This is a genomic window from Actinoallomurus oryzae (genome assembly GCF_039541955.1).
Lineage (GTDB): Bacteria > Actinomycetota > Actinomycetes > Streptosporangiales > Streptosporangiaceae > Actinoallomurus > Actinoallomurus oryzae.
The window spans coordinates 1-211,314 of sequence record NZ_BAABHF010000049.1 but is presented as its reverse complement, the minus strand read 5'-3'; the positions used below and the strand labels follow the sequence as shown (position 1 = coordinate 211,314).

General features: G+C 71.4%; 192 protein-coding genes and 1 pseudogene. 116 read left to right on the top strand and 77 right to left on the bottom strand.

The window, feature by feature from the left end; translation table 11 throughout:
- Positions 1-1,016, bottom strand: a 1,016-nt coding sequence (gene sepH / locus ABEA10_RS41800; RefSeq protein ID WP_345473736.1) for a septation protein SepH, incomplete at its 3' end; no start/stop codon positions are given.
- Between the two features lie 272 nt (positions 1,017-1,288).
- Entirely contained in the window at positions 1,289-2,596 is a 1,308-nt protein-coding gene (locus ABEA10_RS41795) for a D-arabinono-1,4-lactone oxidase (protein WP_345473734.1), read from the bottom strand.
- Between the two features lie 128 nt (positions 2,597-2,724).
- On the opposite strand from ABEA10_RS41795, the gene ABEA10_RS41790 reads away from it, so the two are divergent.
- The 3 genes from ABEA10_RS41790 to ABEA10_RS41780 are packed head-to-tail and all read left to right on the top strand — an operon-like array spanning position 2,725 to position 5,753.
- Positions 2,725-3,873 (top strand): lytic transglycosylase domain-containing protein, encoded by a 1,149-nt coding sequence (locus ABEA10_RS41790; RefSeq protein WP_345473732.1) that lies wholly within the window; start codon positions 2,725-2,727, stop codon positions 3,871-3,873.
- Positions 3,874-3,915: 42 nt separating this feature from the next.
- Positions 3,916-4,911: a ferrochelatase gene (locus ABEA10_RS41785; protein WP_345473730.1), complete on the top strand. Its 996-nt coding sequence runs from the start codon at positions 3,916-3,918 to the stop codon at positions 4,909-4,911.
- Positions 4,908-5,753 (top strand): inositol monophosphatase family protein, encoded by an 846-nt coding sequence (locus ABEA10_RS41780; RefSeq protein WP_345473728.1) that lies wholly within the window; start codon positions 4,908-4,910, stop codon positions 5,751-5,753. The genes ABEA10_RS41785 and ABEA10_RS41780 overlap by 4 nt, the downstream gene beginning before the upstream one ends.
- Positions 5,754-5,933: 180 nt before the next feature.
- Here the strand turns inward: ABEA10_RS41780 and ABEA10_RS41775 are convergent, their stop codons facing one another.
- Entirely contained in the window at positions 5,934-6,104 is a 171-nt protein-coding gene (locus ABEA10_RS41775; protein ID WP_329240030.1) for a hypothetical protein, read from the bottom strand.
- A 160-nt stretch (positions 6,105-6,264) separates the two neighbouring features.
- Here ABEA10_RS41775 and ABEA10_RS41770 point away from each other — a divergent pair, with 160 nt between their 5' ends.
- Together ABEA10_RS41770 and ABEA10_RS41765 are read left to right on the top strand one after the other, a co-directional pair.
- Positions 6,265-6,918 carry a response regulator transcription factor gene (locus ABEA10_RS41770; RefSeq protein ID WP_345473725.1) on the top strand — a complete coding sequence of 218 codons (654 nt, stop codon included), beginning with the start codon at positions 6,265-6,267 and terminating at the stop codon, positions 6,916-6,918.
- 29 nt (positions 6,919-6,947) lie between these two features.
- Positions 6,948-8,045, top strand: a complete 1,098-nt coding sequence (locus ABEA10_RS41765) for a sensor histidine kinase (protein ID WP_329240026.1) — start codon at positions 6,948-6,950, stop codon at positions 8,043-8,045.
- 65 nt (positions 8,046-8,110) lie between these two features.
- Here ABEA10_RS41765 and ABEA10_RS41760 read toward each other — a convergent pair whose 3' ends face one another.
- The 3 genes from ABEA10_RS41760 to ABEA10_RS41750 form a co-directional block, all read right to left on the bottom strand.
- The gene (locus tag ABEA10_RS41760; RefSeq protein ID WP_345473723.1) at positions 8,111-9,178 is read right to left on the bottom strand and encodes a chitinase; all 1,068 of its coding nucleotides are present in this window, start codon (positions 9,176-9,178) and stop codon (positions 8,111-8,113) included.
- Positions 9,179-9,294: 116 nt separating this feature from the next.
- On the bottom strand, positions 9,295-12,150 hold the full coding sequence (locus ABEA10_RS41755; protein ID WP_345473721.1) for an ABC transporter substrate-binding protein: 2,856 nt from the start codon (positions 12,148-12,150) through the stop codon (positions 9,295-9,297).
- A gap of 18 nt (positions 12,151-12,168) precedes the next feature.
- Entirely contained in the window at positions 12,169-13,731 is a 1,563-nt protein-coding gene (locus ABEA10_RS41750; RefSeq protein WP_345473719.1) for a serine/threonine-protein kinase, read from the bottom strand.
- A gap of 334 nt (positions 13,732-14,065) precedes the next feature.
- Here ABEA10_RS41750 and ABEA10_RS41745 point away from each other — a divergent pair, with 334 nt between their 5' ends.
- Positions 14,066-14,362 carry a DUF4193 domain-containing protein gene (locus tag ABEA10_RS41745; protein ID WP_329240019.1) on the top strand — a complete coding sequence of 99 codons (297 nt, stop codon included), beginning with the start codon at positions 14,066-14,068 and terminating at the stop codon, positions 14,360-14,362.
- A 14-nt stretch (positions 14,363-14,376) separates the two neighbouring features.
- Complete coding sequence (locus ABEA10_RS41740; protein ID WP_345473717.1) at positions 14,377-15,186, top strand: hypothetical protein; 810 nt, start codon at positions 14,377-14,379, stop codon at positions 15,184-15,186.
- A 64-nt stretch (positions 15,187-15,250) separates the two neighbouring features.
- Here the strand turns inward: ABEA10_RS41740 and ABEA10_RS41735 are convergent, their stop codons facing one another.
- Positions 15,251-15,556 (bottom strand): DUF4235 domain-containing protein, encoded by a 306-nt coding sequence (locus ABEA10_RS41735; RefSeq protein ID WP_329240017.1) that lies wholly within the window; start codon positions 15,554-15,556, stop codon positions 15,251-15,253.
- Between the two features lie 107 nt (positions 15,557-15,663).
- Here ABEA10_RS41735 and valS point away from each other — a divergent pair, with 107 nt between their 5' ends.
- Both valS and ABEA10_RS41725 read left to right on the top strand, forming a co-directional pair.
- A complete protein-coding gene (valS, locus tag ABEA10_RS41730) occupies positions 15,664-18,189 on the top strand; it encodes a valine--tRNA ligase (protein ID WP_345473715.1) in 2,526 nt (841 codons plus the stop codon).
- An 83-nt stretch (positions 18,190-18,272) separates the two neighbouring features.
- Positions 18,273-19,481, top strand: a complete 1,209-nt coding sequence (locus ABEA10_RS41725) for a serine hydrolase domain-containing protein (protein ID WP_345473713.1) — start codon at positions 18,273-18,275, stop codon at positions 19,479-19,481.
- 20 nt (positions 19,482-19,501) lie between these two features.
- On the opposite strand, the gene ABEA10_RS41720 is transcribed toward ABEA10_RS41725, so the two are convergent.
- Genes ABEA10_RS41720 through ABEA10_RS41695 form a run of 6 tightly spaced genes read right to left on the bottom strand, consistent with a single transcriptional unit; the run spans position 19,502 to position 22,636 of the window.
- Positions 19,502-20,065: a hypothetical protein gene (locus ABEA10_RS41720; RefSeq protein ID WP_345473711.1), complete on the bottom strand. Its 564-nt coding sequence runs from the start codon at positions 20,063-20,065 to the stop codon at positions 19,502-19,504.
- 18 nt (positions 20,066-20,083) lie between these two features.
- On the bottom strand, positions 20,084-20,260 hold the full coding sequence (locus tag ABEA10_RS41715) for a hypothetical protein (protein ID WP_329240009.1): 177 nt from the start codon (positions 20,258-20,260) through the stop codon (positions 20,084-20,086).
- Positions 20,247-20,834, bottom strand: a complete 588-nt coding sequence (locus ABEA10_RS41710) for a hypothetical protein (RefSeq protein ID WP_345473708.1) — start codon at positions 20,832-20,834, stop codon at positions 20,247-20,249. Before ABEA10_RS41710 ends, ABEA10_RS41715 begins: the two co-directional genes overlap by 14 nt.
- Positions 20,835-20,877: 43 nt before the next feature.
- Positions 20,878-21,396, bottom strand: a complete 519-nt coding sequence (locus ABEA10_RS41705; RefSeq protein WP_345473706.1) for a thioredoxin domain-containing protein — start codon at positions 21,394-21,396, stop codon at positions 20,878-20,880.
- Entirely contained in the window at positions 21,393-21,929 is a 537-nt protein-coding gene (locus tag ABEA10_RS41700; RefSeq protein ID WP_345473704.1) for a MauE/DoxX family redox-associated membrane protein, read from the bottom strand. Before ABEA10_RS41700 ends, ABEA10_RS41705 begins: the two co-directional genes overlap by 4 nt.
- A complete protein-coding gene (locus ABEA10_RS41695; RefSeq protein ID WP_345473702.1) occupies positions 21,929-22,636 on the bottom strand; it encodes a hypothetical protein in 708 nt (235 codons plus the stop codon). Before ABEA10_RS41695 ends, ABEA10_RS41700 begins: the two co-directional genes overlap by 1 nt.
- Before the next feature lie 240 nt (positions 22,637-22,876).
- On the opposite strand from ABEA10_RS41695, the gene ABEA10_RS41690 reads away from it, so the two are divergent.
- The 4 genes from ABEA10_RS41690 (at position 22,877) to ABEA10_RS41675 (ending at position 26,333) form a co-directional block, all read left to right on the top strand.
- The gene (locus tag ABEA10_RS41690) at positions 22,877-24,112 is read left to right on the top strand and encodes an AI-2E family transporter (protein WP_345473700.1); all 1,236 of its coding nucleotides are present in this window, start codon (positions 22,877-22,879) and stop codon (positions 24,110-24,112) included.
- Between the two features lie 192 nt (positions 24,113-24,304).
- Positions 24,305-24,805 carry a dUTP diphosphatase gene (gene dut / locus ABEA10_RS41685; protein ID WP_425551028.1) on the top strand — a complete coding sequence of 167 codons (501 nt, stop codon included), beginning with the start codon at positions 24,305-24,307 and terminating at the stop codon, positions 24,803-24,805.
- Between the two features lie 3 nt (positions 24,806-24,808).
- Positions 24,809-25,606 (top strand): DUF3710 domain-containing protein, encoded by a 798-nt coding sequence (locus ABEA10_RS41680; RefSeq protein WP_345473698.1) that lies wholly within the window; start codon positions 24,809-24,811, stop codon positions 25,604-25,606.
- 139 nt (positions 25,607-25,745) lie between these two features.
- On the top strand, positions 25,746-26,333 hold the full coding sequence (locus ABEA10_RS41675) for a Uma2 family endonuclease (RefSeq protein ID WP_345473696.1): 588 nt from the start codon (positions 25,746-25,748) through the stop codon (positions 26,331-26,333).
- Here ABEA10_RS41675 and ABEA10_RS41670 read toward each other — a convergent pair.
- Positions 26,322-27,395, bottom strand: coding sequence for a YeiH family protein (locus tag ABEA10_RS41670; RefSeq protein WP_345473693.1), 1,074 nt, complete (start codon positions 27,393-27,395; stop codon positions 26,322-26,324). The two genes, ABEA10_RS41675 and ABEA10_RS41670, sit on opposite strands and share 12 nt — an antisense overlap.
- A gap of 71 nt (positions 27,396-27,466) precedes the next feature.
- Here ABEA10_RS41670 and ABEA10_RS41665 point away from each other — a divergent pair, with 71 nt between their 5' ends.
- Positions 27,467-28,357: a LysR substrate-binding domain-containing protein gene (locus ABEA10_RS41665; protein ID WP_345473691.1), complete on the top strand. Its 891-nt coding sequence runs from the start codon at positions 27,467-27,469 to the stop codon at positions 28,355-28,357.
- Positions 28,358-28,375: 18 nt separating this feature from the next.
- Here ABEA10_RS41665 and ABEA10_RS41660 read toward each other — a convergent pair whose 3' ends face one another.
- The gene (locus ABEA10_RS41660; protein ID WP_345473689.1) at positions 28,376-29,470 is read right to left on the bottom strand and encodes a GTP-binding protein; all 1,095 of its coding nucleotides are present in this window, start codon (positions 29,468-29,470) and stop codon (positions 28,376-28,378) included.
- Between the two features lie 96 nt (positions 29,471-29,566).
- Between ABEA10_RS41660 and ABEA10_RS41655 the strand changes: the two genes are divergently transcribed.
- The 4 genes from ABEA10_RS41655 to ABEA10_RS41640 all read left to right on the top strand — a co-directional run bounded on the left by ABEA10_RS41655 (position 29,567) and on the right by ABEA10_RS41640 (position 36,477).
- Positions 29,567-32,785 carry a GH116 family glycosyl hydrolase gene (locus ABEA10_RS41655; protein WP_345473687.1) on the top strand — a complete coding sequence of 1,073 codons (3,219 nt, stop codon included), beginning with the start codon at positions 29,567-29,569 and terminating at the stop codon, positions 32,783-32,785.
- A gap of 162 nt (positions 32,786-32,947) precedes the next feature.
- On the top strand, positions 32,948-33,928 hold the full coding sequence (locus ABEA10_RS41650) for an NAD(P)/FAD-dependent oxidoreductase (RefSeq protein WP_345473685.1): 981 nt from the start codon (positions 32,948-32,950) through the stop codon (positions 33,926-33,928).
- A 105-nt stretch (positions 33,929-34,033) separates the two neighbouring features.
- Positions 34,034-35,536, top strand: coding sequence for an MFS transporter (locus ABEA10_RS41645; protein ID WP_345473683.1), 1,503 nt, complete (start codon positions 34,034-34,036; stop codon positions 35,534-35,536).
- Positions 35,537-35,673: 137 nt separating this feature from the next.
- The gene (locus ABEA10_RS41640) at positions 35,674-36,477 is read left to right on the top strand and encodes a DUF1684 domain-containing protein (RefSeq protein WP_345473681.1); all 804 of its coding nucleotides are present in this window, start codon (positions 35,674-35,676) and stop codon (positions 36,475-36,477) included.
- Positions 36,478-36,821: 344 nt separating this feature from the next.
- Here the strand turns inward: ABEA10_RS41640 and ABEA10_RS41635 are convergent, their stop codons facing one another.
- The gene (locus ABEA10_RS41635; RefSeq protein ID WP_345473679.1) at positions 36,822-37,235 is read right to left on the bottom strand and encodes a DUF7144 family membrane protein; all 414 of its coding nucleotides are present in this window, start codon (positions 37,233-37,235) and stop codon (positions 36,822-36,824) included.
- A gap of 1,558 nt (positions 37,236-38,793) precedes the next feature.
- Here ABEA10_RS41635 and ABEA10_RS41630 point away from each other — a divergent pair.
- From ABEA10_RS41630 to ABEA10_RS41560, 15 genes are all read left to right on the top strand, one after another.
- Positions 38,794-39,237, top strand: a complete 444-nt coding sequence (locus tag ABEA10_RS41630; RefSeq protein WP_345473677.1) for a hypothetical protein — start codon at positions 38,794-38,796, stop codon at positions 39,235-39,237.
- Between the two features lie 129 nt (positions 39,238-39,366).
- Positions 39,367-39,456, top strand: coding sequence for a K(+)-transporting ATPase subunit F (kdpF, locus tag ABEA10_RS41625; protein ID WP_329239982.1), 90 nt, complete (start codon positions 39,367-39,369; stop codon positions 39,454-39,456).
- Positions 39,457-41,118, top strand: coding sequence for a potassium-transporting ATPase subunit KdpA (kdpA, locus tag ABEA10_RS41620; RefSeq protein WP_345473673.1), 1,662 nt, complete (start codon positions 39,457-39,459; stop codon positions 41,116-41,118).
- A complete protein-coding gene (kdpB, locus tag ABEA10_RS41615) occupies positions 41,118-43,292 on the top strand; it encodes a potassium-transporting ATPase subunit KdpB (RefSeq protein ID WP_345473671.1) in 2,175 nt (724 codons plus the stop codon). Before kdpA ends, kdpB begins: the two co-directional genes overlap by 1 nt.
- A gap of 2 nt (positions 43,293-43,294) precedes the next feature.
- Positions 43,295-44,215 carry a potassium-transporting ATPase subunit C gene (locus ABEA10_RS41610; protein ID WP_345473669.1) on the top strand — a complete coding sequence of 307 codons (921 nt, stop codon included), beginning with the start codon at positions 43,295-43,297 and terminating at the stop codon, positions 44,213-44,215.
- A 56-nt stretch (positions 44,216-44,271) separates the two neighbouring features.
- Entirely contained in the window at positions 44,272-46,866 is a 2,595-nt protein-coding gene (locus ABEA10_RS41605) for a sensor histidine kinase (protein WP_345473668.1), read from the top strand.
- On the top strand, positions 46,863-47,972 hold the full coding sequence (locus ABEA10_RS41600) for a hypothetical protein (RefSeq protein ID WP_345473667.1): 1,110 nt from the start codon (positions 46,863-46,865) through the stop codon (positions 47,970-47,972). Before ABEA10_RS41605 ends, ABEA10_RS41600 begins: the two co-directional genes overlap by 4 nt.
- Positions 47,973-47,987: 15 nt before the next feature.
- Positions 47,988-50,471 carry a DUF4118 domain-containing protein gene (locus ABEA10_RS41595; protein ID WP_345473666.1) on the top strand — a complete coding sequence of 828 codons (2,484 nt, stop codon included), beginning with the start codon at positions 47,988-47,990 and terminating at the stop codon, positions 50,469-50,471.
- 55 nt (positions 50,472-50,526) lie between these two features.
- Positions 50,527-51,201 carry a response regulator gene (locus ABEA10_RS41590; protein ID WP_329239972.1) on the top strand — a complete coding sequence of 225 codons (675 nt, stop codon included), beginning with the start codon at positions 50,527-50,529 and terminating at the stop codon, positions 51,199-51,201.
- A gap of 124 nt (positions 51,202-51,325) precedes the next feature.
- Positions 51,326-53,314, top strand: a complete 1,989-nt coding sequence (locus tag ABEA10_RS41585) for an APC family permease (protein WP_345473663.1) — start codon at positions 51,326-51,328, stop codon at positions 53,312-53,314.
- Between the two features lie 54 nt (positions 53,315-53,368).
- On the top strand, positions 53,369-53,770 hold the full coding sequence (locus tag ABEA10_RS41580) for an OB-fold nucleic acid binding domain-containing protein (protein WP_345473661.1): 402 nt from the start codon (positions 53,369-53,371) through the stop codon (positions 53,768-53,770).
- A 32-nt stretch (positions 53,771-53,802) separates the two neighbouring features.
- Complete coding sequence (locus ABEA10_RS41575; protein ID WP_425551027.1) at positions 53,803-54,558, top strand: DUF3159 domain-containing protein; 756 nt, start codon at positions 53,803-53,805, stop codon at positions 54,556-54,558.
- 83 nt (positions 54,559-54,641) lie between these two features.
- Positions 54,642-55,238, top strand: coding sequence for a superoxide dismutase family protein (locus tag ABEA10_RS41570; RefSeq protein WP_345473659.1), 597 nt, complete (start codon positions 54,642-54,644; stop codon positions 55,236-55,238).
- A 245-nt stretch (positions 55,239-55,483) separates the two neighbouring features.
- Positions 55,484-56,410 (top strand): aldo/keto reductase, encoded by a 927-nt coding sequence (locus ABEA10_RS41565; protein WP_345473657.1) that lies wholly within the window; start codon positions 55,484-55,486, stop codon positions 56,408-56,410.
- 39 nt (positions 56,411-56,449) lie between these two features.
- Positions 56,450-57,595: a glycoside hydrolase family 5 protein gene (locus ABEA10_RS41560; protein ID WP_345473655.1), complete on the top strand. Its 1,146-nt coding sequence runs from the start codon at positions 56,450-56,452 to the stop codon at positions 57,593-57,595.
- 43 nt (positions 57,596-57,638) lie between these two features.
- On the opposite strand, the gene ABEA10_RS41555 is transcribed toward ABEA10_RS41560, so the two are convergent.
- Positions 57,639-58,610, bottom strand: coding sequence for an N-acyl homoserine lactonase family protein (locus ABEA10_RS41555; RefSeq protein WP_345473654.1), 972 nt, complete (start codon positions 58,608-58,610; stop codon positions 57,639-57,641).
- A 103-nt stretch (positions 58,611-58,713) separates the two neighbouring features.
- Between ABEA10_RS41555 and ABEA10_RS41550 the strand changes: the two genes are divergently transcribed.
- On the top strand, positions 58,714-59,310 hold the full coding sequence (locus ABEA10_RS41550; protein ID WP_345473653.1) for a TetR/AcrR family transcriptional regulator: 597 nt from the start codon (positions 58,714-58,716) through the stop codon (positions 59,308-59,310).
- A 132-nt stretch (positions 59,311-59,442) separates the two neighbouring features.
- Here ABEA10_RS41550 and ABEA10_RS41545 read toward each other — a convergent pair whose 3' ends face one another.
- The 5 genes from ABEA10_RS41545 to ABEA10_RS41525 all read right to left on the bottom strand — a co-directional run bounded on the left by ABEA10_RS41545 (position 59,443) and on the right by ABEA10_RS41525 (position 63,724).
- Positions 59,443-59,628: a hypothetical protein gene (locus ABEA10_RS41545; protein WP_345473651.1), complete on the bottom strand. Its 186-nt coding sequence runs from the start codon at positions 59,626-59,628 to the stop codon at positions 59,443-59,445.
- On the bottom strand, positions 59,595-59,954 hold the full coding sequence (locus ABEA10_RS41540; RefSeq protein ID WP_345473649.1) for a hypothetical protein: 360 nt from the start codon (positions 59,952-59,954) through the stop codon (positions 59,595-59,597). Before ABEA10_RS41540 ends, ABEA10_RS41545 begins: the two co-directional genes overlap by 34 nt.
- A gap of 48 nt (positions 59,955-60,002) precedes the next feature.
- A complete protein-coding gene (locus ABEA10_RS41535; RefSeq protein ID WP_345473647.1) occupies positions 60,003-60,254 on the bottom strand; it encodes a hypothetical protein in 252 nt (83 codons plus the stop codon).
- Between the two features lie 193 nt (positions 60,255-60,447).
- Complete coding sequence (locus ABEA10_RS41530) at positions 60,448-61,701, bottom strand: class I SAM-dependent RNA methyltransferase (protein ID WP_345473645.1); 1,254 nt, start codon at positions 61,699-61,701, stop codon at positions 60,448-60,450.
- Positions 61,688-63,724 carry an APC family permease gene (locus ABEA10_RS41525; RefSeq protein ID WP_345473643.1) on the bottom strand — a complete coding sequence of 679 codons (2,037 nt, stop codon included), beginning with the start codon at positions 63,722-63,724 and terminating at the stop codon, positions 61,688-61,690. The genes ABEA10_RS41530 and ABEA10_RS41525 overlap by 14 nt, the downstream gene beginning before the upstream one ends.
- A 170-nt stretch (positions 63,725-63,894) precedes the next feature.
- Here ABEA10_RS41525 and ABEA10_RS41520 point away from each other — a divergent pair, with 170 nt between their 5' ends.
- The 3 genes from ABEA10_RS41520 (at position 63,895) to ABEA10_RS41510 (ending at position 65,902) form a co-directional block, all read left to right on the top strand.
- On the top strand, positions 63,895-64,563 hold the full coding sequence (locus ABEA10_RS41520; protein WP_345473641.1) for a potassium channel family protein: 669 nt from the start codon (positions 63,895-63,897) through the stop codon (positions 64,561-64,563).
- Complete coding sequence (locus ABEA10_RS41515) at positions 64,563-65,222, top strand: potassium channel family protein (RefSeq protein ID WP_285581731.1); 660 nt, start codon at positions 64,563-64,565, stop codon at positions 65,220-65,222. Before ABEA10_RS41520 ends, ABEA10_RS41515 begins: the two co-directional genes overlap by 1 nt.
- 419 nt (positions 65,223-65,641) lie before the next feature.
- Complete coding sequence (locus ABEA10_RS41510; protein ID WP_345473636.1) at positions 65,642-65,902, top strand: hypothetical protein; 261 nt, start codon at positions 65,642-65,644, stop codon at positions 65,900-65,902.
- Between the two features lie 6 nt (positions 65,903-65,908).
- Here the strand turns inward: ABEA10_RS41510 and ABEA10_RS41505 are convergent, their stop codons facing one another.
- Entirely contained in the window at positions 65,909-66,118 is a 210-nt protein-coding gene (locus ABEA10_RS41505; protein ID WP_345473634.1) for a hypothetical protein, read from the bottom strand.
- A gap of 281 nt (positions 66,119-66,399) precedes the next feature.
- Here ABEA10_RS41505 and ABEA10_RS41500 point away from each other — a divergent pair, with 281 nt between their 5' ends.
- From ABEA10_RS41500 to ABEA10_RS41455, 10 genes are all read left to right on the top strand, one after another.
- A complete protein-coding gene (locus tag ABEA10_RS41500) occupies positions 66,400-68,643 on the top strand; it encodes an LPXTG cell wall anchor domain-containing protein (RefSeq protein WP_345473632.1) in 2,244 nt (747 codons plus the stop codon).
- Between the two features lie 173 nt (positions 68,644-68,816).
- Complete coding sequence (locus tag ABEA10_RS41495) at positions 68,817-69,746, top strand: LLM class F420-dependent oxidoreductase (protein ID WP_345473630.1); 930 nt, start codon at positions 68,817-68,819, stop codon at positions 69,744-69,746.
- 103 nt (positions 69,747-69,849) lie between these two features.
- Positions 69,850-70,593, top strand: a complete 744-nt coding sequence (locus ABEA10_RS41490; protein WP_345473628.1) for a TetR/AcrR family transcriptional regulator — start codon at positions 69,850-69,852, stop codon at positions 70,591-70,593.
- 62 nt (positions 70,594-70,655) lie between these two features.
- On the top strand, positions 70,656-72,095 hold the full coding sequence (locus tag ABEA10_RS41485) for a 3' terminal RNA ribose 2'-O-methyltransferase Hen1 (protein WP_345473626.1): 1,440 nt from the start codon (positions 70,656-70,658) through the stop codon (positions 72,093-72,095).
- Between the two features lie 65 nt (positions 72,096-72,160).
- Positions 72,161-74,689 carry a polynucleotide kinase-phosphatase gene (locus ABEA10_RS41480; RefSeq protein WP_345473624.1) on the top strand — a complete coding sequence of 843 codons (2,529 nt, stop codon included), beginning with the start codon at positions 72,161-72,163 and terminating at the stop codon, positions 74,687-74,689.
- 146 nt (positions 74,690-74,835) lie between these two features.
- Positions 74,836-75,603, top strand: a complete 768-nt coding sequence (locus ABEA10_RS41475; protein ID WP_345473622.1) for a class I SAM-dependent methyltransferase — start codon at positions 74,836-74,838, stop codon at positions 75,601-75,603.
- 8 nt (positions 75,604-75,611) lie between these two features.
- The gene (locus tag ABEA10_RS41470) at positions 75,612-77,177 is read left to right on the top strand and encodes a hypothetical protein (protein ID WP_345473620.1); all 1,566 of its coding nucleotides are present in this window, start codon (positions 75,612-75,614) and stop codon (positions 77,175-77,177) included.
- Positions 77,167-77,889 carry a histidine phosphatase family protein gene (locus tag ABEA10_RS41465; protein WP_345473618.1) on the top strand — a complete coding sequence of 241 codons (723 nt, stop codon included), beginning with the start codon at positions 77,167-77,169 and terminating at the stop codon, positions 77,887-77,889. Before ABEA10_RS41470 ends, ABEA10_RS41465 begins: the two co-directional genes overlap by 11 nt.
- 3 nt (positions 77,890-77,892) lie before the next feature.
- Positions 77,893-79,548 carry a carbamoyltransferase family protein gene (locus ABEA10_RS41460; protein ID WP_345473616.1) on the top strand — a complete coding sequence of 552 codons (1,656 nt, stop codon included), beginning with the start codon at positions 77,893-77,895 and terminating at the stop codon, positions 79,546-79,548.
- A gap of 2 nt (positions 79,549-79,550) precedes the next feature.
- On the top strand, positions 79,551-80,276 hold the full coding sequence (locus tag ABEA10_RS41455) for a hypothetical protein (protein WP_345473615.1): 726 nt from the start codon (positions 79,551-79,553) through the stop codon (positions 80,274-80,276).
- Here the strand turns inward: ABEA10_RS41455 and ABEA10_RS41450 are convergent.
- Positions 80,260-80,877 (bottom strand): hypothetical protein, encoded by a 618-nt coding sequence (locus tag ABEA10_RS41450; RefSeq protein ID WP_345473613.1) that lies wholly within the window; start codon positions 80,875-80,877, stop codon positions 80,260-80,262. The two genes, ABEA10_RS41455 and ABEA10_RS41450, sit on opposite strands and share 17 nt — an antisense overlap.
- A 122-nt stretch (positions 80,878-80,999) precedes the next feature.
- Here ABEA10_RS41450 and ABEA10_RS41445 point away from each other — a divergent pair, with 122 nt between their 5' ends.
- Positions 81,000-81,827 (top strand): hypothetical protein, encoded by an 828-nt coding sequence (locus tag ABEA10_RS41445; RefSeq protein WP_345473611.1) that lies wholly within the window; start codon positions 81,000-81,002, stop codon positions 81,825-81,827.
- A gap of 76 nt (positions 81,828-81,903) precedes the next feature.
- Here the strand turns inward: ABEA10_RS41445 and ABEA10_RS41440 are convergent.
- A pseudogene (locus ABEA10_RS41440) lies at positions 81,904-82,053 on the bottom strand (hypothetical protein); the annotation flags it as partial.
- Between ABEA10_RS41440 and ABEA10_RS41435 the strand changes: the two are divergent.
- Positions 82,017-82,253: a hypothetical protein gene (locus tag ABEA10_RS41435; RefSeq protein WP_345473747.1), complete on the top strand. Its 237-nt coding sequence runs from the start codon at positions 82,017-82,019 to the stop codon at positions 82,251-82,253. The pseudogene ABEA10_RS41440 and the gene ABEA10_RS41435 sit on opposite strands and share 37 nt — an antisense overlap.
- Here ABEA10_RS41435 and ABEA10_RS41430 read toward each other — a convergent pair.
- The 3 genes from ABEA10_RS41430 to ABEA10_RS41420 are packed head-to-tail and all read right to left on the bottom strand — an operon-like array spanning position 82,245 to position 85,003.
- Positions 82,245-83,003, bottom strand: coding sequence for a dienelactone hydrolase family protein (locus tag ABEA10_RS41430; protein ID WP_345473609.1), 759 nt, complete (start codon positions 83,001-83,003; stop codon positions 82,245-82,247). The genes ABEA10_RS41435 and ABEA10_RS41430 overlap by 9 nt on opposite strands.
- Positions 83,004-83,678 (bottom strand): NAD(P)H:quinone oxidoreductase, encoded by a 675-nt coding sequence (wrbA, locus tag ABEA10_RS41425; RefSeq protein ID WP_345473608.1) that lies wholly within the window; start codon positions 83,676-83,678, stop codon positions 83,004-83,006.
- 53 nt (positions 83,679-83,731) lie between these two features.
- Positions 83,732-85,003 (bottom strand): MFS transporter, encoded by a 1,272-nt coding sequence (locus tag ABEA10_RS41420; protein WP_345473607.1) that lies wholly within the window; start codon positions 85,001-85,003, stop codon positions 83,732-83,734.
- Between the two features lie 121 nt (positions 85,004-85,124).
- Between ABEA10_RS41420 and ABEA10_RS41415 the strand changes: the two genes are divergently transcribed.
- Entirely contained in the window at positions 85,125-85,625 is a 501-nt protein-coding gene (locus tag ABEA10_RS41415) for a MarR family winged helix-turn-helix transcriptional regulator (protein ID WP_345473606.1), read from the top strand.
- A 170-nt stretch (positions 85,626-85,795) separates the two neighbouring features.
- Here the strand turns inward: ABEA10_RS41415 and gndA are convergent, their stop codons facing one another.
- Positions 85,796-87,220 (bottom strand): NADP-dependent phosphogluconate dehydrogenase, encoded by a 1,425-nt coding sequence (gene gndA / locus ABEA10_RS41410; RefSeq protein WP_345473605.1) that lies wholly within the window; start codon positions 87,218-87,220, stop codon positions 85,796-85,798.
- Positions 87,221-87,367: 147 nt separating this feature from the next.
- On the opposite strand from gndA, the gene ABEA10_RS41405 reads away from it, so the two are divergent.
- The 9 genes from ABEA10_RS41405 (at position 87,368) to ABEA10_RS41365 (ending at position 97,629) form a co-directional block, all read left to right on the top strand.
- Complete coding sequence (locus ABEA10_RS41405) at positions 87,368-88,048, top strand: nucleotidyltransferase domain-containing protein (protein ID WP_345473603.1); 681 nt, start codon at positions 87,368-87,370, stop codon at positions 88,046-88,048.
- Entirely contained in the window at positions 88,045-88,800 is a 756-nt protein-coding gene (locus ABEA10_RS41400) for a nucleotidyltransferase domain-containing protein (protein WP_345473601.1), read from the top strand. The genes ABEA10_RS41405 and ABEA10_RS41400 overlap by 4 nt, the downstream gene beginning before the upstream one ends.
- Before the next feature lie 21 nt (positions 88,801-88,821).
- Positions 88,822-90,552, top strand: coding sequence for a serine/threonine-protein kinase (locus ABEA10_RS41395; RefSeq protein ID WP_345473599.1), 1,731 nt, complete (start codon positions 88,822-88,824; stop codon positions 90,550-90,552).
- A gap of 179 nt (positions 90,553-90,731) precedes the next feature.
- The gene (locus ABEA10_RS41390) at positions 90,732-92,144 is read left to right on the top strand and encodes a lipase family protein (protein ID WP_345473597.1); all 1,413 of its coding nucleotides are present in this window, start codon (positions 90,732-90,734) and stop codon (positions 92,142-92,144) included.
- Positions 92,145-92,557: 413 nt separating this feature from the next.
- Positions 92,558-93,655 carry a sugar ABC transporter substrate-binding protein gene (locus ABEA10_RS41385; protein WP_345473595.1) on the top strand — a complete coding sequence of 366 codons (1,098 nt, stop codon included), beginning with the start codon at positions 92,558-92,560 and terminating at the stop codon, positions 93,653-93,655.
- A 51-nt stretch (positions 93,656-93,706) separates the two neighbouring features.
- On the top strand, positions 93,707-94,501 hold the full coding sequence (locus ABEA10_RS41380) for an ATP-binding cassette domain-containing protein (protein ID WP_345473593.1): 795 nt from the start codon (positions 93,707-93,709) through the stop codon (positions 94,499-94,501).
- 101 nt (positions 94,502-94,602) lie between these two features.
- Positions 94,603-95,802, top strand: coding sequence for a sugar ABC transporter permease (locus tag ABEA10_RS41375; protein WP_345473591.1), 1,200 nt, complete (start codon positions 94,603-94,605; stop codon positions 95,800-95,802).
- A 17-nt stretch (positions 95,803-95,819) separates the two neighbouring features.
- Entirely contained in the window at positions 95,820-97,025 is a 1,206-nt protein-coding gene (locus ABEA10_RS41370; RefSeq protein ID WP_345473590.1) for an ROK family transcriptional regulator, read from the top strand.
- Complete coding sequence (locus ABEA10_RS41365; RefSeq protein ID WP_345473588.1) at positions 97,015-97,629, top strand: NUDIX domain-containing protein; 615 nt, start codon at positions 97,015-97,017, stop codon at positions 97,627-97,629. Before ABEA10_RS41370 ends, ABEA10_RS41365 begins: the two co-directional genes overlap by 11 nt.
- Positions 97,630-97,671: 42 nt before the next feature.
- Here ABEA10_RS41365 and ABEA10_RS41360 read toward each other — a convergent pair whose 3' ends face one another.
- Positions 97,672-98,310 carry a DUF1707 SHOCT-like domain-containing protein gene (locus ABEA10_RS41360; RefSeq protein ID WP_345473586.1) on the bottom strand — a complete coding sequence of 213 codons (639 nt, stop codon included), beginning with the start codon at positions 98,308-98,310 and terminating at the stop codon, positions 97,672-97,674.
- Positions 98,311-98,323: 13 nt separating this feature from the next.
- A complete protein-coding gene (locus tag ABEA10_RS41355) occupies positions 98,324-98,911 on the bottom strand; it encodes a PadR family transcriptional regulator (protein WP_345473584.1) in 588 nt (195 codons plus the stop codon).
- A 271-nt stretch (positions 98,912-99,182) separates the two neighbouring features.
- Here ABEA10_RS41355 and ABEA10_RS41350 point away from each other — a divergent pair, with 271 nt between their 5' ends.
- Both ABEA10_RS41350 and mug read left to right on the top strand, forming a co-directional pair.
- Positions 99,183-101,954 (top strand): aconitate hydratase, encoded by a 2,772-nt coding sequence (locus ABEA10_RS41350; RefSeq protein ID WP_345473582.1) that lies wholly within the window; start codon positions 99,183-99,185, stop codon positions 101,952-101,954.
- Positions 101,955-102,140: 186 nt separating this feature from the next.
- Positions 102,141-102,704, top strand: a complete 564-nt coding sequence (gene mug / locus ABEA10_RS41345) for a G/U mismatch-specific DNA glycosylase (protein ID WP_345473580.1) — start codon at positions 102,141-102,143, stop codon at positions 102,702-102,704.
- On the opposite strand, the gene idi is transcribed toward mug, so the two are convergent.
- Entirely contained in the window at positions 102,694-103,284 is a 591-nt protein-coding gene (gene idi, locus ABEA10_RS41340; RefSeq protein ID WP_345473578.1) for an isopentenyl-diphosphate Delta-isomerase, read from the bottom strand. The genes mug and idi overlap by 11 nt on opposite strands.
- A gap of 122 nt (positions 103,285-103,406) precedes the next feature.
- Here idi and dxs point away from each other — a divergent pair, with 122 nt between their 5' ends.
- The 7 genes from dxs (at position 103,407) to ABEA10_RS41305 (ending at position 111,861) form a co-directional block, all read left to right on the top strand.
- Positions 103,407-105,299, top strand: a complete 1,893-nt coding sequence (dxs, locus tag ABEA10_RS41335) for a 1-deoxy-D-xylulose-5-phosphate synthase (RefSeq protein WP_345473575.1) — start codon at positions 103,407-103,409, stop codon at positions 105,297-105,299.
- A gap of 201 nt (positions 105,300-105,500) precedes the next feature.
- Positions 105,501-106,982 (top strand): amino acid permease, encoded by a 1,482-nt coding sequence (locus ABEA10_RS41330; RefSeq protein WP_345473573.1) that lies wholly within the window; start codon positions 105,501-105,503, stop codon positions 106,980-106,982.
- A gap of 71 nt (positions 106,983-107,053) precedes the next feature.
- Entirely contained in the window at positions 107,054-108,376 is a 1,323-nt protein-coding gene (locus tag ABEA10_RS41325) for an FAD-dependent oxidoreductase (RefSeq protein ID WP_345473571.1), read from the top strand.
- Positions 108,377-108,670: 294 nt separating this feature from the next.
- The gene (locus ABEA10_RS41320) at positions 108,671-109,306 is read left to right on the top strand and encodes a hypothetical protein (RefSeq protein ID WP_345473569.1); all 636 of its coding nucleotides are present in this window, start codon (positions 108,671-108,673) and stop codon (positions 109,304-109,306) included.
- Positions 109,307-109,930 (top strand): class F sortase, encoded by a 624-nt coding sequence (locus ABEA10_RS41315; RefSeq protein WP_345473568.1) that lies wholly within the window; start codon positions 109,307-109,309, stop codon positions 109,928-109,930. It begins immediately after the preceding gene.
- Positions 109,931-109,992: 62 nt separating this feature from the next.
- A complete protein-coding gene (locus tag ABEA10_RS41310) occupies positions 109,993-110,748 on the top strand; it encodes a class F sortase (RefSeq protein WP_345473566.1) in 756 nt (251 codons plus the stop codon).
- A gap of 60 nt (positions 110,749-110,808) precedes the next feature.
- Positions 110,809-111,861, top strand: a complete 1,053-nt coding sequence (locus ABEA10_RS41305) for a hypothetical protein (protein WP_345473564.1) — start codon at positions 110,809-110,811, stop codon at positions 111,859-111,861.
- A gap of 102 nt (positions 111,862-111,963) precedes the next feature.
- On the opposite strand, the gene ABEA10_RS41300 is transcribed toward ABEA10_RS41305, so the two are convergent.
- Entirely contained in the window at positions 111,964-114,060 is a 2,097-nt protein-coding gene (locus tag ABEA10_RS41300; RefSeq protein ID WP_345473562.1) for a 3-hydroxyacyl-CoA dehydrogenase NAD-binding domain-containing protein, read from the bottom strand.
- The gene (locus tag ABEA10_RS41295; RefSeq protein WP_345473560.1) at positions 114,060-115,244 is read right to left on the bottom strand and encodes a thiolase family protein; all 1,185 of its coding nucleotides are present in this window, start codon (positions 115,242-115,244) and stop codon (positions 114,060-114,062) included. Before ABEA10_RS41295 ends, ABEA10_RS41300 begins: the two co-directional genes overlap by 1 nt.
- A 149-nt stretch (positions 115,245-115,393) precedes the next feature.
- Here ABEA10_RS41295 and ABEA10_RS41290 point away from each other — a divergent pair, with 149 nt between their 5' ends.
- Entirely contained in the window at positions 115,394-117,046 is a 1,653-nt protein-coding gene (locus tag ABEA10_RS41290; protein WP_345473559.1) for an AMP-binding protein, read from the top strand.
- A gap of 40 nt (positions 117,047-117,086) precedes the next feature.
- Here the strand turns inward: ABEA10_RS41290 and efeU are convergent, their stop codons facing one another.
- Complete coding sequence (gene efeU, locus ABEA10_RS41285) at positions 117,087-117,944, bottom strand: iron uptake transporter permease EfeU (protein ID WP_345473558.1); 858 nt, start codon at positions 117,942-117,944, stop codon at positions 117,087-117,089.
- 462 nt (positions 117,945-118,406) lie between these two features.
- On the opposite strand from efeU, the gene ABEA10_RS41280 reads away from it, so the two are divergent.
- Together ABEA10_RS41280 and ABEA10_RS41275 are read left to right on the top strand one after the other, a co-directional pair.
- On the top strand, positions 118,407-119,018 hold the full coding sequence (locus ABEA10_RS41280) for a polysaccharide deacetylase family protein (protein WP_345473557.1): 612 nt from the start codon (positions 118,407-118,409) through the stop codon (positions 119,016-119,018).
- 49 nt (positions 119,019-119,067) lie between these two features.
- Complete coding sequence (locus tag ABEA10_RS41275; protein WP_345473555.1) at positions 119,068-119,319, top strand: hypothetical protein; 252 nt, start codon at positions 119,068-119,070, stop codon at positions 119,317-119,319.
- 39 nt (positions 119,320-119,358) lie between these two features.
- On the opposite strand, the gene ABEA10_RS41270 is transcribed toward ABEA10_RS41275, so the two are convergent.
- The 4 genes from ABEA10_RS41270 to ABEA10_RS41255 form a co-directional block, all read right to left on the bottom strand.
- Positions 119,359-119,868, bottom strand: coding sequence for a GNAT family N-acetyltransferase (locus tag ABEA10_RS41270; RefSeq protein ID WP_345473553.1), 510 nt, complete (start codon positions 119,866-119,868; stop codon positions 119,359-119,361).
- 4 nt (positions 119,869-119,872) lie between these two features.
- On the bottom strand, positions 119,873-121,096 hold the full coding sequence (locus tag ABEA10_RS41265; RefSeq protein WP_345473744.1) for a ribonuclease D: 1,224 nt from the start codon (positions 121,094-121,096) through the stop codon (positions 119,873-119,875).
- 23 nt (positions 121,097-121,119) lie between these two features.
- A complete protein-coding gene (locus ABEA10_RS41260; RefSeq protein ID WP_329239857.1) occupies positions 121,120-121,698 on the bottom strand; it encodes a DUF3000 domain-containing protein in 579 nt (192 codons plus the stop codon).
- Between the two features lie 70 nt (positions 121,699-121,768).
- Entirely contained in the window at positions 121,769-121,945 is a 177-nt protein-coding gene (locus ABEA10_RS41255; RefSeq protein WP_329239855.1) for a hypothetical protein, read from the bottom strand.
- A gap of 273 nt (positions 121,946-122,218) precedes the next feature.
- Between ABEA10_RS41255 and hemE the strand changes: the two genes are divergently transcribed.
- Positions 122,219-123,271 (top strand): uroporphyrinogen decarboxylase, encoded by a 1,053-nt coding sequence (gene hemE / locus ABEA10_RS41250; RefSeq protein WP_345473742.1) that lies wholly within the window; start codon positions 122,219-122,221, stop codon positions 123,269-123,271.
- A gap of 23 nt (positions 123,272-123,294) precedes the next feature.
- On the opposite strand, the gene ABEA10_RS41245 is transcribed toward hemE, so the two are convergent.
- Positions 123,295-124,143 carry a DUF4349 domain-containing protein gene (locus ABEA10_RS41245; protein WP_345473550.1) on the bottom strand — a complete coding sequence of 283 codons (849 nt, stop codon included), beginning with the start codon at positions 124,141-124,143 and terminating at the stop codon, positions 123,295-123,297.
- 195 nt (positions 124,144-124,338) lie between these two features.
- Here ABEA10_RS41245 and hemG point away from each other — a divergent pair, with 195 nt between their 5' ends.
- The 3 genes from hemG (at position 124,339) to ABEA10_RS41230 (ending at position 127,257) form a co-directional block, all read left to right on the top strand.
- Complete coding sequence (gene hemG, locus ABEA10_RS41240; protein ID WP_345473549.1) at positions 124,339-125,805, top strand: protoporphyrinogen oxidase; 1,467 nt, start codon at positions 124,339-124,341, stop codon at positions 125,803-125,805.
- 56 nt (positions 125,806-125,861) lie between these two features.
- Positions 125,862-126,503, top strand: a complete 642-nt coding sequence (hemQ, locus tag ABEA10_RS41235; protein WP_345473740.1) for a hydrogen peroxide-dependent heme synthase — start codon at positions 125,862-125,864, stop codon at positions 126,501-126,503.
- A gap of 172 nt (positions 126,504-126,675) precedes the next feature.
- Positions 126,676-127,257 carry a hypothetical protein gene (locus ABEA10_RS41230; RefSeq protein ID WP_345473547.1) on the top strand — a complete coding sequence of 194 codons (582 nt, stop codon included), beginning with the start codon at positions 126,676-126,678 and terminating at the stop codon, positions 127,255-127,257.
- Positions 127,258-127,357: 100 nt separating this feature from the next.
- Here the strand turns inward: ABEA10_RS41230 and msrB are convergent, their stop codons facing one another.
- On the bottom strand, positions 127,358-127,759 hold the full coding sequence (gene msrB / locus ABEA10_RS41225) for a peptide-methionine (R)-S-oxide reductase MsrB (RefSeq protein WP_345473545.1): 402 nt from the start codon (positions 127,757-127,759) through the stop codon (positions 127,358-127,360).
- A gap of 82 nt (positions 127,760-127,841) precedes the next feature.
- On the opposite strand from msrB, the gene ABEA10_RS41220 reads away from it, so the two are divergent.
- The gene (locus ABEA10_RS41220) at positions 127,842-128,891 is read left to right on the top strand and encodes a DNA polymerase domain-containing protein (protein ID WP_345473543.1); all 1,050 of its coding nucleotides are present in this window, start codon (positions 127,842-127,844) and stop codon (positions 128,889-128,891) included.
- Between the two features lie 447 nt (positions 128,892-129,338).
- A complete protein-coding gene (locus ABEA10_RS41215; RefSeq protein WP_345473541.1) occupies positions 129,339-129,920 on the top strand; it encodes a nucleosidase in 582 nt (193 codons plus the stop codon).
- Between the two features lie 415 nt (positions 129,921-130,335).
- On the opposite strand, the gene ABEA10_RS41210 is transcribed toward ABEA10_RS41215, so the two are convergent.
- From ABEA10_RS41210 to ABEA10_RS41200, 3 genes are all read right to left on the bottom strand, one after another.
- Positions 130,336-131,925 carry a phosphodiester glycosidase family protein gene (locus tag ABEA10_RS41210; protein WP_345473539.1) on the bottom strand — a complete coding sequence of 530 codons (1,590 nt, stop codon included), beginning with the start codon at positions 131,923-131,925 and terminating at the stop codon, positions 130,336-130,338.
- A gap of 497 nt (positions 131,926-132,422) precedes the next feature.
- Positions 132,423-133,484: an ATP-dependent DNA ligase gene (locus ABEA10_RS41205; protein ID WP_345473538.1), complete on the bottom strand. Its 1,062-nt coding sequence runs from the start codon at positions 133,482-133,484 to the stop codon at positions 132,423-132,425.
- A 290-nt stretch (positions 133,485-133,774) separates the two neighbouring features.
- On the bottom strand, positions 133,775-134,416 hold the full coding sequence (locus ABEA10_RS41200) for a class I SAM-dependent methyltransferase (protein WP_345473537.1): 642 nt from the start codon (positions 134,414-134,416) through the stop codon (positions 133,775-133,777).
- A 95-nt stretch (positions 134,417-134,511) separates the two neighbouring features.
- Here ABEA10_RS41200 and ABEA10_RS41195 point away from each other — a divergent pair, with 95 nt between their 5' ends.
- Positions 134,512-134,949: a MerR family transcriptional regulator gene (locus ABEA10_RS41195; RefSeq protein ID WP_345473535.1), complete on the top strand. Its 438-nt coding sequence runs from the start codon at positions 134,512-134,514 to the stop codon at positions 134,947-134,949.
- A 159-nt stretch (positions 134,950-135,108) separates the two neighbouring features.
- Positions 135,109-135,519, top strand: coding sequence for a hypothetical protein (locus ABEA10_RS41190; RefSeq protein ID WP_345473533.1), 411 nt, complete (start codon positions 135,109-135,111; stop codon positions 135,517-135,519).
- On the opposite strand, the gene glgX is transcribed toward ABEA10_RS41190, so the two are convergent.
- From glgX to ABEA10_RS41150, 8 genes are all read right to left on the bottom strand, one after another.
- A complete protein-coding gene (gene glgX, locus ABEA10_RS41185; RefSeq protein WP_345473531.1) occupies positions 135,500-137,614 on the bottom strand; it encodes a glycogen debranching protein GlgX in 2,115 nt (704 codons plus the stop codon). The two genes, ABEA10_RS41190 and glgX, sit on opposite strands and share 20 nt — an antisense overlap.
- 179 nt (positions 137,615-137,793) lie before the next feature.
- Positions 137,794-138,306, bottom strand: a complete 513-nt coding sequence (locus tag ABEA10_RS41180; RefSeq protein ID WP_345473529.1) for a TetR/AcrR family transcriptional regulator — start codon at positions 138,304-138,306, stop codon at positions 137,794-137,796.
- A 99-nt stretch (positions 138,307-138,405) separates the two neighbouring features.
- Entirely contained in the window at positions 138,406-139,884 is a 1,479-nt protein-coding gene (locus tag ABEA10_RS41175; protein WP_345473527.1) for a class I adenylate-forming enzyme family protein, read from the bottom strand.
- A gap of 15 nt (positions 139,885-139,899) precedes the next feature.
- Positions 139,900-140,634 (bottom strand): CoA-transferase subunit beta, encoded by a 735-nt coding sequence (locus ABEA10_RS41170; RefSeq protein ID WP_345473525.1) that lies wholly within the window; start codon positions 140,632-140,634, stop codon positions 139,900-139,902.
- Positions 140,627-141,460, bottom strand: coding sequence for a CoA transferase subunit A (locus ABEA10_RS41165; RefSeq protein WP_345473523.1), 834 nt, complete (start codon positions 141,458-141,460; stop codon positions 140,627-140,629). Before ABEA10_RS41165 ends, ABEA10_RS41170 begins: the two co-directional genes overlap by 8 nt.
- Entirely contained in the window at positions 141,457-142,182 is a 726-nt protein-coding gene (locus ABEA10_RS41160) for an enoyl-CoA hydratase/isomerase family protein (RefSeq protein WP_345473521.1), read from the bottom strand. Before ABEA10_RS41160 ends, ABEA10_RS41165 begins: the two co-directional genes overlap by 4 nt.
- On the bottom strand, positions 142,175-143,338 hold the full coding sequence (locus ABEA10_RS41155) for a CaiB/BaiF CoA transferase family protein (RefSeq protein ID WP_345473519.1): 1,164 nt from the start codon (positions 143,336-143,338) through the stop codon (positions 142,175-142,177). Before ABEA10_RS41155 ends, ABEA10_RS41160 begins: the two co-directional genes overlap by 8 nt.
- A 4-nt stretch (positions 143,339-143,342) precedes the next feature.
- Positions 143,343-144,146: an IclR family transcriptional regulator gene (locus tag ABEA10_RS41150; RefSeq protein ID WP_345473517.1), complete on the bottom strand. Its 804-nt coding sequence runs from the start codon at positions 144,144-144,146 to the stop codon at positions 143,343-143,345.
- A gap of 154 nt (positions 144,147-144,300) precedes the next feature.
- Here ABEA10_RS41150 and tcuC point away from each other — a divergent pair, with 154 nt between their 5' ends.
- Complete coding sequence (tcuC, locus tag ABEA10_RS41145; protein ID WP_345473515.1) at positions 144,301-145,650, top strand: MFS transporter; 1,350 nt, start codon at positions 144,301-144,303, stop codon at positions 145,648-145,650.
- A 36-nt stretch (positions 145,651-145,686) separates the two neighbouring features.
- On the opposite strand, the gene ABEA10_RS41140 is transcribed toward tcuC, so the two are convergent.
- The gene (locus ABEA10_RS41140; protein WP_345473514.1) at positions 145,687-146,718 is read right to left on the bottom strand and encodes an aldo/keto reductase family protein; all 1,032 of its coding nucleotides are present in this window, start codon (positions 146,716-146,718) and stop codon (positions 145,687-145,689) included.
- Positions 146,719-146,752: 34 nt separating this feature from the next.
- Here ABEA10_RS41140 and ABEA10_RS41135 point away from each other — a divergent pair, with 34 nt between their 5' ends.
- On the top strand, positions 146,753-147,436 hold the full coding sequence (locus ABEA10_RS41135; protein WP_329239827.1) for a FadR/GntR family transcriptional regulator: 684 nt from the start codon (positions 146,753-146,755) through the stop codon (positions 147,434-147,436).
- Between the two features lie 11 nt (positions 147,437-147,447).
- Here the strand turns inward: ABEA10_RS41135 and ABEA10_RS41130 are convergent, their stop codons facing one another.
- From ABEA10_RS41130 to ABEA10_RS41105, 6 genes are all read right to left on the bottom strand, one after another.
- Positions 147,448-148,719, bottom strand: a complete 1,272-nt coding sequence (locus ABEA10_RS41130) for an MFS transporter (RefSeq protein ID WP_345473510.1) — start codon at positions 148,717-148,719, stop codon at positions 147,448-147,450.
- A gap of 90 nt (positions 148,720-148,809) precedes the next feature.
- Complete coding sequence (locus ABEA10_RS41125; protein ID WP_345473509.1) at positions 148,810-150,219, bottom strand: phosphodiester glycosidase family protein; 1,410 nt, start codon at positions 150,217-150,219, stop codon at positions 148,810-148,812.
- Between the two features lie 220 nt (positions 150,220-150,439).
- A complete protein-coding gene (locus ABEA10_RS41120) occupies positions 150,440-151,708 on the bottom strand; it encodes an MFS transporter (protein WP_329239821.1) in 1,269 nt (422 codons plus the stop codon).
- Positions 151,705-152,226, bottom strand: a complete 522-nt coding sequence (locus tag ABEA10_RS41115; protein WP_345473507.1) for a MarR family winged helix-turn-helix transcriptional regulator — start codon at positions 152,224-152,226, stop codon at positions 151,705-151,707. The genes ABEA10_RS41120 and ABEA10_RS41115 overlap by 4 nt, the downstream gene beginning before the upstream one ends.
- Before the next feature lie 260 nt (positions 152,227-152,486).
- The gene (locus tag ABEA10_RS41110) at positions 152,487-152,675 is read right to left on the bottom strand and encodes a DUF2795 domain-containing protein (protein WP_329239817.1); all 189 of its coding nucleotides are present in this window, start codon (positions 152,673-152,675) and stop codon (positions 152,487-152,489) included.
- A gap of 105 nt (positions 152,676-152,780) precedes the next feature.
- Positions 152,781-153,323 (bottom strand): MOSC domain-containing protein, encoded by a 543-nt coding sequence (locus ABEA10_RS41105; protein ID WP_345473504.1) that lies wholly within the window; start codon positions 153,321-153,323, stop codon positions 152,781-152,783.
- 233 nt (positions 153,324-153,556) lie between these two features.
- On the opposite strand from ABEA10_RS41105, the gene ABEA10_RS41100 reads away from it, so the two are divergent.
- The 5 genes from ABEA10_RS41100 to ABEA10_RS41080 all read left to right on the top strand — a co-directional run bounded on the left by ABEA10_RS41100 (position 153,557) and on the right by ABEA10_RS41080 (position 158,237).
- On the top strand, positions 153,557-154,450 hold the full coding sequence (locus ABEA10_RS41100; protein ID WP_345473502.1) for an SIS domain-containing protein: 894 nt from the start codon (positions 153,557-153,559) through the stop codon (positions 154,448-154,450).
- 9 nt (positions 154,451-154,459) lie between these two features.
- Entirely contained in the window at positions 154,460-155,320 is an 861-nt protein-coding gene (locus tag ABEA10_RS41095; RefSeq protein ID WP_345473500.1) for a class II fructose-bisphosphate aldolase, read from the top strand.
- 65 nt (positions 155,321-155,385) lie between these two features.
- Complete coding sequence (gene melA / locus ABEA10_RS41090; RefSeq protein WP_345473498.1) at positions 155,386-156,708, top strand: alpha-glucosidase/alpha-galactosidase; 1,323 nt, start codon at positions 155,386-155,388, stop codon at positions 156,706-156,708.
- Positions 156,705-157,634: a carbohydrate kinase family protein gene (locus ABEA10_RS41085; protein ID WP_345473496.1), complete on the top strand. Its 930-nt coding sequence runs from the start codon at positions 156,705-156,707 to the stop codon at positions 157,632-157,634. The genes melA and ABEA10_RS41085 overlap by 4 nt, the downstream gene beginning before the upstream one ends.
- Positions 157,635-157,694: 60 nt before the next feature.
- Positions 157,695-158,237, top strand: a complete 543-nt coding sequence (locus ABEA10_RS41080) for a lipase family protein (protein ID WP_345473494.1) — start codon at positions 157,695-157,697, stop codon at positions 158,235-158,237.
- Positions 158,238-158,384: 147 nt separating this feature from the next.
- Here ABEA10_RS41080 and ABEA10_RS41075 read toward each other — a convergent pair whose 3' ends face one another.
- The 4 genes from ABEA10_RS41075 to ABEA10_RS41060 form a co-directional block, all read right to left on the bottom strand.
- A complete protein-coding gene (locus ABEA10_RS41075; protein ID WP_345473492.1) occupies positions 158,385-159,155 on the bottom strand; it encodes a DeoR/GlpR family DNA-binding transcription regulator in 771 nt (256 codons plus the stop codon).
- Between the two features lie 160 nt (positions 159,156-159,315).
- Entirely contained in the window at positions 159,316-160,182 is an 867-nt protein-coding gene (locus tag ABEA10_RS41070) for a carbohydrate ABC transporter permease (protein ID WP_345473490.1), read from the bottom strand.
- Between the two features lie 2 nt (positions 160,183-160,184).
- Positions 160,185-161,135: a carbohydrate ABC transporter permease gene (locus ABEA10_RS41065; RefSeq protein WP_345473488.1), complete on the bottom strand. Its 951-nt coding sequence runs from the start codon at positions 161,133-161,135 to the stop codon at positions 160,185-160,187.
- On the bottom strand, positions 161,132-162,439 hold the full coding sequence (locus ABEA10_RS41060; protein WP_345473486.1) for an ABC transporter substrate-binding protein: 1,308 nt from the start codon (positions 162,437-162,439) through the stop codon (positions 161,132-161,134). The genes ABEA10_RS41065 and ABEA10_RS41060 overlap by 4 nt, the downstream gene beginning before the upstream one ends.
- Before the next feature lie 932 nt (positions 162,440-163,371).
- Here ABEA10_RS41060 and ABEA10_RS41055 point away from each other — a divergent pair.
- Entirely contained in the window at positions 163,372-166,254 is a 2,883-nt protein-coding gene (locus ABEA10_RS41055) for a M36 family metallopeptidase (protein WP_345473484.1), read from the top strand.
- 52 nt (positions 166,255-166,306) lie between these two features.
- On the opposite strand, the gene ABEA10_RS41050 is transcribed toward ABEA10_RS41055, so the two are convergent.
- Complete coding sequence (locus tag ABEA10_RS41050) at positions 166,307-167,170, bottom strand: helix-turn-helix transcriptional regulator (RefSeq protein WP_345473482.1); 864 nt, start codon at positions 167,168-167,170, stop codon at positions 166,307-166,309.
- A 177-nt stretch (positions 167,171-167,347) separates the two neighbouring features.
- Here ABEA10_RS41050 and ABEA10_RS41045 point away from each other — a divergent pair, with 177 nt between their 5' ends.
- Complete coding sequence (locus tag ABEA10_RS41045; RefSeq protein ID WP_345473480.1) at positions 167,348-168,268, top strand: alpha/beta hydrolase; 921 nt, start codon at positions 167,348-167,350, stop codon at positions 168,266-168,268.
- Positions 168,269-168,279: 11 nt separating this feature from the next.
- On the opposite strand, the gene ABEA10_RS41040 is transcribed toward ABEA10_RS41045, so the two are convergent.
- On the bottom strand, positions 168,280-169,026 hold the full coding sequence (locus tag ABEA10_RS41040) for an SDR family NAD(P)-dependent oxidoreductase (protein WP_345473478.1): 747 nt from the start codon (positions 169,024-169,026) through the stop codon (positions 168,280-168,282).
- A 250-nt stretch (positions 169,027-169,276) separates the two neighbouring features.
- Between ABEA10_RS41040 and ABEA10_RS41035 the strand changes: the two genes are divergently transcribed.
- The 5 genes from ABEA10_RS41035 (at position 169,277) to ABEA10_RS41015 (ending at position 173,740) form a co-directional block, all read left to right on the top strand.
- Positions 169,277-170,095, top strand: a complete 819-nt coding sequence (locus tag ABEA10_RS41035; RefSeq protein ID WP_345473476.1) for an SAM-dependent methyltransferase — start codon at positions 169,277-169,279, stop codon at positions 170,093-170,095.
- 137 nt (positions 170,096-170,232) lie between these two features.
- Positions 170,233-171,333: an ABC transporter permease gene (locus tag ABEA10_RS41030; RefSeq protein WP_345473474.1), complete on the top strand. Its 1,101-nt coding sequence runs from the start codon at positions 170,233-170,235 to the stop codon at positions 171,331-171,333.
- A complete protein-coding gene (locus tag ABEA10_RS41025) occupies positions 171,330-172,172 on the top strand; it encodes an ABC transporter ATP-binding protein (protein WP_345473472.1) in 843 nt (280 codons plus the stop codon). The genes ABEA10_RS41030 and ABEA10_RS41025 overlap by 4 nt, the downstream gene beginning before the upstream one ends.
- 3 nt (positions 172,173-172,175) lie before the next feature.
- A complete protein-coding gene (locus tag ABEA10_RS41020) occupies positions 172,176-173,057 on the top strand; it encodes an ABC transporter ATP-binding protein (protein WP_345473470.1) in 882 nt (293 codons plus the stop codon).
- Positions 173,058-173,164: 107 nt separating this feature from the next.
- On the top strand, positions 173,165-173,740 hold the full coding sequence (locus ABEA10_RS41015; protein WP_329239787.1) for a TetR/AcrR family transcriptional regulator: 576 nt from the start codon (positions 173,165-173,167) through the stop codon (positions 173,738-173,740).
- 48 nt (positions 173,741-173,788) lie between these two features.
- Here the strand turns inward: ABEA10_RS41015 and ABEA10_RS41010 are convergent, their stop codons facing one another.
- Positions 173,789-174,835 carry an alpha/beta hydrolase gene (locus ABEA10_RS41010; RefSeq protein ID WP_345473468.1) on the bottom strand — a complete coding sequence of 349 codons (1,047 nt, stop codon included), beginning with the start codon at positions 174,833-174,835 and terminating at the stop codon, positions 173,789-173,791.
- Positions 174,836-175,177: 342 nt separating this feature from the next.
- Between ABEA10_RS41010 and ABEA10_RS41005 the strand changes: the two genes are divergently transcribed.
- On the top strand, positions 175,178-176,086 hold the full coding sequence (locus ABEA10_RS41005) for an undecaprenyl-diphosphate phosphatase (protein WP_345473466.1): 909 nt from the start codon (positions 175,178-175,180) through the stop codon (positions 176,084-176,086).
- Between the two features lie 67 nt (positions 176,087-176,153).
- On the top strand, positions 176,154-177,380 hold the full coding sequence (locus tag ABEA10_RS41000) for a metal-dependent hydrolase family protein (protein WP_345473464.1): 1,227 nt from the start codon (positions 176,154-176,156) through the stop codon (positions 177,378-177,380).
- On the opposite strand, the gene ABEA10_RS40995 is transcribed toward ABEA10_RS41000, so the two are convergent.
- Entirely contained in the window at positions 177,370-178,017 is a 648-nt protein-coding gene (locus tag ABEA10_RS40995; RefSeq protein WP_345473462.1) for a Gfo/Idh/MocA family protein, read from the bottom strand. The two genes, ABEA10_RS41000 and ABEA10_RS40995, sit on opposite strands and share 11 nt — an antisense overlap.
- 25 nt (positions 178,018-178,042) lie before the next feature.
- Here ABEA10_RS40995 and ABEA10_RS40990 point away from each other — a divergent pair, with 25 nt between their 5' ends.
- Positions 178,043-178,495, top strand: a complete 453-nt coding sequence (locus tag ABEA10_RS40990; RefSeq protein ID WP_345473460.1) for an IclR family transcriptional regulator domain-containing protein — start codon at positions 178,043-178,045, stop codon at positions 178,493-178,495.
- 19 nt (positions 178,496-178,514) lie between these two features.
- Here the strand turns inward: ABEA10_RS40990 and ABEA10_RS40985 are convergent, their stop codons facing one another.
- Genes ABEA10_RS40985 through ABEA10_RS40975 form a run of 3 tightly spaced genes read right to left on the bottom strand, consistent with a single transcriptional unit; the run spans position 178,515 to position 180,884 of the window.
- A complete protein-coding gene (locus ABEA10_RS40985; protein WP_345473458.1) occupies positions 178,515-179,207 on the bottom strand; it encodes a GntR family transcriptional regulator in 693 nt (230 codons plus the stop codon).
- Between the two features lie 49 nt (positions 179,208-179,256).
- Positions 179,257-179,970, bottom strand: coding sequence for an N-acetylmannosamine-6-phosphate 2-epimerase (locus ABEA10_RS40980; protein ID WP_345473456.1), 714 nt, complete (start codon positions 179,968-179,970; stop codon positions 179,257-179,259).
- The gene (locus ABEA10_RS40975; RefSeq protein ID WP_345473454.1) at positions 179,967-180,884 is read right to left on the bottom strand and encodes an N-acetylglucosamine kinase; all 918 of its coding nucleotides are present in this window, start codon (positions 180,882-180,884) and stop codon (positions 179,967-179,969) included. The genes ABEA10_RS40980 and ABEA10_RS40975 overlap by 4 nt, the downstream gene beginning before the upstream one ends.
- A 535-nt stretch (positions 180,885-181,419) precedes the next feature.
- On the opposite strand from ABEA10_RS40975, the gene ABEA10_RS40970 reads away from it, so the two are divergent.
- The 3 genes from ABEA10_RS40970 (at position 181,420) to ABEA10_RS40960 (ending at position 184,206) form a co-directional block, all read left to right on the top strand.
- Entirely contained in the window at positions 181,420-182,145 is a 726-nt protein-coding gene (locus ABEA10_RS40970) for a GIDE domain-containing protein (protein WP_345473452.1), read from the top strand.
- Between the two features lie 407 nt (positions 182,146-182,552).
- Positions 182,553-183,068 carry an EF-hand domain-containing protein gene (locus ABEA10_RS40965; RefSeq protein ID WP_345473450.1) on the top strand — a complete coding sequence of 172 codons (516 nt, stop codon included), beginning with the start codon at positions 182,553-182,555 and terminating at the stop codon, positions 183,066-183,068.
- Between the two features lie 250 nt (positions 183,069-183,318).
- On the top strand, positions 183,319-184,206 hold the full coding sequence (locus ABEA10_RS40960) for a class I SAM-dependent methyltransferase (protein ID WP_345473448.1): 888 nt from the start codon (positions 183,319-183,321) through the stop codon (positions 184,204-184,206).
- 110 nt (positions 184,207-184,316) lie between these two features.
- On the opposite strand, the gene ABEA10_RS40955 is transcribed toward ABEA10_RS40960, so the two are convergent.
- Together ABEA10_RS40955 and ABEA10_RS40950 are read right to left on the bottom strand one after the other, a co-directional pair.
- Positions 184,317-185,444 carry a M20 family metallopeptidase gene (locus ABEA10_RS40955; protein WP_345473446.1) on the bottom strand — a complete coding sequence of 376 codons (1,128 nt, stop codon included), beginning with the start codon at positions 185,442-185,444 and terminating at the stop codon, positions 184,317-184,319.
- Positions 185,445-185,509: 65 nt separating this feature from the next.
- Positions 185,510-186,541, bottom strand: a complete 1,032-nt coding sequence (locus ABEA10_RS40950; protein WP_329239724.1) for a LacI family DNA-binding transcriptional regulator — start codon at positions 186,539-186,541, stop codon at positions 185,510-185,512.
- 141 nt (positions 186,542-186,682) lie between these two features.
- Here ABEA10_RS40950 and ABEA10_RS40945 point away from each other — a divergent pair, with 141 nt between their 5' ends.
- The 15 genes from ABEA10_RS40945 to ABEA10_RS40875 all read left to right on the top strand — a co-directional run bounded on the left by ABEA10_RS40945 (position 186,683) and on the right by ABEA10_RS40875 (position 204,259).
- A complete protein-coding gene (locus tag ABEA10_RS40945; protein WP_345473443.1) occupies positions 186,683-187,570 on the top strand; it encodes a BtpA/SgcQ family protein in 888 nt (295 codons plus the stop codon).
- A complete protein-coding gene (locus ABEA10_RS40940; protein WP_345473441.1) occupies positions 187,567-188,505 on the top strand; it encodes a carbohydrate kinase family protein in 939 nt (312 codons plus the stop codon). The genes ABEA10_RS40945 and ABEA10_RS40940 overlap by 4 nt, the downstream gene beginning before the upstream one ends.
- The gene (locus ABEA10_RS40935) at positions 188,505-189,515 is read left to right on the top strand and encodes a substrate-binding domain-containing protein (protein WP_345473439.1); all 1,011 of its coding nucleotides are present in this window, start codon (positions 188,505-188,507) and stop codon (positions 189,513-189,515) included. The genes ABEA10_RS40940 and ABEA10_RS40935 overlap by 1 nt, the downstream gene beginning before the upstream one ends.
- Positions 189,515-190,261: an ATP-binding cassette domain-containing protein gene (locus ABEA10_RS40930; protein ID WP_345473438.1), complete on the top strand. Its 747-nt coding sequence runs from the start codon at positions 189,515-189,517 to the stop codon at positions 190,259-190,261. Before ABEA10_RS40935 ends, ABEA10_RS40930 begins: the two co-directional genes overlap by 1 nt.
- 69 nt (positions 190,262-190,330) lie before the next feature.
- A complete protein-coding gene (locus ABEA10_RS40925; protein ID WP_345473436.1) occupies positions 190,331-191,341 on the top strand; it encodes an ABC transporter permease in 1,011 nt (336 codons plus the stop codon).
- Entirely contained in the window at positions 191,338-192,381 is a 1,044-nt protein-coding gene (locus ABEA10_RS40920; RefSeq protein ID WP_345473434.1) for a phosphotriesterase family protein, read from the top strand. The genes ABEA10_RS40925 and ABEA10_RS40920 overlap by 4 nt, the downstream gene beginning before the upstream one ends.
- 108 nt (positions 192,382-192,489) lie before the next feature.
- The gene (locus tag ABEA10_RS40915; protein WP_345473433.1) at positions 192,490-193,236 is read left to right on the top strand and encodes a glutamine amidotransferase; all 747 of its coding nucleotides are present in this window, start codon (positions 192,490-192,492) and stop codon (positions 193,234-193,236) included.
- Positions 193,237-193,291: 55 nt separating this feature from the next.
- Positions 193,292-193,945 (top strand): TenA family protein, encoded by a 654-nt coding sequence (locus ABEA10_RS40910; RefSeq protein WP_345473431.1) that lies wholly within the window; start codon positions 193,292-193,294, stop codon positions 193,943-193,945.
- 324 nt (positions 193,946-194,269) lie between these two features.
- On the top strand, positions 194,270-195,274 hold the full coding sequence (locus tag ABEA10_RS40905; protein ID WP_345473429.1) for a LacI family DNA-binding transcriptional regulator: 1,005 nt from the start codon (positions 194,270-194,272) through the stop codon (positions 195,272-195,274).
- 42 nt (positions 195,275-195,316) lie between these two features.
- Complete coding sequence (locus ABEA10_RS40900; protein ID WP_345473427.1) at positions 195,317-198,238, top strand: glycoside hydrolase family 48 protein; 2,922 nt, start codon at positions 195,317-195,319, stop codon at positions 198,236-198,238.
- 70 nt (positions 198,239-198,308) lie between these two features.
- Positions 198,309-199,406 carry a GH12 family glycosyl hydrolase domain-containing protein gene (locus ABEA10_RS40895; protein WP_345473425.1) on the top strand — a complete coding sequence of 366 codons (1,098 nt, stop codon included), beginning with the start codon at positions 198,309-198,311 and terminating at the stop codon, positions 199,404-199,406.
- 65 nt (positions 199,407-199,471) lie between these two features.
- Positions 199,472-201,175, top strand: a complete 1,704-nt coding sequence (locus ABEA10_RS40890) for a glycoside hydrolase family 6 protein (protein WP_345473424.1) — start codon at positions 199,472-199,474, stop codon at positions 201,173-201,175.
- A 124-nt stretch (positions 201,176-201,299) separates the two neighbouring features.
- The gene (locus ABEA10_RS40885) at positions 201,300-201,932 is read left to right on the top strand and encodes a PadR family transcriptional regulator (protein ID WP_345473422.1); all 633 of its coding nucleotides are present in this window, start codon (positions 201,300-201,302) and stop codon (positions 201,930-201,932) included.
- Positions 201,929-203,416 carry an FAD-dependent monooxygenase gene (locus tag ABEA10_RS40880; RefSeq protein ID WP_345473420.1) on the top strand — a complete coding sequence of 496 codons (1,488 nt, stop codon included), beginning with the start codon at positions 201,929-201,931 and terminating at the stop codon, positions 203,414-203,416. The genes ABEA10_RS40885 and ABEA10_RS40880 overlap by 4 nt, the downstream gene beginning before the upstream one ends.
- Positions 203,417-203,539: 123 nt before the next feature.
- Complete coding sequence (locus ABEA10_RS40875) at positions 203,540-204,259, top strand: hypothetical protein (RefSeq protein ID WP_345473418.1); 720 nt, start codon at positions 203,540-203,542, stop codon at positions 204,257-204,259.
- Between the two features lie 72 nt (positions 204,260-204,331).
- On the opposite strand, the gene ABEA10_RS40870 is transcribed toward ABEA10_RS40875, so the two are convergent.
- From ABEA10_RS40870 to ABEA10_RS40860, 3 genes are all read right to left on the bottom strand, one after another.
- Positions 204,332-205,759 carry a rhamnulokinase gene (locus ABEA10_RS40870; protein WP_345473416.1) on the bottom strand — a complete coding sequence of 476 codons (1,428 nt, stop codon included), beginning with the start codon at positions 205,757-205,759 and terminating at the stop codon, positions 204,332-204,334.
- A 61-nt stretch (positions 205,760-205,820) separates the two neighbouring features.
- Complete coding sequence (locus ABEA10_RS40865; RefSeq protein WP_345473414.1) at positions 205,821-206,411, bottom strand: LutC/YkgG family protein; 591 nt, start codon at positions 206,409-206,411, stop codon at positions 205,821-205,823.
- The gene (locus ABEA10_RS40860) at positions 206,408-207,781 is read right to left on the bottom strand and encodes a lactate utilization protein B (protein WP_345473412.1); all 1,374 of its coding nucleotides are present in this window, start codon (positions 207,779-207,781) and stop codon (positions 206,408-206,410) included. The genes ABEA10_RS40865 and ABEA10_RS40860 overlap by 4 nt, the downstream gene beginning before the upstream one ends.
- 145 nt (positions 207,782-207,926) lie before the next feature.
- On the opposite strand from ABEA10_RS40860, the gene ABEA10_RS40855 reads away from it, so the two are divergent.
- Complete coding sequence (locus ABEA10_RS40855) at positions 207,927-209,117, top strand: RNA-guided endonuclease InsQ/TnpB family protein (protein ID WP_345473410.1); 1,191 nt, start codon at positions 207,927-207,929, stop codon at positions 209,115-209,117.
- A gap of 41 nt (positions 209,118-209,158) precedes the next feature.
- Here the strand turns inward: ABEA10_RS40855 and ABEA10_RS40850 are convergent, their stop codons facing one another.
- Both ABEA10_RS40850 and ABEA10_RS40845 read right to left on the bottom strand, forming a co-directional pair.
- Positions 209,159-209,887 (bottom strand): (Fe-S)-binding protein, encoded by a 729-nt coding sequence (locus ABEA10_RS40850; protein WP_329239671.1) that lies wholly within the window; start codon positions 209,885-209,887, stop codon positions 209,159-209,161.
- A 1-nt stretch (position 209,888) separates the two neighbouring features.
- Entirely contained in the window at positions 209,889-210,887 is a 999-nt protein-coding gene (locus tag ABEA10_RS40845) for a LacI family DNA-binding transcriptional regulator (RefSeq protein ID WP_329239667.1), read from the bottom strand.
- Between the two features lie 275 nt (positions 210,888-211,162).
- On the opposite strand from ABEA10_RS40845, the gene ABEA10_RS40840 reads away from it, so the two are divergent.
- Positions 211,163-211,314: ATP-binding cassette domain-containing protein (locus ABEA10_RS40840; protein WP_345473738.1), on the top strand; the 152-nt coding region annotated here is incomplete at its 3' end.

Genomic DNA, 211,314 nt, shown 5'->3' with positions numbered 1-211,314 from the left:
CGCGGCTCGGCGGGGTCCGTCTCGCGCGGACGTGCCGGAGTCGTCTCCCGCGGCTCGGCGGGCGAGGAAGGCGGAGCCGCCTCGCGAGCGGTCTCGCGCTGCGTCTCCTGCGGCGACGGCGGCACCGCCTCACGCGGCGTCACCTCACGCGGAGCCACTTCACGCGGAGCCGTCTCTTCGCGCGCCGGGGCGGTCTCGCGCTGCGACGGCGTGCGGGACAGGCCGGTCTCGCGCGGCTCCTCCGGCTCTGGCCGTGGCACCTCCTGCCGCGGCACCTCGCGTACGAACGCGGGCTCCTCCGCCACCGGTGGTTCTTCCCGCGGCGCGGGGGCCGGTGCGGGCATGGGCGCGGGCGGCGCCTCCTCGCGTACGGGCTCGGTGACGACCTTCATCGCGCGCCGGGGGACGAACGGGGTGACGATGTCGTCCACCGGGTCGTCCAGCTCGAGCGAGGACAGCTGCGCGGCCTCCTCGTTGACGGCGGAGATGTGCCGGCGGCGCGGGTCGTAGGCCCACTCCGCGGCGTACGGGCGGCCGTCGTAGGAGAACGAGAGCCGGACGCGCCAGGTGGAGTCCTCGCACTTGCGGGAGTCCCACTCGACCTCTTCCAGGTCGATGCCGCGCTTGCCGAGGCGCTCCTCGACGATCTCACCGAGCGCGGGCGCCGGCGCGGACTCGCCCTGACGGCGGATCGTCACGCGCTGGGCCTGCTGCGCCATGTACTCGCGTTCTTGCAGGACCGGTCCCTCGAACCAGCGGACGCGCTCCACCGGGATACCGGCCGTCTCGGCGATCTCCTCCGCGGTCTCTCCAGCGCGGATGCGAGCCTGGATCTCCTTGGGACGCAAGGGACTCTCCACTTCGATCTCGTACTGGCCGAGGCGGGAGAAGTGCCCACGGACCGCGGCGCGAAGCCGGTCGTCGACGGGCAGCGTGAACCGGGTGCCTCGGCCCGCGGTGGCCAGGACGAGGTACGAACCGTCCTCGCTGACCGCGACGAGGCGCAGCTCCTGCATGCGTGTCCTTTCGTGCCCTGTCCAACGTGGCTCGGGGCGCATGCGTGCCCTTCCCCCGGTCCCTTGAGTCTCTCGTCAGGACGCACCTGCCCGCCAGCACCGTACCCGGCATGTCCGAACATCGCCGTCCTCGCAACGTGATCCTGTCAAGTTCCCGCAGCGTCGTCCCAGCTTGCCTGTTCACCCGGGTGCGAGGTGGAGGGGTTGACGATTCTTGTGCATCCTTTTCCAGGCGATGTCGTTCGATGCCGTCGCGGGGGTGCCCCTGCCGCTCACTTACCGAAGATACGAGTCGTATATGCGTTGGCAAACCGCCTTTCGGGGTCGAGTCGGTCGCGGAGCGCCAGAAAGTCCCCGAAACGGGGATATACGCCCTCAAGATACGCCGCGTCGCGAGTGTGCAGCTTGCCCCAGTGTGGGCGGCCGCCCAGAGCGGTGAGCACCTCCTCCACGTCGCGGAAGTACTCTTCGTGAGCGGACGAGTGGAACACGTGGAAGGCCAGGAACGCGCTGTCGCGCCCGTACGCCATCGACAGCCAGGGGTTCTCCGGCGGCAGCAGGCGCACCTCGATGGGGAAGCCGATGCGTCGGCCGCTCCGCTCGATCACCGACCGTACCTCGCGCAACGCGTCGGCGAGCTCCTCGCGCGGGATCGCGTACTCCTGCTCCTTGAAGCGCACCCGCCGCGGGCTCGTGAAGACGCGGTCGGAGCGGTCGCGGTACGTACGGGCGCCCAGGGCGCGAGCCGAGATCCCGTTGATCGCCGGGATCGCGCCCGGGAACCGCGACCCGATCCGGTTGGCGAGCCCGAACACGGAGTTCGACAGGAATTCATCGTCCAGCCAGCGCCGGAACGCCGGCAGGGGCTCGGCCGGGCCGGCCACCCGATTGTTGCGCTTGGTGAGGCAGCCGTCGGTGTGCGGGAACCAGTAGAACTCGAAGTGCTCGTTGGCGGCGGCCAGGTCGTCGAGGCCTTCGAGCACCGCCTCCCAGCGCATCGGCTCCTCGCGCGCCTCCAGCACGAACGCGGGGACGGTGTGCCACGTGATCGCCGTCACGACGCCGAGCGACCCGAGCCCGGCGCGGGCGGCGTCGAACAGCTCCGCCCGCTCGTCGCGCGAGCAGGTCACCGTCGTGCCGTCGGCCAGCACCAGCTCGAGCCCGGCGATCTGCGAGACCAGCCCGGCGGCCTCCCGGCCGGTGCCGTGCGTCGCGGTCTGCGTCGCCCCCGCGAGGGTCTGTTCCTGGATGTCGCCCATGTTCGCCAGCGCGAGCCCGTGCGCCGCGAGATGCTCGTTGAACGCGCGGAGCGTCATGCCCGCCTCCGCGGTCACCAGCCCGGCGTCGACGTCGACCGAGCGCAGGGCGGTCAGGCCCTCCGGGCGCAACAGCACGCCTTCGGTGACGGCGGCGCCGGTGAAGGAGTGGCCGGTACCGACCATGCGGACGGTCAGTCCGTCGTCGGCCGCCGCCGTGACCGCGGCACCGACCTCCTCGGCGGAACGCGGGGTGACGACGCGGCGGGGGGCGGCGCGCTGGTTACCGGCCCAGTTCCGCCACACAGGGCTGGGTGAGGACATAATCCGAGATTTACTCACGTTAACTGTGCGGTCGGCAAGCCGTCGGGTTGGGGATGAGGCGCGGGGTCTGGCCGGGACCGGCCGGATTGTGGGTAACTAGCGTCCGGGCACATTCGTTGGGATGGTCGATGAGACGTTTCGCACGCAGACACTTGGCGCTCCGGGGAGTCCCGGCCGTGGTCGTGGCCATCGCGGTGGCGGCGACCGGCACCGTCGCGAGCGGTGCGGCGTACGTCATGACCTCCGAGCCCAAGGCCGAGCGGGCCACGCCGGGACGCGCCCCGGCCGCGGCGGCGCGCCCCACCACCGTCGTGCCCGCCTCCGAGCAGCCGTCCGCGCTCAAGCACGTCGTGCCGCCGGACTTCCTCGTCATCTCCGGGCAGCCCGTGAGCAAGCGGCAACTCGCCAAGGTGTCCAAGCTCGCCCATGTCCGTGAAGTCATCACCGTCGACGCCGGCGCCGTCCGCCTGCAGGGCGGGCAGGCCAACATGTTCGCCGTCGACCCGGTCCGCTTCCGCGCCTGGACACCGCTCGGCACCGCCACCGACGACGCGCTGTGGACCGCGCTCGGCCGCGACCAGTTCGTCGTCTCCGACGACGTGCAGCGGCAGCTCGGCCTCCGCTCCGGCATGCAGTACGCGATCCAGGGGCGCACGCAGCTCATGACGACGATGGGCGGGGCCGGGTCGCTCGGCCTGCCCGGCATCAACGTGCTCGTCGGGCGCACGACCGGGCGCCGGATCGGCCTGGTCCCCGACATCGGGCTCCTCGTCAACGCCCCCGGCGCCGACCTCGACACCCTGCAGGGCGGGCTGCGCCGTGCCGTCGGCGCGCAGAGCCAGATCATCAACCTGCACGAGAAGCAGTACCAGCCGCAGGCGAACAAGAAGGCGCCCCGCGGCCGGCCGACCAGCTACCTGCAGCTGTACCAGCAGGCCGCGGGCACCTGCCCGGGCCTGTCGTGGACCGTGCTGGCGGCCATCGGCCAGATCGAGAGCGACCACGGGCGCAACGTCGGGCCCTCCAGCGCCGGAGCGCTCGGACCCATGCAGTTCATGCCGGCCACCTGGCGCTCGTACGGCGTGGACGGCGACGGTGACGGCAAGGCCGACATCATGGACCCCTTCGACGCCGTGCCCGCCGCCGCCAAGTACCTGTGCGCGAACGGCGCCGGACGCGGCTCGCTGTCCAGGGCGATCTGGGCCTACAACCACTCGCAGGCGTACGTGAACGCGGTCCTGAACCTCGCCCACTCCTACGCGCGCCGTTTCTCGTGAGCCCCGGAGCGGGCACGCGCGCGCGGCTGGTTTGATGGAGGCATGGCCTACGATGCGTTGCTCCTGCTGTCCTTCGGCGGTCCCGAGGGGCCGGACGAGGTGATGCCGTTCCTGGAGAACGTCACGCGTGGCCGTGGCGTGCCGCGCGCGCGGCTGGAGGCCGTGGCCGAGCACTACCACCACTTCGGCGGCGTCAGCCCGATCAACCAGCAGTGCCGCGACCTGAAGGCCGCGATCGAGGCCGACCTCACCGGCCACGGGCTCGACGTGCCGGTCTACTGGGGCAACCGCAACTGGCGGCCGTTCCTCGCCGACACGCTGCGCGAGATGAAGGCCGACGGCGTACGCCGGGCGGCGGCCTTCGTCACCTCCGCCTACAGCGGCTACTCCTGCTGCCGCCAGTACATCGAGGACATCGAGCGTGCCCGCGCCGAGGTCGACGGCGCGCCCGAGATCGACAAGCTGCGCACCTACTTCAACCATCCGGGCTTCGTCGAGCCGGTGATCGAGAACACCCGCGCCGCGTACGCGCGCCTCCCCGAGAACCTGCGCGACGAGGCGTCCCTGGTCTTCACCGCGCACAGCGTGCCGATGGCCCAGCCCGGCCGGGAGGCCTACGTCGAGGAGCTGAACGACGTGTCGGCCCTCGTCGCGGCGTCGGTCGCGCCCGAGCGGCCCTGGGCGCTGGTGTACCAGAGCCGCAGCGGGCCGCCCACGGTGCCCTGGCTCGAACCCGACGTCGGCGACCACCTGGAGAAGCTCCGCGCCGGCGGCACGCGCGCCGCGGTGATCGTGCCCATCGGCTTCGTCTCCGACCACATGGAGGTCAAGTTCGACCTCGACGTCGAGGCGGCCGAGCTGGCGACGCGCATCGGGCTGCGGATCGAGCGGGCCGCCACCGCCGGCACCCACCCGCGGTTCGTCGCGATGGTCCGCGAGCTCCTCCTCGAACGCGACGGCGCCGAACGCCCGGCGCTGGGCACGCTGGGACCCCGTCCGGACACGTGCGCCGAGACCTGCTGCCGCAGGCCGGCGTGAGCACGCGGACGGGCACGTACGACGGGCCATCAGGGGGAGACGTGCACGACCTGCTCGAACTCGCGATCACCACGGCCGGCGCCGCGGGCACCATGCTCATCGACAAGCGCCCGGCCGACCTTCAGGTCGCGCACACCAAGTCGAGTCCGACCGACGTGGTCACCGAGATGGACCAGGCGGCCGAGCGGCTCATCATCGACCGGATCCGCGCCTCGCGTCCCGCCGACGCGTTCCTCGGCGAGGAGGGCGGTGCCGCGGCGGGCGCCAGCGGCGTGCGCTGGATCATCGATCCGATCGACGGCACCGTCAACTACCTCTACGGCCTGCCCGACTGGGCGGTGAGCATCGCGGCCGAGGTCGACGGCGAGGTCGTGGCCGGGGTCGTCGCCGTGCCGACACGCGGCGAGCTCTACACCGCGGCCCGCGGCGAGGGCGCCTACCTCGTCCGCCGCGACGGCTCCACCGAGAAGCTCCAGTGCAACGCGGGTGTGCCGCTGGAGCGCGCCCTCATCGCGACCGGCTTCGGCTACTCCGCGCAGCGCCGAGCCCACCAGGCCGAGGTGCTGCTCGGCGTGCTGCCCCGCGTACGCGACATCCGGCGGGCCGGCTCGGCCGCCGTCGACCTGTGCTCGGTGGCCACGGGACGCGTCGACGGCTACTTCGAACGCGGACCGCACGAATGGGACATCGCCGCCGGCGGGCTGATCGTACGGGAGGCCGGCGGCGCCATCGGCGGCCTGAACGGTCGGCCGGCGAGCGTCGAGATGACCATCTCGGCCGGGCCGGGCCTGTACGAGGAGCTGCACGACCTGCTCGTTCCGCTGGGGCCCGAGCGCGACTGACGCCCGATCGGCGGCCTGGCCAGGCCGGACACGTAAGACGGCTCCGGGCGCGGCCCCATGTGCACGTGCACGTGGGGCCGCGCCCGTTCGATCAATGCGCCGGCGGTGGTCCCTCCGCTCTGGGGCCGCCGGCCGATGACCGTTCGCCGGGACCGTCTCGGTCTCGTCCTTCGGGGCGCCTCAGGCGCAGCGCGGGACGTCGATGCCGTGGCTCGCGGCGGTACGGCGAAGATCGTCGATCTCGGCCCGCTGGGCCTCGGCCAAGAGATCGTCGCCGGTGTCGTGGGCCGCTCGTAGCGACTCGTACGCGTCGTTCAGACGCTGGTGGATCGTCGTCGACAACTCGCCCACACGGTCTCCCTTCAAAAAAGAGGTGAAGAGCGGTCTACCCATGTCACGGTCGCCGCTAAACCTGCGAATACCCTGGACTTGCTTATCGGACACTTACGCCGCGTGTGACATAACAGATACCGCCGGTCCAGCGCGCGGCTGTCCAAGGGGGTGGATACAGGTGAGGGTCCTGGTCGTCGAGGACGAACGCGTGCTCGCGGACACCATCGCCACCGGGCTGAGGCGTGAGGCGATGGCCGTGGACGTCGCGTACGACGGCGCCGCCGCGCTGGAGCGGACCAGTGTCAACGACTACGACGTCGTCGTGCTCGACCGCGACCTGCCGCGGGTGCACGGCGACGAGGTGTGCCGCCGCATCGTGGCCGACGGCACCAGCACGCGGGTGCTCATGCTCACCGCGGCCGGGGAGCTCGACGACAAGGTCGAGGGGCTCACCATCGGCGCCGACGACTACCTGGCCAAACCGTTCGCGTTCGCCGAGCTGATCGCCCGCATCCGCGCCCTCGGCCGCCGCTCCGCGCCGCCGCTGCCGCCCGTGCTCGAACGCGCGGACGTGCGCCTCGACCCGGCGCGTCGCGTGGTCACGCGCGGCGGGCGGCCGATCGAGCTGACCCCCAAGGAGTTCGCCGTCCTGGAGGTGCTGATGCGCGGGCAGGGCACCGTGATCAGCGCCGAGCACCTGCTGGAGAAGGCCTGGGACGAGAACATCGACCCGTTCACCAATGTCGTACGCGTGACGATGATGACGCTTCGCAAGAAGCTCGGTGACCCGCAGGTCATCGAGACCGTGCCGGGCGCGGGGTACCGCCTTTGAGCCCCTCGCCGAACGCCGTGACCCGCCGGATGACGGTGCGCCTCCGCCTGACGCTGCTGTACGGCGGCCTCTTCTTCGCCGCCGGGTTCCTGCTGCTGACGGTCGCGTACGTGCTGGTGACCAACATCCTGGAGGGGCTGCCGATCGAGGTCCGCACCACCGACCCGTTCGGCATCTCCCAGCAGGAGCAGCAGGCGATCCGGCAGAGCTTCATCGACAACGCCCAGCACCGGCTCATCACGCAGTCCGCGTTCGCGCTGATCGGCGTGGGGCTCATCGCGCTGGCCCTCGGCTGGTTCGTGGCGGACCGGGCGCTCGCCCCGCTGCAGAAGGTCACCGCGACCGCGCGCAAGCTGTCAGAGAGCACCCTGCACGAGCGCATCGCCCTGCAGGGCCCCGAAGACGAGATCAAGGAGCTGGCCGACACCTTCGACGCGATGCTGGAGCGCCTCAACGAGGCGTTCGACGCGCAACGCCGCTTCGTCGGCAACGCCTCGCACGAGCTGCGCACCCCGCTGGCGATCAATCGCACCCTGCTCGAGGTGGCGCTCACCGATCCGGAGGCGTCGGAGGACCTGCGCAGCGTGGGCCGTACGCTGCTCGCCAACAACGCGCGGCACGAACGGTTGATCGAGGGGCTGCTCCTGCTGGCCCGCAGCGAGCGCGAGCTGACCACGCGCACCGCCGTCGACCTGAGCGACGTCGCCACGATGGTGCTGAAGACCTCCGTGCGCGAGGACCGGCCGGACGTCGAGATCGTCACCGAGCTCACCTCCGGGCCCACCATGGGCGACCCGGTCCTGCTCGAACATCTCGTCTCGAACCTGATCGACAACGCGGTCCGCTACAACGCCGACGACGGCATGGTCGTCGTCCGCACCGGGGTTCTCGACGGCTGGGCCACCTGCCAGGTGGAGAACACCGGTCCGGTGGTGCCCGCGTACGAGGTGCAGAGCCTCTTCGAACCCTTCCGCCGCCTCAACACCGACCGGATCGAGTCCTCCAAGGGCGCCGGCCTGGGCCTGTCGATCGTGCGCTCGGTCGCCGCCGCGCACGGCGGCACCGTCGTGGCCACGCCGCGCGAGGGCGGCGGCCTGATCGTGACCGTACGCCTGCCGAAGGCCTGAGGTTTCCAGGCCCGTGACCGCGTGACGCCCCCCGAGTGGCACCACGCGGTCACGGGAGTGCGGGGTCAACCGGTGTAGGCGGCGAAGATCTTCGAGAACTCGTACGGCTGCTGCGTGATGTTCGTGCACTGGTAGAGCGCGCCGTTGCAGGCGTTACGGTCCCGGGTCTCCTCCCAGAACCCCAGCGTGCCGACGTGGTGCTGCTTGGCGAAGGACACGAGCTGCCGTGCGTCGTTCTGGTCGAAGACGCTGCCGTCGTCGTTCTTGCCGAGCATCGGCGTGACGCCGACCATCGCCCAGATCTGCGCGTCGGACTTCCCGGTGAAGATCGTCTTGAGCTGGTCGTGCGTGGACTGGGCGGCCTGCGTCGCCGCGTCGCCGTCGTCGGTCCCGCTGCGGTAGTAGTCCATCGCCATGACGTTCACGGCGTCGGGACCGGCTCCGGCGTTCTTGGCCGAGGTCACGACGTTGAGGCCGTCGGCGGTCAGCCCCTCGGGCAGCACCGGCAGGGTGAGGGAGATCTTCAGGTTCGGATGGGTCTGCTTGAGCCGCGCCAGGGCCTGCGAGCGCCGGGAGATCGACGCGGAGTCGGCCGTGGCGGCGCCCTCGATGTCGAAGTCGGCGTAGTTCGCGCCGTACGCGTCCACGACCGCGGCGTACTCGGTGTAGAGCGCGTCGACGCTGGAGCAGGCCTGGGCGAGCTCGATCCCGGACGCGCCGCCGAAGGAGATCCGTACGTCGCCGCCGGCCGAGCGGAGCGCGGCGATCTCGTCCTTCTGCCAGGCCGTACGCGGATCGTAGGCGTTGAACCAGCTGGCCTTGCAGCCCGCGCCGGTCACGAAGCCGAGGGTGAACCCCTTGATCCCGGACGCCTGGGACATCTGGGTGAGCGAGGGCGTGGGCCAGGCGCCCATGTCGACGTAGGGGGAGACGGACGGCCAGTTGCCCGTGGCGGCGGAGGCGGAGGACGGCCCGACGGCGAGAACGGCCGGAGCGAGGGCGAGGCCGGCCAGCAGTCCGGCGGGCACCACCCTCGCGGCGAAGGGCTTGGCCGGGACCGCCGGGGAAGAACCGGCCCTGCGGGAGACGAACTTGGTCGAGGTGGCGGCGAGCTTGGTGAACAGGCGGATCACGTCGCACTCCTGGCGGGGAGAGGGATGGACGGACGGCCCCCGAAAAAGCTATTAGTAAGCTTTCCTATTGATTCCTATCGCGCCTTGACCGCGCGAGTCAAGCCGGGGAAGAGTGGTTACTTGCGGGCCGTCGTCGACAGGTCCGGGTAGCCGATGGAGTCCAAGCCCATGCCCACGAAGGCCTTGGTGTTGGCCACCCGGTACTGCACATGGGAGTACAGCGGGATCAGCGCCATGTCGTCGAGCGCGATCTTCTCCGCGGCCTGGAGCTGCCTGGTCCGCTGCGCGGCGTCGGCCGTCGAGCGGGCGGCCTTCATCGCGTTGTCGAAGGCCGTGCTGCTGTAGCGCGCGTAGTTGCTGCCGCCCACCGACCCGTCGTCGCGGCGCTGGATCGAGTCGCTCGACAGGAGCGAGTCCAGGAAGTTCTCCGCCGACGGATAGTCGGCGACCCACGAGAACGGGTACAGGTCCTCGGCCTTGGCGCTCGCCTCGTCCTGGTAGAACTTCGTGATCGACAGTTTCCGCAGCTTGACGTTCCAGCCCAGCTCCGACTTCAGCTGCTGCTGCACCACCGAGGCGAGCTGCGTGTAGGAGCTGCTGTCGCCGAGCGTCAGCGTCACCGACGCGCCGGGGCCGAGACCCGCCTGCTTGGCCAGTGACTTGGCCTTCGCCGTGTCGTGGACGCACGCCGTGCACCCGTTGGTCAGCGCGCCCGGGATCGCGGGAGGCACCATGGAGTTCGCGACCGGATACATCCCCTGGTAGGCGCCGGCGACGATGGCCTGGCGGTCCAGGGCGTACGACACCGCCTGGCGCGCCTCCTTGGTCTTCATCGCGCCCTTGTCGCCGATCGGCAGCAGGAACGTCATACCGCCGATCGGGCCCTTGACCAGCTCGCCGTCGGAGGAGTGGCGGGCGACGGCGGCCGGGATGGAGGCCGACTGCAGCTCCGCCCAGTCGTACCGGCCGGAGTCGAAGCCGCTCAGCGCCACGCTGAGGTCGGAGACGAAGGTCGCGTCGACCTGGTCGAGCTTGGGCCTGGTGAACGCGTACGAGCCGTTCCGTACGAGCGTGAGCCGCGCGTTCGGGGTGTAGGCACCGATCTTGAACGGCCCGTTCCCGATCGGCATCCGGTTGTAGCCGTCGTTGGACGCGTCGCCGGCCGCCGACGGCATCGGGACGAAGACCGGGGCCGCGACCCGCTTCTCGAAGTCGCAGTCCGGCCGGGTCAACTTGACCTGGAGCACGTTCCCGCTCGCCGTGACGCCCGACATCGTCTGCGCCTTGCCCGCGATCACGTCGGCGTAGCCCTGGATGTCGTTCATCAGGTAGCCCTCGCCGCCGGTCTTGTTGCCGGCGGTGCGGTTCCAGCTCCGCGCGAACGCGGCGGCGTCGACGGGCTCGCCGTTGCTGAACGTCGTGCCCGAGCGGATGACGAACTTCCACTGCTCGCACGCCGGATCCGAGGTGACCTGGCCGGCGAGCGCACGGACGACCGAGCCGTCCGGCCTGATCCGGCCCAGCCCGGTGTAGAGGTTCTCCACGACGAAGAAGTCGGCCGTGGTGATGGCGTTCGACGGGTCGATGTACTCCGGCGGCGACAGCGCCATTCGGAACGTTCCGCCGACCTTCCCGGCGGCCGTCGGGGTGGGGTTCGGGGAGTGACCGCCGCCGGTGAGCTTGACGGCCGCGACCGTGCCGGCCGCGGCGAGCAGCACCAGCGCGGCGCCCGCGGCGGCCAGCACGCCCGGCCGGGTCCGGCGGCGCGGCGTGCGGCCGGGGTCGGTGTAACCGTTCGTGCCAGGCCCGGGCGGACGGTCGGCGGGCTGCGTGTCGGCGTTCCGCCCGTACGGCGGCGGAGTGTCCTGCCCAGACCCGTACGGCGGCGGCGTGTCGTGGCCCGGCCCGTACGGCGGCGGGTTGGCGCCCAGTCCGTAGGGCGGCGGGGTGCTGGAACCCGGGCCGTACGGTGGCGGGGTATTGGCGCCCGGCCCGTACGGCGGTGGCGTGTCGCGGCCGGGTGGGTACCCGCCCGGCGGGTACGCGGCGTACGGGGCGCCCGGCGGCGTCCACGGCGGCGGGTCGGTGTTCTGGGCCGCGACCTGGGCGCCCTGGTTGAGGACCTCGGTGGCGGGAGCCGGGTGGGCGCCCGGGAGCGAGACCCCGTCGTTGCTGAGCAGCCGGAGCAGCATCTGCTGGGCGGTCGGCCGCCGCCGGGGGTCCTTGGCCAGGCACGACGCCACGACGTCCCGCAGCGGGCCCATGAGCATGCCGAGGGCCGGCTCCTGGTGGACGATGCGGTTCATCACGGCCGGGATGGAGTCCTGGCCGAACGGGGGGCTCCCCGTCGCAGCGTACACGATCGTGCCGGCCCAGGCGAAGACGTCGGTGGGCGGCCCGGCGACCTCACCGGAGATCTGCTCGGGTGACATGTACGACGGCGTGCCCACGGTCGTGCTGGTCAGCGTGCCGCCGGCGTCCAGAGCGCGCGCGATGCCGAAGTCGATCACCCGCGGCCCGTCCGCCGCGAGCAGGACGTTCGTCGGCTTGAAGTCGCGATGGACCACGCCGGCCTCGTGGATGGCCGCGAGCGCGGTCGCCGTGCCGATCGCCAGCCGCTGCAGCACGCCGCCCGAACGCGGGCCGTGCTCGTCCACGACCTCGCGCAGCGACGGGCCCTCGATGTACTCGCTCACCAGGTACGGGGCGTCGCCCTCGACGTCGGAGTCGATGATGCGCGCCGTGCAGAACGGCGCGACCCGCTTGGCGTTGGCCAGTTCCGCGGCGAACCTGGCTCGCGCCTTCACGTCACCGCTGAACTGCGCGTGCAGGAGCTTGACGGCCACCTGCTCGCCGTCCGGGTCCTCGCCGAGGTAGACGGTCCCCTGACCGCCCTCGCCGATACGCCCGGTCAGGCGGTAGGAGCCGAGCCGCTCGGGGTCGTTCGCCCGGAGAGGAGCGATCTCCGGCATGGGCGTCCCTCCCCAGGGTCACTGCTTGGTGAGCGTCCCGTTCGCGAACGAGCTTCCGAGTTCGGTCTTGCTGATCTCCCAGTTCATGGAGGAGCCGTTCAGCGTCATCGTCACGTACGAGGACGTCGGGCAGGTGCCGCCGGACTGGTTGAACAGGGTCTGGCTGAAGACGACCTTGGTGTCGGTCGAGCTGTCGGCCTCCTCGAACATCGAGCCGGAGCAGTTGCCGTAGTCCGCCTTGCCGATCCGCGAGTCGGAGTTCAGCGTGATCGTGATGTTGAACGGCCGCTTGTCCGCACCGGAGTCGGTGTTGGTGCCGGTGCCCTTCCACGTGCCGACGTAGGAGTCCGGCACACCGTAGTGCGACGGGCTGTAGGTCGGCAGGGTGGACAGGTCGTGCTTGGTCTTGGACAGGAAACCGGCGGCGAGCGCGATCGGCAGGCCCACGACGAGCAGCAGGAACACCACGCAGCCGATGCCGATGAAGATCGGGACGTTCTTGTTCTTACGCCGGGGCGGCGGCGGTGTGAACTGCGGGGCCGGCGCCTGCCGCTGCTGCTGCCACGGCGGCGGCGTCTGCGGCCCCGGCATCATCATCGGCGGGTTCGGCGTCGCGGGGCCCGGCATCATCGGGGGCGGGGTGTTCACCAGCGGCGGCGGCGGTGGCGTGTGGACGATCGGCGGCGGAGGCGGCAGCTCGGCCGCGACCTGCGTGCCCTTGTCCAGCAGGTCCGCGCGGTCGCTCGAGGGGCCGGGCGTCGCGCCGACCTGGCCGAGCAGGCGCAGCAGCAGCTGGTGCGCGGCCGGCCTGCGCCGGGGGTTCTTGTCCAGCGCCGCGCCGACCAGCTCGCGCATCGTGCCGGTGAGGCGGGACAGGTCCGGCTCCTCGTTGAGGATCCGGTTGATGATCACCGGGAGGGTCTCGGCCTCGAACGGCGAGTGGCCCGTCGCGGCGAACATCATCGTGGCGCCCCAGGCGAAGATGTCCACGGCGGGTGTCAGGGGCTCGCCCGTGAGCTGCTCGGGCGCGAGGTATCCGGGGGTCCCGACCACCATGCCGGTGGCGGTGACGGAGCTCTGCTGGGAGTTGACCGAACGCGCGATGCCGAAGTCGACGACCCGCGGGCCGTCGGAGGCGAGGAGCACGTTGTTGGGCTTGAAGTCGCGGTGGACGATGCCGGCCTCGTGGATCGCGGCGAGCGCGGTCGCGGTGCCGATCGCGAGGCGCTCCAGGGCGGCGCCGCGGAAGGCGCCCTCCTGCAGGACCACGTCGTACAGCGGAGGACCGTCGATGAACTCGCTGATGATGTAGGGCGGCCGGCCGTGCAGGTCATAGTCCAGGACCTGGGCGGTACAGAAAGGTGAGACCTTCTGCGCCGATTCGACCTCGCGGGCGAACCTCGTACGGGCAGACGAGTCGGCGTTCATCTGCTCGTGCAGAAGTTTGATCGCGACAGGGTCGCCGGAGCGCGACCGGCCGAGATAGACGGCCCCCTGGCCACCTTCCCCGAGCCTTCCGACTACTTGGTACTGCCCCAGCGAGGTCGGATCGCCCGGCTCCAGGGGAGCGGCATCCGGCATGTGTGACCCCCTCCAACAACCCTTATTCTTTGCACCCGCCAGGTCTATCCCGGCGGGAACGATATCGCGTTACCTGTGACGCACGTCGTGCTTATCCGGTTCATGGTTGTGAGAGGGGGAGCTGACGCCCGCCTGCTGCTGTGATGTCCGACACATCGGACATCCCCGGGCGCGGGCGAGGGAAGAGGCCGTGTGACGCGACGTGGCTTGCGTGTTGCAGGGCAAATCCCGTGACAGAATTTCCCGCCCGGATCGGGCACAAGATGGGCTTCCCAAGCGTTAGACCCGCGCGACGGGGCGCATAACTATGGACCGAGGGGGATGGAGATAGAAGATGGCCACCGACTACGACAGTCCACGTAAGACCGACGACGACCTCAACGAGGACAGCCTGCAGGAGCTGCAGGCGCGCCGGGCTGACAAGAGCACGGGTGTCATCGACGAGGATCTGGACGCCGGTGAGGTCACTGAACTGCCAGGTGCCGACCTTTCGAACGAGGAGCTCAGCCTTCGCGTCCTGCCTCGGCAGGCGGATGAGTTCACCTGCGCCCGCTGCTTCCTCGTGCACCACCGCAGCCAGCTGGCCGAGGAGAAGAACGGCCAGTTGATCTGCCGTGAGTGCGCGGCCTGAGGCCGGGAGCGGTGGTGTCGGAGGGACCGGAGAGGGAGGTCGCCCGCTGGGGGGACGGAGACGACCGGCTCGGCCATGAGATGGCGGAGCTGGTCGGCCGGTTGTCCGCCGAGGATGACATGGACCGCGAGACCCGCGGCCGCCTGCTCGGACGCATCGCGCGCCTGATGGCCGCGAGCGCGCGCCGGGCAGGGGCCGCGGGCGTCGGACGGGGACGGTGGCTCACCGACACCTTCATGGAGATCGCTCCGCACGTTCCCGTGCGCGATCTCGAGACGCTGAGCCGCCACCACGACGGCCTGCGGGGCGAGGCCCTGGCCGACTCACTCGTACGCGCCGCGCAGCGGGCCACGACCGGCGTGGGCGCCGCGGGCGGAGCGCTCGCCGCGATCCAGTTCGCCGCGCCTCCGCTCCTGCTGAGCGCGCCGGCGCAGATCGTGGCCGAAACCGTGGTCGTCGCGACGATCGAGGTCAAGCTCATCGCGGAGCTGCACGAGGTCTACGGCGTCCAGGTCCCCGGCACCGGCACCGCCCGCGGCATGGTCTTCCTGCAGCTGTGGGCGCAGCAGCGGGGCTTCGACCCGATGCAGCCGGGCAGCGTGACGGCCGCGCTCGGCGTGGCGGCAAAGGCCGGCCTGCGCAAACGCCTGCTCCGCGTGTTCGGCCGTCACTTCACGACTCTCGGTCCGTTCCTGACCGGCGCCGTCGCGGGCGGGGCGCTCAACAACGCGGCGACCAAGCGGCTGGCCGAGAAGATCCGCGACGACCTGCGCGGCCGCCACGTCGAACAGGTGCACCGCCCGTCCATCGAAGGCGGACGCTAGCCCCGGTCCGAACCCGGGCCGACTCCCTGCTCCGCTTTGCGACGCGACGCCCGGACCCTGGCCGTCAGGCCTTCTTGACCTTGTCGGCGGCGCTTCGCAGGGCGGCGGGCAGCTCGCCGGTGCTGCTGTGCCAGCGCTTGGCCGCGGCGCGCGTCGCCAGCAGCCGCGCGACCTCCATGCCGACGCCGGTGACGACGGCCCAGCCGATCGCCTCCGCCAGCGCGACCTCCGGCGACTCGGGGTTGGTCGGCGGCTCCTTACCGGTGATCTGCTTCCAGCCGATCGTGATCGTCTTCCGGGCCACGAAGCCCGCGCCGAAAGCCGCCGCGCCGGCCAGCAGCCGCCAGCCCAGATCGCCCTTGTCCGCCATACCCGTCCCTCTCAGTGTTCCACCGGCCGGTGTCAGCTCCGAGCCTCTCACAGACGATCAACATAATGACGTCGGACCTGCCGTGGTCGGCCAATACCATTGGCGGCATGACAGAAAAGCCGCGTCCACCGGAGAAACCCACCCTCGACGGACTCGAGGCCAAGTGGGTAGACCTCTGGGACGAGAGCGGCGTCTACCGCTTCGACCGCTCGAAGCGGCGTGCGGAGATCTACTCGATCGACACCCCGCCGCCGACCGTCAGCGGCTCACTGCACGTCGGTCACGTCTTCTCCTACACCCACACCGACGCGATCGCCCGCTTCCAGCGCATGCGCGGCCGTGAGGTCTTCTACCCGATCGGCTGGGACGACAACGGACTGCCCACCGAGCGCCGCGTGCAGAACTACTTCGGCGTGCGCTGTGATCCCTCGCTGCCGTACGACCCGTCGTTCGAGCCCCCGGACAAGCCCGGAAAGCAGATCCCGGTCTCGCGGCGCAACTTCGTCGAGCTGTGCAACCGGCTCACCGAGATCGACGAGAAGGCCTTCGAGGACGTCTGGCGCCGCGTCGGGCTCTCGGTGGACTGGTCGCTGCTCTACACCACGATCGGCGACGAGTCCCGCGCGACGGCCCAGCGGGCCTTCCTGCGCAACCTCGCGCGCGGCGAGGCGTACGTCGCCGAGGCGCCGACCCTGTGGGACGTCACGTTCCGTACGGCGGTGGCCCAGGCCGAGCTGGAGGACCGCGAGCAGCCGGGCGCCTTCCACCGCATCCGCTTCCACGCCGGCGGCCGGCCGGTTTACATCGAGACCACCCGGCCCGAGCTCCTGCCCGCCTGCGTCGCGCTGGTGGCCCATCCCGACGACGAGCGCTACCGCGAGCTGGTCGGCACCACCGTGCGCACCCCGCTGTTCGGCGTCGAGGTGCCCGTCGTCGCCCACCACCTCGCCGAGCCGGACAAGGGCTCGGGCATCGCGATGATCTGCACGTTCGGCGACCTCACCGACGTGACCTGGTGGCGCGAGCTGAACCTCCCGACCCGGGCCGTCCTCGACTGGAACGGCCGCCTCCAGCCCGAGCCGCCCGAGGGCGTCGCCCCCGGCCCGTACACCGAGCTGGCGGGCAAGACGGTCCACTCGGCCCGCGAGCGGGTGGTCGAGCTGCTGCGCGAGTCCGGCGACCTGGACGGCGAGCCCCGGCCGATCAGCCGGCCGGTCAAGTTCTACGAGAAGGGCACCAAACCGCTCGAGATCGTCACCACCCGCCAGTGGTACATCCGCAACGGCGGGCGCGACGCGTCGCTGCGCGAGCGGCTCCTGGCGCGCGGCGCCGAGCTGACCTGGTACCCGCAGTACATGAAGGCCCGCTACGACAACTGGGTCGAGGGCCTCGCGGGCGACTGGCTGATCTCGCGGCAGCGGTTCTTCGGCGTGCCGATCCCGGTCTGGTACCCGCTCGACGCCGACGGCGAGCCGGTCCACTCCGCGCCGATCATCCCGGCGGAGGACACCCTGCCGGTCGACCCCTCCTCCGACGTGCCGCCCGGCTACACCGAGGACCAGCGCGGCAAGCCCGAGGGCTTCATCGGCGACCCGGACGTCATGGACACCTGGGCGACCTCCTCGCTGACCCCGCAGATCGCCGGCGGCTGGGAGCGCGACCCCGACCTGTTCGCGGCCGTCTTCCCGTACGACCTGCGGCCCCAGGCGCACGACATCATCCGCACCTGGCTGTTCTCCACGGTGGTGCGGGCGCACCTCGAGCACGACTCGCTGCCGTGGGCCGGCACCGCGCTGTCCGGCTGGATCCTCGACCCGGACCGCAAGAAGATGTCCAAGTCCAAGGGCAACGTCGTCACGCCGATGGACCTGCTGACCCAGCACGGCTCCGACGCGGTGCGCTACTGGGCGGCCAGCGGGCGGCTCGGCACCGACACCGCCTTCGACACCGGCCAGATCAAGGTCGGCCGGCGGCTGGCCATCAAGATCCTCAACGCCTCCAAGTTCGTGCTGGGGCTGGGCGAGGTTCCGGCGGGCACGCCGGTCACCGAGCCGCTCGACCTGTCGATGCTCGCCACCCTCGCCGAGGTCGTCCGCGAGGCCACGGCCGCGTTCGAGGCCAACGACTACACCCGCGCGCTGGAGCGCACCGAGCGGTTCTTCTGGAACCTCTGCGACGACTACCTGGAGCTGGTCAAGGCCCGCGCGTACGGCGAGGCGGACGACGACCCGGCCGCGGCGGCGTCGGCCCGCGCGGCGCTGCGCACGGCGCTGTCGGTCGTGCTCCGGCTGTTCGCGCCGGTCCTGCCGTTCGTCACCGAGGAGGTCTGGTCGTGGTGGCGGGAGGGTTCGGTGCACCGCGCCGCGTGGCCGGCCGAGGACGAGCTGCCCGGGGGCGGTGACCCCGCGGTGCTGGCCGCCACCTCCGACGTCCTCCGCCAGGTCCGGCGGGCCAAGTCCGCGGCGAAGGTCTCCATGCGGGCCGAGGTCGAGCGCGCCGAGGTCCGCGGCACCGACGTGGGCAAGCTGGCCCAGGCCGACCTGCGCGCCGCCGGCCGCATCGCGGATCTGCATCTGGAGGCGGCGCCGGAGGAGGGCTTCTCCGTCGACGTCACCCTGGCTCCCGCCGGCTGATCCTTCGTTTCCGGCCGCGCGCCGATGAGTTCCGGTGCGCCGGGAGGTCTGAAGGGGCGAAGGCCGGACCGAGGAGGACCGAGATGGGTGTTTCGCCAGGGCTGTCCCGTACGGGGCTGGACCGGATGCGGGAGGTGCTCGGGCGCGCGGTCGAGCGCGCCGAGGTGCCCGGGCTGGTCGCGCTGGTGCACCGGCGCGGGGAGACGCACGTGATCGCGCTCGGCACGACCGAGCTCGGTGGCGACACGCCGATGGGGCGCGACACGATCTTCCGCATCGCGTCACTGACCAAGCCGGTCGTCGCCGTGGCCGGCCTCATCCTCATCGAGGAGTGCCGGCTGCGCCTGGACGATCCGGTGGACGACCTGCTGCCGGAGCTGGCCGACCGCCGTGTCCTGCGGCGGGTCGACGGTCCGCTGGATGACACCGTGCCCGCCGAACGGCCGATCACCGTACGCGACCTGATGACGTTCCGGCTCGGGCTCGGTGCGATCTTCGCCCCGCCGGGGACGTACCCGATCCAGCGCGCCCTCGCCGAGACCGGGGTGGACAGCGGCCCGGAGGGGCCGTCCGTGGACCCCGACGAATGGATCAAGCGGCTCGGCACGCTGCCGCTCGCACACCAGCCGGGCACGACGTGGATGTACCACACGTCGGCCGACGTGCTCGGGGTGCTGATCGCGCGTGCCGCCGGCCGGCCGCTGGGGGAGTTCCTGCGCGAGCGCGTCTTCGCGCCGCTCGGCATGGACGACACCGGCTACCACCTGCCCGCCGGAAAACTCGGCCGGCTGGCGGCGAGCTACACGACCGATCCGCGGACCGGCGCGCTGGTCCGCCGCTCCGACCCGCGCGACGACGCGTGGGACCGCCCGCCGGCCTTCCCCTCCGGCGGCGGCGGACCGGGCCTGCTCTCGACCGTGGACGACTACCTGGCGTTCTGCCGGATGCTGCTGAACAAGGGCCGGCACGACGGTGGCACCCGCATCCTGTCCCGGCCGGCGGTGGAGCTGATGACCACCGACCACCTCACGCCGGAGCAGAAGGCGGGCAGCGAGGTGTTCTTGGGCTCGGGGGGCTGGGGGTTCGGCATCGCGGTGGACGGGGGCCGCGACGACCTGGCGACGCGGCCGGGCCGCTTCGGCTGGACCGGAGGGCTGGGCACGACGGCCTGCGCCGATCCGTCCGAGGATCTCGTGGGCGTCCTGTTCACCCAGGCCGCGATGACGTCGCCGCGACCGCCACGGGTGTTCCAGGACTTCTGGACCTCCGCGTACGCGGCCATCGACGACTGAGCAGGAGCGCGCGGCCCGGTTCACGTGCCGCGTACGGACAGCAGGACCAGGGCGATGAGCACGGTCACGCCGATCGCGTTCGTCAGGAACGGCATGCGGGTCACGCGGCGGTCGTCCCACTCGTCGTGGCGGCTGGCATAACGTGCCGCCGCGGTCGCCGCGCGGCCGACTCCGAAGCCCGTGCCGGTCAGGATCGTCGGCACCGGTCCCTGGTGGGCGAGCAGCAACCCGAGCGCGACGACGTACGGGGCGCTCGCGGACACGAAGGTGCGTACGCCGGTGCCGAGCTCGAAGCCGAACTGCAGCGCGCCCCGCCGAATCCGGGCGCGCAGCACCTCCTGCGGGATCTGCCGGGCGTTCTGCGGCATCGGGATCCGTACCCACCCGGCCTCGCGTGCGACGCCGAGGGCCGCCACGGCGATGAGGAGTCCGGTGCGCACCGCGCCCGGAAGGGGCGCTGCGAGGCCGGACAGCAGCCACAGCACGGTCGCGGTGAGCGTGCCGCCGAGCAGCAGCCCGACGGAGAAGACGGCGAGGACCTGGCCCTGCCGTACGGGAGCCCGCCAACCTGGCGAGAACAGCACGAAGTCGCTGTTACGCGTTCAAACCGAGCCGGACAGCGAATAGCCCGCGAGCGCCCCGACCGAGGCCCAGCACAGCACCGCGTGGCCGGCGGCGGCCGCCGCGACGGCCAGCAGGGCCAGCGCGGCGAACGGCAGCAACGGCTCGGTCAGGCCACGGCGCAGGCGTCCCGCGGGCAACGCCTCAGCTGCAGGCATACGCCCACCGGCAGATCGACTTGTACCAGGTGCCGGTGGCGCTCTTGGTCCAGCCGTCGTGGCAGCGCCAGGTCACGGACGTGGGGCAGTCTCCGCAGGGGTTCGCGTAGTGCCAGATCCAGCCGTCGTACTTGGAGCCGTAGCACTCGTTCGGCCGCAGCTTGTACTGGCCCGGGTCCGAGACGCCCGACTTGTGATAGCCGCGGTACTTGCCGCTCGTCCGGCACGCGTTCGGGTCGACGGTGCTGGGCCCGCAGCCGGGGGAGCAGTTGTGCGACGACGCGTACGACGGGCATTTGCTGTAGATGTCGTAGTAGCCCGGGGTCAGGCCGTGCGTGTAGGTGCCCGGGGTCCAGCCCGTCGTGCCGGGTCCCGAGGCCGCCAGGGCCTTGCGCGCCGGGGAGAAGACCCCCACGGCGACCAGCCCGGCCGTGGTGCCGGCGGCGATCACTCCGCCGAGCATGGACCGGCGGCCGACGCCTTCGGCGGTCGCCGCGGGCGCGCGGCGGCGTACGCGCTCGGCGCCCTCCGGGCGGGGGCCGCGCAGTGGGGGGACGCTGTCGAGATCGAGCATGGCCACTCCTCGTTCCGGCGGCCGGTCGTGGCCGCCTCAGACTTCAGCGCGTGCTGGGGTCCAGCTCCGCGTCGTCGTGCAGTCGTCCACCGGCGTCGGTGACCAGGGTGTGCAGGCCGCGGATCGACCCGACCGGCTCGGCCGTGCGCACCCGCCCGTCCGCGCCGATGATCACCGCGTACGGCGTGGCCGGCACCTGGTACGCCGTGAAGAGCTCGGCCTGGTGCGGCAGGATCGTCAGGTTCGCCGGCGGGTCCGCGCCGATCGGCTCCTCGGCGAAGATCGCCCTGGTCGCCGGGCCGCCGCGGAGGCCGAGCGCCTCCTGGAAGACGTCGTGGCAGACCGGGCAGTCCTCATTCAGGAACAGCAGGAGGGTCGCCTCACCGGGCTCGGCCCGTACGACGTCCAGGGCGGGCGCGGGCGTGCCGGCCCGCAGGCCGATGTCGCGGCTGCGCGGCCCCCGCGTGAGATGGTGCACCTGACGCACCAGGCCGGAGACGACCAGCGCGAGCAGCACGAGCGCCACCCACGTCAGGAGCAGTGCGGTGGTCTCGAAACTCATGAGACGGCCTGCCTTTCGGGATCGAACATGGCCTGGGGCAGCAGCGAGAGCAGCACCGCGAACACGACGGAGGCCAGCACCGCGATCGCGATGTGGCTGCCGTGCTCCGGCGTCGTTCCGGTGACCGCCACGAGGGACGCGAGCGCGAGCGCGGCGGCGCGTCCGGCCACCCAGCCGCTCATCGGCGTGTCCCCGCCCGGACCGGTCGCACAGCCGCACGGCACGCTCGGCCGGGTGCGCAGGACGTACAGGCCATAGCCCGCGTAGCCGGCGAACAGGACCACGGCGCAGCCCGCCGCGAGCGTGAGCGTGTGCGGGCGCCCGGCCGCCACGGCGTAGCCCACGGCGGCCCCGAGCACGCCTTCGAGCGCGATGACGACGACCGCGACCGGCCACCGCAGCGGGCCGGGCACGACCCGGTGGGCGGCCAGCGCGGCCGGCAGCGTACGCGGGGCGCGCAGGTGCCCCGCGAACGCCAGCAGCAGGACGAGTGCGACGGTGCCGGCGCAGACGCCCGTGAGCATCTCGGTCATCAGGCGACGGTCTCGACCTTGAGCGCGGACAGCCGTGCCGGAACCTTGCTGGACACGTCCTCGTGCGGCAGCACGGTGACCATCGCGGAGGGCGTGGCGAGCACGAAGTAGGTGCTGTCGTCGTCGAGCGTGTCGCGGAACAGCTCGCCGTGCGGCAGCTTCGCGCCACGCCAGGTGGGGAGCCGTCGCGCGGTCGTCTTGTTGAGCGCCGTCATCTGCAGCAGGCCGAGGTCGGGCACCTCCTTGACCATCTCGGCGGGTTCGGCGATGCCCGCGCGCTTGGGGTTGCGCGAGGCGACGGTGAGGCCGTCGGTGTGCTCGGTCACCCCGAGGAGCTGGAAGAGATGGACGGCCTCGGCGGGTTTGGCGTTGTACATCGGTACGAACAGCGAGAACCGCTTGCCCTCCCAGACCACGGCGAGCAGCTGGTCCTCCAGACCGGAGCGCTTGTCGTAGTCGGTGACCCGTACGGTGCGCAGCCGCCCGTTCGGCAGGGAGAACTCATCGTCGAACCGGCTGACACCGAGGTCGCGGGTCCATCCCGTCGCCACGGAATGCCCCCCGGAGGTCAGCTCATAGAGCCGGCCGTCGACGGCGTACCGGCCGACCGAGGTGAACGGCTCCCTGAGGTCGAGCCCCCCGGAGATCTGAAAGCGGTACCCGTCGAGGGACCGGTGTACGACGCTCGCGGGCCTCGCGTCGGCCATGACGAACCTCCCCGGAGGATGATGAACGAGACGTGCGAAGAACGGGATGTAAATCCGTGTACGTCTGGATCCCCGGCCGCGTCACCGCCGAACCGCGGCTGCCCGTATGTGGCCAAGGTCCGCCGTCGAGTGAACACCCAGGGCCACCAAGGCGTCGTCCCTGACGCGCCGGACATGACACGATGGGCCCGCCCGAGTTGACACGGGGAGTTCGGGTAGGGCCAGCGTCGGAGGAGAGACGTGACGGAACGGGATCCGCGGGTGCCACCGGCCCTGGCCGCCGCCGCGGCGTGGTGCTGGCGGCTCATCGTGATCGGCATCGTGGTCTACGCGGTCGTCAACATCATCGACCGGCTGCGGCTCGTGGTCCTGCCCTGCGCGGTCGCCCTGCTCCTGTGCGCCCTGCTGCAACCGGTGACCGACCGGCTGCGCCGCTGGATGCCGTCCCTGGCCGCCACCTGGCTGACCATGCTGCTGGCGTTCGCCGTGCTCGGCGGCGTCGGCACGTTCGTCGGCATCCAGGCCAACGACCAGTTCCCCCACCTCGTCGACCGCATCCAGCACACCGTCAAACAGGGGCAGCACTGGCTCGTCACCGGGCCGCTCCACCTGAAGAACTCCCAGCTGCAGTCGGCCATCGACGAGCTGCTCAAACAGCTCCAGCAGCAGCGCGGCAAGGTCGTGAACACCGTCTTCACCGGCGCCACCGTCGCCGGTGAGGTGATCGCGTCCATCGTGTTCCTGTTCTTCGTCACGTTCTTCCTGCTCAAGGACGGACGCGGCATCTGGAACTGGCTCATCCGCGGCTTCGGCCAGTACCGCGAGCGCTTCGACCGGGCCGGCCGCGCGGCGTGGGAGACGCTGTCGCAGTACGTCCACGGCACGGTGATCGTGGCGCTCATCCACTCGGTGGTCATCGCGATCGTGCTGATCATCATGGGAGTGCCGCTGGTCGCGCCGCTCGCGGTCATCGTCTTCTTCGGCAGCTTCATCCCGATCGTCGGCATCCTGGTCGCCGGTGCGCTGGCGGTCCTCGTCGTCTTCAGCGTCAAGGGCGGCATCGCCGCGCTCGTCTTCCTCGGCATCCTGGTCCTCGAACAGCAGCTGGAGGGGCACGTCCTGCAGCCGCTCGTGGTCGGCCGGTGGGTGCGCTTCCACCCGCTCGCGATCATCCTCGCGATCACGATCGGCGGGGTGGTCGGCGGCATCCCGGGCGCCGCGGTCGCCGTGCCCACGGCCGCCGTCCTCTACCGCGCGGTGCCGGCGCTGCGCGACTCCTCCGAGCCGACGCCCGCCGATTCCCCGGCCAAGCCGCCGTCCCTCGCCGGTGGACGCCTGCGTGCGCCGGGCACGCGTCGGGGCGCGCCGGCGCCCGAGGATCCGTCCGCCTCACCTGAGGAGACGCGGTCCGAGGAGGCGCCGCCCGACGAATCGCGAGAGGAGGAGCCGCGCCCGGACGGGCCGCGGCCCACCTGAAAGGGGGCGGCGGTGCGCGCTCTCGGGCCCGGCGCCGTACGCCGCGCACCGGCATCCGGTGCGCAGCGCCGGATGCCGGTCAGTCCTCGCTTCTGGCCGTCGTTCCGGGCGTGGTCACCGGAAACAGTCCGTGCAGGCGGTAATGTCACGCCCTGTGACGTGCCGAAGGGCCCATGACGACGAGGTGAGACGTTGACCGTGGACGTACTGATCCAGCGACTGGACCCGGGCCTGCCCGCGCCCGCGTACGCGCATCCCGGTGACGCCGGGGCCGACCTGTGCGCCGCGCAGGACGTCGAGCTCGCGCCCGGTGAGCGCCAGATGGTGCCGACGGGGATCGCGATCGCCCTGCCCGACGGCTACGCGGCCTTCGTGCATCCGCGGTCCGGACTGGGGGCTAGATTGGGAGTGACGATCGTCAATGCCCCGGGCACCGTCGACGCGGGTTACCGGGGAGAGATCAAGGTCACCCTGCTGAACACCGATATCCGGAACACCGTCCGCCTGAAGCGCGGCGACCGCATCGCGCAGCTGGTCATCCAGCGTGTGGAGCGGGCGGTCTTCCATGAGGTCGAGACCCTGCCGGGGTCGGCCCGCGGAGACGGTGGATTCGGGTCCACCGGCGGGTACGCGGGGACAGTCCAAGGTCGCGTCGCGGGCGCGTCCGTCCAGCACAGCAGTGAAGGAGCGTGAGTCGTGTTTCGACGCCGTCGTCGGGACGATGAGCCCGAGAACGTCGAGCCGACCGAGGAGGAGACCGTCGCGGACGAGCAGGCCGAGCCCGACGATGAGCCCGCGGTCGTGTCGCACGGTGGCCCGTGGGACTCCGAGGCCGAAGGGGTTCCGGAGATGGAGCGCGTCGATTTCGGCGCGATCCAGGTGCCCATCGGGGAGGGCATCGAGATCCAGGTGAACGTCGAGGCCGTCGAGCAGGACGCCCAGGGCAACCCCGTGGGCGGCCGCATCGTCGCGATCACGATCGTGCACGGGGAGAGCGGGCTGCAGGTGCAGCCCTTCGCCGCGCCGAAGAAGAACGGGATCTGGGACGAGGTCCGCAAGGAGACCGCCGACGAGATCAAGCAGGCCGAGGGGGAGACCCAGGAGGCCGAGGGCCCGTTCGGCAAGGAGCTGCACGGCATGGTCCCGGTGGCCATCCCGGAGGAGATGCGCGACCAGGTCCCGGCCGAGATCGCCGAGCAGGGCTTCGGCTGGCAGCCGGTCCGCTTCATCGGCGTCGACGGCCCTCGCTGGTTCCTGCGCGGCGTGCTGAGCGGTGCCGCCCTGGAGGACCCGGAGCAGGCGGCGATCATGGAGCAGGTGTTCCAGCAGATCGTCGTGGTCCGGGGCGACGCCCCGATGCCGCCGCGTGAGCTGCTCGAGCTCTCGCTGCCGGCCGAGGCCCAGCAGGCGATGAACCCCGAGCAAGAGGGCGAGGGCGACCGTCCGCCGCTCAACCCCTTCGAGCGCGGCCCGGAGATCACCGAGGTCCGCTGAGCCCGACAAGAAGACCCGCCACCGACGAAACCACCGGTGGCGGGTTTTCTCGAACTCATGTTCCCGTAATCATTCGATCGCATAGGGTAGTCACCGCTCGGCATGTGACACTGGCAACGTGTACGGAGGTGACCCACCGATGACCGAGGTGCTCGCCATGCCGCAGGACGTTCACTCAGAGCCTTGGACGATCGACGATGTGCTCGCGGCGCCGCCGAAGAACGGCATGCGGTATGAGCTCATCGAGGGAAGACTGGTGGTATCCCCCGTGCCTCCTCCGCCTCACCAGGCCGCGGGTAAGCGGCTGATCCGAATCCTCGACTCTGCGGCGCCACGCGAGCTGGAGGCCAGCCCAGAGACGAACCTCCGCGTCGGCGCCGACATGTTCATTCCGGACGTGATGGTGGCGAAATCAGAGGCCCTCTTCGCAAGCGGCAGCATGTACGTCGCACCCGAGGACGTCCTCATGGTCGTGGAGATCATCAGTCCGGGAAACTCCACCTTCGAGCGTGCGTGGAAGCCGCAGCAGTACGCCAAGGGCGGGATCCCCTTCTACATGGAGATCGAGCTCCCGGCGGGGCCTCGGGTCCTGGCCTCTGAGCTTCGCGACGGAAAGTACGAGCGCGTCGCCGAGGCGAGGGCGGGAGAGACGCTCAAGCTCGCCGAGCCCTTCCCGGTGAGCTTCGATCCGGGGGATCTCGTCGGGCCGCGGCGGTCAGCGGGTTAGCAGGACGCCGGCGTAGGAGACGCCGGCGATCAGCACCCAGGACGTCAGACCCAGCAGCAGGGCGCGGTGGCCGGTCCGCACCAGGAGGCGCACGCGTACGGCGGTGCCCAGGCCGAACAGGGCGGCGGCGAACAGCAGGTCCTTCACGACGCTCACGTCGTTCAGGAGGTCCGCGGGCACCTTGCCGGTCGAGCGGATCAGGACCATCGCCACGAATGCGATCAGGAAGACCGGCAGCACCGCGGGGCGACGGGTCCCGGACGCGGCGCCACGGCGGGCACGCAGGCCGATCACGGTCGTCACCGGGGCGAGCATGGCCACCCGGACCAGCTTGACCGTGATCGCCGGGACGACGGCCGCCGGGCCCAGGGCCGTGGCCGTCGCGACGACCTGGCCCACGTCGTGCACGCTGGCGCCGGCCCAGCGGCCCTCGTCGTAGGCGGACAGGCCGAGCAGATGACCCAGCACCGGCATCACCGCGATCGCCAGGGTGCCGCACAGCATGACCACCGCGACCGCCGTCGCCGCATCGCCCTCCCTTTCACCGTCGTCGGTGCGGTCCCCGGTCTTGCGGTCGTCGCGGGCGCCGAGCACGCCGTCCACGGCCGCGACGGCCGACGCTCCGCAGATCGCACAACCGGCGGCGACCAGCAGCGACAGCCGGTGAGACAGGCCCATCAGCCGCCCCAGCCACGGCGTGCCGAGCAGGGTCGCGAGCAGCACGGCCACCGTCATGGCGATCGTCTGCCAGCCCAGCCCCGCGATGTCGCTCAGCGACACCTGGAGCCCGAGCAGCACCACGCCCGCCCGCATCAGCGTTCGCGCCGCGAACCGCGTCCCCGCCCGTGTCGCGTCGGGAAGGACCCCGGTGTTGACCGCGACGATGCCCAGCAGCAGGGCCGCCGTCAGCATCGGCACCGGGCCCGCCAGCCGATGCACGCACCAGGCCACCACGACCGCGACCGCGGACACCGCGAGGCCCGGCGCGACGTTCCGTACGCGACGCGACCCGGTCGCCGGCGAGGTGCGGTGGGCATGGGGGCGCGTCGTCGAAGTGGTCATGATCTTCAGCATCGGGCCCGTACGGAGGACGCACTAGCAGGTGTTGCGCTGGCAGGCCATAGGGTTTCTCTATGAGTCAACGTCTGCCGGACCTGGAGGCGCTCGAACTGCTCGTCGCCGTCGCCGAGACGGGCAGCCTCGGGCAGGCGGCCGCGCGGCAGCGGATCAGCCAGCCGTCCGCCAGCGCCCGCATGCGCACGCTCGAACGCCGGCTGGGCGTCCGCCTGCTCGTACGCTCGCCCAGCGGTTCCCGGCTCACCTCGGCCGGGCTCGTGGTGACCGACTGGGCGAGGACCGTGCTCGAATCGGCGTACGCGCTGGTCGAGGGCGTCTCCGCGCTCCGCGCCCGCCAGCACGGCCGGCTACGCGTGGCCGCGAGCCTGACCATCGCCGAGAACCTGATGCCGGGCTGGCTCGTCACACTGCGGGACGTCGATCCGGACGTGCACGTCGAGCTGAACGTCGCCAACAGCGCCCACGTGATCGAGCGTCTGCGCGGCGGCGAGGCAGACCTGGGGTTCATCGAGGGCCGGGGCGCGCCGCGCGACCTGCACAGCCGCGCCGTGGCGCGCGACCGGCTCGTCGTCGTGGCCTCCCCGGCCCACCCGTGGTCGCGTAAACGCCGCCCGCTGCGCCCCGTCGAACTCGCCACGACGCCGCTGCTGCTGCGCGAGGCGGGCTCGGGCACCCGCGAGACCCTGGAGGCGGCCCTGGCGCCGTACGGGGGAGTGACCGAGCCCGCGCTGGAGCTGGGCGGCACCGCGCCCCTGCGCATCGCGGCGGTCTCCGGCACGGCCCCGGCCGTACTGAGCGCCCTGGCCGTCGCGGACGAGATCGCGGCGGGCCGCCTGGTCGAGGTCCCCACCGAACTGAACCTGAACCGCGTCCTGCGCGCCGTCTGGCCCCGAGGCCGCGAACTGCCCGACACCGCCGTCCGCCTCCTCCGCGTCACCCGCGGCTGACCGCTCGGCGGCCGTCGTTCAGTGGCCGGCCGGGATGCGGTGGGTGGGGCGTGGGTAGGCGGGGCGGAAGGCGGGGGTGTCCGGCTCGGGCGCCGCGTGTGTCCCGCAGGCCAGGTCCGCGGCGCGTACGGCGTCGGTGGTCGCCCGGTCCAGGGCCTCCGGTGTCCACGCGATCCGCAGGTTGAACACCGCCCGGCCTCCGGACGCGCGTCCCGGGCCGGTGGTGTCCAGCCGGGGTGTCCCGCCGGCCTCCGTCAGGCTCGCCTTCGTCAGGCCGCCGGGCGTGTCCAGGCTGAGCTTGGCGTGGCCGATCAGCGCGCCGGCGGACGCGCAGGCCGACGACAGTGTCACCAGCGCCGTCGTCGCCCATCGTCCCGGGTGGAAGCCGGACCCCGGCGCGGTCAGCGTCACCGCGTGGTTGAGCCAGGCCAGCGCCGCCTCCGCCGCGGCGTACCGGTCATAGTCCAGCTTCGGGTCCTCGTCGGTGTCGGCGACCGGGTCCGCCAGGGCCGCCAGCAGCTCGCCGACCTCGCCGGACGCGGCCGAGTACGGCACCACGCGTGCGGCCGGGTGGCGTCGGCGGACGTCGGCCAGGAGGGCGGGCAGCCGGTCCTCCGGCACGGTGTCGGTCTTGTTCACGGCGATGACGTCCGCCTCGGCGAGCTGGTGGGCGTACAGGTACGCCAGGTCGGACTCCGCGCCGACGTCCCAGGCGCGGGCGAACAGCCGGTAGCGGTCCGGGTCGACGACCGCGGTCAGCGGCGCGACGCGGAGCCGGTCGCCGTGGTCGCGGCGGAGCGGGCGGACCACGGTGGCCCGCAGGTCGGTGCAGCTGCCGACGGCCTCGGCCAGTACGACGTCCACTCCGTCGTCCAGCAGAGAGGTCACGACCGTCGCCAGGTCCTCGAACCGGCAGCAGAAGCACCCGTCGGTCACCTCGGACACGCGCGACACCTCGGCGCGGGCGAGCCGGGTGTCGACGAGGTCGCGTCCCTGGTCGTTGGTGACCACCGCGACACGGCGGCCCTCGCCGGAGAACCGCCGGGCCGCCGCGAGCAGTGTGGTCGTCTTGCCAGCACCGAGGAAACCGCCGAAGGGGACGAACGTCGCCATGTCACGCTCCAAGAGTCGTTGACAGCGAGCCGAGGCTAACTTATTTTGCCCGAGAAATCGATTTCAGAAATCGATTTCTCGGAGAGGGTGGGGAGCATGAACGATCACCACACGGACTGTTGCGGCGGCCGGTGCGGCGGCCACGGTGGCGGCGACGGCGGGCGCGTAAGCCGCCGTGGCTTCCTCAGCCTGTCGGCCGCCGCGGCGAGCGCCGCCGTACTCGCCGCGCACACCCGGGACGCGCTCGCGGCGGGCACGCTGCCGAACCGCTCGCTCGTGCCCGCCGCCAAGCCCGTCCCCGCCGGCCTGCGCGAACGCGGCGTGCCGACCCGCTACACCGGCTCCGACCTGCGCTACATCGGCATGCCGGTGGGCGGCGGCTGCTGCGGTCAGGTCTACCTCGGCGGCGACGGCCGGCTCTGGTACTGGGACATCGACAACGGCCCGGCCGCGCCCGGCGCCGAGGCCGGCGGCAGCACCTACACCGCGCCGCGCGACCCGTTCTCCCCGTTCGGCCAGGGCGTCGTGATCAAGACCACCGGCGACCGGGCGCGCCGCATCGACGGCGACGGGTTCGACGACGTCGCCTTCACCGGCCAGTACCCGATCGGCCGCGTCGACTACCGCGCCCAGAACTCTCCGGTCCGGGTCCACCTCGACGCCTACTCGCCGTTCGTGCCCGGGGAGGCCGACGACTCGACGCTGCCGGTCACCGTCCTCGCCTACACCGTCACCAACACGTCCTCGCGTCCCGTGCGCGCCGAGCTCACCGCCTGGGCCGAGAACCCCGTCTGCCTGCGCGCCCGCTCACAGCAGCCGATCACGCTGTCCGGCGAGCGGGTCGGCGGCGAGGGCTTCGCGGGCGTGGAGTTCACCGCAGCCGCGGGCGAGGCCGCCCAGCCCCGGCCGGACATCGTGTTCGAGGACTGGGAGCGCACCACGTACGAGGGCTGGACCGTCGAGGGCGACGCGTTCGGCGCCGGACCGGTGCTCGCCGACCAGGTGCCGGACTACATGAAGCGCTTCGGCGACCTGCGCGTCTCCGGGCAGCGGTTCGTCACCTCGCACAACTTCCAGGCCGCGAACGGTGACGCGGGCCGGGCCGACGCGTACACCGGCAAGCTGACCAGCCAGGACTTCACCATCGAGCGCCGCTACGTCACCGTACGGGTGGGCGGCGGCGCCGACGCCGCGCACACCTGCGCCCGCGTCGTCGTGGACGGCGCCGTGGTCGCCTCCGTCACCGGCGACAACACCGAGCCGCTCACCGTACGCGGCATGGACCTGATCCGCCATCAGGGCCGCACGGCCCGCATCGAGATCGTCGACGAGGCCACCGGCGGCTGGGGCCACGTGAACGTCGACCGGATCGTCTTCACCGACGTGCCGCCCTCCCACCAGCCGATCGACACGCTCACCGACGGCGGCACGGTGACGCTCGCCGCGCTCGAGGCGGACGCCCGCGTACGCCCGTCGCTCGCGAAGTGGAGCACGCCGGAGGAGATCGCCGAGGCGGGCGCCGGGCCCGGCGAGATCGACGGCGGCCTGGGCACGATCGCCGGCGCGGTGACCGTGCCCGTACGGCTCCGCCCCGGGCAGAGCCGCACCGTACGGTTCGCCTACGCCTGGTACTTCCCGGTGCCGGACCGCGTCGCCCTGGCGTTCCTGTCCGGGAGTGCGACGCTGCGCCGCCACTACGCCGAGCGGTTCGACTCCGCGTCCGAGGTCATGCGCCATCTCGCCCGGGAGATCGGGCGGCTGGAGAAGGCCACCCGGAGCTGGGTGGACACCTGGTACACCGACGCGACACTGCCGCACTGGCTCCTCGAACGCACGCTCGCCACGGCGTCGACCCTGGCCACCTCCACCTGCCTGAAGTTCGCCGGCGGACGGTTCTACGCGTGGGAGGGCGTCGGCTGCTGCGCGGGCACCTGCGAGCACGTGTGGAACTACGCGCAGGCGATCGGCCGCCTGTTCCCCTCGCTGGAGCGCGACACGCGCGAACGCGTCGACCTGGGCGTCGGCTTCCACGCCGGCACGGGGGAGATCGGAAACCGGGCCGAGGCCGACATGGGCTGGGCCACCGACGGCCAGTGCGGCACGATCCTGCGGATCTACCGCGAACACCAGATGACGCGCGACACGGCGTTCCTGCGGCGCGTCTGGCCACGGACCAAGCAGGCACTGGGCTGGGTGATGAGCCGCGACGACCGGCAGGACGGCACGCTCGAAGGCCCGCAGCCCAACACGCTCGACGCCGTCTGGTACGGCGAGATCGCCTGGATGACCGGCATGTACGCCGCGGCGCTGTACGCCGGGGCGGAGATGGCCGATGAGATGGGCGACACGGCGTTCGCCAAGCGGTGCCGCTCGCTCGCCGACTCCGGCTGCCGCTCGCTCGCCACCGACCTGTGGACGGGGGAGTACTTCATCCAGATCGTCGACCAGCACCATCCCGAGGCGGTCAACACCAACATCGGCTGCCACATCGACCAGATGTTCGGCCAGAGCCTGGCGCTCCAGCTCGGCCTGCCCCGGGTGTTCCCCGAGGACAAGGCGAAGACCGCCCTGGCCGGCATCTACCGGTACAACTACGTGCCCGACCCGGCGGCGTACCGTACGGACCATCCGCAGATCCCGGGCGGCCGGTGGTTCGCGGCGGCGCACGAGCCCGCCGTGGTGATGACGACCTTCCCGCACGGCGGCGCCGACCAGGCGAACGGCGACCCGCCGAGCTGGTCGGCGAGTTACTTCAACGAGTCGTGGACCGGCCAGGAGTACCAGCTCGCCACGCAGATGGTCTACGAGGGGCTCGTCGACGAGGGCCTGACGGTCACGCGCGCCGTCCACGACCGGTACGCCGCGGGCAAGCGGAACCCGTACAACGAGATCGAGTGCAGCGAGCACTACGCGCGGGCGATGGCGGGATACGGCGTGTACCTGGCCGCGTGCGGCTACTCCCACCACGGCCCGGCGGGCCGCCTCGGCTTCGCGCCGAAGGTGAGGCCCGAGGACTTCGCCGCGGCCTTCACCGCCGCCGGAGGCTGGGGCCTGTACCGGCAGCGCCGCGACGGACACCGGCAGACGTGCGAGGTCGAGGTACGGCACGGCGAGGTGACCGTCCGCACCTTCACACTGGAACTGGCCACCCCGCCGGACCCCGCGCGCCTGACGGTCACCGCCCACGGCCCGCGGGGCGACGTACACGTCGCGTCGGTCCGCGTCGAGGGCACGACCGCGGAGGTCACCTTCACCGCCCCTCTCACGATCGGCGCGGGACACCACCTCCGCGTCGAGGTCGCCGCCGACCGGTAGCCGCCGGGCTTCCACCAGCGCTTCACCGGAACGCTGCACGGCGACACGATCGACGCCGCTGGGACGCCTGCCCCTCGCGTCGAGCTGGTCGGCCACGCCCGCTGATTTGCCAGGCTGGCAAGCTCCCTTGCCGCCTATGGGAAGGCGTCCCACTCTTTGAGCATGACGAACATTCAGGAAGCCTCACCCAGGCGCGCCGCGCTCGGCGGGCAAGAGGAGTACGACGTTCTGGTGGTCGGCGGCGGCCTGTCGGGCTTGGGCGCCGCCCTCACGCTGGTTCGGGCGCGCCGTTCGGTCCTCGTCGTGGACGCCGGTCATCCGCGCAACGCCCCGGCGGCGCACGCCCACGGGTATCTCACCCGCGACGGCGTGCCCCCGCTCGACCTGTTGAAGATCGGCCGAAGCGAAGTGCGTGGCTACGGCGGCACGATCATCGAGGGCGAGGTCACCTCGCTGGAGCGGCCGGCAGACGGCGGGTTCCAGGTCGCCCTGTCCGACGGCACCGGCTACCGGGCGCGCCGGGTGCTGGTGACCACCGGCCTGGCCGACGAATTGCCCGACATCCCGGGGCTGCGCGATCGGTGGGGGCGCGATGTGGTGCACTGCCCGTACTGCTTCGGCTGGGAGGTGCGCGACCGGCCGCTCGCCGTGCTTGCCACCGGTCCGGTGGCCGCGATGCAGGCACTGATGTGGCGGCAGTGGAGCGACGATGTGATCCTCTTGCAGCACACCGCACCCGAACCGACCAGTGAGCAGCGGGAACAGCTGACCGCCCGCGGCATCAGTGTGGTGGAGGGCGAGGTGGTCGGCATCGAGGTCAAGGACGACGGCATCACCGGGGTGCGCTTGGGCTCGGGGGAGATCATCCCGCGTGGTGTCGTGGTGGTCGGTCCGTGGTTCGCCGCCCGGCACGGGCTGCTCGACGGGTTGGGCGTCACCGTTGTGGAACACCCGGCCGGCATCGGCGAACAGGTGAAGGCCGAGCCGACCGGGCTTGCGGCACCAGGGGTGTATGTCGCGGGCAACGTCACCGACGTCACCGCCGGCGTGATGCAGTCCGCCGCGTCCGGTGTGACCGCGGCGGCGGCGATCAACGCCGACCTGACCACCGAGGACACCGCCCGCGCGGTCGCCCACTCCTGATGCCATAACGCCACACGCCTGCCTTCTCGCCGGGCGGACTGATGACCGCCTAGCCGTCCGGCACGTTGATCTCAGACCCTCTTCAACACCTTTGCGAGTATCGCCATGCCCGAAAACAGCAGTCCAGTCCCGGACGCTCTGTCCGCGGGACCGGCCGCCCGGCCGCAAGCACCGGCGGCCGACCCGCGCCGGTGGTTGGCTCTGGCCCTTATCGCCGTCTCGACCCTGATGGTCGTGCTCGACTCCTCAATCGTCACCATCGCCATGCCGCACGCGCAGGCTGATCTGCACATCTCTGCCAACAGCCGGCAGTGGGTGGTCACCGCCTACACGCTCGCGTTCGGCGGACTACTGCTGATCGGCGGGCGGATCGCCGACTTCGCCGGACGCAAGCGCGCCTTCCTGATCGGCCTGCTCGGGTTCGCCGCGGCTTCGGCGATCGGCGGCGCCGCGGTCAACGAGGCGATGCTGTTCGGCGCGCGAGCTCTGCAGGGAGCATTCGCCGCTTTGCTCGCTCCCGCTGCCCTGTCCCTGGTCGCGGTCACCTTCACCGAGCCGGCCGAGCGGGCCAGGGCCTTCGGCGTGTACGGCGCGGTGCAGGGCGCCGGAGGCGCCGTCGGATTGATCCTCGGCGGGGTTCTGACCGAGTACGCGGACTGGCGCTGGTGCCTGTTCGTCAATGTTCCGCTCGCGATCGCCGTGGCGGTGTTCGCGCCGTCGACCATTCGCGAGAGCCGTGCCGAGGGCGATCGCCGCTACGACGTGCCCGGCGCGATCCTTGCCACCGGCGGGCTCACCGCGCTGGTGTACGGGCTCACCGAGGCCGCGAGCAGCGGCGTGGGCCGGCTCGCTCCCGTGACCGTGATCCTGCTCGCGTCCGCCGTGGTGTTGCTGGCCGCCTTCGTCGTACGCGAGGCGCGCACCAGCCACCCTCTGCTGCCGCTGCGGGTGGTGCTGGACCGGAACCGGGGCGGCATGCTGCTGGCCTCGCTGCTCATCTTCGCGGGAATGTTCGGGATCTTCCTGTTCCTGACGTACTTCTTCCAGGTCAATCTCGGCTACAACCCGCTCGTGGCGGCCCTGGCGTTCCTGCCGTTCAGTAGCGGCATCATCTTGACCGCGACCCTCGTCTCCAGGCTGCTGAATCGCTTCGGGCCCAAACCGCTGCTGGTGACGGGAACGGCGCTCGGCACGGCAGGCCTGCTGCTGCTGACCACTCTGGACGAGGGTTCGGGCTGGGTCGGCGGGGTGCTGCCGTCAGAAATCGTGATGAGCATCGGCCTGGGCATGGTCTTCGTTCCCATCTCCACCGTCGCGATGCACGGCATCGCGCCGCATGACGCGGGCGTCGCCAGCGCGGTGATCAACGCCACTCAGCAGGTGGGCGGTGCGCTGGGAACGGCGCTGCTCAACACCCTGTACGTCGCGGCGTTCAGCGGTTACCTGGCCTCCCATGCCCCCGCCAACGCCCAGAAGGTGCAACTGGGCGCGTACCTGCACGGCTACCACGTCGCGTTCGCCGCAGGCGGCGGCATCCTCGCGTTGGCGCTGGTGGTCTTCATCGTCTCGATCAACGCCGACCGCACCACCCCCGCCGACACCGTGTAACGGCACGCGACCGCACGACACATTTCGCGCCTTCCATGATTTTTCACCGACTTTCGGGAGCTCGGGAGGAGCGTCGATGACCAATACGCAAACGAGCTACTCGAGAGACTTCGCTCCATCGAGAGAGAGGTATCACCATGACAACCACCAACGCCGACAACAACGCCCAGTTCGTCCAGGAGTGGCGCGAATGGAGGGCAGGCTGGGAACAGTTCCTGACGGCGCCCTTCGGCTGGCTCGCTGCGACCGCCTTGAACTGGGTGGATGCGGAGCCGCGGCAATACCCTAGCCTGCCGGGCCTGTGGTGGCAGGAAGGCAAGAAGCTCTTCGTCGATCCGCAAGGGCAGACGATGTCCTACGAAGGCGAGTCCTTCACCGAGGTCCGCGGTCTGGATCTGAGTGAGGCTCCGGATGACGTCCGGATCACCGTCGGCGATCTACAGGTAGGAGTCACCTACCGGGATCAGTACCTGGTCGTGACGTACGACCCGCAAGCGCCGGCGCGTAACGATTTCCGCGGTGTGCCGGTCTACGAGCCCGAACCTCGCTTTGTACTGAAGGGGCGATTCGAACCCTATGAAGAAACGAAGTCGGTGTCACTCGACAGTGTGGAGACCGACAGTCACGTCTACGACTCGCCCGGCATCGTCAGGTTCTCCTATGGCGACGAGGAGTACGCCCTCTCTCTCACCAGTTCGGTGAACGGGATGGCGGCGGTGTTCACCGACGCGACCAGTGGTGTCACCACCTACGGCGCGTGCCGATCGCTGCTGATTCCCGAGCCTGACGGGGACGGAACGGTCGTGCTGGACTTCAATCGCGCGCTCAACCTCCCGTGCGCGTTCAATTACCTGCCCGTCTGCCCGGTGGCTCCGCCGGAGAACCGACTTCCCTTCGCCATCGAGGCGGGCGAGCAGACCCCTTACGAAACATCGAAGTGAATCTCGCGCCGAGCACCGTTGGTCCTCGGTGCACATTCGGCCTGTAATCTTCACCGGGAAAGTGCCTTCCGGTCTCGGCATGGTTTAGGCGTCGCAATCCAAACCCTTCCAGGTCGGAGGCACTTTTCTCATGTAAACGATCAGACTGGTCTAACTTCCTGTGACATCACAAGGTTGAGGTGGGCGCGCTGGCCGGCCGTAGCGCCAAAGCGGCTGCGCATGCCGATTCCGCAGCGGAGTCGATCAGGACCAACGGGGGGAACATGCTCGGCTGTTCATCTGTCCCGGGCTTATTACGAACTATATTGGGACGATCGAGTGTTGATACTCTGCCGACATTCCGGTCAGTGTGCGAGCGAACCTGGCGTCGGAACCATCAATAGATAGATAGCCACAAGAGACACGGCGATTATGACTATCGACCACAGCGGGAATGCGTTCATAAAGGCGAACTGGCCGGCGATGGCAAGCAGCATGAGTGCGATTCCTGCCGTTCTCGCCCACGCTCGTCTTGTAAAAATAGAAACACCGACGAAGATCTGCAAGATTCCCATAATGATCCAGATCCAGCCCCAGGCAGTGAAATCAAAGATGAGTAGCTTGCTCGATGGGACCAGATAGAGGGTCCTCTTAGTCAAAGAGGTAAGGCCATCCACTATGTTGAAGAAGCCAACTATCCCAATCAGAAAACCGGCGAATGACAACAAGCCCGATGTGAGCGGTTCGCGGGAAGTGTGACCTCCGGCAGTACCCGGCATGGCAGCCCTCCGTCGACAGGCCTGTACAGCAACCCCGTTCCCTGCCCGCTGTCCGCCCTAAACGGCACCAGTCATTAGATAGCCGATTCCATGGGATGGTCTTGACACATCGAGACGATCCGCGGGCAGCCGACCAGCGGCGCGGCCACCGCGGGCAAGATCGTGACGCCGTTCGAAAATCGCTCGGTAGCTGGGCACCGTGTCAGATGCTCCGAAATGCTCGCCGATCCAGGTGCGCGTCTTCGGGATCACTAGCCTCGATGTTTCGTGAGTCCGGTTGGTCACGTAGCGTCCCGACGGGCCCTTGTTTTCAGTGGGTTAGTCGTGCTGGTGGCCCAGCTGTCGCGCCGGGTAGGCGGGGTTCCGGGGTCCGAGGTGTTTCCTTCCTGGGGTTGTTGGGACGTTGAGGCTGGTCACTGCGCTGGTAGCGCCTGTAGAGAGGCGATCGCCGAGTCGATCAGGTCGGCCCACGGCCAGGCGGGACAGACGGAGCGTCGTCCGTCCTTGACCAGGCGTCCGGCGGCAGAGAAAAGGCGAAGGCGTAGCCGTTCGGGATCCCAACGCCGTCCTGGCTGGTCGGATCATGCAACCGCCCGCGGCGACCGCCAACCGCTGCAACACCGCCTACAAGCCCTGCTCCGGGCCGGTCGCCCGCAGGTCTTCAGCAACAGCAGGCCGCCGCCTGGCAGACGATGCCAGTACCGTCCGATGACACAACGACCTTGGCTTTCCGGCCGATTTTTTCCCCCGAAAAGTGCGTTCCCGGCATGGGCTGCATCGTGACTTTGCAATCCCGATCTTTCCAGGCCAGAGTCGCTTTTCTCATGTCAACGATCAGACACTGCCCGCCTCAGATGAAAGCGTGAGGTTAGTCACAAGCGTGCACCGCCGCGCGGAGTTCAGGGCGCCCAAGATCGCGCCCGCGCGAACAACAAGATTCGGCGACACCCGCGAACTGATCCGGTCCGCAGGCAGGTGGGGGGAATCCGAAGTTGTAGTTCGTGAACCGGCAGGTCGGCGCACCGTTCCAGCCACTGCGGCGCCATCCGAGGTGAGAGAGGATCTCCGACCTGGTGCTCCAGCCGCAACTTGGAGATCTTGGGCTGGTGATGGCCGACGTGAGACGGCCATCGCTGTGCCTGGTGCGGGATGCGCTGTGCCGGCAGGCGGGCGAGCGGCTGCTGTCGCTCGGGTGGGTCACCGGGGGTCGCCCACACCCGCCTGACATTCCTCACCGCGCCGGCGACGCCGCCACCAAGCCCGTACCCGCCGCTGCCACTACCACCGCCGGCAACGCCTCATCGATCATTGAACACGGCTGAAGTACTAGCCGCCCGCGACGCTTCACTGTGCTGAATTCCCCACAAGGCACCGTGCCCTTCCGAGGTCGGCGGGCCGGTGCCCATGCCGTTAAAAGGGCGTTAAGGGGGCGAGGGGCGGCGCTAAGAGAGTGTCAACGACCGTCTTAGCGGCCTATTTCAGCAGTTAACTCCTGGCTTAGCCCCCCGATGAGGGGACCGATGGGCGGCATGTCCATCGTCACGTCCAGGAGGGTGCGATGACGCGCCTCGAATGTTCCGCGTGGCCGCTCGCGGGTGGCAGTGCGAGTGTGTTCGCGCTTGCCGTCGTGCTGGATCGGCTGCCGTGGCAGGTGGCGTTCGGTGCCGTGACCCTGGCGGTCGCGGCCTGGGCATGGCCGAGTCCGCCGGTCGCGGGTGCCGGTGTCGGCGCCGTCGCCTGGCTGTGCGTCACCGGCTTCGACGTGCACCACTTCGGCGACATCGAGATAACCGGGAGCGGCGACGCCGCGCGCGCCGGGGTGCTCGTGCTCGCCGGTGTTCTGGTGGCCTCGGTGCGCGTGCTCGCCGAGGCGTACGGCCGGCGCCGGCGCACGGACCCGCTCTGGGCCGAGTTTCACGCGACCGCGCCGAAGCCCGAGGACGTCCCCGCGATCGGGCGCGAAGAGGCCGCACCCCGTACATCCGACAGAGGAACCGAGTGATGGCCGACCTGGTCTACGTCGTGCTGACAGTGGCGATCTTCGCGCTGTTCACCCTGGTCGTGAAGGCGGTGGAGCGGCTGTGAGACTCATGAGCCGCGACCTGAACCGATCGCACACGGTGGCGGCGCGATGACCGCGGAGAACCTGATCGGGCTCGTCCTGTCCGTCGCGCTGTTCGTCTTCATGATCGTCGCCCTACTGTTCCCGGAGCGCTTCTAGATGAGCACCACGACCGCGGGGATCTGTTTCGCCGGATCCCTCGTCCTCGCTCTGGCCGTCGCGTACCGGCCGCTGGGCGACCACATGTACCGGGTGTTCACCGGCACCAGGCACGCGCGCGCCGAGAAGCTGATCTACCGGCTGATCGGCGTACGGCCCGACGCCGAGCAGACCTGGGGCGTGTACGCCCGTGGAGTGCTGGCCTTCTCGGTCGTCTCCATCCTGTTCCTGTACGTCCTGCAGCGCGTGCAGAACCATCTCATGCTGAGCCTCGGCTTCAAGCCGGTCGTGGCGCACCAGGCCTGGAACACCGCGATCAGCTTCACCACCAACACGAACTGGCAGTCCTACTCCGGCGAGTCGACCATGGGCCATCTGGTGCAGATGGCCGGGCTGGCGGTGCAGAACTTCGTCTCGGCCGCCGTCGGCATCGCCGTCGCGATCGCCCTGGTCCGCGGGTTCGCCCGCAAGCGGACCGAGCACCTCGGCAACTTCTGGGTGGACCTCGTACGGGCCAACCTGCGCATCCTGCTGCCGATCGCCGTCGTCGGCGCGATCGTGCTGGTCGCGGGCGGCGCCGTGCAGAACTTCCACGACCCGCACACGATCCAGACCCTCACCGGCGCCAAGCAGACGATCACCGGCGGTCCGGTGGCCTCGCAGGAGGTCATCAAGGAGCTCGGCACGAACGGCGGCGGCTTCTACAACGCCAACTCCGCCCACCCGTTCGAGAACCCGGCGACCTGGACGAACTGGATCGAGATCTTCCTGATCCTGGTGATCGGCTTCAGCCTGCCCCGGACGTTCGGCCGGATGGTCGGCAGCAACAGGCAGGGCTACGCGATCGTCTCGGTGATGGGCGCGCTGGCGGTCGTCAGCATGTCGCTGATCATGTGGTTCCAGCTCGCGCACCACGGCACCGTGCCGACGGCGATCGGCTCGTCCATGGAGGGCGTCGAGACGAGGTTCGGCGTGGCGAACTCCGCGACGTTCGCCGACGCGACCACGCTGACCTCCACCGGAGCCGTCGACTCCTTCCACGACTCCTACACCAGCCTCGGCGGCATGATGACGATGTTCAACATGATGCTGGGCGAGGTCGCGCCCGGCGGCACGGGCTCGGGCCTGTACGGCATGCTCATCCTGGCCGTGATCACGGTGTTCGTCGCCGGCCTGATGGTCGGCCGCACGCCGGAGTACCTCGGCAAGAGGATCGGCAGCCGTGAGATCAAGTTCGCCGCGACGTACTTCCTGGTCACGCCGGTCTGCGTGCTCGTCGGCACCGCCTTCGCGATGGCCCTCCCCGGCGAGCGCGCGGGGATGCTGAACGGCGGCCCGCACGGTCTGTCCGAGGTGCTGTACGCCTTCACCTCCGCCTCGAACAACAACGGGTCGGCGTTCGCCGGCCTCACCGTCAACACGCCCTGGTACGACACCGCCCTCGGACTCGCGATGGTCTTCGGGCGATTCCTGCCGATGATCTTCGTCCTGGCGCTGGCCGGGTCGCTGGCGAAGCAGGGCCTGACCCCCGCGTCGGAGGGCACGCTGCCCACGCACCGGCCGCAGTTCGTGGCCATGGTCGCGGGCGTCACGGTCGTCCTCGTCGCTCTCACGTTCCTCCCGGCGCTCGCGCTCGGGCCGTTGGCCGAAGGAATCCACTGATGTCCACCCAAGTCGCCGAACCGCAGACGCCCGCCCCCGAGCCGCCACCGGCGCAGCCGCACCGGGTCCAGGGCGGGCTGCTGGACCCCGCGCAGCTCGTGCGGTCGCTCCCGAACGCGGTGCGCAAGCTCGACCCGCGCACCATGTGGCGCAACCCCGTCATGTTCATCGTCGAGATCGGCGCGGTGTGGAGCACCGTGCTGGCGATCACCGACCCGACCTGGTTCGGCTGGCTGATCGTGGTCTGGCTCTGGCTGACGGTGATCTTCGCGAACCTCGCCGAGGCGGTCGCGGAGGGGCGGGGAAAAGCCCAGGCCGACGCGCTGCGCCGGGCCAAGACCGACACGATGGCACGCCGCCTGACCGGCTGGGCCCCGGGCCGGGCGGGCGAGGAGGAGCCCGTCCCGGCGCCCGAGCTGCGGCAGGGCGACCACGTGGTGGTCGAGGCGGGCCAGATCATCCCCGGTGACGGCGACGTCGTCGAGGGCATCGCCAGCGTGGACGAGTCGGCCATCACCGGTGAGTCGGCCCCGGTCATCCGCGAGTCGGGCGGCGACCGCAGCGCGGTCACCGGCGGCACGAAGGTGCTGTCCGACCGGATCGTCGTAAAGATCACCCAGCGGCCGGGGGAGAGCTTCATCGACAAGATGATCGGGCTGGTCGAGGGGGCGAACCGGCAGAAGACGCCGAACGAGGTCGCCCTCAACATCCTGCTCGCCTCGCTGACGATCATCTTCGTGATGGCGGTGGCCACGCTGCAGCCGCTGGCGATCTTCAGCAAGGCGACCCGGCCGGGCGTGCCGGACTCCCCGGCCCTGAACGCCCACGGCGTGACCGGCATCGTCCTGGTCTCGCTGCTGGTCTGCCTGATCCCCACGACGATCGGCGCGCTGCTGAGTGCGATCGGCATCGCCGGCATGGACCGGCTGGTCCAGCGGAACGTCCTCGCGATGAGCGGCCGGGCGGTCGAGGCGGCCGGCGACGTGAACACCCTGCTGCTGGACAAGACCGGCACCATCACGCTCGGCAACCGGCAGGCCGCGGAGTTCACCCCGGTCGACGGCGTGACCGCGGACCGGCTCGCCGACGCGGCCCAGCTGTCCAGCCTCGCGGACGAGACGCCCGAGGGCCGCTCGATCGTGGTGTTCGCCAAGACCGGGTACGGGCTGCGGGAGCGTACGCCGGGCGAGCTCGGCCACGCGAGCTGGATCGAGTTCACCGCCCAGACCCGGATGTCCGGCGTCGACCTGGCGACCGGGAACGGCGGCCACCGGTCCCTGCGCAAGGGCGCCGCCACGGCGGTGATGAAGTGGGTCCGCGACAACGGCGGGCACCCCACGGACGAGGTCGGCCACATCGTCGACGGCATCTCGGCCGGCGGCGGGACACCGCTGGTGGTCGGCGAGGTCGTCGAGGAGTACGGGAGAACGACCGCGCACGTGCTCGGCGCCATCCACCTCAAGGACGTCGTCAAGGCCGGCATGCGCGAGCGCTTCGACGAGATGCGCCGCATGGGCATCCGCACCGTGATGATCACGGGCGACAACCCGCTCACCGCGAAGGCCATCGCGGACGAGGCCGGCGTCGACGACTTCCTCGCCGAGGCCAAGCCCGAGGACAAGATGGCGCTGATCAAAAGGGAGCAGGAGGGCGGCAAGCTCGTCGCCATGACCGGCGACGGCACCAACGACGCCCCCGCGCTCGCGCAGGCCGACGTCGGCGTCGCCATGAACACCGGCACGTCGGCCGCCAAGGAGGCCGGCAACATGGTCGACCTCGACTCCAACCCCACGAAGCTCATCGAGATCGTGGAGATCGGCAAGCAGCTGCTGATCACCCGGGGCGCGCTGACGACGTTCTCCATCGCCAACGACATCGCCAAGTACTTCGCGATCATCCCGGCGATGTTCGCCGCGGTCTACCCGGGCCTGGACCGGCTCAACGTCATGCGGCTCTCCAGCCCGCAGTCGGCGATCCTGTCCGCGGTCGTCTTCAACGCGATCATCATCGTGCTGCTGATCCCGCTGGCCCTGCGCGGCGTGAAGTACCGCCCCTCCAGCGCCTCGAAGCTGCTGTCGCGCAACCTCTGCCTGTACGGCGTGGGCGGCATCGTCGCGCCGTTCGTCGGCATCAAGCTCATCGACCTGCTCATCCAGTACCTGCCGGGAATGTGACCATGCGACTCCCCAGCCCTGTACGCCGGCACCTGGCGGCTCTCCGGGCCCTCCTCGTCCTCACCGTGATCCTCGGGATCGGTTACCCGGTCGCCATCTGGGCCGTGGCGTTCCTCCCGGGCCTGCACCACAGGGCGGAGGGCTCGATGGTCCGGACCGCCGACGGCAGGGTCGTCGGCAGCCGGATCGTCGGCCAGGCCTTCACCGACGCGAACGGCGACCCGCTGAAGCAGTACTTCCAGAGCCGTCCCTCGAACGCCGGCGACGGCTACGACCCCAGGTCGACCGGTGCGAGCAATCTGGGCCCGGAGGACGTCGTGGACACCCTCCCGGACCCGGCGCTCGTCAAGGCCGGCAAGGAGGACGAGAACGCCAGGATCAGCCTGCTCACCCAGGTCTGCGCCCGCAGCAAGGCCGTGGGCGAGCTGGAGGGCGTCAGCGGCGCCCGGCCGTTCTGCACCCCCGGCGGCGTCGGCGCGGTCCTCGCCCTCATCGGCCCGCGCGACCGCCAGGGCCACGTGACGCACCCGGCCCGGGTCGTCAGCCTCAACGAGGAGTGCGGCGTGGTCGCCAAGCCGTTCGTCGCCGCGTACGCCGGGGTGCGCGTCGAGTGCGCGACGTACGGTGAGGACTACGCGAAGGGCGAGGTCGTGCCGGTCCGCGGCGGCGCGCCGGCCCACCCGGCGGTGCCCGCCGACGCGGTGACCGCGGGCGGCAGCGGCCTGGACCCGCACATCTCACCGGCGTACGCGCGGCTCCAGGCCCCGCGGATCGCCCAAACGCGCGGCGTGCCCGAGCGGCAGGTGCTCCAGGTGATCGAGCACAACGAGGACGGCCGGACGCTCGGCTTCCTCGGCGAGCCCCGCGTCGACGTCCTCACGCTCAACGCCGAGCTCGACCAGAAGTATCCGTACCGCGCTTGAGACCGGGGCGCGGCGCGCCTGGGCGCGCCGCGTCTCACCGAAGGAGGGATGCGACCATGGCACGCGGGCGGCTGCGCGTGTACCTGGGGGCCGCCCCCGGCGTGGGCAAGACCTACGCCATGCTCGGCGAGGGCCGGCGCCGGCGCGAACGCGGCACCGACGTGGTGATCGGGTTCGTGGAGTGCCACGGCCGTCCCCGGACGGTCGAGCTGGTGGAGGGGCTGGAGACGGTGCCCCGCAAGACGATGGAGTACCGCGGCGCGAACTTCACCGAGCTCGACGTGGACGCCGTCATCGCCCGGGCCCCGCGCGTGGCGCTGATCGACGAGCTGGCGCACACCAACGTCCCCGGCTCGCGGAACACCAAGCGCTGGCAGGACATCGAGGAGATCCTCGCGGCCGGCATCACCGTGATCACCACGGTGAACATCCAGCACCTCGACTCGCTGAACGACGTCGTCGAGCAGATCACCGGCGTGCCGCAGCGCGAGACCGTGCCCGACGAGGTCGTGCGCCGGGCCGACCAGGTCGAGCTCGTCGACATGACGCCGGAAGCGCTGCGCCGCCGGATGGCGCACGGCAACGTCTACCAGGCCGAGAAGATCGACGCCGCGCTGTCGAACTACTTCCGCGTCGGCAACCTCACGGCGCTGCGCGAGCTGGCCCTGCTCTGGCTGGCCGACAAGGTCGACGACCAGCTCGACCGCTACCGCGCCGACCACCGCATCAGCCGCACCTGGGAGGCCCGCGAGCGCGTCGTCGTCGCGCTGACCGGCGGGCCGGAGGGCGACACGCTGATCCGCCGAGCGGCGCGGATCGCCGACCGGGCCAAGGGGGCGGACCTGTTCGCCGTGCACGTGACCGCCGGCGACGGGCTCACCGGCGCGAGCCCGGCCGAACTCGCCCGCCGGCGCGCCCTCGTGGAGAGCCTCGGCGGCACGTACCACCAGGTCGTCGGGGACGACATCCCGCAGGCGCTGCTCGACTTCGCGCGCGGGGTGAACGCGACCCAGCTCGTGCTCGGCGCCTCCCGCCGGGGCCGGTTCGCCCAGATCCTCTCGCGCGGCGTCGGGGTGACCACGACCGCGATGTCCGGCGCGATCGACGTGCACATGGTCACGCACGAGGAGGCCGGCCGGGGGCGCCGCCGGTCGCCGCGCGGCGGCGGCCTGACGTGGACCCGGCAGGGCGTGGGGTTCGGGCTGGCCGTGGCCGGGCTGCCGCTGCTCACCCTCCTGCTGGCGAACCTGCGCGGACGGCTCTCCCTCGCCAGCGACATCCTGCTGTTCCTCGTGGCGGTGGTCGCGGTGGCCCTGGCCGGGGGCCGGTACGCGGCGCTGTTCGCCGCCGTGTCCGGCTCACTGCTGCTCAACTACTACTTCACCCCGCCGATCCACCGGTTCACCATCGGCGAGTGGGAGAACGCGCTCGCGCTCGCCGCGTTCGTCCTCGTGGCGGTCGCGGTGAGCGTGGTGGTCGACTCCGCCGCCCGGCGCACCCGCGAGGCGGCTCGCGCCGGCGCGGACGCCGCGATGGTCTCCAATCTCGCGGGCAGCGTGCTGCGCGGCGAGAGCACCCCCGGCGACCTGCTCGAACGCCTGCGCGTCGCCTTCGGGCTGGACTCGGTGACCCTGCTCGAACGGCGTCCCGACGCCCCGATGACGCCGGGCCGCCAGGGCGATCCGGGCTGCTGGCGGATCGCGGCGACCGTCGGCGGCGACCCCTGCCGCAGCCCGGACGAGGGCGCCGCCGAGGTCGCCGTCGACGACGACCTCAGCCTCGTGCTGCGGGGCCGTACGCCGTCGGCGGCCGACCAGCGCGTGCTGGAGGCGTTCGCCGCGCAGGCCGGGCTGGCGCTGCGCCAGCACCGGCTCGCCGAGGAGGCCGAGCAGGCGCGCCCGCTCGCCGCCGCCGACCGGATGCGCTCCGCCCTGCTCGCCGCCGTCAGCCACGACCTGCGCTCGCCGCTGTCGTCGGCCAAGGCCGCGGTGGAGAGCCTGCGCACCGGCGACGTGGCCTGGACCGCGGGCGAGCGCGACGAACTGCTCGCCACCGCGGACGAGTCGCTGGAGCGCCTCGCCCGGCTCGTGGCCAACCTCCTGGACATGAGCCGGCTGCAGGCCGGCCTGCTCGGCGTCGCGGCCCAGCCGGTCGCCGCCGAGGAGATCGTGCCGCGCGCCGTCGCCGGCGTGGGCCCGGCCGGCGAGGGCGTACGGGTGCGGATCCCCGCCGGGCTGCCCGACGCGCTCGCCGACCCGGCGCTGCTCGAACGGGTCCTGGTGAACCTGGTCGCCAACGCGGTCCGGTACGCGCCGCCCGGCCGGCCCGTCCTCGTGGCGGCCAGCGCGCTCGCCGACCGGGTCGAGCTGCGCGTGATCGACCGCGGGCCGGGCATCCCCGACGCCGACCGCGGCCGGGTCTTCCTGCCGTTCCAGCGGCTCGGCGACCACGACAACGACACCGGCGTCGGCCTGGGGCTGGCCCTGTCGCGCGGCCTCGTGGAGGCCATGGGCGGCACGCTCGACCCCGACGACACGCCGGGCGGCGGCCTGACCATGATCGTCACGCTGCCCGCGTACACGCCGGACCTGGCCGACCCCGTCCTGACCTCCCACCTGGACGCCGTACGGGAGAGGCGACCCGGCGCGTGACCGGGGTCCTGCCCGCGCGGCGCGGCGAGACGGACGAGATGGGGGAGCGGCACCGCCTGTCCGTGCTCGGCGGCCTGGCCGCGCTCTCCCTCGACGCCATGGCCTCGGTGGCGTACGGGCCGGAGGCGATCGTCATCGTGCTGGCCGCCGGCGGGGGAGCGGCGCTCGGCTACACGGTCCCGGTCACGCTCGCGATCGCGGCCCTGCTCGGCGTGCTCACGCTGTCGTACCGGCAGGTGATCGCGGCCTTCCCGCAGGGCGGCGGCGCGTACGGCGTGGCCAGGACCTACCTCGGCCCGCGTGCCTCGCTGGTCGCCGCCGCGTCGCTGGTCGTCGACTACGTGCTCAACGTCGCCGTGTCGATCGCGGCGGGCGTGGCCGCGCTCACCTCGGCGATGCCGGGCCTGCTGCCGTACACGGTCCGGCTGTGCCTCGGGGCGCTCGCCCTGATCACCGCCTACTACGTCGTCCAGCTCGCCACCGTCGTGCTGCTGGCGCCGGCCGCCAACACCTCCTTCGGCGGCATGCCCGTCCTGACGCACCTGCTCGCCCGCGACAACAACCTGCCGCACCTGTTCGCGCTGCGGGCCGAACGCCAGGTGCACCGCTACGGCATCCTCTTCCTCACCGTCACCGCCGCCCTCCTGATCGTCGGTACGGGCGGCGCCATGAACACCCTCGTGCCGCTGTTCGCCATCGGTGTGTTCGTCGTGAACCGGCTGACCCAGGAGGCGATCTCGGCCGCAATGTCCCTCGGCGACAGGGTCGTCGCCGTCCGGGTCGTCCACCCGGACGAGCCGGAGGAGACCACGAGGTTCATCGGGGCGTGGGAGCGCTGGGCGCCCGACGCCGGCCTCGCCCTGGTGAACGACCGGCACCGCCGGCTCGTGCATCCGATCGTGGAGTACGTGCGGGGCGTCGGCGAGCCGCACGTCTTCGTCCTGATCCCCGAGGTCGAGCCCGCCCACCTCTGGCAGCGGGTCCTGCAGAACCAGCGCGGGGCCGTGCTCGCCCACGCCCTGCGCCGCGACACCGACGCCGTGGTCTGCCGCCTGCGCTTCCGCCTCGATGACGGATCGGCCCGCCTGCGGGGACACAATGCGTAGTGGGGGGTGAGTGCGATGACGGGGCGAGGCAGGCTGAAGATCTACTTCGGCTCGGCGCCCGGCGTCGGCAAGACGTACGCGATGCTCGGCGAGGCGGCACGGCGCCGGGAGCGCGGCACCGACCTGGTCGTCGGCTTCGCCGATCCCCACGGGCGTCCCCGCACCGCCGCACTGCTGGACGGTCTGGAGATCGTGCCGCCACGGCAGGGAGAGATGGACGTCGACGCGGTGATCGCGCGGGCCCCCCAGGTCGCCTTCGTCGACGAGATCGCGCACACCAACGCGCCCGGCGCGCGCAACGCCAAGCGCTGGCAGGACGTCGAGGAGATCCTCGCCGCCGGCATCGACGTGGTCTCGACCGTCAACGTCGAGCACCTGGAGTCGCTGGCCGACGTGGTCGAGCGGATCACGGGGGTGCGCCGGCGCGAGACGGTGCCCGACGGGGTCGTCCGCCGGGCCGACCAGATCGAGCTGGTCGACATCTCACCGGAGTCGCTGCGCCGCCGCCTCGCGCACGGCGACGTCTACCCGCCCGAGCGGGTCGACGCCGCGCTGGCCGACTACTTCCGCGTCGGCAACCTGACCGCGCTGCGCGAGCTGGCCCTGCTGTGGGTCGCCGACCGCGTCGATGACGCCCTCGCGCGCTATCGCGACGAGAAGGGCATCACGCGGACCTGGGAGGCCCGCGAGCGGGTCGTCGTCGGGTTGACCGGCGGGCCGGAGGGCGACACGCTCATCCGGCGCGCCGCGCGGATCGCCGCCCGCGCCGGCCGCGGCGACCTGGTCGCGGTGCACGTCGCCCGGCTGAACGACCGCCCGGCCCGGCTCGCGGACGGCTCGCCCGAGGCCCTGGCACGCCAGCGGGCCCTGGTCGAGGGAATGGGCGGCTCGTACCACCAGGTGACCGGGGACGACGTGCCCGGAGCGCTGATCGAGTTCGCGCAGGCGGTGAACGCCACCCAGATCGTGCTCGGGTCCAGCCGCCGGAGCCGGTGGCAGTACATCTCCGGCCCCGGCGTCGGCGCGACCGTGGCGGACCGGTCCGGCGACGTCGACGTGCACATCGTCACGCACGACTACGCCGGCAAGGGCCGCGGTCTGACGACGGTCGCCCGCACCTCGCTGGGGCACCGGCGGCTGACCACGGGCTGGCTGCTGGCCGTGTGCGGGCCGCCGGTGCTCACCGGCGTGCTGTCGCTCCCGGGGGCCCGGCTGGGCCTGCCCACCGAGCTGCTGTTCTTCCTCGCCCTGACCGTCGGCGTGGCCCTGGTCGGCGGCCTGTGGCCGGCGATCGTGGCGGCCGTGGCGGGCTTCCTGCTGCTCAACTGGTTCTTCACGCCGCCGCTGCACACGCTGACGGTCGCCGAGCTGGAGAACGGCTTCGCGCTGCTCGTCTTCGTGGCGGTGGCGGTCGCCGTGGCCACCGTGGTCGACCTCGCCGCCCGCCGCAGCTCGCAGGCCGCGCGGGCGCGCTCGGAGGCGACCACCCTGAGCATGCTCGCGACGAGCGTGCTGCGGGGTGAGGACGCCCTGCCCGAGCTGCTCGAACGCGTGCGGGAGACGTTCGGGCTGGCCTCGGTGTCCCTCTTGGAGCGGACCGGTGACACCTGGGGGCCGATCGCCTCGGCCGGCGCCGATCCCTGCGGGCGGCCGGATGATGCCGACGTCCGCGTGCAGGTCAGCGACGTCCTGACGCTGGCGCTGCGCGGCCGGGTGCTACCCGCCGCGGACCGCCGCGTCCTGGCCGCCTTCGCCTACCAGGCCGCCGCGGCGCTCGACCGGCAGCGGCTCGCCGACCAGGCGCGCCAGGCCCGCAGCCTCGCCGAGGGCAACAAGATCCGTACCGCCCTGCTCGCCGCGGTCTCCCACGACCTGCGCACGCCGCTCGCCTCGATCAAGGCCGGTGTCAGCAGCCTGCGGTCGGACGACGTCCAGTGGGACCCCGCCGACGAGGCCGAGCTCCTCGCCACGATCGAGGAGTCGGCCGACCGCCTCGACCGCCTGGTCGCCAACCTGCTCGACATGAGCCGCCTGCAGACCGGGGCGGTGCGGCCGCTCACCCGTCCGATGTCGATCGATGAGGTGCTCGTGCCCTCGCTGGCCAACGTGCCGGGCGACCAGGTGAAGATCGAGGTTCCGGAGGATCTCCCGCCGGTCCTGACCGACCCGGGCCTGCTGGAGCGGTCCCTGGCCAACGTGGTGGAGAACGCCGTACGGCACGGCGGCGACGAACCGGTGCGGATCTCGGCGAGCGAGCACGGCGGCATGGTCGAACTGAGGATCACCGACCGCGGGCCGGGCGTGCCGGACTCGGCCAAGAGCCAGATGTTCGAGCCGTTCCAGCGGCTCGGCGACCGTCCGCGCGGAGACGGCGTCGGCCTGGGCCTCGCCGTGGCGCGCGGCTTCGCCGAGGCGATCGGCGGCGACCTGCACGCCGAGGACACCCCGGGAGGCGGGCTGACCATGATCTTCACACTGCCGACCAAGGAGGGCCCGTGAGCGCGGGAGCCGATGAGCCGGGCCTCCCGGTCACTCCGCCGACGAAGGAGGGCTCATGACTCGGGTGCTGGTGGTGGACGATGAGCCGCAGATCGTCCGTGCGCTGCGCATCAACCTGCGCGCCCGCGGCTACGAGGTGGACGCCGCGCCGGACGGCCGTACCGCCCTGGACCTGGCCGCACGCCGGCACCCCGACGTGATCGTCCTGGACCTCGGCCTGCCCGACATGGAGGGCGCCGAGGTGATAAAGGGCCTGCGCGGCTGGAGCAGCGTGCCGATCATCGTGCTGACCGCGCGGCACGCCTCGGAGGAGAAGGTCGAGACGCTCGACGTCGGCGCGGACGACTACGTGACCAAGCCGTTCGGCATGGACGAACTGCTGGCCCGGCTGCGCGCCGCCGTACGCCGTTCCCAGCCGCCCGAGGAGGACGCCGTGGTCGTCACCGAGGACTTCACCGTCGACCTGGCGGCCAAGAAGGCCACCCGCGACGGCTCCGACGTGCGCCTGACGCCGACCGAGTGGCACGTCCTGGAGGTCCTGGTCCGCAACGCGGGACGCCTGGTGAGCCAGCAGCAGCTCCTCCGTGAGGTGTGGGGGCCCTCGTACGCTAACGAGACCGGGTACCTGCGGGTCTACCTCGCCCAGCTGCGCCGCAAGCTGGAGGCCGACCCCTCCCGCCCCCGGCACCTGATCACCGAGCCGGGCATGGGGTACCGCTTCGAGCGATGAGTCCCGGGGCACAGTGACGCCTGAGAACGCGCGCGTTAGGGATGCGTTAAGAACGCGGGGAGCGCCGTTAAGGCGGCGTTAGGGATGCCCGAACACGACCCCTTCGCCGTATTTGCTGGCGATTGTGAAGCAAGCCGTCCTCCACGCCCCCAAGCGGGTCCTCGTGGGCCGTCCGCTCCGCACCGGGCAGATGGGGGAGACACTCCTGCCCAAGAAGCTGGCCCTGCCGGTCTTCTGCAGCGACCCCCTGTCGTCCGTGGCGTACGCGACGGAGGAGATCCTGCTCGCGCTCAGCCTCGGCGGGCTGGCCATGCTCACCCTGTCGTGGTGGGTGGGCGCCGGTGTCGTGTTCCTGCTGCTCGTGGTGGTGGCGTCGTACCGGCAGACGTGCCACGCCTATCCGGGCGGCGGCGGGGCGTACGCGGTCAGCCGGGCCAACCTCGGCGAGAACGCCTCGCTGATCGCGGCGAGCGCGCTGCTGATCGACTACGTGATGACCGTCGCGGTCTCGGTCGCCGCGGGCGTCGCCAACGTCGTCTCGGCCATCCCCGTGCTGGCCCCGCACGCGGTGGGCATCGCGCTCAGCCTGATCGCGGTGATCGCGGTGATGAACCTGCGCGGCGTCAAGGAGTCCGGCCGCGCCTTCGCGATCCCTACGTACGGCTTCGTGGCCAGCGTGTTCGTCATGGTGGGCGCCGGGCTCGTACGTGCCGCGCTCGGGCACGCGCCGTCCGCCGAGTCGGCGTCGCTGACCGTCCACGCCTCGCACGGGACGGCCGGGGCCGCCGCGCTGCTGCTGGCCCTGCGCGCCTTCGCACAGGGCTGTACGGCGCTGACCGGCGTCGAGGCGGTCAGCAACGGCGTGCCGAACTTCAAGCCGCCCAAGAGCAGGAACGCCGCCACCACCCTGACGGTCATGGGCCTGCTCGCGGTGACGATGTTCGGCGGCATCACCGCGCTCGCCTCGATCGCCCACGTGCACATCGCCGAGGATCCGGCGCAGCTCGTCGGCGCCCCGCGCGGCTACGAGCAGAAGACGGTGGTCGCCCAGCTCGGCGGCGCGGTGTTCGGCCACGGATCGTTCCTGTTCTTCCTGATCCAGGCGTTCACCGCCGCGATCCTGGTGCTGGCGGCCAACACGGCGTTCAACGGCTTCCCGATCCTCGCCTCGATCCTCGGCGGCGACGGGTACCTGCCGCGCCAGTTCGCCCGGCGCGGCGACCGGCTCGTCTTCAGCAACGGCATCGTGATCCTGTCGCTGCTCGCCGGCGCGCTGATCTGGGCGTTCAACGCCAGCACCACGCGCCTCATCCAGCTCTACATCATCGGCGTGTTCGTGTCGTTCACGCTGAGCCAGAGCGGGATGGTCAAGCACTGGGGCGACGAGCTGCGCCGTACGGCCGATCCGGCGCGGAGACGCGCGATCCACCGGTCGCGGGCGATCAACCTCGTCGGCGCGGTCCTCACCGGCCTGGTCCTGGTGATCGTGCTGCTCACCAAGTTCCTGCACGGCGCCTGGATCGTGGTCGTCACGCTGCCGCTGGTCTTCTTGATGATGAAGGCGATCAACCGGCACTACCGGCGGGTGGCCGCCGAGCTCGCGCCGGGCGAGGAGGGCGTCCCGCTGCCCAGCCGGATCCACGCGATCGTGCTGGTCTCCAAGCTGCACACGCCGACGTTGCGGGCGCTGGCGTTCGCGCGTGCGACCCGGCCGCACACGCTGACCGCGCTGTCGGTGGCGACGAGCGAGGAGGAGGCGGCGACGCTGGAGCGTGAGTGGAGCGAACGTGACATTCCGGTACCACTGAAGATCCTCGACTCCCCGTACCGGGACATCACCGGGCCGGTGCTCGACTACGTCGGGCGGGTACGTACCAAGAGCCCGCGCGACGTGGTGTGCGTGTTCATCCCCGAGTACGTCGTCGGGCGCTGGTGGGAGCAACTGCTGCACAACCAGAGCGCCCTCCGGCTGAAGGCGCGGCTGCTCTTCCGCGCCGGCGTCATGGTCACGAGCGTTCCGTGGCAGCTCGGATCGGCCAAGGCGGCCCTCGCCCGGCGCCCGGAGGACGCGGGGTTCGCGGCGCGGCGGAAGGTGCGTTCGGGTGCGGCGTAATGTCGTTATTTCCGCCGCTTTCAATCTGAGGTGGATGGCTTAGTCTTGCCAAACATGGAAGACGTGCCCGGCACGGGCGACGAGGACTCAGGGTCACGGGGCCTGCGCGGGTTCCTGCGCCGGCTGACGTCGAGCAAGGCCGAGCTCGAAGCCCAGGAACTCCAGAAGACCAGCGGATCCGAGGGCGCCACCCCCATCAAGGCGTGCGCCACTCGTCGGCGTGCCTGCGTAGCAGGTACGCTACGCACTGTGACACTGCGGCCGCGGGGTGGAGCCCCCGCGCTCGAGGCCGAGCTCTACGACGGATCCGACGTGATCGATCTCGTCTGGCTCGGCCGCCGGCGCATCGCCGGCATCGAGCCGGGCCGTCTCGTGCGCGCCGAGGGTCTCGTCAGCGTGCAGGACGGTCGTAAGGTCATGTTCAACCCGCGTTACGAGCTGCGGGGCAGCGCGTGATCGACGATGCGGGCGCCCCGCGAGGAGGTCAGGTGAACGACCCGACCCGGCGGGACTCGGGGTCTGCGGACCCGGCGCCCGCGCAGGCCACGCCCGAAGACGCGGTGCCCGAGGACGCCGCGCCCGAGGAGGCGGCGCCGGAGAAGGCCGCGTACGACACGGTCGAAGAGGCCGTCCGCGCCCAGCTCTCCAAGGCGCTCGGCGGTGCCCGCGGGGTCGTCGAGGCGGCCATCCCGACGATCGGCTTCACCGTCTCCTGGATCGTGACCAAGGAGCTGAAGCTCTCGCTCGGCATCGGCGCGGGGCTCGCCGTGGTGCTGTTGTTCGTGCGCCTGGTCCAGCGGTCCACCGTGCAGTTCGTGCTCAACAGCATCGTCGGCATCGCGATCGCGGCCCTGTTCGCGCTGCGGTCGGGCAAGGCCCAGGACGCGTTCCTGCCGGGCATCCTCTACAACGCCGGCTACGCCGCCGCGCTGCTCCTGTCGATCGTGGTGCGCTGGCCTCTCGTCGGCTTCATCATCGGCTCGGTCACGGGCGATCCGACCGCCTGGCACCGCGACCGCGACATCGTCCGGCTCTGCTCCCGGCTCACCTGGCTGCTGGTGATCCCGTGTCTGGTGCGCGTCGCGGTGCAGTACCCGCTCTACCTGGCCGGCCACGTGGCGTGGCTGGGAGCCGCCAAGGTCCTCATGGGCTGGCCGCTGCAGGTCGCCGGCCTGGCCGTGATGGTCTGGCTGCTGGCCCGCGGCCGCACCCCCCTGGAGCGTCCGACGTCATCGTCCGCGTGACGAGTCGTGACTGTGCGTGACCATATGCGGGTAGGAGTCCGTCTGGAGCGTGCAATCCGGACTCTTCACCCGGGAGCTGTCGTATGGCAGGCAAATACCATCTGCTCGCGGTCGTCGCGCTGGGCGCGGGCGCGACCGCACTCGGCGCCGCGGTGGCCGAGCGGCTGACCGCCGCCGACCAGCGTGGCGAGGCCGTCATCAAGGACGCCGACGGCAACAAGGTCGGCTCCCTCCGCGTCGAGGAGCGGGACGGCAAGACCAGGATCACCGTCACGGCACAGGGCCTGCCGCCGGGGTACCACGGTTTCCACATCCACGCGAAGGGCGTCTGCGACCCCGCGTCCAAGGACCCGGCGACGGGCAGCCCGTTCTTCAGCGCGGGCCCCCACTTCGACCTGGACTCCCACTCCCACCCGGAGCACTCGGGCGACCTGCCGCCCCTGCTGGTCAACGGGGACGGCACGGGCAGCGCGACGGTGACGACCGACCGCTTCCGGCCCGGCCGGCTGTTCGACCGCGACGGCAGCGCGATCATCATTCACGCGGCACCGGACAACCAGGCCAACATCCCCAAGCGCTACGCGAAGTCCGGCCCGGACGCCGAGACCCTCAAGACCGGCGACTCCGGCGCCCGCATCGCCTGCGGCGTCATCACCAAGCACGGGCCCGGGCGCGCGTAGCGCCGAGCCGGCCAGAGCGGCCCCATCCAGGCTCAGGCCCTGACCGGGCTATCGGCACCACCGCCTCCGAGGCCCGCTATGATCTCGTCATCGCTTAGGCCTTCCTGATCCGTCGGGGAGGCTTTTTTCATGCCCAGGGCCGCCCTGCGCGGGCGCGATCGGCTGCACGCTGCGTTCGTCGACGCCGGCTGGGCGCCCGATGTCGAGATCTCGTTCGCCGTTCCGGCGAGAGGGGACTGCTGATCATGACCTTGCACACCGGCGGCGCGGCGGCCGCAGGTACCTGGAAACTCGGTGACCTGACGGTCAATCGCATCGGATTCGGCTCGATGCGCCTCACGGGCAGTGCCGCCTTCGACCTCGGCACGCCCAGCGACCGCGAGCGGTCGATCAGCGTGCTCCGGCGCGCGGTCGAGCTGGGCGTCAACCACATCGACACGGCCGCGTTCTACTTCTCCTCACGCCGCTCGGCCAACGAGCTGATCAACCATGCACTGGCGCCGTATCCCGAGGACCTGGTCATCGCCACCAAGGTCTGGCCGGGCCGGGATCCCTCGGGCGAGTGGTGGTGGGCCACGCCCGGGCAGTTGCGCGGCCAGGTCGAGGAGAACGTGCGGCAGCTCGGCCGTGACCACCTTGACCTGGTGAACCTGCGCATCCCCCCGAGCCGGCGGACCGAGTCGATCGCCGAGCACTTCGGGGCGCTGGCCGATCTCCGCGACGCCGGTCTCATCCGGCACCTGGGCGTCTCCAACGCCACACCTGAACACCTGGCCGAGGCGCAGTCCATTGCTCCGGTGGTCTGCGTCCAGAACGCCTACGGCATCGGTGCACCGCCCGAGGCCGAGGCCGTGCTGCGCGCCTGTGGAGAGCAGGACGTGGCATTCGTGCCCTTCTTCACCATCGCCGGTGAAGGGCGCGAAGCCGGCGCCGGCACCGGCGACAGCCCCCAGGTCCTTTCGGTCGCACGCGCGCACGGCGCGACAGCAGCCCAGGTACGACTGGCGTGGACACTACAGCAGGGTGCGCATGTGCTGGTCATTCCGGGGACCGGCGATCCGGACCATCTCGCCCAGAATGTGGCCGCGGGCGCACTGCGCCTCTCCGCCGACGAAATGGCGCGCCTCTCGTCCGACGATCGGCGGAGTGAGGCCGGTCCGGAGCTGATCTAGGATCCTGCTGATCTTGGTCCTCCGGAAGGGAAGGCGTTCATGCACCGATCTGCCGGATTCGCCCTCGCCGCACTTCTCCTGACGATCGGTACCTCCGCGACGGCCGTCGCCGGGACCCCGCCCCGCGCTGCGGAACCGGCGCGGGCCGCCGCGCTCACCCGGCTGCACGCCACGAGCGCGCACGCGTTCGTCGACTCCACCGGTGCGCAGCACCTGTTGATCGGCCCGAACCTCCAGCCGGTCTGGGACGCCAACGAAACGGACACCTGGGACCAGGGCACGTACGACTCGATCAAGGCCAAGGGCTTCACCGCGGTCCGCATGGTCCTGTTCTGGGACATGTTCCAGCCGACCGAGGCGGAGTGGAACGAGACGGCGTTCGACACCCTCGCCACGGCGGTCGAGAGGGCGAAGGCCGCCGGCCTGTACGTCATCCTCGACTGCGTCCACATGTCCGGCGACCCCGACGGCCAGGAGCACGTGCCGGACTGGGCGCGGGTGGACCCCGACGACACGACCGAGGGCCTGGACGCGGTCGTCGAGAACGGCCTGGGCTTCCTGCAGACCATCGCCAACCGGTACAAGGACGAGCCGGCCATCGCGGCGTACGACCCGGTCAACGAGCCGTTCCGCACCTCCACCCGGTCGGCGCGGCTGATGTCGGACTACACGCGGATCGTGAACGCGATCCGTGCCAAGGACGTCGTCACCAGCATCATGCTGGAGCCGTCGTACGGTGACGCGAAGGTGCCCGCCTCGTCGTTCTCCTCCCTCACCCCGACGAGCCGCACCAACCTCATCTGGTCGATTCACGACTACTACAACGGCGCCTCGAAGAGCGGCTACACGGCCGGCTACAACGACGCCACCGGGCTGGGCATGGACCCGAACCCCTCCGACGGGACCACCGGCTACGACCCGGCGAACAAGGCCGCGCTCGCCGCGCACCTGCAGGTGCAGATCGACACGGCCTCGGAACAGGGCATGCCGGTCTGGATCGGGGAGTTCGGTATCGGCAACGGCGCCACCGGCCACGACCAGTACATCAAGGACAAGGTCGCGCTCTACAAGTCCAAGGGCATCGACTACGCCTGGTGGGAGTACTACTCCGACGGCGGGAACGGCCCGTTCAGCATGGTCGACGAGAACGACGCCTGGCGCTCCTGGGTCAGCCTGATCCCGTAGAACGCCGGGGCCCGGCCGGAAGGGTGATCGCGCTCGAGTGTCGTCAGGCCGCGTGGCCGACCCCGCCACCGTCCCCGGCCGGTACGTACCGCGGTAGCCGGGCCGGGTTGAGGTTGGCCAGTTCGTCGAAGGTGGCCCGCTCGTAGGACTTGGCCCAGGACAGGTCCGCATCGGACAGTTCGCCATCGGCGAGCCCGGCGACCAGCCGTGCGCCGTAGTCGGTGTGGTCGTGCGCGGTGAGGATGACCAGTTCGGGAAATTGGCGGCGCAGCCATTGGATCCGTCGTACCGAGTCGACGTACTGCCCCTCGTCACCGGTCTGGATCGCCCGCACCTGGTCCACCGCGAGGTGCCGGATGGTGTACATCGCGTCCCCGGTCAGCAGGAACCGGTGGTCCACCAGCACGCTGGTGCTGCCCGGGCTGTGCCCGGGCGTGGGCAGCGCGAGCACGCTCCCGTCGCCGAACAGGTCGGCCGAGCCGGTGAACCCGCCGACGGCCGGGCCGGTGAACTCGATCGGCCGCCAGTCGGTGATCGCCGCGATCGACGGCGGATAGGCCAGCGGTACCAGGCCGAACACCTTCTCCTCCCGCGCGGCGTACTCGGCCGCCCCCAGATACACCGGGGCGTGCGCGAACAGGTTCAGCGGACCGACGTGGTCCTCGTGGAAGTGGGTGATGATCACCGCGCGGATGTCCTGCGGCCGGTAGCCCAGTCGCGCCAACTGCGCCGGCATGGTCTGGTCGGCCGGCAGGTCGTACTCGTCGACGTCCATCACGTGCTCCATGATCGAACCGCGGTAGTAGTCGACGTGCGCGACCTGCTCCGGGCTGATCCCCGTGTCGACCAGCACCGGGCCGGCGGTCGGGTGCTCGATCAGGTACGCGTGGATCGGCACCCAGATGAAATGGTCCTTGTCCGCGGCGAACTCACGCAGCGAAAACCCGTGCAGGCCCCCGTAGAACTGGCCGAACGGCACCTTGGTGCGGCCGATGCGCAGCGGGTAGATCTTCATGGCGCCTCCTTCGGATTTCGACGGAACGGAACGGTTCCGTCGTTTTCGGAGCCTAGTCGCGCTCACGATGGAACGCAACCGTTCCGTCGTGTATGCTCCGAGCATGTCGAACGGGCGGCAACCGGCAGGGGCGGCGATACTCCAGGAATCCGTCACCGCCGCCATCACCAGTGCGATGTTCGACCAGCTCGCCGAGACGGGCTACGCGCGCATGTCGATGGACGCGGTGGCGCGCCGGGCCGGGGTCGGCAAGGCGGCCGTGTACCGCCGCTGGCCGTCCAAACAGGCGATGCTGATCGACCTGGTCGAGGCCGCGATACTCCGGAACCTGCCAGAGGTGCCGGACACCGGTTCACTGGCCGGCGATGTGCGCAAGTTCCTGGACGTGATCGTCGAACAGGCCGCCGATCCGCGGATCAGGCGGATCGCACTGGACGTCCTGGTCGAGACCACGCGCACCGCCGAACTGGCCACCGCCCTGAACGACGTGGTGGCCCAGCCGCGCCGCACCACCGCGGCCACGGTGCTCACCCGCGCGATCGACCGTGGCGAACTGTCCGCCGACCTCGATCGCGAACTCGCCCTCGACCTGCTGATCTCACCGTTGATCATGCGCCTGCTCCTCGCCGCCGACCAGGTCGACGACGCCTATCTCACCCGGCTGACCAAGGTGATCGTGACCGGCCTCAACGCGATCTGACAACGGCCGAATCCGGCTCCAGAGCGTTCCGTGGTGCACCCGACGTCTCTCTCGATGCCTTCCGCGCCGACCACGGTGCCACGGCCGATCAAACCTTCGAGCCTGATCGATTTCGAACGCCGGTAGCCGGCGTCACGAGGCGCAGGCGCCCGCCGCCCGGTGCTCGCTCGCCATCTGCTGCACGGTCTTCGTCCGGTAGTCCCGCATGTTGTCCGCGGGCGGCTGGAAGCGCCAGTGGCCGTTCTCGTAGACGAACTGGTAGGTGATGACGGCGATCAGGCGGGTCACGCGGACGCGCGCCGAATGGTTGCTGTCCATGGTGATCTTTCGATGTTGAACCGGACCCCCTCCGCCAGCGGAGGGCACAGCTTCAGCAGGCGCTGGTAGTTCGCCCGACTGATGGCCCGCTGCCCGGCGGCAGAGAAAACGTCCCAGGCGCCGCCGTAGTCACCGGAGGAGTAGCTGTCGAACTCCTCCTGAGCGGCGGCGCGGACGCCCGCATCGGTACGCGGCTCTGCGGCCTGGTGGGTTGTCGGTGCGCTGTCGGGAGGGGCGGTAGCGCCGGGCGGCTCGGCGGTGCCACCGGCCGAGGAGCAGCCGGCCAGACCGAGGCAGGCCGCCGTGACAATGAGAGCGATGCGCATGAGGGGCCCCGTTCTGTGCGGTGTGCGTGTTGGACGCGGGTGTGTGCGTCAGAGGTGACGATGTGCGGTGGCCGGATGCGGTGACGCAGAGGACGTAACGCCCGCGCTCGGAGGCGGCGGGTCGGTGAAGTGCCGTACGGTCGTGGCCTCGCGGACCACGAGGGCGAATAGGCCGATGCCTGCGATGGCGTGGTGGATGGCGATGAGGCGGATGGCGCGTTTGGCGACCCGCGCCCAGTCGACCGCCGAGGCCCGCTCGGGCTCCGCGTCGGCGCGGCCGTAGTCCATGGCGGTGCTCACCGGCACAACCACCGGACGCGCAGGCACATCGCGTACACGTCATCGTGAAAGGCGCAGACCAGCGACCGTTCCGGATGCTTGGTGAGGCCTTCAAGATCGTGCGTTGCTCGTGCGTCACGAGGTCGGCAGATCCGCGAGGATGCCTGAGGTTCCCTGAAGATTACGAAAAGTAACGGTGTAGGCCAGAGCTATTTCAGCCTCTGACCAGCGTCGCCACGAGCTCCACGTGCTGGGTCATCGGGAAGGCGTCGAAGGCGCGCAGGGCGGACAGGGTCCAGCCCTGTTCGCCGAACAGCGCCAGGTCGCGGGCCAGGGTGGCCGGGTCGCATGAGACGTACGCGATGCGGCGGCCTGCCAGCTCCGCGACCCGCTTGACCACCTCCGGGCCCGCGCCCGTGCGGGGTGGGTCCAGGACGACCAGGTCGGCGCGGTTCAGGCGGGTCTTGCCGCGGCCGAAGCTGATCTCGTCCAGGACGCTCTCCACCTCGCCGCGCTCCACCGAGACGTGAGGCATGTCGCGGAGGTTGAAGCGGGCGTCGCGGACCGACTGGGCGTCCGACTCGATGCCCACGACCAGGCCGTCGGAGCCGACGCGCTCGCCGAGGACACCGGCGAACAGGCCCGCGCCGCAGTACAGGTCGACCGCGATCTCGCCGCGGCGGGGCTCCAGGGTGTCCAGGACCGCGTCGGCCAGGGTCTGCGCGGCGCCCGGGTGGACCTGCCAGAATCCGCTGCCGCTCACCTGCCACAGCCGGCCCGCGACGTCTTCGCGGACGAACGGTGGCTTCTCCTGGTTGCGGTCGCTGACCAGCCGTACGGGCGCGTCCATGCGCGGGACGCGGGCGCGGCCCCGGGCGGACAGGACGGCCAGGCGGTCGCCCGTGCCGGCCGAGGCGATCGCCTCGACGCCGGACGCGCCGGGCCAGCGCTTGCGTTCGATGCCGAGGGCCTCCACCTCGGGGTGGGCGATCAGGCACTCGTCGATCGGCTCGATCGTGTGGGAACGGTGCCGGCGGAGGCCGATCGCGCCGTCGCGGCGTACGGAGAACTGCACGCGGGTGCGCCAGCCGAGGCCGTCCGGTGCGCCCGGCACCTCCTCGACCACCACCTCGCGGGAGATTCCGGCCACCCGGCGGAGCTGCTCCTCGATCACCGCGGCCTTGAGACCCCGCTGCGCCGGGACCGCCACGTGCTGCCAGTCGCACCCGCCGCAGCGCCCCGGGCCGGAGAACGGACAGGGCGCCGGGACGCGGTCGGGCGAGGCCTCGAGGATCTCCACGGCGTCGGCGCGCAGGAAGTGCTTGGTCTCCTGGGTGACGCGGGCGAGCACCAGCTCACCCGGCAGGGTGTGCCGGACGAAGACGACGCGGCCCTCGTGCCGGGCCACGCACGAGCCGCCGTTGGCGACGGCGTCGATCCGCAGCTCGATCGGTTCAGACGATTCCACCGGCGGCACGGGACCCCTTCGATTCGGCGTTCTGTTCGGCGTACGGACGGCGCGCCGCGCCCGGCGCGGCCGGCTCCGGGCGCCCCTTGAGGCGGTCGGAGGAGGCGAGCTGCCACGGGACGCTCGTCACCATCACACCGGGCACGAAGAGCAGGCGCGTCTTGAGCCGCAGCGCGCTCTGGTTGTGCAGCAGGTGCTCCCACCAGTGTCCCACGACATATTCGGGCAGGAACACGGTCACGACGTCGCGCGGGCTGCGCCGCCGGACGCTCTTGACGTACTCCAGGATCGGCCGGGTGATCTCCCGGTACGGCGAGTCGAGGATCTTCAGCGGCACCGGCAGCTCGTGCGCCTCCCAGGCCTCCTGCAGCTCGACGGACTCCTCCGGGTCGACCGCGACGGTGACCGCCTCGATCGTGGAGGGGCGGGTGGCCCGGGCGTACGACAGGGCGCGCAGCGTCGGCTTGTGGATCTTGGAGACGAGGACGATGGCGTGGTTGCGGGGCGGCAGCGCGACGTCCTCGCCGGTGACGACCAGCTCGGTGGCGACCCGGTCGTAGTGGCGCCGGATGCCCCGCATCATCAGGAACAGCACGATCATGGCCACGCACGCGATCCAGGCGCCGAGCAGGAACTTCGTGATGAGGACCACGACCAGCACGATGCCGGTGACCACGCCGCCGAAGGCGTTGATCGCACGCGACGTCTTCATCCGGCGGCGCTTGCCGCGGTCGGTCTCGGTGCGCAGCAGGCGGTTCCAGTGGCGGACCATGCCGGTCTGGCTGACGGTGAAGGACACGAACACGCCGACGATGTACAGCTGGATCAGCGCGGTCACCGACGCGTCGTACGCGTAGATGAGCAGGCCCGCCAGGGTGCCCAGGATGATGATCCCGTTGCTGTACGCGAGCCGGTCGCCCCGGGTGTGCAGCTGCCGGGGGAGGTAGCGGTTCTGGGCGAGCACCGAGCCGAGCACGGGGAAGCCGTTGAACGCCGTGTTGGCGGCCAGGGCGAGGATCAGCGCGGTCATCACGGTCACGTACGCGAAGCCGAGCGGGAAGTTGCTGAACACCGTGTGGGCGACCTGCGCGACGACCGGGTCCTGGTCCGAGACGTCCCGCCCGGCCTTGTCGACCAGATGAGTGCCGAGGTTCGGGTCGGCGAACTTGGCCTTGGTGATGTACGCGAGCGCGACGATGCCGGCGAACATCGAGGCCGCCACGGAACCGAGCAGCAGCAGCGTCGTCGCGGCGTTCTTGCCCTTGGGGTTGCGGAACGCCGGGACCCCGTTGCTGATCGCCTCGACGCCCGTCAGGGCCGCGCAGCCGGAGGAGAACGCGCGCAGCAGCAAAAAGACGAGCGCGAAGCCGGCGACGCCGACCTCGTGCCCCTTGATGGTGAGGTCGGCAGTCTCGGCGTGCAGGTGCGCGCCGAGCGCCAGGCGGGTGAAACCCCACAGCAGCATGAGGAAGACGCCGAACATGAACAGATACGTGGGAATCGCGAAGGCGACCCCGGACTCCCGGATTCCCCGCAAATTCATGATCGTCAAAATCGCGACGATGGCGATCGCGGCGAGGACCTTGTGGGGCTGGAGAAAGTGGATGAGGGCGCCGAGATTCTCGACTCCCGAGGACACCGACACCGCGACCGTCATCACGTAGTCAACGAGCAGGGCGCTCGCCACCACGATGCCGGAGTTGCTGCCGAGGTTGGTGGTGGCGACCTCGAAGTCGCCGCCGCCGCTCGTGTAGGCACGGACGTTCTGCCGGTACGACGCCACGACCGTGAGAAGGATCACGACGACGGCGCCGGCCACCCACGGGGTGAAGTGATAGGTCGCCAGCCCCGCGATACCGAGGGCGATCAGGATCTCCTGCGGCGCGTACGCCACGGAGGAGAGCGCGTCGCTGGCGAAGACGGGCAGGGCGACCGTCTTGGGGAGGGTTTGCTCGTGCTGCTGGGCGCTGCGGAGCGCCCTGCCAAGCAGGAGCCTCTTGACGAGGTCGGGAGCCTTCGACACGTCGGTGATGGTAGTCGGTAACGGGACTGTGAAAACCCATCGTGGCATGGGCAAGTAAAACAGTGGAACCCAGGGACGGGTTCAGGAGTTCTACCCCGCGTCCGGCCATGTGTAGGTTTCTCAGGTCAAGACGGAGCCAAGCCGACCGGACGGCGCCGGAAAGGACGACCGTGCACATCGTGATCATGGGGTGCGGGCGTGTCGGATCGACACTCGCCCACATCCTTGAGGATAAAGGCCACAGCGTGGCCATCATCGATCAGAGCCCTGAGGCGTTCCGGCGGCTGCGCGGAGGTTTCAAGGGCCGCCGTGTCACCGGTTTCGGCTTCGACCGCGACGTGCTCGTCGACGCCGGGATCGAACAGGCGTCCGCGTTCGTCGCGGTGAGCAGTGGCGACAATTCCAACATTATTTCCGCACGCGTGGCGCGGGAGACCTTCGGCGTGGAGAACGTCGTGGCCCGCATCTACGACCCCCGCCGCGCCGAGGTGTACCAGCGCCTCGGCATCCCCACGGTCGCGACCGTGCGCTGGACCGCCGACCAGATGCTGCGCCGGCTCCTTCCCGAGGGCCCCGCGCCGCTGTGGCGCGACCCGACCGGCGAGGTCGTGCTCGCCGAGGTGCAGATCGACCCCAAGTGGGTGGGCGCGAAGGTGTCCGCGCTCGAGGACGCCGCGCAGACCCGGGTGACCTTCCTCAACCGGATGGGCGAGGCGGTGGTCCCCGACGCCGACACGGTCATCCAGGACGGCGACGTGGTCCACGTGATGGCCGTCGCGAGCGAGATGGAGCGCATCAACGACGCCGTGTCACAGCGGCCCGAGGAGAAGGCGGAGTAATGCGGGTCGCCATCGCCGGTGCCGGAGCGGTCGGCCGCTCCATCGCCCAGGAGCTCCTGGAGAACGGCCACGAGGTCCTTCTCATCGACAAGAACCCCCGCTCGATCAAGGTCGAGGCCGTCTCGCAGGCGGAGTGGCTGCTCGCCGACGCGTGCGAGATCGCCTCGCTGGACGACGCCGGGCTCGAACGCTGCCACGTCGTCGTGGCCGCGAGCGGAGACGACAAGGTCAACCTCGTGGTCTCGCTGCTGGCCAAGACCGAGTACGGCGTCCCGCGCGTCGTCGCCCGGATCAACCACCCCAAGAACGAATGGCTCTTCAACGAGTCCTGGGGCGTGGACGTCGCGGTCTCGACCCCACGCCTGATGTCGGCGCTCGTCGAGGAGGCCGTGAGCGTCGGCGACCTCGTGCGCCTGATGACGTTCCGCCAGGGCGAGGCCAACCTGGTCGAGCTGACGCTGCCCGAGGACGCGCCGCTCGTCGGGCAGCTCGTCGGCTCGGTCTCCTGGCCGCAGGACACGGCGCTGGTCGCGATCCTGCGCGAGGGCCGGGTGCTGGTGCCCAGCCCCGACGACACGCTGGAGGGCGGCGACGAGCTGATGTTCGTCGCCAACCAGGACGTCGAGGACGAGCTGGGGGACCTGCTCTCGGCCCGCTGACCCGATTCGCGCGAAGCGGCCGTCCCGGATCCTCGGACGGCCGCACGAGGGCGGCCCGCCGCGTGCGGGTCGCCCTTGTCGTCGGCAGGCAGTACGCGGCGGGTCTCGCCGCCCCGGAGGCCGCCGGTGCCGCTCCGGCATCGGGCGGCTACACTCGGTAGTCACTCCAGTACGGCGATGCGCGCGTTTTGGAGAGGGCTATGCGGATCATCTTCGTGGTTTTGGTGTTGGCGCTCAGCGCGTGTTCTTCGGGTGGCCATTCGGCGGGCGGACCGAATGGCCATTCTTTGTCATCGGCGCCCACGCCGGCGGCGACGGGCCCCGCATTCGGTTCTCCCCGTGCCACCGCACCCGTCACGACACCGCCACCGGATGACGAGCCCGGTGAAGAGGCGCCCGAACATCCCGAGGCGCACAAGGTGACGTTCGCCCTCCGCGGCAGCGGGCGCGTCTCCGTCTCCTTCACCACGCCGGACGGCCACCGCCGGCGCATGGTGGTGTCGCCGCCCTGGAGCCGGACCTTCACCGTCAATGACGGCCAGAGCGTCGACGTGAACGCCCACGGCAAAGGTTCCGGCGAGCTGACCTGCACGCTCAGCGTCGACGGCGAACTGGTCAAGAGCGCCAGCAGCTCCGGCGGCTCCGCGAGTGTCGACTGCGGGGACAGTCTCGGGTTCTGAGCGGGGTCAGGCGGACGGCTGGGTGTCCCCGGCCGGGCGGGCGAGGTCGGCCCGGTGGCTGTGGGGGGTCAGGTAGGCGGAGGCGGCGACGAGGACCGTCGTGATCGCGGCCGCCACTTCGCCGGGAATGTCGATGCCGGCCAGGCTCAGGACCCACACGAGGATCGTCACGATGGCGCCGGCGAGAGTTGCCGCGGTGACCTTTTTCTCGGGCACTGGTCTCTTCCTTTTGGTCGAAAGGCCGTCAAAGGAAACTATCGCCGAGCGCCGTTGGCGTTACGCGCCTTCGTTGTGCAGGCGGTTTTTTACCATCACTCTTTGTGACGACACGCCGACGCGCTGCTATGAGATCGCCTCCCGGGACGGCTACAACGGGGCGTTGACAACAGCGTCTGAGCAGGTCACGGGGGACACGAATGATCGACATTTCTGGCCGCGCCGTGCGTGCCGGAATCCGGAGTATCACCGCGGTGGCGGCGGCCTCATGCTTCGCCGTCATGCCGCAGGTGACGAGTAGCGCGTCCGCGCAGACCGGCGGCAAAGCCGGGAGAGCGCACGACCGTACGACTCCGAACCGGGACCACGACGGCCACGGCCACGGCGGGCACGCCGCGCGTGATCACGCGCGCGGCCGTGCCGACGTCGTGGTCGACACCAAGGGCCCACGCGGGGCGATCGTCCCGGGCAAGACCTACAACTGGCCGTTCGAGGTGACGAACCGGGGCACCGTCCCGGCGCGGGACGTCGCCCTGACGACCACACCGGACAAGAACCTCAAGGTGCTGGCCGCACCGCCGAAGTGCCACTGGCGTAAGGCCGGCCCGCTCGTCTGCCACATCGGCCTGCTCCCGCAGGGCAAGACCCGGCACGGGGTCATCACCGCCACGGTCGTCCCGCCGGCCCGCACCGGCAAGGCGCGGAAGGAGCACGTCCAGCTGCGGAACCCCGTCCAGGTGTCGTGGCACAACGCACCGACACCGGAACGGCGGCTCGCCGCCTTCCCGCCGGTCGAGGTCTCACCGGACGGCTCGGACACCGGCGCCGCGCCGCAGACGGCCGCGGACGAGCTTCCGTACCCGCTCATGGTGACCGAGCACGGTCCGGGAACCGCCGAGTCCGTCGTCGTACGGAGCCCGATCGGGGCGCCCGCCGCCGATGGTCCGTGCTCGCTCGGCGCGCTGCCGGGCAGGACCGCCGGCAAGTCCATGCCGATCAAGCCGGAGTTCGGCTCCTGCGCCGCCAAGCAGGATGATCCGGCGGCCTGCGGGTGCGGCACCGCCGCGCAGCAGCGGCCCACCTCGGACCTGCCGACGGAGAACGCGGTCATCCCGGCCCGTCCTTCCCGGTCCGATGTCCCGGCCTCGACGCCGTGCGGCGCGGTGCCGACACGTCCGGACGTCTTCCCGAGTCGTCCGGCGACGTCCTCGTGCGCCGGTGCGCAGGACCGGCCCGAGAGCGGGTCGGGCACTTCCGCGCAGACGCCGTCCGCGACGGCCGCCGAAGAGCCGGCGACGACGCCGTGCGGCGCGGCCAGGCCGGTCGTGGTGCCCGAGCGTCCGGCGTCGCTTCCGCCGTGCGCCCAGGCCGGGCAGGCCGCGCAGGACCGGCCCGCCGCCGTGCCGTCCACGGCCACCGCGGACAAGGCGCAGGACAAGACCGCCGACAAGGCGCAGGCCAAGACGGTTGACCAGGCGCAGGACCGGCCGGCCGGCACACCGTGCGGAGCGGCGGCCGACCGCCCGGTCATCCTGCCCGCTCGCCCGGTGATCGTGCCGGAGAGCCCGGTGGCGGTGCCGCCGTGCGCCGCCGGCAAGCCCGCGGCGGCGCCGTCCACGGCGTCCGTGGGGCACGCCGACCAGCCGGCCACCGACAAGTCCGCGCCGGCCACGGCCGTCGACAAGTCCACTCCGGCCGCCGGCACGTCCACTCCGGCCACGGACAAGGCGTCCACTCCGGCCGCGGACAAGGGGGAGAAGGCCACGGACAAGACCGGGGTGCCCGCCGCCACGCCGTGCGGCGCGACGGCCGCCCGGCCGGTGGTCGTTCCCGGACAGCCGGTCGTCGTGCCGGACATGCCGGCGATCCCGCCGTGCGCACAGAAGTGGCCGAGCTCCTGCGGCTGCCTGCACTCCGCCGGTGTCCCGGCGGCACCCGCCGCCGAACCCGCGGCTCCGGCCGCATCGGACACCCCGGCCGCTCCGGTCGACTCCGACACCGCACCGTGCGCCGCGGCGGACAAGCCGATGGCGGGTAAGGCCATCGCTGAGCGGCCCGCCGGCTCGTCCTGCGCGCAGGAGACTCCGGCCGCCGTGCACGAGGAACCGGGCAGCACGCCCGAGACCATCGCGCCGATGACGCCGCTGACCGGTCCGGGCAAGGCCGCGCGCCACCCGCTCGCCCGGCCGCACCACCCGCACCACCCGCTGGGCTCGGGCCGCGCACGTCGCGACTGCGTCCGGCAGGGCGCGGGCTTCGTCTGCCCGCTCGGCTCCGGGCCGCACCACCCGCAGGTGCACAACCTTGGGGCGCCCGGTCACCCGCACGGGCTCCACTGCGGGAGCGCCGGCGGTGCCGCCTGCCACGTCCGGGCCGCGCGTCCGGTTCCGGTGAGGGAGGCCCCGGGCAGCGAGCTGCCGACCACCGGTAGCTCCTCGGCGCTGTTCGCCCTGGCGGGCCTCGGCCTCGCCGGTGCCGGCGTGGTGCTGTACCGGCTCAGCCGGACGCGTCGCGAGGAGAGCTGAAAGAGGCCCGGGAACCCCGCGCACGGGTGCGTGAGGGTTCCCGGGCGACCGGGGAGACCGCCCGGAACCCCGCCCGTACGGCAAGGGCACGAGGGGTCCCGGGCGGTCCGCCGGAGACGGGAGCACCGACCCGAAGGTGCGGGCCGAGGTGACGGGGGAGCAGGATGGGAACCATGCTTTTGCGGATCTTCACCGAGCCCCAGCAGGGAGCCGGATACGAAACCCTGCTCCGCGTCGCCAAGGCCACCGAGGAGTACGGCTTCGACGCGTTCTTCCGTTCCGACCACTACCTGAAGATGGGGGACGTCAGCGGGCTGCCGGGTCCGTCGGACGCCTGGATCACCCTGGCCGGCCTGGCCCGGGAGACCCGGCGCATCCGGCTGGGCACCCTGGTGACCGCCGCGACGTTCCGGCTCCCCGGCCCGCTCGCCATCTCCGTGGCGGGCGTCGACGAGATGAGCGGAGGCCGCGTCGAGCTGGGTCTGGGCACCGGCTGGTACGACGGCGAGCACACGGCGTACGGGATCCCGTTCCCCGGTCTGGCCGAGCGGTTCGACCGGCTCGAGGAGCAACTGGCGATCGTCACGGGCCTGTGGGAGACGCCCGAGAACGAGACGTTCGACTTCCAGGGCACCCACTACCAGGTGACCGACTCCCCGGCGCTGCCGAAGCCGGCCCAGCGGCCGCGCCCGCCGATCATCATCGGCGGGGTGGGCGCCAAGCGCACGCCGCGGCTCGCCGCGCGCTACGCCGACGAGTACAACGTGCCGTTCCACTCGATCGCCGACACCGGGGCGGCGTACGAGCGGGTCCGCACCGCCTGCGAGAGCGGCGGACGGAAGCCCGGGGACATCGTCCTTTCGGCCGCGCAGGTCGTCTGCTGTGGGCGCGACGAGGCGGAGCTGAGCCGGCGCGCCGACGCGATCGGCCGCTCGGTCGAGGACCTTCGGGCGAACGGGCTGGCCGGCACCCCGGCCGAGATCGTCGACAAGATCGGCCGGTTCGGCGAGCTCGGCGCCGCGCGGATCTACCTCCAGACCCTGGACCTGGAGGACCTGGACCACCTCGAACTGCTCGCGAGCGACGTCCTTCCCCAGGTCTGAGCGCCGTCGGCATGGTCGCGCCGGGGCAGGTCGCGAGCCTCCCCGGCGTGGCGATCAGAACATCGTTCGTGACAGGTACTCTGTTCGCGAAAAGGAGCGTTCCGTGACCGAGGCGACCGAGATCCCGCCACCGCCGTGGCGGCGTCCCAAGAAGTCCACGCGGCAGCGCCGGCCTCTCAGCCAGGAGCTCATCGTCGACACGGCGATGCGGATCCTCGACGCCGAGGGCCTCGACGCGCTGAGCATGCGCCGGGTGGCGCTGGAGCTCCAGACGGGTCCGGCGTCCCTGTACGCGCACGTCGCGAACAAGGACGAGCTGCTGGAGCTGATGATCGACCGGATCACCGGCGAGCTGGACGTTCCGGTCCCCGATCCGGACCGCTGGCAGGAGCAGATCGTCGAGGCGGGCATGGAGGCCCACCGGGTCTGGACCCGGCATCCCGGCATCGCCCGCGCCGCGCTCGCCAACATTCCCCTCGGTCCCAACTCCCTGCGCTACTCCGAGGCCCTCCTGTCCGTCCTGCGCGCCGGGGGCGTGCCGGACGAACGGGCGGGCTGGTTCGTCGACCGGCTGTCGCTCTACGTCCTCGCGGACGCCTTCGAGGATTCCCTGCACCACGAGCGCGGACGCCGCACCGAGGAGGACGCGCGGGAGTACTTCGAGCAGGTCCGCACGTACTTCCACAGCCTGCCGCCCGGCCGCTTCCCGGTCATCACCTCGATGGTCGACGCGTTGGTCGGCGGCGACGGCGACGAACGCCTGCGGTACGGCCTGGAGCTCCTGGTCCGCGGCCTCGCCTCGTACGTCCCCGACCGGCCGGGGACCTCGACCGGCCAAGCCGGCTGACCGGTCCGGCGAGCCGGTTAATTCGATAGGTCCTGTTCGCCGGTGTCCGCGACACTGTGCGGGTGCTTCTGACGATCACCACGACCGCGCGCCCGGCGACCGACCTCGGCTACCTGCTGGTCAAGCATCCCGGCCGGGTGCAGGCGTTCGAGCAGTCGTTCGGCACCGCTCACGTCTTCTATCCCGAGGCGGGCGAGGACCGCTGCACGGCGGCGCTGCTGCTCGACGTCGACCCGATCCGGCTGGCCCGGACCCGGCGGACGCCGGACCTGTCCCTCGGCCAGTACGTCAACGACCGGCCGTACGCCGCGTCGTCCCTGCTCGCGTCGGCGATGGCGAACGTCTTCCGCACGGCCATGCGCGGCCAGAGCCGGGAGCGCCCGGAGCTGGCGGGCACCCCGATCCCGCTGCGCATCACGCTGCCCGCGCTGCCCTGCCGGGGCGGGCCCGAGCTGGCCGAGACCCTGTTCGCGCCGCTCGGCTGGCGGGTGGAGGCGTGCCCGGTCCCGCTCGACGAGCGGTTCCCCGAGTGGGGCGACTCGCGGTACGTCACGCTCACGATCGAGGGTGAGGCCACCCTCGCGTCCGCGCTGAACCAGCTCTACGTCCTGCTGCCGGTCCTGGACGACTCCAAGCACTACTGGGTGGCGGCGGACGAGGTCGACAAGCTCGTCCGCGCGGGCGAGGGATGGCTCGCGGCGCACCCCGCCCGGGCCCGGATCACCCGCCGCTACCTCGCGAACCGCCACCGCCTGGTCCGTACGGCCCTGGCCCGGCTCGCCGACGCCGACGACGCTCCCGACGACGCGCTCCAGCGCCACCCCATCGACGAGGAGCCCCCGGCCGCCGACCCGACGGCCGCCGAGCCCGGGTCCGCGGAGCCGGCCGAGGACGTGGCCGCGCCGCCGGTGCCGCTCGCCGAACTCCGCGTCCAGGCCGTGCTCGACGCGCTGCGCGCCGAGCACGCGGCCACGGTCATCGACCTCGGCTGCGGTACGGGCCGGCTGCTCTCCCGGCTGCTGCAGGATCCGTTCTTCGAGTTCGTGGCCGGCGCCGACGTGTCCGCCCGTGCGATCGAGGCGGCCCAGCGCCGGCTGTCGCCGGGCCTGCTCCCGCGCGCCCAGGCCGACCGCCTCAACCTGTTCACGGCCGCGCTGACGTACGCCGACCAGCGTTTCCACGGGCACGAGGCCGCGGTGCTGATGGAGGTCATCGAGCACGTGGACCTGCCCCGGCTCCCGGCCGTCGAGCGCGTGGTCTTCGGCGACGCCGCGCCGCGCGTGGTGGTCGTGACCACGCCGAACGCCGAGTACAACGTGCGCTACGAGAGCCTCACCGGCTTCCGCCACCCGGATCACCGGTTCGAGTGGACGCGCGCGGAGTTCGGCGCGTGGACCGCACGGGTGGCCGAGGCGTACGGCTACCGGGTCCGCCACGTACCCGTCGGCGACGACGACCCGTCCGTCGGCGCGCCGACCCAGATGGGGGTGTTCGTCAAGTGACCGAGCGAAGCGAGGGAATCGGAAGGCACGCCCCTGTGGTCACTCCCTCCGACGAAGGAGGACGCATGACCGAGCTGAGGCTTCCGGAGATGGGGCTCGTCGTTCTGGTCGGTGTGTCCGGGGCGGGCAAGTCCCACTTCGCGCGCAGGCACTTCGCGCCGACGCAGGTGGTCTCCTCCGACCACTGCCGGGCGCTCGTGTCCGACGACGAGAACGACCAGTCGGCCACCGCCGACGCCTTCGACCTGCTGCACCACATCGTCCGTACGCGGCTGCGGCGCGGCCTGCTCACCGTCGTCGACGCGACCAACGTGCAGCCGGGGCCGCGGTCCCAGCTCGTCCGGATCGCCAAGGAGCAGGACGTCCTGTCCGTCGCGATCGTCCTCGACGTGCCCGAGTCGGTCGCGATGGCGCGCAACGCCGCCCGTACCGACCGCGACCTGCCGGACCACGTCGTGCCCCGGCAGCGGCGCGAGCTGCGGCGCGGCATGCGCGACCTGCACCGCGTCTTCAAGCGCGCGTACGTGTTGAAGGGCGAGGAGATCGACGAGGCGACCGTCACGTACGAGAAGAGCTGGTCGGACCGGCGCGAGCTGACCGGGCCGTTCGACCTGATCGGCGACGTGCACGGCTGCCGGGCCGAGCTGGAGGAGCTGCTCACGACGCTCGGGTACGTCATCGAGCGCGACGCCCTCGGCCGTGCCGCCGGCGCCGCGCACCCGGACGGCCGTACCGCGCTGCTGCTCGGCGACCTCGTCGACCGCGGCCCGGACACCCCGGGCGTGCTCCGCCTGGTCATGGGCATGGTGAACGCCGGTAACGCGCTGTGTGTCCCCGGCAACCACGAGAACAAGCTCGTCCGCGCGCTGCGGGGACGGCGCGTCACGGTCGCCCACGGGCTCGCCGAGTCGCTCGAACAGCTCGCGGCCGAGCCGGAGGAGTTCCGTGCCGAGGCGCTGGCGTTCATGGACGGGCTGGTCAGCCACCTCGTCCTTGACGGCGGGCGTCTCGTGGCCGCGCACGCCGGGCTCAAGGAGGAGTACCACGGCCGCGCGTCGGGCCGCGTGCGCTCCTTCGCCCTGTACGGCGAGACCACCGGTGAGACCGACGAGTACGGACTGCCGGTGCGTTACGCCTGGGCGAACGACTACCGGGGCGGCGCCATGGTCGTCTACGGGCACACGCCGATCGTCGAGCCCGAATGGGTCAACAACACGCTCTGCCTGGACACCGGTTGCGTCTTCGGCGGCCGGCTCACCGCGCTCCGCTACCCGGAGAAGGAGATCGTCTCGGTCCCGGCGCACCAGGTCTGGTACGCGCCGGTCCGCCCGCTGGAGGCCGAGCCGCCGGCGTCGCGCGGCGGCCACCGGGAGTCGGGCGTGCTGCGGATCGCGGACGTGGAGGAGGCCGTCGAGACCCGGCTGATGGGCCGGATCAACCTGCGCGCGGAGAACGTCTGGCCGGCGCTGGAGGCGATGAGCCGCTTCGCGGTGGACCCGCGCTGGCTGGTGTACCTGCCGCCCACGATGGCGCCCGCCGACACCTCGTCGCTGGAGGACCACCTGGAGCACCCGGCGGAGGCGTTCGCGGCGTACCGCAGGCAGGGCGTCGGCCAGGTCGTGTGCGAGGAGAAGCACATGGGCTCGCGCGCCGTCGTCGTCGTGACGCGGGACGCCGGCGTCGCCGCGGCGAGGTTCGGCGTGGACGACGGCACCACCGGCGCGGTCTACACCCGGACCGGGCGCCCGTTCTTCGCCGACCCGGAGCGGACGGAGAGGTTCCTCGCGCGGGTGCGCGAGGCGGCCGGATTCCTGTTCGAGGAGCTGGAGACCGGCTGGCTGGTGCTGGACTGCGAGCTGATGCCGTGGTCGGCCAAGGCGGTCGAGCTGCTGCGCCGGCAGTACGCCGCGACCGGCGCGGCGGCGCGCGCCGCCCTGCCGGCCGCCGCGGACGCCCTGGCCCGCGCCGAGGCCCGCGGCCTGGACGTCGGCGGCCTGCGCGCCCGGACCGAACGCCGGGCGGAGAACGCCGCGCTGTTCCGCGACGCGTACGCCCGCTACTGCTGGCCGGTGGACGGGCTGACCGGGCTGCGGCTCGCGCCGTTCCAGGTGCTGGCGGGGGAGGGGTCCTCCTACGCCGCGCGCGACCACCGGTGGCACCTGGAGACCGCCGACCGGCTGGCCGCCGCCGACGACCTGATCGTCTCGACGCGGTCGCGCGTCGTCGACCTGACCGCCGACGACGAGGCGGACGCGGTCGCCTGGTGGCAGAACCTGACCGCGACCGGCGGCGAGGGCATGGTGGTCAAGCCGCTGGGACCCGGTCCGGAGGGGCGGCTCGTGCAGCCGGGGCTGAAGTGCCGGGGCCGGGAGTACCTGCGGATCATCTACGGCCCCGACTACACCGAACCCGAGCACCTCGAACGGCTGCGGCAGCGCTCCCTCGGCCGCAAGCGGTCGCTCGCGATGCGGGAGTACGCCCTGGGCCTGGAGTCCCTGGACCGCCTGGCCGCCGGCGAACCGCTGTGGCGCGTCCACCAGCCCGTCTTCGGCGTGCTGGCCCTGGAGTCGGAGCCGGTCGACCCGCGCCTGTGAACGCCGCGGAGCGGGTCGGCCCGCGCCGGTGAGCAGGCGGAGTGGGCCGGCCCGCGCCGGTGACGCGGGCCGAGCGTCGTGTATCGGAATTGGCCGGTCCAATGTTACGCGTGCGATACGGATGTCCGGCGGTCCGCGTTTTTCCCGTGCATGTACAGGGAGCGGTTCACCGCGATAATCTCCGGAAACGCACCGGCTCGTATACCGGGGAGCTCTTGATGGGCGATTTTTTCGACGTCGACGACGCCCGGTCACGGTTAACCGAGCAAATTGCCTTCTACGACGAAACAATCCTCACGCCCGGAGACGCCGGTGCCCAGGGCGAGCTGCGCCGGGTCGAGGAATATTTCGCCGGTCAAACCCTGAGCGGTGACGTTCTGGAGATCGCCTGTGGCACGGGTTTCTGGACCGGGCGGCTCCTGGACCGCGCGACGACGCTCACCGCGGTCGACGCCTCCGCGCGCCGGCTGCGCCTGTGCGCGGACCGTCTCGGCGGCGATCCGCGCCTCGAACTCGTCCACGCGGACGTGTTCGACTGGACGCCTGATTCGACCTACGACGCCATTTTTCTCGGTTTCTGGCTGTCGCACGTCCCCGGTCGGCTGCTCGGGGAATTCCTCGGCCGGCTGAGAAAGTGGCTGAGGGCCGGTGGCGTCGTCCACCTCGTCGACCACAAGGCCGGCGCGACCGGAGAGACCGTGCTCGGCGGCGAGATGGTCCGCCGGATCGGCGATTCCGGCCGGAGCTACCGCGTCGTCAAGGCCCAGTACGACCGGGCAGGCCTCGAACAACGGATTCACCGCCTCGGCTGGTCGGCCGTTCTGCGCGAGACCCCGGAGCATTTCCTATTCGGCTCGCTCACCGACGGCGCCGGCGCGCCGGCCGGTGATCCTGTACGGGAGGCGGACGTGTAGTGAAGAGCGTGAGCACACAGGCGTATCTGCTCTATCCGTTCCCGCATTCGATATCCGGGGCGAGACTGGCCACCGATCCCGTACGCGCCGACAGCCCGTGGAAGCACTGGTTCGTGCGCTCGGCGGACAGCCTGGACAAGATCAATCTGCTCACCGACCACTCGTACTCGTTCCTTCCGCACGTGCGCCGGATGCTCTATCCGGAGCTGTACGGCCTCACCTCCGACGCGAGCAAGCAGGCGCTCCACAGCGTGCAGGGCATGGAGGTCGCGGCGGTGCGCCGGGCGATCGACGACGCGGCGGGCAAGGACGACGGCGACCGGTTCCGCAACGCCGCGGTCCGCCTGACCTGGACCGGGAAGCAGCTGGCGCCCGGCAGCAAGATCACCGTTCGCATTCCCGGCGCCCAGGGCATCGAGGAGGACTACAAGTGTGATCTGCGCTGGATCGACGCGGTGCTCTTCCCGGTCGGGGTCGGCGTTCTGGTGGCGGCGCTCGACCCGCCCGGCGACATGCCCACGGCCGTGGCCGCCCGGTTGATGCGGTTCGCCAAGAAGGTCGAATACCGGCGGCGTCTCTCTCTGGAGGTCGCCCAGCTGAGCCTCGAGGCGAGCGGTTTCCCGGCCAGCGGCGGGCGGGGGAGTACCTGGCTGGAGGTCCTGCCCACGTTGCTGCGGGACCTGGCCGTCGCGTCACCGCTCGACTCGCGCGACAACATCTCCGAGCTCACCGGAACCCTCGGGGTGAACTGGCGGCTGGCGATCACGTCGCAGGTGAGGCGGGACGGCGACGAGCAGCCGCCGCCCGGCCCCTTCGAGTCCGGCGCCCAGCTCGCGTGCTTCGCGCTGGCCACGGGCCGGACACCGGTGGCCGGGCAGCACGCGGAGTGTCCCTCGGAGGACCAGTGGCAGCGACTCCGCTCGAAGCGGTGTCTCTCCCTCTGGCAGGACTGGATGATGCTCTACCACTACGACAACCTCGTGCAGGTGGTCGAGTCGGCCGACGACCGGTACGTCGCCCAGCAGTTCGAGCTCTTCGAGTACGAGTACGTCACCCTCTTCATCTACGCGATCGCGCAGCGGCATCTCCTCGACATCATGGAATCGGACCTGGCCCAGGTGGCCGGGCTCCTCGAAGTGGCCTCCGCGAAGCTCCAGCGCTTCGACGAGGCGGTGATCCGGTTCAACACCCGGCTCTGGCATCGCGACGTCAGCACCACCCCGGTCGGCGGACCGCTGTACTCCCTGCTGAGGTCCGGACTCGAACTCTCCGAGTCGTTCGCCTCGATCCGGGAGGCGAGCGCGGCCCTCCAATCCCACCTTCAGCTCCGTGCCTCCCAGGGGCTGGCGCGCTCGACGACCCGGACACGTCAGCTCATCGAACTCGTCGCGGTCGTGGGCGTGCCGCTCGGTGTCATGAGCTCCGCGATGCAGACCCGGTTGGGTAATCTCAGACCGCTGAAAGCCGTGCCGCCGTACATGGCGTGGCTTCTGGTGCTCGGCGTTCTGCTGATAACCACCCTCATTTATGTGGTCATCCGTCGTACAAATACGAGGAAAAAAGATGAGTTCTAGCCATTTCGGCTATGACGTTCCCCGGGGTCCGCTCGTGGTGAATCTGGTCCGTCACGGCAACGCGCCGTGGGTGCGCGACGGGGTCACGGTGGACGATCCCGAGCTCGGGCAGCGGGGCGTCGACCAGTGCGCCGCGCTCGCCGCCGAGCTCTCGGGAGCCAAGTTCGACCTCGTCGTGGCCTCCCCCGTGAAGAGGGCGCGGGAGACGGTGGCGCTCGCGTGCGGCGGCCTGGAGACCCCTGCCGTCGAGGACTGGCTGGCCGAGATGCGCTACCCGGTCTGGCAAGGTCAGCCGCCCGAACTCGCCGCCCGCGCCCTGGCCGACGCGCGGACCCTGCCCGCGGAGGAGCGCTGGAACGCCTTCGAGGAGTCGGGCGAGGGCATCCGCTCGTTCACCGACCGGGTCCGGTCGGGCCTGCGCCGCTTCCTCGCCGGCCTCGACGTGCGCCCCGTGACGGACGGCGGCCCGGCGCTGTGGGAGATGGACGGCGTCGAGCGCCAGATCCTCATGGTGGCGCACGCCGGAAGCATCAGCACGGTCCTGTCGATGCTGCTCGGCTTCGAGCCCACGCCGTGGGAATGGGAGAGATTCCAGATCGCGCACTGCTCGATCACCCGCCTCATCACCATTCCTGTCGGGACGAGATATGCCTTCTCCGTCGAATGCCTGGGGTACATGGAATACATTCCCGAACATCTCCGAAGTTGGTAGCGCATGAGGATCATCGGCGTATCCGGTGGATTCGGCCACGAAGCCAGTGCGACGCTCATCGTGGACGGGAAGATCGAACTCATCGTCGAGGAAGAACGCCTCTCGCGGCGTAAGTACGCGCGTGAGGAGGCCGCGACGCGGTCCGTCCTGGCGTGCCTGCGGCGCTTCGACCTCGCCCCCCGCGACCTCGACGCGCTCGCGATCTCGTGGGACTCGTCGCTGGACCCGAGCAACGACCGGATGATCGCCGCCGACCGGGCCCTGGCGGCGGCCCGCGGCGAGCTGGGGCTCGATGACACTCCCGCGTTCGTCTTCGACCATCACCGGTGTCACGCCGTGACCGGCCAGTACATGAGCGGCACGGCGGAGCGATGCGTCGTGGTCGTCATGGACGGCCGTGGCGAGAACGCCTCCACGACCGTCTACCTCGTGGGCGGAGGTGAGGACGAGGACGTCGTGGCCGCGTCTCCGCTGACGGCGTCGCTGGGCACGCTGTTCGCCGCGGTGACGACCTACTGCGGGTTCGGCTACGGCGGCCAGGGCAAGACGATGGGCCTGGCCGCGTTCGGCACACCGCGCCACGACTTCCCCGAGCTCTCCCCGGACGGGCTGGGATTCCGCTGCTCCCTTCCCGCCCCCGGCGACCCGACGGCCGGACACCGCGCGGTCTACCGGCAGTGGAACGACATCTGCGCCGAGGTCTTCGGCCCGCCGCGCAGGCCCGCGCTGTCCCTGTCTGACCGGCTGCGGCCCTTGCGCTCCGGCGACTTCGCGCCGCACCACGCGGACGCCGCGGCATCGGTGCAGGCGATGGTCGAGGCGAGGATCGAGACTCTCGTCCGCCGCCTCGCGAGCGAGTACCCCGGCCTGCCGGTCGTCCTGGCCGGCGGCGTCGCCCTCAACTGCTCCGCCAACGGGCGCCTCCGCCGGGTCCTGCCGGACGTGGATCTGCGTTACCTGCCGATCCCGCAGGACGCCGGGGTCTCGGTGGGCGCGGCCGTGCTCGCGGCGCGGCGGCTGGGAGAGGCCACCCGGCTCCCGGCCGGGCCCTACCAGGGCCTGGGCTGGTCCGACGCGGAGCTGGCCGACCTGCTCCGGCGTTACGGCATCGGTTACCACGAGCCACCCGACCTCGCGGCGGAGGTCGCCGACCGGCTGCTGGCCGGCGAGGTCATCGGCTGGTTCCAGGGCCGGGCCGAGGTCGGCCCGCGCGCGCTGGGACACCGCTCGATCCTCGCCTCGCCCCTGGACGCCGCCGTCGTCGACCGCCTGAACCTGGAGATCAAACAGCGGGAGGCGTGGCGTCCGTTCGGGCCGTCGTTGCTGCCGGACGCCATGGACAAGTGGTTCCCGGTCGCCGACGCCCCGTTCATGATCGAGGCGCATGAGGTCAGGGACGCGGCCATGTTGCCCGCCGTCGTGCACGTGGACGGCACGAGCCGGCCCCACTGCGTCGACGACCGCGTGTGCAGCCCGCGTTACGTCGCGGTGCTGGAGGCGATGCGGAGGCGCACCGGACACGGCGTCGTCCTGAACACCTCCTTCAACATCGACGGCGAGCCGATCGTCTACACCCCCGACGACGCGCTGCGAACGTACTTCTCCTCCACGCTGGACGGGCTCGCCCTGGGCCCGTTCCTGCTGCACCGATCGGGCTGACCGTGGCGGCGTTCATCGTGCAGCCGCCGGCGTACCGGACCCGGCGGCGAACGCTCGGCGACGCCGTGGTGTCCGCCGTGACCGCGGCCGGCCCCGGCCTGACCCTCGCGGGCTCGTTCCGCTTCGGCGACTTCCACCTCGACGCCGACGCCGACGTGGCCCATTCGCTCAGCGACGTCGACCTGGTGGCCGACGGCGCCGGTGACGAGGCCCGCGCGCTGATGGCCCGGAAGGTCGAGGAGGGTCTGGCCGAGCGTGTGGGCATGCGGCTGCGGGTCTCGGTGCACCCGGGCGCGAAGTTCGCGGCGCTGAGCCCCGCGGACGCGCGGTTCCTGGCGATCGGCGAGTACCTCCGCCACCGCGACGACGGGCCGGGCACGCTCTACCACGACTTCCTGCTGGCCAAGGTGACGCTCCTGGTGCTGCGCGAGCACCAGGGCGAGCGTTACCTGGAGGTCGCCGGCCGTCTGGCCACCGACGAAGCGGCCCTCGCCGCGCGGATCAAACTCGGGGTCGCCCACGGCGGCTTCCTCCCGGCCGCGCGTACGCTCCTCGGCCGGGCCCCGTATCCGGAGGCGAGGCTCCTGGCCGAGCGGTTCCTGCCGCGGGCCGACGCGGCCGAGGTCCGGGCGTACACCCGGGAGCTCCGGCGGCGGCCGGGCATCGACCCGTGGCTTCGCGAGTACGTCGCCGGAAAGGTCGACGCCGCCGCTACACCGCTTCGCTGATCCTGCGGGTGAGGTGTTCGGCGCATCGATCCGCGCTGCGGACCGGTGACTCATCAGTGGTGTCGATCCGGAAATACGGCCGGGCCCGCAGCGCGCGGGCCCGCGCGAGGCAGTCCGCGATGCCGTCGTCGTCCCAGCCCCGCCAGGGCGGGCGCGCCTCCAGCCGTGACACCCGGGCCCGGTCGCCGCAGTCGAGCAGGACGATCTCCAGGCCGCTCACGAGATACCGGGCCGGCGCCGCGGCCAGCAGGTCGGGGTCGATGCAGCCGAAGAGCACCATCACGGTGTCGTTCTCGCCGAGCGCGTGGGCCAGCAGCAGCCAGTCGTTGCACCAGGCGGCCCAGCCCCGGTCCAGGTGGTGGAGGAACAGGTCGGCGTCGAAGACCGCACTACGCCGGTACACCGACAGGCGCTCCCGGACGATGGGCGCGATCGTGCTCTTGCCGGCCCCGCTCTCCCCGGTGACCAGCACCAGCGGGTACGGCGAGACGGCGCGCTCCCAGCCACACGATCGGCAGCGGACGGACCTCGCCGCGGGCTCCGGCCGGAGTGGCGTCCGGTCCGGGCAGCGCATGCAGACCGGAACCTGGATCGGATCCATGATCCACCTCACGTCGGATTCCAGCACTGTAGGCCAACGTGGGGGAATCGTCCGGTGCGGTGATCCGGGGGCCGGTGCGGTGCGTCCTATCAGTACCGCGCCGGAGAACGGGGGTGCCGGTGATGAGGACCGCGAGAACGCGCACGCCGTTGCTGCCGCCCACGGCCATCGGGCTGAGCCCGGCGACGGCCCGGGCCCGCTACCGGCTCCACACGGTGCTCGTGGCCGGCCTGTTGCTGCTGAGCTGGGCGCTGTATCTCCGGTTGAACCTGAGCGACATGGAGAGCACGCTGCGGCTGGCCCGGGCGCCGGCGTACACGGCGACGGTGCAGGCACCCGCCCCGGAGACACACGCGCCGACCCTCGTCTGGACCGACAAGGACGGCGCGGTCCGGTACGGCACCGCCGACCGGGACGACCCGTACCGGCCCGGCGAGCGCGTGCGGGTGCTGGAGTACTCGACCTTCACCTGCTGGACGTGGGAGACCTACGACGACCGGCGCGACGAGCTGATCGGAATGGTGCTGTTCCTGTTCGCCGTCCCCGGCGCCGCGATCGTCGGCTACCTCATCCACCGGCGCCGCCGATGGCTCGGCGTCCTGCGCGCGGCGCGGTCGTCCGGGACCGAGGGTCGCGTGCTGGGGACGTATCGGTTCGGTCACCGGACCGGCCTGAAGGTCGACCTGGGGGACCGGACGGTCTACGTGCCGCTCATGCGCGACCAGTTCGTCGACGCGCTGACGTCGCTGGACGCGCTCAGGCCCGTACGCGGCGGAGGGCGGTTCGTGGTGTTCCGGGTCGCCGCCGCGGGTCGCACCGTCTGGCCCGGCGGTCCCTACCGCACGCGGTTCGTGCCGGTCGGGGCCATCGTGCGCGGCCTCCTGTGGGTCGGCCCTCCGCTGGTGACCCTGGCCGTCCACCTGTCCACGGCACCGATCTCGCCGTGCTGAGGTGATCGGCCAGGGTCCTGTCGTCAATCGGCGTAACTCTGTAGAGGAAAGCCAAGTCCTCCGACCACAGGGTGTGGAAGACGCCGTCGCGGTCGACGCGGCGGTAGGTGTGGGCGCCGAAGAAGTCGCGCAGGCCCTGGATCAGCGACGCCGGCCCGCGCCGCGCCGAAGACGCCCGCCCCCGCCACGATGTCCCTGGCCGGTGGACGGCGCGCCGCCCTGGCACTGCGGGCGGGCACCGGAGTGACCTGTTCCGCCGACGCGGCGATCGACAAGGTGATCACCTCGGTGCCGGGCCTGCAGACGGAGACCCTCGCGTTCGCCCATAGATACGCCGAACAGGTGACCAGCGACTGCCAGGTGTACGTGACCGCGAAGAACAGCGACCGCCCTTCGTTCGGAAGGACGAGACGGCCTTCATCGTGAGGTCCGGTCAAGGAGCGCCAGCAACATGTTCCAGTGGCGTGCGGTGGCTTCGGCGTTGTATTGATGTGTGTCCGCCTGGGTGTAGCCGTGTCGCGCACCGGAGTAGACGTCCGCCTGATAGCGGATACCTGCCAACGTGAGGGCCCTGTCGAGTCGCTCGATCTGCTCGGGCGGCATGGAGGGGTCTTCGTCGGCGTGGCCGAAGTAGAGCTCCGCGGTGATCCGGTCGGCTAGCAGGTGCGGGCTGTCCGGGGCGTCGGTGGCCAGGTTGCCGCCATGGAAACCGGCGGCCGCGGCGACCCGGTCGGGGAAGGTACCGGCGGTGCGCAGGGCCAGGGCGGCTCCCACGCAGTAGCCGGTGATGGCGACAGGGCCGTCGGTGGTCCGTGGGCAGGCCGTCAGCCAGGACAGGTACGCGTCGGCGTCGCGCATGGCCCGTTCGGGGGTCAGTTCTCCCACGAGAGGAAAGAGCTGCTGGAGCAGCGCGCGCCGGCGGGTGTCGGTGATGTGGACGGGCAGTTCCACGACCGGTGCCCGCCCGTGGCGGTAGAGGACGTTGGGTACCAGGACGGTGTAGCCGTGTTCGGCGAGCCGGTCGGCCATGCGCGTCAGGCTTGGGCGTACGCCGAAGGCATCCATGTAGAGCAGCACGGCGGGATGGGCGGCATGATCGTTGGGATGGGTCAGGTAGGCGTCGGCGGTGCCGTCGGAGGTGACGATGTCCACGATGGTTCCGGATACAGCGGTCATTCAGTGTTCTCCCATCAATGACCCGGCGTGCTCGGGCTTCTCGGCCGCGGCACAGGTGTGGGTCAGGTCAGCGGAGTGCAGGCGGGCGGTCAGCCGGGCCAGGCGTACGCCCTGGTAGCGAGCCGCCTGCAGCAATGCCGGCGGGGGCAGCAGGCCGTCGGGTCCGCTCGGGTGGCTGGTTCCGTAGGGGTTGCCGCCCGCGCCGTGCACGGCGTCGTCGGTATAGCCGGGCGGCACGAGGACCGCACCCATGTGATAGGCCGAGTTGTAGAGAGCCAGCAGGGTGGACTCCTGACCGCCATGCCGAGACTGGCCACTGACGAAGCCGGTGAAGGTCTTGTTCGCCAGCCGGCCGGCCGCCCACAGGCCGCCGCAGGTGTCGAGGAACTGCTTGAGCTGAGAGGCGATATTGCCGAACCGGACCGGGGTACCGAAGGCCAGGCCGTGCGCCCACAGCACATCGTTGTGGCCGACCTCGGGGATGCGCGACGAGACCTGCTGATGGTGGGCGGTCCAGGCGGGGTCGGCGGCGATCGCGGAGGCCGGGGCAAGTTCGGGGACTCGGCGGAGTCTGACCTGTGCGCCTTCGGCCCGCGCGCCCTCGGCCAGTGCCTCGGCGAGCGCGTACACGTTTCCGGTGGCTGAGTAGTAGACGACGGTGATATTGACGGTCATCGCGCAGGTTCTTCCTTCCAATGCGCAGGGGGTTGTCGGTCGGTCAGGAGCACTCAGCTGCCTGATGCGGCACGGACCGCATCTTGGCCGGATGGTCGGGAGACCCTGGTTCGCTCCATCACCCACAGGACGAAGGTTCCGCAGGCCAGCGAGCCACCCAGAACGCTCACCGCCGTCCAGCCGCCGTGCACCCACACCACCGCGGCCAGCGCCGATCCGGCGGCGCCGCCGGTGAAGAAGGCCGTCATCAACGCGGAGTTGAGCCGGTTGCGGATCTCCGAGTGCAGTGCGTAGATGACGTTCTGGTTGCTGTTGAGCACCGCCCGGTGCGCCAGGTTGAGGACGATCGCCCCGCCGAGGAGCCACCCCAGCGAACTCTCGCCTGCGCCGATCAGCCACCAGGAAGCGGCGAACGCGGCGGTGCCGACGCCGGTGACCCACTGCACGTAGCCGCGGTCGGCCAGCCGACCGGTCACCGTCGCCCCCACCGTGCCCACCGCACCCACGAGCCCGAACAGCCCGATGGCCGCCTCGGACCAACCGTACGATGGGCCGGCGAAAAGGAAGGTCACCGCCGTCCACAGCACGTTGAACGACGCGAGCGACAGGGCGGCGATGCCGGCCCGCCACCGCAGCACCGGCTCGTGGCGGAACAGCGCGAACGTTGAGCGCAGCAGCGCCGGGTACGACAGCCCGATCGGGGTGTGCAGAGGCGGCAGGAAGCGCCACAGCAGCACGGTCACCCCGGCGACCAGGACCGCACTCACCCAGTAGACCGTCCGCCAGCCGCCGAGTTCGGCGAGCCCTCCCGAGACCGTACGGGACAACACCGTGCCCAGCAGCAGCCCGCTCGTCACCGTGCCGATCACCCGGCCGCGCTTCCCCGGTGCCGCGAGCGTGACGGCGTACGGCACCACGACCTGGGCGCCCACCGAGGTGAACGCGGTGAGCACGGTTCCCACGAGCAACAGGGCTCCGTTGGGCGCGGTCGCCGAGATCAGCAGGAACGCCGCGGTGGCCGCGTACAGGAGTACCGCGAGCCGGCGGCGTTCGACCAGGTCGCCGAGCGGGACGAGCAGGATCAGCCCCAGCCCGTAACCGACCTGCGCGGCCGTCACGACCATTCCGGCCATCGTGGTGCTGAGCCGAAGCTCCCGGCCGAGCAGGTCGAGCAGCGGCTGGGCGAAGTAGTTGTTGGCGACCGAAAGCCCCGTCGCCACGGCCATCAGGAGAAGCAGCCCTCGGCTCAGTGGCGGGCCGCCGTCCGGCGCATCGGTGATCTTGCGGCGCGCCGTCCGGCGCGGTGCCCCCGACCCGACTGTCATGATCCGGCCTCCCATCAGTCACTCAACATTGAGAATGTCAACGTTGAGATAACAGCATGAGAGTATTCTCTTCGTCAAGTAGATGAACGTTGAGATTGTTTGCGCTGAGAGAGGCCGGCCGATGAGCGATGCGGTGGATCAGTTGCTCACCCAGTGGGGGAGGGAGCGCCCCGACGTCGACGTCGGGCCCATGGGGGTCATCGGGCGGATCACCCGGTTGTCCCGGCTGCTGGACCGGGAGCTGAAGGAGTTCTTCGCCGGGCACGGACTCGAGCGCTGGGAGTTCGACGTGCTGGCCACTCTCCGCCGGTCCGGGCCACCGTACGAGCTGACGGCGGGGGCCCTCAACCGGGCCGCCATGGTGACTTCCGGTGCGATCACCAACCGGATCGACCGGCTGGCGGCCCGGGGGCTCGTCGAGCGCGTGCACGACGAGGAGGACCGGCGCTCCGTACGCGTCCGCCTGACCGATCAGGGCCGGACGATGGTCGACGAGATGGTCGGGCCGCACGTGGCGAACGAGGCGCGCCTGCTCGCCGCGCTGACCTCAGAGGAACGGGATCGGCTGGCCGGCCTGCTCCGCGGCCTCCTTGAGTCGCTGGGTGATACTTCCATCGGTTAGGGCACGTCAGGAAAACGCCGGAGGCCGGTCGCGCGCCGTGATCAGACGCTCGGAGGTCTGGTCGGCTGTCACCGTGGCGACATCCCCCCGGTAGGACCCGCCGCCGAGCGCGATTCGCCGGAGCGACCCTGGCCGTGCGCCGGGCGGGCGCGCGGCCAGGGGACGCCTCGTCAGTCGGCGGAGATCTCGCGCCCGTCCTCCGACCACAGCGTGTGGAAGACGCCGTCGCGGTCGACGCGGCGGTAGGTGTGGGCGCCGAAGAAGTCGCGCAGGCCCTGGATCAGCGACGCGGGCCCGCGTTCGCGGCGGAAGCCGTCGTAGTAGGCCAGCGACGCCGAGAAGGCCGGTGTCGGGACGCCGAGGTCGGCCGCGGTGCGCACGACCTTGCGCCAGGCGTCCTGTGCGCCCGCGACCGCGTCGCGGAAGTAGTCGTCGAGCAGGAGGTTGGGCAGCTCCGGGCTGCGTTCGTACGCCTCCTTGATGCGGTCGAGGAAGCGCGCCCGGATGATGCAGCCGCCGCGCCAGATGGTGGCGAGCGTGCCGGGGTCGATGTTCCAGTCGTACTCGTCGGAGGCCGCGCGCATCTGCTCGAAGCCCTGGGCGTACGCGACCACCTTGGAGGCGTACAGCGCGTCGCGCACGGCGTCCACGAAGCCGTCCGGGGTCGAGCCGCCGGACGGGCCGGGCAGGACGCCGGCGGCGCGTGTGCGCTGCTCCTTGCGGGCCGACAGCGCGCGGGCGTACACGGCTTCGGTGATCGCGGTGACCGGCACGCCGAGCTCCAGCGCCGACTGGGCGGTCCAGCGGCCGGTGCCCTTCTGCTCGGCCTCGTCGAGGATCACGTCGACGAGCGGGCGGCCCGTCGTGGCGTCGGTGTGCCCGAGCACCGTGGCGGTCGTCTCGATGAGGAACGACTCCAGGTCGCCCTCGTTCCACTGCGCGAACGTCTGCCCGATCTCGGGCGCGGACATCCCGGCCGCGCTCGTGAGCAGGTCGTACGCCTCGGCGATGAGCTGCATGTCGGCGTACTCGATGCCGTTGTGCGCCATCTTGACGTAGTGGCCCGCGCCATCGGGACCGATGTGGGCGGCGCACGGCGTGCCGTCCACCTGCGCCGCGATCGTGGTGAGGATCTCCGCGACCGGGGCGTACGCGTCGTCGGGGCCGCCGGGCATGATGCTCGGGCCGTTCAGCGCGCCCTCCTCACCGCCGGAGACGCCGGTGCCGAGGAAGTGCAGGCCGCGCTCGGCCAGCGCCTTCTCACGCCGCCGCGTGTCCTCGAAGTGAGAGTTGCCGCCGTCGATCAGAATGTCGCCCCTGTCGAGCAGGGGCACCAGCTCGTCGATCACCGCGTCGACGGGCCCGCCCGCCTTCACCATGATCACGATCCGGCGCGGCCGGTCGAGCGAGGACACGAAGTCCTCCAGCGAGGTCGCCGGCGTGAAGTCGCCTTCGTTCCCATAGCGCTCGATCAGCTGTTTCGTCCGGCTCTCACTGCGGTTGTGCACGGCCACCGGGAATCCGTGGCGCGCGATGTTGCGCGCGAGGTTCTGTCCCATGACGGCGAGGCCGGTGACACCGATCTGACTTCCCACATCATCACCCCGTCGCCCAGGTTAACCCGCTCCGGTCCGGCCCAAACCGGCCGGGCGTCCGGTGCCCGCCTCGGCGGCAGCAGAAAGTCCGATCTTTTGGGCGAATAACGGTTGACGTACCGGCGATATTCGACAGTCTTCTTCCTCGTGGATGATCTTTCGCTGGTGCGCGACCACACGGTGCTGTCCGTCGTGGTCGGCTCCCGCGCCTACGGTCTCGCCACGGAGGCCAGCGACGTCGACCGGCGCGGCGTGTACGCGGCGCCGACGCCGCTGTTCTGGGGCTTCACCAAGCCGCCGACGCACGTGGACGAGCCGGACGCCGAGCGCTTCTCCTGGGAGCTGGAGCGCTTCCTCGGGCTCGCGCTGGCGGCCAACCCGACCGCGCTGGAGTGTCTCTGGTCGCCCCTCGTGGAGAAGGTCACCGATCGGGGAGAGGAACTGCTCGCGCTGCGCGAGGCCTTCCTGTCCCGCCGGGCGCACACGACGTTCCTGCGGTACGCCGACAGCCAGTTCCGCAAGCTCACCGGCGACCTGCGCACCCGTGGCGAGCCCCGCTGGAAGCATGTGATGCACATGCTGCGCCTGCTGATCAGCGGACGGCATCTCCTGTCGTACGGGGAGCCGCTCGTCGGTGTGCGGGAACACCGCGAACGGCTGCTCGCGGTGCGCCGGGGCGAGGTGCCGTGGGCGGAGATCGAGGACTGGCGGGAGTCGCTGACCCGCGACCTGGACACCGCCGTGGAGCGCAGCGCGCTGCCCGCCGAGCCGGACCGGGCGCGGGTGGAGGAGTTCCTGGTGTCGGTACGGCGGAGGGACGCGCGATGACCCGTACGCTGCCGCCCTGGCTCGGCGAGGTGACCGGCGACGTCGTGTTCGCGACCGTCAGCGGCGCCCACCTGTACGGGTTCCCGTCCGTCGACTCCGACGTCGACCTGCGCGGCGTCCACCTGATGCCGATCGAGGACGTCGTCGGCCTGCGGACCGGGGACGAGACCGTCGACCGCACCTGGACGCGCGACGGCGTGGAGGTCGACCTCGTCACCCACGACCTGGCCAAGTTCGCCCGCCTGCTGCTGCGCCGCAACGGCTACGTTCTGGAACAGCTCCTCTCGCCGCTCGTCGTCGCGTCCTCACCGCTGCACGAGGAGATGGTCGCGCTCGCGCCGGAGTGCCTGACGCGTCACCACGCGCACCACTACCTCGGCTTCGCGCGCACCCAGTGGGGGTTCTTCGAGCGCACCGGAGAGCTCAAGCCGCTGCTCTACACGTTCCGCGTGCTGTCGACCGGCATCCACCTCATGCGGACGGGCGAGGTCGTCGCCGATCTGACCGCCCTCGGCCACGGGCCGGCGTATCTGCCGGAGCTCATCGCGGCCAAGCGGGAGGCCGAGCACGGCACGCCGCCCGCGGACGCGCCGGGCCGCGAACGCCTCGCCGCCGACGTCGCGGCGATGACGGCGCGGCTGGAGGAGGAGCGGGACCACTCGGCGCTGCCCGAACGCCCCTCCGCCGAGCCGGCGCTGCACGACCTGGTCGTGCGCGCACGTCTCGGCGGCTCGCATGTCAATTCTCGGTAGAAAAGGGTAGATCGGTACGTCGTGGACACCCCTCGTCTGCTCAAGAACCGGTATCGGCTCGGCAGGGTCATCGGGCGTGGCGGGATGGGCGTGGTCTGGCTCGCCACCGACGAGGTGCTCGACCGCAGGGTCGCGGTGAAGGAGGTCGCCTTCCCGCCGGGGCTGTCGGAGGAGGAGCAGGAGACGCTGCGCCGCCGTACGCTCCGCGAGGCGCGGACCAACGCGCGGCTCAACCATCCCAACGTCGTCGGCCTGTACGACATCGTCGAGGACGAGGACCGGCCGTGGATCGTGATGGAGTACGTCCCGTCGCGGTCGCTCGCCGAGACCGTACGCGCCGACGGCCCCTTCAGCCCGGAGCGCACCGCCGCGATCGGCCTGCAGCTGCTCGGCGGCCTGCGGGCCGCCCACGCGGCGGGCGTCCTGCACCGCGACGTGAAGCCGAGCAACGTCCTGCTCGCCGAGGACGGCCGGGTGGTGCTGGGCGACTTCGGGATCGCCACCGCCAAGGGCGGCTCGACCGTCACCTCTTCGGGGGTCCTGATCGGCTCGCCGTCGTACATGGCGCCCGAGCGGGCACGCGGGCACACGGCGGGACCGGAGTCGGACCTGTGGTCACTCGGAGGCACGCTGTACACGGCCGTGGAGGGCCGCCCGCCGTTCGACCGCGACAGCGCGGTGGCCACCCTGGCCGCGCTCGTCATGGACGACCCGGACGAACCCGAACGCGCGGGCCCGCTGTGGCCCCTGATCCGCGCCCTGCTCCAGCGCGACCCGTCGGCGCGCCCGTCGGTGGAGACGGTGGCGGCCGGTCTGCGCGAGATCGCCGAGGGCGCCACGGAGCCGGCCGAGGCGCCGCCCGCCGACCCCGCGGACGCCGGGGCGGACGTGGATGCCGCGGCGCCACCGACCGGCGAGGCCGCCCGCGTGGCGTCGGACGGATCCGCGGAACCGGCCACCGCCGACACGGCGACCGCCCTCACGGCGACGGCCGGAACAGCGACGGCCGGAACAGCGACGGCCGGAACAGCGACGGCCGGGTCGGGCGGCACCGTCCCGGCCACCGGCGACCGGTCCCGGCGCGCGCTCGCCGGCATGATGGTCGCCGCCGCAGTGGTCGCCGTGACACTGCTGGCCTGGGCCGCCGTCGGCGTGTTCGGCGGCGGGAACGCCCACGAGCGCCGGTCCGCGAACCACGCGGGCACGACCCCGGGCCACGCGCCGGCCGGCGCGTCCTCGACCGGGTCGCCGCCGGCGTCACCGTCCGCGACGACCGCCTCCCCGACGACGTCGCCGACGGCCGCCGCGCCGCCGGACGGCTACCACTGGCACCACGACCGCACCGGTTTCTCCATCGCCGTACCGGACGGGTGGTCGGCCACCCATCACGGTCACTACCTGTACGTCGAGGACCCGCACAGCCCGCGGCTCCTCATCGTCGACCAGTCGGACCATCCCAAGTCCGACCCGCTGGCCGACTGGAGGAAACAGGAGGCCGCCCGGCGCGGCGGCTTCTCGGACTACCACCGGGTCCGTCTTGAGTCGGTCGACTACCCGCAGGCCCGAAAGGCCGCCGACTGGGAGTTCACCTATCGGGGCTCCAGCGGCCGTACGCACGTGCTCAACCGGAACATTCTGGCCAACAGCAAGCACGCCTACGCCCTGTACTGGCAGGTTCCGGACAGCCGATGGAAGGCGAGCAAGCCCATCTTCGCGGCCTTCGCCACGACGTTCCGTCCCGCCAAGGCCTGATGCCCCGCGTCCCCGTCGCCCGGCCTTTGTGCGAAATTAATGGACTAACCAGTACGAATCGGCAGCACGTTAGTGATTCGACCGGAGTTACCCACGCGTAACCTACTGGTGAGTTACTTGGCGGTGACGGGCGCTGTTAATTTGCGGCCACTTCCCCGTAGCAGAGCGAGGAGAGTCCCGTGCGTCGCATCATCCCCCGTCTCCGTGCCCCCGCCCACTCCCCGTCTCCGGAGGACTCCGCCGCCGCCCGGCGAAGGCCGGGCGGCACGAGGGCATCGGCCGTCATCGCCGCCGTCGCGGCATGCGTCGGCCTGACCGCCGCACCCGCACCCGCGTCCGCCGCCGTCGTGTCCCCCGACGAGGTGTCCCGTGGAGTGACCATCCCGGCCTTCTACGACCCGCCCGCGACGCTGCCGTCCGCCAACGGCGCGCTGGTCCGTACCGAGCCTCTGCCGCTCGGATTGAGCCTGCCGGGCCTGGACGGCCGTCCGCTGCCGGGCACGGCGACCCGGCTGATGTACAAGTCCACCGACTCGAACGGGCAGCCGGTCGCGGTGACCGGCGCCTACATCGAACCCTCGGCCGCCTGGCACGGCGGGGGCTCCCGGCCGCTCGTGGCGTTCGCCTCGGGCACCATGGGCCAGGGCGACCAGTGCTCGGCCTCGATGGCGCTGCAGTACCCGCTGACCCTGACCGGCCAGACACTGTCGATCGGCTATGACGACCTCGCCATCTACCGGCTGCTCTCCGCCGGTGCGGCGGTCGTCGTCACCGACTACGTCGGCCTGGGCGCGACCGACCGGCTCCACACCTACGTCAACCGCGTCGACCAGGGGCACGCCCTGCTGGACGCGGCCCGCGCGGCGCACGCCGTGCCGGGAGCGTCGATCGCCGGCGACTCGCGCGTCGGCCTGTACGGCTACAGCCAGGGCGGTGGCGCCGGCGCCGCAGCCGCCGAGCTGCAGCCGTCGTACGCGCCCGACGTGAAGGTGGCCGGCACCTACGCCGGCGCGCCACCCGCCGACCTGACCTCGGTCATGAAGGGCATCGACGGCAGCGCCCTCGCCGGTGCGCTCGGCTGGTCGATCAACGGCTTCACCCAGTCCGACCCGGCCCTCAAGGCCATTCTCGACGCCAACACCAACGCCGCCGGCAAGGCCGCGCTGCAGGACCTGTCGACGATGTGCATCGGAGAGGCGATCCTCACCTACGGCTTCGCCACGAGCACCACGTGGACCAGCAGCGGCGAGTCCCTCGCCGCCGTCATCGCCGCCAACCCCGCGGCGCAGGCCACGCTCGACGCGCAGCGCATCGGCACGCTCAAGCCCGCCGGCCCCGTACGGCTCGCCACCGGGACCGAGGACGACATCGTCCCGCACGCCCAGGCCCGGCAGCTGGCCGTGGACTGGTGCCGGAAGGGCGGCAACGTCACCTATCGGCCCATCGTTCTGCCGAACCTCGGCGACAAGATCCTCACCAACCACCTGACGCCGCTGCTCACCGACCAGGCCGACGCGATCTCCTGGCTGACCGACCGCCTGTCGGGCAAGGCGGCCATCTCCAACTGCTGGACCATGCCCGTCCAGCCCTGACGAACCACCCGCGCCCCCGGACCGCCCGGCCCGGGGGGCGGGAGGCGTTCTCGTGAAGTGGCGGCGACCACCGCCGAGGAGACCGATTTCGATCACTTAGCGTGACCGTTGCTGGGGTACCTTCGCCGGTCCGGATCGCCTTCGGCGGCCGGCCGCCGAGAGGCCATTTCTGTCTTACGTTGTCATCCCGTACGGCCTGCGAAAACGTCGCCATCCTTGGCCTGTCCTGGGCACCCTTGGACGGCCATCGCTAAGGGCGACGCGGCGACCCCGGACCGTAATGTGACGATCAGATTTCGATGTCGTAACCGTCCCATGTCTCCGCCTTTCGGGCCCTATACGTGGCAGCTCACGAGGAATACGTTGTGCGGCCAAACAAACTGTTCCTTGGGGAGCTCGGAGAAGGTGTCGACGTGAGACTGAAGCGCACGGCGTGTATCGCGGCGATCGCTGCCATGGCCACCGCGGGCCTCGCGGCCTGTGGTAACGGAGATGACAACAACAGCAAGGGCGACGGTGGTTCCGGCGGCGGCAAGATCAAGGGCAAGGTCGGGATCATCCTTCCCGACACGAAGTCCTCGGTCCGCTGGGAGAGCTTCGACCGTCCGGTCCTGACCCAGGCGTTCAAGCAGGCCGGTATCCCCGCCGACATCCAGAACGCCGAGGGCGACAAGCAGCGGATGCAGACCATCGCCGACCAGATGATCACGAGTGGTGTGACCATCCTGGCGATCGTCAACCTCGACTCCGCCTCCGGGGCCGCCATCGAGAGCAAGGCCAAGCAGCAGGGTGTCCAGACGATCGATTACGACCGCCTGACGCTCGGCGGCTCCGCGGACTACTACGTGTCCTTCGACGGCACGCAGGTCGGCCGGGTCCAGGGCCAGGGCCTGCAGAAGTGCCTGGGTGACAAGAAGTCGAACATCGTCTACCTCGACGGCTCCCCGACCGACAACAACGCCACCCTCTTCAAGAACGGTGCGCACGAGGTCCTCGACAAGGTGACCAACTACACCAAGGTCGCCGAGCAGGCCGTGCCCGACTGGGACAACCAGCAGGCCGCGACGATCTTCGAGCAGATGTACACCCAGCAGAAGGGCAAGATCGACGGCGTGCTCGCCGCGAACGACGGCCTGGGCCAGGCGGCCATCTCGATCCTCAAGAAGAACAGCGTGGCCGGCAAGGTTCCCGTCACCGGCCAGGACGCCACGCCACAGGGTCTGCAGAACATCCTCGACGGCACCCAGTGCATGACCGTCTACAAGCCGAACAAGCAGGAGGCCGACGCCCTCGTCAACGTCGTGACGGCGCTGGCCAAGGGCCAGAAGCCGCAGACGAACGGCACGTCCGACGACCCGACCGGCAAGCGGCAGGTGCCCTCGATCCTGCTCCAGCCGATCGGCATCTTCAAGGACAACGTCAAGCAGGTCGTCACCGACGGTGGCGTCAAGGCCACCGAACTGTGCAAGGGCGCCTACGCCGCCAAGTGCAAGGCGGCCGGCATCCAGTGACCGCCGAGGGCGCCCGCGCCAGCGGGCGCCCCGCTCGCCGCTCTAGGGGGAATGGGAACCTTGTCCGATAACGAGCCCCCCACGCTCGAGCTCGTGGGGATCAACAAAAGCTTCGGAGCCATCCATGTGCTCCACGACGTCAACCTGGCTGTGCGTCCCGGCCAGGTGACCGCGCTGGTCGGTGACAACGGCGCGGGCAAGTCGACCTTGATCAAGTGCATCGCCGGCATCCACCCGGTCGACTCGGGCAGCATCCTGTTCGAGGGCCGCCAGGTCAGCATCAACAGCCCGAAGGACGCCGCCGCGCTCGGCATCGAGGTCGTCTACCAGGACCTCGCGTTGGCCGACAACCTGGACATCGCGCAGAACATGTTCCTCGGGCGTGAGCGGACGAAGGGCGTCGTCCTGGATGAGGCGTCGATGGAGCAGGCCGCCCGCGAGACCCTGGCGAGGTTGTCCGTTCGCACCGTCAAGTCGGTCCGCCAGCAGGTGGCCAGCCTGTCCGGTGGTCAGCGGCAGACCGTGGCGATAGCCAAGGCGGTGCTGTGGGACTCGAAGGTCGTGATCCTCGACGAGCCGACCGCCGCGCTGGGCGTCGCGCAGACGCGCCAGGTCCTCGACCTGGTCCGCCGTCTCGCGGAGACCGGCCACGGGGTGCTGCTGATCTCGCACAACATGAACGACGTGTTCGAGGTCGCCGACCGGATCACGGCCCTCTTCCTGGGCCGGGTCGCCGCCGATGTCAAGCGCGCCGACGTCACCCACAGCCAGGTGGTCGAGCTCATCACCAGTGGCCGTTCGGGTGATCTTGGTCTTGCGTCCTCGACCGCCGCCGAAAGCATCTGAGGTTCACGATGTCTACCGAAACACCCGAGCCGGTCGACACGGTCCCCGGCACGGCGACCGTCGCCGGCTCCGACTTCTCCAACGACACCCGCACGCAGTCGGTGTCGGAGGCCATCCGCGACTACGGCGTCACCCTGCGCTCCGGCGATCTCGGTGCGCTGCCGGCGCTCTTCGGGCTGCTCGCGCTGGTCATCCTGTTCTGGGTGCTGAGCCCGGATCTGTTCCTCAGCAAGGCCAACATTGCGAACCTGCTGGTTCAGGCGCTTCCAGTGTCGATCCTCGCGATGGGCCTGGTGTTCGTGCTGCTGCTCGGTGAGATCGACCTCTCCGCCGGCGTGGCCAGTGGCGCCTGCGCTGCCGTCATGGGCCGGCTGCTCGTGGATGCGGGCTGGGGCTGGGAGATCTCCGTCCTCTTCGCGGTGATCGTCGGTGTCGCGATAGGCGCGTTCATCGGCATCCTCGTGGCGTTCATGCGCATCCCGTCCTTCGTCGTGACGCTCGCGCTGTTTCTCGGCCTGCAGGGCATCGCACTCCGGTTGATCGGTGAGGGCGGAACGGTCCCGATCCACGACAAGTTCATTATCGCGTTGGCCAACGAGCAGATGCCGATCTGGCTTGGCTGGACGTGTGCGGGCGCGACCACCGCCGGCTACGCGATCGTCCAGCTGCTCCGCTGGCAACGGCAGAACGCGCGGAAGCTGGCACGCCGCCCCTTCCCTCTGGTGGTCGGCCAGATCATCTTCGTCGCCGTGATGATCCTCGGCGGCACCTACTTCCTGAGTCTTGACCGGGCCGCCAACCCGAATGTCTTCTTCGGCGGCGTACCGTGGGGAGTGCCGCTCGTCGGGGCGTTGCTGATCATTTGCTCGTTCGTGCTGGGCCGGACAAAGTACGGGCGGCACATCTACGCGGTCGGCGGCAACTCCGAGGCGGCGCGCCGCGCGGGCATTCGGGTGGGCTCGGTCCGCATGTCCGTCTTCATGATCTGCTCGGTGCTGGCGGCGTTCAGCGGGATCATCGCCGCCTCCCGGCTCAACTCCGTGACCCCGGACGCCGGCGCGGGCAATACGCTGCTCTATGCGGTGGGTGCCGCCGTCATCGGGGGCACCAGCCTGTTCGGTGGCCGGGGGAAGATCCGGGACGGGATCCTGGGCGGGGTCGTCATCGCGACGATCATCAACGGCCTGCTGCTGCTGCACAAGCCCGCGTACTGGAACTACATCATCACGGGTGGCTTCTTGCTTTTCGCCGCGAGCATCGACGCGCTGGCCCGGCGTCGCCGCTCCGCGTCCGGCCGCTGAACCCCGGAAGCGATCCCGTGACGCGTCGACGCATCCGCGGGTCGACCCAGGACGACGTACGCCGGCACAACCTCGGCACGATCCTCACCGAGGTGCACCGGCACGGTCACCGGTCGCGCGCACTGCTCACCGCGGAGATGGGGCTGAACCGGAGCACCATCGGCGACCTGGTCGCCGAGCTGACGGAGGCCGGGCTCGTCCTGCAGCGCTCAGCGAGCGCCCAGGGACGGGCCGGCCGCCCGTCGCTGGAGGTGGTGCCCTCTCCGGAGGGCGTGTACGTCCTGGCGGTCGACCTGGGCGTACGGCACCTGGTCGTGGCGAGGGTCGGGCTCGGCGGTGACGTGCTCGACCGCGTCGACGTGGAGCCCGAGCGCGACTGGAGCGACCTGGACGTCACCGTCGACGCGATCGCGGGCACGTGTGACCGGTTGCGCCGGGCGGCCCCGTCCGGCGCCCGGTGCGTGGGGGTCGGGCTGTCCGTGCCGGGCGTGGTCCGGCACGAGGACGGCCTGCTCCGGTTCGCGCCGAACCTCGGCTGGACCGACGTGCCGTTCGGCGCCCGGCTGGGGGAGCGGCTGGACCTGCCGGCCGTGATCGCCAACGACGCCGACCTGGGCGCCCTCGCCGAGCACTGGCGCGGCGTGGCGGCCGGGTACGAGCACGTCGTCGTGATGTCCGGCGAGATCGGCATCGGCGGCGGCATCCTCGTCGGCGGGCGCCCCCTGCGCGGCCGAGGCGGGTACGCGGGAGAGATCGGCCATCTCCGGGTGAACCCCGACGGCCGGCCCTGCCGATGCGGCGCGACCGGATGCCTGGAGACCGAGGTCGGCGCGGACGCGCTGCTGCGGGAGGCGGGCCGGGAGCCGGGCAGCGGCATGGACGCCTACCGCGACGTGCTGGCCAGAGCCGCCGCGGGGGAGCGTGAGTACATGGACGCCGCCGCCCGCGTCGCGCGCTGGCTCGGCGTCGGCGTCGGCATGCTCGTGAACACCTTCAACCCCGACATCGTCATCCTCGGCGGCCCGCTCGGCGAGCTGTACGAGGCGACCGCGGAGATCGTGGCGGACGCGGCCTCGCGGTCCTCGCTCGTGGCGCCGCGCGAGCAGGTGCGCCTGGCCGCCTCGGCGCTGGGCCCCGACGCCCAGATCGTCGGCGCCGCCGAACTGGCCTTCGAGCCCCTCCTCGAGGACCCGATCGGTACGCTCTCCCGTCATGCCGCCTGAGCCTCCGCCCATCCCATACGAGCCGGCGGGGCCGGACCCGAGGACCGGTCTCGTGGGCCTGCTCGACGGGCTCCGCCCCGCCGACGGCATCGAGGCCGCGCACCGCCGGTACGCACGGGACTGGGCGGTCGGCGGCGCCCCGCTCTACCGGGTCCGCAAGCCGGACGTGCCGGCCGTCCACCTGGTCGCGTACTTCACCGTCGTCGACCCGCGTACGGGCCGTCTCCTGCTGACCGACCACCGGGGCGCGGGACTGCGGCTGCCGCCGGGCGGGCATGTCGAGCCGGCCGACCGCGATCCGTGGGCGACGGTCGTCCGAGAGTGCCGGGAGGAGCTGTTCGCCGAGGCGATCCCGCTGGAGCCCACCGGCCGGACGCCGTTCTTCGTCTCCGTGGCACGAACCCGCGGCGCCGGCAGCCACACGGACGTCTCTCTCTGGTACGCCGTCCAGGCGGGAGCCGAGGAGATCACCCGTTATGACACGCGCGAGTTCGCCGGGATCGGCTGGGTGCCGCCGGGGGACGCTCGCGCCCTGGCGCCGGACACCACCGACCCGAACCTCGACCGCGCCGTCCGCAGGCTCACCACCCTTCTGGAGGCCTGATCGTCCCGGGGTCCGTCTCACAGCGGGGCTTCGAGGCAGACCCTAACGCCGGGCGCTCAGGTGGCGGCGGGCGTGGCGGACTCCCCTGACCGCGACCGCTCCCCTGACCGCGACCGCGAGCCACAGGCAGGCCAGCAGGGGGAGGAGCACCCACCAGCCGCCGGTGACGGCGGCGACGATCAGGGCGACGAGCAGCAGCGGGCCGAAGGGCCGGCCGCGCGGCGGCCCCCAGCCGCTCCAGGCGGGCCCCCACCCGCCGTACGCCGCCCACCCCTGCCGCGCCCGGGCCGGTCCCCGGCGGCTCACCGGAAGCCCGGCGCCCACCGCCCAGGGGACGTCCTCCTCATCATCATCGGAGGTCCGGGCGAGATGTCCCCGGCCGTGCGGGCCCCCGCCGCCGCGCGGCCACGGTGCCATGAGCGGGCCCCGGCCCCAGTACGCCGTGCCCATCTCCCACGGTCCCCGGCCGCGCGGTCCCGCGGGGCGTTCGGTGGCGGCCAGGGCGCCGGGCAGGTCGCGGGTGATCTCCCGCAGGTCGCCGACGGTCCGGGCGGACAGGGCCGCGGTCAGGCGTTCGTCCAGTTCCTCGCGGGTGAGCCGGCCCTGCGCGAAGTGCTCGTGCAGGGCCGTGGTCACCTCGTCGCGTTCCGCGTCACCGACGCGGAGCTGCTCGGCGCTCATCTCGTCTCGAGCCTCACTCGTCGTCGGCGAGCAGCCGGTACAGCCGGCGCCGCGTCTCGGTCAGGATCTGCCTGGCCTCGGCCACCTGGTTCTCGTCGCCGGTGTGGACGATCTGCATGACGGCCGAGCCGGTCTTGGCGGCGGTCGTGAGCAGGTCGCGCACGTCGTCGCGCACGTCGGAGGTCATCGCCTCCCAGGGGGCGTTCACCTCGTCCGGGTGGGCCTCCACGTACGCCCGTCCGCCGTCGGACAGGCGGAACACGCGGCGGCCCTCCTGCTCCTCGGCCTCGATCAGCCCCTCGTCGGTGAGCTGCTGGAGCGCGGGGTAGACGGCGCCGGGGCTCGGCCGCCACTCGCCGCCGCTGCGCTCCTCGATCTCCTGGATGAGCTGGTAGCCGTTGCGGGGCTCCTCGGCGAGCAGCGCCAGGATCGCCGCCCGCACGTTTCCGCGCCGTGCCTTGCCTCGGCGGTCCGCCCAGGGCGGGGGACCGCCGAACGGACCACCGAACCGGCCGAACGGACCGGGGAAACCGCCTCGCCGGTCGAAGCCGCCGCGGCGGCCGCCCCGCTGTCTGCGTGATGCGTCGAATGTCGCGTGCATGATTCTGCACTCCCTTCTGAGATCGCTCTTCGACCTCTCTCGATACGCTAACGATATATCGAAAGAGTTCGTTGTCAACACCCTACGGCAGGTACCTCGATGTCGAGATACCTGTGGTACCTTGACGTCGAGAGAAAATCGCACGGGAAGTTAGGTGAGCCTCAGTTCTCGCCGTCGTGCCCCGTTGCGGCAAAATTCGGGACGTAGACCACCGCCCCGCGCTCGCCACAAGGGGGGATCCCGCGGCGAGCGCGCATGAGGAGGAGACGACTTGGACACCTTCGGCAGCCGACAGACGCTTCGTGTCGGCGACGCGTCCTATGAGATTTTCCGGCTGGATGCCGTCGAGGGTTCGGCGCGCCTCCCGTACAGCCTGAAGGTCCTGCTGGAAAACCTCCTGCGCACCGAGGACGGCGCGAACATCACCGCGGACCAGATCCGCGCCGTCGCCGGCTGGGACCCGAACGCCCAGCCGAACCAGGAGATCCAGTTCACGCCCGCCCGCGTGATCATGCAGGACTTCACCGGTGTGCCCTGCGTCGTGGACCTCGCCACGATGCGCGAGGCCGTACGCGACCTCGGCGGCGACCCGGAGAAGATCAACCCGCTCAACCCGGCCGAGATGGTCATCGACCACTCCGTGCAGGTCGACGTGTTCGGCCGCGAGGACGCCTTCGAGCGCAACGTGGAGTTCGAGTACGGCCGCAACCGCGAGCGCTACCAGTTCCTCAAGTGGGGCCAGCAGGGCTTCGACAACTTCAAGGTCGTGCCGCCCGGCACCGGCATCGTGCACCAGGTCAACATCGAGCACCTGGCCCGCGTCGTCTTCGACAACGAGGGCAGTGATGGAAAACGCCGTGCGTACCCCGACACCTGTGTCGGCACCGACTCCCACACGACGATGCAGAACGGCCTCGGCGTCCTCGGCTGGGGCGTGGGCGGCATCGAGGCCGAGGCGGCCATGCTCGGCCAGCCGATCTCGATGCTCATCCCGCGCGTCGTCGGCTTCAAGCTCACCGGCGAGCTGCCCGCCGGCACCACCGCCACCGACCTCGTGCTCACGATCACCGAGATGCTGCGCAAGCACGGCGTCGTCGGCAAGTTCGTGGAGTTCTACGGCGACGGCGTCGGCGCGGTGCCGCTGGCCAACCGCGCGACCATCGGCAACATGAGCCCCGAGTTCGGCTCGACCTGCGCGATCTTCCCGATCGACGGTGAGACCGTGAAGTACCTCGAGCTCACCGGGCGCCCGGCCGAGCAGGTCGCGCTCGTCGAGGCGTACGCCAAGGAGCAGGGCCTGTGGCACGACCCGGCCCGTGAGGCGGAGTACTCCGAATACCTCGAGCTGGACCTGTCCACGGTCGTCCCGTCCATCGCCGGCCCCAAGCGCCCGCAGGACCGCATCGCGCTGTCCGACGCCAAGCAGGCCTGGCGCACCGCGGTCCGCGACTACGTCGCCGACGACAGCATCCGGGGCCCGCTGGACGAGGCGTCCGCCGAGTCGTTCCCGGCCTCCGACTCCCCGGCCATCGCCCAGAACGGCAACGGCGACAAGCCCGTCGAGAGCGCGGCCGACTCCGCCGCGGGCCGGCCGAGCAACCCGGTCACGGTCAGCGTCGACGGCAACGAGTTCGAGCTGGACCACGGCGCGGTGGTGATCGCCGCGATCACCTCCTGCACCAACACCTCCAACCCGTCGGTCATGATCGGCGCCGCGCTGCTCGCCAAGAAGGCGGTCGAGCGCGGCCTGTCCCGCAAGCCGTGGGTGAAGACCTCGCTCGCCCCGGGCTCGAAGGTCGTCATGGACTACTACGACCGCGCGGGCCTCACGCCGTACCTGGAGAAGCTCGGCTTCAACCTCGTCGGCTACGGCTGCACGACGTGCATCGGCAACTCCGGCCCGCTGCCGGAGGAGATCAGCGCCGCGGTGAACGAGGGTGACCTGGCCGTCACCTCGGTGCTCTCGGGCAACCGCAACTTCGAGGGCCGCATCAACCCCGACGTCAAGATGAACTACCTCGCCTCACCGCCGCTCGTCGTCGCCTACGCCCTCGCCGGCTCCATGGACGTCGACATCGCGAACGGCCCAATCGGCACCGGGTCCGACGGTGAGCCGGTGTACCTGAAGGACATCTGGCCCTCGCCGCAGGAGGTCGAGGAGGTCGTCGAGTCGGCGATCGCGCAGGAGATGTTCAGCCGCGACTACGCCGACGTGTTCGCCGGCGGGCAGCGCTGGCAGGCCCTGTCGGCGCCGGGCGGCACCACCTTCGAGTGGGACCCCGACTCGACGTACGTGCGCAAGGCGCCGTACTTCGACGGCATGGGGGAGCAGCCGGAGCCGGTCGCCGACATCACCGGCGCCAAGGTCCTCGCGCTGCTCGGCGACTCGGTCACCACCGACCACATCTCACCCGCCGGCGCGATCAAGGCCGACAGCCCGGCCGGCCGCTACCTCACCGAGCACGGCGTCGAGCGCCGCGACTTCAACTCCTACGGCTCGCGCCGCGGCAACCACGAGGTGATGATCCGCGGCACCTTCGCCAACATCCGCCTGCGCAACCTGCTCGCCCCCGGCACCGAGGGCGGGGTCACCGTCAAGGACGGCGAGGAGATGTCGATCTACGACGCCGCGCAGGCGTACGCCGTGGAGGGCACGCCGCTGATCGTGCTCGGCGGCAAGGAGTACGGCTCCGGCTCCTCGCGCGACTGGGCGGCCAAGGGCACCAGCCTGCTCGGTGTCCGCGCGGTGCTGGCCGAGTCGTTCGAGCGCATCCACCGCTCGAACCTCATCGGCATGGGCGTCCTGCCGCTGCAGTTCCGCGACGGCGAGACGGTCGAGTCCCTGGGCCTGACCGGCAAGGAGACCTACGACATCGTCGGCGTCGAGCGCCTGAACGACGGCGAGACGCCTCGCGAGGTCACCGTGAAGGCCGGCGACAAGGAGTTCCAGGCGGTCGTCCGCATCGACACCCCGGGAGAGGCCGACTACTACCGCCACGGCGGGATCATGCAGTACGTCCTGCGCTCCCTGCTGCGCAAGTAGGAAGGACGGCACGCGGTCACGGGCGGGCGTCCAGGGGCTCGCAGTCCAGGGTGACGCACGTGCGACGGGCCGCCTCCGCGCGAGGCGGCCCCTAGCGTGCGCACGGTAAAACCGTCACTACCGTGAGTAATATATGATCCATGGTCAGGTCACCGCGCCGCGCGCCCGCCGGGATACCGTTCGTCAATGACGTCTCGACCGACCGCCGCCGAGCTCGCGGCCGCGAAGGACCGCACGATCCCCGACGTCGTGCCGCCCCGCGGCGGCGTGCTGCTCTGCGGCATCAACCCCGGGCTCTACTCCGCCGCGACCGGGTTCCACTTCGCCCGGCCGGGCAACCGGTTCTGGCCGGCGCTGCACCGCTCCGGCTTCACCGACCGGCTCCTGGCGCCGCCCGAGCAGCACCTGCTGCCCTCCTACGGCCTGGGCATCACCAATCTCGCCGCGCGGGCCACCGCGCAGGCGGCCGAGCTGACGGCGGACGAGCTGGCCGAGGGCGGGGCGCTGCTCGAGGCGTTCGCGGAGCGTCATGCGCCGCGGGCGGTGGCGATCCTCGGCGTGACCGCCTACCGCACGGCCTTCGGCGACCGGTCGGCCCGCATCGGCCCGCAGAGCCGTACGCTCGGCGGTGCGCGCCTGTGGATCCTGCCCAACCCGTCCGGGCTGAACGCCCACTACACCGTCGACACCCTCGCCGCGGAGTTTCGCACCCTGCGCACGGCGGCCGCCGACGAGCCGGTCACCACGTGATGGCGGGCGGCAGTAGCGACGGGTGCGCGGCGGGCCAGTCCGCCGGAGCGCCGAGCGGCGCGAGCCGTTCCATCTGCGAGCGGAACCACGGGGAGGCCGACGGGTGACCGGCGAGAGCCACGCAGGCGTCCCAGTCGCGCCAGTCGGCCGCCTCGACCTCGTCCGGGTGCGGCCGCAGCTCGCCGGTCGCGGTCGCGCGGACCACCGGGCACAGCTCGTTCTCGACGAGGCCGTTCGCCGCCGTCGCGCGGTAGCGAAACTCCGGCAGCACGAGCGTGAGCGCCTCGGCCTGCAGGCCCAGCTCGGTCGCCACGCGCCGGCGCACCGCCTCGCGGAGGCTCTCGCCGGGCGCCGGGTGGCCGCAGCAGCTGTTGGTCCACACCGAGGGGAACGACGTCTTGTCGTGCGCCCGCTGAGTGATCAGGACTCGCCCCGCGCCGTCCGTGAGATAACAGGAGAAGGCCAGGTGCAGGGGCGTGCTCTCGTGGTGGCTGGGCGCCTTGGGCGCCGTGCCGGCCGCCCGCCCCTCGGCGTCGAGCAGCACGATCAGTTCGTCTGTCGTCACTCTCTGTTCGCTCATCCCGTTCTTTATATCCGATCGTTACGGCGCGCTACACGAACTTCGCCCGGGACCGCCCGCGTCCCACCGGTTGGCAGCACCATTAAAATCGGCATCCGCAGAAACACGAGGAGATGACCCGGGTGACCCTACTTGAGTCGATTGAACGGCCCGAAGACCTCAAGCGCCTGGAGCCGGAACAGCTCGCCCAGCTCGCAGGCGAGATCCGTGACGTCCTCGTCTCCGTCGTGTCGACGAACGGCGGTCACCTCGGGCCCAACCTCGGGGCGGTGGAGCTGACCATCGCCCTGCACCGGGTCTTCGACTCGCCGCGCGACCGGATCCTCTTCGACACCGGCCACCAGGCGTACGTCCACAAGCTGCTCACCGGACGCCACGACTTCGACGGCCTGCGCCGGCGCGGCGGCCTGTCCGGCTACCCGAGCCAGGCCGAGTCCGAGCACGACGTCATCGAGAACTCCCACGCCTCGACCGCCCTGTCCTACGCCGACGGCATCGCCAAGGCGTTCCAGCTGCGCGGCGAGGGCGACCGGTTCGTGGTGCCGTTCATCGGCGACGGCGCGCTCACCGGCGGCATGGCCTGGGAGGCGCTCAACAACATCGCCGCGGGCAAGGACCGGCGGGTCGTCATCGTCGTCAACGACAACGGCCGCTCCTACTCCCCGACCATCGGCGGCCTGGCGAGCCACCTCGCCGACCTGCGCATGACCCGCGGCTACGAGCACGCGCTCGACCTGATCAAGCGCACCGTGCCGAAGGCCCCGGTCGTGGGCGGCATGGCGTACGACGCCCTGCACGGCATCAAGAAGGGCATCAAGGACATCCTGCAGCCGCAGGCGATGTTCGAGGACCTCGGCCTGAAATACGTCGGGCCGATCGACGGCCACGACGAGGCCGCCGTCGAGCACGCGCTCCGCAAGGCCAAGGCGTTCGGCGGCCCGGTCATCGTGCACTGCATCACGCGCAAGGGCTACGGCTACGCGCCCGCCGAGAACGACGACGAGGAGCACTTCCACTCTCCGGGGCTGTTCGACCCGGCCACCGGCCGCAAGCTCGCCAAGAGCGGCGGCCCGAGCTGGACCAAGGTCTTCAGCGACGAGATGGTCCGGCTCGGCGCGGAGCGGCCCGACATCGTCGCCATCACCGCGGCGATGCTGCACCCGACCGGCCTGGCGGCCTTCGCCGAGGTCTACCCCGAGCGCACCTACGACGTCGGCATCGCCGAGCAGCACGCCGTGACCTCGGCGGCGGGTCTGGCGTTCGGCGGCATGCACCCGGTCGTCGCGGTGTACTCCACGTTCCTCAACCGGGCCTTCGACCAGCTGCTGATGGACGTCGCGCTGCACAGGCTGCCCGTCACCGTCGTGCTCGACCGCGCGGGCGTCACCGGCGACGACGGGCCGAGCCACAACGGCATGTGGGACATGTCGATCCTGCAGGTCGTGCCGGGCCTGCGGATCGCCGCTCCGCGCGACGGCGCCCGGCTCACCGAGCAGCTCCGTGAGGCGGTCGAGGTCACCGACGGCCCGACGGTCGTGCGCTTCCCCAAGGGCCCCGCCGGCGACGACGTCCCGGCGATCGAGCGCACCGGCGGCGTCGACGTGCTGTCGCGTTCGGAGGACAGCGACGTGCTGCTGGTGGCCGTCGGCGCCATGGCGGGCACCGCCGTGGAGGCGGCCAAGCTGATCGGCGCGCACGGCATCGGGGTGACGGTCGTCGACCCCCGCTGGGTCAAGCCGCTCGACGAGAAGCTCGTCGGCCTGGCCGCCGAACACCGCCTCGTCGCGGTCGTCGAGGACAACGTCCGGGTCGGCGGGGTCGGTGACGCGGTGGCGCGGCTGCTCCGCGACGGCGACGTCGACGTGCCGGTTCGCACGTTCGGCATCCCGCAGCGGTTCCTCGACCACGCCAAGCGCGCGCAGATCCTCACCGACATCGGCCTGACCCCCCAGGGGCTGGCCCGCGACATCACCGCCGCCATCGCCCGCGACTCGGTCCTCGAACCCACCGAGTGACGACCGCCGTCGGCCCGCCGGCTCCGGCCGGGCGGGTCGGCGGTTCGGCGGCTCCGGCCGGGCGGTTCGGCGGCCTTCTCCGGCTCCTGAGGCACTCGGAACACGCCGTGACCAGCGAACTCGGGCGGGAAGACCCGCTCCACGGCGTTTCGCGGCGGTTCTCGTGGTGATCAAACGGTCACCCTTCGAACGAGGACTGTGATGAGTGTTCTCCGTACCAAGTCGGTGGAACGATCCATCCGCGAGACCGACGAGCCGGAATCCCGGCTCCGCCGGGAACTGAGCGCGCTCGACCTCACCGTCTTCGGCGTCGGCGTCATCGTCGGTACCGGCATCTTCGTGCTCACCGGCAAAGTGGCCAAGGAGAACGCCGGGCCGGCCGTGGCGCTGTCGTTCGTGGCGGCCGGCATCGCCTGCGCGCTCGCCGCGCTCTGCTACGCGGAGTTCGCCTCCACCGTCCCGGTGGCCGGCTCGGCGTACACCTTCTCCTACGCCACCATCGGCGAGCTGCCCGCCTGGATCATCGGCTGGGACCTCATGCTCGAACTGGCGCTCGGCGCGGCGACCGTCGCGGTGGGCTGGTCGGGTTATGCCGAGATCCTTCTCGACGACATGGGCCTCCACCTGCCCGCCTCGCTGGTGGGGGAGAAGGCGGCGTTCAACGTGCCCGCGATGCTCATCGTGCTGGCCGTCACCGCGCTGCTCGTCCTCGGCGTGAAGATCTCCTCGCGCGTCAACGCCGTCATCGTCGCCGTCAAGATCGCCGTGGTCCTGCTCGTCATCGTCGCGGGCCTGTTCTTCGTCAAGGGCGTGAACTACCACCCGTTCGTGCCGAAGGCGACGGCCACGCCCGAGGTGCACGGCGGCAAGGCGCCGCTGATCCAGGTGCTCTTCGGCTACACCCCGTCGACGTACGGGTGGGCGGGCGTCTTCGCCGGGGCCGCGATCGTCTTCTTCGCCTTCATCGGCTTCGACGTGGTCGCCACCGCCGCCGAGGAGACCAAGAGGCCCAAGCGTGACCTGCCGATCGGCATCATCGCCTCCCTGCTGGTCTGCACCGCCCTGTACGTCGCGGTCTCGCTGGTCGTCACCGGCATGCGGGACTACCGCCACCTGAGCGTCGACGCGCCGCTGGCCCAGGCGTTCAAGGACGTCGGGCACCCGGCGTTCGCCACCGTCGTCAGCGTCGGCGCCCTGGCCGGGCTCACCACGGTCGTGCTCATCCTCATGCTGGGCCAGAGCCGGGTGTTCTTCGCGATGAGCCGGGACGGCCTCCTGCCGCCGTGGCTGGGGAAGGTCCACCCCCGGTACGGCACCCCGTACCGGATCACGATCGTCATCGGGGTCGTCGTGGCCCTCATCGCCGGCCTCGTCCCGCTCTCGGCGCTCGCCGAACTGGTGAACATCGGCACGCTGTTCGCCTTCGTGGTGGTCGCGATCGGCGTGGTGATCCTGCGGCGCACCCATCCGGACCTGCCGCGTTCCTTCCGCGTGCCCGCCTCGCCGGTGCTGCCCTTCCTCGCCGTCGTGGCCTGCGGTTACCTCATGCTCAACCTGCCGGTCGAGACCTGGCTGCGGTTCTTGGTCTGGATGGTCGTCGGCTTCGGCGTGTACTTCCTGTACGGCCGTGGCCACAGCCGGGTGGGCGAGCCGGCCGGGCGGACGGAGGTGACAAGGGGCTGATGGCACCGGACATGGGAATCCGGCCGTGATCTGGGAACAATGTCGGCGTGGCGGACGCATCTGATCATCACGTGGCGGTCATCGGATCCGGCCCGGCGGGCATCTACGCCGCCGAGGCCCTGGTGAAGCAGGCGCAAGGGGGTGTCCAGGTCGACATCTTCGACCGCCTGCCGACCCCCTACGGCCTGGTGCGCTACGGCGTGGCGCCCGACCATACGTCGATCAAGTCGATCGCGCGTTACCTGCAGCGGGTGCTGGAGCATCCCGACGTGCGGTTCCTCGGCGGCGTGGAGTTCGGCAAGGACGTCACGCGCGAGGAGCTGCTGGACTGCTACGACGCGGTGATCTACGCGACCGGCGCGATGGTCGACCGCCACCTGGGCATCCCGGGTGAGGACCTGACCGGCAGCGTCGCCGCGACCGACTTCGTCAACTGGTACTGCGGCCATCCCGACGCGACGAACCTCGCGGTGGACCTGTCGGCGGACGCCGTCGCGGTCATCGGCGTCGGCAACGTCGCGGTCGACGTCGTACGGATCCTCGCCAAGACCGCCGGCGAACTGCGCGCCACCGACGTGCCCGATCCGGTCCTCACCCTGCTCGGCGGCAGTGGCGTGCGTCACATCCACATGATCGGACGCCGGGGGCCGGCGCAGGCGAAGTTCACCACCAAAGAACTCCGCGAGCTCGGCGCGCTGCCGGGCGCCGAGGTGCACGTCCGCGAGGAGGACCTGCGGCTCGACCCGGCGAGCGCCGCGCTGGCCGAGTCCGACCGGCACGTGCGCGCCAACGTCGCGGTCATGCGCGAGTGGGCCGGCCGTCCGGCCGGTGATCTGCCGCGCCGCCTCGACCTGCGGTTCTGGCTGCGCCCGGTGGAGATCCTGGGCACCGGCCGGGTCGAGGGCCTGCGGCTGGAGCACACCACGCTGAACGCCGAGGGCCGGGTCGTGGGCACCGGGGAGTTCGAGACGCTGCCCGTGGGCCTGGTGCTGCGCTCGGTCGGGTACCAGAGCGTGCCCCTGCCCGGGGTGCCGTTCGACGCGCGGGCGTACGTCGTGCCGAACGAGGGCGGCCGGGTCCTCGGCGAGGACGGCACACCGCTGCCGGGGGAGTACGTCGCGGGCTGGGTCAAGCGCGGTCCCACCGGCGTGATCGGCACGAACAAGGCCGACGCGGCGGAGACCGTCCGTGCGCTACTCGCCGACCAGGGCGAACGCCAGGGAAACCGGCGGTCGATCGAGACGCTGCTGGAGTCGCGCGGCGTGCGGGTCGTGACGTACGACGACTGGCTCGGCATCGACGCGGGTGAGATCGAGCTGGCGCGCACCCTCGATCGCGGCGAACGCGTGAAGCTGGCGGGCTGGGAGGCGCTGCGCCGGGCGTACGGTCACTAGGACGCGTCTTCTGGTTCCCTCGCTGCGCTCGGTCATGACTCGGGAGGCTGACCGGCGTCCCGGCGTCCGCTCATGACTCTCTAAGCTGACTTTAAGAAAGCCCCCATCGAACCCTTAGACGCGCGATCCGCCGGTTTGGTTGCTGTGAAATTGTCGATATGGCCGTAACTTGCCAGTATGTCCCACTGATCAGTACTTTCCCCATGCGTACCACTAACGTGCTGCGCTGAAACGTCGTGGCGACGCTCCGGCCACCTTCGACCCGACGCCACGCACTCTCTGAGGGGAAACTGAATGAACATCGCACGTCTGGGGGCGGCGGGCGGCGCGGCCGCGATCGTCGCGCTGTGCATGGCGGGACCTGCCTTCGCCACGGACACGCCGGGACCGGTTTCCGGCGGCGTCACCAAGAACGCCCCGGCGTCGCCGGTGAAGCCGGGTGGCAAGGAGCCCACCGCCGACGTGACGCCGAAGTCCTTCTACGGCGGGGACACCCTCACCTGGACGGTCGAGAACTGCGCGGTCGTGCCGACGATCGTGGACGTGAACCACCTCTTCGTCACGACCAACCCCTTCAAGCCGACGGGCACCGAGGGCAGCTACGCGGCCAAGGAGACCACCCGCAAGAAGCTGGTCGACGGCAAGGAGTACAAGGTCGAGGTCCACTGCGGGCGCTGGACCGACACGTTCACCACCAAGCCGCACAAGCGGCCGAAGCCCACCCCGACGCCGACCAAGTCCGGCACCCCGACGCCGACCTCGTCCGGCACCCCGACCGGGCTGCCCAGCGGCGCCCCGCAGACCGGTGACGGCTCGAGCAACGGCGGCGGGAACACCGGCCTGATCGCCGGTGGCGCTGCCGTCGTCGTCGTGGGCCTCGCGGGCGGCACCTTCCTCTACACCCGCCGGCGTTCGTCGGCTGGAGCCTGAGTGCTTCCTGAGCGGTACCGTGCCGGCCGTCACGTCCTGGGCGTGGCGGCCGGTGCCCTGCTCGCGGTGACCGCGGCCGGATGCGGGGGAGGCGGCGGAAAGCCGCCCGCGAAGGTGGGGACGCCCGCTCCGTCCGTGTCGAGCAGCGCGCCGGTGAAGCCGCTGGCCCGCTCGGTACCCTCCCGCCTGCGCATCCCGAAGCTCAACATCAACTCACCGATCATGAAGCTCGGCCTCAACGCCGACCACACGATCCAGGTGCCGCCGCTGAGCAAGCCGAACATGACCGGCTGGTGGGACGGCGGCCCGACGCCCGGAGAGAAGGGCGCATCGGTCATCCTGGGGCACAACGTCGGCAACGGCCGCCCCTCGGTGTTCGAGAAGCTCGGTACTCTGAAGCCCGGCGACACGGTCCAGGTGACGCGCGCCAACGGCAGCGTCGCCACCTTCCAGATCACCAAACTCGAACAGATCCCCAAGAGCCGATTCCCGACGCAGAAGGTGTACGGCAAGCTGCCCTACCCGGGCATCCGCCTGATCACCTGCGGCGGCCGGTTCGACGCGTCGTGGGGGCACCACGTCGACAACATCATCGCGTACGGCAAGTTGGTGAACGGCACCTGAGCGAACGGCCCGGACGGCACCGCCGGCGAGACTACGGGGACGGGGTACCGATGGCGTCGCAGATGGCAGACGTCACGGTCCCCGATCTCCGCATGCCCCCGATCGACGCGACCGTCCCCGACCTCGGTACGTACACCGGCACGGGCTGGACTCCTCCGGGGGAGCCGGATCTCCCGGAGGAGCCGAGCCCGCCACGGAAACGACGCCGCCGGCGCTCGAACGTCCTCGTCGCGGGCGGCATGGTCGTCGTGGTGGGCGCGGGCGTGACGATGATCGTCGTCGGCTCGAACGGAAGCGGCCCGCCGCAGCCGCCGAAGACGAAGTCGGTCAACGCGCCCGAACCGGTGGTGAAGGCCCGGCCGATGAGCCGGGCGCTGCCGGTGCGCATCACCATCCCGCGCATCCACGTCAACGCCCCGATCGAGCCGCTCGGCCAGAACCCCGACGGCACGGTCGAGGTTCCGACGCTGAGCCGGCCGAACCTCGCGGGCTGGTACAAATACGGCCCGACACCCGGCCAGAAGGGCGCGGCGGTCGTGCTGGGACACGTCGACGCCCACCGCCAGCAGGCGGTGTTCTTCCGGCTGGGCAGCCTGCACCGCGGCGACCGCATCCACGTGTGGCGTACGGGCGGCAGCGTGGCGAAGTTCGCCGTCGACAGCGTCGTGCCGGTCGCCAAGGACCGCTTCCCGACGCAGAGCGTGTACGGCAAGACCAAGTACGCGGCCCTGCGCGTCATCACGTGCGGCGGCAAGTACGACAAGAAGACGATGCACTACCTGGGCAACATCATCGTCTACGCCCACCTCGTCCCCTGACCGCGGCGGGAGCGCTCCGCTGCGAGGGCGGGCGACGCGCGTGGCCGATATCGTGACGGGGTGGCTGATCGCCGGCTGTATCGGGTCGAGTCGCCGGACGGCGACGTCCAGACCACGATGACCGTCGTGCGGCGTGTCCTCGCCCGCTGTGCCCGTCCCCCCATCTCCCTCTCGGCCCGGGGGACCCTGACAGGGCCGGCGGCGGTGGCGGCGATCGCCGCGGCGGCGCCGGAGATGCGTGCCGAGGCCGTTCTGGACGTACCGCCCGCTGAGCTCGGGCGGCTGGCCGCGACATTGCGCGAGCGGCCGCTCGACGCCTGGTTGGCCGAGCAGGGCGCATCGGGCTTCGGATCGGCCTTCTGGATCGGAAGCGACCGGGACGAACCGCGGGCGTCGCAGCTGACGCTGAGCTTCACCGCCGAACCCGGCCAGGAGCAGGCCGAACGGCCCCGCGCCGAGCGGTGGCTGGCGGCGCTCGCCGAGGCGGGCCTGCTTCCGCCCGCCGCGTCACCCGAACGCGTCGCCGCGTGGTTCTTCACCCATGTGAAGGCAGAACCCGGTCTCCCGCCCCCGAACCCGTCGCCCGGCACCGTGCAGAACGACGTGCGGATCCGGAGCTTCGGCTGGCGCGGTACGGCGGATCGCCCACCTGTCTACGGGCCCGCCGCCATCGAACTCACCGTGCCGCTGCCACCGCCGGTCGCCCTGGCCCGCGCCGTGCCCCTGCTCGCCGCCGGCGGGCCGATCCGCTTCAACGGATACTTCACCGCCGACCCGCGGATCGCGGCGGCGCTCGCGGACCTCGGCGAGTGCCACTTCGACTTCGAGATCGACCCGCTTCCCGAGCCCGTACCGGACGCGTTGCTCACGGCGGCGGACGACGATCTGATCATCGTCGAGTGGTGCTGTGACCGGCCGGGCGAATCCAGCGCGCTCAACGGCGTCGTGCTCGGCGTCAACGCCACCTACGACGGCAGCCCGTACGACCCGCTTGCCCTACCGGGAGCGGCGACGGTCCACCTCGGCCTCCACCCGCGCGCCAACGACCGCGACCCCGACGCCTGCGCCCGGCAGCTGGCCGAACTCGCCGGCGTCCGGCTCGCGGCCGGCTAGAACTCCAGCGCGCACCACTGTCTCGGCGCCTGCGGTGCCGAGGAGCCGAGGCCGGAACGCCGCTGCCCGGCCAGGGGACGGCGGCGTTCCGGCCCGGTGTGGTCATGGCAGTGAGGCGACTCCCGGCTCGAGGAAGCGGGAGCCGGTCACGCGTTCCGCGACGCCCGTGCGGTCCAGGTACGGGGTGACACCGCCGAGGTGGAACGGCCAGCCCGCGCCCAGGATCATGCACAGGTCGATGTCCTGCGGGGCCGCGACGACGCCCTCGTCCAGCATGATGCGGATCTCCTCGGCCAGCGCGTCGAGCGCCCGCGTCAGCACCTGTTCCTCCGTGGACGGTGAGGTGCCGCCCGCGAAGATCTCCACGGCCTCCGGGTCGAGCGTGCTCTGCTGTCCACCACTGGCCGGCCGGTACACGCCGGACTTGCCGGCCGCGACCAGCTTCGCCAGCTTGCCCGACAGCGGGAAGCGGTCCGGGAACGCCTCGTGCAGGGTCTCGTTCACGTGCAGCGCGATCGCGGGGCCGACCAGCCCCATCAGGACGAACGGCGGCATCGGCAGGCCCAGCGGCGCCGCCGCGCGCTCGGCCACGTCGATCGGCGTGCCCTCCTCCACGGTCTGCACGATCTCGGCGAGCATCCGCAGCAGGACGCGGTTGACCACGAACGCCGGGGCGTCCTTGACCAGCACGCAGGACTTCTTCAGCGCCTTGCCGGTAGCGAACGCCGTGGCCAGTGTCGCGTCGTCGGTGCGCTCGCCACGGACGATCTCCAGCAGCGGCAGTACCGCGACCGGGTTGAAGAAGTGGAAGCCGACGACCCGTTCGGGGTGCCGCAGCTTGGCCGCCATCTCCGAGACCGACAGCGACGAGGTGTTCGTCGCCAGCACGCACTCGGGCGAGACCACGGCCTCGACCTCGGCGAAGACCTGCTGCTTGACGCCCATCTCCTCGAAGACGGCCTCGATGACGAAGTCGGCGTCCGCGAACGCGTCCTTGGTCAGCGAGCCGGTCACCAGGCCCTTGAGCTTGGCCGCCTCGTCGGCGGAGATCCGTCCCTTGCCGAGCAGCTTGTCCACCTCGGCGTGCACGTACGCCACGCCCTTGTCGAGCCGCTCCTGGTCGAGGTCGGTCAGCACGACCGGCACACCGAGCCGGCGGGCGAACAGCAGGCCGAGCTGGGAGGCCATCAGCCCGGCGCCGACGACGCCGACCTTCGTCACCGGACGGGCCAGGGCCTTGTCCGGGGCGCCGGCCGGGCGCTTGGCCCGCTTCTGCACCAGGTCGAAGGAGTACAGCCCCGACCGCAGCTCGTCGCTCATGATCAGGTCGGCGAGCGCCTCGTCCTCGGCCGCGAACCCCTCGTCACGCGTACGGTCCTTGGCCGCCGCGACCAGGTCCAGGGCCCGCAGCGGGGCGGGTGCCGCGCCGTGCAGCCTGCCCTCCACCCGCCAGCGCGCCTGGGCGACCGCCTCGTCCCACGCCGCGCCCGTGTCGACCGGCGCGCGCTCGACCGTCACCTCGCCGGTCAGCACGCGGGCCGCCCAGCGCAGCGACTCCTCCAGGAAGTCGGCCGGCTCGAACATCGCGTCGGCGATGCCCAGCTCGAAGGCCTGCGGGCCACGCAGCATCTTGTTCTGGTTCAGCGGGTTGTCGATGATGACCTTGAGGGCGTTCTCCGCGCCGACCAGGCGCGGCAGCAGGTACGTGCCGCCCCAGCCGGGCACCAGGCCGAGGAAGCACTCCGGCAGCGCCACCGCGGGCACGCCCGAGGAGATCGTCCGGTACGCGCAGTGCAGCGCCACCTCGACGCCGCCGCCCATCGCCGCGCCGTTCACGAACGCGAACGAGGGCACCGCCAGCTCGCCCAGCCGGCGGAACACGGCGTGCCCCAGCCGCGCGATCTCCAGCGCCTGCTCGCGGCCGGTGATCAGCGGCACGCCGTTCAGGTCCGCGCCGACCGCGAAGATGAACGGCTTGCCGGTCACGCCGACGGCCGCCAGGTCGTCACGGGCCGCGACCGCGTCCAGGGCGGCGTTCAACTCCGTCAGGCCGCCCGGCCCGAACGTGCTCGGCTTCGTGTGGTCGAACCCGTTGTCGAGCGTGATCAGCGCCATCGTGCCCGCGCCGTACGGCAACTCGACGTCCCGCACGCGAGCGTGCGTGATCACCTCGTCGGAAAAGATGTCCGTGACGCTCATCACACACGCTCCCAAAGAACAGTGCCACCCATGCCCATGCCGACGCACATCGTGGTGAGGCCGTACCGGACGTCGGGCCGCTCCTCGAAGTGCCGGGCGAGCTGCGTCATGAGGCGTACGCCCGAGGACGCGAGCGGATGGCCGATGGCGATCGCGCCGCCCCAGGGGTTCACGCGCGGGTCGTCGTCGGCGATCTTGAAGTGGTCGAGGAAGGCGAGCACCTGCACCGCGAACGCCTCGTTGATCTCGATCAGGCCGATGTCGTCCATCGTCAGCGAGTTGCGGGCGAGGAGCTTCTCGGTGGCCGGGACCGGGCCGATGCCCATGACCTCCGGCTCGACGCCGGCGAACGAGTAGTCGACGAGCCGCATCCGCGCGGTCAGGCCCAGCTCGGCGGCGACCTCCTCGGCCGCGACGACGCAGCCCGTGGCGCCGTCGTTGAGCCCGGCGGCGTTGCCGGCCGTGACGCGGCCGTGCGGGCGGAACGGCGTCTTCAGCCCGGCGAGGTTCTCCATGGTCGTGCCGGGACGCGGCGGCTCGTCGCGCGTCGCGAGGCCGTACCCCTTCTCGCCGGACCGGATCGCCATCGGCACGAGGTCCTGCTGGAACCGGCCGGCCTCGTACGCCTCGGCGACCTTCTGCTGGCTCCGCACCGCGTACGCGTCGGCGCGCTCCTTGGTGATCTGCGGATACCGGTCGTGCAGGTTCTCCGCGGTCATGCCCATGATCAGCGCGGATCCATCGACGAGCTTCTCGGCGAGGAACCGCGGGTTGGGGTCGACGCCCTCGCCCATGGGGTGGCGGCCCATGTGCTCGACCCCGCCGGCGATGGCCACGTCGTACGCGCCGAACGCGATGCCGCCGGCGACCGTCGTGACGGCGGTCATCGCGCCCGCGCACATGCGGTCGATGGCGTACCCGGGGACGCTCTTGGGCAGCCCGGCCAGCACCGCGGCCGAACGGCCGATGGTGAGGCCCTGGTCGCCGGTCTGGGTGGTCGCCGCGATGGCGACCTCGTCGATGCGCTCGGCGGGCAGCGAGGGGTTGCGCCTCCGCAGCTCGCGGATCACCCGGACGACGAGGTCGTCGGCGCGGGTCTCGGCGTACAGCCCCTTGGGGCCGGCCTTGCCGAACGGCGTGCGTACGCCGTCGACGAAGACCACGTCACGCGCGATACGAGGCACGGTCGGTCCTCCTTCTGGTGCGGTGCTGATGGGTTCTTACGCCTATAGGTTACTCGCCAGTAACAGCTGGCGCGAAAGCGGGTCTTGCTGGAGACGTGTCCCCGCCGTAGCCTGACCGGAATCACGGGATCGCAGGGAGTGACACGTCAGTGGTGCACGCCAGACCGGAGTACCGCTCCGGCCCCGGACGCTGGGCGGGTCAGGCCCTCAACGTTCCGCTGACCATGGCGAGAAGAGGCCTGCTGTGGCCATGGCGGCCACTGCGCGCCACCCGCCAGCTCACCGCGCTGCTGCACTGGGGCACCACGCTGGCCGGCGGCCTGGCCGCCGCGACGGCGCGCGACCCCGACCGTACGGCGCTGGTGGACGAGAAGGGCGCGCTGAGCTACGCCGAGCTGCACGACCGCACCGACCGGCTCGCCGCCGCGCTGATCCCCGACTGCCGTGGCCGCCGCCTCCGGGTCGGCGTGCTGTGCCGCAACCACCGCGGTCTGGTCGAGTCGCTGATCGCCTGCAGCAAGCGCGGGGCCGAGGTCGTGCTGCTGGGCACCGGGCTCGGGCGTGGCCAGCTCAACAGCGTGATGCGCGAGCTGTGGGCCGACATCGTCATCGCGGACGTGGAGTTCGCCGACCTGCTGCCGCGCGGCGGCCGCCGGTTCACCAAGGTGACCGCCTGGACGGGGGAGGACGACCGGCCCGGGCCCGGGCCCACCATCGACGAGCTGATCGAGGCGACCCCCGCGCCCGCGCTCGAGCCGCCGCCGATCCAGGGGCGCATCGTCTTCCTCAGCTCCGGCACCTCCGGACGGCCGAAGGGCGCGCGCCGACCGCCGCGGCCGGGGTTCGTGCCGCTCACCGCCATGCTCTCGCGCACCCCGCTGCGCGTCGGCGAGCGGATGCTCATCGAGGCGCCCCTGTACCACGCGTGGGGCTACTCCTCGTTCCAGCTCGCCCTGGCGATGCGGGGCACCGTCGTGCTCGGGCGGCACTTCGACCCCGAGCGCACGCTGGCGACGATCCAGGAACGCTCCTGCACCACGCTGATCACCGTGCCGATCATGCTGCAGCGCATCCTGGCGCTGCCGAAGCGCACGCGCGCGGCGTACGACACCTCGTCCCTGCGCCTCACCGCGGTCAGCGGCTCCCGGCTGCCGGGCGATCTGGCCACGGCCTTCATGGACGCCTTCCCGGTCGAGCTGTGCAACGTCTACGGCTCCACCGAGGCGGGCTGGGTGAGCATCGCCACCGGTGCCGACCTGCGCGCGCACCCGCACACCGCGGGCCGTCCGGCGAGCGGCGCGAAGGTGGCGATCCTGGACGCGGACGGGCGCCCCGTGCCGCGCGGCGCCACCGGCCGCATCTACGTCGCGGGCAGCACGCGCTTCGAGGGCTACACGGGCGGCGTGCCGGTGGAGACCCGTGACGGCATGCTCTTCATGGGCGACGTCGGCCACCTCGACGACGAGGGGCTGCTCTACATCGACGGCCGCGCCGACGAGATGATCGTCTCCGGCGGCGAGAACGTCTTTCCGGCCGCGGCCGAGGACGTGATCGCCCGGCTGCCGCAGGTGCGCGAGGTCGCGGTGACGGGGGTGCCGGACGAGGAGTACGGCGAACGCCTGGCGGCCTACATCGTCACGGCACCGGGCGCGCGGCTCGACGCCGACACGGTCCGCGGGCACGTCCGCGAACGGCTGGCCCGGTACGCCGTGCCACGCGACGTCCACTTCCGCGCGCACCTGCCCCGCAACGCGATGGGCAAGGTCGTGCCGCACCGCCTCCCCGAGGCGGCCGGCGCCTGACGGACCGCCCGCCACCGACGAGCCTCGGCCGCGCCGGCGGTCAGCCCGCGCCCGCGGTCTGCTTCCGCGGCGTGGTCGCGACCGGCGCCTTGGGCGCGCGCAGGAAGAAGAACATCACCGGGATGATGTAGACCACCCACGCGATCGCCTGCGCCACCGTGACCTGCGGGGTCAGGTTGAACACGCCCTGGAGCGCGGTCTGCAGCCACTGGCCGACCTGGCCCAGGCCGGCGAACCAGCTGCTCGGCTCGAAGGCGAGCGTGGTCAGGCCGGGCAGGATCGAGGCCTCCTGCAGGTCGTGGAAGCCGTACCCGAACACACCGGCGGCCACGATGATGAGGGCCGCTCCGGTGATCGTGAAGAACTTCTTGAGGTTGAGCCGGAGCCCGCCCCGGTAGAGCAGGTAGCCGAGCAGCGCCGCGGTGAGCAGCCCGAGCACGGCGCCGATGATCGGCTCGGTGGAGTTGTTCGCGTTGCTGATGTTGGTCCACAGGAACAGGGCGGTCTCCAGGCCCTCCCGGCCGACGGCCAGGAACGCGACCGCGAACAGCGCCCCGCGGCCCATCGACAGCGCGCCCTGCAGCTTGCCCTCCAGCTCGGCCTTCATGAACCGCGCGGTGCGGCGCATCCAGAAGACCATCCAGGTCACGAGGCCGACCGCGATGATCGACAGGATGCCGCCGAAGGACTCCTGCGTCTTGAACTGCATCTCGCCGGAGGCGACGCTCAGCGCGATGCCGAAACCGACGGCGAGCGCGATGGCGGTGCCCACACCTCCCCAGACCGGTGCCAGCGCGGTGCGGTTGCCCGACTTCACCAGATACGCGATCAGGATGCTGACGACGAGTGAGGCTTCGAGCCCTTCGCGCAGGCCGATGAGGTAGTTGCCGAGCAACAAGGGGGGCGCACCTCCTCTAGGGGGCTCCGGGAGCGGAGCCGGATGTTTCGGGCCTAGGCCATTAGGTAAACCTAACCTAATCGCGATTCTGCGGCCCAGGAGGGGTCGACGCAAGCCCCTGGCCTGTGACGCTTGCGAGTGAGTCGTCCCGAGTGCCGAACGATGATCCATTTGGTACTGCATTGCCGTTGATTTGGTGGGGCCACATGTACCCGAAGTGCCTCTAGAGGGCATAGCGTTTGACATGTGGAGTTTCGGGACGTGATGACTCGCCGTCGGATGCTCGCTCTGGGCGCCGCCGGCCTTGGGGCGCTGGCCGTGGGCGACGACGGCCGAGTGACGACCGTCCCCACCCGGCCCTTAGCGCAGGGACGGGAGCCGGTCCGGTCGGTCCCGCCGGTCAAGAGGAGGAGACCGACACCCGGCCCGCGGCCGGGCGTCATACCCCCGCCCAACGCGCCGGTGCACGCGCGCACCGACGCGGTCCACCGGGTGCACGACGTGTTCCCGACGGCCCCGCCGAACACCATCGCGCTGACCATCGACGACGGCCCGCAGCCGGAGTGGACGCCGAAGATGCTCGACCTGCTGGCCGAGTTCGAGGTGAAGGCGACCTTCTCGCTCATCGGCATCCAGGTGAAGCAGTTCCCCAAGCTGGCGGAGCGGATCGTCCAGGCCGGTCACCAGCTGTGCAACCACACGATGAACCACCCGCTCTACATCGCCGAGATGTCGCGGAAGAAGGTCGACCGGGAGATCACCGAGGCGCACGACCGCATCGGCGAGGCGACCGGGATCGCGCCGAAGTTCTTCCGCTCGCCCGGCGGCGCCTGGTCGCACGCGGTGTTCCATTCGGCCGCCCGGCACGGCATGATCCCCATCGACTGGGACATCGACCCCCGCGACTGGGCACGTCCGGGCACCGGGCACATCAAGCGCGCGATGCTGAAGGCCAAGGGCGGCGACATCCTGCTCTGCCACGACGGCGGCGGCGACCGCTCAGAGACCATCAAGGCCCTGCGCAAGGTCATCCCCGCGCTGAAGAAACGCGGCCTGACCTTCGTGGCCCTGTGAGCGTGCACAGGCCGATGAGAAGGGGAGCCCCCGGCCGTACGATCAGCACGTGAACTGGCGATCGACCACAGTGGCAGGACTGGTCGACGCGCTGGGCCCCACGCTCCCCGCCGCGGCGTTCGTCGCGGCGATCGCCGCCGACGATGGCGGGTGCGCGGTCCGGCTCAGCGACGGCTGCCCGTTGGAGGGCCGCTTCGAGATGGGAAGTCCGGTCCGGCCCTGGACCCACCACCTCTGGGGCGCGGGCGGCGTCGCGAGGCCACCGCAGAGGACCTGGCCCGGTACCTGTCGGCCTGCCTGACCCCGCCGGCCAGAGCTGAGCCGACCGATCGCGGCGGCCTCACTGAGCGGGGCGTACGGGGCGGGTGTACCAGACGTACGGGGAGGACAGGTGGTCGATGGTGAAGTTCAGCCGTTCGAGCAGCCGTCTTGAGGCGAGGTTGCTTTCGTGTACCTCGGCGGTCACCCGCCGGCATGACGTGAGGTTCGGTAGCCACTCCACGAGGCCGCGGACCGCTTCGGTGCCGTAGCCGTTCGCCCGCCAGGCCGCGCCCACGCCGTACCCGATCTCCGCCGACCCGTCCGGGCCCGGTGCGTGCTTCAGGCCGCACTCGCCGATCACCATGCCGCGGCGGGCGATCAGCCAGGTCAGCGCGCCCGGGTCCACAGCGGCGCGCATCGCCACGATCGGCGTCGCCGACATGGGCCAGTCGGCGCCGGCGCGTACGCCGGAGTAGTCGCCGTCCGCGAGGTCGCGTGCGGCTCCGGCGGTCAGCGGCCGCAGCTCCAGCCGCGGGGTGCGGATCGCCGCCGAGACCGCCGGCGAACCCTCCTGCGGGTCTTCTGGCAATCCCTCAGGACTCACTCTTGGTCGCCAGCCTGACCAGCGCCTTGGCCAGCGGCTTCGCCGTCAGGGTCACCTGCCACGACCGGGCTCCGAGCGCGGTCAGCACGACGCCGACCGAGTCCTCGGTGACCGTCTCCGGCGGGCTCCACGCCAGCCGCCGTACGGCGTCGGGCTGCAGGAGGTTCTCCGTCGGCATGGTGTGCTCGTCGGCGAGGGCGGCGACCACGGCGCGGGTGGCGGTCAGGCGCTCGGCGGCGGCCGGGTCGCGCTCCGCCCAGCGGTGCGCGGGCGGCGGGCCCTCGCCGGGCAGGCTGTGCTCGGGCAGTGAGGCGTCCGGCAGCGTACGGCCCTTCTGCACGGCGCGGAACCACGCCGCGGCGTGACGCCGGGGGTTGCGTCCGCGGAAGGCGGGCAGCGCGGCCAGGTCGTCGGGCGTACGCGGAAGCTGGAGCGCGGCCTCGACGATGGCCGCGTCGGGCAGGACCCGCCCGGGGGACAGGTCGCGCTCGCGGGCGATCCGGTCGCGCGTCGTCCACAGCTCCCGTACGACCGCGAGGCCGCGGCGGGTGCGGAGCCGGTGGATGCCGGAGGTGCGGCGCCAGGGGTCCTGCCGGGGCTCCTTGGGCGGGGCGGCCAAGATCGCGGCGAACTCCTCCTCGGCCCAGGTGAGCTTGCCCGCGTCGTCCAGCTCGGTGCGCAGCGCGTCACGGAGCTCGACGAGGAGCTCGACGTCGAGCGCGGCGTACCGCAGCCAGTCGGCGGGCAGCGGGCGCGTGGACCAGTCGGCGGCCGAGTGGCCCTTCTCCAGGGTGAAGCCCAGCACGGTCTCGACCATGGTGCCCAGCCCCACCCGGGGGTAGCCGAGCAGCCGCCCGGCCAGTTCGGTGTCGAACAGCCGGTCCGGCACCAGACCGAGCTCCGAGAGGCACGGCAGGTCCTGGGTGGCGGCGTGCAGCACCATCTCGGTGCCGGCGAGCGCGGTGTTCAGCGCGGACAGGTCACAGCAGGGCACGGGGTCGAGGAGGACCGTTCCGGCGCCCTTGCGGCGGAGCTGCACCAGGTAGGCACGCTGACCGTAGCGGTAGCCCGAGGCGCGCTCGGCGTCGACCGCGACCGGTCCGTCACCACCGGCGAGCCGCTCGACCGCGGCCGCGAGCGCCTCCGAGGTCTGGCAGACCGGGGGAATGCCTTCCCGTGGTTCGAGGAGAGGTACTACTTCTGCTTCCGACAATCCCACGCGCCTACCGTACGTCGTCAAACACCTGAACCCGGCAGCGAGGTGACTCCTGCCGGCGGCAATCCAGCCGCAAGACACAGAACATCACACCAGGCGTTGATATGCCCGGACATGTTGTCATCCGTCGGCGACCAGGACGCCCGCAGCTCGAGTTCGGTCGTCTCGGGGTCGTCGTTCTTGTCGCCGAAGCTTTCGGAGACCGCCCGGGTGATCGTCCCGGAGGCGGCCTTGTACCCCGCGCAGTGCTGGTCGAGCGCCTCCGTCAGCCAGCTCCAGCCGACCGGGCCGATCAGCGGATCGGCCGCGATCTCCGGCTCCAGGTCGGCGCGGACGTAGGCGACCACGCGGAAGTCGCCGTGCCAGCCGCGCTGGCCCTCGGGGTCGTACAGCAGGATGAGCCGGCCGACGCCCAGCTCGCTGTCGTCGTCGCGGTAGACGGTCGCCATGATCGCCGCGGCGTACGGCGCCAGGCGCTGCGGCGCCGGCATGTCCTCGATCACGAGCTCGGAGCGGGCCGGCTCGGCCTCGACGAACGCGCGCATGGTCTCGACGGCTCGCCGGAACGGCTCCGGCGGGCGCGCGTCCCGGGGAGTCATCGGTCCACCGGGCGATCCGCCGGACGCATGTCCTCGGTGGGGAGATGGGGACGCATGGTACGGGACGGCCCTAAGCGGCCTGGGAGCGTACGACCACCGGCACCTCGGGAGCGTCGCCGATCACGATCGCCATGCCGCACACCGAGCACATCAGGTCGGGGCAGTCGGCACCGTGACCGTCGTCGCACGGCGGCTGCTCAAAGACGCGGTCGTCGTCACAGACGGAACAATGACGGGTGAGGGTCATCCGCTGACAGCCTCCCTCAACTCGGCTTCGGGGTGGAGCGTTCACACGCTCGCACGACGTCCGGCACGATCGCGGGATGTCGCTCGGCGTGTCCCGAAGATTCTCATAACGGACGTGCGGACCTTGTCGCCGTACGGACTTGGGGGTCGGGGCCCGGCCTGCGAGGTTTCGTGGGACCATCCAAGTGTGCCCGACGTCGAGAACCCCCAGAACGGCGCTGCTCCGCGGCCCGCCGCCGCACCCGGCGGCACACCGGACAACGGTCGCGCGCATCTGCCCGCCGCCCGTCGTGACGGCCCGTTCCTCAACGCGTGCCGCCGTCTGCCGGTGCCGCACACGCCGGTGTGGTTCATGCGGCAGGCGGGCCGGTCGCTGCCGGAGTACCGCGAGGCGCGCGGCACCGTGCCGATGCTCGAGGCGTGCGCGATCCCCGACCTGATCGTGGAGATCACGATGCAGCCGCTGCGCCGCTACGCGGTCGACGCGGCCATCTTCTTCAGCGACATCGTGGTGCCGCTCAAGGCGATCGGCGTCGACCTGGACATCAAGCCGGGCGTCGGCCCGGTGATCGCCGAGCCGATCCGCGACGCCGCCGCGGTCGGCCGCCTGCGCCCGCTGTGGCCGGACGACGTGCCGTACGTCACCGAGGCCGTGCGCTCCCTCGAGGCCGAGCTGGGCGACATCCCGCTGATCGGCTTCGCCGGCGGGCCGTTCACGCTGGCCTCCTACCTCATCGAGGGCGGCCCGTCGAAGAACCACGAGCGCACCAAGGCGATGATGTACGGCGAGCCGGAGCTGTGGGCGCGGCTGCTCGACCGCCTCGCCGACATCGCGATCGCCTACCTCAAGGTGCAGGTCGAGGCGGGGGCGCGGGCGATCCAGCTGTTCGACTCGTGGGTCGGCGGCGTGGCGCCGGCCGACTACCGCCGTTCGGTGCTGCCGCACAGCACGAAGATCTTCTCCGCCCTGGAGGCGTACGGCGTGCCGCGGATCCACTTCGGCGTCGGCACGGGTGAGCTCCTGGGGCTGATGGGCGAGGCGGGCGCGGACGTCGTCGGCGTCGACTGGCGGGTCCCGCTCGACGAGGCCGTACGCCGCGTCGACGCCGGCAAGGCCCTGCAGGGCAACCTCGACCCGGCCGTCCTGCTGGCCCCGTGGGAGATCGCGGCCGAACGCGCCCGCGAGGTTCTCGCCCAGGGCCGTACGGCGGAGGGCCACGTGTTCAACCTGGGCCACGGGGTCCTGCCGTCGACGGACCCGGGCGCGCTGGCCCGCCTCGCCGACCTGGTCCACGAGGAGTCCGCGGTCCACGCCGGCACCCGCTGAGCGACGCGCCCGGGGGCGCGCGGTCAGGCGGTGCTCGACCGGGACGAGCGGCGGCGGCGCCACAGCCACCAGGCCGGCAGGCCGATCACCACGGCGAGCCCCAGGAACGGCAGGACCCAGCCGACCACGATCGCCACTCCCTTCACGAACACCGCGAACGCGTGCCAGCCCGACGACACGGCGCCCGAGAAGCCCGTCGACCGGTGGTGTTCACGGCGCGTCGGCGTCGTGCCCTCCAGCCGCAGCGTCACGGTGGCGTAGCTCGTCTGGGCGGCCAGCGACTTCTGGCGTGCCTGCAGGGACTCGAGGTCGGCCTCCCTGCCGGCGATCTCCTGTTCCAGCTGCACGATGTCGTCGACGTCGGAGGCCTTGGCCAGCAGTTTCCGGAAGGACGCCAGGGTCGCCTTGGCCGACTTGACCCGGCTGTCGACGTCGGCGACCTCCTGGGTCACGTCGTCGGCCTGCTGGCGCAGCGAGACACGGGTGCCGATGCGCGAGGACGCGAGCTGGTCCAGCACGCCCTGGTACCGCGCCGACGGGATCTTGAAGGTGATCGTGGCCGACGGGCGGGAACCGGGGTTCTCGGTCGCGTTCTCGTTGCCGACATAGCCGCCCGCGGCGGCGACCACGCTCTTCGCCTGGCCCGCGGCGCGGGTGACGTCGCCGGACCGCATCGTGAGGTCCGCGGTGTAGACGATGGCCTGGGCGGGCGCGAGGCGTACGTTCTGGGCCTGGGCGCCGCCGGCCTGCTTGCCCGGTGCGCGCGCGACGGCGGCGCGGCCGTTCGAGCCGGAGGACGCTCCGCCACTGGCGCCGCCACAGGCCGTGAGGAGCACGAGCGCGGCGGCCGATACGACGATGAACGGTCTCATATGACTGGGACGCCGTGACGTACGTCACCGTTCGCGGCCGGCCGTCGCGATCGGATCACGATGACGACGCGCCCCGATCACGACGGTGGTCACGGGGAGGGAGTGACCACGGGGGCGTGCCTTTCGGTTCCCTCACTCCGCTCGGTCACGGGCGGGTGGTGTGCCGGTCGTGCGGGGTTCTGGGATCGTGGAGCCATGACCGATGCGCCGATCCGTGCCCATGTCGCCGTCGTCGGCGGCGGGATCGCCGGGCTGACCGCCGCGTACCACGCCGCCAAGGGCGGCGCCCGCGTCACGCTCCTGGAGGGGTCCGCCGACGTCGGCGGCAAGCTCCGTGCCGGCGAGGTCGCCGGCCTGGCGGTGGACGAGGGCGCCGAGGCGATGCTCGCGCGGCGGCCCGAGGGGCTCGAGCTCGTCCGCGAACTCGGCATCGGCGACCGGCTGGCCTTCCCCGGGACGACCTCATCGGCGATCTGGAGCCGGGGCGCGCTCCACGCCATGCCGGCCGGGCACATCATGGGCGTCCCCGCCGACCTGGTCGCGCTGGCCCGCTCCGGTGTGCTGTCGGCCGCCGGGTTGGCCCGCGTCCCGCTCGACCTCATGCGCCCCGCGACGCCGCGCGGCGAGGACGTGTCCGTGGCCGGGCTGATCGGCGCGCGGATGGGCGCCGAAGTGGTGGACCGGCTGGTCGAACCCCTGCTGGGCGGCGTGTACGCCGGGCGGGCCGACGACCTGTCCTTCGAGGCGACGATGCCGGGCCTGGCCGACGCCTCGCGCACCCGCCGGTCCCTGATCGCCGCCGCGCGGGCCGTACGCGAGGCGACGCCGGCGAGCTCCGGCCCGGTGTTCACCACGCTCACCGGCGGCATGGGAGCGCTGGCGCAGGCCCTCGCGAGCCGGGTCACCGAGCTGGAGGTGACCCTGCGCACGGAGACGATGGTGCGCGAGTTGAGCCGCGGGCCGGCGGGCTGGCGGCTCACCGTCGGCCCGGCGCGGGAGCCGGAGCTGGTCGAGGCCGACGCGGTGATCCTCGCGGTGCCGGCCCGCGCGGCCCGGCGTCTCCTGCGGGATGAGGTGCCCGCGGCGTCGGCCGAGCTGGGCCGGATCGAGTACGCGAGCATGGCGATCGTCACTCTGGCCTACTCCGCGACGGCGTTTCCCCGGCCACCGCGCCGCAGCGGCTACCTCGTGCCCGCGGTGGAGTCCGAGGGCGTCAAGGCGGTCACGTTCAGCACGACCAAGTGGCCGCACCTCCTCGACGACGCGCCCGGCATGGTGGTCGTCCGCTGCTCGATCGGCCGGTATGGCGAGGAGCAGGTCCTCCAGCGCCCCGACGAGGAGCTGAAGGCCATGGCCATGACCGAGCTGGCCCGGACGACCGGGGTGATCGAGCTGCCCGTCGACTGGCGGGTGACCCGCTGGGGCGGCGCACTCCCGCAGTACTCCGTCGGCCATCTCGACCGGGTCGCGCGGATCCGCGGCGCCGTCGCGAGCGTGCCCGGCCTGGCGGTCTGCGGCGCGGCGTACGACGGCGTGGGCGTCCCGGCGTGCATCGGGTCGGCGCGCGCGGCGGTGGCCCGGGTGACGGGGGATCTGAGGGGTCGGGGAGAATCGGAGAGGACCGGGCAACGCCGGCCGGTGCCGGAGCAGAAGGGGAACTGACCGTGAGTGGCGACAAGCCGAAGGCACGCGACCTCAACCAGGTGATCCGCTACACGATGTGGTCGGTCTTCCGGGTGCGGAACCTCGCCGACGCCGACCGCGACGCCGTCGCCCGTGAGGTCGAGGACCTGCTCGAACAGGCCGCGGCCAAGGACGTCACGACCCGTGGTGTCTACGACGTGGCGGGCCTGCGGGCCGACGCCGACTACATGTTCTGGTGGCACGCGGCCTCCTCCGACGACCTCCAGGAGATCTACAACCGGTTCCGCCGTACGACGCTGGGCCGGGCGTCGGAGCCGGTGTGGTCGGTGATGGCGCTGCACCGCCCGGCGGAGTTCAACAAGAGTCACGTCCCGGCGTTCCTCGCCGAGGAACAGGCCCGCGCGTACGTCTGCGTGTACCCGTTCGTCCGCTCCTATGAGTGGTACCTGCTGCCGGACCAGGAACGGCGGGCGCTGCTCGCCGAGCACGGCCGGATGGCGCGGGAGTACCCCGACGTGCGGGCCAACACGGTCTCCTCGTTCGCCCTGGGCGACTACGAGTGGATCCTCGCCTTCGAGGGCGACGAGCTGCACCGCATCGTCGACCTGATGCGTCATCTGCGGGGCTCGGAGACCCGCCGGCACGTCCGCGCGGAGACGCCGTTCTACACCGGTTCCCGCAAGCCGGTCGCCGAGCTCGTCGCCGCCCTGCCCTGAGCGACCGTCCCGCGGCGGCAGGGTTCCGGTCGGTCTCTGGAGGCTTCCCTGAGGGACAGAGCCTTGTTCCGCCGGTAAAGAGTTCGCCATCGGCGTCACCTCGCGTACCGGCCGTGCACGAGGATCCGTGACGCGGCGACCGCCGCGGGCCCGGGGGAGCCGGAGGATCAAGGTGAGCGGAGCACGGCGGATAAGGGGGCGGCACGCGCGGGCCGTCGCGCGCATGCCGGGCGCGGTGAGCGCCGTACGCGCGGCCCTGGCGCCGCGCCGCACGCAGGTCGCCGTGGCCGGGGGCACCGGCCTGTCCGTGGCCCTGACCGGCGCGGTGGTCGCGTTCGTCACACTGGTCCCGGCGGACACGCGGCGACCGGACACCGGACCGAAGGCCGCCGCGGTGAACGTCCTCGGCGACCGGCCCGCCCAGGCGCCGGTCGCGCGGTCGCGCCCCGAGAGCCCGGGGCGGCCTGGCGACCAGGCGGCACTGGCGTTCTACGAGCGGAAGGACCCGGTCCGCGCCGCGCACGTCACCGAGGTGATCTGGACCGGCCCCATGCTGCGCGTCTACACGGACCTGCCCGCCTCCGACGCGAACTCCCGTACGGCCATGGCCCTGTGCGAGATCGCCACGGCGTACGCCGAGGACCAGGGCCATCTTCCGGAGGTGTTCGTGCACGCCGACCGGGCGGCCGGCTATCCCGTCCTGGCCAACAAGATGAACGACCGGGACGACTGCCGCCTCGACCGCGTGCCCTGAGGGGTCGGCAGACGTCAGCCGGACGCCCTCCGTTGAACCGCCGCAGGCCCGGCCGCCGCCGGGCCGTGCGCGTCCTCGCGTGGCCTTGCGGAGTACGCGGTTATTCGGCCGGGGCGAGGGCCAGGGAGACGCTGTTGATGCAGTACCTCTGGTCCGTCGGCGTGGGGTAGCCCTCGCCTTCGAACACGTGGCCGAGGTGCGAGCCGCAGTTCGCGCAGCGCACCTCCGTACGGATCATGCCGAGGCTCCGGTCCTCGATGAGCGTGACCGCGTCGGACTCGGTCGGCTGGTAGAAGCTCGGCCAGCCGCAGTGGGAGTCGAACTTGGTCTCCGAGCGGAACAGCTCGGTGTCGCAGGCCCGGCAGCGGTAGACGCCCACCGTCTTGGTGGAGACGTACTCACCGGTCCACGGGGCCTCGGTGCCGGCCTCGCGAAGGACGTGGTATTCCTCGGGCGAAAGCTGGGCCTTCCATTCCTCGTCGCTCTTGCGTATCGCTGTCACACCGAGAACAACGATCGCCGGCGAGGCGTCATTCCACGGCGGAGACCGACCGGATGTCGGCCCCGGCGGGTACGGTGCGCTTATGGCGTCACCATTCGTGGAGCTCGAGGTCGGCGACCGCGTCGTCAAGGTCACCAACCCGGACAAGGTGTACTTCCCGGCCCGGGGAGAGACCAAGCTGGACCTGGTCAACTACTACCTGTCCGTGGGCGAGGGCGTCCTGCGGGCCCTGCGCGAGCGGCCGACCACGCTGGAGCGCTGGCCCGGCGGGGTCTTCGAGGGCGCCAGGCTGTCCACCCGAGCGGACAACCGCGGTGACGCCTTCTTCCAGAAGCGCATACCCAAGAACGCCCCGGAGTGGATCGAGACGGCGCGCATCGCCTTCCCGAGCGGCCGGTACGCCGATGAGCTGTGCCCGGTGCACCTCGCGGACGTCGCCTGGGCGGCCAACCTCGGCACCGTGACGTTCCACCCCTGGCCCGTACGCCGGGCCGACGTCGACCACCCCGACGAGCTGCGCATCGACCTGGACCCGCAGCCCGGCACCGACTTCGACGACGCGAAGAAGATCGCACTCGGCCCGGTGCGCGACATGCTCGCCGAGCTCGGCTACACCGGCCATCCCAAGACCTCCGGCAGCCGCGGCGTCCACATCTACGTGCGCGTCGAGCCGCGCTGGACCTTCACCGAGGTGCGCCGCTGCGCGCTGGCGTTCGCCCGCGAGGCGGAGCGGCGGATGCCCGACCTGGTCACCGCCAACTGGTGGAAGGAAGAGCGCGGCGAGAAGGTCTTCATCGACTTCAACCAGAACGCCCGCGACCGGACGATCGCCTCGGCCTACAGCGTGCGCCCGAAGCCGCACGCGCCGGTCTCCGCGCCGGTGACCTGGGACGAGCTGCCCGACGTCGACACCGACGACTTCACCATCGCGACCGTGCCGGAGCGCTTCGCCAAGATCGGCGACCCGCACGCCACCATCGACGACGAGGCGTTCTCCCTGGAGCCGTTGCTGGAGTGGGCCGACCGCGACGAGCGTGACCGTGGTCTCGGCGACATGCCCTACCCGCCCAACTACCCGAAGATGGCGGGCGAGCCTAAACGCGTCCAGCCCAGCAAGGCCCGCAAGGACTGATCCGGATCAGCTCAGAAACAGCTCCTGTACGACGTCGAGGGCCAGGCATCTTCCACCATCCAGCGGCGCACCCCCGACGGGACGGCCTACCGGATCGTGAAGGTTCCATACGAGCCGGCGGAGCTGGAAAAGCAGCTTCGCGAGCTCAGCCGGGACATCACGGTTACGCCGACGGCCGGCCCGTTCTTCTGGGGCGCCGGAACCCGGGCAGGGGAGTCTCGCTAGGTACTGCCTTTCCGATCATGACCGGTGCCAGATCGTGACTGGGGCAGCGGTGACGGTGCCGAGGTTCACACCGATGATCCGACGCCGATCTCGCGTCCGCCCGGGCGGCCCCTCGACCACTCGCCAGGGCCCGGGTGGGGTGCGCCGGCTGCGCCGCCGGGCATGGACGGTCGGGCCCTCTGTCAGATCCATACGACAGAGCCAAGCGCGTACCGTGATCCCATGCAGCTTACCGGCGAGATCACCAATGACCGTCCGTTGCTCGTGCTGGCGGTCAAGGAAGAGGCCCAGTATCTCGACACCTCTCTGCCCGTCCTTCTGACCGGCATGGGCAAGATCAACGCCGCGACCGCGCTGGCCACAACGCTCGCCCGCGGCCCACTACCGTCGAGCGTCGTCAACCTCGGCACAGCCGGGGCCCTGCGCCCCGGCTGGACCGGAACCCACCTCATCGGCACGGTCATACAGCATGACCTGGACAGCGACACCCTGCGCAGCCTGACCGGTGAAACCTACGGCGCACCCCTGGTGCTCGAAGACACGGGCCCGACCCTGGCCACCGGAGACTCGTTCATCGCCGACGATGTTGCCCGAGCCCGCCTGGCGGCGCAGGCACCCCTGGTCGACATGGAGGCCTATGCCCTGGCGACCGCCGCGCGTCGAGCCGGTGTACCCGTTCGCATCGTCAAACACGTCAGCGACGAAGCTGGTGAAGGGGCCGCCAAGACCTGGCGGGAAACCGTCGCGGAGTGCGCCCGCGCTCTCGCACAATGGGCCGCCCGCAGTATTCCCGCCTACGCCTGAGCCGCCCGCCGGCCCTCTTGCCTGCGCCCGGTGGCCGTGGGCGCCGCCGAGGCGGTAGGGCTTCGCGACGTGCTGCCAGATGACCAGTACGGGTAGCAGCGCCGACCACACCGCTGAGGCGAGAGCGGCGGCGCCCCGCCTCTCCTTCTGGACCGGTGCGGGCAGGTCGTCGGGGTTCCAGGCGCGGGTGCCCGCCGTCGCGCCGCGGAGGTGCAGGGACCGTTCGACCAGGGCGAACACCAGGGTGACCCAAACGATCACCTGCGGTCCGACGGTCAGCGCCATCTAATGTCGAGCGCGCAGAGACTGGTCCGACGGAGTCGCGGTCGAATGTGAGAGGACCCCGAGCACGATGCGCTCGGGGTCCTCATCGGCCGCTCACGGACTCAGGCGAGGAGCGTGACCGGACCGATCGTCAGGGGATGATCTGCACGGTATCGCCGACCGCGCGTTCGCCGGTCGCGTCGGACGGCCTGTTGACCACGGTGCCGTTGATCGCCATCGCGGTCGAGCCTCCGCCGTCGAGGTTCAGCGCGTTCACCGCGCCGAGGCCGCGCATCAGCCTGGCGGCCTCCTCCAGTGTCGCGCCCTCGCTGACGCCCGGCTGGCGGCCGTCGACGGTGACGAGGATGAGCCGGCCACGGGCGTCCGTGCCCGCGAGGGTCCGGGGCTGGCGCTGTTCCGCCCAGGCGTAGCCGAAGGAGAGGTCCGCCGGGTCCACGACCCCTTCCGTTGCGGCGTCTATGGTCACCTTTCCGCCGCGCAGCAGGATCGGTCCGGCGCTCACGATGCCGGTCCGGCCGGTCAGCGGCACGGTACGGCCGGCGGAGTCACGGACTCGCTCGTCGACGGTCAGGCGCCGTCCCACGACAGCGTGGGCCTTCAGCCACGTCGCGGCCGTTCCGATGCCCTGGAGCACCTCGCCGCCGGTCGGGACCTTACCGCCGACGGTGTCCGCGTCGACCACTCGGCCGCGGCCGTCGAGCACGGCCTGCGCGTCGACGCCGGTGGGAAGGTCCGTGCCATAGTGCGACGTGAATTCCACCAGGTCATCGGCGCTGGTGCAGGTGAAGTCCTGACGCGGCTGCTCGGTCGGTGACACTCCTGGCCGCCCGCAGTCACGGATCTTGCCCGGCACCCGGTTGGTTCCGTTGATCGAGTACGACGACGCGCCGTCGCGGACGGTCGCGCGGGAGGTGAGATTCGCGACCTGGCTGTGGCGACCGCCGTCCTGCAGGATGAGAGCGGCCCGGCCGCCGGAGGACTGGGCGTCGAGCACGCCGCCGTAGACGCCGAGACCCGCCTGCGTTCCCTGGACGCCGTCGGCGTCGGAGGTGATGAAGAAACCGGCGTTGACCGCGAGGACGGAGCCGGCCGCGCGAGCCTGGGCCGAGGTCGTCGACCGTCCGGCGACCGCGTCGCCGTGGTCGGCGACGACGCTGCCGTGGAACACCGTGGGATCCACGATTCCGACATGGACGCTCTCCCGGTCGGGCGCCTGGTCGACGTCGTACCCGGTCCATTCGACCAGCGGGTGCAGACCGGCGGCGGTGACCGCCTCCGCCTGCTTCTTCGCGTCGGCCTGGGTGGGGAGGCCGCCGACGCGTACGCGCGAGCCCTCGATGCCGTGCGGGGTGTCGGTGAAGGCAGGCCAGGGCACCCGGTCGACGTGCGCCTCGATTCCCGCCGCGGCCAGCTGCGAGACGGACTTCGCGGCCCACCGCGCGTCTCCGAGCTCCGCCCAGGCGGCGGCGCCGGTCATCCGATTCACGGCGGGAGCCTGCACGGTGACGGTCCACACCGGGTGCGCCTGCGGTACGGAGATCGACGCGGTACGCACCTCCACGCCCGGAGCCGGTGAAGTGGACGTCCACGTCGCGGTCGCCGATCCCCACGGCAACACGGTGCCGCCCGGTCGCTCGGCCGCCATGGCCGGGCCGCCGACCGCTGCCGTGGACGCGGTGATCAGGGCGATGCCCGCGGACATCCATCTTCGACGCACCATTGAGGACCTCCAACTGGATATAAGTCGATGTTCTGGACACAGAAGATCATCCACGGCGGCCGATGTCAGAGGTGATCAGACAGGTGAACTGACGTTTAAAGCTGTAGTGCCCGGCCCCGGCGGTGCCAGGGACCGGTAGGGCCCGGCCTCGACGGTGCCCTGCCCGGAGGCGCCCGGGCCACGAAGTGTCTATGAAAGCGGGCGGCTTCGGATTATTCGCGGTCGGCGGGCGCGGTGATGCACCAGTGGCCGGTCGGGATGGTCCACAGGATGACGCCGGGCCAGAGGTGGTGGATACGCCAGCCTCTGGTCGCCTTCAACCCGTGATGTCCCCGGCAGAGCATGGCGAGCTTGTGGGGGCAGGTAGGGCCGCCTCGGCGGTAAGGGGTGGTGTGGTCGGCGTCGCAGTGGCGGACGGGGCGTCGGCAGCCGGGGTGGGGTGCATCGGCGGTACCGCTCGTACGTCGTTTTTGGGCTGAGGTGTCCAGCCTTGCCATTCAGGTGCCCAGGATGTCGTCCAGGTCGTAGGCGACCGGCACTTCGAGCTGGTCGTAGCCGCACGACTCGGGCGTACGGTCCGGTCGCCAGCGGCGGAACCGCGCCGTGTGCCGGAACCTCCGGCCCTCCATCTGATCGTAGGCGACCTCGCACACCAGCTCCGGGCGCACCGCGACCCACGACAGGTCTTTCTTGGCGTTCCAGCGGGTGATCGCGCCGGGCATCCGGTCGGCGGTGGCCTCGGTCTGGGCGGCCCACTCGGCCCACGGGTGCCCGTCGAGTTCGGTCATCCGGTACGGGGCCAGCTCGTCCACCAGCTCCGCGCGGCGTTTCATCGGGAAGGACGCCGAGACGCCCACGTGCTGGAGCCGCCCGTTGTCGTACAGACCGAGCAGCAGCGACCCGACGACCGGACCGGACTTGTGCCAGCGGAACCCGGCCACGACGCAGTCGGCGGTGCGCTCGGGCTTGACCTTGAACATCGCCCGCCGGTCCGGCTCGTACGGCCCATCCAGCGGTTTGGCGATCACACCGTCCAGCCCCGCGCCCTCGAACTCGGAGAACCACCGCAGGCCCATGTCGTACTGGTCGGTGGCCGGGGTCACGTGGACCGGCGCCTTGACGTCCGCCAGCACCTCGGTGAGCCGGGCCCGGCGCTCGCCGAAGGGCGTCTCCATGAGTGACTCGTCGCCCAGCGCGAGCAGGTCGAAGGTGACGTAGGACGCCGGGGTCTGCTCGGCGAGCAGCTTGATGCGCGAGGCCGCCGGATGGATGCGCTGCTGGAGCACCTCGAACTCCAGCACCTGTCCCTGCCGCAGGACGATCTCGCCGTCGAGCACGCAGCGTTCGGGCAGCTCGCAGCCGAACCCCTCGATCAGCTCGGGGAAGTAACGGCCGAGCGGCTTGCCGTTGCGGCCACGGATGTCGATCTCGTCGCCGTCGCGGAAGACGACCGCGCGGAACCCGTCCCACTTGGGCTCGTACAGCAGGTCGCCGCGCGGGAGCTCCTTGACGGCCTTGGCGAGCATCGGCGCGACCGGCGGACTCACCGGAAGATCCATGTGCTCATCCCCTTAGGTATCGGAGGAAGACGAAGCCGTCTTCTTCGAGGACATGCCCGAGGCGCAGCGGATCGGCGCCATCGCCGGGCCGTTCAGCACGCGTGCCGCGTCCCCGGCGGTGAGCTGGGGACTCATCGTAAGGCAGAGCTCGTCGAGACGCCCGGCCGCGGCGAGTTCGGCCCCTCTCCTGTACCTATGCTCAGCTCGAGGAGCCGGTCAACTTCGATCTCGCTGAGGTCCTTTCCACCAAGGCGCTGTGAGGCCCACCTCCGAGGCCCGCGGTCATGAGGTCAGGCCGGGTTGGTGGCGAGCACGCAGGCGACGGGCGGGTCGAGGTCGAGGGTCTCGACCCGGGGGTGGGTGAAGCCGGCCCGGGTGAGCAGGTCCTGGAGCTCTTGGGCGGCCCGGACCGTGGTGTCCCGGGTGGCGCCGGGACAGCGGGGCTGACTGACGAGCGCGATGCGTCCCTCGGGGCGGAGCAGGCGGCGCAGCTCGCGAAGCCGCTCCACCGAGTCGGGCCAGAACCCCACGGAGTTGACGGCGAGGACGGCATCGAGCGGATCGCCGAAGCTCGGCAACCGCTCCACGGAGGCGTGCGTGAGGTGCACGCGGTGGGCGCGGATGGCGGCGGCGTTGCGACGGGTGGCGTGCCGGACCATGGCCTGCGAGTGGTCGATGCCGAAGACGTGGCCCCGGGTGGCGCGGCGGGCGAGCGCGGCGATGGCGATGCCGGGGCCGAAGCCGATCTCGAGCACCCGGTCGGTGGGCCGCACGTCCAGCAGCGACACCGCCCAGAGGTTGCGCTGCCGGTTGGAGGGGCGAAGAGCGAACATCCAGCCGTTCGCCCACCCGACGACGCCCCGGGGGCGATGGGCCTGGCCCACCAGATATCTGATCGCGCGTTGCTTGAGAGACGCACCTGCTGTCTGCATGATCGCCAGTCAACGGCTTCAAGTACGCTTGAAGTCAAATGAGCGAGCGGTGCGAGCACGCGCGCCTGGTCTCTTCCCCCGACGAAGGATGGTCCGTGAGCGAGCGGCTGACGATCGGTGAGCTGGCGAGCCGCACCGGTGTCGCCACCTCCGCGCTGCGCTACTGGGAGGAGCTCGGCCTGCTGCCGGCGCCGGAGCGGGTCTCGGGCCAACGGCGTTATCCGCCGTCGGCGGCCGGGCTGGTCGGTGTGGTCCTGGCCCTGCGCAACGTCGGTTTCACGCTGCGGGAGGTCAAGGCGTTCGTCGCGTCTCGTTCGCCGGCCGGCGACGGCTGGCGGGAGCTGTACGAACGCAAGCTCACCGAGCTGGACCAACGGATCGCCCAGGCCCAGGCCGCACGCACCGCCATCGCCCATGGCCTGGCCTGCCCGCACGAGAACATCTCCGAGTGCCCCAACTTCGCCAGGGGAGTCGCGGCGATCCTGGCGGGATCTTCTCTCGAAGAGGCCCACGAAGCGGCTCATTCACGCTGAAGGCCGGGACGGCCGGCTCGGGTGCGCGCATGGTGATCAAGGCGTCACGCATATGTTCGGTCACATTTTGCGACAGGATGGCTGCGTTCAGCTTATCAAATCGCCGTTTTCCAGGAAGACTTGTCCCGGAACGGGAGAGGTCCGGGAGAAGGAGATGCGTTGGAGATCGCCGCTTTAGTCATGTGGGTGCTCACCGCGGTGGCGGGGCTGCGGCTCCTCGTGCGCTGGCTCGCCGAGGGCGGGCTCCGGCGGCAGGGCACCAAGGTCACCCGCTACCCGGCCGTGCTACTCCTCGGCCATCCCACGCTCGCCGTGCTGGCCCTGGCGACCTGGGTGGCGTTCCTGCTGACCCGCAGCTCCGTGTACGCCTGGGGCTCCTTCGGCGGCCTGGTGCTGGTGGCGCTGCTGGGGTTCACCATGTTCACGCGCTGGCTCACCGGTCAGGGCGGCAAGCACGCGCGGGACGGCGAGCAGGTCTTCCCGGTCGTCGCGGTCGTCGCCCACGGGGCGGTGGCGACGCTGACTTTCGTGCTCGTGCTGCTCACCGCCATCACGGTGAGCCGTCACTGAGCCTCCGCAGGAGCAGCAGGCCGCGGTCGATCACCTCGATCTCGTCGCGTGCCTTGAGCGGCTCGTGGCCGATCGCCAGGTCGGTGGCCGTGTCGAGGGCGATCTCCCAGCGCTCGCCGTACCCCTCCTCGGGCAGCCGGAAGACGATGCTTTCGGAATGGGCGTTGAACAGCAGCAGGAAGGAATCGTCGCGCACCCGCTGACCTCGGGTGTCCGGTTCGGTGATGGCGTCGCCGTTGAGGTAGACCGCGACCGCGCGGGCGTACCCGGTGTGCCAGTCCGACTCCGTCATCTCCTCACCGGCCGGCGTCAGCCAGACGAGGTCGCGCTCGCCGTCGAGGCCGGCGCCGTGCGTACGGCCCTCGAAGAAGCGGCGGCGCCGGAACACCGGATGGTCGCCGCGCAGCGCCGAGACCCGCTGGACGAAGTCGACGAGGTCGCGGTCGGTCCGCCACGGCATCCAGGCGAGCTCGTTGTCCTGGCAGTAGACGTTGTTGTTGCCGCGCTGCGTACGGCCGAGCTCGTCGCCGTGGGAGATCATCGGCACGCCCTGCGACAGGAATAGCGTGGCGATGAGGTTGCGCTTCTGGCGCATGCGCAGCGCGCGGATCCCCGGATCGTCGGTCTCGCCCTCGGCGCCGTGGTTCCACGAGCGGTTGTCGTCGGTGCCGTCGCGGTTGTCCTCGCCGTTGGCCTCGTTGTGCTTGTGGTCGTAGGAGACCAGGTCGTGCAGCGTGAAGCCGTCGTGGCAGGTGACGAAGTTGATCGAGGCGAGCGGCCGGCGGCCGTCGTCGGCGTACAGGTCGCTGGAGCCGGTCAGGCGCGAGGCGAACTCCGGCAGCACCGGCTCACCACGCCAGAAGTCGCGGACCGAGTCGCGGTACTTGCCGTTCCACTCGGTCCACAGTGGAGGGAAGTTGCCGACCTGGTAGCCGCCCTCGCCGACGTCCCACGGCTCGGCGATCAGCTTGACCTGGGAGACGACCGGGTCCTGCTGCACCAGGTCGAAGAAGGCGGACAGCCGGTCGACGTCGTGGAACTCCCGTGCCAGCGCCGACGCCAGGTCGAACCGGAAGCCGTCCACGTGCATCTCCAGCACCCAGTAACGCAGCGAGTCCATGATCAGCTGAAGCGCGTGCGGATGCCGGACGTTGAGGCTGTTGCCGCAGCCGGTGTAGTCGAGGTTGTAGCGCCGGTCGCTGTCGCTGAGCCGGTAGTACGCGGCGTTGTCGATGCCCCGGAAGCTGAGCGTCGGCCCCAGGTGGTCGCCCTCGGCGGTGTGGTTGTAGACCACGTCGAGGATCACCTCGATGCCCGCCTCGTGCAGGGTGCGCACCATCGCCTTGAACTCCAGCACCTGCTCGCCGCGCTGGCCGGAGGAGGAGTAGGCGTTGTGCGGGGCGAAGAAGCCGACCGTGTTGTAGCCCCAGTAGTTCGACAGCTCGCGTGCGACCAGCGCGTGCTCGGAGACGAACTGGTGCACCGGCATCAGCTCGAGCGCGGTCACGCCGAGTTCGATCAGGTGGTCGACCATCGCCGGGTGCGCGACGCCCGCGTACGTGCCGCGCTGGCTCTTCGGTATCTCCGGATGCAGCCGGGTGAGGCCCTTGACGTGCGCCTCGTAGATCACCGTCTCGTTGTACGGCGTGCGCGGCGGGCGGTCGTCGCCCCAGTCGAAGAACGGGTTGATCACGACGTTCTTCGGCATGTACGGCGCGCTGTCCGCGGTGTTCAGCTCCGACGGCGCGGCGAAATGGTAGGAGAAGACCGACTCGTGCCATTTCAGGGCGCCGTCGACCGCCTTGCCGTACGGGTCGAGCAGCAGCTTGGCCGGGTTGCACCGGTGGCCGTACTTCGGCTCGTGCGGCCCGTGGACCCGGTAGCCGTACCGCTGACCCGGCCCGACCCCGAGCACGTACCCGTGCCAGACGAAGCCGTCCACCTCGGGCAGCTCCAGCCGCGTCTCCCGCCCGCGCTGGTCGAACAGGCACAGCTCCACCCGCTGTGCGACCTCCGAGAACAGGGCGAAGTTGGTGCCGGTGCCGTCCCAGCTGGCACCCAGGGGGTACGGCGTTCCGGGCCACACCTCGTGCATCGCTCTCCTCGGCGTACGCGGACCAGATCACATGACAGATGGGTCGATTGTTGCCGCACCCGAAGAAATATGCGAACGGCCGGGCCGGGCGCGTGACACGATCGTGACGCCATGTACCCCGTGCTCTTCGTGATGCCGGTGGGACGGCCGGCCGCACCGCTGCCGGGGGCGGTCACTCGTCATCCGTCGCCGGGCCGTCCGCGGCGGGGCGACGCCGGCGCGAGGTGGTCGAGCAGGCGGCGCAGCCCCTCGCCGTAGCGGGCCTCGAACCCCGGAGCGCCGGGCTCGATCCCGAAGAGCCTGCTCACCACGTGCGGGAACACCACCGGGGCCGCGAGCGCGCCGGGCAGGACCAGCCGTACGGTGGCGGGGTCGAGGTCGGCGGCGAGCTCGCCCCGGCGCCGGCGGCGGCGCATGCCGGCCAGGTCATCGGCGCCGTCGGTGAGGGCGGGCGGCCGTTCGTCGGTGCCGGTCAGCCCGCGCCAGGCCAGCAGGCGCATCGGGCGCGGATCGTCGAGGGCGTCGTGCAGGTAGCGGATGAGGTTCTCGGCCAGGGGGAGCCGCGGGTCGGAGAAGGTGTCCTCGCGCCGTAGCCAGGCGCGCTGCACCTCGGCGTAGAGCCCCTCCTTGCCCCCGAAGTGGTAGTTGACCAGGTCCTTGCTGACACCGGCCCGTGCCGCGATATCGCGCACGCGGCCCGCCGATGTCGATGCGCTCAATGAGCCGCCGCGGCTTCGGCCGACGCTCCCGCGACCTCGCAGGTGGCCGCCCGCTCCAGCGGACCTGACGCCTCATCCGCCCAGTGCCGCGCGCAACGCGACCCGGTCGACCTTGCCCACGCCGTTGACGGGGAGGGCATCGACCATGGTGATCTCGGCGGGCACGTAGACGTGTGACAGCCGGGCCCGCACCAGCTCCTGGAGCTCTTCGGCCGCGAGGCCGGCCCGCGGATCGTGCAGCGCGACGAACGCCACCGGCACCTCGCCGAGGTCGGCGTCGGGCCTGCCGACGACGCAGCACTCACGAACCGCGGGATGCGTCGCCAGTTCGCCCTCGATGAGCGCGGGGGAGAGGTTCTCGCCTCCGCGGATGATGACGTCCTTGATACGTCCGGTGATGCTGAGGTAGCCGTCGGAGTCGAAGCGGCCCAGATCACCGGTGCGCAGCCAGCCGTCGACGATCGGGCCGTCCGTCTCCGCGCCGAGATATCCCGTCATCAGCGCCGGTCCGCCGATGCGGATCTCGCCGGACGCCCCCGGAGCGACGGGGCGGTCGGTGCCGGGATGGAAGAGCCGCACACGCTGGTCGCGCAGTACCGTGCCGACCGTGCCCACGCGCCGTGCGCCGGGCGGGTTCATCGTCGACGTGCAGGTCGCCTCGGACAGCCCGTAGGAAACGACCAGGGGTACTCCGAACGCCTCCTCGAAACGCTCGTGCTGCGCCACGGTGATCGGCGCCGAACCGCACCGGAGGAAACGCAGCGACGGGAACGCGTCGCCGGCACGCACGTACGGCAGCATCCGCGAGTACATGGTCGGGACCCCGGTCACATAGGTGGGCGAGTGGCGCCGTAGGTGCCCGATGACCTCCTCGGCCCGGAACCGCTCGGTCAGGACGATGGACGCGCCGGCGAGCAACGGGACGATCAGCTGGTTGTTGACGCCGTTGGTGTGGTGCAGCGGCATCAGGTGCAGGAGCCGGTCGGCCGGGGTCACACCGGTGTGCTCGAGAACCCCCGTCGCGTTCGTCCGGAGGTTCGTGTGGGACAGCACGACGCCTTTCGGGCGACCGGTGCTTCCCGAGGTGAAGAGCACCATCGCGCGATCGCCGCCGGTGATGCCGTCGTCGGCGTAGGAGGAGGACGGCGTGGCGGCGAGTGCGTGGACCGAGATCCCCTCCTCGGCGAGCGCCTCGCGGGACAGACCGGTGTGCCCGTCCAGCAGCAGGTGCCGCACGCCCACGGCCCGCATGCGCTCGGCGATCGCGCGGGCGCCGATGCGGGGTTCGACGAAGCACGGGCACGCCCCGGCCTGCATGGTGCCGAGGAACGCGCCGATCGAGTCGGCTCCCTTGACCGCGGCGATGCCCACGAGCTCGCCTCGCCGGATACCGCGTTCCCGGGTCGCCGCGGCATGGCGGTCGATCAGGCGGCCGAGCTCGGCGTACGTGACATCGCCGGATGAACCGAGGAACGCGGTGCGGCGCGCCTTCGCGTGCCCGTTGATCGCCTCACGCAGCAGATGACTCATCGACATCGTCGTGTCGCTCATGTTCGCCGCCTCACCTCAGCGGAGCCGGACGGCCGCGTCGCGCTCGAACCGGCCGTCGGGGTCCAGCGCGTGGAGCGCGGCGCGCTCGCGGTCGGTCGGCATCGGCGTCGGTCGCGCGTCGGTGGTGACGAGGTCGAAGCCCGTGCGCTCGACGACCTCCTCGACATCGACCTCCGGATGCCACGAGTCCAGCCGCAGCCGGCCCTCGCGCAGGACGAGGACGGCGATCGGCGTGACGACCCCGTACATCCCGCCGGCCGCGGTCACGAAGTCGAGCCGTTCGACCAAGGTCCTCCTGGAGTGCTCGGTACGCCAGGTGCAGGCGCGGCGAGCGGTCGGCAGCATCACCGCGCCGCCTCCCCCGCCCGGCAGCCGGACCTTCGGCCGGTGCCAGTCGCCGATGCAGGAGACGTTCGTCCGGCCGTACCCGTCGATCTGGGCCGCGCCGAGGAAGCACAGGTCCATGCGGCCGCGCGTGCACAGGTCGTAGAAGTCCTCATTGGCGAAGACGGCGGTAGAGCCTTCCGCGAGTACCGGGTCGGAGCTCGACAGCGGTACGTGCGACGGCTCGGGGTCGACGCCCCCCGCCACGTTCAGGTAGACGAAGTCGAAGTCGTAGGCCCGTTTGGCCAGGAGACAGGCGAGCATCGGCAGTGAGGAGTTCACGCCGCTGAACGTCACCTCGTCCGGCCGGACGAACCTCGCCAGGTTCGTGACGAGGTAGGAGAACGGTGACCAGCTCTCAGCCATGGACGACCTCCCTGGTGGGTTCCACCTCGGGTGCCTGCGCGAGGTGTTCGTCGAGTGCGTCGTCGCGGAGGTAGTGGCTGACCGCCGGATAGTCGACGCCGTAGTAGGGCGAACAGGACCCGGGCCACGCACCCTGGGGAACGACGGCGACGGCCTCGACCATGAAATGCGGGATCAGGGTGAGCTCGGGCCTGGCGCGGAACGTCTCGACGGGCGCGACCTTCTCGGCCACCACGAGGACGCGGCGCGCCGCGCGGCTCATGATCCTGTCCCAGTGCGGCGTCCCGAACACGCGGACGTCGCCCTGCGGACTGACCTCGTTGGCGTGTACGACCGCGACATCCGGCACGATCTCGGGGATGACCCAGACCGACCGGCCCGAGCCGTACGGGTCCTCGATCCGCTTCCACCCGTTCAACGCGGGGAGGTCGGAGCCGTGCAGGCCGCCGCAGGGTTGGAACGGAACCCCGAAGGCGGCGGCGCGCAACCCCGCGGTGAGGCTGGCGCAGGCGTGCTCCTCGAGCACGATGGCCCCGGTCTCCACCGCGCGGCGGTACCAGGGCGCCAGCCCGAAGTTGCCCTCCATCGCGACGATTCCGGCACGCGCGCGAGCGACGCAGCCGGCTCGGCACAGCAGGTCGATGTCGTAGCCGGGCGACTGTTTGATGATCTCCAGGCCGGTGCGTCGTTGCCGGACGAGCTCGCGTACCAGCGCGAACGGACCGCGGTGCAAGAAGCTTCCGCCGAGGGTCACCGAAGCGCCGGACGGTATGCGTCCGGCGAGGTCGGCCAGTGAGGTGATCTTTTCGTTGCCTGTCGAGGTCACTGCTGTCCCGCCTCCCCGTATCGGCGAATGCGCTCCCTGAGGCCTGGCTCCGCGGCCGACCGCACCAGGTCGGCCAGGTCGCCGTCCCTGGTGTCCGCGGTGAGGACGCGGCCGAGTTCGGCGCTCGTCCGTGGGGTCATGGTGGCCGCGGCACGCCGGCTCTCCTCGACATATGAGGGCCACGCGTCCGTCTCGCCGATGTCGGTGACGAGACCTGCGCCGTGCGCGGTCCCGGCGTCGACCGTGCGCAGGCCCGCCAGCGTGTGCCGGGCCCAGCCGGGGCCGGTGCGCGTCGCGAGGCGCCGACCGCCCAGCAGGAGCCCGAACGCCAGACCCGGGAAGCGGAAAGTGGTGTCCGGGGCCGCCACCCGGCGTTCGCACGCGACGAACAGATCCGCCCCGGCACCGAAGTTCCGGCCGTGCGCGAGCGCGAGCGTCGCGTAGGGCGCGTGGTGGATGGCCTGGAGCAGCAACTCCACGCGCACGAAGCGGCGAAGGAGATCTCCCTCGGACTGGGTGTCGTAGCCGGTGAGGTCGAAGCCGGCGCTGAGGTTCCTGCCGTTGCCGCGGAGGACGAGCAGCCGCGTCCCGTCGTCGTAGGCCGTGTGCACCTCGGACGCGAGCGCCTCGACGAGCCCGGGCGACAGCGCGTTACGTTTGTCCGGCCGGTTCAGTGTGAGCGTCAGCGTCCCGTCGTGCCGCTCGACCTCGAGCTCAGCCATCGGCTCGCTCCTCGCCCCGCGTGGAGCCTCCCAGCAGCGCGGCGTTGTCCGCGCCCAGCGCGGGCGGCCGACGGTAGATCGGGAACCGCTCGTCGCCGAACCGCAGGGGCGACCCGAACGTCCGGGTCCGCGAACCCGAGGGAAGCTCGATCTCCTCCACCCAGCCCATGTGCTCCACCTGGGGATCGGCCAGCGCCTGCGAGTAGCTGTTGATCGGCGCGCAGGGGACTCCCGCGTCGCGGAAGAGCTTCAGCAGGTCATCGCGCCTGCGGCCGGCGAACTCACGTTCGAGGATCGCGCGGAGCCGCGCCTGGTGCTGCGCACGTAGCGCCGTCGTCGCGAAGCGAGGGTCCTCGACGAGCTCCGGGCGTTCGATGGCGACGCAGGCCGCCCGCCACAGCGAGTCGTTGCCGGCGGCCATCGCGAAGTGACCGTCGCCGGCTCGGAACGCCTCGTACGGCGCGTTGCGCGGGTGCGCGGACCCCAGCTTCACCGGGTCCTCGCGCCGGCCGAAGTACTCGCTGGTCTGCAACGCCGCGATCGCGAGCGACGCGCCCAGCATGGACGTGTCGATGTGGGTTCCCCGGCCGGTCTCGCGCACCTGGAGGAGCGCGGTCGCGACGGCGAACGCCGCGTACAGTCCCGTGCTGAAGTCGGCGATCGGGACGCCGCACTTCACGGGTGCTCCGTCCGGCTCTCCGGTGACGCTCATGATGCCGCTGATGGCCTGGATCGTGAGGTCGAAACCGGCCTCGCCCGCACGCGGGCCCTCCTGGCCGAAAGCCGAGATGGAGCAGTACACGAGAGACGGTTTCCGCTCGCGGAACGCCTCGTAGTCGAGTCCGAGCCTGGCCATCACGCCCGGCCGGTTGTTCTCGACGACGACGTCGGAGCCGAGCACGAGCGAACGGGCGCTCTCCGCGTCCGCCGGGTCTTTGAGGTCCAGAGCGACGGAGCGTTTGTTGCGGTTGAGTGATGCGAAGTTCTCGCTGAAACCGTCCGTCAGGGGCGGCCAGTGCCGCAGGCCGTCACCCCCGCGGGGGTTCTCCACCTTGATGACGTCGGCGCCCATGTCGGCCAGCAACATGCCGCAGAAGGGGCCCGCGGCGACGTTGCAGAACTCGATGACTCGGACCCCGGCCAGTGGTCGCGGCACCAGATCAACCTCCTTTGTTCGGTTTCTTCGCGCCGCCCGCGTACTCGCGTACGACCTGGTCATAGCGCGTGCAGCCGAGTCGTTCGGAAAGGCTTCGCGCGGCATCGACCACGACGGGGGCGTATCTGCGCAACGCCGTGACGCGCAGCCGCTCGGCCGGACCCGAGATGCCGATCGCCGCCGTCGGCCGGCCGGCCGCGTCGAGGACGATCGCGGCCAGCCCGCAGACCGACTCACGCCACTCGCCACGGTTGATCGCGTATCCCTGCCGTCGTACGGAGGCGAACTCGCCGAGCAGCTCGTCGCGCCCGGTGATCGTCCTGCCGGTATGGCGCGGAAGCCGGTCCGGCAGCCCCGTCGGCCCCCCGCCGTCCTGGTAGGCGAGCAGCGCCTTTCCGGTCGCGACGCAGTGGGCCGGCGCCCTGCCGCCGATGGCCGAGTACGCGCGGACCGGCTGCTGGCTTTCGATCTTGTGCACGTAGATGACCTCGAGGCCGTCGAGCATCGCCAGGTGGACGGTCTCGTTCGTCTCACTCGCGAGCGCGTGCATGTAGGAATCGGCGGCGCTCGGTACGTCGAGCCGTGACATGACGGAACTGGCGAGCTCGAAGAGCTTGAGGGTGCATTCGTACGTGCCCGTGCCCTCCGAGGGACGTACGTAACCCGCGGCGACGAGCGTCTGCAGCGTGCGGTGAACGTTGCTCTTCGTGAGCTGGAGCTCGCCGGCGAGGTCGGAGATGCCTCTGGGCCCCGGGCTCTTCGCCAGAACCTCCAGCATCGTCAGCCCCTTGATGAGTGTTGAGTCCATCGTTCTAATATAAAGAACGTCGTTCTATTAAACAATACGGCCACCATGGAATGCCGGTCAACCCGTTGACACTCCGCGAGGGCTCTGCTCTCATGTTCTAAATCACAATACGGCGTTCTAAATAATAGAACGCAGCCGGGCCCCTGGAGATGCGATGGCAACCGCAGCGCGCAGTCCGTCCCGAGCCGGATCCGTCTTCCGTGCGGTCGGCGGCAACTTCCTCGAAATGTTCGACTTCTCCGTTTACGGGTTCTATGCCGCGGCGATCGCCGACGCGATCTTCCCGAGCGACAACGCCTACCTCTCGCTGATGTTGTCGCTGCTGACGTTCGGCATCGGTTTTCTCATGCGTCCGCTCGGAGCGATCGTCCTCGGCGCCTACATCGACCGTCACGGCCGTCGCGCGGGGCTGCTTCTCAGCCTGGGGCTGATGTCCGTCGGCGTGCTGCTCATCGCTCTGACGCCCGGCTACGCGACGATCGGCGTGGCCGCACCGGTCCTCGTGCTGGTCGGACGCCTGCTCCAGGGGTTCTCGGCGGGCGCCGAATCGGGCGGCGTCTCGGTCTACCTGGCCGAGATCTCGACGCCCGGCCGACGCGGCTTCTACGTCAGCTGGCAGTCGGCGAGCCAGCAGGTGTCGGTCGCGTTCGCGGCCGTCATCGGCATCACGCTGCGCTTCACGCTCAGCCCGGGCCAGATGCACGCCTGGGGATGGCGGGTGCCGTTCCTCATCGGTTCCCTGATCGTGCCGTTCCTCTTCTGGATCCGCGTGACGCTCCAGGAGACCGAGGACTTCGCGTCCCGCACGAAGCGGCGACGGCCCACGCTGCCCGAGATCTACGGCACGTTGCTGAGGAACTGGCGGACGGTCCTGGCGGCGATCCTGCTCGTGACCCTGACGAGTGTCATGTTCTACCTGATCACCGCGTACACGCCCACCTATGCCGAGCGGGAGCTCGGGCTGTCACCGACCGAAAGCTTCGTCGTGACGCTGTGCGTCGGTGTGTCGAACTTCGTCTGGATCCCGGTCATGGGAGCGGTGTCCGACCGGATCGGCCGGATGCGGGTGCTGACGGTGTTCGCGGCGCTGGTGGCCGTCACCGCGTACCCGCTCATGGCATGGCTGGTCGCCGGGCCGTCGTTCCCGCGGGCGCTCACCGTGCTGCTGCTGATGTCGTTCCTGTACGGCGGCTACCAAGGCGTCATGGTCGTGACGCTGACCGAGATCATGCCGGTTACGGTGCGAGCGGCCGGCTTCGCGCTCGCCTACAGCCTCGCCCAGGCGATCTTCGGCGGATTCACGCCCGCCGTCGCGACATGGCTCATCAAGACCACCGGCGACAAGGCCATACCGGGCGCCTGGCTCGCGGTGTCGGCCGTGGTGGCGCTGCTCGGCACCCTCCTCGTCCGGCACGGCCGCCTGCTCGTCCGCGCGGATGACGGCTTCCGCTCCGGCGCGGACGTCGCCGGCGAACCGGCCGGGTCGCCCGCCTCCCAGGGGTGAGCCGGCCGAGTCGCCGGCGGGCCGCCGGCTCACCCTCTAGGACTTCCAGGCGGGCATCACGTCGAACGGGGTGGCGATCTTGCTCGGGTCGCGTTCGGCGAGGTCTCCGTGAACCTCGTCGACGAGGGCGGCGTCGATGCGGTCCAGGACGTCCTGGTCGAGCGTTCGGCCGGCGGCCGCGGCGTTCTCGCGGAGCTGGGCGGGGCGGGACGCTCCGATGACGGCGGCGGACACCCCCGGGTTCTGCAGCACCCAGGCGATGGCGAGCTGGGACAGGCTGAGGCCCAGCTCGTCGGCGATCGGACGCAGGCGCTGCACCGCGGCCAGCACCGGGTCGCCGAGATAGCGGCCGACGAAGCGTGAGCCGCGGGACTGCGTGGCCCGGCTCTCGGCCGGTGGCCGCCCGCCGGACCGGTACTTACCGGTGAGCACGCCCTGCGCCACAGGAGAGAACACGATCTGGCCGATGCCGAGGCGGGTGCAGGTCGGCACGACCTCTTTCTCGATGACCCGCCACAGCAGGGAGTACTGCGGCTGGTTGGAGATCAGCGGCACCTTCAGCTCGGCCGCGTAGACGGCGGCCGCCTCGATCTGGGCGGGACTCCACTCGGACACCCCGAGGTAGAGGACCTTGCCCTGCCGGACCAGGTCCGCGAAGGCCGTCATGGTCTCTTCGAGGGGAGTGTTCTCGTCGTACCGGTGGGCCTGGTAGAGGTCGATGTAGTCGGTGCCGAGGTTGCGCAGGGAGGCGTTGCAGCTCTCGACGATGTGCTTGCGGGACAGTCCCCTGTCGTTGGGGCCGGGGCCGGTGGGCAGGCACACCTTGGTGAGGATCTCCACCGATGCCCGGCGTACGCCGGACAGGGCCGCGCCGAGCAGCCTCTCGGCGGAGCCGTACTCGGGGCTGCCGTAGACGTCGGCGGTGTCGAACGTCGTGATGCCCTCGTCCAGTGCCGCGGCCACGCACTCGCGTGCGAGGTCGGCGGCGTCGGGAGTGTGGGTGAGCCAGGTGCCGTAGGCGATCGCGCTGATGGTCAGGCCGCCGGTGCCGAGCCTGCGATATTCCATGCGCGGCACGCTAGCATAGACATCCAATGAGTGGATGTCTTGGAGTGTCATGCGCGCGGTGACCCGTACGTCATTGGTGGACCAGGCGATCGGCCGGCTGCGGGAGGCGATCGTCTCCGGCGAGTGGCCGGTGGGCGAACGCATCCCGTCCGAGCCGGAGCTGATCGACACGCTCGGCGTGGCCCGCAACACGATGCGCGAGGCGGTGCGCGCGCTCGCCCACAGCGGCATGCTCGAAGTGCGGCATGGCGACGGCACCTACGTGCGCGCCCGGAGCGAGACCGAAGGCGTGCTGCGACGGCGGCTCCGGCTGGCCGACCTGCTGGAGGTGGTGACCGTACGCCGGGGCCTCGAGGTGGAGGCGGCGCGGCAGGCCGCCGAACGGCACACCCCGGACGACCTGGCGCGGCTGACCACGCTGTCGCGCAGCCCCGACCGAGGAAGCCTCGATCACCGGGTCACCCGCGCGGTCGACTTCCACAACGCCCTCGTGGACGCCTCGCACAACCGGCTGCTCATCGAGCTGTACCAGGCGATCATCGGCGCGGTCGCGCTCGGCATCCGCCAGGCCACCGCCGATCCGGAGCTGTCGGACGTGGGCACCCGGGAGCACGAGGAGCTCCTCGCCGCGATCGCCGACCGCGACGCCGACCGGGCCGCGCAGGCCGCCGCCCGCCACCTGGATCCTTTGGTCGCCCAGGTGCGGGCCCGCCTGTAACGCGCCGGCCGTCAGGTGGCCTTCTGGGGGGTCGCCACGGGATCTCGGCCGAACTCCACGCTGTGAGCCTCCTTGCCGAAGGCGGTCAGCAGGACGACGGCCAGGAGCGTCGGCGCCACCACCACCGCGAACGCGAACGAATAGCTGTGGGAGTCGGCGAGGTGCTCCTGGAGCGGCAGGTTGAGCGCGGCGAGGAGGTTGCCGAGCTGGTACGTCACGCCCGGGTAGAAGCCGCGGATGGCGTCCGGCGACATCTCCGTCAGGTGCGCCGGGATCACGCCCCACGCGCCCTGCACGAAGAACTGCATCAGGAACGAGCTGATCAGCAGGAACGCCGTCGTCTTGGAGTAGGCGAACAGCGGCAGTGCGACCAGGGCCAGGATGGCGGACCCGACGATCGCGCGTCGCCGGCCGAAGCGCTGGGAGAGCGCGCCGACCAGCATGCCGCCGATGATGGCCCCGACGTTGTAGACCACGGCGACCCCGACCGCGTAGTGCGGGGAGTGATCGAGCCCCTTCTTCAGGAAGGTCGGGTAGACGTCCTGCGTGCCGTGGCTCATGAAGTTGAACGCCGTCATGAGCAGCACGAGGTAGACGAACCGGATCAGCACCTTGCGGTCGAAGAACACCCGGCGCAGCGGCGTGCGGGTGACCTGGAGGCGTTCGTTGGTGCGTTCCCAGGCCTCCGACTCGCCCACCCGGTAGCGGATGTAGAGCGCGATCAGTCCCGGTATGGCGCCGAACATGAACAGGCCCCGCCAGCCGAACAGCGGCGTGATCACGAAGTACGCGACGGCGGCGACCAGGTAGCCGAGGGAGTAGCCGACCTGGAGCAGCCCGGAGAAGAAGCCGCGCTTGGCGACCGGGATCTTCTCCATGGCCAGGGACGCGCCGAGCCCCCACTCGCCGCCCATGCCCAGGCCGTACAGGAAGCGCAGCACCAGCAGCATGGTGAGCGAGGTCGAGAACCCGGAGATGAACTCGACGGCGGAGTAGAACAGCACGTCGACCATGAGCGGCAAGCGCCGGCCGGCCTTGTCCGCCCAGACGCCGAACAGGTACGCGCCCACCGGCCGGGCGATCAGGGTCAGCGTCGTGGCGACGGTGACCTTCTCGGGGGAGGTGTCGAAGTCCTTCGCGACCTCGGTGATGACGAAGATGAGCAGGAAGTAGTCGAAGGCGTCCATCGTCCAGCCCAGCAGGGCGGCGAGGAATGCGTTCCGTTGGTCGCGGTCGAGGCCGGAGGCCTGGTCGCGGATGTCACTGAGCAGGGGGAGGCTCATGTCGATCCTTCGTCCGATCCGTCGCTCCCAGTGATCCACCAGATTAGACCGGCAGTCAAGATCTTCCTATCGGCGCGGTTCGGGCGTTGGTCAGTGACGTACGCGCCGCGCCCGACCCGGCTCGCCCCGGACGAACACCCCGACGCCGTTGGCGACGGCCCGTTCCGCGCCGGCGGACGGGGAGTTCCGTACGGACACGGCGGGCTCGCCGGGCGTCCGGAGCACGAGGGTGGACGAGCCTCCTCCGTCGAGGTCCATCGCGTCTTGCGCGCCCGCGCGCCGGAGCAGCCGGGCCAGGTCCGCGAGCGTCGCCCCACGGCCGGCGGGGGAGCGGCCGTCCACGACGACGAGGTACAGGTGCCGGCCGTTCGCGCTCACGCCGGCGGCCGTACGGGCGGCGCGAGTGACGGCGTCCAGGCCCGGCAGCGGTGCGCCGCCGCGCAGGATCGCGAAGCCGCCCACCGCGAACCGCAGGCGCGCCGGCCCGGTCAGGCCGTACGCGACGCTCACGTGGTCGCCCGGCCGCAGGCGCCGCAGCACGTCCGCCCCGGCCTCCCGTCCGGCCAGCACGGTCGTGCCCGGCGGGATCGTCCCTCCGCCGACCGCGGTGGCGGTCCGCGTCACCACTCCTCGCCGCACGGTCACCTCGGCGGTGTCGGTGCTGCAGGCGGCACGGCGTACGGTGTCGGTGCCGCAGACCGCGCGCCGCCGCGACGCCGAGCCCCAGTGGCTCGTGAACAGGCCGACGCCGCCGACCGGCAGGGCGTACTGGTTGAGACCGCGCAGCGGGATGCTCAGCCGCCCGTCGCGAGCGCGCCGTGCGGCGTGCCGCCGCCTCGGGCGCCGTGCGCGCAGTGCCGAATCGTCGGCCTCGTCCGCGTCGTCGTCCAGGTCGTCATCCAGATCGTCCTCGGGAGGTTCGGGCCCTTTCGGAGGCCCGGCCACCGGAGGCGCCGCCGGGGGCGCGAGCGGTCCCCGTACGGTGACGGTGCCGTCCAGGCGCAGCGTCGTCATCCGCCCGACGCGGTCGGCGCCGACGCCGATGACCTCCTCGGTCGTCGCGCCGAACGGGCGGCGCGGCCCGAACCGCTGCCCCTCGGGCACGGCCGCCTTCAGCGCCCGCCCGTCCGCCATCTCCGGGCCGACGGCCGCCCCGGTCGCCGGCACCCCGCGATGCCGCTCTCTGATGTTGAAGAAGTCCCCGTTGACCCCGGCCACCGCGTGCTGCGCGTCGGCCATCCGCGAAACGGGCCTCCGCGCCGCGACGACCGGTGGGTGCAGCAGCCCGACGGTGACCCGTGGCTCGCGCAGGTCGACGTCGAGCAGGTGCCCGCGGATCGGACCCTTCGCCCCGGCGGCCGTGAAGGCGCGGAACACCACGCCCGGCCACACCCGCGAGGTCGCGGTGAAGTGCAGCGGGCGCGTCGCGGCCGACGCGGCCGGCGACGCGGCGCCCGCAGCGACCGTCACGAGCAGCAGGGACAGCGTCCGTCTCGGCACCGGCCAACGCCTTTCACTCGGAGTTCACGCAGCTCACTCGGCTTTCCATCGGCGCCGGTCATCCTTCAGGGATCAGCGCCGTGGATCCAGCCGCGCGGGGGCGTGTCCCGGTTCCGGATCGGGCCTGGTGCGGTGGGGCGGACGACGATTTCCCCCACATCGGCACCGGCCGGTCGCTGCGAAGGCGAGAACTCCCGATCCCGGCCACGGCCGGGGGCGATCAGCCGGAGGAGCCCAGCTCCTCGGCCAGGGCCTCCTCTTCGGCCCGTTCCTCGGGGTTACGGCTCAGCTCGGCCTCCTGGGCGCGTTCGGCCTCGCCCAGCAGCCGGTGGCCGGTGGCCAGCACGACGATGCCGAGCGCGATGGCGGCCGAGCCCACGTAGAAGGGCACGTGCACGTTCGAGTGCTCGGCGATCTTTCCGGCCACGAAGGGGGCGAGGCCGCCGCCGATGAAGCGGACGAACCCGTACGCCGCCGACGCCACCGGCCGCTCCACCGGCGCGACGGTCATGACGGCCTGCGTGGTGATGGTGTTGTTCACGCCGATGAAGATCCCGGCGATGATCACGGCGATGATCAGGACCGTCTTCGAGGTGGTGAAGATCGCGATGATCAGCACGTCGATGGCGAACAGCGCGAGGTTCGCGTACAGCGCCTTCGCGATGCCGAGGCGGGCCTGCAGCCGCGGCGCACCGAAGATCGCGAAGATCGCGACGAACACGCCCCAGCCGGTGAAGACGTAGCCGAGCTCGTGGGCGCCCAGGTCCATCGGGAACGGCGCGTACCCCAGCACCGTGAAGAAGCCCCAGTTGTAGCAGAGGGCGGTCAGGGCCATCGTGAGCAGGCCGCGGTGCCGCAGCGCCTTGATCGGGTCGGCGATCGAGGTCCGGTGGGCAGGCCGGGGCGTGGGCTGCACCAGGACGATCGTGGCGATGAGCGCGATCGCCATCAGGACCGTCACGCCGAAGAACGGCCCGCGCCAGGTGATGGCGCCCAGCTCGCCGCCGAGCAGCGGGCCGATCGCGATGCCGATCCCGAGCGCGGTCTCGTACAGGATGATCGCCCCGGCGAACCCGCCGCTGGCCGAGCCGACGATCACCGCCAGGGACGTGGCGATGAACAGGGCGTTGCCCAGCCCCCAGCCGGCGCGGAAGCCGACGATGCCCGAGATCGAGTCCGCCGACCCGGCCAGTGCGCTGAACAGCACGATCAGGACGAGGCCGGCGACGAGCGTCCGCTTCGCCCCGATGCGGCTGGAGACGAAGCCGGTCACGAGCATCGCGACGGCCGTCACGACCAGATAGCTGGTGAACAGCAGCTCCACCTGGCTGGGGCTGGCGTGCAGCTTGGTCGACAGCGCGGGCAGGATCGGGTCCACCAGCCCGATGCCCATGAAGGAGATGACGCAGGCGAACGCCACGGCCCATACGGCGCGCGGCTGCCGGAACGGATTGGTCTGGGGGGCGTGCGAACTGCTGGAATGGCTCAACGGTCCCGTCCTGGGGTGAGGGGTTCGGCCGGGTTCGTGCGGCTTTCTGGTTGTTCTGTGGTCGGTTGTGCGGCCGGTTCTGTGGGTGTGGCAACGGGGCGCCGCTCGGCGAGTTTGCGGATGACCGGGAGGGCAGCGGCCACGGCGGCGCCGAGCGCCGCCTCCTCCTCGGGCGGCAGGGTGGCGAGCACCTCGGCCAGCTCCGCGGCCCGCGCACGCCGGCGGTCGGCGAGCAGCCGTCGTCCGGCGTCGGTGATGTTCACCCACACCAGCCGCCGGTCGCCGGGGTCGCGGTTGCGCTCGACGAGCCCCTGCCGCTCCAGGCGCTGTACGAGCTGCGTCATCGAGGGCTGGGCGACACTCTCCTCGACGGCGAGCGAGGTGAGGCGGCGGGGGCCGTCCTGCTCGAGCCGGGAGAGCGTCGAGGCGGTCGTGAAGCTGATGTCCCGCGGCGCGCCGTTACGGCGGAGCGCGAACCGGGTGAGCTCGTCCAGCCCCGCCGCCACGGAAGCCCGCACGGCGGAGGGCGACATATCAGACCTATCCGACTCCGCACACATAGCGCGAAATATAGCACGCCTATATAGGTAGCCTATGGGTGTGGGAGTGGTCCAGGTCCGGAGCGGGTCGCGTCAGGTAGGGAGCGGACCGTTTCGGCGCTCGCTGGGATGCCGCGTCCAGGACCGGAGCGGGTCGGTCGGATAGGGACGCGGACCGTGACGCCCGCCGGGGTGCCGCGTCCGGGCCCGGACGGCGCCCGGGCCCGGAGCGGGTCGCGTCAGGTATGGGCGACCGCGCTGCTGACGCGGTTGGGGCCGTCGTACTCGCCGTCCGGAAGCCGGGTCAGCTCATCCAGGACGTCCTTCGGCGCCCCCTTCTCCTTCGCGTGTTCCACGAGCTGTTCCTTCGTCGCCGGATAGCTCATGCCGGCCAGGTATTTCTGCACGTCGATGAAGTCCTGAGCCATGACGGACCCTCCTTTCTCGCGGACGAGGTAGGCCCTACCCGATGCGGCACGCCGGAACACGACCGGCCCCGTCGCGGGGCGGTCGGCGTTCCGCAGAGGCTCGGATCAGACCGGTGCGAGGGCGCGATGCGGCTCGGCCGGGAGCTCGACCTTGATCGGGTCGCCGGGCCGGACCGTGCCGCCCTCCCGTACGACGCTCATGACGCCGGCCTTGCGGACGACGTTCCCGTCCTCGTCGCGGCCGACGACCTGTTTGAGTAGACCGGCCTGGAAGTCGTCGATCTGGTGGCACGGGTTGCGCAGCCCCGTGACCTCCACGATCGCGCTGTCGCCGAGATGCAGCAGCGTGCCGGTCGGCAGCGCGAGCAGGTCCAGGCCGCGGGTGGTGACGTTCTCCCCGAGCCGGCCGGGTTCGACCGTGAAGCCCGCGCGTGCGACCTCGGCGAACAGCTCCTCGTGGATGAGGTGGACCTGGCGGAGGTTCGGCTGGGACGGGTCGCGTGCCACCCGGGAGCGGTGTTTGACCGTCGTGCCCGCGTGCGCGTCCCCCTCGACGCCGAGCCCGGTGAGCAGTGTGATCCCGTCGTGGGTCGGCTTCGTGAAGGAGTGCTCACCGCTGCGGCTGACCGCGACGACCGTGCCGTGCATGTTCCGAGCCCCCTCCCGTCGAGCCTCGATCAGCCTAGGGCCTGTCTCCCGGCGGCGCGCGTGTGAATCAGGCCACGCGCGCGGCGGCGCGCCGCCCTCCGTGCGCGATGTGATCACATGACGGGCCGCCCCTGGAGATGTGCGCGGTCATTGCGCGGTTATGAGCATTTGTGCTATCAAACCATCAGATCTGATCACAGCCGCCTCCACGCGCGGCTCAGAACGGAGTGACCGTGACGACGCACGTCGAGACAGAGATCGCGGACCAGCCGGCCTGCTGGCAACGGGCCGTGGAGCTCGCCGCCACGCCCCTGCCCGGGCTGCCCGAGCCCGGGGAGCGTGTCGCCGTGGTCGGCTGCGGCACCTCGTGGTTCGTCGCGCAGGCGTACGCCGCCCTGCGCGAGGGCGCGGGCCAGGGCGAGACCGACGCGTTCGCGGCGTCGGAGGCGCCGGCGGGCCGGCGGTACGACCGGGTCGTGGCGCTGAGCCGGTCCGGCACCACCACCGAGATCCTCGAGCTGCTGGGCGACCTGAGAGGCACGGTGCGCACCACCGCGGTCACCGGTGACCCCGCCACGCCGGTCATGACCGCCGCCGACGACGTGGTCGTCCTCGACTTCGCCGACGAGCGGTCGGTCGTGCAGACGCGGTTCGCCACCACCACGCTCGCGCTGCTGCGCGCCCACCTCGGGCTCGACGTCGCGCCGGCGGTCGCGGACGCGCGCCGGGCCGTCGCCGAGGCCCTGCCGCCGGGTGTCACCGACCGCACCCAGTTCACCTTCCTGGGCGCGGGCTGGACCGTCGGCCTGGCCGCCGAGGCCGCGCTGAAGATGCGGGAGGCGTCGCTGAGCTGGGCGGAGTCCTACCCGGCCAAGGAGTACCGGCACGGCCCGATCGCGATCACCGACGAGCGTTCGGCGGTCTGGATGTTCGGCCCGGCTCCGGAGGGCCTGGAGGAGCAGGTGCGGGAGACCGGCGGCCTGTGGGTCCAGCCGGACCTCGACCCCGCCGCGTCGCTCATCCTGGCGCAGCGCCTGGCCGTGACCCTGGCGGCCGCACGCGGGCTGGACCCCGACACCCCGCGCCACCTGACCCGTTCGGTCATCCTGCGTCCGGCCGCCGGCTGAGGAGCGCGCATGCCACTCGTTCCCACCGCGACCGTCGTCGGCGCCGCGCGCGCCGCCGGACGGGGCGCCGCCGCGTTCAACGTCATCCAGATCGAGCACGCCCAGGCGATCGTGGCCGGCGCCGAGCGAGCGGGCGCCCCGGTGATCCTGCAGCTCAGCCAGAACGCCGTGCGCTACCACGGCGCGCTCCGGCCGATCGCCGCGGCGGCACGCGCCGTCGCCGAACTCGCGGCGACCCCGGTCGCCCTCCACCTCGACCACGCCACCGAACGCTCCCTGGTGGAGGAGGCGGTCGAGCTCGGCTTCGGGTCGGTGATGTACGACGCCTCGGCGCTGCCGTACGAGGAGAACGTCGCCGCCACCGCCGACGTGGCGCGGGCCTGCCACGGCCACGACGTCTGGGTGGAGGCGGAGCTCGGAGAGATCGGCGGCAAGGACGGCGTGCACGCGCCCGGCGCGCGTACCGACCCCGGCGAGGCGGCCGCCTACGTGGCCGCCACGGGCGTCGACGGCCTGGCCGTGGCGGTGGGCACCTCGCACGCGATGCTCACCCGCGACGCCGCGCTGGACTTCGCACTGATCACCGCGCTGCGCGAGGCCGTGCCGGTGCCCCTGGTGCTGCACGGCTCCTCCGGCGTGGCCGACGCCGACCTGACGGCCGCCGTCACCGCCGGCATGACCAAGATCAACATTGCCACCCAGCTCAACAAGGTGTTCACCGGCGCCGCGCGCGAGCGCCTCGCCGCCGACCCCACCCTGGTCGACACCCGCAAGTACCTCGGCCCGGCGCGGGACGCCACCGCCGCCGAGGTGGCCCGCCTGCTCGGCGTGCTGCGCTCCGCTCCTCCCACGGGAGGTTCCACGACATGAGTGAGCGGAGCGAGCGAATCGAGAACACAGTGTCCCAGGTCACTCACCCGACGAAGGAGGACTCCGTGACTGAACCGTTCCGCGTCGCATTCGTCGGCGCCGGCTCGGTCGTCTTCACCCGGCAGCTGCTGCGCGACATCTTCTCCTTCCCCGAGCTGGCGAACGTCCGGATCGCCCTGCACGACATCGACCCCGACCGGCTCTCGGTGGCCGAGGCGCTGGCGCACCGTACGGCGTCACGCCACGGCGCGAAGCCGGAGATCGTCGCGAGCACCGACCGCCGGGCCGCCCTGGAGGGCGCGCAGGCCGTGGTGAACATGGTCGCCATCGGCGGTCACGCCGCGACCGTGACCGACTTCGAGGTGCCCGCGCGGTTCGGGCTCCGGCAGACGATCGGCGACACGCTCGGCATCGGCGGCATCTTCCGCGCGCTGCGCACGTTCCCGTTCCTGGAGGCGCTGGCCGCCGACATGGCCGCCGTGTGCCCGGACGCGTGGCTGCTCAACTACACGAACCCGATGGCCATGAACCTGCAGTACCTCGCGGCCGTCGCCCCCGGCCTGAAGGCCGCCGGGCTCTGCCACTCGGTCTACTGGACCGTACGCGACCTGTGCGGGCTCGTCGGCGTCCCGTACGAGGAGGTCGACGTCGTCTCGGCCGGCGTCAACCACCAGGCGTGGATCCTGCGCTGGGAGCACCGGGGACGCGACCTGTACCCGGCGCTGGACGCGGCGATCGCCGCCGACCCGCAACTGCTCCGCCGCGTACGGGTCGACATGTACCGGCGCCTCGGCCGCTACCCGACCGAGACCAGCGAGCACTCCTCGGAGTACGTGCCGTGGTACCTGCGCGACGCGACCGAGATCGAGCGGCTGCGCATCCCGGTCGACGACTATGTCGGGATCAGCGCCGCCAACCTCGCCGAGTACGAGTCCGTACGCGACGCGCTCGCGGCCGGTCGTGAGCCGGAGCCGGGCGAGGAGGAGGACGCCGCCGAGTACGCGCCCCAGGTGATCCACAGCCTCGCCACCGGCACCCTGCGCACCATCCAGGTCACGACGCCCAACACCGGGCTCATCACCAACCTGCCGGCCGGGGCCGGCGTCGAGGTGCCGGCGACGCTGGACCGGCTCGGCGTGCACCCCCACCACGTGGGGGCGCTGCCGCCGCAGCTCGCCGCGCTGAACCGGAGCTTCCTGAACGTGGTCGACCTGACCGTCGCCGCCGCGGTCGAGGGCGACCCGCGGCACATCCGCCACGCCGCCATGGCCGACCCCGCCACCGCCGCGGCGCTGAACGTCGAGGAGATCTGGTCGCTCTGCGACGCCATGGCCGAGGCGCACGGCGACGCCCTGCCGCCCGCGCTGCGCGGATCGCTCCGGCCGTGATCGACCTCCTCGTCGTCGGCGACGCCAACCCCGACGTACTGATCTCGGGCGCTCCCGAGACGCCGCCCGCGGGCCAGGCCGAGACGCTGGTGGACAGCGGCACGCTGGCCCTCGGCGGATCGGCCGCGATCGTGGCCTGCGGCGCGGCGCGCCTCGGCCTGTCCACCGCGCTCGCGGCCACGGTCGGCCGCGACGCCGCCGGCGACTTCGTCCTCGACACGCTGCGGACCGCGGGCGTGGACATCAGCGCCTGCGTGCGGCACGAGAGCCTGCCGACCGCGCTGACGGTGTGCCTCAACCGGGCCGACGGCGACCGGGCGATCCTGACCGCCCCCGGCTGCCTGCCCGCCTTCGACGCGTCGCAGGTGCCGGAGGTGAGCGCACGCCACGTGCACGCGGCGTCGTACTTCCTCCAGCCGAGGCTGGCCGCCGGGCTGCCCGGACTGCTGGCGCGCTTTCGGCGCGCGGGCGCGTCCACGTCGCTGGACACCAACGACGACCCGGCGGGGGAGTGGCGTCTCGCTCCCGGCCTCCTGGCCGCCTGCGACTTCCTCCTGCCGAACGAGGCCGAGGCACTCGCCCTGGCCGGGACCCTGACGGGTGAACCGGTGAGCGCCCTGCCGGCGGCTCTGACGGCGCTCGCGGGAGCCGGCCCGGTGCCCGTGGTGAAACGGGGCGGAGAGGGGGCCGTGGCCCGGTACGAGGGCGCCGACGTGAGCGCACGTGGTCCGCGCGTCACCCCGGTCGACACGGTCGGCGCCGGCGACGGCTTTGACGCGGGCTTCCTGGCAGGCTGGCTGGGGAAGCGGGACATCGCGGAGGCCCTGGCCTGGGGTTGCGCGTGCGGCGCACTGTCGACCCGCGCCGCCGGAGGCACCGCCGCCCAGCCGACCGCCGCCGAAGTGCAGGCCGTCGCGGGGGGTTAGGTACACCCCACTTCGGGGGCCGGCCGGCTGGGGCACGGTCGCCGTGCTCCGTGACCGCGCATGGTGTCGTTCGCGCACGGCACGCAGAGCTACAAGGAGGACGCCCCCTCGATCGGCGAGGACGACTTCTCGTCCGCTCCGGCGATCACCTTCGGCTCGGCCGGCTTCGCCGCGGTCACTCCGGACTATCTCGGGCTGGGAGAGGGCCCGGGAACCCACCCGTGGATGGACGTCCCGTCAGAGACCACGGCGTCGCTGGACATGCTGCGCGCCGCCCGCGCGTTCATGGCGCGTGAGGGGCGGACTCCGCAGCGCCGGGTCCTCGTCACCGGGTTCTCCCAGGGCGCTTCGGCGGCCCTCGGGCCGGCCGTTGCCTACACGACCTACCTGCTGGTCGCCTGGAACCGTCTGCACCATCTCTACGGCTCTCCCGCCGAGATTTTCCAGGCGGCGTACGCCGGCAAGGTGGGCAGGTTGTTCGACGGAACGACTCCGGGACAGGAGATGCTCGGAGCGCTGCCGGACGGCATCACCCGGCGACGAGCAGGCGGTCACCGCCAACACCGAACACTGCCGGGACGCCTTCCGCGCGAACGGCCTTGACCTGACGCCCATCGACCTCGGGCCACACGACTACGAGGGTTCCCGGCACCTCGGCACCGCGGTCAGCGGCACCGCGGCGATCGTTGACTGGTTCGCCCACCTGCCCGTCTGAGGACCGGATCCGCAGGCGGGGCAGGTCAGGCCGGGTCAGGCTGACACGGTGATGACCTCGACGCCGGCCGAGCGGAGGCGGTCCAGCTCCGCCGGGTCGGCGCCCGCGTCGGTGACGAGCATGGCGACCTCCTCGATCGGCGCGATGCGGGTGAACGCCCGGTTGCCCACCTTGGAGGAGTCGGCCAGGACGACGACGCGCGCGGCGGTGTGCATCAGGCAGTGGTCGGTCTGGGCCTCGACCTCGTCGTGCGTGCTGATGCCGCCGGTCGCGTCGATGCCGTCCACGCCCAGGAACACCAGGTCGAGGTGGATGCCGGCGAGGGCCCGGTCGGCGATCGGGCCGACCAGCTCGTACGACTCGGGCCGCACGCTGCCGCCCGTGACGACCAGGTCGATGGCCGAGCGTACGGAGAGGTCACCGGCGATGTTGAGGGCGTTGGTGACGACCTTCAGCGACCGGCCGAGGGACCCGAGCGCGCGGGCCAGCTCGGTCGTCGTGGTGCCGCCGCCGAGGCCGACCGAGTGCACCGACTCGGTGACCAGACGCACCGCGGCCTGCGCTATGCGGAGCTTCTCCTCCTGGTGGCGGCCGGTGCGGTAGCGCATCGGCAGTTCGTAGATCACTTCGGCCGCCACCGCGCCGCCGTGGGTGCGCTTGAGGAGCTGCTGCTCCTCCAGCGCCCGCAGGTCCCGCCGGATGGATGCGGGCGAGGCGTTCAGCTCGGTGGTGAGGTCGAGAACGGAGACCGTGCCGTGTTTCGCCAGCCGATCGAGGATCAGGCCTAGCCGCTCCTGTTGACGCATTCGATCACTATAATGCACAATTCACGCTTGTTAATAGCTGTTTTCGCGCGATATTTGGCAGCTGACCTGCTCATTCGCTCACTTTGCGCGTCCTCGGAAGTAACGGTGGAGTGGCGGCGCGTATTCGCTCGGCGCCGCCACTCCCGAAGGGATCACCCCGTCACTTGAAGCCGGACGACGCGATCGACCGTACGAAGAACCGCTGGGCGATCACGAACAGCACGAGTACCGGGATCTGGCTGGTCACGGTGCCGGCCATCAGCACCGGCCAGTTCGTCAGGTGGGCGCCCTGGAAGTTCTGCAGGCCCATCTGGATGGTCATGTTGCCCGGGCTCTGGATGGCGATCAGCGGCCACAGGAAGTCGTTCCAGACGTTGAGGAACGTCAGCACGGCCAGCGTCGCCAGGGTGGGGCCCATGAGCGGCAGCAGCACCCGTACGAGCGTGCGGAGGCGGCCGGCGCCATCGATACGGGCGGCCTCCTCCAGCTCGCGCGGCACGGTGGTGAAGAACTGGCGCATCAGGAAGACGCCGAATGGCGTCGCGAGGTTGGGCGCGATCAGCGCCCCGAGTGTGTCGGTCAGGTGCAGGTCGCGTACGACGATCAGCGTCGGCAGCATGACGATCTGGAACGGCACCATCAGCGTGGCGAGCACCAGGACGAACAGCACGCGGCTGCCGAAGAAGGGGATCCGCGCGAACGCGTACCCGGCGAGCGCGCAGAACACCAGGTTGCCGAGCACACAGGTGACCGAGACGATCGTGCTGTTGAGCAGCCAGTGTCCGAACGGTCCCTGCTGCCAGGCGTGGACGTAGTTCTGCCAGTGCACGCCGCCGGGCAGGCCGGGCGGGAAGCGCCGGGTCTCCTCCTGGGTGGAGATCGACAGCAGCACCATCCAGATGAGCGGCGCCAGCATCACCAGGGACAGCGGGACCAGCAGCAGGTGCAGCGGGCTGGGCCGGCGACGGGGCCGCAGCCGGCCGCCGTGCCTCGTACGGGTCGCCTGGCGCGGAAGGGCGAGGGTCATGGTCAGCCCGCCTCGTAGTGGGAGGTCCGCCGGCCGAGCCACAGCTGTACGACGGTCACGATGAGGATCACCACGAACAGCGCGCAGCCGATGGCGGCGGCGTAGCCGCCGTCGAAGACGACGAACGCCTGCTGGTAGAGGTAGTAGACGAGCACGGTGCTGGCGTGCAGCGGCCCGCCCTTGGTCGTCACGTACACCTCGTCGAACAGCTGCAGCGCGTTGATGGTGAGCCAGACGAGCAGGAACGACGAGGCCGGCGCGAGCAGCGGCAGCTCCACCTTCCAGAACGCCTTCACGCGCCCGCAGCCGTCGAGGGCGGCGGCCTCCATCAGCTCGCGCGGCACGTTCTGCAGCGCGGACAGGTAGATGATGACGGCGAAGCCGAGCCAGCCCCACACCGTCATGGCGACCACGGCGGGCAGCGCCTCGCCGGTGCTCTGGAAGAAGCCCTGCTGGGGGAGGCCGAGCTTGTCGAGCCCGGCGTTGATCAGGCCGATCTGCGGGTTGTAGAGCCAGCTGAAGATCACGCCGGTCGCGACGGTGGAGGTGACGAGCGGGGCGAACACCGCCATCCGGTAGAAGGTCATCCCGCGGACCTTCTGGTTGAGCAGCACGGCGATCGGAATCGCGAGCACCATCGTGATCGGTACGAACAGCAGGCAGTAGTACAGCGTCTGCCGTGCGGCCTGCCAGAAGACCGGGTCGTGCACCATCTTCTGGTAGTTCGCCGCGCCGGACCAGGTGCCGGGCGAGGTCAGGTCGGTCTGCTGGAACGACAGCAGCACCGACCAGAGCACCGGGACGAGGCCGAACACGGCGATGAGCAGCACGGCGGGGGAGACGAACGCCCAGCCGGTGAGGTGGTCGGCTCGCCGGAGGCGGCCGCCCCGCCGCCGTTCCGTCCGGGTGGCGCGCCCTTTCGTGGGCCGCCCGGCGGTGGCCACCGCCATCATGCCCCCGCGAGGATCTGGTCGACCTTCTGGCGTGCCTGGTCGAGCGCGGCCTGGGGCTGTGCCTTGCCGAGCAGCACCGACTGTACGGCGGTGCCCAGAGCCTGGGAGATCCTCGGGTACTCGGGGATGTTCGGGCGGGACTTGGTGGCGTTCTTGCTCAGGTTGTCGACGAAGACCTTGTTCGCCGGGTAACGCTTGAGGAAGTCCTTGTAGCCCGGCAGTTTCGTCTCCGACTCGCGAATCGGCAGGTCGCCGGTGGCGGTCGCGAACTTCAGGTGCGTCTGCGCCGAGTCGAGCCACTGCAGGAACGCCCACGCGGTCTTGCGGTCGTCCTTGTTGAACACCATGTAATTGTCCGGACCGGCGATGGTCGCGTGGCTGACCTTGGCGGGCAGGAACTGCGCCCCGTAGGAGATGTCCTTGTTGATGGTGCCCAGATCCCAGGGGCCGGTCCAGAGCATTCCGATCTTTCCGGAGTTGAAGAGGTTCTGGTACTGCCCGTCGCCGGTGTCAAGGTAGACGGAGTGGTCGGTCACCGCCATGTCGTGCAGCAGCTGCATGGCCTGCAGCCCGGCCGGTGAGTCGAACGCGGCCTTCTTGTTGTCGGGGGTGAGCAGGTCGCCGCCCGCCTGCCACAGCATCGCGATGTACCGCCAGACGGTGTCCTCGGTGCCGTCGTTGACGTACGCCCAGCCGTACCGGTGCTGGGAGGCGTTGGTCAGCTTGCGGGCGGCGTTACGGAAGTCGTCCCAGGTCCAGTCCGCCGTCGGGTACGAGAGCCCGGCGGCGTCGAAGAGCTTCTTGTTGTAGACCAGCGCGAGGTTGTCCACGAGCGCGGGAACACCGTAGATCTTGCCGTCGGGCGTGGTGGCCGCCTGCCGGGCCGCCGGGAAGAAGTCGTCCCACTGGAACGACGGGCTGCTCTTGACCAGCGAGGTGAGGTCCTGCGTCTGGTGCCGTGCGGCGAGGGTGTTGATCGAGGAGCCGAACTCGTACGCGATGCCGGGCGCCTTGCCGGAGACGAAGGACGCGAGCGTCTTCTTCAGCGCGTCGTCGTTGCTGCCGCCGAAGGTGACGTTCACCTTCTGGTCGGGATGGGCGGCGTTCCACTCCTGGCCGAGCTGGGCGATCGCCTTGGCCTCGACGTCGGTGTAGCCGTGCCACATGACCACCGCGCCGTGCGAGCCGCCCGAGCCACCGGATCCACCGGAACACGCCGCCAGGGACGCGAGGGCGAGCGCCGCCCCGCCCGCGGCGGCCCGTACGCCGAGTCGCCGCCCGGCTCGTCTTGATGTAACGCGCATCTCCACGACTCTCCCTAGAAACGACGGCGCACCCGAGTGGCCGACCTCGGGTGCTCGGTGCTCGCTAACGATTGTTAGGCGGGACTTTAGATCAGAAACAATCACCAAACAAGGCGTATCGCCAAGAAAACGACAACGCGGCGACCTCCGTGAGCGGCGGTACGGCCGATCACGATCACTACGGCGTCGCCGGCGGTGCGGCCGCACGGCGATCGCGGGGTGGCGGGCGGTGGCGGGGCGGCTGAGCTGGGGATCCGCGCCGGAGGGGCGGGGTGGAGCGCGACGACGAACGCGACGCGGGAGACCCCTCCGTACGGGCGGCGGGTGACGGGGTGCGATCGTCCACGGGCACCTGAGCGCGTGATCGTGTCCGCGCACCGTTGATCGGCGCCGCAACGCCGATCAGTCGCCCTGTCCATGGGCGGGGCCCTCTGTGGGGCGCCTGGGCCTGGTGCCTGCTCGCCGTGCCGGCTGGGCGCTCTCACGCGGGATCGCTCGCTCAGTGTGGTGAACCTGTCACTGACCTTGGTGCATTACTCGCGGTAACCATCTGTTTTCAATTCTGGCCGTTGACGGGTTTTTACCTGCGTTTTATGCTCCCCACGGATTTTCCCGGTGTGAAGGGAGGCGATGCGTCAGGTCTCCGCCAAATTAATCGGCCGAGCCGACGCAACAATCATCCCTCCTGCACCGATGCGCTGATGGATCGTGTAATTCGCCCCGCCGCTCATCCGCGCCCCGACCGGCCGGATCGCGATTCTTCGCGCCTTTTCCCGGGTCCCTCGTAGCCCCAATGAGGTGGTAGAGCCGTGCGCAGAAAAGGCAGTAGGACAAGGGCACGCCGACTGACGGCGGTGCTTTCGGCCGGGGCGCTTTTGAGCGCCGGTCTCGGCGGGGTGGCGTCCGCCGCACAGAACGCCGCCGGACCTCGCGTGCAGGCGCCTCACCAGGCCGCCGGTGACCGCGACGCCCGCCCGGGGCACCGCGCCCCCTCGGCCCGCCAGCGCGACCTCGCGGCACGGCAGCGGCTCGACGCCCGGTGGAACAACCTCGGTACGCCCGCCGATCTCGTCTCCCCTGACAAGGCGCTCGCCACCGGCCTGCCCGCGGATCCGGCCACCGCGGCCCGTACCTATCTGTCCCGGCAGCGCGAGATGCTCGGGCTGACCCAGAAGGCCGTCGACTCCCTGGAGGTCGTCGCGGTCAACCCGATCGGCGCGGGCTCGGCGGTCCTGCTCCGCGAACGGTTCGGGAACCTGCCGGCCGGTTATGACGGGCTCGTGGCGGTCGGCGTGGCCGGCGGCAAGGTGTACCTGGTCAGCTCCACGCTCGCCCCGGACGTCCCCACGCCCGCCCCCGCCACGCTCAGCGCCGCCGAGGCGCTGGCGAAGGCGGGCCGCGACGCCGGCCTGAACAGCGGCACCGTCACCTCGCAGGGCTCCTCCGGCGGCTGGAGCCGCTTCGCGGCCAGTGAGCTGAACGGCACGCAGAGCGCCAAACTCGTCGCGGTGCCGATGCCGGAGGGCGGGGCGCGCACCGCGTACGAGGTGTCCCTCAGCGACACCCGCCAGGACGGCACGCGGTCCTACACCAGCTACGTCGACGCCCGTACCGGTGAGGTGCTCATCCGCGAGGACAACGTCGCGGACGACTCCGAGGGCCCGGAGTGGAAGGCCTTCGCCGAGAACCCGCGGGCGGACTACTCCTCCAAGGACACCCGCGAAACCTGGTGCCTGACCAGGGCCAGGGGCTGCGACCGCGTGGTCGCCGATCCGGCCTCCCCGCTGGCCTGGGACGTCGACCCCGGCGTGAGCGCCACCGAGTCGACGCACACCACGCGCGGCAACAACGAGTGGGCGGCGCAGGACTGGCTCGACGCCACCGGCCGCGGCTTCAACCCGAACGGGTTCGCCAGCCCCCGCGCGGACCGCCGGTACACCTACCCCTGGACGAACCAGTGGTACGCGTCCAAGTGCGCGCCGGACACGTTCGACAGCCCGCAGCACAACGACATCGACGCCGCGGACGCGAACCTGCTCGCCATGCACAACCGCATGCACGACTTCTCCTACCACCTCGGCTTCACCGAGAGCGCGTGGAACCTGCAGGACGACAACTTCGGCAAGGGCGGCCTCGGCGCCGACCCCGAGCACGGCAACTCCCAGTCGGGCGCCCGCGTGCCGGGCGCACTGATCCGGGACAACGCCAACCAGGCCACGCCGCCCGACGGCAACCCGCCGACCACGAACATGTACCTCTGGCAGTCGATCGCCGGCTCCTTCTACAGCCCCTGCGTCGACGGCGACTACGACATGTCCGTCATCGGGCACGAGTACACGCACGCCATCTCCAACCGGATGGTGGCCGGTCCGGACCGCGGCCTCAGCGGTTTCCAGGCCGGTGCGATGGGCGAGTCGTGGTCGGACCTGGACGCGATGGAGTACCTCGCCGCGAACGACCTCGTCCCGCGCGGTCAGTCGCCGTTCGTCACCGGCCAGTACGTCACCGGCAACAGCGTGCGGGGCATCCGCGACTACGACCTGTCCAAGAACCCGCTGAACTACAGCGACCTCGGGTTCGACCTGACCGGCCCGGAGGTGCACGCCGACGGCGAGATCTGGAACGGCGTCAACTACGACCTCCGCCAGGCCTTCATCGACAGGTACGGCGCGGGCAGTGTCGCGCTGCGCAAGTCCTGCGCCGAGGGGAGGACGCCGGTCACGCGGTGCCCCGGCGACCGGCGGTGGATCCAGCTCGTCTACGACGGCTGGCTGCTCATGGCGAACGGCAACGTCTCGATGCTGGACGCGCGTGACGCGATGATCGCCGCGGACCGGATCCGGTTCGGCGGCGCCGACGAGGACCTGCTCTGGAACGTCTTCGCAGGGCGCGGCATGGGCGAGGGCGCGGCCAGCAACACCAACGCCGACGCGGACGCGACGCCGAGCTTCGCCTCGCCGGCCGCCCGCGACGCCACGGTGCGGTTCCGCGTGACCGACGACTCCGGCGCCCCGGTGACGGGCGCGCGCGTCTTCGTCGGCGACTACCAGGCACGCGCGGTGCCCGTCGCCGACACCGACGCGGCCACCGCCCTGCCGGACACCGCGCCGATGGTGGCGGGACGCTACACGTTCGTCGCCCAGGCGCCGGGCCACGGCCTGACCCGGTTCACCGCCCACGTGACGGCCGGCTCACATCCGACGGTACGGGTGCGGCTGCCGCGCAACGTCGCCTCGGCGTCCGCCGGCGCGACGGCGAGCGGCGACGGCGTCGACCTCGGCGCCCTCATCGACGACGACGAGGCCACGACCTGGGCCTACCTGGGCGCGCAGGCCGAGCCGGTGGCGGGCCGGGGCGTCACCGTACGGCTCGCCGGCGACAAGCCGCAGCAGGTGCGCCGGGTGCAGGTCAGCGCGCTGCTGCGCCCGGCGAACGCGCAGGATCCGGGCGGCGACACCCAGTCGCAGAACCGGTTCACCGCCCTGCGGTCGTTCCGGATCCTCGCGTGCACGGCCACGGCCACCGTCGACTGCTCGCAGGCCAAGGACTACCGCCGGGTGTACACCAGCCCGAAGGACGCCTTCCCGGCGGCCAGGCCCCGACCCGTGGCGCCGAACCTGACCATGCGCTCCTTCACGATCCCCAGGACGACCGCCACCCACCTGCGCTTCGAGGTCGCCGCCTCGCAGTGCACCGGCAACCCCGACTACGCGGGGCAGCAGACGAACGACCCGAACGTCCCGACCGACTGCACCACCGGAAGCGCCGTCTCCGGCCAGGTCAGGGCCGCGGACTTCCAGGTGTTCACCCACTGATCCACCCCACCGCGAACGAGATCGGGCCCCGTCGGCGTACGGCGGGGCCCGGTCAGTCCGGAATCCGGGCGGACCACCGCAGGAGGAAGCCCAGCGCCTCGTGCGAAGGGGAGCCCGGTTCCGCCGTGTAGGCGACCAGCTGCTGGTCGGGGTGGGTGTCGACGGAGAACTGCTGGACGTCGAGGGTGAGCGTGCCCGCCACCGGGTGGTGGTAGGTCTTGGCGAGCTGCCGGGGACCGCGGACCTCGTGGCCCGCCCACCAGGTGCGAAAGTCCGGGTCGCGGACGCTCAGCTCGCCGACCAGCGCGCTCAGAGCGGAGTCGTGGGGGTTGCGGCCGGCCTCCATCCGCAGCACCGCGACGCATTCGCGGGCGGCGCGCGGCCAGTCCGCGTACAGCGACCGGAAGGCCTCGTCGAGGAAGGTCAGCCGGATCAGGTTGCGCTCGGCCGGGCGCAGCGCGCCGAAGTCGGTCAGCAGGGCGGCGATCCCCCGGTTCCAGGCCAGCACATCCGTGCGGCGGTTCAGGACCATCGCCGGGACGTCGGGCATCGTGTCCAGCAGCTGCCGCAGCCGCGGGGCCACCTCGGCCCGGCCGGGCCGCCGCGCGGGGGCGCCGGGCGCGACATCGGCGACCGTGAACAGGTAGTCGCGTTCGTCCGGGGCGAGCCGCAGCGCGTCGGCGAGCGCGTCGAGGACCGGCCGGGAGACCCGGCGGGTGCGTCCCTGCTCCAGGCGGACGATGTAGTCGACACTGACGTGCGCGAGCTGGGCCAGCTCCTCCCGGCGCAGGCCCGGTACGCGGCGCAGCCGCCCGTCGTCCGGCAGGCCCGCCCGGTGCGGGTCGAGGGCGGCACGGCGGGAGCGCAGGAACGCGCCCAGCTCGTTGCCGGTGGAGGGGGCCACGGGAGAGGTCATGCCTCCAGTATCCGCCCCGCTCACGGCGGCGTGCCTGGTACCGGCCCGCATAGGCAGGACCGTCCCTGGCACCCCGTACCCGGCGGCACGAGGCTGAAGACGTGGCCGCCGGACTCAGGCCGCCACCGGAGCCCGCGGGCTCCGCCCTCGTTTCGATCCGACTGGAGAACACCACCCGTGCGAACGGACGTCACCTTCCTCAGCAGCGGCCTGAAGATCGTCGGCCACCTCTACACCCCGGACGGCGAGGCCGCCGGTCCCCGGCCGGCGATCGTCGTCGGCCACCCCGGCACCGGTGTGAAGGAACAGGCCGCCGGCCTGTACGCGCGGCACCTCGCCGAGCGGGGATTCGTCACCCTCGCGTTCGACGCCGCCTACCAGGGCGAGAGCGCGGGTGAGCCGCGCGGTCTGGAGGACCCGGCCCAGCGGGTCGAGGACATCAAGGCCGCGGTCTCCTTCCTCACCACCCGCGACGAGGTGGACCCGGGCCGCATCGGCGTGCTGGGCATCTGCGCCTCCGGCGGGTACGCCCTCCCCGCCGCCGCGACCGACCATCGCGTCCGGGCCGTCGCCACCGTCAGCGCCGTCGACATCGCCCGCCAGTTCCGCGACGGCGCCGACGGCGCCCAGGACCCCGCGGTGATCCGAGGCATGCTGGAGGCGGCCGCGGCGGCACGGACCGCGGAGGCGCGCGGCGAGGACGTCCAGACGTTCGCCCTCTTCCCGGACACCGAGGAGGAGGCACGCCGGGGCGGCCCGCACGTCTTCGAGGGTTGGGAGTACTACCGCACGCCTCGCGCCGAGCACCCGCGTTCGGCCAAGTCGCTGACCTGGACCAGCGTCGACCGCATCGTCACGTTCGACGCCTTCCGCTCCCTCGGCCTCCTCGGCTCGCGCCCGCTGCTCGTGATCGCCGGCCGGGAGGCGGTGACCTCCTGGATGAGCGTGGAGGCGTTCCAGCAGGCTCCCGGACCGAAGGAACTGCACTGGATCGACGGCGCGAGCCACGTCGACCTCTACGACAAGGAGCAGTACGTCGGCCCGGCGGTCGCGGAACTGTCCCGCTTCTTCGGCGCCCACCTGGCCGAGGCCGGGTGAACTTCCTGGGTTCAGCCCGCCATCGTGAGGCCGCCGCTGACGCTGAGCACCTGTCCGGTGATGTAGGAGGCGGCGTCGGAGGCGAAGAACAGCACGGCCGCGGCGATCTCCTCCGGACGGGCCGGCCGCCGGAACGGGATGGCCCGGATCAGCGCCTCCCTGAGCTTCTCCGGCACCGCGTTGAACAGCGGGGTGTCCGTCGGCCCCGGGCAGACGCAGTTGACGTTGATCCGGTGCCGGGCCATCTCGCGGGCCAGCGACTTGGTGAGCGCGATGACGCCGCCCTTGGCCCCGGCGTAGACGCTCTCCCCGGAACTGCCGACCCGGCCCGCGTCGCTGGCGATGTTCACCACCTTGCCGCCGTCCCCGGCCTCGATCATCGGCGGGAGGAAGGCCCGGCACAGGTAGACCGGTCCGAGGTAGTTGATGTCAACGACCTTCCGGGCGAAGTCCGCGTCGGCATCGAGGAACGCGCCTATGACGTCCCAGCCGGCGGCGTTGACGAGCACGCGCGGCGTGCCGATCTCGCCGCAGACCGCGTCGCGCAGCGCCTCGACCGCGTCGGGATCGGCGACGTCGACCCGCCGGGCGCTGACCGGCCCGTGGCCCGCGGACGTCGCCTCGGCGGCGGTGGCCTCGGCGCCGGCCAGGTCCAGGTCGGCCGCGACGACGTGGGCACCGGTGCCGGCCAGGCCCAGCGCGATGGCCCGGCCGATGCCCGACGCCGCCCCGGTGACCAGCGCGATCCTGTTCGTCATGACGCCTCCTCGTCGATCGATGCCCAGCGCCCAGCCGTCCGGCGTACGTGCGGCCGGTGCGCGGGAGGGTCCGCGGTCTTGTCCCGTACGCGTGCCTTCCCCTCCCGGAAGATCAGACTCCGCCGTCCACGGCGGAAGCGCCACCATCCCTGGTGAGGGCGAGGTACTGCGGTCTTGCTCCCTTTTCTGGAAAATGGGACGGGCCGGGGCACTAACCTGCATACGGCAGGAACAGGGAGGTGGCACTTCGGTGTCCAAGCGCCGCGACTTCGCCGGCTTCCACACCCGGACGCCGAACGAGGCCCGGGTGGTGGACTACTTTCTGGGCGGCAAGGACAACTTCGCCGCCGACCGGAAGGCCGCCGAGCAGGCCGTCGCGCTCGCGCCGGAGCTGCCGATGATGGCGCTCGAGAGCCGCAGGTTCCTCGGGCGCGTCGTGCGCTTCCTCGCCGGCGAGGGGATCCGGCAGTTCGTCGACATCGGCTGTGGCCTGCCCACCCAGAACAACGCCCACGAGGTCGCCCAGGCCGCCGCGCCGGAGTCGCGGGTGGTCTACGTCGACTTCGACCCGGTGGTGGTCACGCACGCACGCGCCATCCTGGCCGACGACGTACGGACCAGCGTGGTCCAGGCCGACATGCGCGATCCCGACCTGATCCTCGGCCATCCCGACCTGGTCCGGCTCATCGACCTGAAGCGGCCCGTCGCGATCCTGCTGATCTCGGCGCTCCAGGCCATCCCGGAGGACGAGGTCGCCCTGGACGTCACCACCCGTCTGCGCGAGAGGATCTGCCCGGGCAGCTGGATGGTGATCTCGCATCCGGTCTCCGACAGCCGGCCCGACGTGACCGAGCAGCTCGCCACGATGTTCCAGGACGAGAAGATCGTCAAGGGTACGCGGCGCCGCGACAACCTGCGCAGCCAGGCCGAGATCGAGCCGTACTTCGACGGCCTGGAACTGGCCGACCCGGGCATCGTCCGGACGCCCGCCTGGCGTCCCGACCGGGGCGAACCCCGCGTCGACCCGGAGACCGTCTGGTCGATCGTCGGAGTCGGCCGCAAACCCTAGAGGGACCTCGGCGGCACACCCCTGAGGATGAATCGTCCTCAGGGGTGGTGTCGTCCTGCCGCTTTCCCCTTTTCCAGAAGCGCCATTTCCGGCATTGACCCGAAAATTCAACGGACATAGAATTCAATGCCTGTTGAATGCGTGATCGCCGAATTCTGGAGGTACACCCCACCGTGTGGGCCATGGTGACCAAGGAGTTCCGCCAGCTGCGGCGTGACCGGCGCACGCTGGCGATGATGATCGTTCTCCCCGTGCTGCTGCTGGTCGTCTTCGGCTACGCCGCCAGCTTCAACGTCCACGACATCCCCACGGCCGTGGTCGGTCCCGGCGCCTCGCGCGCCGCCGCCTCCCTCCACTCGCCGTTCGAGGTGACGCGGGTGGACCCCGGCGGCGACGAGGCCGCCGCCCGGTCGGACATCGCGCACGGCCGGGCCGTGGTCGCGCTGGTGGCCCGGCCCGATGGCCTGTCGGTCCTGATGGACGGCACCCAGCTGTTCTCGGCCCAGGCCGCGCAGACCGCCCTCGCCCGTTCCGGAAGACTCGGCGGGTCCGCGCACGTCACGGTCCTGTACAACCCGGGGCTCAAGACCTCCTGGATCATGGTGCCGGGCCTGGCCGGCCTCATCCTGGCGTTCGTCGGCACGGTGATCACTAGCCTCGGCGTCGTGCGCGAACGTCAGGCGGGCACGCTGGAGCAGCTCGCGGTCATGCCGCTGCGCCCGTGGGACGTCATCGGCGGGAAAATCGTTCCGTACTTCCTCGTGGCGGCGGTCGACCTCACCGCGATCGTCGTCATCGGGCGACTGCTGTTCGGCGTGCCGTTCGCCGGGAACGTCGCGATCTTCGCGCTCGGCGCAGTGCTGTTCCTCCTCGTCACCCTCGGCATGGGCGTCCTCATCTCGACCGTCTCGCAGAACCAGGGGCAGGCCATCCAGCTCGCGCTGATGACCCTGCTGCCCCAGATCCTGCTGTCCGGCCTGATCTTCCCGCTGTCCTCCATGGCGGCGGGCGTCCGGTGGATCTCCTATGTCCTGCCGCTCACCTACTTCGTCCGGCTCAGCCGCGCCGTCATGCTCAAGGGCACCCCGATCACCGGGCTGTGGCAGCCGCTCGTACTGCTGGCCCTGCTCGGCGTCGCCGTCCTCGGCCTCGCCGTGCTCCGCTTCCGCCGCGACCTGGCGCCCGGCGGCGACGAGAGCGACGACGACCCGGCCGTACGCGAGTCGGTGATCGCGTGAGGTGGGGTCTGGACGGGGTGACCGTCCGGTTCGGCTCGCGCGTCGCGCTCGCGGACGTGACCGTGCCGGCGGAGCCGTCGGGGGTGACGGTCGTGGTCGGTGGCGACGGTGCGGGCAAGTCGACCTGCCTGCGGTGTCTCGTCGGGCTGGTACGGCCCGACGAGGGGCGCGTGAGCCGACCGGCCAAGACGAGGATCGGCTACGTCCCGGCCACCGGCGGGCTCTACACCGACCTGACCGTCGAGGAGAACCTCGCCTTCGCCGCGTCGTCGTACGGGGTCCGCGGCGCGGACGTCGGCGCGATGCTCGACCGGGTCGGCCTGGCGGGGGCCCGCGACCGGCTCGGCGGGCGGCTGTCCGGCGGCATGCAGCGGAAGCTGTCGGTCGGGCTGGCGCTCATCCACGGCCCCGACCTGCTGGTCCTCGACGAGCCCACCACCGGGGTCGACCCGGTGAGCCGTATGGAGCTGTGGCGGCTCGTGTCCGGCGCCGCCGCCGGCGGCACCGCGGTGGTCGTCGCCACGACCTACGTCAATGAGGCCGAACGCGGCGCCCGCGCCGTCCTGCTGGACGAGGGACGGGTGCTGGCCAGCGGTTCCGCCGCCGGCATCGCCGCGGGCGTACCCGGCGCGGTCGGCCGCCGCGCCGCCGGTGACGGCGCGCGCCCCGGGGACGAGTGGTGGCGCCGCGGGGCCGGCTGGCGTGTGTGGTCGCCGTCGGGCGACCTTCCGGAGGGGACGGAGGCGGTGCGGCCCGACCTGCACGACGCCGCGATCGTGGCCGCCCTCGCCGCCGAGCGGGGGACCGGCGGCCCGTCCACGGGTTCGACGGAGGAGTGATCGATGCTCGCGCGCACGCAGGAGGTATCGGTGCGGTTCGGCTCGTTCACCGCGGTGCGCGCGGTGGACATGGCCGTCGGCCCGGGGGAGGTGGTCGGCCTGCTCGGCGCGAACGGCGCGGGCAAGACCACGCTGATCCGAGTGCTGCTCGGCCTGCTCCGGCCGACCGCCGGGCGGGTGCGGCTGCTCGGGTCGCGTCCGTCGCTGGAGACGCGGCGATCGGTGGGCTACGTCCCCCAGACACTGGGCCTGTACTCCGACATGACGGTACGGGAGAACTGGGCGTTCGCCGCCGCCGTCTTCGGCCGCGCCGGCACCCGCGTACCGGACGATCTCCGGCACTGGGAAAATGATCTCGTCGGCGGGCTGTCCCTCGGGGTGGCGCGGCGCGTCGCGTTCGCGGTGGCCCTGTCACACGAGCCGAGGCTCCTCGTCCTGGACGAGCCGACGTCCGGCGTCGGCCCGCTCGGCGCGGCCCGGCTGTGGCAGGAGATCCGCCAGGCCGCCGACCAGGGGGCCGGCGTCCTCGTGACGACGCACAACATGGAGGAGGCCGAGCAGTGCGACCGGCTGTACGTGATGGTCGCGGGCCGGGTCGAGGCCGAGGGCACCGTCGCGGAGGTCATCGGTGACCGTACGGTCGTGGAGGTGCGCTGCGCCGACTGGATGCGCGCCTTCCAGGCACTCGACGCCCACGGCCTCCCCGTCCAGGCCCACGGCTCCGTGCTGCGCGTACCGGCTCCGCCGAGCGCGCGGGACACCGTGGCCGGCCTGCTGGAACACGCCGGCATGGACGTCACCGTACGGGTCCGGCCCGCGGGCCTGGAGGAGGCGTTCATGGCGATCCTCGACGACAGCGCCACGGCACGGGAGCGGACGGAGTGAGCGGCTCGGGAGCGCGGTCGCTCCGGCCAAGGAGGGCTCATGACCGAGCGGAGCGAGGGAATCGAGGACACGCCCCTGTGGTCACCCACTCCGACGAAGGAGGGCTCTTGACCCGGACGGGGCGCAGGCCGGGTGGTCCGCCGACGCGTGAGGCGATCATGAGCGCGGCCCGGCGGTGCTTCGGCACGTCGGGGTATGACGCCACCTCGCTCCGGCGGGTCGCGGTCGAGGCCGGGGTGGACCCCGCCTTGCTGATCCACTACTTCGGGAGCAAGGAGGGCCTGTTCACCGCCGCGATGGGGTTGCCCTTCCGGCCGTCGGAGCTGTTCGCCGGCCTTCCGGAGATGACGCTGCCCGAGGCGTCGCGGACCATCGTCCGCCTCTTCCTCCGGCTGGCCGACGGTGACGACAGCCGGAACGCCATGCTCGCCCTGGTCCGTTCGGCGGTGTCGAACGAGCGGGCGGCCGCCATGCTCCGGGAGTTCGTCACCGAGGAGCTCCTCACCATCGTCGCCGGCATCTCGGACCGCGACGACGCGCGCATGCGCGCGTCCCTCGTGGCCGCCCAGCTCATCGGCGTCGCCATGCTCCGGCACGTCGTGAAGATCGAGACGCTCGCGGGCGCGTCTCCGGACGAGATCGTCGCCCTCGTGGCGCCCGTGATCGAGCAGTACCTGCGCTGACCCGACACCGGCTCGATCCGCAACGGCGGATCGGGCCGCCCGGCCTCGTCAGTGCGCGCGGGACAGTTCGGTCGTGAGCCACTGGAAGCAGCGCGGCAACATGGCGCTCCAGACCCCGGTGTTGTGCCCGCCGCGCGGCACCACGTACGTGTCGACGAGCGTCGGCGGCCTGGCCGCCCGGGCCATGCCGTCGATGGCGGTGGTGGTGCCGGGGTCCTGGCGGCTGGTGGCCAGGAGCAGGGCGACGCGGGGACGCCGTCGGCGGACCACCACGGGCAGGTTCTCGCCCGGCAGCCTCGTCAGACCCGGGGTGGAGGGGGTGAAGTAGCCGGCGAGACTGACTCCGGCCCGGAACAGCCGCGGATACTGAACCGGCAGCTTGGCGGCGCAGTAGCCGCCCGTGGAGTACCCCATCGTGCCCCAGGCGTCGCGGCCCGGCAGGGTGCGGAAGTCCGCGGTGATGACGCTGCGGACGTCCTCGGTCAGCCAGGTGGCGACTTTCGGGCCGCGCGGGACGTCGACGCACTCGGTGTCGTGCCCCGGCCACACGCTGATGGTCGGCGCGACCAGGATGTACGGCTGCGCGGTGCCCTTCTCGACGTCACGTGTCAGCTCCTCCGGGCCCCGCATCGCGTGGAACCAGGCCGTGGGGGTGCCCGGAAACCCGGTGAAGAGTTCCACCACGGGGAACCGCCGCCGCGGTTCGCGCCGGTACTGGGGCGGCAGCCACACCCAGACCCTGCTGCGGATGCCGGACCTGGCCCCGGCGAACGTGGCCTCCAGCGTGTGGTCGGCGGCCGGATGGAAGTCGTGGGGCGCCGAAGGCGGCCCGCCGGCGTGGCCCGGCTGCTCGATCGGGGCGTTCGCGCCGTCCTGCCCGGCCAGGTCGCTCCACGAGGCGAAGAACTGGTAGTGGTCGTTGAGGGCGACGCCCACCGCGAGGATCGCGGTGGCCTGGCAGGCCAGGATCAGCGACAGCCGCGCCGGCAACGCGGCCGGGCCGCGGACGCGGCCCCACAGGACGACGCACGCCACCGGGCATCCCAGCGCCAGCACGATCGCCGCGACCAGCAGCGGCCAGCCCAGCAGACCCACCGCAACCCTCCTGACCCCGGGTGACGCCGCCTCCGGGAGACGGCTCGCTCCGGGTCTACCGCGTCCGGGCCGCCGGGCAGAAGAGCGTTTGCCGTCCGTTGGCGGACTCCTGTCGATGCCATGACCCGCGTGCACCCGGCGCGAGGGGACGATGGGTGCGACCTGCGGCGAACCGGGCGCGAAGGGGGCGGCCCACGCCGGGCCGCCGGGTCGGCCCGGCGGCCTTTATTTCTACCCACGTGTAGTAGCTTGTGACGCCGTACGGCGGTGCGCGCCGAAGACCGCGGTGTCTCCGTGCGGTCTCCGATCCCTGCCCGACAGCCCGAGCGTGGAAGGACGCCGATGTCCCTGACCTATCCCGAGGCGATCGTGGTCGGCCTCTTCCAGGGCGTGACCGAGCTGTTCCCGGTCTCCAGCCTCGGTCACAGCGTCATCATCCCGGCGCTGATCGGCGGCCGGTGGGCCCGCGACCTGAACGTCTCGGCGCCCGAGTCGCCCTACCTGGCGTTCATCGTCGGCCTGCACGCCGCCACGGCCCTCGCCCTGATCGTCTTCTTCTGGCGGGACTGGGCCCGGATCATCGGCGGCTTCCTCACCTCCGTACGGGACCGGAGCATCCGGACACCGGACCAGAGGCTGGCCTGGCTGCTGATCATCGCCACCGTCCCGGTCGGCGTCGCCGGCCTCCTGCTGGAGCACACGTTCCGCACCGTGCTCGGCAAGCCCGTGCCGTCCGCGCTGTTCCTGGCCGCCAACGGCGGCGTCCTGTACGCGGGCGAGCTGCTGCGCCGTCGCGCCGCCAAACGCACCGACGCCGCGACCATGGGCGCCCCGGACGAGCCCTCCGATGTCGCCTCCGACCGGCGGCTCGCCGGGCTCGGCTGGGCCGAGAGCCTCCTGATCGGCGCCGCGGAGATCCTCGCCCTGCTGCCCGGCGTCAGCCGCTCGGGCGCCACCATGGTCGCCGGGCTCGCGCGCGGCCTGTCCCACGAGGACGCCGCCCGCTTCTCCTTCCTGCTGGCCACGCCCGTCATCCTCGCCGCCGGCGTACTGAAGATCCCCGACCTGACCGGGCCGCTCGGCGCCGGGATCCACGGGCAGGTGCTGGCCGGCAGCCTCGTCTCCGGCATCGGCGCCTACGTCGCCGTGCGGTTCCTCGTCCGCTACTTCGAGACCCGCACCCTCACGCCGTTCGCGATCTACTGCGCCGTCGCGGGCCTGGCGAGTGCCGCCTACCTCGGCCTCGCCTGACCACGGGACCATGGCTTCGGGGCGCCGACGGCGCCACCGCCAAGCCCGCGACCCAGGAGAACCCACGATGCCCGACCGCGGATCGCTGACGATCCGGCGCGCCTCGCTCGTCGATCCCGATACCGAGAACATCCAGGAGAACACGCGCGTCCGCGTCGAGGACGGGATCGTCGTCGAGGTCGGCCCGGACCCCGGCGGCCCGGTGGCCTCCGCTGAGGTGGACGCGGCCGGGCTGTACGCCGTGCCGGGGCTGATCGACTGTCACGTGCACGTCATCGCGCACACCGTCGACGAGTACGCGCTCACCATGGAGCCCCCGTCGTACGTCACCGCACGCGCGGCCGTCGAGCTGCGGGCGATGCTCGGGCGCGGGTTCACGACCGTACGCGACATGGCCGGCGCGGACCACGGCCTCGTCCGCGCGGTGGACGAGGGGGTGCTGGCGGGGCCGCGGCTGTTCGCCGGCGGAAGGGCGTTGTCGCAGACCGGCGGCCACGGCGACCTGCGCCCGGCCGGGCAGAACGTGCACGACACCCACTACTGGACGCCCGGCCTGGGCCGGGTCTGCGACGGGGTGCCGGAGGTCCGGCGGGCCGTGCGCGACGAGATCCGCCGGGGCGCCGCCCACATCAAGCTGATGCTGTCCGGCGGATGCTCCAGCCCCACCGACCGGATCGGGTCGCTCCAGTTCTCCGAGGAGGAGATCCGCGCCGCCGTCGAAGAGGCGTCCGCGGCGGGCATCTACTGCGCCGGGCACGCCTACACCTCCGCGGCGGTCGAGCGCGCGCTGCGGCTCGGCGTCCGCACCATCGAGCACGGCAACCTGATCGACGAGTCCGTTCTGCCCCTCTTCTCCGAGAACGGTGCCTTCTACGTCCCCACGCTGATCACCTACACCGCCCTCGTCGAGGACGGCCCGGCGTACGGCCTGTCACCAGAGAGCCGCGCGAAGACCCTGGAGGTGCTCGACGGGGGACTGCGCGCCCTCGAACTCGCCGACCGGGCCGGCGTGCCGATCGCGTTCGGGACCGACCTGCTCGGCCCGCTGCGGATCCGCCAGTCCGAGGAGTTCCGCATCCGCGCCCAGGTGCAGACACCCGGCGCCGTCCTGCGCTCGGCGACGACGGTCGCCGCCCGCGTGCTCGGCCAGGAGGGCCGGCTCGGCGTGATCGCCCCGGGCGCGCACGCCGACCTGCTCCTGACCAGACACGACCCTCTGTCCGACATCACCCGACTCGCCGAGCCGGCCGAGGAGATCGCCCTCGTCATCCAGGCCGGCACGTTCACCGTCTGACGGCCGCACCGGTTCCCCCGCCGCCCTCCGCGACGATGTCGGGCGGGGTGACCAGGCGTGCTCGACGAGGAAGCACAGATGGCCGTCGCAGTGGCCGGGGGACGCGTGGGCGGTGGTCACCGAGCCGGTACGCGGCGGTGCCGCGCTCACCGAGCACCTCCACCGTCGCCTCGATGGCTCCGTCGAGTTCGAGGGCGCCCCGCAGCGTCTGCGGCGCGGTGTCGGGCACCAGCGAGGCGCTCTCGACGGTCGCGACGACACCGTTCGCGGAGGTCAGGATCGCCGGAAACGTGTCCGGGTTCGGCAGGCCGGAGACGCCGCGCTGGACCGCGTAGACCGTACGGCACGGCGCGCCCGCGTACCAGACGGCCAGGTCGATGTCGTGGATGCCGGACTCCCAGACGGGATGGACGCGGGTGCCGAAGGTGGGGAACCACGACCTGCTGAAGTCGCGGCGGAACCGCAGGTTGGCCGGCGCCCCCAGCTCGCCCGCGTCCAGGGTGTCGCGAATGTACTGGTAAGCGGCGCCGAATCTGCTGATCTGCCCGGTCACGACGTGCACACCGTTCCCGGCCGCCCGCGCCTGGATGCCCATCGCCTGGTCCACGTGACGGCCGGCCTCGATCGCCTCGAGCACCAGGTCACCATGGCTCGCCTCGTCCGTGGCGGTCGACGAGGTCGACCCGCTCGTGGGCGAGCAGCTCGGCGGCGAGGGGCGCCGCGGCGGCGGGCTCCACGGACAGGCCCTCCAGCCGCGCGAACGCGCGGACCGCCTCGACGATGCCTGGTCGCCGGAGTCCGTGGTCGAACGCCTGCTGAAGAACGGCCTGCGGCGCCGTACGGACGACGCCATCACCTCCGTCGAGGAGCTGGTGCGCTGTCGCGAGCGCGGGTTCAGCATCGACGACGTCGAGAACGAACCCGGCGTCCGCGGCGTCGGCGCCCCCGTCATGGACTACCGCGGCTGGCCCGTCGCGGCGCTGTCCGTGGCGGGCCCCGAACACCGCGTCGGCCGGGACGGCCTGGCCGACCTCGGCCGCGCCACCGCCGAGGCCGCGCGGGAGCTGTCCACCCGCCTCGGATACTCCCCGCGCGTCGCGTCGGCGGGGTCCTGAGCCGTCGCCCGCCCGCGCCTCAGCGGTGGATGGTCATCTCGAAGTCGTAGCGGTCGGCCCGGTACAGCGACCGGGCGAGCTCGACGACCCGTCCGCGCGCGTCGATGCCGCGCCGGCGCACGTGGAGGGCGGGGGAGCGGGCGGGCACGCCCAGCAGGTCGGCGTGGCGGCGGCCCAGCGTCGTCGCGGTGATGCGCTGTTCGGCGCCGGCGAGCACCGTGCGGTAGCGCGCGGCGAGCAACCCGTAGAGCGAGCCCTGTAGATTCTGGTCCAGCAGCCGCGGGAACGGCGCGGCCGGAAGGTGCACGCGCTCGAAGCACATGGGGAAGCCGTCGGCGAGCCGCAGCCGCTCGACGTAGTAGACCGGATCACCGGGCTCGATCTCCAGCGTGCGCGCGAGCTCGGGGTCGGCGGCCTGCCGCTCGGCGGTCAGCAGGCGCGAGCCCGGCTCGAGGTCGCGGGCGCGCATGTCGTCGCTGAAGGACGTCAGGGTCAGCCCCTTGGAGACCCGCCCCCGCGAGACGAACGTGCCCCGGCCGCGCACCGAGTAGACGCGGCCCTCTTCGATGAGCGACTGCAGCGCCTGCCGGACGGTGGTGCGGCTGACCCCGAACGTCTCCGCCAGTTCGCGTTCCTGGGGAAGCACGTCGTCCGGGTTCATGTCCTGGATCCGGGCCAGCAGCCGTTCCCGTACCTGAAGGTGCTTGATCACGTCGTCCCCGCGCGATGCCCGCGTGCGCGGCCGTGCCGGTACGCCCTCATTACTTCTCCCGTCGCGGCGTGCCGAGCGCGGTCGTGAAACGGCGGGTGATCTCCATCGGATTCGTGATCGCCGTGCCGACGACGACGGCGTGGGCGCCAACCGCGAAGGCCGCGCGGGCCTCCTCGGGAGCGCGGATCCGACCCTCGGCCACGACGGGCAGCGGGGTGGCGCGGACGAGCGCGGCCACCAGCTCGATGTCGGGCTCGTCCGGGACGGGGCCCGGCCCGGTGTAGCCCGAAAGCGTCGACGCCAGCAGGTCCGCCCCGCACTCGTGGGCGTACCGGCCCGCCTCCACACTGTCGACGTCGGCCATGACGGGGACGCCGAGGCGGTCGTGCACCTGCGCGATGAGCGTGGCCAGGTCGCCGCCGTCCGGCCGTGGCCGCGCCGTGCCGTCGGTCGCGACGATCGCGGCGCCGGCGGCGACGACCGACTCCGCGTCCGCGTACGTCGGCGTGATGTAGACGCCGTCGCTCCCCGCGGGTCCGGTCTTGCGGATGCCGATCACCGGCAGCCCGGTGGCCGCCCGGACGGCGGCGATGTCATCGGCGCCCTCCGCCCGTATCCCGGTCGCGCCCGCCACCGCGGCGGCCTGCGCCATGGCGGCCATGAAGCGCGGTCCGCGCAACGGGTTGCCCTCGGCGGCCTGGCACGACACCACCAGCCCCGACTCGATGGCGCCGAGCGCCGTACCGACGGTGTCGCCTTTCATGTGGACGCCTCCGAGGTCAGGGCGGTCAGCGGGTGTGCGGCCGGCAGGTCGATGAGGAGCCGCGCGCCGTCGAGGGGCGACGCGGCCGGGGGGACGAGGCGGCAGCGCGGGTCGAGCGCGGACTCGAACGCCGTGAGGAGCGCCGGGCTCGCGGCCAGTACCGAGCCCGACCAGGAGGCCGTGACCGTCTCGCCGTCGCAGCCGGCGCGCGTCGCGGCCGTGACCACCGCGCCGGCGAGGTGGCCGGCGGCGTCGGCGGTGATCCGCCCGGCGTCCGGATCGCCGCGCTCGGCGAGCGCGAGGACCTGCCGGGCGAACCCGGCGATCCTCGCGACCCGGTCGGGATCGCGTTGCAGCGTCCCGGCGAGCAGCGCGGGGTCGCCGAAGGCCTCGGTGGCGGCCTCCAGCAGGGCCGCCGCGGCGCCGCGCCCGTCGAACGCGCGCAGCGCGGATTCGAGGCCGGCCCGCCCGATCCAGTACGCGCCGCCGCTGTCGCCGAGCAGCGGACCCCAGCCGTCGACGCGCGCCCAGCCGCCGCGCGCGCCGGTGGCGAGCGCCACGACGCCGGTGCCCACGGAGACGACGACCCCCGGACGGTCGCCGATGGCGGCGAGGTACGCGGTCACCGCGTCGTCGGCGAGCACCACCCGCCGCGGCCCGAACGCCGACCACTCATCGAGCAGCGCCCGGGGATGACCGCGCGTCCCCTGCAGGCCGCTGAGCCCGGCGGCGACCTGGTCCACCGGCGACCCGTGCCGCCGGAGCGCGTCGGTGACCACACGGGCCAGGTGACGCTCCGGGTCCTCCGCGGCCCGTACGCCGGCGACCGCGTCGTCGACGTGACCGCCCGGGCCCTGCGTGATCCGCACTCGCGTACCTGTCTGGCCGACGTCGACCAGCAGGTAGATCTGCATCGGAGCTCCCTCTCGACGACGGTGCCGCATGCCGCCGGCCGAACGGCCGACGGCGGATCAGCGTACAGCAGGTCCAGACCTGCGGGGTATAGGTACGACCTGACATCGCCGCTGAAGGCTCGTCGAGGCGCGCCTCGTGACCGGCACGGGCATTGGCCGGGGGGCGATGTGCGGCGGCTTTCCCGTCCGCCTTCATCGCCTGCCGGGTGCTGACCCATACCGGGTGACTGGCCCTGCTGTCCGCGCGGCACTGGCTGGGCAGCGGCAAGTGGCTGCTGCGCGAGCTGACGGACCACGACTTTGAACCGGCCGACCGGCTGCCCGACTCCGTGCGGCTCACCGCCGTCGCCGGTGAAGGCCCTGGACCGTGTCGGCGGTCCTGTGCGGACGGTTATCGCGTCACCGCCCCCCGCATTCCCTGATCGGGCCGGCGGCCGTAAGCGAACAGTCGGGGCGAAACGCCATAATCCCAGGACCGCTGTCGACCGGTGGCAGCTGAGACAGGTCCCTGTAGGCGCCCGGCTCGGAGGATGTAGTGATCGCCCCCGTTGTTGTCTTCGTCATCGGCCTCGGCCTCCTCGGCTGGGGGTTCTTCCGGCAGCGCAAGCGTGACGTGATGGACGCGACGCCGACGCTGACCTGCGCCGAGATCGCCGCCGGCGCGCAGCCGGTCACCTGCGAGGTCAAGGGCGCGGCGACGCCCGGGCCGCGCGGAGCGGTCCGCGCGCCCTTCTCCGGCCACGAGTGCGTGTGGTACCGCGCGAAGGTCACGGTCCGCTACGAACATCACGAGTACCGCGACGGCAAGCGGCACACGACCACCCGGGAGAGGACCGTGCATGACGACACCTGCCCGGTTCCGTTCGGCGTTCAGGACGGCACCGGCCAGATCCTCGTGCTGCACGAGGGCGCCTCACTCGACGGCGCCTCGCAGTCGGTGGAGCGCTACGAACCCGCCGGGCAGAACGTCAACCTGTTCGGGCTGAACCTCCGCGTCAACTTCAGCAACGTCAAGGGCCACCGCTACCAGGAGTGGATCGTTCCGCCCGGACAGCCGATGTACGTGCTGGGCGCGGCGGGCGTCCAGGACCGGCAGCTCACCATGCGCAGGCCGGACGGCTCGCCGTTCATCATCTCGGCCATCAGCGAGGAGCAGCTGTCCAAACGCCTCCGCATCGAGATGTACATCGGCTACATCGGCGGTGGCGTCGTCATCGCGGGCGGCCTGATCTGGCTGGCGATCAAGGCACTCCACGGGTGAACCGAACGCGGCGCCGCCCGTGACGAACCGCTCCCACTCCTCGATCGGGAAGTTGTCGCCGTGCCCGCCCGCGACGACGCCGGCCACGTACGCCAGGACATCGAGCCTCCCGGCCCACGCCGGCACGTCGGCGACGGCCCCGCGGCCGCGCCACCGTCGGTGACATCTCGGGCTCTCCGCCGCCTGAGGCGACGCCTCCCACCACCGCCGTCGGGTCGCCGCCGAGGCCGAGAACGCCGACGGTCGGATGGAACGTCACGGGAGAAAAGCTATTCGGCTCAGGTGAAATCCCGATGAAACATCTGTTGACCGACACTGGTCGCAACATCATGCGGTCTTGATTGATCACCTTCGGTAGTTAAACTGCTACTGTCCGCATCGCATTCTCCTCGTTGGAGGTTCCCCCGATGGATGCACGTCTGGACCGCATCAAGGCCGCGTTCGACGCCCTCGACACGAACGCCAACGGCTACCTGGAGGCGGACGACTTCGACCGGCTCGGGCGCCGGATCGTCCGGGCGCTGGACGTGGCGGACGGCTCACCCAAGGCCCAGGCGATGCACGCGGGCTGCCGGCGCTACTGGCAGGGCCTGGTCGGCGTCCTCGACGGCGACGGTGACGGAAGGCTGAGCTGGGAGGAGTACGCTCGGGTCCACGAGCCCACCGAGTACGAGGACCACGTCCGGCCCTACGCCGACGCGCTGACCGCGATCTGTGACCGTGACGACGACGGCTTCGTCCAGCACGCCGACTTCGTACGGGGCATGCGAGCCGTCGGATTCCCGGCGGACAACGTCGAGGCCCTCTTCCGGGCGTTCGATCCCCAGGAGACCGGCCGGGTCGCCACGAGCGAGTGGCGGACCGCCATCGAGGAGTACTTCCTCGCCAGGGGCACTCACGCCGTCGGCGACACATTGGTCTGACGCGCGTCCCCGGAGACCGATACCGAGCCGACGCCGTACGGGCGTCGCCCGGCCCGTACGGCGTCGGCACCCGGCCGCCGCCCCGGCGCCGTTGCGCGCCGGGACGGCCACCGGCGTCGGATACACGGAAGCGGCGAACCCGGCCGGCGCCGTGCCGGCCGCGCCATGCCACGGCGCCGCGCCGATCGGGTGACGGTGTCGTGGCATTGAGCGTGCCCGGCCGTGTGGCGGGGTTCGGAGAGGAGAGCCCATGGCCGGAGACACCGGCGTGGAAGAAGGCGTCGGGCTGACCGCCCTCATGGTCGCCGCGGCGCGGGCGATCGAGACCCACCGGCCCGACGCCCTGGCGCGCGACGTCTACGCCGAGCACTTCGTTCGCGCGTCCCCGGCGTCCGCGGACTGGCCGGTGCGCCCGCAGCAGGTCCCGGACGGCGACGCCGATCCGCTGTGGGGCCGGCTGGGGCGTTACTTCGGCCTGCGGACGCGCGTTCTCGACGACTTCATCCTGCGGCACGTGCGCGCGGGGACCCGGCAGGTCGTACTCTTCGGCGCCGGCCTCGACACGCGGGCGTACCGGCTCGACTGGCCGTCCGGCTGCACGGTCTTCGAACTCGACCAGGAGGGCGTCCTCGCCTTCAAGGCCAAGGTGCTCGACGGGCTGGGCGCCGTGCCGACGGTCGAGCGCGTACCGATCGGGGCCGACCTGCGCCTCGAATGGGCCGGGGCGCTGACCCGCGCGGGCTTCGACCCGGCCGCACCGGCCGTCTGGCTCGCCGAGGGGCTGCTGCTCTACCTGCCTCACGCCGCCGAACGCGCCCTCATCGAGGCGGTGCACGGGCTGAGTGCGGCCGGAAGCGCCCTGGCGTACGAGATCAAGCTCAGCCCGGAGTCGGCGGCCGTCCGCGAGAGCCCCATCTACGCGGTGGCCCGGCGGACCGGCATCGACCTGCTCGCCATGTTCCCCCTCGAGCCACGCCCCGACTCCGCCGGGGACCTGACCGCCCGGGGCTGGCACACGTCGGTCCACACCGCGTTCGAGTTCACCTGCCGTCACGGGCGCGGTCCGGAGCCCGACCCGGGATGGCCCGACGCGATCGCCGCCAACCGGTGGGTGTTCGCCGGCCGGCCCCGACGGTGACCCTGCCCGGAATCCACCCGATTCGATGCCGCCGGTGGTGAGCCGCAGCGACCCGGGTGGCCGGCGCGGCCTCGGCGGACGCGTCGTCGGCTCCTCCGCCGATCGAGCCCTTACGCCACCGCACCGCCGCCGTTCGCGAGCAGGCGCTGGTAGGCGGTGGCGGACGCGGCGATGGCGGCGACCGAGCAGGTCTCGTCGGTGACGTGGGCCTGTTCGGGGTCGCCGGGGCCGTACACGATGACCGCGGGGTCGCCGAGCCTGCCGGTGAGCACGGACGCGTCGGTGAAGTAGGTCGCGTACTCCGGCGGTCGCGTCGAGGAGCCCGGGGCGAGAAGCTCCATGATCTCGGCCACGTCCGCCGGGTCGGTGGCGACGCCCGGCAGGTCGACCAGCCGTTCGAGGTCGACGTCCTCGCCGCACAGACGGGTGATCTCGGCGACCGCGTCGTCGGAGCCGAAGCCGGGGATGGTGCGGATGTCCAGGCACATCTCGGCGCGATCGGGTACGAGGTTGGGCTGGGCGCCCGCGTGGAAGGTGCCGACGTTCACCGTCGCGTGCCCGTACGCCGGGCTCGACGGCCAGCCTTGATGATCGTGGATGCGCGACGCGGCGCGGGCGAGCACGGCGATCGCGTTGCGTCCCAGCTCCGGCCGGGAGCCGTGCGCGGAGATCCCGTGGGCGGTCGCCTTGAGCCAGAGCGTGCCCTTGTGCCCGAGAACGGGCCGGTTGCCCGTCGGCTCGGCGACCATCAGCAGGTCGGTGGGGAGCAGCGACGCCGCGTCGATCAGGGCGGCGCCGTCGCAGCCGGTCTCCTCGCCGAAGGTGAAGACCAGCTGCACCGCCGTGTCGCCGGGGCGCTCCCGCGCGGCGCGTACGGCCGCCTCGACCTGGCAGGCGACGCCCGCCTTCATGTCGCTGCCGCCCCGGCCGAGCAGGCGTCCGTCGCGGACCTCGCCGCTCATCGGATCGAACGACCAGCCGGACTCGTCGGCGGGCACGGTGTCCAGGTGACCGGTGAACGTGATCGGCGTCCGGGGCGCCTCGGGCCCGAAGCGCGCGACGACGTTGGCCCGCCTCGGCAGCGGTTCGTCGACGTGGACGTCGAAGCCCGCGTCGTCGAGCACGTCCGCGACCAGGTCCGCGGCCGGACGCTCACCGCCGCCCCGGGTGTCGATGCGCACCAGCCGCCGCGCGAGATCGAGCGCGTCCGGTCCGGTCGCCCCGGCTGATCCGTCCATCTCCGGCCTCCTGATCAGTACTGGTCCGCCGTCACGGCCGATGCTTCCCCACGGCGGACACTCCGTCACGGGCGTGGTGTCGCTCCGGCCCTCGTGCTGTCGCGCACCACCAGTGTCGGCACGAGCGCGATGTGGGCGGACGGGCCCCGGCCGGCGCTTCCCGCCCGGCTCGCCGCGGCCAGCAGCCGTACGGCCTCCTCGGCGATGCGGTCACGCGGCTGGTCCACCGTGGTCAGCGCGGGTTCACCGAGGCGGGAGAACTCGATGTTGTCGTACCCGGTGACCTGGACCTGGCCGGGTACCGAGACGCCGTGCGCGCGGCAGGCCCGCGTGACCCCCAGGGCGATCAGATCGTCGGCGCACACGATGGCGTCCGGCAGGTGCCCGGTGTCGACGATGCGCGCCGCGGCGGCCTCGCCCCAGTCGACGCTGTAGTCGCCGAGGAGCACCTGGTCGGGGTCGACGCTCATGCCCAGCTCTTCGGCGCGGCGCCGGAACCCGGCGAACCGCTGCTCGGTCGAGGAGTTGGTCAGCAGGGACCCGACGAAGGCCGCCGAACGTGCGCCGCCCTCGTGCAGGTGGTCCATGACCAGGCGCATCGCGGCGACGTCGTCCACGCCCACCCAGTCGGTGTTGGTGCCGCCGACGAACCGGTCGAGCTGGACCAACGGCAGCCGGTCCGCGGTCTTCTGCACCGCGGGGCCGCTCTCGGTGCCGTGACTCGGGCTGACGATGATGCCGTCGACGTTGCGCGCGGCGAGCGACGCCAGCCGCCGTGCCTCGATCGCCGGGTCGGAACGGGCGTCGGACAGGAACAACTCCTTGCCCTCGCGTTCGAGTACATGCTCGACGCTCTCCACCAGCGAGGTGAAGAACGGGTTGGAGATGCTCGGCACGACCATGCCCACGGTGTCGGTCCGGCTGTTGCGCAGGGCCCGCGCGATGGTGTTGACCTGGTAACCGAGCTCCTCGGCCGCCTGCCGGACCCTGCGCTCCACCGCGGCCGACACCGGGCCCCGGCCGGAGAGCACCCGCGACACGGTGGCCGTGGAGACCCCGGCGCGCTCGGAGACCTGGGCGATCGTGACGCGCTGCAATCGTTTACCTTTCCGAACCGTCCGGAAGCGCGAGCGTTTCCGTAACCAGCGACTTGGCTGAGTCTAGACCCTTGACGGCCTGCGATTGCCCCCTTACGGTTCAACCCATCTTCACTGCAATCGATTACACAGGAGGCGACAATGGTGAGGGCGGCCGGGAGCGAGCAGACGCTGGGCGTGTTCCCTCCCAAGCCGAACGCGATCGAGGAGCTGTTCGGCACCTCGAAGGTCGTCATCGGCGTGATCCACCTGCCTCCGCTGCCCGGCAGCCCGGAGTATCAGGGCACCCCGCTCGACGAGATCTCCGTCTTCGCGATCGAGGAGGCGCGGGCGTACCTGGAGGGCGGCTGCCACGGGCTCATCGTGGAGAACCACTGGGACATCCCGTTCCTCAAGCCGGGGGAGCACGGCTATGAGACCGCGGCGGCGATGGCCGTGGTGACCGACCGCGTACGGCACGCGACCCTGGAGAGCGCCGGCGGCCGGCTGGGCGTCAGCGTCCTGTCCAACGCCGCCGAGTGCTCGATCGCCTCCGCCTGGTCCGGTGGCGCCGGCTTCGTCCGGGTCAACCAGTGGGCCAACGCATATGTCGCCAACGAGGGCATCATCGAGGGCCAGTCGGCGCACGCCACCCGCTATCGGAGCCGGATCGGCGCGGGCCCCGTCAAGGTCTTCGCCGACGTGCACGTCAAGCACGGCTCCCACGCGATCGTCGCCGACCGTACGCTGGCCGAGCAGACCGAGGACGCCGAGTTCTTCAACGCCGACGTGCTGATCGCCACCGGGTCGCGGACCGGCGACGCGGCCGCGCTGGACGAGGTCGAGGGCATCGCCGCGCACACCACGCTCCCGGTCGTGATCGGTTCCGGCATCACCGCCGGCAACATCGGCGGGCTGCTGCCCGCCTGCGACGGCGTCATCGTGGCGTCCTCGGTGAAGGACAACGGCCGCTGGTGGGGCCGCGTCGACACCGGCAAGGTCCGTGAGCTGACCGCCGCGGCGGCCAAGGCGGGCGTGGTCCTTCCGTGATCGTCTTCTGTGGCTACGCCAACACCGACCTGACCGTACGCGTCCCGGTGCTGCCGGGGCCCGGCGCCCGGGTGCAGGCCACGGGGGTCTCCTACGGCGAGGGCGGGATGGCGGCCAACGCGTCGGTGGCGGCGGCCCGGATGGGCGCCGACGCCCGGTTCGCGGGCGTGGTCGGCGACGACGCGCTGAGCACGGCGTTCCTCCGGACGCTCGCGGCCGAGGGGGTCGGAACGGACTGGACGGCCCGTACCGCCGAGCTCACCACCGCGGTCGTCCTGCTCACCCCGGACGGCGAGCGCTCCATCATCAGCCAGGACGACGCGCTCGACGCCGCTCACGTCGCCGAGGTCGTACGCACCGCCCGCGAGGCGGGCGCGGACTGGCTCTACCTGGACGGCTACCGCTTCCCCGCGGCGGCCGGCGCGCTGGCGGCCGGGCAGGGACGGCCGCGCGTGGTCGTGGACCTCGACGGCTGCTCCGGGCCGGAGGCGATACGCACCGCCCTGTCGGCCGCCGACCACGCGATCGGTGGCCGCGCGCAGCTCACCGAGTACGTCGGCGACGACAAAGCGCTGGTCAGAGCGGCTATCGAACACCAGGTATACCTGATGGTCACCGACGGTCCCCGCGGCTGGACCCTGCTGACGCCCACCGGCGAACGCCACGACGGCGAGGCGATCAAGGTGGACACCGTGGACGCCACGGGCGCCGGCGACTGCTTCGCCGGCACCTACTGCGCGGAGCTGGACCGGGGCACCGCACCGCTGGACGCGGCGCGCTTCGCCGCCGTCGCCGCCGGCCTGTCGTGCACCCGGCCCGGCGCCCGCGACGGAATGCCCCGGCGCGAGGCGGTCGGCGCCTACCTCCGAACGCGCCCCGGCCGCCAGGCGGCGGTCCGATCCCAGCCAGCCCACTCCCAGGGAGAGGAGAGATGATGCGACGTACGGTGACGGCCGTGGTCTCGATCGGCCTGCTGCTGACGACCATCGGGTGTGACACGGCGGCCAGGCGGGAGATCGCCGCGGAGAAGAGGGCCACCGAACAAGGACCGCCCCCGCCCGCGAAGATCGTCCAGTCGTGCCGGATCCAGGGTCACCAGCCCAAGATCGGCATCGTCCCGATCAACCTCCAGGCGCTGTTCTTCAATCAGATCAACACCGGCGCGCAGACGGTCGCGCGCAAGGCCGGCGCGCAGATGCAGATCGTCAACGGCAACGACGACTCCTCCACCCAGGCCAACGCGATCGACGACCTGGTGGCCAACCACTACGACGCGATCATCGTGGACGCGATCGACACCGAGGGCATCAAGCCCGCGATCCGGCGGGCGAAGGCGGCCGGAGTCCCGGTCGTCGCCGTGGACGCCACCGTCGACGACCCGGCCGTCGCCACCCAGGTCGGCACGGCCAACGCCGAGGGCGGGAAGCAGCTCGGCGACGCACTGCTCAAGATCACCGGTGGCCGGGGCGACATCGGCGTGGTCGGCGCGCTCAACAGCACCATCCAGAACGAGCGGCAGAAGGGCTTCACCGACGAGGTCACCGCCAAGGGCATGAAGATCAAGAACGTGGTCGACGGGCGCAACATCCAGGAGAACGCCCAGACCGCGGCCGAGAACCTGCTCACCGGCGCCCCCGACCTGAAGTACGCCTACGCCACCGGCGAGCCCGCCCTCATCGGCCTGGCCGCCGCCGTCGTCAGCCAGCAGCGCACCAAGGACCTCAAGGTCGTCGGATGGGACCTGTCCTCGCAGGCGGTGGACGGGCTGCGGGCCGGCTGGATCCTCGGCGTCGTGCAGCAGAACACCTTCCAGTTCGGCTACGACGCGATGAACGCGGCGATCGGCCTGGCCTGCCACCGGACCGTGGCCAAGGACATCCCGGTGCCGACCCAGATCGTCACCCCGGCCAACGTCAAGAACTACCTCTACTACCTGGAGAAGTGATGAGCGATACCTCGCTGGTCACCCTGAGAGGGATCACCAAGTCGTTCGGCGCGGTCCAGTCCCTGCGGGGCGTCGACCTCACCCTCGCCCCCGGAGAGGTGCTCGGCCTGGTCGGCGACAACGGCGCCGGGAAGTCGACGCTGATGAAGGTCCTGGCCGGGGCCATCCAGCACGACGCCGGCCAGATCACCATCGACGGCCGCGACGTCCGCTTCGCCAGCCCCGCCGACGCGCGGCGCGAACGCATCGGGATCGTCTACCAGGACCTCGCCCTCTGCGACACCCTCGACGTCGCGAGCAACCTCTTCCTGGGCCGCGAGCCGCGCAAGGGCCCGTTCATCGACCGCCGGGCGATGCACGAGAAGGCCGCCGAGACCCTGTCGGAGCTGCACGTCCGCGTGAAGTCGACGTACCAGGAGATCGGCCGGCTCTCCGGCGGGCAGCGGCAGGCGGTGGCGATCGCCCGGGCCGTCTCGTTCCAGCCGCGCGTGCTGATCCTGGACGAACCGACCGCGGCGCTCGCGGTCGCGGAGGTACGGCAGGTCCTCCGGATGATCCGCGACGTCGCCGCCCAGGGCGTCGGCGTCATCCTGATCACCCACCGCCTGCAGGACCTGTTCGAGGTCTGCGACCGCATCACCGTGATGTACGAGGGCCGCAGCGTCGAGGACGAGCCGGTGTCCGCGCTGGACATCGAACGGCTCGTCGCCATGATCACCCGTTCCGACGCAGAGGAGGCGGCTTGACATGAGTGAGCGAAGCGAGGGAATCGAAGACACGCCCCTGTGGTCACGCCCTCCGACGAAGGAGGACTCATGACCGCCGAGACCGTCCCCACCGTGCTCGCCGAGACGCCCAGCTGGTGGGAACGCGCCAACAAGGCGACCCTGGCCATGCTCGGCGTCACCGTGGTGCTGTTCCTCGCCTTCGGGATCGCCGCCCCGAACTTCCTGACCTTCGGCAACATCTCCAACCTGGCCACCCAGGTGGCGATCACCCTGATCGTCGCGGTCGCCATGACCTTCGTGATCACTACCGGCCAGATCGACCTGTCGGTGGGCTCGACGGTCGCGTTCGTGGCCACCGGCACCGCCGAGATGCTGCGCGCCGGATGGGACTCCTCCATCGTGATCGTCGCCGCGCTGGTGGCGGGGCTCCTCTGGGGCGCGGTCAACGGCTGGCTGTCGGCACACCAGAAGATCCCGCCCTTCATCGTCACCCTCGCCACCATGTCGGTGATCCGGGGCATCGCGCAGCTGTGGACGCAGGGCTTCTCCGTGCCGATCGACCGGCGGCTGTTCGTCGCCAAGATCGGTGACGCCAAGTTCCTCGGCTTCTCCGCGCTGGCCTGGATCGCGCTGGTCACGGTCGTCCTCGGGGGCGTGCTGCTGTCCAAGATGCGGTTCGGCAACTACGTCAACGGCATCGGTTCCCAGGAGGAGTCGGTGCGCCGCGCCGGGGTGAACACCGACCGGATCAAGATGATCACGTTGATGCTGACCGGCCTGGCCGCCGGAGTGGCGGGCCTGCTCACCGCGGCGCGGCTGGGCTCCGGCTCGGCCAACTCCGGGCAGGGCTTCGAGCTCACCGTGATCGCCGCGGTCGTGCTCGGCGGCACCGATCTGTTCGGCGGCCGGGGCACGATGGTCGGCACCATCATCGGCGCGGTCATCACCGGCGTGATCGCCAACGGCCTGACCCTGCTCGGCGTGAGCCCGTTCCTCACCCCGATCGTGACCGGCCTGGTGCTGCTCGTCGCGATCTGGATCAACCTGCGGGGCCGTTCCCTCGCCGACCTGTTCGCCCATCTGACGCGCAGATCATGACCGAGGCGACGGTGACGACGGTGACCGGGCCCGTGCCCAGTGCGGAGCTCGGCCTCACCCTCACCCACGAGCACCTGCGCAACGACGTACGGAAGGCGGTCACAGAGCCGGACGACCCGCGGCTGGGCTTCCTGCGGGAGGCCCGGACCACCCCGGACCTGGCCTGGCTGCTGCGCGAGCAGCCGTACGCCAGCCTCGACCACTGCGTCCTGGACGACACCGACGCGATGCTGGCCGACCTGCGCGCGTTCGCCGCGTCCGGGGGCGGCACGGTCGTCGACGTCACCCCGGGCGGCCTCGGGCGCGACCCGAGGGTGCTGCGGTCGCTCGCCGAGCGCAGCGGTCTGCGGATCGTCATGGGCTCCGGCTGGTACCTGGAGCGGTTCCACCCGGCGCACGTGTCGTCGGCCGGGGAGCGCCGCCTCGCCGCGGAACTGGTGGCCGAGTTCACCGACGGCGCCGAGGGCACCGGGATCTCCCCGGGCGTCATCGGCGAGATCGGGGTGTCGCCGGACTTCACCGAGGACGAGCACACGGCGTTGCGCGCCGCCGCGCGCGCCCAGCGCGAGACCGGCGTCCCGCTCTATGTCCACCTGCCCGGCTGGCAGCGCCGGGCGCACGAGGTCCTCGACATCGTCCTGGGGGAGTACGGGGTGGCACCCGGCGCCGTCGTGCTGTGCCACATGGACCCCTCCCACGACGACCCCGGCTACCAGGAGGCCGTCGCCGGCCGTGGCGTCTGGCTCGAGTTCGACATGATCGGGATGCCGTTCCGCTATCCAGGGGAGGGGCAGTCCCCGGCGCCGCACGAGACCGCGCGTGCGATCGCGCGGCTCATCGGGCGCGGGCACGGCGAGCGCCTTCTGCTCAGTCACGACGTGTTCCTCAAGAGCATGCTCACCGCGTACGGCGGCAACGGGTTCGGCTACGTGCCCACGCTCTTCGTCCCCCGGCTGGTCGAGCACGGCGTCGCCCCAGAGGTCGCCGAAGGCCTCCTGCGGACCAACCCCGCCCGGCTGTTCGACCAGGCGGCGTCATGACCGAGCGCAGCGAGGGAATCGAAGACACGGCCCTGTGGTCACGCCCTCCGACGCAGGAGGAATTCATGACCGGACACCGGTCGCCATGAGAGAAAGAAGGAGTACACAGTGAGCCGCGTCCTGATCGCCGGCGAGAGCTGGATCACCCAGTCCACCCACATCAAGGGGGTCGACTCGTTCACCACCAGCTCGTACGTCGTCGGCGTCGAACCGCTGCGCCGGGCGCTGGAGAGCCGCGGGCACGAGGTCGTTCACCTGCCCGCCCACCTGGTGCCGGCCGGGTTCCCCGGTGACGCCGCCGCGCTGGCCGAGTACGACGTGGTCGTGCTCTCCGACATCGGCGCGAACTCCCTGCAGCTCGCCCCCGAGGTGTTCGAGCGGGCGCGGCCGGGCGCCGACCGGATCGCCGCGCTGCGCGGCTGGGTCGGCGACGGCGGCGGCCTGCTGATGGTCGGCGGCTATCTCTCGTTCACCGGTTTCGAGGCCAAGGCCGCGTACCGCAACACGGCGCTGCACGAGGTGCTTCCGGTCGAGCTGCTGCCCGAGGACGACCGGGTCGAACTGCCCGCGGGCGCGAAACCGGAGGTCACCGGCCCGGGTCACCCCGCGCTCGGCGGTGTCGACGGCGACTGGCCGCTGCTGCTGGGCTACAACCGCGTCCGGCCCCGCCCCGGCGCGGACGTCCTGGCCACGCTGAACGGCGACCCGCTGGTCGCCGTCGGCGGCCACGGCTCGGGACGCTCGGCGGTGTTCACCTCCGACTGCTCACCGCACTGGGCGCCCACGCCGTTCTGCGAGGAATGGGACGGCTACGCCATGGTGTTCGGCGGCCTCGTCGAGTGGCTCGCCGGATGAGCGAGCGGAGCAAAGAACACGCGCGCCTGGTCTCTCCCCCGACGAAGGAAGACTCATGAGCGAGCGTACGCCGCACGGCCCGGTGAGCCGATCCGGGCGGCTGCTCGGCGCGTGCGCCGCGACCATGGAACGGGCGCTCGGCATGCGGTTCGTCGAGGAGGTCACCGCCGGGACGATCGGCGACACGGCCTACGCCGACTACCTGGCGATCGAGGAGTCCTTCGTCGAGACGGCCACCCGCCTGCACGGCCTGGCCGTGTGGGACGCCCCGGACCGTACGGCGCTGGAACGCAACGCGCGGGCGGTGCACGCGCTGACGACCGAACAGGCGGACTACTTCCGCGCGGCCCGCGCCGCCTGGCCCGTTCCGGCCCGGCCGGACGTGGCCGGGCGGGCGGCCGTGCTGTCGGAGTTCGCGCTGGCCGCCGCGCGCGAGGGCGGGTATCCGGCGGTGATGACCGTGCTGTTCGCCGCGGAGAGCCTGTACTCCGCCTGGTGCACCCGCGCGCACGAGCGGGGCGACGTCCCGGCCGGGCCGATCGCCGACTGGGTGTCCCTGCACGCCGGCGCGGAGTTCCGCGCGGGCGTGGCGGCCCTGGCGGCCCAGGTCGACGCGCTGCCCGCCGACCTCCCGGACGAGCGCGTCGACCGCTGGTTCACCGGGATGCTCGAGGCCGAGATCGCCTTCCACGACGCGGTGTACCGCTGAGAGGGCGGAGCGGCCGGTCAGGGTGAGCCGCGGCTGGAGAAGCGGGGGCCGAACGCCGGGACGAGCCGCCGGCCGACCGCTCCCTGCCGCCGGGGGCGAGCCTCACCGGCACGCCCCGGGTCGCTTCTTTCAGCTCCTTTCATGTCGCGGTCACCGGGAGTGGTGCGCGTCGGTCCTGCTCGGGCGGGTGTCCGGCGCGCGCCGGGTTACAGCGGGTTAACCCGCCGGAAATCTCCCTGTTGACAAGGACTCTCATGGCTTGGATGGTGTGGGAGCGCTCCCACGCCCGCCAGCTGAGCCCCGTGCTTGAAGGGAGTCCTCGCCTTGACGGAGACCGCCACACCCGCCGAGGTGGCCGGGACGCCGACACTCGCCGACGTCGCCGCGCTCGCCGGCGTCTCACCCGCGACCGTCTCGCGTGTCATCAACGGCAGCGCCCGTGTCAGCCATCGCGCCCGAACCCAGGTCGAACGCGCCATCGACCGGCTCGGCTACGTACGTAACCGCGCCGCGCCGCACGGCCGATCGATCGCGTTAGTGATCTGCGAGGACGACGGCCGGGTGTTCAGCGACGGCACCTTCGCCCGGCTCCTCGCCGGCGTACGGCGCGCGCTCGGCGACGAGCGCGAGCTGGTCGTGATGGTCGCCGGCCGGACGGCCCACTGGTCGACGGTGCCGCGCTACCTGCGCGGAGGCGGGGCCGACGGTGTCCTGCTGGTCAGCGCGTACGACGTGCCCTGCGTGCCGCTCCGCCAGGCCGGTGTCCCGGTGCTGCTGTGCGGCCGTCCCGTCGGGCTCTCCTCGCTGCCGTACGTCGGCGTGGACGACCGCGGCGGCGCGCGAGCGGCGGTCGACTACCTCGTCCGCTCCGGCCGCCGGACGATCGGGACGATCGCCGGGCCGCCCGACCGGGCCACGGGCATCGACCGGCTCGACGGCTACCGGGCGGCGATGGCCGAGATCGGCGTCGCGACACCGGGCCTCATCGCCTACGGAGACCTTCGCCAGGCGTCGGGAGAGCACGCGATGAACAAGCTGCTCGACCGGCGCCCGGACATCGACGCGGTGCTCGCCGCCTCGGACCAGATGGCGGTCGGCGCCCTGCGCGCGCTGCGGCGCACCGGCCGGCGCATCCCGCACGACGTCGCGGTGGTCGGGTTCGACGACGCGCCGATCGCCGGTCGCGTACGGCCGAGGCTCACCACCGTCCGCTGCCCCCTCGAGGAGCTGGGCGCCCGGATGGCGCGCGAGCTCCTGGCCCGGATCGCCGGCGCTCCCGGCCGCAACGTCGTCCTCGACACCGAACTCATCATCCGCGATTCCGCGTAACGGCCACCCTCCCGTCGATCAGCCCCCCGCCAGGAGGAACACATGAGAAGACACCCCCGATGGCGATCATTACTGGTCGCCCTGTCGCTCCTGTCCGGCGCGCTCGTCGCCGGGCAGAGCGCGCGCGCCGCCGACGTCCAGTGCAAGGTCGACTACACGGTCAACGACTGGGGGTCCGGCTTCACCGCGAACCTCACGCTGACCAACCTCGGCCCGGCGATCAACGGCTGGACGCTGAAGTACTCCTACGCCGGGAACCAGAAGCTCACCCAGGGCTGGAGCGGCGACTGGTCCCAGTCCGGCAAGGACGTCACCGTCGCCAACCTGAGCTGGAACGGCACGCTCGCCACGAACGCGAGCGTCAGCCTCGGCGCCAACTTCACCTACAGCGGCACGAACGCCGACCCCACGTCGTTCTCCCTCAACGGCACGACGTGCACCGGCGCGCACCAGGCGCCCACCGTCACGCTGACCAGCCCCGCCGCGGGTGCGACCTACTCCGCGGGCGCGACGGTTCCGCTGGCCGCCACCGCGGCGGCGGCCGACGGCGCGTCGATCAGCAAGGTCGAGTTCTACGACGACACCACGCTGCTCGGCACCGACACCTCCGCGCCGTACGCGTTCGACTGGACGTCCGTGCCGGCCGGTGACCACTCGCTGTACGCCAAGGCGTACGACAGCCAGGGCGCCACGGCCGAGTCGACACCCGTCGGCGTGCACGTCGTGAGCGGGCCCGCGATCGTCGCGAGCCCGGCGGCCCTGGCGGTCCAGCAGGGCAAGAGCGGGACGTTCGGCGTGAAGCTGTCCGGGCAGCCGTCCGGCGATGTCACGGTCACCGTCACCCGCACCAGCGGGAACACCGGGCTGTCGGTCTCCGGCGGCGGCACGCTGACCTTCACCCCGGCGAACTGGTCCACCGCGCAGAACGTCACGGTCAGCGCGGACGACTCCGGCACCGGCGCGGCGGTGTTCACCGCGAAGGCCACCGGCTACGACCCCGCCACGGTCACGGTCACCGAGACCAAGTCCAACGGGGCGTACGAGGACCGCTTCCTCACGCTCTACAACAAGATCACCGACCCGGCGAACGGCTACTTCAGCAAGGAGGGCATCCCGTACCACTCGGTCGAGACGCTGATGGTCGAGGCGCCGGACCAGGGTCATGAGACCACCTCCGAGGCGTACAGCTACCTGATCTGGCTGCAGGCGGTGTACGGCAAGGTCACCGGCGACTGGAGCAGGTTCAACGACGCGTGGGCGCTGATGGAGAAGTACATGATCCCCACGCACGCCGACCAGCCGACCAACTCCTTCTACAACGCGAGCAAGCCCGCGACGTACGCCCCCGAGCACGACCTGCCCGACCAGTACCCCGCGCAGCTCGACTCCGGCGTGAGCGTCGGCCAGGACCCCATCGCCGCTGAGCTGAAGGCCGCGTACGGCACCGACGACATCTACGGCATGCACTGGCTCGAGGACGTCGACAACGTCTACGGCTACGGCGACACCCCCGGCGGCGGCTGCGAGAACGGCCCGTCGACCAACGCTCCGTCCTACATCAACACCTACCAGCGCGGCGCGCAGGAGTCGGTCTGGGAGACCATCCCGCAGCCGACCTGCGACAAGTTCGCCTACGGCGGCAAGAACGGCTACCTGGACCTGTTCGTGGGCGACTCCTCGTACGCCAAGCAGTGGAAGTACACCGACGCGCCGGACGCCGACGCGCGGGCCATCCAGGCGGCGTACTGGGCCGACACCTGGGCCAAGGACCAGGGCAAGGGCGCGGACGTGTCCGCGACCGTGGCCAAGGCCGGGAAGATGGGCGACTACCTGCGCTACGCGTTCTTCGACAAGTACTTCAAGAAGATCGGCGGTTGCACGAGCCCGAGCTGCCCGGCCGGCACCGGCAAGGACAGCGAGCACTACCTGCTCTCCTGGTACTACGCCTGGGGCGGCGCGACCGACACCGGCGCCGGCTGGGCCTGGCGCATCGGCGACAGCGCGTCCCACTCGGGCTACCAGAACCCGCTCGCGGCGTACGCGCTGGTCAACGACACCGCGATGCGCCCGAAGTCGGCCACCGGCGTGGACGACTGGAAGAAGAGCCTGCAGCGGCAGCTGGAGTTCTACCGGTGGCTGCAGTCCGCCGAGGGCGCGATCGCCGGCGGCGCGACGAACAGCTGGGGCGGAGCGTACGGCACCCCGCCCGCCGGCGACTCCACCTTCTACGGCATGGCCTACGACTGGCAGCCGGTCTACCACGACCCGCCGAGCAACCAGTGGTTCGGCTTCCAGGCGTGGTCGATGGAGCGCGTCGCCGAGTACTACTACGTCACCGGCGACACCACGGCCAAGGTGCTGCTGGACAAGTGGGTCGCGTGGGCCACGGACAACACCACGCTGAACCCGGACGGGACCTACCAGATCCCCTCCACGCTGCACTGGAGCGGCCAGCCCGACACCTGGAATCCCTCCAGCCCCGGCACGAACGCCGGCCTGCACGTCACGATCGCCGACTACACGAACGACGTCGGCGTGACCGCGGCGTACGCCAAGACGCTGTCCTACTACGGCGCCAAGTCCGGCGACGCGACGGCCAAGGCCACCGCCAAGACCCTCCTGGACGACATGTGGACGAACGACCAGGACGCGATCGGCATCTCGGTGCCGGAGACCAGGGCCGACTACAACCGCTTCACCCAGTCCTACAGCACGTCCAACACCAACCATGACGGCGTGTACGTGCCGCCGGGGTGGACCGGCACCATGCCGAACGGCGACCCGATCAACTCCAGCGCGACGTTCCTGTCCATCCGGTCCTGGTACAAGCAGGACCCCGCCTGGTCGAAGGTGCAGGGCTACCTGAACGGCGGGACCGCCCCGACGTTCAACTACCACCGCTTCTGGGCCCAGTCCGACATCGCCATGGCGATGGCGACGTACGGGCAGCTCTTCGACCAGTGACAAGCCGGTCCCGGGGACGCGAGGGAGCGCTTCCCGCGTCCCCGGGGCCCCACCTCCGCGAGGTACCACCATGGAATCCGTCCGAACCCGTGCCGCCCTCACCGTCTTAGGTGCGCTGTTCCTCCTGCTCGCCCTCATACCGGTCGCGCGTCCCGCCCGCGCGGCCACCCAGCTCTGCGGCGCGACGCAGACCGTCGCGGTGAACGGCGGCGAGTACATCGCGCAGAACAACGTGTGGGGCGCGGCCACCCCGCAGTGCATCAGCGTCTCCGGCACGTCGTTCACCGTCGACTCCTCCGGTCACGCGAACCCCACGAACGGTGCGCCCGCGTCGTACCCGTCCCTCTTCAAGGGCTGCCACTGGGGCCTGTGCACCACCGGCAGCGGCCTGCCGGTCCAGGTCGGCACGATGCCCGCGGTGACGAGCGACTGGAGCACCGTCCAGCCGGCCTCCGGCACGTACGACGTGGCCTACGACCTCTGGTACGACACCGCGCCGGCCACCACGACCGACCCGGACGGCGCCGAGCTGATGATCTGGCTGAACAGCCGCGGCGGCGTCCAGCCCGCCGGGTCCCGTATCGCCTCCGGCGTGTCCATCGGCGGCGCCACCTGGGACGTCTGGTACTCCCGCATGAACTGGAACTACGTCGCGTACGTCCGCACGTCCGGCACCACGTCGGTGAGCGGCCTGGACCTGCGCGCGTTCACCCGTGACGCGGTGACGCGCGGCTACATCCAGAACTCCTGGTACTTCATCGACGCCGAGGCCGGGTTCGAGATCTGGCAGGGTGGCGCCGGGCTGGCCACCGGGTCCTTCGCCGTCAACGTGGGCGGCGGCGAAGAGACGCCGCCTCCGCCGTCCGGCGCCGCGTGCACCGCGGACCTGCGCGTGGACAACGCCTGGTCCGGCGGCTTCACCGCCACGGTGACCGTCACCAACACCGGCGATCGCACGCTGACCGGCTGGTCCGCGGACTGGACGTTCCCCGCCGGCCAGACCGTACAGAACGCCTGGAACGCCACCGTCACCCAGAGCGGCCGGTCGGCGCACGCGGTCAACGCCTCCTACAACGGCGCCCTCGCCCCGGGAGCGGCCACGACGTTCGGCTTCCAGGGCACCGGGTCCGCCGCCGACACGCCCTCGCTCACCTGCACACCCGCCTGAGCCCCCTCCCCGGGGGACCCACCCCCGGGGTACTTCCGCCAGAGTCCCGAGGAGGACGCATCCGCATGAATGTCCACGTCCATCGCCCGCGTGCGGGCCGGTCGGCAGCGGTGGGGCTGGCCGCCCTGACGCTCGGTCTCGCCTCGACGCTCGTCGCCGCCGGGCCGGCGCACGCGGCGACCGGCTGCACGGTCGGCTACACCACCAACGACTGGGGTGGCGGCTTCACCGCCGCCCTGAGCATCACCAACCTCGGCGATCCGCTCACCTCCTGGACGCTGGAGTGGGACTTCGCCGGTAACCAGCAGGTCACCCAGGGCTGGAGCGGCACCTTCTCCCAGTCCGGGAAGCACGTCACGGTCAAGAACGCCTCCTACAACGGCGGCCTGGGCACGAACGCCTCGACGTCGCTGGGCTTCAACGGCTCCTACTCCGGCACGAACGCCGCGCCCACGTCGTTCAAGCTGAACGGCGTGACCTGCGACGGCTCCACCTCCGGCGGCGGTGACGGCGGTGGCCCGACCGAGCCCCCGCCGAGCGACGGCGACCACGCCGACAACCCGTTCACCGGTGGCAAGGGATACGTGAACCCCGAGTGGTCCGCCGAGGCCTCGGGCGACGGCGGCTCCGCGGTGGCGAACCAGCCGACGGCGGTGTGGCTCGACCGCATCGCGGCGATCAACGGGGTGAACGGCGGGATGGGCCTGCGCGCCCACCTCGACGCCGCCGTGGCGCAGGGCGCGAGCTACGCGCAGTTCGTCATCTACGACCTGCCCGGCCGCGACTGCGCGGCGCTGGCCTCCAACGGCGAACTCGGCCCGACGGAGCTCAGCCGCTACCAGAGCGACTACATCGACCCGATCGCCTCGATCATGGCCGACTCGAAGTACGCGAACCTGAAGATCGTCGCCTACATCGAGCCGGACTCGCTGCCCAACCTGGTCACCAACGTCAGCGGCAACACCGCGACCACCGCGTGCCAGACCATGCAGCAGAACGGCAACTACGTGAAGGGCGTCCAGTACGCCCTGAACAAGCTGCACGCGATCAGCAACGTCTACACCTACCTCGACGCGGCGCACCACGGCTGGCTCGGCTGGGACAGCAACTTCGGCCCGGCCGCCCAGCTGTTCGCCACCGTCGCCCGGGGCACGACGGCCGGGGTGAACAGCGTCGACGGCTTCGTCATCAACACCGCCAACTACTCGCCCACCACCGAGCCGTACCTGCCGGTCAACGACCAGACCCGCCAGTCGAAGTGGGTGGACTGGAACTACTACGTCGACGAGTCGAGCTTCGGGGCGGCGTTCCGCCAGCAGCTCATCTCCGACGGCTTCCCGTCCGGCATCGGCATGGTCATCGACACGTCCCGCAACGGCTGGGGCGGTTCGAGCCGCCCGACCGGCCCGAGCTCGGCCAGTGACATCAACACGCAGGTCGACGCCGAGCGTGTCGACCGCCGGCCGCACGTCGGCGACTGGTGCAACCAGGCCGGCGCGGGGCTCGGCGCCCGCCCGACCGCGGCCCCGGCCGCCGGCTTCGACGCGTACGCGTGGGTGAAGCCGCCGGGCGAGTCCGACGGCGCCAGCAAGTCCATCCCCAATGACGAGGGCAAGGGCTTCGACCAGATGTGCGACCCGAACTACGGCGGCAACGTCCGCAACGGCAACAACCCGAGCGGCGCGCTGCCGGACGCCCCGCTGTCCGGCCACTGGTTCTCCGCCCAGTTCCACCAGCTCGTGCAGAACGCCTACCCACCGCTCTCCTGAGGCACGCGATGGTCTCCTGAGGTACGCGACGGGCGGGGACGCCGGAAGGCGTTCCCGCCCGTCGCGCGTTCCGCCCCCGCCATGGGCATATAGTAGGTTCCGACTATTAGGAATCGGTGATCACATGGCGAAGCGGAAGGTGTCCAACACCCTCGCGTTGGCCGTCCTGGGCCTGTTGCAGGAGCAGCCGATGCACCCGTACGAGATGGCGTCCGTTCTGCGGGAACGGCACAAGGACAGCAGCTTCAAGGTCAACTCCGGCTCGTTGTACGACACCGTCGAGGCGCTCGCCCGGCATGGCTGGATCGAGCCGGTGGAGACCGAGCGCGACGGCAGACGGCCCGAGCGGACCGTGTACGCGCACACCAAGCTCGGCCAGGACGAGTTCGTCCACTGGATCGACGAGCTCATCCGCACGCCCGTCGCGGAGTATCCGAAGTTCATGGCCGCGGTGTCCTACCTCGGCGCGCTCGGGCCCGACGGCGCGACGGACGCGCTGGCCGAACGCGCGGACCACCTGGAGGCACGGATCGAGGAGACCAGGGCCGTGCTGGCCGAGACGGTCGGCTCCGGCCGGGTGCCCCGGCTGTTCATGATCGAGGTCGAGTGCGCGCTGCACGCCTGGGAGGCCGAGCGGGACTGGACGCGGCGGACCATCGCCGAAATCCGCGACGGCAGCCTGTTCTGGCCCCGCGTCGAACGGGCCGAACAGGGATGGACCTGGTCCGCACCCGCGGACCAGAAGGGACGGAAATGACCGACGTGCTCATCGTGGGAGCCGGACCGGCCGGGCTCCTGCTCGCCTGCGAACTCCGGCTCGCCGGCGTCGACGCGGTCGTGCTCGAACGCCACCCCCGGCGGCCGGACTTCTGCCGGGGCTTCAACCTCAACGCCCGCGCCCTGGACGTGCTGGCGCGGCGCGGGCTCGCCGACCGGCTCATCGCCGAGGGCCGGCGGGTTCCGCACGCCGCGTTCTCCGGACTGCCGGTGACGCTCGGCCTCGCCGGCGCGCACACCGACCATCCGTACTCCCTGGGCATCCCGCAGACCCGGGTCGAGGAGGTCCTCGAGGCGCACGCCCGCGACCTCGGAGCCGACATCCGGCGCGGGCACGAGCTGCGTGTCCTGGAGCAGGACGCGGACTCCGTCACCGCCACCGTCGCCACCCGCGACGGCGAATACCGCGTCCGGGCGGCGTACCTGGCCGGCTGCGACGGCGGCCGCAGCACCGTCCGCAAGCAGGCCGGAATCGACTTCCCCGGCACCGAGGCGACCCGCTTCTCCCTGCTCGGCGACGTCGAGCTCGCCGATCCCGGGGAGCTGCCGTTCGGTCCCAGCACCGGTCCCGGCGGGTCGGTGTTCGTCATCCCCCGCCCCGGCTACGTCCGGATCATCACCACCGACCCGCGACCGCCGGCGGACAAGGACGCCCGGGTCACCCTGGACCTGCTCCAGACCGCGGTGGACGACGCGCTCGGACGCCATGTCGAGTTGCGCGCCCCGCGCTGGCTGACCCGGTTCGGCGACGCGGCCCGGCAGGCGTCCGCGTACGTCCGGGGCAGGGTCGTCCTGGCCGGTGACGCCGCGCACATCCATCCGCCGGCCGGAGCGATCGGCGTCAACGTCGCCCTGGACGACGCGTTCAACCTCGGCTGGAAACTCGCCGCCACCGTACGCGGGGACGCGCCGGATCATCTCCTCGGCGGCTACCACACCGAACGCCACGCGGCCGGCGCGCACGTGCTGGCCAACACGCAGGCCCAGGTGCTGCTCGGTAACTCCGGCGACCGGCTCGGGCCGCTCATCGACCTGCTCACTCGCGTCGCCGGCCACTCTGACGGCAACCGGGCCTTCGCCGAGGTCATCACCGGCCTGGACACCCGCTACGACATGAGCCCGGGCACCGGCCATCCCTGGCTCGGCCGCCTGGCGCCCAACCTGACACTGACCGTCGGCGACAGCACCACCGACCTCGCCACGCTGCTGACCCCCGGCCGCGGGGTCCTCCTCGACCTGACCGGAGGAAGCGCCGTCCCCGAGTCGGCCGCGGGCTGGGCCGGCCGCGTCGACACCGTCGCCGCGGCCTGCCCCGGCCATCCAGAACTCCGCACCATCCTCGTACGGCCGGACGGCCACACCGCCTGGCTGAGCACCACCGGCAACGACGGCCTCGACCGAGCGCTCGAGCACTGGTTCGGCCCGGCGGCGGAGCGTGGCGGCCGGAGCCGGCGTCGCCTATGAGGGGGTCCCTCGTCATGCCCGATCGCGTTCAGGGGCACCCTCACGCACGGCCGTGGCGCGTTGGTGGCCGGTTGCGAGAGAACTTCGTTGAACGTCGGGGAGGTCGGTGGCGTCTGAGGGGGCATGAGCCTGAGATGCGAACGGTGTGACGGGGCGCTGGTCCCCGTCCAGTACGGCATGCCCGTTGACGACGAGCCGTACCGGCGCCACGAACGTCGCGAGATCTACTTCACCGGCGGGTGCATGGGCGGACCGGAGCCGTGGTGGTGCTGGTCGTGTGAGAAGTTCGCCGACCCCGAACCGCGTCCCCCGCACTCGCTGACCGTGGAGGGCTACCAGCTCTCCGTGCTCGGCGTCATGCGCCGCATCGCTCCGGAGGCCCGCTTCGACCCGCCGGCGCCCTACGACGACCCGCCGGCTCACCTGGTGGAGGACGCCGATCAGTGGAGCGCGCTGGAGATGCCGAAGATCAAGGACCTGGCGGCGATCCTGGGCGACCCGGTCAGCGGCGGCTCCTGCCGGCACCGGTTCGCCCTTCCGCTGTGGCCCGATTTCTGGCTTGAGCACACGAGCCTGGACACCGAGGTCGCGCAGTACGTCGTCGACCGGCGGTTCGTGCGCAGGTCGGGCGAGCCGATGCGGTCACCGGACGATCTGCGCCCGTGGTCCGTCCTGCGGCCGGAGGCCGAGGCGTTCTTCGGTTGGGAGCCCACCCGGATGCCCAACGCGTACTTCCACGTCGTGCCGTTCGAGCTCGAAGGACGCCCGGTGAAGGCGTATTTCGTCCATGACCTCCTCATCCAGGTCTCGAAGGCCTCGGAGGATCAGGTACGACATGGCTAGATCCGGATGACCTGGAGGCGCAGGCGCCCAGGTTCCGGTGCGCCGGACTGACCGGGACGGTGTGGCCGGAGGTCAGGACAGGCCGACGCGCCGTGCGGCGTCGTCCCAGGCGGTCTCGTCGCCGCGGGGGTGGTAGACGGTCAGGTTCTGGGTTCGTCTCACCAGTTCGCGCGGGTCGGTGGTCAGGCCGTGGGCGCGGGCCTGGACCAGGGCGTTGCCGATGGCGGTCGCCTCGACCGGGCCCGCCACGACCGGCAGCCCGCAGGCGTCGGCGGTCAGCTGGCACAGCAGGGTGTTGCGCGCTCCGCCGCCGACCACATGCACCACCTCGACGGACCGGCCGGACAGCCGGGCGGCGTCGCGGATGGCCGCGCGATGGCCGAGGGCGAGGCTCTCCAGGACGCACCGTACGACCTCCGCGCGTCCGGCCGGAGGCCGCTGGTCGGTGCGTTCGCAGTACGCGGCGATCCGCGCCGGCATGTCGCCGGGCGGGATGAAGGACTGATCGCCGGGGTCGACGAGCGCGGCGAACGGTGGGACCTCCGCCGCGGCGGCGAGCAGCTCCGGCAGGCGCTCCTCGGCGTGCCAGGCGCGCAGCGACTCCTGGAGCAGCCACAGGCCCATCACGTTGCGCAGGTAACGGATGGTGCCGCCGACGCCGACCTCGTTCGTGAAGCCGGCGATCCGGCTCTCCTCCGTCAGCACCGGGGCGGTCAGCTCCACCCCGGCCAGCGACCAGGTGCCGCACGAGACGTACCCGAAGCGGTCGTGTTCGGCGGGCACCGCGAACACGGCCGAGGCGGTGTCGTGCGAGCCGACCGCCGTGACCGGCAGCGACTCCGGCAGCTCGGTCTCGGCGGCGACGTCGGGCCGCAGGGTGCCGATGACCTCGCCCGGCCGCCGCAGCGGCGGGAAGATCTTCGTGGGCAGGCCGAGCCGGGTGATGAGGGGGTACGCCCAGTCGCCGGCGCGCACGTCGTACAGGCCGGTCGTGGAGGCGTTCGTCAGCTCAGCGCCGGCCTCGCCCGTCAGCCAGTACGCGAGAAGGTCGGGCACCATCAGCAGCGTGCGCGCCGACTCCGGGACCGGTGCGGACAGCAGCTGGTAGACGGTGTTGAACGGCAGGAACTGCAGTCCGCCGACGTCGTACAGGGTCTGCGCGCCCACCTCGGCGACGACGTCGTCCATGACGCCGTCGGCCCGGCCGTCACGGTAGTGGACGGGGTTGCCGATCAGGACGCCCGCGGCGTCGAGCAGCCCGTAGTCGACCGCCCAGGAGTCGACCCCGATCGACGCGATGCCCTCCGCGTTCCGCAGGCCGTCCAGCACGTGCCCGTACAGGCCGAGGACGTCCCAGTAGAGCGTGCCCGCCGCGCGTACGGGGCGGTTGGGGAAACGACGCGCCTCGCGAAGCGCCAGTTCGTCCTCGCCCACCCGGGCGATCATCACGCGCCCGCTGGAGGCGCCGAGGTCCACGGCGGCGAATGATCGCGGCTGCATGTCTCCCCAATCCGGCTCGGTGGTGCACAGGTCGGTGGCGGGCCCGGGCGGTCGGCCCGCGTCAGGCGTCGACGATCAGGATCGACAGGCGGCGCGGTCCGTGCACGCCCTCGACGCGGGACAGCTCGATGTCGCTCGTGGCCGACGGACCGGACACGAACGTGATGGGCCGGTCCGGCGACAGGCGCTCGATCGCCTCGGGCACGTCCGCGACGATCTGGGCCGTCTCGACGACGACCAGATGGACGTCCGGGACCAGGGTGAGCGCCCGCCGGCCCTGCCCGGGGCCGTGGTCGAGCACGACCGTGCCGGTCTCGGCGATGGCGACCGCGCAGCCGGTGACCACGCCGTCGAGCGCGTCGAGTTCCGCGACGGAGAGCGGCGGATCGTCTCGCACGGCGTCGAACTCGGCCGTCCACGCGTCGGGCAGCCCGGCCGGCACGGCGAACCGGCCGTCCGTCTCGCCCAGGGCCGCGGGCAGCTCGGCGCGGGCGATCCGCCGTACCTCGGCCCGGTAGTGGGCGGCGCGCTCGGCGAACAGGGCCACGACGTCGCCGTCGTGATGCCGGCGCAGATAGTGCCGGGGGATGGCGTCGTAGCCGGTCACGGGCGCGTCGCCGAGCCGGCGCAGGATCTCCTCACGGGCGCTCATCGGCGGCTCCACCAGTCACGGAAGCTCTCCGTCGGGGGGACGGGCGCGTCGCGGGTGTCGGTCCAGCGTGCCAGCGGGCCGGGCAGCCGCCCGATGAAGCCCCGTCGGCCGAGCACCCGTCCGGCCGTACCGGCCAGCCGCTGCCCGAACGCCAGCCGGGTGGGGGAGCGCAGCGTCCAGGCGGCGAACCGCATGGCGGCCCGCTCGGTACGGGCGTGGACGGCGCGTGACCGCAGGTGGACCAGCACCTCGGGGATGTCGATCGCGACCGGGCACGCCTCGAAGCACGCGCCGCACAGCGTCGAGGCGTACGGCAGTGAGTCGTCGACGGGCGAGCCGGTGCCGCGCAGCTGGGGCGACAGGATCGCCCCGATCGGCCCGGGGTACGGCGACCCGTACGCGTGGCCGCCCGCCCGCTGGTAGACGGGGCAGACGTTCAGGCACGCGGAGCAGCGGATGCAGCGCAGCGCCTGGCGGCCCACCTCGTCGTCGCGCGTCGCGACGCGGCCGTTGTCGACCAGCACGAGGTGGAAGGTCTGTCCCTCCGTCGCGCCCGACCAGATCGACGTGTAGGGGTTCATCCGCTCGGCGGTGGAGGAGCGCGGCAGGAGCTGCAGGAAGACCTCCAGGTCGCGCCAGGACGGCAGGACCTTCTCGATGCCCATGACGGAGATGAGCGTCTCCGGCAGCGTGAGGCACATCCGCCCGTTGCCCTCGGACTCCACGACGACGAGCGAGCCGGTCTCGGCTACCGCGAAGTTCGCCCCGGACACCGCCACCTTCGCGGCGAGGAACCGCTCGCGCAGGTGGGTGCGGGCGGCCTCGGCGAGACGAGCGGGATCGTCGGTGAGGTCGTCGGGCGCCCCGGGCATCTCCCGGCGGAAGATCTCGCGGATCTCCGCCCGGTTCCGGTGGATCGCCGGAACCAGGATGTGGGAGGGGCGGTCGCCGCCGAGCTGCACGATCAGCTCGGCCAGGTCGGTCTCGTACGCGTGGATGCCGGCGGCGTCGAGGGCCTCGTTCAGCCCGATCTCCTGCGTGGCCATCGACTTGACCTTGACCACCTCGGTCTCGCCGGTGGCCTTGATCAGGTCGGTGACGACCTGGTTCGCCTCGGCGGCGTCGCGGGCCCAGTGCACCGTGCCGCCGCGGGCCGTCACCTGCTCCTCCAGCAGGCGCAGGTAGTGCCCCAGGTGCTCGATCGTGTGGTCCTTGATCTGTTTCGCGGTCTCCCGCAGCTCCGCCCAGTCGGCCAGCTCGCCGACGGCGGCGGCGCGCTTGGTGCGGATCGTCGTGGTGGCGTGCGCGAGGTTGCGGCGCAACTGCGTGTCGCGTACGGCCGCCCGCGCGGCGTCCGGAAAGGCGGGCATCCCCACATACGTCGGCATGCGCGCGGCCCGGGGCGCGGCCCCTGCCGTCCGTTGGTTAGTGGACATAGGTCTTCCGCCGATCCGTTCGTTCATTAGTCGCGCGAAGTTGCCTCGGAATGTCGGTGGTGGTCGTTAGCGTGTGGGCATGCAGTTCCGGCTTGAGCCCACGCCCATTCAAGAGCAGGCGCTGCTGGAGCACTGCGCGCACGCCCGATATGTCTGGAATCTCGCGGTCGAGCAGCATCAGCATTGGCGGCCGGGGCGAGCTCCCGCCCCCGGTTACGCCGAGCAGTGCCGCCAGTTGACCGAGGCCAGGAAAGCATTCGAGTGGTTGGCGGCGGGGTCGCAGACGGTGCAGCAGCAGGCGCTCCGGGACTTCGCCCAAGCCATGGCGAACTTCTTCGCCGGAACACATCGGCGGCCGAGCTGGCGCAAGGCGGGTCGGCATGAGGGGTTCCGGATCGTCGGCGGACGGGCCAAACATTGGGACGTGCGCCGCCTGTCCCGCAAGACCGGAGAGGTGCGGATCCCGAAGGTCGGCTGGGTGAGGTTCCGCTGGTCCCGCCAGGCCCCCGATGAGGCCAAATCCTTCCGAGTCAATCGGGACCGGGCGGGCCGTTGGCACGTGTGCTTCGCGGTGATCCCACCTCCGATCGAACGACCGGCTACGGGCGGGATCGTCGGGGTGGACCGGGGCGTGGCCGTCTCGGCCGCCCTGTCGACAGGCGAACGGCTGTCGGTACCCGGCCTGCGCGAGACCGAGGCCGCGCGCCTGCGGCGCCTGCAGCACCGGTTGGCGCGCGCAAAGCCGAGGTCGAACCGGCGGGCGCGGGTGAAGATGGCGATGGGCCGGTTGAAGGCGCGTGAGGCCGATCGGCGTAAGAACTGGGTGGAGCAGATCTCCACCCGTCTGGCCGCCGAGTATGACTTGATTCGGGTCGAGGACTTGAAAATCCGGAACATGGTGCGGTCTGCGCGCGGCACTATTACCACGCCAGGCACAAATGTGCGGGCCAAGGCCGGGCTCAACCGTTCCATCCACGCGGCTGGCTGGGGCCTGCTGGTCACTCGCCTGGAGCACAAGGCGCCGGGCCGGGTGGAGAAGATCGACCCCGCGTACACTTCCCAGATCTGTCATGCCTGCGGGCACTGCGCAGCGGAGAATCGTGAGAGCCAAGCGGTCTTTCGTTGTCGCGCCTGCGGGCATGTCGATCACGCGGATGTGAACGCGGCCAAAAACATCGCCGTCGGACGGACGGTGACAGCGCGGGGAGCCCTCCAGCCGCTGGGCGGGGCTGTGAACTGCGAACCTCAACCTGTTCTCACCTCCGGGTAGATCGGGTTGAAATCCCCCGCCTTCCAGGGCGGGGGAGGACGTCAATCGGTGGCCGCCAGGATCTCGGCCAGGTGCAGGGTCCGTACGCCCGTCCGCAGCCGCGACAGCAGGCCGCCGATGTGCGCGAGGCAGGAGTTGTCCGCCGCGCAGACCACCTCGGCGCCGGTCTGCCGGATCCGGGCGACCTTGTCGGCGCCCATCGCGGCCGACACGTCGGGGTTCTTCAGCGCGAACGTGCCGCCGAAGCCGCAGCACTCGGCGGCGTCCGGCAACTCGACGAGGTCGATCCCGCGTACGGCGCGCAGCAGCCGCAGCGGCCGGTCGCCGACGCCGAGCGCCCGCAGCGAGTGGCAGGTCGGGTGGTAGGTCACGCGATGTGGGAAGTACGCGCCGACGTCCTCGACGCCGAGCACGTCGACGAGCAGTTCGGTCAGTTCGTGGACACGAGGGCCGATCCGACGCGTCTCCTCGGCCAGGCCGGGGTCGCCGACGGCACGGGCGACGCGTACGTGGTTCTCGCGGACCATCCCGGCGCAGGACGCCGACGGGACGACGATCGCGTCGAAGGGTTGGAACGTTTTAACGAAATCCCGGACGAGCGGCCCGCACTCCCGGTCGTACCCCGTGTTGTAGTGCATCTGCCCGCAGCAGGTCTGCTCGGCGGGGAAGACGACCTCGTGCCCGAGCCGCTCCAGGAGCGTGACCACCGCCTTGCCGGTGCCGGGGTAGAGGGTGTCGTTGAAGCAGGTGACGAACAGGGCGATGCGCATGTCAGCGGCTCGATTCGCGGACGACGAGTTCGGGCTGGAACATGATCTGCTGGTGTGCGTGGCCGTCCGGGTCGTCGCACTCGTCCAGCAGCAGTTCGGTGGCGATCTTGCCGAGCTGGTACGTCGGCTGCCGGATCGAGCTGAGCGGTACGGTGCCGGCCGCGGAGAACTCGATGTCGTCATAACCGATCAGCGCCACGTCGTCGGGCACCTTCACTCCCGCCTGGGAGAGCGCGCGCAGGACGCCCAGCGCGAGCATGTCATTGGCGCAGAAGATCGCGTCGGGTAGCCCGGCGGCCAGCAGCTTCTCGGCGGCGGCACGGCCGCCGTTCGCGTTCATCTCCGGGACGATCATCTCCTCCAGAGCCCGCACCGGCAGGCCGGCGGTGCGCAGCGCGCGCCGCGCCCCCTTCCGCCGCTCGCTGCACTGCCGGATCGCCATCGGCCCGGACACGTACGCCAGCCGTTCGGCGCCCCGGTCCAGCAGATGCGTCACGGCGAGGTCGCCGCCGGCCACGTCGTCGACGGACACCGAGCACAGGTCACCGGGTGCCGAGTGGTCGACGAGCACGACGGCGACGTCGCGGGCGCGCAGCGTCTCCACGCTCGCGAGATCCTCGCCCGCAGGGGTGATGAGGACGCCGCGGACCCGCTGTTCGGCCAGGACCCGCAGGTTGCGTGCCTCCTTCTCGAAGGACTCGCCGGAGTTGCACAGGATGACCGCGTGGTCGCGGTCGCTGACGACGTCCTCGACGCCGCGGGCGACCTCGACGAAGAAGGGGTTGCCGACGTCGAGCACGACCAGGCCGATCGCCCGGTTCTGCCCGGCGCGCAGCGTCGCCGCCGAGCCGTTGCGCACGAAGCCCAGATCGCGGATGGCCTGCTCGACGCGGTCACGCGTCTCCGCCCGTACCCGCTCGGGATGGTTCAGCACGTTCGAGACCGTGCCGGGAGACACGCCGGCTCGCCGAGCGACCTCCTTGATCCCCACGGTGCCCATGCCCAACGCCGGTACCTCTTCTCCGCGATCTGCTGGCGTTCACTGTGAACGACCTGATTAAAACGTGTCAACTCGCTCCCGGGTGGCGGTCCGGCCGGTCCGACGGTGACCTTCTCGTTACCTCGACGGCGTTCTTCCTGGTCAGAGATGCAGTGAACGTGGCGTTTCCGGAAGATCGCGACGATGTGACTCTTGACCGCACCGCGCCCTCAGATCTACGGTCCCAGGTCAATCACGTTAAAACGTTTTTATCCCGTTCAACTTCCGGAGGAAGCATGAGCGAGTCGCCACCGATCCTCGCGCTGTCGAACGTCAGTAAGTCGTTCGGTGCCGTGCGGGCTCTGCAGGGCGTCTCCCTGGAGCTGTGGGGCGGAGAGATTCACGCGCTCGCCGGGGAGAACGGGGCGGGTAAGTCCACGCTGGTGAA

Bases quoted from the DNA above. Each gene is read 5' to 3' on its own strand.
- ABEA10_RS41555 (WP_345473654.1), bottom strand. From the start codon at position 58,610: ATGAAGATCTACCCGCTGCGCATCGGCCGCACCAAGGTGCCGTTCGGC.
- ABEA10_RS41355 (WP_345473584.1), bottom strand. From the start codon at position 98,911: ATGCACGCGACATTCGACGCATCACGCAGACAGCGGGGCGGCCGCCGC.
- ABEA10_RS40910 (WP_345473431.1), top strand. From the start codon at position 193,292: ATGAGCGAGCGTACGCCGCACGGCCCGGTGAGCCGATCCGGGCGGCTG.
- ABEA10_RS41000 (WP_345473464.1), top strand. From the start codon at position 176,154: ATGCCCGACCGCGGATCGCTGACGATCCGGCGCGCCTCGCTCGTCGAT.
- ABEA10_RS41660 (WP_345473689.1), bottom strand. From the start codon at position 29,470: ATGGCGACGTTCGTCCCCTTCGGCGGTTTCCTCGGTGCTGGCAAGACG.
- mug (WP_345473580.1), top strand. From the start codon at position 102,141: ATGACGTCTCGACCGACCGCCGCCGAGCTCGCGGCCGCGAAGGACCGC.
- ABEA10_RS41710 (WP_345473708.1), bottom strand. From the start codon at position 20,834: ATGCTCGATCTCGACAGCGTCCCCCCACTGCGCGGCCCCCGCCCGGAG.
- ABEA10_RS40980 (WP_345473456.1), bottom strand. From the start codon at position 179,970: ATGAAAGGCGACACCGTCGGTACGGCGCTCGGCGCCATCGAGTCGGGG.
- ABEA10_RS41140 (WP_345473514.1), bottom strand. From the start codon at position 146,718: ATGGAATATCGCAGGCTCGGCACCGGCGGCCTGACCATCAGCGCGATC.
- ABEA10_RS40960 (WP_345473448.1), top strand. From the start codon at position 183,319: ATGGCCGGAGACACCGGCGTGGAAGAAGGCGTCGGGCTGACCGCCCTC.
- ABEA10_RS41200 (WP_345473537.1), bottom strand. From the start codon at position 134,416: ATGCAGACAGCAGGTGCGTCTCTCAAGCAACGCGCGATCAGATATCTG.
- ABEA10_RS41460 (WP_345473616.1), top strand. From the start codon at position 77,893: ATGAGGATCATCGGCGTATCCGGTGGATTCGGCCACGAAGCCAGTGCG.
- ABEA10_RS41110 (WP_329239817.1), bottom strand. From the start codon at position 152,675: ATGGCTCAGGACTTCATCGACGTGCAGAAATACCTGGCCGGCATGAGC.
- glgX (WP_345473531.1), bottom strand. From the start codon at position 137,614: ATGCACGAGGTGTGGCCCGGAACGCCGTACCCCCTGGGTGCCAGCTGG.
- ABEA10_RS40965 (WP_345473450.1), top strand. From the start codon at position 182,553: ATGGATGCACGTCTGGACCGCATCAAGGCCGCGTTCGACGCCCTCGAC.
- ABEA10_RS41050 (WP_345473482.1), bottom strand. From the start codon at position 167,170: ATGACCTCTCCCGTGGCCCCCTCCACCGGCAACGAGCTGGGCGCGTTC.
- ABEA10_RS41515 (WP_285581731.1), top strand. From the start codon at position 64,563: ATGCGGGTCGCCATCGCCGGTGCCGGAGCGGTCGGCCGCTCCATCGCC.
- ABEA10_RS41695 (WP_345473702.1), bottom strand. From the start codon at position 22,636: ATGGCCGACGCGAGGCCCGCGAGCGTCGTACACCGGTCCCTCGACGGG.
- ABEA10_RS41580 (WP_345473661.1), top strand. From the start codon at position 53,369: ATGGAAGACGTGCCCGGCACGGGCGACGAGGACTCAGGGTCACGGGGC.
- ABEA10_RS41545 (WP_345473651.1), bottom strand. From the start codon at position 59,628: ATGGACAGCAACCATTCGGCGCGCGTCCGCGTGACCCGCCTGATCGCC.
- ABEA10_RS40845 (WP_329239667.1), bottom strand. From the start codon at position 210,887: ATGGGCACCGTGGGGATCAAGGAGGTCGCTCGGCGAGCCGGCGTGTCT.
- ABEA10_RS41065 (WP_345473488.1), bottom strand. From the start codon at position 161,135: ATGATGGCGGTGGCCACCGCCGGGCGGCCCACGAAAGGGCGCGCCACC.
- ABEA10_RS41645 (WP_345473683.1), top strand. From the start codon at position 34,034: ATGCCCGAAAACAGCAGTCCAGTCCCGGACGCTCTGTCCGCGGGACCG.
- ABEA10_RS40875 (WP_345473418.1), top strand. From the start codon at position 203,540: ATGAGCCTGAGATGCGAACGGTGTGACGGGGCGCTGGTCCCCGTCCAG.
- ABEA10_RS41595 (WP_345473666.1), top strand. From the start codon at position 47,988: ATGACGGGGCGAGGCAGGCTGAAGATCTACTTCGGCTCGGCGCCCGGC.
- ABEA10_RS41565 (WP_345473657.1), top strand. From the start codon at position 55,484: ATGACCTTGCACACCGGCGGCGCGGCGGCCGCAGGTACCTGGAAACTC.
- ABEA10_RS41430 (WP_345473609.1), bottom strand. From the start codon at position 83,003: ATGACCGCTGTATCCGGAACCATCGTGGACATCGTCACCTCCGACGGC.
- ABEA10_RS41075 (WP_345473492.1), bottom strand. From the start codon at position 159,155: ATGCGTCAACAGGAGCGGCTAGGCCTGATCCTCGATCGGCTGGCGAAA.
- ABEA10_RS40955 (WP_345473446.1), bottom strand. From the start codon at position 185,444: ATGGACGGATCAGCCGGGGCGACCGGACCGGACGCGCTCGATCTCGCG.
- ABEA10_RS40935 (WP_345473439.1), top strand. From the start codon at position 188,505: ATGCGACGTACGGTGACGGCCGTGGTCTCGATCGGCCTGCTGCTGACG.
- ABEA10_RS40885 (WP_345473422.1), top strand. From the start codon at position 201,300: ATGGCGAAGCGGAAGGTGTCCAACACCCTCGCGTTGGCCGTCCTGGGC.
- ABEA10_RS40920 (WP_345473434.1), top strand. From the start codon at position 191,338: ATGACCGAGGCGACGGTGACGACGGTGACCGGGCCCGTGCCCAGTGCG.
- ABEA10_RS40945 (WP_345473443.1), top strand. From the start codon at position 186,683: ATGGTGAGGGCGGCCGGGAGCGAGCAGACGCTGGGCGTGTTCCCTCCC.
- ABEA10_RS41170 (WP_345473525.1), bottom strand. From the start codon at position 140,634: ATGGCTGAGAGCTGGTCACCGTTCTCCTACCTCGTCACGAACCTGGCG.
- ABEA10_RS40865 (WP_345473414.1), bottom strand. From the start codon at position 206,411: ATGAGCGCCCGTGAGGAGATCCTGCGCCGGCTCGGCGACGCGCCCGTG.
- ABEA10_RS41105 (WP_345473504.1), bottom strand. From the start codon at position 153,323: ATGCACGGCACGGTCGTCGCGGTCAGCCGCAGCGGTGAGCACTCCTTC.
- ABEA10_RS41310 (WP_345473566.1), top strand. From the start codon at position 109,993: ATGGCAGACGTCACGGTCCCCGATCTCCGCATGCCCCCGATCGACGCG.
- ABEA10_RS41060 (WP_345473486.1), bottom strand. From the start codon at position 162,439: ATGCGCGTTACATCAAGACGAGCCGGGCGGCGACTCGGCGTACGGGCC.
- hemQ (WP_345473740.1), top strand. From the start codon at position 125,862: ATGTGGTCGGTCTTCCGGGTGCGGAACCTCGCCGACGCCGACCGCGAC.
- ABEA10_RS41130 (WP_345473510.1), bottom strand. From the start codon at position 148,719: ATGAGCCTCCCCCTGCTCAGTGACATCCGCGACCAGGCCTCCGGCCTC.
- ABEA10_RS41630 (WP_345473677.1), top strand. From the start codon at position 38,794: ATGACGCGCCTCGAATGTTCCGCGTGGCCGCTCGCGGGTGGCAGTGCG.
- ABEA10_RS41380 (WP_345473593.1), top strand. From the start codon at position 93,707: ATGGGAACCTTGTCCGATAACGAGCCCCCCACGCTCGAGCTCGTGGGG.
- kdpA (WP_345473673.1), top strand. From the start codon at position 39,457: ATGAGCACCACGACCGCGGGGATCTGTTTCGCCGGATCCCTCGTCCTC.
- ABEA10_RS41790 (WP_345473732.1), top strand. From the start codon at position 2,725: ATGAGACGTTTCGCACGCAGACACTTGGCGCTCCGGGGAGTCCCGGCC.
- ABEA10_RS41420 (WP_345473607.1), bottom strand. From the start codon at position 85,003: ATGACAGTCGGGTCGGGGGCACCGCGCCGGACGGCGCGCCGCAAGATC.
- ABEA10_RS41215 (WP_345473541.1), top strand. From the start codon at position 129,339: ATGCAGCTTACCGGCGAGATCACCAATGACCGTCCGTTGCTCGTGCTG.
- ABEA10_RS41160 (WP_345473521.1), bottom strand. From the start codon at position 142,182: ATGGCTGAGCTCGAGGTCGAGCGGCACGACGGGACGCTGACGCTCACA.
- ABEA10_RS41040 (WP_345473478.1), bottom strand. From the start codon at position 169,026: ATGACGAACAGGATCGCGCTGGTCACCGGGGCGGCGTCGGGCATCGGC.
- ABEA10_RS41135 (WP_329239827.1), top strand. From the start codon at position 146,753: ATGTCTTGGAGTGTCATGCGCGCGGTGACCCGTACGTCATTGGTGGAC.
- ABEA10_RS41415 (WP_345473606.1), top strand. From the start codon at position 85,125: ATGAGCGATGCGGTGGATCAGTTGCTCACCCAGTGGGGGAGGGAGCGC.
- ABEA10_RS41795 (WP_345473734.1), bottom strand. From the start codon at position 2,596: ATGTCCTCACCCAGCCCTGTGTGGCGGAACTGGGCCGGTAACCAGCGC.
- ABEA10_RS41320 (WP_345473569.1), top strand. From the start codon at position 108,671: ATGAACATCGCACGTCTGGGGGCGGCGGGCGGCGCGGCCGCGATCGTC.
- kdpB (WP_345473671.1), top strand. From the start codon at position 41,118: ATGTCCACCCAAGTCGCCGAACCGCAGACGCCCGCCCCCGAGCCGCCA.
- ABEA10_RS41755 (WP_345473721.1), bottom strand. From the start codon at position 12,150: ATGCCGGAGATCGCTCCTCTCCGGGCGAACGACCCCGAGCGGCTCGGC.
- ABEA10_RS41210 (WP_345473539.1), bottom strand. From the start codon at position 131,925: ATGGTGCGTCGAAGATGGATGTCCGCGGGCATCGCCCTGATCACCGCG.
- ABEA10_RS41330 (WP_345473573.1), top strand. From the start codon at position 105,501: ATGAGTGTTCTCCGTACCAAGTCGGTGGAACGATCCATCCGCGAGACC.
- ABEA10_RS40870 (WP_345473416.1), bottom strand. From the start codon at position 205,759: ATGCAGCCGCGATCATTCGCCGCCGTGGACCTCGGCGCCTCCAGCGGG.
- ABEA10_RS41705 (WP_345473706.1), bottom strand. From the start codon at position 21,396: ATGAGTTTCGAGACCACCGCACTGCTCCTGACGTGGGTGGCGCTCGTG.
- ABEA10_RS40855 (WP_345473410.1), top strand. From the start codon at position 207,927: ATGCAGTTCCGGCTTGAGCCCACGCCCATTCAAGAGCAGGCGCTGCTG.
- ABEA10_RS41255 (WP_329239855.1), bottom strand. From the start codon at position 121,945: ATGACCCTCACCCGTCATTGTTCCGTCTGTGACGACGACCGCGTCTTT.
- ABEA10_RS41030 (WP_345473474.1), top strand. From the start codon at position 170,233: ATGCGTGATCGCCGAATTCTGGAGGTACACCCCACCGTGTGGGCCATG.
- ABEA10_RS41785 (WP_345473730.1), top strand. From the start codon at position 3,916: ATGGCCTACGATGCGTTGCTCCTGCTGTCCTTCGGCGGTCCCGAGGGG.
- ABEA10_RS41570 (WP_345473659.1), top strand. From the start codon at position 54,642: ATGGCAGGCAAATACCATCTGCTCGCGGTCGTCGCGCTGGGCGCGGGC.
- ABEA10_RS40930 (WP_345473438.1), top strand. From the start codon at position 189,515: ATGAGCGATACCTCGCTGGTCACCCTGAGAGGGATCACCAAGTCGTTC.
- ABEA10_RS40895 (WP_345473425.1), top strand. From the start codon at position 198,309: ATGGAATCCGTCCGAACCCGTGCCGCCCTCACCGTCTTAGGTGCGCTG.
- ABEA10_RS41300 (WP_345473562.1), bottom strand. From the start codon at position 114,060: ATGAGCGTCACGGACATCTTTTCCGACGAGGTGATCACGCACGCTCGC.
- ABEA10_RS41175 (WP_345473527.1), bottom strand. From the start codon at position 139,884: ATGAGCGACACGACGATGTCGATGAGTCATCTGCTGCGTGAGGCGATC.
- ABEA10_RS41220 (WP_345473543.1), top strand. From the start codon at position 127,842: ATGGCGTCACCATTCGTGGAGCTCGAGGTCGGCGACCGCGTCGTCAAG.
- ABEA10_RS41750 (WP_345473719.1), bottom strand. From the start codon at position 13,731: ATGCCGGATGCCGCTCCCCTGGAGCCGGGCGATCCGACCTCGCTGGGG.
- ABEA10_RS40975 (WP_345473454.1), bottom strand. From the start codon at position 180,884: ATGCAGATCTACCTGCTGGTCGACGTCGGCCAGACAGGTACGCGAGTG.
- ABEA10_RS41590 (WP_329239972.1), top strand. From the start codon at position 50,527: ATGACTCGGGTGCTGGTGGTGGACGATGAGCCGCAGATCGTCCGTGCG.
- ABEA10_RS41665 (WP_345473691.1), top strand. From the start codon at position 27,467: ATGAGTCAACGTCTGCCGGACCTGGAGGCGCTCGAACTGCTCGTCGCC.
- ABEA10_RS41655 (WP_345473687.1), top strand. From the start codon at position 29,567: ATGAACGATCACCACACGGACTGTTGCGGCGGCCGGTGCGGCGGCCAC.
- ABEA10_RS41245 (WP_345473550.1), bottom strand. From the start codon at position 124,143: ATGAGACCGTTCATCGTCGTATCGGCCGCCGCGCTCGTGCTCCTCACG.
- ABEA10_RS40880 (WP_345473420.1), top strand. From the start codon at position 201,929: ATGACCGACGTGCTCATCGTGGGAGCCGGACCGGCCGGGCTCCTGCTC.
- ABEA10_RS41080 (WP_345473494.1), top strand. From the start codon at position 157,695: ATGGTGTCGTTCGCGCACGGCACGCAGAGCTACAAGGAGGACGCCCCC.
- ABEA10_RS41005 (WP_345473466.1), top strand. From the start codon at position 175,178: ATGTCCCTGACCTATCCCGAGGCGATCGTGGTCGGCCTCTTCCAGGGC.
- ABEA10_RS41650 (WP_345473685.1), top strand. From the start codon at position 32,948: ATGACGAACATTCAGGAAGCCTCACCCAGGCGCGCCGCGCTCGGCGGG.
- ABEA10_RS40900 (WP_345473427.1), top strand. From the start codon at position 195,317: ATGAGAAGACACCCCCGATGGCGATCATTACTGGTCGCCCTGTCGCTC.
- ABEA10_RS41445 (WP_345473611.1), top strand. From the start codon at position 81,000: ATGAGGACCGCGAGAACGCGCACGCCGTTGCTGCCGCCCACGGCCATC.
- hemG (WP_345473549.1), top strand. From the start codon at position 124,339: ATGACCGATGCGCCGATCCGTGCCCATGTCGCCGTCGTCGGCGGCGGG.
- ABEA10_RS41635 (WP_345473679.1), bottom strand. From the start codon at position 37,235: ATGCCGGGTACTGCCGGAGGTCACACTTCCCGCGAACCGCTCACATCG.
- kdpF (WP_329239982.1), top strand. From the start codon at position 39,367: ATGACCGCGGAGAACCTGATCGGGCTCGTCCTGTCCGTCGCGCTGTTC.
- ABEA10_RS41560 (WP_345473655.1), top strand. From the start codon at position 56,450: ATGCACCGATCTGCCGGATTCGCCCTCGCCGCACTTCTCCTGACGATC.
- wrbA (WP_345473608.1), bottom strand. From the start codon at position 83,678: ATGACCGTCAATATCACCGTCGTCTACTACTCAGCCACCGGAAACGTG.
- ABEA10_RS41095 (WP_345473500.1), top strand. From the start codon at position 154,460: ATGCCACTCGTTCCCACCGCGACCGTCGTCGGCGCCGCGCGCGCCGCC.
- ABEA10_RS41450 (WP_345473613.1), bottom strand. From the start codon at position 80,877: ATGGATCCGATCCAGGTTCCGGTCTGCATGCGCTGCCCGGACCGGACG.
- ABEA10_RS41070 (WP_345473490.1), bottom strand. From the start codon at position 160,182: ATGACCCTCGCCCTTCCGCGCCAGGCGACCCGTACGAGGCACGGCGGC.
- ABEA10_RS41360 (WP_345473586.1), bottom strand. From the start codon at position 98,310: ATGAGCGCCGAGCAGCTCCGCGTCGGTGACGCGGAACGCGACGAGGTG.
- ABEA10_RS41765 (WP_329240026.1), top strand. From the start codon at position 6,948: ATGACGGTGCGCCTCCGCCTGACGCTGCTGTACGGCGGCCTCTTCTTC.
- ABEA10_RS41605 (WP_345473668.1), top strand. From the start codon at position 44,272: ATGGCACGCGGGCGGCTGCGCGTGTACCTGGGGGCCGCCCCCGGCGTG.
- ABEA10_RS40850 (WP_329239671.1), bottom strand. From the start codon at position 209,887: ATGCGCATCGCCCTGTTCGTCACCTGCTTCAACGACACCCTCTACCCC.
- ABEA10_RS40860 (WP_345473412.1), bottom strand. From the start codon at position 207,781: ATGCCCGCCTTTCCGGACGCCGCGCGGGCGGCCGTACGCGACACGCAG.
- ABEA10_RS41715 (WP_329240009.1), bottom strand. From the start codon at position 20,260: ATGCCTGCAGCTGAGGCGTTGCCCGCGGGACGCCTGCGCCGTGGCCTG.
- ABEA10_RS41260 (WP_329239857.1), bottom strand. From the start codon at position 121,698: ATGACTCCCCGGGACGCGCGCCCGCCGGAGCCGTTCCGGCGAGCCGTC.
- ABEA10_RS41400 (WP_345473601.1), top strand. From the start codon at position 88,045: ATGACCCGTACGCTGCCGCCCTGGCTCGGCGAGGTGACCGGCGACGTC.
- ABEA10_RS41745 (WP_329240019.1), top strand. From the start codon at position 14,066: ATGGCCACCGACTACGACAGTCCACGTAAGACCGACGACGACCTCAAC.
- ABEA10_RS41640 (WP_345473681.1), top strand. From the start codon at position 35,674: ATGACAACCACCAACGCCGACAACAACGCCCAGTTCGTCCAGGAGTGG.
- ABEA10_RS41610 (WP_345473669.1), top strand. From the start codon at position 43,295: ATGCGACTCCCCAGCCCTGTACGCCGGCACCTGGCGGCTCTCCGGGCC.
- ABEA10_RS41700 (WP_345473704.1), bottom strand. From the start codon at position 21,929: ATGACCGAGATGCTCACGGGCGTCTGCGCCGGCACCGTCGCACTCGTC.
- tcuC (WP_345473515.1), top strand. From the start codon at position 144,301: ATGGCAACCGCAGCGCGCAGTCCGTCCCGAGCCGGATCCGTCTTCCGT.
- ABEA10_RS41205 (WP_345473538.1), bottom strand. From the start codon at position 133,484: ATGGATCTTCCGGTGAGTCCGCCGGTCGCGCCGATGCTCGCCAAGGCC.
- ABEA10_RS41020 (WP_345473470.1), top strand. From the start codon at position 172,176: ATGCTCGCGCGCACGCAGGAGGTATCGGTGCGGTTCGGCTCGTTCACC.
- ABEA10_RS40925 (WP_345473436.1), top strand. From the start codon at position 190,331: ATGACCGCCGAGACCGTCCCCACCGTGCTCGCCGAGACGCCCAGCTGG.
- ABEA10_RS41365 (WP_345473588.1), top strand. From the start codon at position 97,015: ATGCCGCCTGAGCCTCCGCCCATCCCATACGAGCCGGCGGGGCCGGAC.
- valS (WP_345473715.1), top strand. From the start codon at position 15,664: ATGACAGAAAAGCCGCGTCCACCGGAGAAACCCACCCTCGACGGACTC.
- ABEA10_RS41150 (WP_345473517.1), bottom strand. From the start codon at position 144,146: ATGGACTCAACACTCATCAAGGGGCTGACGATGCTGGAGGTTCTGGCG.
- ABEA10_RS41495 (WP_345473630.1), top strand. From the start codon at position 68,817: ATGCTTTTGCGGATCTTCACCGAGCCCCAGCAGGGAGCCGGATACGAA.
- ABEA10_RS41435 (WP_345473747.1), top strand. From the start codon at position 82,017: ATGTCCCTGGCCGGTGGACGGCGCGCCGCCCTGGCACTGCGGGCGGGC.
- ABEA10_RS41465 (WP_345473618.1), top strand. From the start codon at position 77,167: ATGAGTTCTAGCCATTTCGGCTATGACGTTCCCCGGGGTCCGCTCGTG.
- ABEA10_RS40890 (WP_345473424.1), top strand. From the start codon at position 199,472: ATGAATGTCCACGTCCATCGCCCGCGTGCGGGCCGGTCGGCAGCGGTG.
- ABEA10_RS41480 (WP_345473624.1), top strand. From the start codon at position 72,161: ATGACCGAGCTGAGGCTTCCGGAGATGGGGCTCGTCGTTCTGGTCGGT.
- ABEA10_RS41735 (WP_329240017.1), bottom strand. From the start codon at position 15,556: ATGGCGGACAAGGGCGATCTGGGCTGGCGGCTGCTGGCCGGCGCGGCG.
- ABEA10_RS41675 (WP_345473696.1), top strand. From the start codon at position 25,746: ATGACCGAGGTGCTCGCCATGCCGCAGGACGTTCACTCAGAGCCTTGG.
- ABEA10_RS41725 (WP_345473713.1), top strand. From the start codon at position 18,273: ATGGGTGTTTCGCCAGGGCTGTCCCGTACGGGGCTGGACCGGATGCGG.
- ABEA10_RS41670 (WP_345473693.1), bottom strand. From the start codon at position 27,395: ATGACCACTTCGACGACGCGCCCCCATGCCCACCGCACCTCGCCGGCG.
- ABEA10_RS41500 (WP_345473632.1), top strand. From the start codon at position 66,400: ATGCCGCAGGTGACGAGTAGCGCGTCCGCGCAGACCGGCGGCAAAGCC.
- idi (WP_345473578.1), bottom strand. From the start codon at position 103,284: ATGAGCGAACAGAGAGTGACGACAGACGAACTGATCGTGCTGCTCGAC.
- ABEA10_RS41550 (WP_345473653.1), top strand. From the start codon at position 58,714: ATGTCGAACGGGCGGCAACCGGCAGGGGCGGCGATACTCCAGGAATCC.
- ABEA10_RS41540 (WP_345473649.1), bottom strand. From the start codon at position 59,954: ATGCGCATCGCTCTCATTGTCACGGCGGCCTGCCTCGGTCTGGCCGGC.